Source organism: Alteromonas sp. 009811495, from assembly GCF_028865455.1.
Lineage (GTDB): Bacteria > Pseudomonadota > Gammaproteobacteria > Enterobacterales > Alteromonadaceae > Alteromonas.
This window is the reverse complement of the sequence record NZ_CP113972.1, coordinates 576,716-807,401: the sequence shown is the minus strand read 5'-3', so window position 1 is coordinate 807,401 and position 230,686 is coordinate 576,716. Positions and strand designations below refer to the sequence as shown.

General features: G+C 44.9%; 192 protein-coding genes and 1 riboswitch (1 of these 193 only partly in view). Of the genes, 84 read left to right on the top strand and 108 right to left on the bottom strand.

The features are described from left to right. Positions 1-140: 140 nt before the first annotated feature. Both rpsI and rplM read right to left on the bottom strand, forming a co-directional pair. Complete coding sequence (rpsI, locus tag OZ660_RS03620) at positions 141-533, bottom strand: 30S ribosomal protein S9 (RefSeq protein WP_014948330.1); 393 nt, start codon at positions 531-533, stop codon at positions 141-143. Positions 534-545: 12 nt separating this feature from the next. Further along, positions 546-974: a 50S ribosomal protein L13 gene (gene rplM / locus OZ660_RS03615; RefSeq protein ID WP_014948329.1), complete on the bottom strand. Its 429-nt coding sequence runs from the start codon at positions 972-974 to the stop codon at positions 546-548. A gap of 268 nt (positions 975-1,242) precedes the next feature. On the opposite strand from rplM, the gene OZ660_RS03610 reads away from it, so the two are divergent. From OZ660_RS03610 to OZ660_RS03535, 16 genes are all read left to right on the top strand, one after another. Continuing rightward, positions 1,243-2,154, top strand: coding sequence for a hypothetical protein (locus OZ660_RS03610; protein WP_274742589.1), 912 nt, complete (start codon positions 1,243-1,245; stop codon positions 2,152-2,154). An 81-nt stretch (positions 2,155-2,235) separates the two neighbouring features. Further along, entirely contained in the window at positions 2,236-2,901 is a 666-nt protein-coding gene (locus tag OZ660_RS03605; protein ID WP_274742588.1) for a response regulator, read from the top strand. Between the two features lies 1 nt (position 2,902). After that, positions 2,903-4,192 carry an ATP-binding protein gene (locus OZ660_RS03600; RefSeq protein WP_274742587.1) on the top strand — a complete coding sequence of 430 codons (1,290 nt, stop codon included), beginning with the start codon at positions 2,903-2,905 and terminating at the stop codon, positions 4,190-4,192. Then, complete coding sequence (locus OZ660_RS03595) at positions 4,176-4,541, top strand: cupredoxin domain-containing protein (protein ID WP_202263711.1); 366 nt, start codon at positions 4,176-4,178, stop codon at positions 4,539-4,541. The genes OZ660_RS03600 and OZ660_RS03595 overlap by 17 nt, the downstream gene beginning before the upstream one ends. Continuing rightward, positions 4,531-5,295 carry an FTR1 family iron permease gene (locus OZ660_RS03590; RefSeq protein ID WP_274742586.1) on the top strand — a complete coding sequence of 255 codons (765 nt, stop codon included), beginning with the start codon at positions 4,531-4,533 and terminating at the stop codon, positions 5,293-5,295. Before OZ660_RS03595 ends, OZ660_RS03590 begins: the two co-directional genes overlap by 11 nt. Next, complete coding sequence (locus OZ660_RS03585) at positions 5,292-5,987, top strand: hypothetical protein (protein ID WP_274742585.1); 696 nt, start codon at positions 5,292-5,294, stop codon at positions 5,985-5,987. Before OZ660_RS03590 ends, OZ660_RS03585 begins: the two co-directional genes overlap by 4 nt. An 83-nt stretch (positions 5,988-6,070) precedes the next feature. Beyond that, positions 6,071-6,808 (top strand): glycosyltransferase family 2 protein, encoded by a 738-nt coding sequence (locus OZ660_RS03580; RefSeq protein WP_274742584.1) that lies wholly within the window; start codon positions 6,071-6,073, stop codon positions 6,806-6,808. Further along, positions 6,798-7,490: a TVP38/TMEM64 family protein gene (locus OZ660_RS03575; RefSeq protein ID WP_274742583.1), complete on the top strand. Its 693-nt coding sequence runs from the start codon at positions 6,798-6,800 to the stop codon at positions 7,488-7,490. The genes OZ660_RS03580 and OZ660_RS03575 overlap by 11 nt, the downstream gene beginning before the upstream one ends. Next, complete coding sequence (locus OZ660_RS03570; protein WP_274742582.1) at positions 7,487-9,187, top strand: ArnT family glycosyltransferase; 1,701 nt, start codon at positions 7,487-7,489, stop codon at positions 9,185-9,187. The genes OZ660_RS03575 and OZ660_RS03570 overlap by 4 nt, the downstream gene beginning before the upstream one ends. 152 nt (positions 9,188-9,339) lie before the next feature. After that, positions 9,340-10,092 carry a thermostable hemolysin gene (locus tag OZ660_RS03565; RefSeq protein WP_274742581.1) on the top strand — a complete coding sequence of 251 codons (753 nt, stop codon included), beginning with the start codon at positions 9,340-9,342 and terminating at the stop codon, positions 10,090-10,092. Continuing rightward, positions 10,082-11,605, top strand: coding sequence for an AMP-binding protein (locus tag OZ660_RS03560; RefSeq protein WP_274742580.1), 1,524 nt, complete (start codon positions 10,082-10,084; stop codon positions 11,603-11,605). Before OZ660_RS03565 ends, OZ660_RS03560 begins: the two co-directional genes overlap by 11 nt. 3 nt (positions 11,606-11,608) lie before the next feature. After that, on the top strand, positions 11,609-12,289 hold the full coding sequence (locus tag OZ660_RS03555) for a TenA family transcriptional regulator (protein ID WP_274742579.1): 681 nt from the start codon (positions 11,609-11,611) through the stop codon (positions 12,287-12,289). A gap of 45 nt (positions 12,290-12,334) precedes the next feature. After that, a complete protein-coding gene (locus OZ660_RS03550; RefSeq protein ID WP_226432864.1) occupies positions 12,335-13,180 on the top strand; it encodes an SDR family oxidoreductase in 846 nt (281 codons plus the stop codon). A 121-nt stretch (positions 13,181-13,301) separates the two neighbouring features. Then, entirely contained in the window at positions 13,302-13,901 is a 600-nt protein-coding gene (locus OZ660_RS03545) for a tetratricopeptide repeat protein (protein ID WP_446698963.1), read from the top strand. Between the two features lie 208 nt (positions 13,902-14,109). Continuing rightward, positions 14,110-14,757 (top strand): hypothetical protein, encoded by a 648-nt coding sequence (locus tag OZ660_RS03540; protein WP_202263689.1) that lies wholly within the window; start codon positions 14,110-14,112, stop codon positions 14,755-14,757. Between the two features lie 194 nt (positions 14,758-14,951). After that, on the top strand, positions 14,952-16,118 hold the full coding sequence (locus OZ660_RS03535) for a hydroxymethylglutaryl-CoA reductase (protein ID WP_274742577.1): 1,167 nt from the start codon (positions 14,952-14,954) through the stop codon (positions 16,116-16,118). A 12-nt stretch (positions 16,119-16,130) separates the two neighbouring features. Here the strand turns inward: OZ660_RS03535 and OZ660_RS03530 are convergent, their stop codons facing one another. Then, positions 16,131-16,499, bottom strand: coding sequence for a YbaN family protein (locus tag OZ660_RS03530; RefSeq protein ID WP_226432860.1), 369 nt, complete (start codon positions 16,497-16,499; stop codon positions 16,131-16,133). A gap of 302 nt (positions 16,500-16,801) precedes the next feature. Here OZ660_RS03530 and OZ660_RS03525 point away from each other — a divergent pair, with 302 nt between their 5' ends. Both OZ660_RS03525 and OZ660_RS03520 read left to right on the top strand, forming a co-directional pair. Beyond that, entirely contained in the window at positions 16,802-18,964 is a 2,163-nt protein-coding gene (locus OZ660_RS03525; RefSeq protein WP_274742576.1) for a TonB-dependent siderophore receptor, read from the top strand. Between the two features lie 88 nt (positions 18,965-19,052). Beyond that, the gene (locus tag OZ660_RS03520) at positions 19,053-20,240 is read left to right on the top strand and encodes a PepSY-associated TM helix domain-containing protein (protein ID WP_274742575.1); all 1,188 of its coding nucleotides are present in this window, start codon (positions 19,053-19,055) and stop codon (positions 20,238-20,240) included. Between the two features lie 53 nt (positions 20,241-20,293). Here the strand turns inward: OZ660_RS03520 and mazG are convergent, their stop codons facing one another. From mazG to djlA, 11 genes are all read right to left on the bottom strand, one after another. Next, on the bottom strand, positions 20,294-21,181 hold the full coding sequence (gene mazG, locus OZ660_RS03515; protein ID WP_274742574.1) for a nucleoside triphosphate pyrophosphohydrolase: 888 nt from the start codon (positions 21,179-21,181) through the stop codon (positions 20,294-20,296). Then, positions 21,159-23,342, bottom strand: a complete 2,184-nt coding sequence (gene relA / locus OZ660_RS03510) for a GTP diphosphokinase (RefSeq protein WP_274742573.1) — start codon at positions 23,340-23,342, stop codon at positions 21,159-21,161. The genes mazG and relA overlap by 23 nt, the downstream gene beginning before the upstream one ends. A 5-nt stretch (positions 23,343-23,347) precedes the next feature. After that, the gene (rlmD, locus tag OZ660_RS03505; RefSeq protein ID WP_274742572.1) at positions 23,348-24,829 is read right to left on the bottom strand and encodes a 23S rRNA (uracil(1939)-C(5))-methyltransferase RlmD; all 1,482 of its coding nucleotides are present in this window, start codon (positions 24,827-24,829) and stop codon (positions 23,348-23,350) included. A 26-nt stretch (positions 24,830-24,855) separates the two neighbouring features. Beyond that, a complete protein-coding gene (acpS, locus tag OZ660_RS03500) occupies positions 24,856-25,248 on the bottom strand; it encodes a holo-ACP synthase (protein WP_274742571.1) in 393 nt (130 codons plus the stop codon). Positions 25,249-25,275: 27 nt separating this feature from the next. Next, positions 25,276-26,013 (bottom strand): pyridoxine 5'-phosphate synthase, encoded by a 738-nt coding sequence (gene pdxJ / locus OZ660_RS03495; protein WP_159623958.1) that lies wholly within the window; start codon positions 26,011-26,013, stop codon positions 25,276-25,278. A 188-nt stretch (positions 26,014-26,201) separates the two neighbouring features. Continuing rightward, positions 26,202-26,906: a DNA repair protein RecO gene (recO, locus tag OZ660_RS03490; RefSeq protein WP_274742570.1), complete on the bottom strand. Its 705-nt coding sequence runs from the start codon at positions 26,904-26,906 to the stop codon at positions 26,202-26,204. A gap of 80 nt (positions 26,907-26,986) precedes the next feature. Beyond that, the gene (locus tag OZ660_RS03485; RefSeq protein WP_202263656.1) at positions 26,987-27,268 is read right to left on the bottom strand and encodes a hypothetical protein; all 282 of its coding nucleotides are present in this window, start codon (positions 27,266-27,268) and stop codon (positions 26,987-26,989) included. Positions 27,269-27,291: 23 nt separating this feature from the next. Further along, the gene (recJ, locus tag OZ660_RS03480) at positions 27,292-29,013 is read right to left on the bottom strand and encodes a single-stranded-DNA-specific exonuclease RecJ (RefSeq protein WP_274742569.1); all 1,722 of its coding nucleotides are present in this window, start codon (positions 29,011-29,013) and stop codon (positions 27,292-27,294) included. 164 nt (positions 29,014-29,177) lie between these two features. After that, a complete protein-coding gene (gene dsbC / locus OZ660_RS03475) occupies positions 29,178-29,900 on the bottom strand; it encodes a bifunctional protein-disulfide isomerase/oxidoreductase DsbC (protein WP_159623962.1) in 723 nt (240 codons plus the stop codon). Between the two features lie 249 nt (positions 29,901-30,149). Further along, positions 30,150-31,076: a site-specific tyrosine recombinase XerD gene (gene xerD, locus OZ660_RS03470; RefSeq protein WP_274742568.1), complete on the bottom strand. Its 927-nt coding sequence runs from the start codon at positions 31,074-31,076 to the stop codon at positions 30,150-30,152. After that, positions 31,077-31,937, bottom strand: coding sequence for a co-chaperone DjlA (gene djlA, locus OZ660_RS03465; RefSeq protein WP_159623964.1), 861 nt, complete (start codon positions 31,935-31,937; stop codon positions 31,077-31,079). It lies immediately after the preceding gene. 427 nt (positions 31,938-32,364) lie between these two features. Between djlA and OZ660_RS03460 the strand changes: the two genes are divergently transcribed. The 8 genes from OZ660_RS03460 (at position 32,365) to OZ660_RS03425 (ending at position 43,008) form a co-directional block, all read left to right on the top strand. Then, positions 32,365-34,617, top strand: coding sequence for an LPS-assembly protein LptD (locus OZ660_RS03460; protein ID WP_274742567.1), 2,253 nt, complete (start codon positions 32,365-32,367; stop codon positions 34,615-34,617). Between the two features lie 61 nt (positions 34,618-34,678). Beyond that, positions 34,679-35,962 carry a peptidylprolyl isomerase SurA gene (surA, locus tag OZ660_RS03455; RefSeq protein ID WP_159623966.1) on the top strand — a complete coding sequence of 428 codons (1,284 nt, stop codon included), beginning with the start codon at positions 34,679-34,681 and terminating at the stop codon, positions 35,960-35,962. 14 nt (positions 35,963-35,976) lie between these two features. After that, entirely contained in the window at positions 35,977-36,963 is a 987-nt protein-coding gene (gene pdxA, locus OZ660_RS03450) for a 4-hydroxythreonine-4-phosphate dehydrogenase PdxA (RefSeq protein ID WP_274742566.1), read from the top strand. Beyond that, complete coding sequence (rsmA, locus tag OZ660_RS03445; RefSeq protein ID WP_159623968.1) at positions 36,960-37,787, top strand: 16S rRNA (adenine(1518)-N(6)/adenine(1519)-N(6))-dimethyltransferase RsmA; 828 nt, start codon at positions 36,960-36,962, stop codon at positions 37,785-37,787. Before pdxA ends, rsmA begins: the two co-directional genes overlap by 4 nt. Positions 37,788-37,794: 7 nt before the next feature. Further along, positions 37,795-38,169, top strand: a complete 375-nt coding sequence (gene apaG, locus OZ660_RS03440; protein WP_202263617.1) for a Co2+/Mg2+ efflux protein ApaG — start codon at positions 37,795-37,797, stop codon at positions 38,167-38,169. A gap of 11 nt (positions 38,170-38,180) precedes the next feature. Beyond that, positions 38,181-39,008: a symmetrical bis(5'-nucleosyl)-tetraphosphatase gene (locus OZ660_RS03435; protein ID WP_274742565.1), complete on the top strand. Its 828-nt coding sequence runs from the start codon at positions 38,181-38,183 to the stop codon at positions 39,006-39,008. A 273-nt stretch (positions 39,009-39,281) separates the two neighbouring features. Continuing rightward, positions 39,282-41,306, top strand: coding sequence for a HAMP domain-containing methyl-accepting chemotaxis protein (locus OZ660_RS03430; RefSeq protein WP_202263612.1), 2,025 nt, complete (start codon positions 39,282-39,284; stop codon positions 41,304-41,306). A 121-nt stretch (positions 41,307-41,427) separates the two neighbouring features. After that, complete coding sequence (locus OZ660_RS03425; RefSeq protein ID WP_274742564.1) at positions 41,428-43,008, top strand: diguanylate cyclase; 1,581 nt, start codon at positions 41,428-41,430, stop codon at positions 43,006-43,008. A 78-nt stretch (positions 43,009-43,086) separates the two neighbouring features. Here OZ660_RS03425 and lysC read toward each other — a convergent pair whose 3' ends face one another. From lysC to OZ660_RS03380, 9 genes are all read right to left on the bottom strand, one after another. Then, on the bottom strand, positions 43,087-44,436 hold the full coding sequence (gene lysC / locus OZ660_RS03420; protein WP_202263608.1) for a lysine-sensitive aspartokinase 3: 1,350 nt from the start codon (positions 44,434-44,436) through the stop codon (positions 43,087-43,089). A 59-nt stretch (positions 44,437-44,495) separates the two neighbouring features. After that, positions 44,496-44,936, bottom strand: a complete 441-nt coding sequence (locus OZ660_RS03415) for a DUF192 domain-containing protein (protein WP_202263606.1) — start codon at positions 44,934-44,936, stop codon at positions 44,496-44,498. A 150-nt stretch (positions 44,937-45,086) separates the two neighbouring features. After that, positions 45,087-45,947 (bottom strand): DNA ligase, encoded by an 861-nt coding sequence (locus tag OZ660_RS03410; RefSeq protein ID WP_274742563.1) that lies wholly within the window; start codon positions 45,945-45,947, stop codon positions 45,087-45,089. A 372-nt stretch (positions 45,948-46,319) separates the two neighbouring features. Beyond that, complete coding sequence (locus OZ660_RS03405) at positions 46,320-46,913, bottom strand: hypothetical protein (protein WP_202263602.1); 594 nt, start codon at positions 46,911-46,913, stop codon at positions 46,320-46,322. Positions 46,914-47,574: 661 nt separating this feature from the next. After that, a complete protein-coding gene (locus tag OZ660_RS03400) occupies positions 47,575-48,753 on the bottom strand; it encodes an alpha/beta hydrolase-fold protein (protein WP_274742562.1) in 1,179 nt (392 codons plus the stop codon). Between the two features lie 127 nt (positions 48,754-48,880). Continuing rightward, positions 48,881-50,605: a response regulator gene (locus OZ660_RS03395; protein WP_274742561.1), complete on the bottom strand. Its 1,725-nt coding sequence runs from the start codon at positions 50,603-50,605 to the stop codon at positions 48,881-48,883. Between the two features lie 113 nt (positions 50,606-50,718). Beyond that, on the bottom strand, positions 50,719-50,979 hold the full coding sequence (locus OZ660_RS03390; protein WP_274742560.1) for a DNA ligase: 261 nt from the start codon (positions 50,977-50,979) through the stop codon (positions 50,719-50,721). A 170-nt stretch (positions 50,980-51,149) separates the two neighbouring features. Continuing rightward, complete coding sequence (locus tag OZ660_RS03385) at positions 51,150-53,960, bottom strand: bifunctional aconitate hydratase 2/2-methylisocitrate dehydratase (protein WP_274742559.1); 2,811 nt, start codon at positions 53,958-53,960, stop codon at positions 51,150-51,152. Between the two features lie 386 nt (positions 53,961-54,346). After that, on the bottom strand, positions 54,347-55,531 hold the full coding sequence (locus tag OZ660_RS03380) for a PQQ-dependent sugar dehydrogenase (RefSeq protein WP_202263587.1): 1,185 nt from the start codon (positions 55,529-55,531) through the stop codon (positions 54,347-54,349). 66 nt (positions 55,532-55,597) lie between these two features. Between OZ660_RS03380 and OZ660_RS03375 the strand changes: the two genes are divergently transcribed. The 5 genes from OZ660_RS03375 to OZ660_RS03355 all read left to right on the top strand — a co-directional run bounded on the left by OZ660_RS03375 (position 55,598) and on the right by OZ660_RS03355 (position 63,040). Continuing rightward, positions 55,598-56,050: a hypothetical protein gene (locus OZ660_RS03375; protein ID WP_274742558.1), complete on the top strand. Its 453-nt coding sequence runs from the start codon at positions 55,598-55,600 to the stop codon at positions 56,048-56,050. A gap of 118 nt (positions 56,051-56,168) precedes the next feature. Continuing rightward, on the top strand, positions 56,169-57,737 hold the full coding sequence (locus OZ660_RS03370; protein ID WP_274742557.1) for an AMP-binding protein: 1,569 nt from the start codon (positions 56,169-56,171) through the stop codon (positions 57,735-57,737). Positions 57,738-57,874: 137 nt separating this feature from the next. Next, positions 57,875-59,020 carry an FIST signal transduction protein gene (locus OZ660_RS03365; protein ID WP_274742556.1) on the top strand — a complete coding sequence of 382 codons (1,146 nt, stop codon included), beginning with the start codon at positions 57,875-57,877 and terminating at the stop codon, positions 59,018-59,020. Beyond that, a complete protein-coding gene (locus tag OZ660_RS03360; protein ID WP_274742555.1) occupies positions 58,966-61,953 on the top strand; it encodes a hybrid sensor histidine kinase/response regulator in 2,988 nt (995 codons plus the stop codon). The genes OZ660_RS03365 and OZ660_RS03360 overlap by 55 nt, the downstream gene beginning before the upstream one ends. Continuing rightward, complete coding sequence (locus tag OZ660_RS03355) at positions 61,946-63,040, top strand: response regulator (protein WP_274742554.1); 1,095 nt, start codon at positions 61,946-61,948, stop codon at positions 63,038-63,040. The genes OZ660_RS03360 and OZ660_RS03355 overlap by 8 nt, the downstream gene beginning before the upstream one ends. A gap of 91 nt (positions 63,041-63,131) precedes the next feature. On the opposite strand, the gene OZ660_RS03350 is transcribed toward OZ660_RS03355, so the two are convergent. The 12 genes from OZ660_RS03350 to phoB form a co-directional block, all read right to left on the bottom strand. Next, positions 63,132-64,457: a tetratricopeptide repeat protein gene (locus OZ660_RS03350; RefSeq protein WP_274742553.1), complete on the bottom strand. Its 1,326-nt coding sequence runs from the start codon at positions 64,455-64,457 to the stop codon at positions 63,132-63,134. Between the two features lie 6 nt (positions 64,458-64,463). Beyond that, positions 64,464-65,072, bottom strand: coding sequence for an energy transducer TonB (locus OZ660_RS03345; protein ID WP_202263574.1), 609 nt, complete (start codon positions 65,070-65,072; stop codon positions 64,464-64,466). Positions 65,073-65,075: 3 nt separating this feature from the next. Then, positions 65,076-65,483: an ExbD/TolR family protein gene (locus OZ660_RS03340; protein ID WP_159623987.1), complete on the bottom strand. Its 408-nt coding sequence runs from the start codon at positions 65,481-65,483 to the stop codon at positions 65,076-65,078. 32 nt (positions 65,484-65,515) lie between these two features. Continuing rightward, on the bottom strand, positions 65,516-66,034 hold the full coding sequence (locus OZ660_RS03335) for a MotA/TolQ/ExbB proton channel family protein (protein WP_159623988.1): 519 nt from the start codon (positions 66,032-66,034) through the stop codon (positions 65,516-65,518). A gap of 2 nt (positions 66,035-66,036) precedes the next feature. Then, on the bottom strand, positions 66,037-67,401 hold the full coding sequence (locus tag OZ660_RS03330; RefSeq protein ID WP_159623989.1) for a MotA/TolQ/ExbB proton channel family protein: 1,365 nt from the start codon (positions 67,399-67,401) through the stop codon (positions 66,037-66,039). A 13-nt stretch (positions 67,402-67,414) separates the two neighbouring features. After that, positions 67,415-68,173, bottom strand: a complete 759-nt coding sequence (locus OZ660_RS03325) for a DUF3450 domain-containing protein (protein ID WP_274742552.1) — start codon at positions 68,171-68,173, stop codon at positions 67,415-67,417. Between the two features lie 182 nt (positions 68,174-68,355). After that, positions 68,356-71,049, bottom strand: a complete 2,694-nt coding sequence (locus tag OZ660_RS03320; RefSeq protein ID WP_274742551.1) for a TonB-dependent receptor domain-containing protein — start codon at positions 71,047-71,049, stop codon at positions 68,356-68,358. A 97-nt stretch (positions 71,050-71,146) separates the two neighbouring features. Continuing rightward, complete coding sequence (locus tag OZ660_RS03315; protein ID WP_274742550.1) at positions 71,147-75,226, bottom strand: hypothetical protein; 4,080 nt, start codon at positions 75,224-75,226, stop codon at positions 71,147-71,149. Between the two features lie 206 nt (positions 75,227-75,432). Then, complete coding sequence (locus tag OZ660_RS03310) at positions 75,433-76,233, bottom strand: prolyl hydroxylase family protein (protein WP_274742549.1); 801 nt, start codon at positions 76,231-76,233, stop codon at positions 75,433-75,435. A 16-nt stretch (positions 76,234-76,249) separates the two neighbouring features. Then, positions 76,250-77,275: a PstS family phosphate ABC transporter substrate-binding protein gene (locus OZ660_RS03305; protein ID WP_274742548.1), complete on the bottom strand. Its 1,026-nt coding sequence runs from the start codon at positions 77,273-77,275 to the stop codon at positions 76,250-76,252. 16 nt (positions 77,276-77,291) lie between these two features. Next, positions 77,292-78,593, bottom strand: a complete 1,302-nt coding sequence (gene phoR, locus OZ660_RS03300) for a phosphate regulon sensor histidine kinase PhoR (protein ID WP_202263567.1) — start codon at positions 78,591-78,593, stop codon at positions 77,292-77,294. Positions 78,594-78,661: 68 nt separating this feature from the next. Beyond that, the gene (gene phoB / locus OZ660_RS03295) at positions 78,662-79,351 is read right to left on the bottom strand and encodes a phosphate regulon transcriptional regulator PhoB (RefSeq protein ID WP_014997327.1); all 690 of its coding nucleotides are present in this window, start codon (positions 79,349-79,351) and stop codon (positions 78,662-78,664) included. Positions 79,352-79,610: 259 nt separating this feature from the next. Between phoB and OZ660_RS03290 the strand changes: the two genes are divergently transcribed. Continuing rightward, the gene (locus OZ660_RS03290; protein WP_202265882.1) at positions 79,611-81,353 is read left to right on the top strand and encodes a sensor histidine kinase; all 1,743 of its coding nucleotides are present in this window, start codon (positions 79,611-79,613) and stop codon (positions 81,351-81,353) included. A 90-nt stretch (positions 81,354-81,443) separates the two neighbouring features. Beyond that, positions 81,444-82,355, top strand: a complete 912-nt coding sequence (rdgC, locus tag OZ660_RS03285; protein ID WP_226433954.1) for a recombination-associated protein RdgC — start codon at positions 81,444-81,446, stop codon at positions 82,353-82,355. Positions 82,356-82,360: 5 nt separating this feature from the next. On the opposite strand, the gene OZ660_RS03280 is transcribed toward rdgC, so the two are convergent. Next, positions 82,361-82,924: a helix-turn-helix domain-containing protein gene (locus OZ660_RS03280; RefSeq protein WP_274742547.1), complete on the bottom strand. Its 564-nt coding sequence runs from the start codon at positions 82,922-82,924 to the stop codon at positions 82,361-82,363. 132 nt (positions 82,925-83,056) lie between these two features. Between OZ660_RS03280 and OZ660_RS03275 the strand changes: the two genes are divergently transcribed. Continuing rightward, on the top strand, positions 83,057-84,205 hold the full coding sequence (locus OZ660_RS03275) for a benzoate/H(+) symporter BenE family transporter (protein WP_274742546.1): 1,149 nt from the start codon (positions 83,057-83,059) through the stop codon (positions 84,203-84,205). 36 nt (positions 84,206-84,241) lie between these two features. On the opposite strand, the gene OZ660_RS03270 is transcribed toward OZ660_RS03275, so the two are convergent. Continuing rightward, positions 84,242-85,078 carry an HDOD domain-containing protein gene (locus tag OZ660_RS03270; protein ID WP_202263550.1) on the bottom strand — a complete coding sequence of 279 codons (837 nt, stop codon included), beginning with the start codon at positions 85,076-85,078 and terminating at the stop codon, positions 84,242-84,244. A 499-nt stretch (positions 85,079-85,577) separates the two neighbouring features. On the opposite strand from OZ660_RS03270, the gene OZ660_RS03265 reads away from it, so the two are divergent. Beyond that, the gene (locus tag OZ660_RS03265) at positions 85,578-87,275 is read left to right on the top strand and encodes a dipeptidyl-peptidase 3 family protein (protein WP_274742545.1); all 1,698 of its coding nucleotides are present in this window, start codon (positions 85,578-85,580) and stop codon (positions 87,273-87,275) included. A gap of 55 nt (positions 87,276-87,330) precedes the next feature. Here OZ660_RS03265 and OZ660_RS03260 read toward each other — a convergent pair whose 3' ends face one another. The 5 genes from OZ660_RS03260 to folB all read right to left on the bottom strand — a co-directional run bounded on the left by OZ660_RS03260 (position 87,331) and on the right by folB (position 90,406). After that, entirely contained in the window at positions 87,331-88,230 is a 900-nt protein-coding gene (locus tag OZ660_RS03260; protein ID WP_274742544.1) for a hypothetical protein, read from the bottom strand. 114 nt (positions 88,231-88,344) lie between these two features. Beyond that, positions 88,345-88,716, bottom strand: coding sequence for a histidine triad nucleotide-binding protein (locus tag OZ660_RS03255; protein ID WP_159623999.1), 372 nt, complete (start codon positions 88,714-88,716; stop codon positions 88,345-88,347). A gap of 33 nt (positions 88,717-88,749) precedes the next feature. Then, positions 88,750-89,550 carry an undecaprenyl-diphosphate phosphatase gene (locus tag OZ660_RS03250; protein ID WP_226433964.1) on the bottom strand — a complete coding sequence of 267 codons (801 nt, stop codon included), beginning with the start codon at positions 89,548-89,550 and terminating at the stop codon, positions 88,750-88,752. Positions 89,551-89,558: 8 nt separating this feature from the next. Next, entirely contained in the window at positions 89,559-90,053 is a 495-nt protein-coding gene (folK, locus tag OZ660_RS03245; RefSeq protein WP_274742543.1) for a 2-amino-4-hydroxy-6-hydroxymethyldihydropteridine diphosphokinase, read from the bottom strand. Then, positions 90,053-90,406, bottom strand: coding sequence for a dihydroneopterin aldolase (gene folB / locus OZ660_RS03240; RefSeq protein WP_159624002.1), 354 nt, complete (start codon positions 90,404-90,406; stop codon positions 90,053-90,055). The genes folK and folB overlap by 1 nt, the downstream gene beginning before the upstream one ends. Positions 90,407-90,761: 355 nt before the next feature. Here folB and plsY point away from each other — a divergent pair, with 355 nt between their 5' ends. Further along, positions 90,762-91,364, top strand: a complete 603-nt coding sequence (gene plsY, locus OZ660_RS03235; RefSeq protein ID WP_202263541.1) for a glycerol-3-phosphate 1-O-acyltransferase PlsY — start codon at positions 90,762-90,764, stop codon at positions 91,362-91,364. On the opposite strand, the gene OZ660_RS03230 is transcribed toward plsY, so the two are convergent. Both OZ660_RS03230 and tsaD read right to left on the bottom strand, forming a co-directional pair. Next, entirely contained in the window at positions 91,354-92,646 is a 1,293-nt protein-coding gene (locus tag OZ660_RS03230) for an alkaline phosphatase family protein (protein WP_274742542.1), read from the bottom strand. The two genes, plsY and OZ660_RS03230, sit on opposite strands and share 11 nt — an antisense overlap. Before the next feature lie 60 nt (positions 92,647-92,706). Then, entirely contained in the window at positions 92,707-93,732 is a 1,026-nt protein-coding gene (gene tsaD, locus OZ660_RS03225) for a tRNA (adenosine(37)-N6)-threonylcarbamoyltransferase complex transferase subunit TsaD (protein WP_274742541.1), read from the bottom strand. 364 nt (positions 93,733-94,096) lie between these two features. Here tsaD and rpsU point away from each other — a divergent pair, with 364 nt between their 5' ends. The 4 genes from rpsU to rpoD all read left to right on the top strand — a co-directional run bounded on the left by rpsU (position 94,097) and on the right by rpoD (position 99,027). Next, positions 94,097-94,312 (top strand): 30S ribosomal protein S21, encoded by a 216-nt coding sequence (gene rpsU / locus OZ660_RS03220; RefSeq protein ID WP_012517258.1) that lies wholly within the window; start codon positions 94,097-94,099, stop codon positions 94,310-94,312. 166 nt (positions 94,313-94,478) lie between these two features. Then, the gene (locus tag OZ660_RS03215) at positions 94,479-94,925 is read left to right on the top strand and encodes a GatB/YqeY domain-containing protein (RefSeq protein ID WP_274742540.1); all 447 of its coding nucleotides are present in this window, start codon (positions 94,479-94,481) and stop codon (positions 94,923-94,925) included. Positions 94,926-95,045: 120 nt separating this feature from the next. Beyond that, a complete protein-coding gene (gene dnaG, locus OZ660_RS03210; RefSeq protein ID WP_202263534.1) occupies positions 95,046-96,824 on the top strand; it encodes a DNA primase in 1,779 nt (592 codons plus the stop codon). Between the two features lie 370 nt (positions 96,825-97,194). Beyond that, the gene (gene rpoD / locus OZ660_RS03205) at positions 97,195-99,027 is read left to right on the top strand and encodes an RNA polymerase sigma factor RpoD (protein WP_159624010.1); all 1,833 of its coding nucleotides are present in this window, start codon (positions 97,195-97,197) and stop codon (positions 99,025-99,027) included. A 151-nt stretch (positions 99,028-99,178) separates the two neighbouring features. Here the strand turns inward: rpoD and OZ660_RS03200 are convergent, their stop codons facing one another. The 5 genes from OZ660_RS03200 to OZ660_RS03180 all read right to left on the bottom strand — a co-directional run bounded on the left by OZ660_RS03200 (position 99,179) and on the right by OZ660_RS03180 (position 107,246). After that, the gene (locus OZ660_RS03200) at positions 99,179-100,798 is read right to left on the bottom strand and encodes a methyl-accepting chemotaxis protein (protein ID WP_202263532.1); all 1,620 of its coding nucleotides are present in this window, start codon (positions 100,796-100,798) and stop codon (positions 99,179-99,181) included. 142 nt (positions 100,799-100,940) lie between these two features. Then, on the bottom strand, positions 100,941-102,122 hold the full coding sequence (locus OZ660_RS03195; RefSeq protein ID WP_274742539.1) for a topoisomerase IV: 1,182 nt from the start codon (positions 102,120-102,122) through the stop codon (positions 100,941-100,943). Positions 102,123-102,155: 33 nt separating this feature from the next. Beyond that, positions 102,156-102,560, bottom strand: a complete 405-nt coding sequence (locus OZ660_RS03190; RefSeq protein WP_202263528.1) for a phosphate ABC transporter substrate-binding protein — start codon at positions 102,558-102,560, stop codon at positions 102,156-102,158. A gap of 519 nt (positions 102,561-103,079) precedes the next feature. Further along, positions 103,080-106,184, bottom strand: coding sequence for an efflux RND transporter permease subunit (locus OZ660_RS03185; protein ID WP_274742538.1), 3,105 nt, complete (start codon positions 106,182-106,184; stop codon positions 103,080-103,082). 12 nt (positions 106,185-106,196) lie between these two features. After that, positions 106,197-107,246 carry an efflux RND transporter periplasmic adaptor subunit gene (locus tag OZ660_RS03180; protein ID WP_226433971.1) on the bottom strand — a complete coding sequence of 350 codons (1,050 nt, stop codon included), beginning with the start codon at positions 107,244-107,246 and terminating at the stop codon, positions 106,197-106,199. Between the two features lie 174 nt (positions 107,247-107,420). Between OZ660_RS03180 and OZ660_RS03175 the strand changes: the two genes are divergently transcribed. From OZ660_RS03175 to OZ660_RS03165, 3 genes are all read left to right on the top strand, one after another. Continuing rightward, a complete protein-coding gene (locus tag OZ660_RS03175; protein ID WP_274742537.1) occupies positions 107,421-107,966 on the top strand; it encodes an NUDIX hydrolase in 546 nt (181 codons plus the stop codon). An 89-nt stretch (positions 107,967-108,055) separates the two neighbouring features. Beyond that, positions 108,056-108,823, top strand: a complete 768-nt coding sequence (locus tag OZ660_RS03170; protein ID WP_274742536.1) for a class II aldolase/adducin family protein — start codon at positions 108,056-108,058, stop codon at positions 108,821-108,823. A 27-nt stretch (positions 108,824-108,850) separates the two neighbouring features. Further along, complete coding sequence (locus tag OZ660_RS03165) at positions 108,851-110,035, top strand: mandelate racemase/muconate lactonizing enzyme family protein (RefSeq protein ID WP_159624045.1); 1,185 nt, start codon at positions 108,851-108,853, stop codon at positions 110,033-110,035. Between the two features lie 28 nt (positions 110,036-110,063). Here the strand turns inward: OZ660_RS03165 and OZ660_RS03160 are convergent, their stop codons facing one another. Continuing rightward, a complete protein-coding gene (locus OZ660_RS03160; protein WP_274742535.1) occupies positions 110,064-110,936 on the bottom strand; it encodes an amidohydrolase family protein in 873 nt (290 codons plus the stop codon). A 33-nt stretch (positions 110,937-110,969) separates the two neighbouring features. Then, positions 110,970-111,719, bottom strand: a complete 750-nt coding sequence (locus OZ660_RS03155) for an SDR family NAD(P)-dependent oxidoreductase (RefSeq protein WP_159624049.1) — start codon at positions 111,717-111,719, stop codon at positions 110,970-110,972. 244 nt (positions 111,720-111,963) lie between these two features. Between OZ660_RS03155 and OZ660_RS03150 the strand changes: the two genes are divergently transcribed. Next, entirely contained in the window at positions 111,964-113,724 is a 1,761-nt protein-coding gene (locus OZ660_RS03150) for an acyl-CoA dehydrogenase family protein (protein WP_274742534.1), read from the top strand. A 118-nt stretch (positions 113,725-113,842) separates the two neighbouring features. Here OZ660_RS03150 and OZ660_RS03145 read toward each other — a convergent pair whose 3' ends face one another. Beyond that, the gene (locus OZ660_RS03145; RefSeq protein ID WP_274743427.1) at positions 113,843-114,376 is read right to left on the bottom strand and encodes a DUF3016 domain-containing protein; all 534 of its coding nucleotides are present in this window, start codon (positions 114,374-114,376) and stop codon (positions 113,843-113,845) included. A 120-nt stretch (positions 114,377-114,496) separates the two neighbouring features. Next, complete coding sequence (locus OZ660_RS03140; RefSeq protein ID WP_159624055.1) at positions 114,497-114,868, bottom strand: hypothetical protein; 372 nt, start codon at positions 114,866-114,868, stop codon at positions 114,497-114,499. Between the two features lie 421 nt (positions 114,869-115,289). On the opposite strand from OZ660_RS03140, the gene ccoG (OZ660_RS03135) reads away from it, so the two are divergent. From ccoG (OZ660_RS03135) to OZ660_RS03115, 5 genes are all read left to right on the top strand, one after another. Further along, positions 115,290-116,720, top strand: a complete 1,431-nt coding sequence (ccoG, locus tag OZ660_RS03135; protein ID WP_202263513.1) for a cytochrome c oxidase accessory protein CcoG — start codon at positions 115,290-115,292, stop codon at positions 116,718-116,720. After that, on the top strand, positions 116,717-117,700 hold the full coding sequence (locus tag OZ660_RS03130; RefSeq protein WP_274742533.1) for a serine/threonine protein kinase: 984 nt from the start codon (positions 116,717-116,719) through the stop codon (positions 117,698-117,700). The genes ccoG (OZ660_RS03135) and OZ660_RS03130 overlap by 4 nt, the downstream gene beginning before the upstream one ends. 17 nt (positions 117,701-117,717) lie before the next feature. Further along, positions 117,718-117,999: riboswitch (cobalamin riboswitch) on the top strand. Between the two features lie 87 nt (positions 118,000-118,086). Continuing rightward, positions 118,087-120,009: a TonB-dependent receptor plug domain-containing protein gene (locus tag OZ660_RS03125; protein WP_274742532.1), complete on the top strand. Its 1,923-nt coding sequence runs from the start codon at positions 118,087-118,089 to the stop codon at positions 120,007-120,009. A 204-nt stretch (positions 120,010-120,213) separates the two neighbouring features. Continuing rightward, entirely contained in the window at positions 120,214-120,846 is a 633-nt protein-coding gene (locus OZ660_RS03120; RefSeq protein WP_159624062.1) for a thiol:disulfide interchange protein DsbA/DsbL, read from the top strand. A 69-nt stretch (positions 120,847-120,915) separates the two neighbouring features. Further along, positions 120,916-121,506, top strand: a complete 591-nt coding sequence (locus tag OZ660_RS03115; RefSeq protein WP_274742531.1) for an HD domain-containing protein — start codon at positions 120,916-120,918, stop codon at positions 121,504-121,506. Here the strand turns inward: OZ660_RS03115 and mobA are convergent. From mobA to OZ660_RS03045, 14 genes are all read right to left on the bottom strand, one after another. After that, the gene (gene mobA / locus OZ660_RS03110; protein ID WP_274742530.1) at positions 121,495-122,133 is read right to left on the bottom strand and encodes a molybdenum cofactor guanylyltransferase; all 639 of its coding nucleotides are present in this window, start codon (positions 122,131-122,133) and stop codon (positions 121,495-121,497) included. The two genes, OZ660_RS03115 and mobA, sit on opposite strands and share 12 nt — an antisense overlap. Positions 122,134-122,135: 2 nt before the next feature. After that, positions 122,136-123,338, bottom strand: coding sequence for an alginate export family protein (locus OZ660_RS03105; protein ID WP_442859690.1), 1,203 nt, complete (start codon positions 123,336-123,338; stop codon positions 122,136-122,138). Between the two features lie 141 nt (positions 123,339-123,479). Next, positions 123,480-124,358, bottom strand: coding sequence for an ABC transporter ATP-binding protein (locus OZ660_RS03100; protein WP_159624070.1), 879 nt, complete (start codon positions 124,356-124,358; stop codon positions 123,480-123,482). A 28-nt stretch (positions 124,359-124,386) separates the two neighbouring features. Then, entirely contained in the window at positions 124,387-125,382 is a 996-nt protein-coding gene (locus OZ660_RS03095; RefSeq protein WP_446698947.1) for an ABC transporter permease, read from the bottom strand. Between the two features lie 74 nt (positions 125,383-125,456). Continuing rightward, positions 125,457-126,863: a CmpA/NrtA family ABC transporter substrate-binding protein gene (locus tag OZ660_RS03090; RefSeq protein ID WP_274742529.1), complete on the bottom strand. Its 1,407-nt coding sequence runs from the start codon at positions 126,861-126,863 to the stop codon at positions 125,457-125,459. A 451-nt stretch (positions 126,864-127,314) separates the two neighbouring features. Then, the gene (locus OZ660_RS03085; protein WP_274742528.1) at positions 127,315-128,631 is read right to left on the bottom strand and encodes a methyl-accepting chemotaxis protein; all 1,317 of its coding nucleotides are present in this window, start codon (positions 128,629-128,631) and stop codon (positions 127,315-127,317) included. Positions 128,632-128,816: 185 nt separating this feature from the next. Then, positions 128,817-130,415, bottom strand: a complete 1,599-nt coding sequence (locus OZ660_RS03080; protein ID WP_202263491.1) for a diguanylate cyclase — start codon at positions 130,413-130,415, stop codon at positions 128,817-128,819. Between the two features lies 1 nt (position 130,416). Next, a complete protein-coding gene (locus tag OZ660_RS03075; protein ID WP_274742527.1) occupies positions 130,417-131,919 on the bottom strand; it encodes a bifunctional metallophosphatase/5'-nucleotidase in 1,503 nt (500 codons plus the stop codon). 76 nt (positions 131,920-131,995) lie between these two features. Then, positions 131,996-132,985 carry a glycosyl transferase family protein gene (locus tag OZ660_RS03070; protein ID WP_342455365.1) on the bottom strand — a complete coding sequence of 330 codons (990 nt, stop codon included), beginning with the start codon at positions 132,983-132,985 and terminating at the stop codon, positions 131,996-131,998. Between the two features lie 31 nt (positions 132,986-133,016). Next, a complete protein-coding gene (gene cobA / locus OZ660_RS03065) occupies positions 133,017-134,006 on the bottom strand; it encodes a uroporphyrinogen-III C-methyltransferase (protein ID WP_274742526.1) in 990 nt (329 codons plus the stop codon). 66 nt (positions 134,007-134,072) lie between these two features. Continuing rightward, a complete protein-coding gene (locus OZ660_RS03060; RefSeq protein WP_274742525.1) occupies positions 134,073-136,901 on the bottom strand; it encodes a nitrate reductase in 2,829 nt (942 codons plus the stop codon). Positions 136,902-136,923: 22 nt separating this feature from the next. Beyond that, positions 136,924-137,295, bottom strand: coding sequence for a nitrite reductase small subunit NirD (gene nirD / locus OZ660_RS03055; protein WP_202263481.1), 372 nt, complete (start codon positions 137,293-137,295; stop codon positions 136,924-136,926). Positions 137,296-137,328: 33 nt separating this feature from the next. Next, positions 137,329-139,878: a nitrite reductase large subunit NirB gene (gene nirB / locus OZ660_RS03050; protein WP_274742524.1), complete on the bottom strand. Its 2,550-nt coding sequence runs from the start codon at positions 139,876-139,878 to the stop codon at positions 137,329-137,331. Between the two features lie 322 nt (positions 139,879-140,200). Next, positions 140,201-141,766 carry a SulP family inorganic anion transporter gene (locus tag OZ660_RS03045; RefSeq protein WP_274742523.1) on the bottom strand — a complete coding sequence of 522 codons (1,566 nt, stop codon included), beginning with the start codon at positions 141,764-141,766 and terminating at the stop codon, positions 140,201-140,203. Between the two features lie 271 nt (positions 141,767-142,037). Between OZ660_RS03045 and OZ660_RS03040 the strand changes: the two genes are divergently transcribed. Together OZ660_RS03040 and OZ660_RS03035 are read left to right on the top strand one after the other, a co-directional pair. After that, positions 142,038-142,325, top strand: coding sequence for a hypothetical protein (locus OZ660_RS03040; protein ID WP_274742522.1), 288 nt, complete (start codon positions 142,038-142,040; stop codon positions 142,323-142,325). Positions 142,326-142,664: 339 nt separating this feature from the next. Then, entirely contained in the window at positions 142,665-143,993 is a 1,329-nt protein-coding gene (locus OZ660_RS03035; protein WP_274742521.1) for a nitrate regulatory protein, read from the top strand. A 9-nt stretch (positions 143,994-144,002) separates the two neighbouring features. Here the strand turns inward: OZ660_RS03035 and OZ660_RS03030 are convergent, their stop codons facing one another. The 5 genes from OZ660_RS03030 to OZ660_RS03010 all read right to left on the bottom strand — a co-directional run bounded on the left by OZ660_RS03030 (position 144,003) and on the right by OZ660_RS03010 (position 147,456). Then, complete coding sequence (locus OZ660_RS03030; RefSeq protein ID WP_446698962.1) at positions 144,003-144,506, bottom strand: nucleotidyltransferase family protein; 504 nt, start codon at positions 144,504-144,506, stop codon at positions 144,003-144,005. Positions 144,507-144,612: 106 nt separating this feature from the next. Further along, positions 144,613-145,287, bottom strand: coding sequence for a phosphatase PAP2 family protein (locus OZ660_RS03025; protein WP_274742519.1), 675 nt, complete (start codon positions 145,285-145,287; stop codon positions 144,613-144,615). Positions 145,288-145,320: 33 nt separating this feature from the next. Beyond that, a complete protein-coding gene (locus tag OZ660_RS03020) occupies positions 145,321-145,641 on the bottom strand; it encodes a BolA/IbaG family iron-sulfur metabolism protein (RefSeq protein WP_202263470.1) in 321 nt (106 codons plus the stop codon). 7 nt (positions 145,642-145,648) lie between these two features. After that, positions 145,649-146,293 (bottom strand): alpha-ketoglutarate-dependent dioxygenase AlkB family protein, encoded by a 645-nt coding sequence (locus tag OZ660_RS03015; RefSeq protein ID WP_274742518.1) that lies wholly within the window; start codon positions 146,291-146,293, stop codon positions 145,649-145,651. 80 nt (positions 146,294-146,373) lie between these two features. Then, entirely contained in the window at positions 146,374-147,456 is a 1,083-nt protein-coding gene (locus tag OZ660_RS03010) for a hypothetical protein (protein WP_274742517.1), read from the bottom strand. 222 nt (positions 147,457-147,678) lie between these two features. Here OZ660_RS03010 and OZ660_RS03005 point away from each other — a divergent pair, with 222 nt between their 5' ends. Beyond that, positions 147,679-148,890 carry a methyltransferase gene (locus OZ660_RS03005; RefSeq protein ID WP_274742516.1) on the top strand — a complete coding sequence of 404 codons (1,212 nt, stop codon included), beginning with the start codon at positions 147,679-147,681 and terminating at the stop codon, positions 148,888-148,890. A gap of 25 nt (positions 148,891-148,915) precedes the next feature. Continuing rightward, entirely contained in the window at positions 148,916-149,524 is a 609-nt protein-coding gene (locus OZ660_RS03000) for a peptidylprolyl isomerase (protein WP_226434039.1), read from the top strand. A gap of 22 nt (positions 149,525-149,546) precedes the next feature. Here the strand turns inward: OZ660_RS03000 and OZ660_RS02995 are convergent, their stop codons facing one another. From OZ660_RS02995 to efp, 5 genes are all read right to left on the bottom strand, one after another. Continuing rightward, complete coding sequence (locus OZ660_RS02995; RefSeq protein WP_274742515.1) at positions 149,547-150,098, bottom strand: GNAT family N-acetyltransferase; 552 nt, start codon at positions 150,096-150,098, stop codon at positions 149,547-149,549. A gap of 18 nt (positions 150,099-150,116) precedes the next feature. Next, positions 150,117-150,761 (bottom strand): gamma-glutamylcyclotransferase, encoded by a 645-nt coding sequence (locus OZ660_RS02990; protein ID WP_274742514.1) that lies wholly within the window; start codon positions 150,759-150,761, stop codon positions 150,117-150,119. Between the two features lie 114 nt (positions 150,762-150,875). Beyond that, positions 150,876-153,377: a TonB-dependent receptor gene (locus OZ660_RS02985; protein ID WP_274742513.1), complete on the bottom strand. Its 2,502-nt coding sequence runs from the start codon at positions 153,375-153,377 to the stop codon at positions 150,876-150,878. Positions 153,378-153,535: 158 nt separating this feature from the next. Next, entirely contained in the window at positions 153,536-154,534 is a 999-nt protein-coding gene (epmA, locus tag OZ660_RS02980; protein WP_274742512.1) for an elongation factor P--(R)-beta-lysine ligase, read from the bottom strand. Positions 154,535-154,733: 199 nt separating this feature from the next. After that, entirely contained in the window at positions 154,734-155,303 is a 570-nt protein-coding gene (efp, locus tag OZ660_RS02975; protein WP_159624104.1) for an elongation factor P, read from the bottom strand. Positions 155,304-155,339: 36 nt separating this feature from the next. On the opposite strand from efp, the gene epmB reads away from it, so the two are divergent. Next, positions 155,340-156,365, top strand: coding sequence for an EF-P beta-lysylation protein EpmB (epmB, locus tag OZ660_RS02970; RefSeq protein ID WP_274742511.1), 1,026 nt, complete (start codon positions 155,340-155,342; stop codon positions 156,363-156,365). A gap of 1 nt (position 156,366) precedes the next feature. On the opposite strand, the gene OZ660_RS02965 is transcribed toward epmB, so the two are convergent. Continuing rightward, a complete protein-coding gene (locus tag OZ660_RS02965) occupies positions 156,367-156,558 on the bottom strand; it encodes a hypothetical protein (RefSeq protein ID WP_159624108.1) in 192 nt (63 codons plus the stop codon). A gap of 177 nt (positions 156,559-156,735) precedes the next feature. Here OZ660_RS02965 and OZ660_RS02960 point away from each other — a divergent pair, with 177 nt between their 5' ends. Next, positions 156,736-157,068 carry a hypothetical protein gene (locus OZ660_RS02960; protein ID WP_159624110.1) on the top strand — a complete coding sequence of 111 codons (333 nt, stop codon included), beginning with the start codon at positions 156,736-156,738 and terminating at the stop codon, positions 157,066-157,068. 27 nt (positions 157,069-157,095) lie between these two features. On the opposite strand, the gene OZ660_RS02955 is transcribed toward OZ660_RS02960, so the two are convergent. Then, positions 157,096-158,397 carry a hypothetical protein gene (locus OZ660_RS02955; protein WP_274742510.1) on the bottom strand — a complete coding sequence of 434 codons (1,302 nt, stop codon included), beginning with the start codon at positions 158,395-158,397 and terminating at the stop codon, positions 157,096-157,098. A 210-nt stretch (positions 158,398-158,607) separates the two neighbouring features. On the opposite strand from OZ660_RS02955, the gene OZ660_RS02950 reads away from it, so the two are divergent. Then, positions 158,608-159,279, top strand: coding sequence for a hypothetical protein (locus OZ660_RS02950; RefSeq protein WP_274742509.1), 672 nt, complete (start codon positions 158,608-158,610; stop codon positions 159,277-159,279). 2 nt (positions 159,280-159,281) lie between these two features. On the opposite strand, the gene parE is transcribed toward OZ660_RS02950, so the two are convergent. The 5 genes from parE to nudF form a co-directional block, all read right to left on the bottom strand. Then, positions 159,282-161,177, bottom strand: coding sequence for a DNA topoisomerase IV subunit B (parE, locus tag OZ660_RS02945; protein WP_202263455.1), 1,896 nt, complete (start codon positions 161,175-161,177; stop codon positions 159,282-159,284). A gap of 77 nt (positions 161,178-161,254) precedes the next feature. Further along, positions 161,255-161,836, bottom strand: a complete 582-nt coding sequence (locus tag OZ660_RS02940) for a YqiA/YcfP family alpha/beta fold hydrolase (protein ID WP_274742508.1) — start codon at positions 161,834-161,836, stop codon at positions 161,255-161,257. Positions 161,837-161,948: 112 nt separating this feature from the next. Beyond that, positions 161,949-162,773 (bottom strand): metallophosphoesterase, encoded by an 825-nt coding sequence (locus tag OZ660_RS02935; protein WP_274742507.1) that lies wholly within the window; start codon positions 162,771-162,773, stop codon positions 161,949-161,951. Continuing rightward, positions 162,770-163,165: a DUF1249 domain-containing protein gene (locus tag OZ660_RS02930; RefSeq protein ID WP_202265866.1), complete on the bottom strand. Its 396-nt coding sequence runs from the start codon at positions 163,163-163,165 to the stop codon at positions 162,770-162,772. The genes OZ660_RS02935 and OZ660_RS02930 overlap by 4 nt, the downstream gene beginning before the upstream one ends. A gap of 41 nt (positions 163,166-163,206) precedes the next feature. Then, the gene (gene nudF / locus OZ660_RS02925) at positions 163,207-163,833 is read right to left on the bottom strand and encodes an ADP-ribose diphosphatase (RefSeq protein ID WP_274742506.1); all 627 of its coding nucleotides are present in this window, start codon (positions 163,831-163,833) and stop codon (positions 163,207-163,209) included. 298 nt (positions 163,834-164,131) lie between these two features. On the opposite strand from nudF, the gene tolC reads away from it, so the two are divergent. Continuing rightward, positions 164,132-165,514 (top strand): outer membrane channel protein TolC, encoded by a 1,383-nt coding sequence (gene tolC / locus OZ660_RS02920; RefSeq protein WP_274742505.1) that lies wholly within the window; start codon positions 164,132-164,134, stop codon positions 165,512-165,514. Between the two features lie 95 nt (positions 165,515-165,609). Here the strand turns inward: tolC and OZ660_RS02915 are convergent, their stop codons facing one another. Beyond that, on the bottom strand, positions 165,610-165,762 hold the full coding sequence (locus OZ660_RS02915; RefSeq protein WP_202263450.1) for a hypothetical protein: 153 nt from the start codon (positions 165,760-165,762) through the stop codon (positions 165,610-165,612). 114 nt (positions 165,763-165,876) lie between these two features. Here OZ660_RS02915 and OZ660_RS02910 point away from each other — a divergent pair, with 114 nt between their 5' ends. After that, positions 165,877-166,716, top strand: coding sequence for an ion transporter (locus OZ660_RS02910; protein WP_202263449.1), 840 nt, complete (start codon positions 165,877-165,879; stop codon positions 166,714-166,716). 145 nt (positions 166,717-166,861) lie between these two features. On the opposite strand, the gene prsT is transcribed toward OZ660_RS02910, so the two are convergent. Then, positions 166,862-169,636, bottom strand: a complete 2,775-nt coding sequence (gene prsT / locus OZ660_RS02905; RefSeq protein ID WP_274742504.1) for an XrtA/PEP-CTERM system TPR-repeat protein PrsT — start codon at positions 169,634-169,636, stop codon at positions 166,862-166,864. A gap of 293 nt (positions 169,637-169,929) precedes the next feature. Here prsT and OZ660_RS02900 point away from each other — a divergent pair, with 293 nt between their 5' ends. The 3 genes from OZ660_RS02900 (at position 169,930) to OZ660_RS02890 (ending at position 174,294) form a co-directional block, all read left to right on the top strand. Then, positions 169,930-171,741, top strand: a complete 1,812-nt coding sequence (locus OZ660_RS02900) for a DEAD/DEAH box helicase (protein WP_274742503.1) — start codon at positions 169,930-169,932, stop codon at positions 171,739-171,741. A gap of 129 nt (positions 171,742-171,870) precedes the next feature. After that, positions 171,871-173,256 carry a siroheme synthase CysG gene (gene cysG / locus OZ660_RS02895; RefSeq protein ID WP_274742502.1) on the top strand — a complete coding sequence of 462 codons (1,386 nt, stop codon included), beginning with the start codon at positions 171,871-171,873 and terminating at the stop codon, positions 173,254-173,256. Positions 173,257-173,340: 84 nt separating this feature from the next. Continuing rightward, the gene (locus OZ660_RS02890) at positions 173,341-174,294 is read left to right on the top strand and encodes a hypothetical protein (RefSeq protein WP_274742501.1); all 954 of its coding nucleotides are present in this window, start codon (positions 173,341-173,343) and stop codon (positions 174,292-174,294) included. On the opposite strand, the gene ccoG (OZ660_RS02885) is transcribed toward OZ660_RS02890, so the two are convergent. From ccoG (OZ660_RS02885) to OZ660_RS02870, 4 genes are all read right to left on the bottom strand, one after another. Beyond that, a complete protein-coding gene (gene ccoG, locus OZ660_RS02885; RefSeq protein WP_274742500.1) occupies positions 174,291-175,649 on the bottom strand; it encodes a cytochrome c oxidase accessory protein CcoG in 1,359 nt (452 codons plus the stop codon). The genes OZ660_RS02890 and ccoG (OZ660_RS02885) overlap by 4 nt on opposite strands. An 83-nt stretch (positions 175,650-175,732) precedes the next feature. Beyond that, positions 175,733-177,178: an aminotransferase-like domain-containing protein gene (locus tag OZ660_RS02880; protein ID WP_274742499.1), complete on the bottom strand. Its 1,446-nt coding sequence runs from the start codon at positions 177,176-177,178 to the stop codon at positions 175,733-175,735. Positions 177,179-177,350: 172 nt separating this feature from the next. Continuing rightward, positions 177,351-178,748: a PhoH family protein gene (locus OZ660_RS02875; protein ID WP_226434531.1), complete on the bottom strand. Its 1,398-nt coding sequence runs from the start codon at positions 178,746-178,748 to the stop codon at positions 177,351-177,353. Between the two features lie 289 nt (positions 178,749-179,037). Further along, positions 179,038-179,784: a DUF4019 domain-containing protein gene (locus OZ660_RS02870; RefSeq protein ID WP_274742498.1), complete on the bottom strand. Its 747-nt coding sequence runs from the start codon at positions 179,782-179,784 to the stop codon at positions 179,038-179,040. A 962-nt stretch (positions 179,785-180,746) separates the two neighbouring features. On the opposite strand from OZ660_RS02870, the gene rapA reads away from it, so the two are divergent. From rapA to OZ660_RS02840, 6 genes are all read left to right on the top strand, one after another. Next, positions 180,747-183,590, top strand: a complete 2,844-nt coding sequence (gene rapA, locus OZ660_RS02865; RefSeq protein WP_274742497.1) for an RNA polymerase-associated protein RapA — start codon at positions 180,747-180,749, stop codon at positions 183,588-183,590. Continuing rightward, positions 183,590-184,300, top strand: coding sequence for a pseudouridine synthase (locus tag OZ660_RS02860; RefSeq protein WP_274742496.1), 711 nt, complete (start codon positions 183,590-183,592; stop codon positions 184,298-184,300). Before rapA ends, OZ660_RS02860 begins: the two co-directional genes overlap by 1 nt. A 135-nt stretch (positions 184,301-184,435) precedes the next feature. Further along, positions 184,436-185,320 carry a DUF3530 family protein gene (locus tag OZ660_RS02855; protein ID WP_274742495.1) on the top strand — a complete coding sequence of 295 codons (885 nt, stop codon included), beginning with the start codon at positions 184,436-184,438 and terminating at the stop codon, positions 185,318-185,320. A 142-nt stretch (positions 185,321-185,462) separates the two neighbouring features. Then, complete coding sequence (locus OZ660_RS02850; protein WP_274742494.1) at positions 185,463-185,786, top strand: hypothetical protein; 324 nt, start codon at positions 185,463-185,465, stop codon at positions 185,784-185,786. Between the two features lie 72 nt (positions 185,787-185,858). Next, positions 185,859-187,199 (top strand): AmpG family muropeptide MFS transporter, encoded by a 1,341-nt coding sequence (locus OZ660_RS02845; protein ID WP_274742493.1) that lies wholly within the window; start codon positions 185,859-185,861, stop codon positions 187,197-187,199. Positions 187,200-187,296: 97 nt separating this feature from the next. After that, a complete protein-coding gene (locus tag OZ660_RS02840; RefSeq protein WP_274742492.1) occupies positions 187,297-189,483 on the top strand; it encodes a hybrid sensor histidine kinase/response regulator in 2,187 nt (728 codons plus the stop codon). Between the two features lie 27 nt (positions 189,484-189,510). Here OZ660_RS02840 and OZ660_RS02835 read toward each other — a convergent pair whose 3' ends face one another. From OZ660_RS02835 to rppH, 7 genes are all read right to left on the bottom strand, one after another. Then, entirely contained in the window at positions 189,511-190,497 is a 987-nt protein-coding gene (locus OZ660_RS02835; RefSeq protein ID WP_202263437.1) for a sensor domain-containing diguanylate cyclase, read from the bottom strand. Continuing rightward, complete coding sequence (locus OZ660_RS02830; RefSeq protein ID WP_202263436.1) at positions 190,494-191,510, bottom strand: response regulator; 1,017 nt, start codon at positions 191,508-191,510, stop codon at positions 190,494-190,496. Before OZ660_RS02830 ends, OZ660_RS02835 begins: the two co-directional genes overlap by 4 nt. A 9-nt stretch (positions 191,511-191,519) precedes the next feature. Further along, positions 191,520-192,353: a thymidylate synthase gene (locus tag OZ660_RS02825; protein ID WP_159624177.1), complete on the bottom strand. Its 834-nt coding sequence runs from the start codon at positions 192,351-192,353 to the stop codon at positions 191,520-191,522. Between the two features lie 18 nt (positions 192,354-192,371). Beyond that, the gene (gene lgt / locus OZ660_RS02820) at positions 192,372-193,175 is read right to left on the bottom strand and encodes a prolipoprotein diacylglyceryl transferase (RefSeq protein WP_274742491.1); all 804 of its coding nucleotides are present in this window, start codon (positions 193,173-193,175) and stop codon (positions 192,372-192,374) included. A gap of 4 nt (positions 193,176-193,179) precedes the next feature. Continuing rightward, positions 193,180-193,986, bottom strand: coding sequence for a sulfite exporter TauE/SafE family protein (locus OZ660_RS02815; RefSeq protein ID WP_274742490.1), 807 nt, complete (start codon positions 193,984-193,986; stop codon positions 193,180-193,182). Positions 193,987-194,104: 118 nt separating this feature from the next. Next, positions 194,105-196,396, bottom strand: coding sequence for a phosphoenolpyruvate--protein phosphotransferase (gene ptsP / locus OZ660_RS02810; protein WP_274743424.1), 2,292 nt, complete (start codon positions 196,394-196,396; stop codon positions 194,105-194,107). Between the two features lie 93 nt (positions 196,397-196,489). Then, positions 196,490-197,032: an RNA pyrophosphohydrolase gene (gene rppH / locus OZ660_RS02805; RefSeq protein ID WP_274742489.1), complete on the bottom strand. Its 543-nt coding sequence runs from the start codon at positions 197,030-197,032 to the stop codon at positions 196,490-196,492. A gap of 113 nt (positions 197,033-197,145) precedes the next feature. Here rppH and mutH point away from each other — a divergent pair, with 113 nt between their 5' ends. Continuing rightward, positions 197,146-197,823 carry a DNA mismatch repair endonuclease MutH gene (gene mutH, locus OZ660_RS02800; protein WP_274742488.1) on the top strand — a complete coding sequence of 226 codons (678 nt, stop codon included), beginning with the start codon at positions 197,146-197,148 and terminating at the stop codon, positions 197,821-197,823. Positions 197,824-197,830: 7 nt separating this feature from the next. Here the strand turns inward: mutH and OZ660_RS02795 are convergent, their stop codons facing one another. Together OZ660_RS02795 and OZ660_RS02790 are read right to left on the bottom strand one after the other, a co-directional pair. Then, entirely contained in the window at positions 197,831-198,778 is a 948-nt protein-coding gene (locus OZ660_RS02795) for a DNA mismatch repair protein (protein WP_274742487.1), read from the bottom strand. A gap of 154 nt (positions 198,779-198,932) precedes the next feature. Continuing rightward, on the bottom strand, positions 198,933-200,438 hold the full coding sequence (locus OZ660_RS02790; protein WP_202263431.1) for a CYTH domain-containing protein: 1,506 nt from the start codon (positions 200,436-200,438) through the stop codon (positions 198,933-198,935). A gap of 207 nt (positions 200,439-200,645) precedes the next feature. Here OZ660_RS02790 and OZ660_RS02785 point away from each other — a divergent pair, with 207 nt between their 5' ends. Then, on the top strand, positions 200,646-201,248 hold the full coding sequence (locus OZ660_RS02785; RefSeq protein ID WP_274742486.1) for a TIGR04211 family SH3 domain-containing protein: 603 nt from the start codon (positions 200,646-200,648) through the stop codon (positions 201,246-201,248). Between the two features lie 53 nt (positions 201,249-201,301). On the opposite strand, the gene putA is transcribed toward OZ660_RS02785, so the two are convergent. Continuing rightward, a complete protein-coding gene (gene putA / locus OZ660_RS02780) occupies positions 201,302-205,099 on the bottom strand; it encodes a bifunctional proline dehydrogenase/L-glutamate gamma-semialdehyde dehydrogenase PutA (protein WP_274742485.1) in 3,798 nt (1,265 codons plus the stop codon). Between the two features lie 464 nt (positions 205,100-205,563). Here putA and OZ660_RS02775 point away from each other — a divergent pair, with 464 nt between their 5' ends. The 10 genes from OZ660_RS02775 to rpoS all read left to right on the top strand — a co-directional run bounded on the left by OZ660_RS02775 (position 205,564) and on the right by rpoS (position 215,198). Beyond that, positions 205,564-207,186 (top strand): methyl-accepting chemotaxis protein, encoded by a 1,623-nt coding sequence (locus OZ660_RS02775; RefSeq protein ID WP_274742484.1) that lies wholly within the window; start codon positions 205,564-205,566, stop codon positions 207,184-207,186. Between the two features lie 247 nt (positions 207,187-207,433). Continuing rightward, the gene (locus tag OZ660_RS02770) at positions 207,434-209,149 is read left to right on the top strand and encodes a TIGR03545 family protein (RefSeq protein WP_274742483.1); all 1,716 of its coding nucleotides are present in this window, start codon (positions 207,434-207,436) and stop codon (positions 209,147-209,149) included. Between the two features lie 100 nt (positions 209,150-209,249). Then, entirely contained in the window at positions 209,250-209,540 is a 291-nt protein-coding gene (gene ftsB, locus OZ660_RS02765; protein WP_159624193.1) for a cell division protein FtsB, read from the top strand. A 5-nt stretch (positions 209,541-209,545) separates the two neighbouring features. Beyond that, positions 209,546-210,262 carry a 2-C-methyl-D-erythritol 4-phosphate cytidylyltransferase gene (ispD, locus tag OZ660_RS02760; protein WP_274742482.1) on the top strand — a complete coding sequence of 239 codons (717 nt, stop codon included), beginning with the start codon at positions 209,546-209,548 and terminating at the stop codon, positions 210,260-210,262. A 29-nt stretch (positions 210,263-210,291) separates the two neighbouring features. After that, positions 210,292-210,765, top strand: a complete 474-nt coding sequence (gene ispF / locus OZ660_RS02755) for a 2-C-methyl-D-erythritol 2,4-cyclodiphosphate synthase (RefSeq protein WP_159624197.1) — start codon at positions 210,292-210,294, stop codon at positions 210,763-210,765. After that, positions 210,762-211,847 carry a tRNA pseudouridine(13) synthase TruD gene (truD, locus tag OZ660_RS02750; protein WP_274742481.1) on the top strand — a complete coding sequence of 362 codons (1,086 nt, stop codon included), beginning with the start codon at positions 210,762-210,764 and terminating at the stop codon, positions 211,845-211,847. Before ispF ends, truD begins: the two co-directional genes overlap by 4 nt. Positions 211,848-212,051: 204 nt before the next feature. Further along, entirely contained in the window at positions 212,052-212,687 is a 636-nt protein-coding gene (locus OZ660_RS02745; protein WP_159624201.1) for a protein-L-isoaspartate(D-aspartate) O-methyltransferase, read from the top strand. Beyond that, positions 212,684-213,262 carry a YqaA family protein gene (locus OZ660_RS02740; RefSeq protein ID WP_274742480.1) on the top strand — a complete coding sequence of 193 codons (579 nt, stop codon included), beginning with the start codon at positions 212,684-212,686 and terminating at the stop codon, positions 213,260-213,262. Before OZ660_RS02745 ends, OZ660_RS02740 begins: the two co-directional genes overlap by 4 nt. Position 213,263: 1 nt before the next feature. Then, the gene (locus tag OZ660_RS02735) at positions 213,264-214,130 is read left to right on the top strand and encodes a peptidoglycan DD-metalloendopeptidase family protein (protein WP_202263423.1); all 867 of its coding nucleotides are present in this window, start codon (positions 213,264-213,266) and stop codon (positions 214,128-214,130) included. 75 nt (positions 214,131-214,205) lie between these two features. Then, positions 214,206-215,198, top strand: coding sequence for an RNA polymerase sigma factor RpoS (rpoS, locus tag OZ660_RS02730; RefSeq protein WP_202263422.1), 993 nt, complete (start codon positions 214,206-214,208; stop codon positions 215,196-215,198). 85 nt (positions 215,199-215,283) lie between these two features. Here rpoS and folA read toward each other — a convergent pair whose 3' ends face one another. The 4 genes from folA to rplU form a co-directional block, all read right to left on the bottom strand. Continuing rightward, on the bottom strand, positions 215,284-215,772 hold the full coding sequence (gene folA, locus OZ660_RS02725; protein WP_274743423.1) for a type 3 dihydrofolate reductase: 489 nt from the start codon (positions 215,770-215,772) through the stop codon (positions 215,284-215,286). A gap of 219 nt (positions 215,773-215,991) precedes the next feature. Then, positions 215,992-217,161 carry an Obg family GTPase CgtA gene (gene cgtA, locus OZ660_RS02720; protein ID WP_159624208.1) on the bottom strand — a complete coding sequence of 390 codons (1,170 nt, stop codon included), beginning with the start codon at positions 217,159-217,161 and terminating at the stop codon, positions 215,992-215,994. A gap of 257 nt (positions 217,162-217,418) precedes the next feature. Beyond that, positions 217,419-217,676, bottom strand: a complete 258-nt coding sequence (gene rpmA / locus OZ660_RS02715; RefSeq protein WP_012517170.1) for a 50S ribosomal protein L27 — start codon at positions 217,674-217,676, stop codon at positions 217,419-217,421. Positions 217,677-217,691: 15 nt separating this feature from the next. Further along, positions 217,692-218,003 (bottom strand): 50S ribosomal protein L21, encoded by a 312-nt coding sequence (gene rplU / locus OZ660_RS02710; protein ID WP_012517169.1) that lies wholly within the window; start codon positions 218,001-218,003, stop codon positions 217,692-217,694. 796 nt (positions 218,004-218,799) lie between these two features. Here rplU and ispB point away from each other — a divergent pair. After that, positions 218,800-219,774, top strand: coding sequence for an octaprenyl diphosphate synthase (gene ispB, locus OZ660_RS02705; protein ID WP_274742479.1), 975 nt, complete (start codon positions 218,800-218,802; stop codon positions 219,772-219,774). A 45-nt stretch (positions 219,775-219,819) separates the two neighbouring features. Here the strand turns inward: ispB and OZ660_RS02700 are convergent, their stop codons facing one another. The 3 genes from OZ660_RS02700 to OZ660_RS02690 form a co-directional block, all read right to left on the bottom strand. Then, the gene (locus tag OZ660_RS02700) at positions 219,820-220,536 is read right to left on the bottom strand and encodes a ZIP family metal transporter (RefSeq protein WP_202263420.1); all 717 of its coding nucleotides are present in this window, start codon (positions 220,534-220,536) and stop codon (positions 219,820-219,822) included. A 105-nt stretch (positions 220,537-220,641) separates the two neighbouring features. Continuing rightward, positions 220,642-221,961 carry a Xaa-Pro dipeptidase gene (pepQ, locus tag OZ660_RS02695; RefSeq protein WP_274742478.1) on the bottom strand — a complete coding sequence of 440 codons (1,320 nt, stop codon included), beginning with the start codon at positions 221,959-221,961 and terminating at the stop codon, positions 220,642-220,644. A gap of 162 nt (positions 221,962-222,123) precedes the next feature. After that, the gene (locus OZ660_RS02690) at positions 222,124-224,109 is read right to left on the bottom strand and encodes a transglycosylase SLT domain-containing protein (RefSeq protein WP_446698961.1); all 1,986 of its coding nucleotides are present in this window, start codon (positions 224,107-224,109) and stop codon (positions 222,124-222,126) included. Between the two features lie 607 nt (positions 224,110-224,716). Between OZ660_RS02690 and fadB the strand changes: the two genes are divergently transcribed. Beyond that, entirely contained in the window at positions 224,717-226,867 is a 2,151-nt protein-coding gene (gene fadB / locus OZ660_RS02685; protein ID WP_274742476.1) for a fatty acid oxidation complex subunit alpha FadB, read from the top strand. A gap of 18 nt (positions 226,868-226,885) precedes the next feature. Continuing rightward, positions 226,886-228,049, top strand: a complete 1,164-nt coding sequence (gene fadA, locus OZ660_RS02680; protein WP_014948145.1) for an acetyl-CoA C-acyltransferase FadA — start codon at positions 226,886-226,888, stop codon at positions 228,047-228,049. 70 nt (positions 228,050-228,119) lie between these two features. On the opposite strand, the gene OZ660_RS02675 is transcribed toward fadA, so the two are convergent. After that, positions 228,120-229,088, bottom strand: coding sequence for an integron integrase (locus OZ660_RS02675; RefSeq protein ID WP_159624220.1), 969 nt, complete (start codon positions 229,086-229,088; stop codon positions 228,120-228,122). 710 nt (positions 229,089-229,798) lie between these two features. Between OZ660_RS02675 and OZ660_RS02670 the strand changes: the two genes are divergently transcribed. Beyond that, a complete protein-coding gene (locus OZ660_RS02670; RefSeq protein ID WP_274742475.1) occupies positions 229,799-230,116 on the top strand; it encodes a ribonuclease E inhibitor RraB in 318 nt (105 codons plus the stop codon). Positions 230,117-230,241: 125 nt separating this feature from the next. Further along, positions 230,242-230,686, top strand: partial view of a hypothetical protein gene (locus tag OZ660_RS02665; RefSeq protein WP_274742474.1) — the 5' portion only. It continues 11 nt past the right edge of the window; the window shows 445 of its 456 coding nt (coding positions 1-445); the start codon lies at positions 230,242-230,244; its stop codon lies off the right edge, out of view.

Sequence of the window (230,686 nt, the reverse complement as noted above, 5' to 3'; positions counted from 1 at the left end):
GCAGAAATTAAACCTTTGTTATTTTAACTAGCGCTAAGCGCTGTGGGGTATGTAGCGGTATAAATCGTTGAAGTTGTGCAGATTGAGATAATAAAAAACCCGGCATAAGCCGGGTTTTTGCAATACAAAAAGCGTAAAAATTAACGCTTTGAGAATTGTGGACGCTTACGCGCTTTGTGTAGACCAACTTTCTTACGTTCAACGCGACGTGCGTCACGAGTAACGAAGCCAGCTTTACGAAGTGCTGGACGTAGTGCCTCATCATACTCCATAAGAGCACGAGTAAGACCGTGACGGATTGCACCCGCTTGACCGTTAGAACCACCACCTTTAACAGTGATGTATACGTCAAACTTTTCAGTCATTTCAACAAGTTCAAGTGGCTGACGAACAACCATGCACTCTGTTTCACGACCAAAGTACTCGTCAAGAGCGCGTTGGTTTACTTTAATGCTACCTGTGCCTGGACGTAGGAACACACGAGCAGTAGAACTTTTGCGGCGGCCTGTGCCGTAGTATTGAGTATCTGCCATGTTAATAGCTCCTTAAATGTCCAAAACTTGTGGTTGCTGTGCGGTGTGCTTGTGCTCTGCACCTGCGTAAACTTTCATTTTACGGAACATTGCGCGACCTAGAGGGCCTTTTGGCAACATGCCTTTAACTGCTTTTTCAATAACCATTTCTGGCTTGTGAGCAATTAGTTTTTCAAAGTTTGTCTCTTTAAGACCACCTGGGTAACCAGAGTGCGCATAGTACATTTTGTCTTGCGCTTTACGGCCTGTTACCGCAACTTTCTCAGCATTGATTACTACGATGTAATCACCAGTGTCCACATGAGGCGTGTACTCTGGCTTGTGCTTACCACGAAGGCGTAGTGCGATTTCAGAAGCCAAACGGCCTAGAGTTTTGTCTGTGGCGTCTACCACATACCAGTCACGTTGTACCGTTTCTGGCTTAGCAACAAAAGTTTTCATTTTCAAATTCACCCGAATAATATCGTCGTTACTGATTTCTGAACACCAGAAATCACCTTAAAATCAACACAATGACCCCTTCGAGCCGGCTGATTCTTCCACCTTCCCAAAGGTGGGCGTAACTGGGCAGGGCGCGAATTATACAGGAATTGTCGCAAATGCGAACCCCTAAAACCAAAAAAATAGGATGATTTTTCAACGAACATCGGTGACTTGGTTTAAAAATTGGTGTAGGGTTGATGTGTTGTATTTTTAAACAAAAATAAAAATGAAAAACGCTTTCTGCATTACACTTTGTGCATGGTTGTTTTCAACATGCATAGGTATTTCGCAGGCAAAGGAAGCAGACGAAATAATCTATACCCGAGCATTCGCTGACAGTGACTACGGGCACTACCATATTGCCGTTTTGCAAGCGGCGCTTAATATTACGCCTGAACTCGGTACAACATCAATCGCTCCGCATCCCCACCCTATGAGTCAAAGTCGACAACTGGTGTCATTAATAAACGGTGATGCCGATATTATGTGGAGCGTTACTAATCGCACTCGTGAGCAAAAACTTATCGCGATAAAACTGCCACTTTTAAAAGGTTTTGCCGGTCACCGGGTATTGGTTATTAACCCTAAGCGTCAACTGGACTTTCCTCTCCATATCGATATAAATCAGCTTAAATCAATGACGCTAGTACAGGGCGATGATTGGCCCGACCTTGAGATTTTAGAACATAATGGATACACGGTCTCAGGCGAAGACTGGAGTTTATGGTTTCAATCGATGTTCTCTATGGTCGAAAGAGACTTGGTCGACGGGTTTCCCCGCAACGTTATTGAGGTACATCGCGATTTAGCGCGTCACGCTGATAAAAACATTATATTGGAAAAAAACCATATTCTTCGATATCCAAGTTACGAGTACTTTTTTGTCAGTCCTCAAAATACTGCACTTGCTAATCGGTTACGTATTGGACTGATACGCCTGTTAGAAAACGGCGAACTGTCGGCATTATTTGAAGCGCAGGAAGGTCATAAAAAAGCAGCATTAATTGTAGATTCACCGTCACGAACAACCCATGCTTTAAAAAACCCCGCCATTCCTTATGTCCTTGACTACGCGCAGTGGGACAAACATGCAAGTTCAGCAATTAAAGCATTACGTGACGAAACGAATAGCAACTGAGCAGATGCCCAATAAAAAACCTTAAGGTTTTCTTAAGGTTTCTGGTATACCCTTAATTTACCGACTAATTGTAGGAATACTATGCGCATACTCTTGGTAGAAGATGACAAGCCATTGTCCAGTGCACTCACAACCTCATTGAGTAAGGCAAACTATGTAATAGATTGTGTGTATGACGGTGCTGGCGCTCTTAATACGCTCCGTGCTGCACAAAACGACATAGTCGTTCTCGATCTTGGGCTTCCAGATCAAGATGGGTTAAGCGTACTTAAACGTATCCGCAAAACTAATCCCACCTTGCCAGTTTTGATTCTTACCGCGCGAGATAAAACCTCAGACAAGATATCAGGGTTAGATGCAGGTGCAGACGATTATCTTCCTAAGCCCTTTGAAATTGACGAGTTGCTAGCTCGGCTCCGCGTTTTAGAGCGACGACTTGGCACTGCTTCACAAAGCGTGATTACAGTAAAAAACGTTAGTCTTGATACAACCCACCACACACTTACTATTGATGGAAGCAACGTACACCTCCCTCGTCGAGAGCTCATGCTTTTAAAAGCGCTGATTGAAAACGCAGGTCGAATACTGAGTAAGCATCAACTTGAAAGCAAACTCTATGAATGGGGTGAAGAAGTGGCCAGTAACACTATAGAAGTGCATATCAGTCATTTGCGAAAGAAAATGCCAGATGACTTCATTCGTACTATAAGAGGCGTTGGATATTGTATATCCAAGTCTGGGGACTAACGTGACGTCAATTCGTCGCTTTCTTATCTTAACGCTTACCAGCGCACTAGTGCTTATTGTATTTATTGCAGCACTACACGGCTATCGCGCTACTATAGGTATATCCACTACCCTATTGGATAATGAACTAACTGCGCTAAATAGCGCCATTGCATCTTTTGATAGTGGAACATCAGGTAACGAGCACACCTTATTATTCCAGATATGGCAAAACGATACCTTAATAAAAAGCTCAAATAGTGCGTTAACAACACCGCTTTCTGAATTCAAAAACGGTTTCTCTGAAAAGAATGTGCTTGGAACGCGATGGCGTGTATACACCGCTTATTTACAAAGCGAGGAAAAGTGGTACATGGTAGCTCAACCATTGAGTAATCGCTTTGTGTTAACCGATGCGCTCACGGTTGCTTCCATTACCCCCTTTATAATAAGTGTCCCCCTTCTCGCCATTATTTTATTTTTAGGGATCACTTGGGGTCTTTCGCCACTTAAACAGCTTTCTCGACAACTGGCAAAGCGAACGGGGAATGATTTTTCCACTATCTTTTTAGATAGGGAGCCAAGCGAATTAAAACCGGTTGTATCCACACTCAATTCAATGTTTACTCGACTAAGCGCGGCATTTGAAAGAGAGCAACAGTTTGCCTCTAATGCTGCACATGAACTGCGCACCCCGCTCAGTGTGATGAAAATCAATATCCATAATATTGCAGAAGAGCTGGGGGAAAACGGCAAACAGCTTCAAACACTGCAACGCGATACCGACAGAATGATCCACGCTGTAAACCAATTCTTGCTACTAACACGCACCAGCCCAGAAACCTTCGTAGAGCAAAAAGAGCCGGTAAATCTTTATTTTGTAGCCCAAGAAGTGATTAGTGATCTCTATGGAAAAATAGAAGCCAAGCAGCAAGACATTGCTTTGGAGGGCGATGAGATTTGGTTAAACAGCGTTCACTTCATGTTGTACACCTTGCTACAGAACCTAATTACGAACGCCAGCAACTACTCACCAGAAGGGGCACAAATAGTTGTACGAATAAAAAGACTGGCCTCCACGGTAGTATTAAGTGTCGCAGACTCTGGCCCTGGAATTCCGCGTAGTGAACGAGAAAGTGTACTAAAGCGTTTCAACCGCGCTACCCAAGCCAAAGCGACGACAGGAAGTGGTTTGGGCTTAGCCATAGTTTCGCAAATTGTTGCTCTGCATGATGCAAAAGTTGTACTTGATGATGCAGAGCTAGGCGGCCTTGAAGTAAAAGTGGAGTTTAACAATGAACTCTTACTTTAAAACTTCTCTCGCTATTTTAGCCGGTGTGTTTTCGTTTGCGTCTCCTCGTGCATATGCGCTTCCTGAAGTGGTGGTAGAAATAAAAAACCACCTTTTTTATCCTCAGAATGTTGTGGTACCTGCAGGAAAAAAAGTACGACTTACTTTTATCAACTTTGACGATACGCCAGAGGAAATTGATAGTTTTTCGCTTAACAGAGAAAAAGTAATTTTCGCCAACAGCAAAGGCAGCATTTATATCGGCCCTTTGAAACCAGGTGAATACCCATTCTTTGGTGAATTTCACCCCAACAGTGCTGTGGGTAAAGTTGTCGTAAAAGCACATGAAGAGGTGCGCGATGCTGATTAATACCGTGGTACTTTTTTTGCGCGACACGCTGCCAATCTTTCTGTTGCTCAGTGTACTCATTGCATTGCCGGGTGTACCTCGTTTCTCACTAGTATGGCGCGTCGGTTTAATGCTTGTGACAGCAGTTATTATGTATTCATATCTTGGCGTTATCTCTGAACTCGCAGAGGGTGCAGGGTTTGAATTGCTGAAATCTCTGCTATTGGTCAGCGCATGGTTAGGTATATGTATGCTAGCGATATTCCCATATTCAAAAGGACGCACAGTAAGTTTAGGTATTACACTACTTGTGCTTGGTATTGGACTTCCTAACAGCCTGCATTTTATGGTGTATTTTGTGTCCGAGCTAACCCGTAATAGTGATAGTTCGTTGCTGATTCTTGGCACTACAATTGGCTTGGGGATCAGTATTAGTATCGCTATTTTGCTAAACATTGCCCTTACACATTTTGTAGGCGCCAAAGTAATGTTTTGTTTCACGACACTATTTGTGGCCGCGCAAGTTGCGAATGTAGCCCTTCTCCTTGAACAAATCGATATCTTGCCTACGTCAAAACAAATCTGGAACAGCAGTCACCTTATTAGTGATAACAGCGAATACGGGCATTTATTGAACGCTCTAATTGGCTACGAAGCCACACCATCAATGAGTTACATGATGTTATTTTTATTATCCTTGGCTGTGCCTAACGCCATTGCGGCTTTGAAAAAGCACACTCCTGCACTGTGGCAACACGTGGAGGGTATTCGATGAAACGCCTTATTTTAATGATGTGTTCTGTGCTTGCTACCTTTGCCGCGAGTGCTGACAATTTCACCGTTGATAGAGTCTACCAACCTTACGTTTTACCTTTTGAACGCGAATTCGAATGGCGCCTAACCTCACGTCAAAATGACAACGGGAATGTGTTAATGCAACGCTTCTCATTTGGACATGCGCTTTCTGAATTTGTCATATTAGAAGCCTACGTTGTAGGTGCACGCGATGAAAACCAAGATTTTGGTTTGGAATCTTACGAACTTGAACTGCGTTGGATGGTGACCGAGCAAGGGCGGTATTGGGCTGATTGGGGAACCCTATTTGAATTAGAAAAGCAGCACAATACCGATGACTGGGCAGCGAAAGCGGGCATTCTCACTGAAAAAGAATTGGGTCAGTTCAGTCTAACGACCAATGTAAGCTTGGTATATGAGTGGGGAGAAACCGTAGCTAACGAGTGGGAAGGTGAATTCAAAACAAAGTTCCGCTATCGCTGGATCCCTGAAGTACAGCCTGGTATTGAGATGTATGTGGCCGAGGACTATATAGGTGTTGGACCGGCCTTTATGGGCATAAAACGCTTCGACAGACAAAAACAATTAAAATGGGAGCTCGGTTTCATTGCTGGGCTCAATGGCGATAGCAAGGATCATACATTACGTATGTCACTCGAATATGAATTTTGATTTATAGAATTAAGAAGCCTTAAGCTTTTCTTAAGGTTTCCTTTTTACAGTACTGGGCATAGTCACTTTACTATTCTATCCCTATGCATCAGATTCAAGTCAGCGTAGTACTCCCAGCAAAAAATGAAGCCAAAAATTTGCCTTTGCTGCTACGAGAAATTGCACAATCCGTCAACACCGAACAAACTGAAATAGTGGTCGTCGATGACGGCAGCAATGACGACACGACGACATTGCTTTTGTCATTAGCAGACTCCCTCCCCCTTAGTTGCAAAGTAATTACACACCCTTATAGCTGCGGTCAGAGTACCTCGGTGTATCATGGTGTGCTGTCTAGCCAAGGAAAATGGGTTGTTACATTAGACGCCGACGGACAAAACGATCCAGCAGATATCCCAAGACTCATAGAAAAGGCCACACAAGAAAAAGGGGCGCATTTTTGTGTCATTGGACATCGCCAAAAGAGACAAGATACCCACTGGAAGCGCTTGCAGTCTAAAGTGGCCAACCGAGTAAGGCAGTGGATCCTACAAGATGATACACCTGATACAGGTTGTGGTTTAAAGCTGCTTCCACGCGCAACCTTCCTGATGCTTCCTTATTTTGACCATATGCATCGTTATATACCTGCACTGACTAAGCGATTGGGTGGCAATATAGTGTGTGTACCTGTTAATCACCGTGCGCGTACTGAAGGACAGTCCAATTATAATGCCTGGAATAGAGGGTGGGCAGGCATTATAGATATGCTCGGCGTAAGGTGGCTAATGTATCGAAGTCGACTCGACGCCATCAATAAGACATTCACTTATGAAAAATAAGTATTTTCAGCTTAACGCGCCCCTTAGTTTTTTCATAGGCTTAGTATTTATTTCAGTGCTTTGCTATTTATCACTTCAGCTAACTTCTGACGTTCTAGCCCACAGTAGCGATCCGAGTTGGCTAACATCGTATATCGCGAAGCTTAGTACGCGCGAAGTACTATTGATTCTTGGTGCGTTTGTCGTGTTAATGACACTGGGCATTCCCCGGCAAGCTGTTAGCTTTTTTTGCGGGGTTGGCTTTGGTGCTATTGAAGGCAGTTTCGTCGCGTTATTACTTACGTGTATGTCTGCAAGCGCAGCCTATTTAATGGCACGCGGTCCGCTTAACAAGCTGCTTGCACCGCTCATTAAGACAAATGGGTATGCAAGTAAACTGTTGCCTTTGCGAGAAAAACTTGTAGATAACAGCTTTCGAACTGTGCTTATGGTTCGACTTTTTCCAATAGGCTCTAATGTTGCAACCAATGTTATTGCAGGCGCATGTCGAGTGCCCTTCATACCCTTTATCACAGCAAGTACCCTAGGCTTTGTTCCACAAACAGTACTTTTTTCGTTGCTAGGAAGTGGTTCTCGCTACATCAGTACTGTTGAACAGCCTATTCACATTGCTGGTCTAGTCATTAGCGTATTTTTGATATTATCGTTGTCTCGCTATACGCGAAAGGAGCAGGCGCAATGACATCTGCGTTTGCTCATAACCGCACTGCTATCATCCTTTTCGTGGTTGCAACAGTCATTATTTTTGCAGGCATTGGCGTTCGCGACGCCTGGCCTCCTGACGAACCTCGCTTTGCACTTGTTGCTAAAGAAATGGTGACGAGTGGTCAGTGGCTTATTCCTATGCGCGGTGGAGAAATTTACCCTGACAAACCGCCTATTTTTATGTGGTGTATTGCGCTGTTCTACCTTATGACAGGCAGTTTAAGCGTCGCAATGCTTCTACCAAGTGCTATTGCGAGCCTGATAACCTTGGCACTTACTTATCGTTTAGCGCGCGCGCTCGCCGACGAAAAAACGGCCATATTCAGCATGCTATTGTTGTTGTTAAGTCCACAATTTGTGATCCAAGCAAAGTTTGCGCAAATTGATGCGTTGGTAGCGTGTTTTATCTGGGTTGGTGTTTATGGTTTTGTGCGCCATTTTTGTATCGCAAAAAGCTGGCGCTGGTACTACATGGCTTGGGCTGCCATGGGCCTTGGTATCATTACTAAGGGTGTGGGCTTTCTGCCGGTTTTAATCTTTATTCCCTTTTCTTTTTTAGCGTTTAAGCACCAACTTCCATCAAAACGATGGGAAAAACGCGCGTTATTCGGCCCCTTAATCATGCTAGCGGTTATACTCGTTTGGCTTGGCCCTGTGCTTTATTTGGGCGTGTATCAACAAGATCCTATGATACAGCAGTACTTGTCTAACATTTTACTTAAGCAAACGGCTCAGCGATATGCAAATGCGTGGCATCATATTGAGCCTTGGTATTACTACATTGTAAAAGTCATTCCACTGTTTTGGTTGCCGTCGATTGTTGTACTGGTCTTAAAAAGAAAAGAGCTCAAGCTCGCGTTAAACGAACATCCTGCCTTCTTCGCACTAGCATTCTGGGCGGTGTTAGTTGTGATATTCTTCAGTTATAGTCCGGGAAAGCGCGGTGTTTATGTGTTGCCCGCACTTCCGGCAGTAGCCATGATTGCAGGTTTATTATTATCTCGCGGGGGAATGTCAAGAACCATAGAGACGATTGGACGCATAATCACACTCGTACCATCACTGCTTTTAGTCGCAGCAGGTGCAATGTTTTTACTCAGTGACCAAACTGTAAGTACTTTAATTTCACGTTATCACAGTGATGTAATTACAATAAACACACTTGCCGCCATTTGTTTGCTACTAGGTACACTCACCGTCGCAGTGCAAGGTTTACGCTTTTCTAAGCATATCGTTGCATGGTTAATATTGATAACAGTTATCCCATCAACACTAGGAGCTTGGGCGCTCAATGATATACGTACACCAACGCACCTTTTACATCGTGCTCAGATGCAAATAAGTCACCTTTCACCAAACGAGGCTGCCCCAAAAGAAGAATCAATGGTAGGTATTGTTGACTTTAAGGAACAGTATTTACTGTTTTCGCCATTTTCACTTACTCATTTTGGCTACCATACTCCAAAAGACATAGAGAATGGCACTGCATGGGCGTGGCTTAACGCACACCCTTCTCGATTTTTGCTAGCGCCTAAGGACTATGATTTTCAATGTGTCGATTTAGAAAAATCAATCCCATTGGGTTTTGCACATCGAGATGAATGGCTACTCATTCCATCAATAGCTGCGCATTCAAATTGCACACTATCTTCAGACGGACCTACCTTCCATTGAGGAAATAAACACAACCGCCTTCGCTTTTCGCACATACCAATGCGAAAAGCGAGTCAAAAAATATCTATTAATTTAAAAAAAAGCGTTAACTTAAGGTTCTCTTAAGGTAGCGCATCAATACTCATACCATCGAAGAACACCAGAGTGTATGTATGAGCCTTACGTTATCAGTAGCACCCAACTCATGTGATGATAAGAATACTCGTCAACATGAAAAGCGGCGCCCATCACTAGCTTTCATTACAGCTAGCCTTACGCATCCAGCTAGACACAATATTGAAACCTTTATCGCTAATGGTTTCGCCACCCGCTATGACGCACATATTAGTTCGTTCATGCCTATGTTGTTTGCACTTGAAGTTAACGGAATAAAGGCAGCTGTTGGCGCTAGGTGCAGTGCTACTCACAATACGCATCACGCACTTTTCATTGAGCAATATCTAGATAGCCCTATTGAAGTCGCATTAGAGGCCCAGGAGATTTTTGCGCAAAGACGCGACATTGTTGAAGTAGGTAACTTATTTAGTAGCGCATCGCGTTACACGCTGCCCTTGTTACTTTCATTATTTTTTTTGTTCTCGCAAATTGGCAAAAAATATCTTGTGTTTAGTGCAACAACTCAAGTGCAACAACTATTACAGGGTGCAGGTATTTCGCTTACTACATTAGCGAACGCTGACGTTAATAGACTCACAGCTGAGCGCGATGATTGGGGCACCTACTATGACACTGCGCCGCAAGTTATGGCGTTGTCTCTTCAAGAAGTTACTCACCATGTCATGCGCAGCAGCTCTCTTCGTCAATACTATCAGCAAGCGGTTGGACTCATCGCAAGCTCTGATAGCGAGCTTCAGCTGCGCAGCGCTTTGGCTTATCCGCAAAAAGGAGCGTCTCATGTTGCTTGAAACGTACTTAACCGGTGATGATGCTTCTGTTGCACTGAAGCATCATGGAAAGTCGTTAACCTACCGCGAACTTAAAGATGCCATCGCGCAACTCGCAAATTGGATCACAACCAATGATGTGAGCCGTATCGCTATTGCTTTTGACAACAGTTTCGCTTGGATAGTCGCTGACCTTGCGTGCCAGCAAGCTGAAGCGTGCTGTGTGCCTCTCCCACTCTTTTTCAGTGAGCAACAGCAGCAACACATACTTAGCGAAAGCCAGTGTGAGTACCTACTAACAGATGCTGAAACCCCTGCTTTCGCGTCAACTACGATGAAACGCGTGTGTAAAAGTGTCGATATTGTTGGCTATGCACTAACTTCTGACACAACATCTGTGTGTATGCCCAACGGCACTCATAAAATCACCTTCACATCGGGGTCCACTGGCGCACCAAAAGGTGTGTGCTTGTCCAGTGAATCTCAATGGAAAGTTGCTCAGTCAATAAGCAAGGCTTTTGAACAAGACTATGTCAACCACTTGTGCCTGCTTCCGCTATCAACGTTACTTGAAAATATCGCCGGTGTTTATGCCCCATTGCTTCACGGTGGCACTGTGCAACTTGCATCAGCAAGTGCTAGAGGCTTTGAAGGTAGCCGTCTTGTAAACCCACAAGCGCTAATTGGCTTAATTGATAGCGTCCAACCAACGTCGGTTATTTTAGTACCCGAGTTACTTATGGTATTGCTTCATGCCTGCTCACAAGGTTGGGTCCCACCTTCGTCGTTGTCGTTTATCGCCGTAGGCGGTGCACATGTATCACCTGTGCTGCTGGCACAAGCACAAGCTAAAGGCCTACCCGTCTATGAAGGCTATGGTCTGTCAGAAGCCGTTTCAGTCTCTACGCTTAACACGGGGCAATGCAATGTAGTAGGCACGGCAGGAAAAGCACTCGGGCACAATGCACTTCATATAGATAACGGCGAAGTGGTTATAACGGGCAACCACTTTTTGGGGTACCTCAATCAAGTAGAAAGCTTTTACCCCGCGCACGTCAGAACCGGAGACTTAGGCCTGATAAAGGATGGCGTCTTAACTCTCAGTGGCCGTAAGAAAAACATCATGGTGAACAGCGCAGGTAGAAACGTATCGCCTGAATGGATTGAGTCTCTGTTGATGGGAAGTGGCGTACTGCGCCAAGTGGTCGTCTTCTGTGAAGCTCGTCCACACTGTGTTGCTTTGCTTGTCCCTGCATCGACTCACATATCCATTGATGGAATACATAAAGCCATTGCGTTGATTAACCAACAATTGCCCGACTATGCCCAAATAGAAAACTTTGATGTGGTTGCGCCATTTACGCCAGAAAACGGGTTGTTAACCCAAACTGGCAAGATTAAGCGCGACGATGTGATTACGCACTACAGCGGCACAATAGCTGGGCTGTATCGCGACCCTCAATTTATCTCGCACACTGAAACCTGTACGCATCCTGAATCTTGTGCGACCCAAACGATCACCTTTGGAGAGTAAATAATGTCTTTTTATCAACAACTTCAAGAAAGTACTGAGCAAGCTAGAAACCTGTTTTTACAGGCACCAATAATTCAACGTTGTTTTAATGGCGACTTTTCCCTTGACGATTACATTGCGTTTCTTCAACAAGCGTATCACCACGTTAAATTTACTGTACCGCTTCTTATGGCTACAGGCGCTAAATTAAGCGAAGACAAAGAGTGGCTGCGTGAAGCCATTGGCGAATATATTGAAGAAGAAATGGGTCATCAAGAGTGGATTTTAAACGACTTAGCTGCGTGTGGTGTCGATAAGGAACAAGCTCGAAATGGACAACCTGCACCTGCGACTGAACTTATGGTCGCTTATGCGTTTGATGCCATTGCACGCAAAAATCCACTTTATTTTTTCGGCATGGTGTTTGTACTCGAAGGCACTAGTATTGCGCTGGCAGATGCTGCAGCAATGCAAATTAAAGATAAACTATCACTGCCTAGATCTGCGTTTAAGTATTTAACCTCACATGGTGCGCTTGACCAAGAGCACATCGTTTTCTTTGAAGGGTTAATGAACCAAATAGTAAACCCTCAAGAACAAGCCATGATCATTCACAGCGCCAAAATGTTTTATCGCTTGTATGGGGATATTTTCCGTGAACTTACTCCTGAGCACGGTTTACGTCCTATTGCACAGATTGCGTAACGTGTGTAGCACTCTTTTTATAGGGTTAACTCAAGGTAAAGCGTGATGACTATTCAATGGCAAAATCAAGTAATACTCGTAACAGGTGCTAGTGGCGGCATTGGACATGCCATTGCTAAAGCACTTGATGAGAAAGGTGCACATCTCATCTTAACGGGCAGAAATGAAGTAAAACTCAAACAGCTGCAACAGTCGCTCAAACATCAACATACCATTGTAGCGGCGGATATCTCGCATTGTGAAGGCAGAGAAAAACTGATTCACACGTGCGAGCGATTACCAGTGAGTATGCTGATAAACAATGCTGGCACAACCCATGTCGGCCAATTCAGTGATGCCCCTATCGAATCAGTGGTGACTACTAACCTACTCTCTCCAATGCTGCTAACCCAAGCGCTGCTTCCCCTTTTAGAGCGACGCCCTCATGCGCATATCGTCAATATTGGCTCTGCTTTCGGCAGTATTGGTTTTGCTGCGCATAGCACCTACTGCGCAACCAAATTTGCGCTTAAAGGGTGGACTGAGGCCCTTCATCGTGAATATCACAACAGTAATATTCGATTTCACTATGTAGCACCAAGAGCAACGTCTACGGCGATAAATGACGAGAGAGCGGTAGCGCTCAATAACGCACTGGGTAATCACGTTGATACACCCGATGTTGTAGCACAAGCACTTGTTAAAGCACTCGAGCAAAACAAAGCGCGACTAAGCATTGGCTTTGCAGAACGCTTTTTCGCCAAATTAAATGCCATTTTACCCAATATTGTCGATAACGCATTAGCCAAAAAGCTACCCATTATTAAACGCCACACATTCAGCAAAAGTGAACAGAACACGCACATCGATACTGTGACAAATGCCAACGACTTATCCAGTAAGTTGGTTTAACACCGGAGTGAACATTATGAAACATTTAACTACTGTAACCCGAATGACGCTTATTACATTATCTTTAGGCGCAATGAGTTATGCACTTGCGCAAGATAACGCAAGGCCGTCAGCAAGCGATATGTCGCCTTCTTCAGTGCAACAAGAGATACAATCTCCCCTCTCTATGCTTCAGCATGAATGGGCACACATCAACTACGAAGTAGAGGAAAAGCAGAAAGAAAAAGCATTTGCCGCGCTTATTGAAAAAGCGAAGTTTTTTGTTAGTGAAGATCCCAACAATCCAGAGTTGATAATATGGCAAGGAATTATTCAATCAAGCACTGCAGGCGCTAAAGGCGGGCTAGGCGCTTTAGATTATGCCAAAGCCGCGCGCAAGAGCTTTGAACAGGCCATGCGATTAGACGAAAATGCGTTAGCAGGTTCAGCCATGACAAGTTTAGGTGTGCTCTATCATAAGTTGCCTGGTTGGCCGATTAGCTTTGGCAATGACAAAAAAGCCGAAAAGCTGTTGAAACACGCTTTGGAAATAAACCCAAATGGGATTGACCCCAATTATTTCTATGCCGAATTTCTCTATGACAATGGTGAGTATGCTCAAGCACGCGTTTATGCCATTAAAGCAAAGCAAGCCCCAGCAAGAGCAGAGCGTCCACTTGCAGATTTAGGAAGAAGACAAGAAATTTCTCGACTTGAAGCCAAGCTAGCTCAAAAAAGCTAATAGCAACCTTAAATTCAAAAGCGCTCGCAATACTGCTATTGCGAGCGTGTTACCTCTCCCAGTACGCTTCACATCAGCATTATCAACGTTAATGTCAAGACATAGTCGCTTTTCTTTTAAAGAATCGCTAAATTACCGCTCTTTCAAAGAACTTAGGCGCATTTAGCGCACTTTTTCATCACCTTTTATTCTTTTAAGGAACGTTTTCATGTTAACAACGTATTTAAAACGCCTGGGCTTCTTAGGTATTGCATCGTTATCACTTATGGCACATGGCGAGGACCAAGGGGCACCTTTATTGTCTCTTCAGCATCAATGGGCAACAGTAAACTATGAGATGGAAGGCGATGCACAACTTGACGCGTTTTTACGTCTTATAGACCAAGCCAAGAACTTAACCGAACTGACATCAAACAGTCCGCAAGCACTTACGTGGCTAGCCATTTCGCAATCAAGTACAGCAAGTGCCAAAGGCGGGTTGGGCGCATTGGACTATGCAGAAAGCGCCAAAGACAACCTAGAGAAAGCTATTGAAAAAGATGAACGTGTATTGGAAGGTACTGCACTTACCGTTTTAGCCGCGCTTTATCATAAAGTGCCGGGGTGGCCTGTCAGTTTTGGTAGTGATAAAAAAGCAGAAGCTTTGTTTAAACGCGCTTTAGAGGTAAACCCCCAAGGTATGGATCAGAACTTTTTTTACGCAGAATTTTTATTTGATGAAAAAGAATTTAAAAAAGCACAAAAGCACCTTGATATAGCAAAAAATGCCCCTGAAAAACCAAACCGACCTTTGGCCGACAAAATGCGGCGACAAGAAATTGCGAAGCTACAAGAAAAGCTGAGCACTGAACTCTAATTAAACTCTCAGTTACCTTTTAAGTAACACGCTTTATAGGTATAGGGGGTTTGTAAGCTGGCGCACATAACGCGCCAGCCACCATCATTAACAACTTATTCACACAACTTATCTATGTGTATAAAAGTCAATCGCTTCTCTTCTATCCACATCACTTCTACTATGAGTACAGTGTATGTAAATGGAATAAGCAGATGGCAAAGATCCCACGTACAAAGAGTAATGATCACAGCGCAAAAATGAGTCAAACGCGTCGCGACTTTATCGAAGCTCAGACAGGTGTAGCATTGACCCATACTGGGCACTACTCTGTGCCAGAAGAAACGCTCGAAGGAAATATTGAGAACTTCACGGGCGTTGCACAAATACCAGTGGGCTTTGCCGGTCCTATGCACATCAATGGAGAACACGCTAACGGTGAGTTTTATGTGCCTATGGCCACTACAGAAGGTACCTTGGTTGCCAGTTATAGCCGTGGCATGCGCCTTACGCGTGAAGCCGGTGGTGTTACTACCACAGTAATTGATGACGCCATGCAGCGCGCTCCTATGTTTGCCTTTAAAGACGCTCGCGAAGCACTCGCTTTTGGTAGCTGGGTAAAACAACATTTTTCAAGCATTAAAGCAGCGTGTGATGCGACAACAAGCGTTGGGCGCTTGCGCGACATCGAACAGCACGCAGTGTCTAAACTACGCTGGTTACGATTAAACTTTACCTGTGGTGATGCCGCAGGCCAAAACATGGTAAGTAAAGCCACTAAAGCGGGCTGTGAATGGATCATGGCGAATTACCCTGCCCCCATTGATCACTTTGTGCTAGCCGCTAACTTAGACACAGATAAAAAGCACTCTCACCTTAACTCACTGCATACTCGCGGGAAACGCGTAGTCGCTGAAGTGACCCTGCCTCGTCAACTGGTTACCGATATAATGCATTGCACGCCAGAAGCGCTTTATAAGCAGCGCCAGTACTCCAATATGGGGGCCATGATGGCGGGAAGTGTGAGTAATGGTGCTCATTTTGCAAATGGTGTAACCGCGCTATTTATTGCTTGCGGTCAAGATGTGGCGAACGTAGCGGAGTCCTCTGCAGGGTTTACTTTTGCAGAAATTACGCCCCAAGGCGATTACTATTTTTCAGTTACGATCCCGTCATTGATTGTCGCCACATATGGTGGGGGCACGGGCCTTGCCACCCAAAATGAATGCTTAAGTGTTTTAGGCTGTAGCGACAAAGGCAGCGTGAACAAGTTCGCAGAAATTGTTGCCGCCACGGTGTTGTGTGGTGACCTGTCGCTAGGCTCCGCCGTCGTTGCAGATGAATGGGTGAGTAGCCATGAACGCTTAGGTCGAAATCGATAACACCGTTGCTCGCTAATGAACAACAAGACTTGGGCGCGTGAGTACAAAATACGCGCCGCATCCCATAAAAATTGCAACACAGATATAAGCAAGTAACGGCATAGAAGCAAATAAACACAGCCCCGCGAAACTTAACAACATACTGCAACAGGCAATGCACTTCACTTTTTTAGAAATCGCACCATGACGCCGCCACGCCTGCAAAGAAGGGCCAAATCGAGGATGACTTACTAGCCATAGCTCCAAGCGCGGCGAAGACTGTGTGAAACAATAAAGTGCGCCGATAAGAAACACTGTTGTTGGCATAACAGGCAAGAATGCGCCAACCACTCCAAGTGAAGTAAGTACAAAACCACACAAAAGATAAAACGGTTTTCTCATAGACTTTACATACCAAGAATATGCCATTCACTGCAGCAACAGCTTGCCCTTAACTTTTTATAACGATATTGCCAACTTGCTGCAATAAAAAGTGTTTTTACGAGTACATTGTTAACCATAGCTTATTTCACTGCTGTGTGCATTGCGACAAATCAAACAGTAAAAGAAATCGCTAATACTAATTGACGATTCTGAGCCAATACACTATAGAAAATGAAAATAATAACAGTTATCATTTATACTAAAGTTTAAGAGCCAACTTTAACCCCTTTGTTAACGTTAGATATTGGACAGTAGTATCAATGAAGTATATAGCTGCAGTTATTACCGCCGCGCTGACAACCAACGCCTTTGCTCAAGAAAGCGGAACTACAACACAAAACACACCGCAAGAAGCCAACAACGCAAATGCTAAAGAGGTAGAGCGTGTTGTCGTGACTAGCCGGGCGTTAAACCTTTATCGCAACGGAGAATCATCCACAGGTAAGCTCAGTGTCGATGCACTAAATGCAACGCAGCAAATTACCTCTATCAACGAAAGCCTTATTCGTGACCAAGGTGCAAGAAACGCTAAGGATATTTATCGAAATATTGCTGGCGTTAGCCAGTTTAGCTATGCAGGCGTTACCGCCCGAGGATTTAGACAAGAAGAAATTTTCTTTGACGGTTTACGCGGCGACCCCTACGTGGGCTTCAACGTGCCACAACTGTTCAATGTTGAAAGGCTCGACTTCCTAAAAGGCCCTGCTGGCATGCTTTACGGTGCTGGCGCGCCAGGTGGACTATTCAATTATGTGACCAAAAAACCACAGTCAGAATTCAGCGCCAATGCGCGCGCGATTGCAGGCTCGCACTCTCGCGTTGGTGGCTCAGGCGAAATTACCGGTGCGTTAAGCGACAATCAAAACGGACGTTTAGGTGTTTTTTACGAAGAGCAAGATACCTATCGCGACAATAGCGCAAGCGAAGTATTTATTTTTGATTCAGGCTATTCGTATGATTTAAACAATCATTTGTTCACTGCTCAATATACGCATTATTCGCAAGATCTCGATGGTAATCGACTGCGTGGTGTGCCCACAGATGACGCAGGAAACTTCTTAACTGACCGCGCTTGGAACCACAATGAAGCCAGCGACTTCTTGAATCTACGATCAGATGTTGTACAGCTATCACTTGAAGGCCAAGTAACATCATCAATGAGTTACGACACTAAGCTTCGCTATATTGATAATGAGCAAGAGCAAAACTATCACGAGCCCCGTGCATTAATTGATAGTGACGGAGATGGTGCAATCGATCTGGTCGGTAGAGAATTCAGAGACCAACTACGTGAACAAGAGCAGATAAGTTTCGCGGCAAACTTTGTCTACGAGGGAACGGTGTTTAACGCTAATCAACGTACTGCTTTTGGTGTTGACTTGTATAAGGGCACTGAAGATGCATTGTTAGGTGGTACTGCATTTAGCGCCAATTTTGTAGAGCGCTATTTAGCGGGAACTTCACTGGACTCAGACATTATTCCGCTTAGGCTGACCTCTCCTAACTACGGTGAGTCTCAACCTAGCAACTATGATGTGCAGTTTAGATCCCCACGTACGACAGAACAGGTGCGCAACGGTGCATATGTACTTAATGAACTTGCTTGGGACAAATTTACGCTTGTTACCGGTGTGCGCTATGACACATTTGAAGACGACTCAAATGGCACTGCGTTCGATGACAACAACGTTACCTATCGTTTGGGAGCAATTTATAAAGTCACCCCTTCCATCTCACTATATGGTCAGTGGGCTGACTCTTATGAACCTCAAGCTGTAACAAGTCAGACTCAACAAGCAGGAGGGCCCTTTGAACCCACCACAGGTGAAATCATTGAAGGTGGTGTGAACGCCGAGTTGTTCGACGAAACGACGTTACTTCGCATGGCGGTGTATCAAATCAAACGTCAAAACCTACTGCAAAATACAGGTCTTGATCCTGAAGGTGACGGTATCGATAACCTTGCACCTGTGGGCGAAGTCACCAGTGACGGTATAGAAATAGAAGTTATCTCTGACATTACGCCAAACTGGATCATGAGCGTGGCCTACAGCTATAACGATGCACGCATTACCGCTGACAATGGCGGTACTACAATACGAAATAGCGTTGGAGACCAATTTGCCAATGCCCCTGAAAACCAGTTAGGATTTTGGACGCGCTATCAAGTACCTGAGTGGGATCTTGCGTTCGCTTTTGGCGGCAACTACGTTGATGAACAGCTGAGCTTGTCTGGGCAAACCGTTAAATCATATTTTGTGGCAGATGCCTCTATTACCTGGGAAGTCGAAAACTACAGCGTATTGTTTAGAATTGATAACCTATTTGATAGAGAGTATGCCGAGTCTGGTTTCTTGTCACGTACCGGTCACTTCCCTGGCAACCCGCGTAATGGCTTCGTTGAATTTACCTATAAGTGGTAAGGCGGCATAAGTTAAAAGGCGACGTACTTTGCTGCGAAGCCTTTTAGTTTATTAAACGCAAAGCGATGTAAATAACAGAGTCACTGTCATGTCTAGAACGCGAGAGCGTCAGTATCTTAAAAAGCTCTACAACTTGCATGCATGGGTTGGTTTTCAGCTGGCCACTGTTATGTTTGTTATTTTAATCACAGGGACGTTTGCCACTATATCAAATGAAATAGACTGGCTTATTTTCGACGAAATGCGCGCGACGAGCGAGAACCGTAATACTGGCTCTGCACCAAACTGGTCAGCGATTTATAATGCCGCTTCTCGCCATGCATCAGAGATAAAAATTAAGTCTATCTCGACAATGGGAAGCGATTATTTTACCTACCGCGTACGCGCGCAATTTGAAGATGGTAAAGACAGGTTTATTCATGTAGACCAGTATACTAATGAGGTTACAGGCAACATCCCGCTACTTACCGTTCAACGCCTCTTACGAGATTTTCACCGTTATTTGTTTATGCCTAATTATTTGGGCATGCCCACTGTCACCTTCTTTGCTTTTATTTTAGCAATATCACTCTACACGGGGCTGAAGACCACCCGCAATTGGAAAACAGCTATCACTCGATTGCGATTTCGCCAAGGTCCTCGAATACTACTAAGCGATTTACATAAAGTATGTGGGCTGTGGGCAATTTGGTTTGTCGTGATAATTGTTTTAACGAGTTGGTGGTATTTATTTGAATTTGGCGCAGCGGTCGGCGGCACTCGGTTTGAACCACCCGCCCCAAAATTAACCCATAGTATTCACGAAAAGTACAACGCCCCTATTTCAGCACATCAGCTTGATAAAGCGGTGAGGATTGCTGAGAGTGCGATCGATAACTGGCAAATCACCAGTATTCAGTTCCCTAGTTCACCCAAAAGCACACTGCGCTTTAAAGGTGTCGGCGACAACCCGCTTTTGCGAGACCGCGCGCACAAGGTCGATATCGACCCAGTCACCCTCGAAGTCATTGCTGTGCAGTCTCCGGACAATATGGCATGGACGAATTATATTAATGAGTATGCCGACCCCATTCATTTTGGGTATTTTGGAGGGCTTGCCACCAAAGCTATATGGTTTATCTTCGGGTTGGGACTTACCGCGCTATCAGCGACGGGCGTAATGATGACGTGGAAACGAACCAAAAGCACCGCATTGACGAAGGCGCAAATACGCACTCTACCCGTTTTTGCAGTGTCGGCTATTTGTTTTGTGGTGTGGTTATCGCGTTATTTGTGAACTAGGTGACGCTCTTAGTATAAATTTGTTGGCTTGCTTGAGCGCGCAATAGTTTAGCTATTGCGCTTGATGGTTTGCCAAAGGGTTTCCATTTCCTCTAGGCTCATTGTATCGAGTTCAGTACCTTGTTCGCGGGCCAATTGCTCAACGCCCTTAAAACGCGCTGCAAATTTGTGGCTGGCTTTGCGAAGTGCCGTATCGGCATCCACGTTTAAATGACGCGATAGGTTGACCATAGCAAACAGTGCATCGCCAATCTCTTCTTCTATGGCGTCGTGATTAAGGGGTAATGTGTCGCCAGCCTCAGTAGATTGGCTTTTTGATGCAATATGTATCTCTTGTGCTATTTCATCGACTTCTTCGCGCACTTTATCAAGAACTGGCATTAATTCAGGCCAGTCGAAGCCCACCTTTGCACATGCTTTTTGTAGCTTTTGCGCATGCATAAGTGCAGGCATGCCTGAGGGTACGTTATCTAAAACACTGTTGCTTGTCGCTTTTTTTGCACGCTTCTCTTGCGCTTTGATCGCTTCCCATTGAGCATTAAGCGACGCATCACTTAACGTATCACTACTTTTAGTGTCACCAAACACATGAGGGTGTCGCCGCACTAATTTATCACTAATACCTTGCGCCACATCATCAAAGGAAAAAGCATCTTGCTCCTTGGCTATCTGTGCATAAAACACCACTTGAAACAATAAATCGCCTAACTCGTCTTTAATGTCGCCCATATCACCGCTGGCAATAGCGTCGGCCACTTCGTAGGCTTCTTCTATGGTGTAGCGCGTTAAGCTTTCCATGGTTTGTTTCACGTCCCATGGGCACCCCGACTCTTTGTCGCGCAACTGCGCCATAATGGCAAGAAGCCGCTTGGTTTCACTAAGCTTAAGTTTACTTTCCTTGCGCTTGTTTTCCTTAAGCTTGCTTTCGTTTTGCATCTGTCACGCCTTTAAGCTGTCGTAAACGCGTAAGTACTTTAGACACTGTGTCTAAATCTTGTACTTCGATAGAGATTGTAATAAGCGCGGTTTGTCTGTTTTTATCGCTTAGGCTGTTTACACCCAGTAGCGGCACATTTTCATTTGCCAATACGGTGGTGATGTCGCGCAGTAGGCCCGTTCTATCGTGGCAGAAAATATCAATTCCAGTTTCAAAACCCACTTTGAGTTCTTCAGACCAATTGACCTCAATTTGGCGTTCCGGGTGTTGTGATAACAAATGCTGTAGCTGATCACAGCTTTCCTTGTGCACGCTAACACCTCGCCCCTGAGTGATGTAACCCAAAATAGGCTCGCCAGGCACGGGTTTGCAGCAGTTTGCTAATTGACTCATAAGGTGGCCTACGCCCTGCACCACAACAGCGTCTTTTTTACCACTGCCCGCTGCGGTTTTTCGGGTTTTCACCTTCGGACTTATTTCAGGTTCGGCTTGAACAGGCTCTTGCAGGTGATGGATAAAGTTAATCACCTGCATAACGCGCACATCACCGGCGCCTACCGCCGTGTATAGGTCATCCACGCTTTGTAAGTTAAACTTTTCAAATGCTTCTGCTGGCACTTTTGCCGGCAAATGCGCGCGCTGAAGTTCACGCTCTAGCAGCTCTTTGCCCGCCGCTAAATTTTTATCGCGATCTTGCTTTTTAAAGTACGAGTGAATGGTGGCGCGGGCACGAGAAGAATGCACATAACCAAGCCCTGGGTGCATCCAGTCACGACTTGGATTTGGCTCCTTGCCTGTAAGTACTTCTATTTGATCGCCACTTTGCAACAAGTAGGTAAAGGGCACAATACGACCATTTACTTTAGCCCCAATGCAGCGGTGGCCTACATTACTGTGAATGTAGTATGCAAAATCAAGGGGCGTAGCGCCTTGCGGCAAATCGATAACGTCGCCTTTTGGTGTGAACACATAAACTCGATCATCAAACACTTGGCTGCGCAGTTCTTCAACCAAATCACCCGATTCGGCCACTTCTTCTTGCCATGCTAATATCCGGCGAAGCCAATTAATGCGCTCGTCATAGCCAGACTGCTTGCCCGTACTGCCCTCTTTGTATTTCCAATGCGCGGCGACACCTAGCTCGGCATCTTGATGCATTTTCTGAGTGCGTATTTGAATTTCAACCGATTTGCCCTCAGGGCCAACAATTACCGTATGTATAGACTGGTAGCCGTTGGGTTTTGGCGTAGCAATATAATCGTCAAACTCGTTAGGTAAATGCTTGTAACTCGCGTGAACCGTACCCAATGCCGCATAACAATCTTGCAGGCGTTCAGCGATAATACGGACCGCACGAATATCAAAAAGCTGCTCGAAAGTAAGACGCTTTTTCTGCATCTTCTTCCAAATACTGAATATGTGTTTTGGCCGCCCGTACACCTCGGCGCGTATATGCTCACTATCTAGCAAACCCTGTAGGTCGCTAACAATCGTGTCTATGTACTCGGCACGCGCTTTACGTTTACCGTCTAATTGCTGGGCTATCTGCTTGTAAGTTATTGGATGTAAGTAACGAAACGCAAGATCTTCTAATTCCCATTTGAGCTGGCCTATCCCCAAACGGTTAGCAAGGGGCGCATAGATGCTTGCGCACTCTCGGGCCACCATAACACGGGTTTCTTCATCAGCCTTTTTAACTTGCTGAAGTGCACAAATGCGCTCTGCCATTTTAATTACCACAGCACGCACATCTTCCACCATCGCCAACAGCATACGTCGTATGCTGTCGATATGCTGCTCATCGGATTTTTCAGCAAATCCAGAACCATTGACCTTGCGCGCATGAAGCGACTTTATCGCGTCCATACGACGTACACCCACGACGAGGTCACGTATTTCAGCGCCAAACTCCTCAAAGATATCGTCTTCGCTTAACGCATGTTGTTCACAGTATGGAAATACTAACGCTGCTTGAAGGGTGGCATCGTCCATGTTGAGCTGACAAAGAATTTCAACCATTTCCTGACCGACAAGGAGTCGCTCAGGAATATCTGAAACCGCGGTGAGCTTTTCTTTGGTCTCAGCGGTCAAATTTAAACTGTCTAACCACGCTTCAAACGGTGGTCTATCGGCTTCGTGTACCTTACGTGTTGATACCATATCCGTTACTCGTTACTGCTGCGCTGCGTAAATAAAGCCATCATTTCCATGTGATGTGTGTAGGGAAACATTTCTGCTACACCTGCCTTTTCCATGTGGTAGCCGCCTTCTAGTAGCACTTTTGCATCTCTAGAAAACGTACTGGGGTTGCAAGAAACATACACTATCGCTTTTGGTCGTGCTTGTACAAGTGCATGACATACCGTCAAGGCCCCTTCCCTTGAGGGGTCAAGCAATACCTTATCAAAGCCGGTGCTAAGTGCCTGCTTAACATTGTCTTCATTCGACAAATCTAAATGCAGCCAGTCCACGTTAGATATGCCCTGTTTAAGTGCATTCTCTTTTGCCCGCGTCACCATTTCGGCAACGCCTTCGATGGCCTGAACCTGAGCCCCAGTTTTAGCCATGGGCAGGGTGAAATTCCCTAACCCGCTAAACCAGTCAGCAATACGCTCGCCGCGTTGTGGTGCCAACCAAGCAAGCGCTTGGGCTATCATTTTTTGATTCACCGGCCCGTTCACTTGAATAAAATCGTTAGGTGCAGGGTTTAAAGTAAAACCTTCAGCAGTTGCGATAGACACATCTTGCGCAGTTTGCCCTTTTACCTGAAGCGGTGTTAACGTGCCTTTCTTATTTTCTAGCACCACGTAAACCTGGTTGCTCAGTGCAAAGTCCACAAGGTTTTCAATAAGTTCATTCTCGAGGGCTTTGGTATGCTTGATAGCCACTTGCGTGATGTTATCGCCCGCAACCAGCACAATATGCCCTATGTGCTTAGCGCTTTCAAAACCTTCAAGCGCTTCGCGCAGGGCTTTCGGTAACGTCTTGAGTGGGTCCACCAATATTGGGCAAGCATCAATATTCACAACCTTGTTACTGCCTGCTTCTCGAAAGCCAAGTTTAATGCGGTTGATGTTTCGCGCATCAATAGCAAGCCTTGCTTTTCTTCTGTATTGCTCACGGTTACCCGATAGCGGCGGCTGCCAAATAATAGGGTCCATCGCCAGCTGTCGCATGAGCATGTCTTTTAATGCTTGGTCGCGATATGACAACGCCGCTTCTGCATCTATATGCTGTAATTGACATCCGCCGCACTGTTTGAATACCGGACAAAATGGCGTGACTCTATCAGAGGAGGCATTGATTACACGACTTACGCGAGCGTTGGCTACCTGCTTTTTGCTAGCCGTTATTTCTATTTCACAGGTTTCATTTGGTATCGCCCCTTCGACAAATATCACCGGATTTCCGCGAACAACACCTTGCCCCTTCCAATCTAATGCATCGATTGAAACACGACTTTTATTGCTCACGTGTCCAGACTCGATATCCGAACCCTGTGCCTTAGCGTCTGTTTGTTTTTCTGATGTAGGTGATTTTTTGAAACGCAGCCCAGCGACCTGTGAATTAGCACTGGTTCGTTTTTTTGTACCTTGCACGGTACTTTTTTTTTGTTTGTCGCGCGATTGCTTAAACAAGTTTGCCAAGTGAATCTCCGGTGGCTGATATGCTATTAAAGGGTTTCAAGAATGACAGTGGCAACAGCATAGTGCTGCTCGTCTGAAATACTGACGAGAGCGCTGACAATCCCTCTCGCTTCGCAGCGCGATGCGAACTCACCAGAAAACGTTAAACGAGGTGCACCCAACTCGTCGTTTGTCACTTCGATATGCTGCCAGCTAATGCCATTGCCGATGCCTGTTCCTAACGCCTTTACCGCCGCTTCTTTAGCGGCAAAACGCTTAGCGAGAAACCGCATAGGCGTTTTGTGTTCACAAAATTGTTGGTACTCGGCGGACGTAAGTACACGCTTAGCTAAGCGCTCATTAACGCTATCGCCATCGCTTGAGCGACTGCTTAAGCGCGCTATTTCAATAATATCAGTCCCTAAACCCGCTATTGCCACGTTCAAACCCTACTTTTTTTGCGAATTTTAAATACCAGCGCGAGCTTCTAACATAAGCTTACGCATATCGGAAACTGCGGTATGTAGCCCATCAAACGCTGCGCGAGCAATAATAGCGTGACCAATGTTTAGCTCGATCAATTGTGGTATCGCCGCAATTGGTTTTACGTTGTGGTAATGCAAGCCATGACCTGCATTCACTTTAAGTCCTAAGCTATCAGCATACTCAATGCCTTCAATCAATCGTGCTAGTTCTTTTTGCTGTTCATCTTCACTAGTAGCTTCTGCATACTGACCAGTATGAATTTCGATATAAGGTGCATTACACTTTGCAGCGGCATCAATTTGCGCCTTGTCAGCATCAATAAACAGCGACACCAAAATGTTGGCCTTGGCTAGTCTTTCACAAGCCGCCTTAATTGTGTCAAAGTTACCCGCTACATCGAGCCCCCCCTCTGTAGTCAGCTCTTCGCGTTTTTCAGGCACGAGACAACAAAATACGGGTTTAACTTCTTCGGCAATGGCGAGCATTTCATCAGTGACTGCCATTTCTAGATTTAAACGCGTATTAATGGTTTGCGCTAGTATGCGCACATCACGATCTTTAATATGACGGCGATCTTCACGAAGGTGCACAGTAATACCGTCAGCGCCAGCGCGCTCTGCGATATCCGCTGCATGAACTGGGTCAGGGTAATGGGTACCACGCGCATTGCGAAGTGTTGCGATATGGTCGATGTTAACGCCTAATAAAATCGTGCTCATTTCACCACCTGGGTTTTGTAGGCTGAACAAGGGCAACAGCCAAAAAAAGTTTACCAATAGAGTCGCGCAATTGTAGCAAAGTTTTTAGACTACAGCGGCGTAAATGCTATGGGTTAACAGAAAATAATGTAATGAATTCGAGGGGCTAGCCTTTATTTCAAGTACGCGAGTTAAGCGCGCGAGCTATGCTAGCGACTTTTGGGCATGAATAATTCGCGACTCTTAAGTGGTTTATCACCAATAAGCGGTTTTAGCAGGTCGCGACAAAGGACTTTTGCGACTTTCTTACTTAGTGGCGTAAATTCTCCTTGAGCGAGAGAAAGTAAAGCTGTTCCGGGAAAGCCTCTATTCCCTTGAATATGCTCGGGCATTTGCACAAAACCTGCGTCAGCTTGAAAATGGTAGCTGCCGTTTTCTTCAATAGGCATCTCATATTCAACATCGGTCGTAAAATCAGGTAATAGCCCCATTTCATCTAATAATGCAAACTCGAATTGGCGCAATGTAACTTCTATGTCGCCTTGCTCACTCAACGATGTTAGAGCTTGTTCGTAAGCACTGAACACGCCATCACTGGCAAGGCCGTTTGGCATGATCCTATTGGCAAGTTCATTGACGTACATAGCACAAAACAGTGAAGTCCCAACAAGGGGTATTGAGGGCGAAACACTTTCAACATGCGACAAATTCTTTAAATCAGACTTTCCCCTTAATTGAATACGCAAATGCTGGAACGGCTGCAACAAGCTCTTCTTATCTGATTTACTGTTTTTAACGCCTTTCGCCACCGCGCTTACACGCCCTTCTTCCAACGTGAAAAAGTCAACAATATAGCTTGTTTCACGGTAAGGGCGGCGGTGCAATACATAAGCGTTTAGCCAGTCGTTGTTCATACCTTTTCCACGATGCTTTTACCTAATCTACGTTGCACATACCTTTGCCACCTTGTGGGTCGCGCTTATGTGCCAAAACGCTAGCTGCGCTTTATACGAACCACTTTCATGGTTTCAAACTCGATGCCCGCGACGTCTTGCACTTGTCTGTAGTACGTCACGTTAACACGTGCCCCTTTAAGGCTTTGATATTGTTGCTTTCGCCGATAGATAAAAGGCACATCTATACCTTCAAGCATGATGGTGTGACGAATCCAATCACTGTCTTTCTCTTCACGCTGGACATGCGAGACCACTTTTGCATTGTCAGTCTGGTTTAGCTGCTGGTGCTTCTCGACGAGTTTTTGTCGCTCGCTTTTCATAGTAGACATTCCCCAATCGAAGGCTAGCAGGCCGTGATTTGCTCAATGATAAGTTGCACCGTTTCCTGACCGCGAAAAACATTGATATCAAGACGGTAAGCGATATGAACCCGCTTCACCATAGCGTTGGGCCAGACGTTTAAATCCACATTAAATGCAATTGCATCTATTTCATTATTTCCATCACTTTTTAACACCATTTTGAGGTGTTTTTGCCCGACAAGCCTTTGGTCTAACAAGGTAAATTCACCATCAAACAATGGCGACTCAAAGCCTTGCCCAAAAGGCCCCGCTTGACGCAATTGGTGAGCAAACGTCAAACACAACTCGCTGTCGGTTAAGTCTCCATCAGAAAGCAGCGCGTGATTGCCGTCAAGCTTTGCCATATGTTGACTGGCAATAGCGACAAATGCGTCTTCAAACGCCTTAAGCTTCGCAAGTGGTAAACTGAGCCCGGCCGCCATGGCGTGCCCGCCGAATTTATCGATAACCCCCGGGAAGCGCGTGTTAACTTCATCCAACACATCGCGAATATGTACGCCAGGAATAGAGCGTGCTGACCCTTTAATTATCTCATCGTCTTGATGTGCGAAGGCAATCACCGGCTTTAAGTACTTCTCTTTCAGCCTGCCCGCGACAATACCAATTACACCTTGGTGGAAATCTTCACGGTAAACCACTAGGGCTTCAGGCATCTCGCCTTCATTAAGGGCCATACTTTCAAGGGTTTGCTCAGCCTGGGCCTTCATACCCGTTTCAATTTCTCTGCGCTCTTTGTTAAGTGCATCAAGTTCCGCGGCAATCATTCTTGCCTGAATGGTGTCGTCTTCCAGCAAGCACGCTATACCTTGCGACATATCATCTAGGCGCCCTGCTGCATTTAAGCGCGGCCCTACGACAAATCCCAAGTCTGTTGACGTAAGGTGAGCACATTCTCGGTTTGCCACTTCTACCAGCGCTTTAATACCCGGACGGCACTTGCCAGCGCGTATTCGCTGCAAACCTTGGTGAACTAGAATTCGGTTATTTTTATCTAGCACCACTACATCGGCCACTGTCCCCACAGCCACAATATCAAGTAGCGATGCCAAGTTGGGTACAGCAATATTAGCCTTTTCGAAATATCCCCGTGATTGCAACTCGGCTTTCACTGCCAACATAATGTAAAAAGCAACGCCGACACCTGCAAGGTTCTTTGACGGAAAATTACAACCAGGTTGGTTAGGGTTTACTATCGCATCAGCGTCTGGCAGTACATCACCAGGCAAATGGTGATCAGTAACAATGACATCAATTCCCTTTGCCTTGGCATGAGCAACACCATCAATACATGAAATACCGTTATCAACCGTGACAATTACGTCAGCGCCTTGCTCTTTGGCCACATCAACAATAGGCACACTCAGGCCATAGCCAAAATCAAACCGGTTGGGTACTAAGTAGTCGATATTGTGATGCCCCATCATTCGCATAGCTAAGATACACACAGAAGTACTGGTTGCGCCGTCTGCGTCAAAATCGCCGACAATAATAAGCTTTTTATTTTGCTCGACGGCATCTGCTAGCATGCGTGCGGCTTTCGGCATACCTTTAAGCTCGTTAAAATGCGTTAGCCCTTTGAGACCATTTTCCAAGTCATCAATACGCACAACATTACGACCGCGATAAATTCTATCAATTACGGGGTGAAGGTCTGCGCTTAGCAAGTCGCCAGAGACCTCTCGGCGAACAATGGGCAATATCATGAGGTACCACTATATATCGTTGTAAATTATGAAGCTGAGTATTATATCTGTGCAGTAACCACTTGCATGTCATGCAAGCGCGACTGCAGCCAAAATAGTACCGCAGAAAAACAAAAAACGCACAAAGCGTGCGTTTTTTATCTAAAATAATGTAAGGAGTGTGCTTACTGTGCTTGCTCTAGTGCTTGAACAAGTAAGTCAGCAGGTTGATACCCTGGGATAAGTGAACCGTCAGGTAAAATGATGTTAGGTGTACCATTTACGCCTAACTTTTGTCCTAACAGGTATTGCTCTGCCACTTTATTTTTGCAACTTGCACTTGCTACATTGTCACCGGCTTTGGCATCAGTTAGGGCCTGCTGTGGATTAGCGGCACACCACACAGAAACCATATCTTCATAGTTCTGACTATTTAACCCCGCTCGAGGAAACGCCAAATATTGAACCGTCACACCGTTATCATTTAACTCGCCAATCTCATTGTGCAGTTTGCGGCAATAGCCACACGTTGTGTCGGTAAATACGGTGATCACGTGTTTTTCATTTTTTGCTTTAAACGTTATGGCAGATGAAGCCATGTCTTTCACACCAGCTAAGCGCAGTGACGATAATGCTACTTCCGTTTCATTTCGCATATTCTCATCAATATTGAAAACGCGAGCCTGAAGTAAGTATTCGCCGCTGTCACTTACGTAAAACAAACCGCGATTAGTCGATACTTGCACTAGACCAGGTACAGGAGAGTCAGCAAAGCTATCTACTTCAAGACCTAACATGGTTGTTAGCTTCGTACGAATTGCGGTTTCATCAGCGGCATGGGCAATCACACTTACAAAACTAGTTGCCACAACAGCGCTCGCTAACAAAAATTTCTTTATAGCTTTCACTCAATTACTCCATTACATCTTATCTGGGTTACACTAAAAAACGACCACATCTCTTATGCGTCATGTCGTTCAACGCCTAATGAAAAAACCCTTGGTTATTTATCAGACCTTAGGTACACCCTAAAAATTTCATTTATTTGCAGCTATGCTAACACACACCAGTGAGAACAAAATACTGCAGACTCGCCGCTTGTCGCAAACCTGCTCACAATCATAGCAAAGCGCTTTGATCGTGAGCTTACGTGCAAACTAGCCCCTAGGATGATGGCTATGTATCAGTGTTTGCAATCGCTCTGTCGCTACATGGGTATATATTTGCGTAGTAGACAGGTCGCTGTGGCCTAGTAACATTTGCACAACACGTAAATCCGCACCATGGTTAAGTAAGTGAGTAGCAAAGGCATGCCGCAATGTATGGGGTGACAAATGCTGCTCGATACCCGCTTTTACCGCATAGTATTTTATGCGATGCCAAAACGTTTGCCGCGTCATTTTCTGCCCGCGTTTACTCAAAAACACCACATCAGTTTGTTTACTTGCCAAAATAGGCCTTGCCGTCTTAACGTAGGTAAGTAACCACTCGATGGCCTCTTCGCCCAAAGGTACAAGGCGTTCCTTATTCCCTTTACCGACAACGCGCACCACGCCTTGTTGCAAACTAATCTGCTCCATCGTCAAACCAACAAGCTCGCTTACGCGAAGCCCAGTGGCATAGAGAACCTCAAGCATGCTTTTATCGCGACATTCGATGGGATCTTCGGTGTCTGGCGCGGCAAGTAAGTCTTCGACTTGTTGCTGTGATAACGACGAGGGTAATGACTTTGGCGTCTTAGGATTAGATAAAGCTGATACCGGACTATCTACGCGAATCTGTTTACTTATAAGAAAAACAAAAAAAGCTCTAATAGCACTTAGCGCACGCTGCGTGCTTCGCGTCGAAAGCCCCTTTTCATGCCGATAAGCGAGGTAGTCCTGCAGCTGCTCTGTAACAAGCAATGCAATATCTTTGACACCTTGGTTATTACAGTAAATTGCTAATTTAGTAAGGTCGGTGCGATAACTTTGCTGCGTGTGCTCAGACAGCCCTTTTTCTAACCACAGCATTTCAATGAAGCTATCAATGTGCGCTTGACTTGCTGCAGGCACATAGGTCAATTCACGTTGTGTAGATTTCATTTAAAAGCCACGCTTTTGCTTAATAAGCTCGTATGCAGACTGAATGTCTTGAGCTTTCTTTTTGGCAATTTCCATTGCCTGCTCAGGTAACCCTTTTGATACTAATTTATCAGGGTGGTGTTCAGCCATTCTTTTGCGATACGCGCGCTTGATAACTTTTTCATCATCTGACGCTGAGACGCCGAGTATGCGATAAGCATCATCAATACTTTGCTGTTCTGAATAAGCCTGCTGGCCTTGAGCGCCCTGACGATATTGCCCATTCGAATGCGAGCGTTGGCCACCGCGCTGCCTAAAACGGATTTCTGCTTCGTACATTGAAATAAGGTAGTCGAGGTCACGACGCCTAAACCCAAGCGGTTTCGCTACCTTTTCAAGTACGTTGTACTCTTCTTGTGACAAGGTGCCATCGGCAAAGGCAGACTGAATGAGAATTTCTAAAAATACCTGAAGAATATCGCGGCGACCATGAGTCGCTTCATAAAAGCCTTTAAGTGTCTCAACCAGAGGAAAGTCACGTGCTTTTCCTTCGCGAAATGCATCTTGCGCCTCGCGACGGGCATCGCCTGTTAACCGCATCTCATCCATTAATGCTGTCGCGATTTGTATTTCTTTGCTGGTCACCTTTCCGTCTGATTTAGCAAGATGGCCCAGTGCGCTAAATAGACTGTGAAAGAAAATAGCTTGTTGCTTTAGGCTATTTTGGTCGGTAAAAAAACGACCAAATCCACCAAGCTGATTGAAATCCTGGCTATAAGCCTTATCAAAAAAGTGCCCTACAACTAAGCCGAGAATCGCACCTGGAATCTTTAAGAACATAAAGCCAAATAAGGCACCGAGGATCTTCCCCCAAATAGACATCTACGCGTACTCCATTGTTTGCTTAGTTTCCCATTACTTGGCTTTATTACTCGCAGACTCACGCTATTTTTTAGTCAAAATGAACTGCGGCATTTCAGAGCACTATATCAAACGGCTCTCTTAATCCAAATAAGATGTAGGTGTGGAGTGAAAATTTTCAAGCTTAATGGGTCATGCGAAAAGCGTTTATTGCTCATATTTTCTATTAGGTGATAGATAATATGCATTTTTTCACATCAATGGTTGGTAATTGCGCGAGAAGTGCTTAGAATTGACCTCTTAGACTATTAGCGTCCTCCTTAAGCAACAATTGAGCTTTGAAATATGCTTTAGGTGGGATAAACAATAATGCTGAACTATACAAGACGCGCGTCGTCTTAGCTGGGTTATAAAAGCAATTTACAACAAATAGGCCACCCATTAACGCATGAAAAAAACCTGCGCCATCGTTGTTTGTGCGACATTTTTGCCTACTGTCGCGTTTGCACAGGAAACAACAGATTCTCGTACTAATTCAGATTCGAATGCAGCTCCACTTGCGTTCTGCTCTGTTGAGCCTGTTACCTTTAGCAGCAAAGCACTTATGCCTAAAGGGCATGTTAAGGTTGAAGCCAATCGCACTGAAATTATACAAGACAAAGTTGCGTTGTTTTCAGGCGATGTTGACATTACCTCTGACACAGCGGTAATTCAGGCCGCGCAAGCGCAAGTTAACGGCAACGGAAAAGATCTGATTGCAAAAGGTGATGTCACCTACCAAGATGCCCAACTAAAAGTAGAAAGTGATTCCGTTTCGCTTCGCTCTGTTGAAGAGCGTTTAGAAATGACGAATACCCGATATCAATTGACGGGTTTTGTGGGTCAAGGCGCGGCAAAAGACATTGTTTTAGATACCGACACTGGGATTGTGTTAAAAGACGTAAGCTTTACTACGTGCCCTGAAGGCGATGAAGACTGGTTAATTCGCGCCAGCGAAATAAGTCTAGAAAAAGGCACCGTTTGGGGTCAAGCCAAACACACCCGCTTCTATATTGCTGACGTGCCTGTTTTCTATCTACCCTATTTTGCCTTCCCAGTAAGTAATGAGCGTCAAACTGGCCTACTATTTCCAGAGCTTACAAGCTCTAGCAGAACTGGCGTAGACTATACACAGCCGTTCTACTGGAATATCGCCCCCAACTACGACATGACAATAGCACCGCGGGTTATGACACTACGTGGCATTCAGTTAAATACCGAATTTCGCTATTTAACCGAACACAGTCAAGGTAAAGCGTATGTCGAATATTTACCAAGTGATTCAGACATATCTGGCAACCCAGACCGTTATTTTTACCGTTTACAGCACCAAGGGTTAATTGGCGATAATTGGCTTCTAAACGTTGATTTTAACGGGTTAAGCGATAACAACTACTTATTAGATTTAGGTTCGGATTACTACAGCCGTGCCGATACCCACCTGTACCGCAGTATTGGTATGAGCTATTACTCAGAAAATCTGTCGGTGAATATGCAGATTAAAGACTTTGAAGTGTTGGGTAATACTGCCGATAGTTATCGCGCGGTTCCAGAAATCAAAGTTAATTATAACAAGCCATTAGGTGATTTTTTTGAGTTTAATCTGGACTCAGAAGTTGCTCATTTTGACAATACGTTAGATACCGCACCTACTGCAACCCGCTTTCATATAGCGCCAACACTTGCAATGCCACTGCGTTCTGCATGGGGAGAGTTTACTGCTGAAACTACGTTATTTCAGACGGTATACCGCCAAGATAACGTAGAGGGCACAGACTTAGATGAAAACGTAGAGCGCACACTTGGCCAAGGCCGACTGTACGGAGCCTTGTATTTTGAACGAGATAAATCGTGGTTTAGCGACGACATGTCGATGACCTTTGAGCCAAAAATACAGTATTTGTATACGTCGTATGAAGACCAAACTGCTATTGGCTTTTATGATTCTACGCCGCTACTTACTGACGTAGAAGGGCTCTTTAGAGGACAAGAATTTACAGGTCTTGACCGTATCAGCGACAACAATCAAATTACCCTTGGTGCGACCACGCGAATGTTAGATAAAAACAATCGGGAACAATTTGTCCTAAGTGTGGGTCAGATATTCTATCTTGAAGATAACAAAGTTGTGGCCGCCACTAAAAATCAAGACCGTTCAGCACTTGCTGCCGAAGTTGATTGGCGCGTTAATAAAAATTGGTTCTTCCATACTGACGTTCAGGTAACAACAGATACTGACAAAGTCGACTTGAGCAGTCTTGGGGTAGAGTACAGAAAAGATGACGCGCGCTTTATCCAAGTCAGCCACCGTTATGTACGCGACTTAAGTGGCGAAACCATTGATCAAATTGGTATTTCTGCAAGTTGGCCTATTTCTGAGAACTGGCAGTGGGTAGGCAGAACCTATCGTGATTTAGAGCGCCATCGCAGTGTTGAAACATATACCGGTATTCAATATGAATCGTGCTGCTGGGCAATTCGCTTAGTTGCTCAAAGAAGCTTGAATAATCGATTCAATGCCCGTGGCGAGCAAACCACAGACGACTTTGACTCTGGTGTGTCGCTTCAGTTTATCTTTAAAGGTATAGGTTCTTCAGGAACCCGTAGAAGCATGCTAAAAGACGGTATGTTTGGCTATCGCCAGCCTTATAGTTTAAATTAACCCGCAGTTGAGCATACGCAAGTGTGCACAAGTGTAATTAACCAATAATAAAAGAGTGTGTATGAAGTTCATTATCCGAGCATTGATGTTAGGTGCCCTACTCTCATTTAACAGCATTGCGCAAGAAGTTATGCTAGACCGCGTAGCGGTAATTGTTGACCAAGGCGTGGTACTTGAAAGCGAGATCGAAGCCCTTGTGCAGGAAGTAAAAAGAAACGCCGAGGCGAATGGCCAGCAGCTCCCCTCTGATCGCGCACTTCGCACACAGGCCATTGAACGACTCATTACAAAAAGCCTTCAGCTTCAAATGGCTGAACGCATGGGTATTCAAATCAGTGACCCTCAATTAGAGCAAACGATTGGGAATATCGCGGCGAGTCAAAATGCGACTATTGAGCAACTTCGCGAATCAATAGCACTTCAAGGCATTGCTTATGAAGATTATCGCGAAGATATCCGCGAAGAAATTATCATGGGTGAAGTTCGTCGCGCTAATGTGCGCCGCCGTGTTTATATCACACCTCAAGAAATAAACACCTTGATAGAACTTATGGAACAGCAAGGAGCCGAGCAAGCGGAATATCGTCTTGGTCACATCCTTATTGGATTTCCAACGGAGCCAACAGACGAAGACATTCAAGCGGCACGTGAACGCGCTGACAAAGTTATTGCACTTTTGGAGTCTGGTTCAGACTTTGCTAAAATAGCCATCGCATCTTCTTCAGGTAACGAAGCACTTGAAGGTGGTGATATGGGATGGATGAACATCAATGCTATGCCTACCCTATTTGCAGAAGCAATTCAGGGTAAAGACAAAGACGTATTGGTTGGGCCAATTCGAAGCGGCGCTGGCTTTCACATTCTAAAAGTACTTGATACCCGTGGTATTGAGAAAATTACGGTAGAAGAAGTTAACTCACGCCATATCTTGGTAAAACCGTCTATTATTCTTAGTGAAGACAAAGCCAAATCGATGCTAATTCGCTTTAGAGAAGAAGTTGAGAGTGGTGAGTCTGACTTTGCTGAATTAGCAAAAGAATATTCTGAAGATCCAGGCTCTGCACTGCGCGGTGGTGAATTAGGCTGGTCAGATCCAGAGAACTACACGCCGGCATTTAAAGAAGCGTTGGCACAACTTGAGCCAGGTGAGTTTAGCGATCCGGTTCGTTCAACGTTTGGCTGGCACTTAATTCAACTTATCGATCGTCGAGTTGATGATGCAACAGACAAGCGCAAAGAAGAAAAAGCATCTCAGTTAATCTTCAACCGTAAATTTGCCGAAGAAACCGAAAACTGGCTTCGCGAAATGCGTGATGCGGCGTATGTTGAAGTTGTAGATTCATAAACATTAAGTGATACATGAGTACACCAATTAAAATAGCAATTACGCCGGGAGAGCCGGCTGGAATAGGGCCAGATTTAATTATTAAACTGGCCCAAGAGACATGGCAGGCACAGCTTGTCGTGTTTGCCGACGGTGACATGCTCAGAGCAAGGGCCGAACGGCTAGATTTACCGCTAACCCTTATTGAATACGACGCCAATAACCCGCAAGTACAAGCTGCGGGTTCGTTGTTTATTAAGCAGATAGATAAATCTGTAGACGTTATCGCAGGTACGCTTGATAGCGAAAATGGACTCTACGTTGTCGAGACATTACGACAAGCCTGCCAAGCCAATATGGATGGAGACTTTGACGCAGTTGTTACAGGCCCCGTACATAAGGGCATAATTAACAAGGCTGGGGTATCATTTAGCGGACATACCGAGTTCTTCGCCTATCAATCAAACACTATCGATGTGGTTATGCTGCTAGCAACGGAAGGACTTAACGTTGCCCTTGCGACAACACATATCCCGCTAGAGTACGTGGCGAAAGCGATCACTCGTGAGCGATTACACAAAGTGATTCACATCATTAATACCGATCTTAAACTTAAATTTGGTATTAAAGAACCCCACATTTACGTGTGTGGACTAAACCCTCACGCTGGTGAAGATGGGCATATTGGAACGGAAGAAATTCAAACTATCATACCGGCACTGGAAGAGTTACGCGCTGAAGGTTTGAATATTACCGGACCTTTGCCAGCCGATACCATTTTTCAGCCGAAGTATTTAGAAAATGCTGATGTTGTACTGGCTATGTACCACGACCAAGGCCTGCCTGTATTGAAATATAAAGGGTTTGGCGCATCAGTAAATATCACTCTGGGTTTGCCTTTCATTCGTACCTCAGTAGATCACGGCACCGCCCTTGACCTTGCAGGTACAGGAGAAGCTGACGCCGGAAGTTTCAGAAAAGCATTGGAAAAAGCCATTGAGCTTGCACAACATCAACAATGAGTAAAACACATTTAGGCCATACGGCCAGAAAACGATTTGGCCAAAACTTCCTTCACGATGAATATGTGATTGGAAAAATTGTTGCCGCAATTGGCCCCAAAAACGAACAAAACTTAGTCGAGATTGGCCCAGGTCTTGGTGCACTAACCGATCCAGTATGTGAAGAGGTTGATGCCTTAACGGTTATCGAGCTGGACCGAGACTTAGCTAAGCGGTTACGCCATCACCCTTTCAATGGTGACAAGCTAACCGTTATTGAACAAGATGCCATGACAATGGACTTTTCGGCCTTATTAAAAGAAATGCCGATTAAGGACAAAAAGCTTCGCGTGTTTGGTAACTTGCCGTACAACATCTCAACGCCTTTAATGTTTCATTTATTCGATCACGCCAGCAGTATTGAAGACATGCACTTTATGCTGCAAAAAGAAGTGGTGAATAGATTGGCTGCTGGGCCTGGTTCAAAGAACTATGGCCGTTTATCGGTTATGGCACAATATTACTGTCATGTCATTCCAGTACTTAACGTGCCGCCAGGCGCTTTCAAACCTGCGCCAAAGGTAGACTCAGCAGTAGTAAAATTAGTTCCTCACAGTGCACCACCGGTTGATGTTGTTTCGGTAAATACGCTTGAGCGTGTCTGTGCACAAGCCTTTAACCAACGCCGAAAAACCATTCGTAACTCTTTGAAAGATTGCTTGAGTGAAGAAGAAATAAGCGCATTAGGTATCGACCCAACATGTCGGGCAGAAGTGCTGTCTCTTGGCGATTTCGCCACACTTGCCAATGCAGTTTCAGCTAAAGAGAGCCAACAAGAGCAGTAAGGCATCTATGGAAGAACTCGATATTCAGGTGCGAGTGAAAACTCGCCACCTTCCTGACCACCTCCCTTCTGACGCCAAGCAATACGCGTTTGCTTATCACATCACAATAGAGAATAAGAGTAACGAGACGGTTCAATTGATTAATCGTTATTGGCGTATAACCGACGCAAACGGTAAAACCTCTGAAGTGGAAGGGGCCGGTGTTGTTGGAAAACAGCCGATATTAAAGGCAGGTGAAAGTTTTGATTACACCAGTGGCGCGGTCATTGACACACCCGTTGGAAATATGGAAGGCTACTATGAAATGGAACGTGAAAACGGCGAGCGTTTCCGCGTGCCAATTTCAGTATTCCGTTTAGCCATTCCCAGTATTCTCCATTAAGGTAGCTTCGCATGTCGCAAGGCAACACGTACGTCATTGGTGATATTCAAGGTTGTTATGATGGTCTGCGTCGCGTTCTGGATAAAGCGCGCTTTGACCCCAATGCCGACAACCTCTTCGCAGTGGGCGATTTAGTGGCTAGAGGTGAAGACTCTTTAAGTACATTACGCTTTCTTAAATCTCTTGGCGACAGTTTCTCCAGTGTTTTAGGCAATCACGACCTCCATTTACTTGCCGTTGTAAATAACATACGCAAAGCGAAAAAATCGGATAAGCTCGCGCCGCTACTCAGTGCTCCAGATCTGCCAGAACTTGTGGATTGGTTACGTCACTTTCCTCTTGCCCAAAAAGTAGCAAACAACACAGTAATCGTTCATGCAGGCTTATATCCAATGTGGTCAACGCACAAGCTACTTGCGTTAAGTGACGAAGTGAGTGATGTACTCAAACGCCCGCAATACGCTTCCTTTTTAACAGAAATGTATGGCAACAAGCCTCATAAATGGTCAGAGGAATTAGCTGGTAGCGAACGCCTGCGGTTTATCGTAAACGCCTGCACAAGAATGCGTTTCGTTCACAAAAATTCGACGCTAGATTTCGATAACAAAGCACATCCCAGTGCCATAATGCATAGTACAAGCAGCACCTTACTTCCATGGTTCGAACATGAAAATACGCATTTGGGCCGCAATGAAAAGGTCATTTTTGGGCATTGGGCTGCATTGTCAGGACAAACCAATAACCCGCAATTTATTGGCCTAGATACCGGTTATGTATGGGGCCAATCCATGACCATGTTAGAGCTTGGTAAGAATGAGCTAATTAGTGTTTCGGCATGAGCGTACACTTCATTTAGTGAGCAAACTTCCTTACGAATAGTAAAAACTTGACCAAAACTGGTACAACCAGTAACTATTTATGTGCAAATAGCATAAATAAAGTAAACATTAAGTCTCTGAAGCCGATACAATTATTTGTGATAGTAACGATGATGTATTAAACCTTCACCCTAAAGTACAATCACATTCATGTTGATTTGGGTGTATTTTAATAAGGTTGAGGGGTAATATCGTTAGTGATAAGAACAAAAATGCACTCATCCAGGAGTTCCGATGAAAATAACCGTAGCCACGCGCGTAATCGGGGGATTTGTAGCGATCAGCGCACTTCTGATCGTAATCAGTGTTGTTTCGCTTTATAACCTCAATTCAATAGGCTCTGCGACCGAAGAGGTCAACGATGTCGCCCTTCCAACCGTTGCAGGTAGTAACGCGTTGAAAGCCAGCTTTCTTAATATGGGTCGGCTGACTTTTGAGAGTTATATTGAAGAAGAGCTCAATGGACTTGAGAAAAAACGCACTTCGTTTAACGCCGCAAAAGAGAGCTTTGATAGTGAGTATAAGAAACTTGCCCTTGCTGTCGATGACCAACCACAGTTAAAGAGTACACTGAATTCAGTTCGACAATCTTTCGATGCGTATACCGCAAACGTCGAAGAAATGTATAAGAATCATGAAAAGTACTTGGGACTTCGCAATACAATTCAAGACCGCTTAGGCGACGCTGAAGATAACGCAGATGACGCTTCAACATATCTTCTTGATTTTTCTGACTTAGATGCAGTTCAAAGCAATGCAAGTCTACGTAGAGCAGCCGAAGTAGGCAGTCAATTAGAGTCTTCACTGTTATCCCTACTTACCGTGTCTAACGAATACGTGAAAACGCAAACGCTAGTGCGTTCTCAAACCTTGGGTAATGAAGTTGACCTTGTTGTTGAAAAAGTGGTTACCCAGCTAAGCGAAATGGTTGAAACCGCTGGTGGCCGCGATGACTCAGGAACGCTAGATGAAATTAACGATTTAGTTAACGGTGCTGTAAACGCTATTAAAGCCAGTGATGGCGTAGTTCAGCTGCATGTAGACCGCCTAGAGCGCCGAAATGATGCGGAAAAAGCGCTTAACGCATCTGATGCGAATATCGCTCAGGGCATTATTGAGCTAGAAAAACTGTTAACAGAAGCCGACAGAAAGGCCAGCGATATAGAAGAACAGGTAAACGGCACCATCACGACAGGTAACACCATTGTTGTGCTAGTGGTACTTTTCTCAATTGCCATTGCTGCCTTTATTGGGTTTGTGACAGTACGCGCGATTACTCGCCCGCTTTATCGTGTTAATGAGTTACTGACAGTAGCATCGTCTGGTGATTTAACACATCGCCTTGATGATTCAGCACAAGACGAGTTTGGACTACTGGCCAGAAACTGTAATAAGCTAATTGGTAACTTGAAAGAGTTGATCACTGCTATTAACGTGCGTGCAGAGCAACTTGCTGCCGCATCAGAGCAAACCTCAGCAGTGACCGCGCAAACTACGCATTCAATCCAAGACCAAAAGTCGCAAATTGGACAAGTAGCCACAGCAACAACAGAAATGCACTCCACGTCACAACTTGTGGTGCAAAATGCAGAAGATACGCTTAGCCAAATCCGTCATGCGGATGCCGAAGCAGAAAATGTCAGACAAATTTCAATAGAAAACAAAAATACTATCGAAATTTTGGCTAAAGACGTTCAAGACGCAGCAGACGTTATTAATAAACTTCATCAAGATAGCGCAAGTATAGGCGGCATTCTTGATGTTATTCGCGGTGTTGCAGACCAAACTAACTTACTTGCACTTAACGCAGCAATTGAGGCGGCGCGTGCTGGTGAGCAAGGTCGTGGTTTTGCGGTTGTCGCAGACGAGGTAAGAACCCTTGCAAGCCGTACTCAAGAATCTACCCAAGAAATCAACGCGATGATTGAGGTTCTACAAGCTGGTGCTGAACGCGCTGTTGCGGTTATGAACCAAGGTAAAGAGCAAACCGCAGCCTGTGTGGCGCAAACTGAACGTGCAACACAGGCTCTGGACATTATTTCTGATGCGGTGCATAAAGCGCACGATGTAAGTTCTCAAATTGAGCAGTCGGCTCGTGAACAAAATACGGTATCGCAAGAAATCAGTGAGAAGCTTGAAACTATAGTAGGCATTGCAGAAGAGACTACCGCAGGTGCACAACAAACGTCTGAGTCTAGCCACGAAGTGGCAAGATTAGCGGAAGAACTGCAACAATCAATTCGTCAGTTTAAGGTGTAAATACCCGTAAACTCGACAAAAAGTACGTAATGAAAGGGCTCCGCAAGGAGCCCTTTTTTGTTCCCCGGCGAAACCTAATAGGTTGGCTATACTGTAAGAAGTGTTTGTTGAGGGGGATATTTTGAGTACTCGGTCGCTTCGTTCTCAATTAGTTTTGGGGGTAGTCATTGTGATCACTACCTTTGTTGCTGTGCAATTGTGTATACGCGCATTTGTGACTTACCCACAGCTAAAGGCCCTTTCTGAGAAACACGACGTTTATGAGCTGCAGAGAGTTGCATCAGAAGTTCAGCAAGAACTTAGGGCACTTGAAAACTTGGTGTACGACAATGCCGTGTGGGACTCTACGTATAACGCCATTGCGACAAAAGATGTGAATTGGCTAGCGAAAACCTACTTCTTACCTACAAGCTATACCACGTTAGGCATTGATGGATGGCTTTTCTTTGACAAGCACAATAATGTCGTTGCTGCTGAGGTGTTTCAATCCACTCTTACCCTTGATGAGATTAGTCAGGCCGTCGCTACAAGTGGCATTTTCGACGCTGTTGAACAACCAAGCACGGTTCATACTGTGTTTTCAATGTTTAGAGACACCCCTGTGGCACTTATCGCAAGTAAAATACTTCCTTCCGATGAACAGGGTGACTCCAATGGAACCGCTGTTGTTTTACAACGAATTGATCAAAGTTTCATTGAAAAGATCACGCCTAATATTACTAGTGACATAACCTTTCATGCTATTGATTCACTAACACCGCAGGCTATTTCGCAAAGCACTTCCTTCGATGCGCTAAATGTAGATGGTGTTTCAACACCAACTAGTTCGGCAACACTGCCTCGTCTATACGTGCGTTTCGAATCACAACAAGGGCAAACACTATTCGCTATATCAATTGCCCGTCCCAAAGGGCCGGATAAACACGTAATTGTAGATGGAAGCCTATTAGGAGGAGCACTTGTGTCGGTGCTGTCTTTGATTGTGTTCTACGGTTTTATTAATAGAAAACTCATCAACCCCGTCTATGAATTGCTGAGTCTGGTTCAGCGTGCCCAAGACGAGCAAGACTTCTCGCTTCGCTGTAAGCCAGATGGTGACAACGAAGTACATCAACTTGGCACACGATTGAATAACCTACTTTCACTTATTGAAAAACAACAAAACGCGGTTTATGAAAAAAATCAAATACTCGAAGGGTTAAGCCGTACAGATGCACTAACAGGACTTTCTAATAGGCGCTACTTTGACGAGTGGTTAGCCACACTGGCAGATAGTTCAAGCACAACGAACAACGCCCTTAGCCTTTTAGTGATTGATATCGACTACTTTAAACTGTTCAACGATTATTACGGACATGCAAAAGGAGACGAAGCACTGAAGCTAGTTGCTTCAAGTATTAAACAGTCACTTCATGAGGCTACCGACCATGCGTTTAGGTTTGGTGGAGAAGAGTTCACCGTCATATTGCAAAACACCAACTTAAAAGATGCCAAAACCGTCGCTGAAAATATTCGCAAACACGTAGAGAATATAAATTATGCGCATGATAAGTCCCCTATTTCTGACTATATTACTATCTCAGTAGGCGTTGCCGCTAAAGCCCCGGGCGAGCAACTAAACGAGAGTGAACTATTTGCCGATGCTGACCGCGCACTCTATCAAGCAAAAGCCAAGGGGAGAAACACGGTGTGCAGTGCCTAGCACACCAGAGCACGCTACAAAGCATAAAAAAAACGGCCAACATTAGTTGGCCGTTTTCGATAAAACAATAGAGTAGGTCTATTCAAAAAGCGCTTTATGCAACTTTCTTACAACGTCTTCACTATCTGTTTCGTTAACCAGAAATGACAGGTTATGCGGGTTTGCGCCAAAGCAAATCATACGCAAATTGAAATCAGACACCGCAGATAAGATTTTACTCGATACACCAGCAGCCGTTTGCATGTTATTACCTACGACAGTAACTAAGTCATACCCCTTTTCAACTTTCACATCACATATTGTTTCAAGCTCTGCGATAGTCTCTTTATTCAACCGCTGTGCAACTGAATTAGCCGGGTTATCTAGCGTGAACGACACCGATATTTCAGAAGTGGTTACCAAGTCTACGCTCAGTTTGTGCTTTGCGATAATCGCAAACACCTGCTGCAAGAAACCCTGTGCATACATCATTTTTGGCGTTTTAACCGTCACCATTACCTGCTCTTTGCGACGGGTGATTGCGCGATAAGCGGGTTCATGCTCACAGTCGCGTACAATCCATGTGCCGCCCTTTTCAGGCTCTTTGCTCGAACCAACGAAAACTTTAATATCTTTGCGAAGCGCAGGCTCCATAGTAGCGGGGTGTAGTACTTTTGCACCAAACGTAGCCATTTCTGCGGCTTCTTCAAAGCTTAACTCAGGTAATGGACGTGCAGCAGAGGTAATTCTCGGATCGGTGGTATACACACCTATTACGTCTGTCCAAATTTCACAAGACTCAGCATCAAGTGCTTCAGCCAACAGTGCCGCGGTAAAGTCTGAACCACCGCGCCCTAATGTGGTTGTTCTGCCTTCTTCATCAGCGCCAACAAATCCTTGTGTAACTACAATGGCACTTTCTAATTCAGGTGCAAGCAGCTGTTTAGCAAGCTTTTCAATTTCTTCAATTTGTGGGGCGCCTTCGCCAAATTCACTGTCAGTGCGCAGTACTTTACGCACGTCAAAATTCATAGTTTTGACGCCCTCTTCGGCAAGTACCGATGAAAACATTAGCGACGACATTCTCTCGCCCATCGACAATAGCTGATCTTTTAAGTCATCACGATGTAAGATTTCTTCGTGAAACGCGAGGCTACGCATTTCATCAAGCAAGTCATTGAGCTTAGGCTCAATGCTCTCTTTGTCACTCAATTTATTGAGGATAGCCAACTCAATATCGATGATTGCTTGGCACGTTTCCTCAATTTGTTGTTGCGTCATTGGTGTATGCGCAAGACTGACGAGGTGGTTGGTTACACCTGCTGCGGCACTTACCACTACAATTCGCGTTTTATCATTACCGGCAACAATTCGGGCACAATTTTGCATTACTTCATAATTCGCAACGCTAGTTCCACCGAACTTAGCTATCGATAAGGCATTTGTCACTATATTTAACTCCAGAATAAGCTAGCTTTAAGCCAGCACAATCGCGCGTTTACTCGCAATTAGTCAATCGTTATTTGGTCGCCGACTTTAATCTCATTCTCGGCAAACCACCCTTGGTTCATTTCCAATGCGTAAAGTACCTCTTTCGATGATCCGACCGACTCCAAGCTATGTGGAGTGAGAGGTTTTATATCCGTGATTACGCCATTTCTGTCGATAAATGCTACGTCTAGAGGAATGAAGGTGTTCTTCATCCACATTCCCGCAAACCGTGGTGATTCGAACTTGAAAAACATGCCACAGTCTTCACAAAGCGACTTGCGAAACATCAAACCGCGCGCTCGCTGCTCGAACGTTTTGGCGTATTCAACATTCAAGGTTTCCTCACCGACTGTGAGTGTTGCCTCGTCAAATACCACTGTTGATTCTGCGTCAACTTGCGCTTGAGCACACCCTAAGGTTAATACAAGTGCGGCAACAATAAAGAAAGATTTTCCCATTAGACATTCCTTTTCGCCATAAAAAAGCCGGTCGCCTATAGGGCCACCGGCTTTGTAGTTTATACACTATTTTATGCAACATTCAATGTTGGGATAATACGTGCCTTGGCCTCTTCTTCTGCTTACTTAAAGCTAGGCATTTTGTCGAAGTTAGTGAGATATGTCTGCATTTGGCCTTTGCCGAAGGAAACTTGCAAAGCGGGGTTTGCCATTACGGGTTTTACCTGCGTACTTAAACGTTACCCAACTATTGACTGGCGGAGGGTTTTCTCTTTCTTTGTCACTAAAGCCACTACCTAATTTAAAGATAACCCCTTCTCTGGTTTGCACCAATAAAGCGCCTAGTACATCAGTATATTTACCTTTTCCCTTCACATGGCTAATCACTTTAGCCTCGTCATCATCAAACTTTTTGAGTTTTAAAAGGTATTCACTTCTACCGTTTAAATAAAGCGCGTTTTTGTGATGAAGCATTAACCCTTCACCACTGTGAGCCAGCACTTTATCTAGCGTTTTTTCTAGCTCATGCAGTGACGTTAAGTTGTACTGTTCAACCAAAGACAATGAGACATTTTTCGCGTCGTCTATAAGACGGCGCAGCACCTTTAAGCGAGATTCAAAAGGAAGATCAGATTGGGGAAGGTCAAAAGCCATAAAAGCAACATGGTGCCAGCGGGTATCCGGTGTATAGCTAAGCACCACAGAAGTAGTCTTCTCAAACTGCCCTCGCTCAATCCACAATTCGCCATCTAATGCTACATTTGGCCAATCCTTTGTAAACCAATGCGGTGTATGAATAAGTGTTCCACTGCGGGTCAACAATTGACTTCCCGTCCACCTTGCGCGGATACCATCAAGCTTTTCACTAACCCAGTAATTTTCTATGGTGATAGTGTCCTGTTCAATATCGTAAGGTGTTGCTAGTTGAAGTGGCGTTATGTCCGCTGCAGCATGTAACGGTGAAGCTACGAGCATTGAAAAAACATACGCTGAGTACCCGACCCTGTTCATCACTTGTCTCCCTTGATATAACGCGTTATGTCAGGGTCAAGTGTACAGTGCAGCGAATAGGTTAAAACTGGTCTTTGGCATGGTTTTAAGAAACCCAAAGTACACAAATAGTGCTAACTGTGGGTTGCTATTGAAATGGGCAAGTAAAATTCCGCCATAGCATTGGGATAGCAATGGCTTATGTTGCTTTCACTAAGAAAACAAATAGGAACTACGATAAATGATATTTCCTGAAAATTAGCTGACCAAGCAAATCCATTAAGTCGACTCAATGAACCTGCTTGGGCTAGGATGTATATCTTGCTCTCATCAACAGGTATTAATTGTTGGGTAAACAGCAACGTCGTTTAACTACATTCCAGCAAAATATCACTACCGAAGTGGCAAATATGCTACCTCGGACTCTGCTCTTTGAAGTGAGTTTCTAACTCTAGTAATTTCTTGCTCGTGAATAGTTGGAGCAAAAACATCTACCTTTTTAATTTTTTTCGGGCCTGTATCAACGCCGTTTCCGTCGCGACAAGAATTATTCGGCGCACCTCGAACCCGACTAATCTGGCGAGGGCAATTATCTAAAACATCGGGCGCGTCGTTGAATGCTAATGCTGAGCTTTGCTTAAAGACGAGTTTTCCACCAAAGTAAATCTTCTCTTCGGTTAAATTTAATGGAGAAAGCTGGCCTTCAAGGACATTCAAAACACTGGTTTCACCGTCTTTTGAACAAGTTACTTTGCCAAAAGTATAAATTCCGGGCTGTACATCGACGGCGGCAAATGCACCATCAGAAAATGTTAGGTGGGATACACTCTCGCCTGAAGATGGCAGGAGTTCAACATTCAAGCTTTCGCACCCTAAGTTGCTTGATACCTGAAGAATATAGGTTGCATTGGCCGCTGTCGCTGGGCTGGCTACGGCAGAAGCCGCCGCCACTGCTAAAAAAGAAGAGGCAAGTAAAACACGAGTCATAGCATTTCCTTATGTACGTTGACGTTATTGAAGGTTTGCAGAGACGATAAATCGTCTGTGAGCAAACCGTGTAATTCAACAATAGTTGAACGCAACTTGTTCATCAAGTAGACACAACGTTTTTTTAAATGATTACTTGTTATATACCAACCATTGCAGTCGTTGAATAAATTCACTCTCGCTTCACTCTTTACAAGTCACAATAAATTTCCCAAAGGTAATAAACGAATTTGAGATAACAATGGCAGGTAATGACGTACGAATTAGATTTCACTATGCAATTTATGCAGTTGTACTTCTAGGAGTAGGTGTTGCAAGGATGGTGCAAAAGACAACCAATGATGAGGGCGGAATTATCAGTCAATATGGGCCACTTGCTTTCGCATGTCTAATGTCTGTATGCGTTGTCAGTTATTCATTGCGCGCCCCTATTCTGAAGCGTTATTTTTGGCGTGTATTACTATTTACTCTCGTTGTCGTTGATTGCTTAGCCGTTGCGTTTACTGCCTATTTATCAATAAACGCAGTTAGCCTCTTTCAGGGGCCGGTAATGCTCACCTGGGGCGCGCTACTTCTAACACTACCGGCACAAGTCATCATGTATTACTACTCACACAATCGGAATTCAATTTGGTATAAGAAAACGAATTAACATCCGCTGTTATTGGAGTTGAGCAAGAAGACGTTTTTGTCGATTTAGATAAACCTGATAGCCATCATGACTTTCATCTGCCAGTTTAAGCGCTTTATTTACGTTAGTCAGCGCTTTGCGATACTCCCCCATTTGCTCAAAGCCATAGGCCAAACCATTATAGGCATCGGGTGTATTTGGGTATTGCGCGATATCGTACTCAAACAGGGCTATCGCTTTCTCGTAATTTTGCATGCCTACGTAATAATAACCAAGCTCTCTTATAACCCATTCAGGCGCCGTAAGATTCTCACCGCGCTGAGCAGATACTCTCGTGTAATAGTCTGAAATACTCGAAATATTGCCATCGTATCGGTGGGCACGAAGATACGCGGATAAAAACAATTGATGATACGCACTAAACGTGGATGCTGCGGTAATCAAGTTATGTGGTACGCCTGGGTAGGTTTCATTTACCCACCTCATACCTTGAGGCTGATTTGCTTTTATGCCTGCAATCATGTTGTCGTAATAGGGGCGCATTGGTGCACCTTCATTACCGATAGACGTGTAAATATAATGATCTAACTGTGGTTGCGATTTAAGAAACGCCACCATATTTTTAGCCGATGCACCGTTGGCCCACCATACTGCTGCACTGTAAGCCAATGCAGCCTTAAACAAGTGTGTTTTTTCTCTTAAGGCATAAAGCGCAAAAACCCCTCCAGCAGATGCGCCTTCAATTACCCTAAAATCATGAACACGATACTTATTTTCAACTAATGGCATCAGCTCTTCGGTGATAAATGAAAGAAATTTAGCTCCGCCCCCGCCATAACCAACTGGGCCGTTTGGGTCTTGATTGACCGTTGGATAAAAGTCTCGTAATCGGTCGGTATTTTCAATAGCAACCACTATAACTTCAGGGGCAGCATTTTGAGACTGGAGAGACTCAAGTACTGCATTCATAGTTGTCAAAGTACCTGCGCCATCTAATCTGTATATGACAGGATATTTCTTATCCTGGCTATCGTGGTAACTTTTGGGGAGTTGAACTACAACGCTTCGCGACTCATTCAACACCTTCGAATGAAGCTGCTCCGTCACGTGCTGGTAGCGTTCTGCGGTAGTCATTTCTTGTGAGAAAGCACCACTGGTGCTTAAAAATGACAGCACAACAACGAGGGTAAGGCTTAGAAGAGATTTCAAATTTAAACCCTTTTAACGTACACCTACGATATACGAACCTTTATTCGCTTTTTAAGGTCGAGATTATATATTAGGTGAAAACAGTAGAAGCGTTATCAGTGAAGATAACATGGCAATATACGCTAACCTACGCGGTATTGAATGCCTTTTCAACATCAGTATTTGTAGAAAATGTTTTTGAGTTCAGATACTTCGCTAAAATTACATGTAAGGCATCTTTATCGATGGGTTTAGTGAGGTAGTCATTCATCCCCGCCGCTAACGCCTTTTCCAACTCATCTTTTACCACCGCAGCAGTAAAGGCAATAATTGGTGTAGAAATTGAGTGGTTTCGCAGGATGTTGGCCGCCTCATCGCCATTCATTTGGGGCATATTTAAATCCATCAGAATTAGATCGAATTGATGATGAAGCGCCATATCTACCGCTTCTCGGCCGTTATTGGCCTGAGCAACGTCAAAACCTATATCTTCGAGCAACGCCTTGGCTACGACTTGATTTATTTCGTTGTCATCAGCAATGAGTATCGAACCACAAAAGGCAGAAGGGGTAATGTCGCCTGTTGGCGTTTCGACTGATTTAGCAGGCGTATTCATTGGCAAAGAAAAAGGTAGTTCAAATGAAAACTCGCTTCCCTGCTTGAGTTCACTACGTAAGTTTACTGTACCGCCCATCGCTTCCACTAAACTTTTTACTATCTGCAAACCTAACCCCGTTCCCCCAAACTCGCGTTGAATGCTACTATTGGCCTGTGTAAAGGCATCGAACACCCGCTCTTGGTCGCTAATATCAATTCCCTCACCTGTATCTATTACACTGAACTTAACAAGCTGATGGCTGCCCGAAGTTTCTCCTTGCATAATCCTTAGTGTCACACTTCCAACATGTGTGAATTTTATCGCGTTGCTAATCAAATTATTGAGTACTTGAGATAGCCTTGTGGCGTCACCTATCACGTCTGCATTTAACCGCTCGTCTATTTCAAGGTTCAATACAATACCTTTCTTTTGAGCTAATTGGCTGAAGAAGGCAACGCTGTCGCTAGCGACAGCTTTTAAGTCAATCGCAACGGCTTCTAATGATAGTTTGCCCGCATTAAGTTTAGAGACGTCTAATACATCATTTAATATACGGTTTAACGAAACTCCTGAGCGCTGAATCTTCTCTAGATGTGAGCGGGCATTTTCATTGATCTCTCTAGATAGCACTACATCAGTAAGACCAAGTATTCCATTTAATGGCGTGCGAATTTCATGAGACATGGTAGCTAAAAACCGTGCCTGTGTAGCTAAAGCCGCTCTTTCTTTAACAAGTGCCTCATCAAGTGCAGTGCTCTTTAATTTGCTTTCTATCAAGGCCTTTTCCAAACGACTCGACAACGTGTAAATCAGCAACGAAACAATAAAATTCGTTATGCACATGCGTAACCACAATGCATCGTTATATTCGGTATGAAAAAGGGGCACTAAAAACGAGCACGAAACAATAAAGATACCTGATCCAATGCGCCATGTACCTCTTAGAAGTAGTATAGGAAATATAGCCACCATTGGTATGAGAGCCGCAGGAAGCAAACCATTTTGGATAATGAGATAGGCGCCTACGGGAATAACGATTAACGTCCACAATTTGGCGATAGCCTCACCGTAAGACGGAAATCGCAATCCCAGCAATGCTGTGCCAATCCAGATAAAGACATTAATAGAGGCGACCAATACGTTTTCCGGTGGCCCCAAGATTACCGCCAACGCAATAAGTAACGAGAATACGAGTAAAATTCGAAACCCAGCATGCCGTAAGTCTTGTGCGACATCATCTATGATGCTCTGGGAATTTGTTTTTGATGTCGACACTGGTAATCCAACAACATGTAAATAACCTAAGATAGTATAAGCCACTGGTTAATATTTACACATTAGACTTTGTAATGACGACTAGAAGAAAGGTACGGTCAGTTTAAAAATAACTAATTAGAAAATGCTCTTTGTAATATCGCCACCATAAGGTCTCCAAACAGTGCCCCTGCGGTAGAGCGCTCGGCGCGTCGTACTTGGTAGGATTTATCAAGACAATGTTGCAATCGCGTATTTGCCAATTCTGCACTGTTTGTTTCATCTTTCTCGATTTGCTCGATACAGTTATCAGTCTGAGCCATGCTGGTGGTACTGCAGCCCCCAGCCCACATCAGCGATAAAAGTAAAACAGCAGACCCAATAAGTTTTTTCATTTGTTACCTCTCCTTAGTCGACGAATGAAATTGCGATGAAAACACAATACTAAAACATGCTCGTCGTTATAGTACTTTTAAGTGTAGTGCTAAAGGCTATTTCGTCAATCACAACAAAAAAGCCCCAACCGAGGTTGGGGCTTTCAATGTTTTGTTATGTTGCTAAGTGCTTATACGCGCTTAACCGCCACATCCGCTTCAAACTTAGGCTTAACAGCCAAATCTTCTGAAGGAGGCGCAAACTTAGTTAGGTCAATTCCTGCAACAGCTTGCTTGTACTCTTCAGTTGTTGGGAAACGGCCAAGTACAGTTGAAAGTACTACCAGTGGCGTAGAGCCTAATAGTGATTCACCTTTCTTCTCGGCAGAGTCAGCAACAACACGGCCCTGGAACAAGCGAGTAGACGTAGCAATTACAGTATCGCCCGGCTCAGCTTTTTCTTGGTTACCCATACATAGGTTACATCCAGGACGCTCTAGGTAAAGAATGTTGTCGTACTTAGTACGCGCCGCTTCTTTAGGCTTAGCATCATCGAATTCAAAGCCAGCGTACTTCTGAAGGATTTCCCAATCGCCTTCTGCTTTTAGCTCGTCAACAATGTTGTATGTCGGTGGTGCAACAACAAGAGGCGCTTTGAACTCTACAGAGCCGTTAAGCTTCTCTAGGTTACGTAGCATTTGCGCAATAATTTGCATGTCACCTTTGTGCACCATACAAGAACCAACGAAACCAAGGTCTACAGGCTTACCATCGTAGTAAGAAACCGGACGTATAACGTCGTGCGTATAACGCTTAGACACATCTTCGTTGTTTACGTCAGGGTCAGCGATCATTGGCTCATCGATTTGATCAAGGTCGATAACCACTTCTGCGTAGTACTTAGCGTTGTCATCTGGAGCAAGCGCTGGCTCTTCACCAGACTTGATTTCAGCAATACGCTTGTCAGCAAGGTCAAGTAGGCCTTGAAGCATCTTAGCTTCGTTGTCCATGCCCTTGTCGATCATAATTTGGATGCGGCTCTTAGCAAGCTCAAGTGACGCAATCATAGTCTCATCGTTAGAGATACAGATAGACGCTTTCGCTTTCATTTCCGCAGACCAGTCGGTAAAGGTAAACGCTTGGTCAGCTAGCAATGTACCAATTTGTACTTCGATAACGCGGCCTTGGAATACGTTCTCGCCAGAGAACTGCTTAAGCATTTGTGCTTGAGTAGCGTGAACCACATCACGGAAGTCCATGTGTTCTTTCATGCTGCCTTTAAAGGTCACTTTCACAGACTCTGGAATTGGCATTGCCGCTTCACCTGTGGCAAGTGCTAGAGCAACTGTACCTGAGTCAGCACCGAACGCGACACCTTTAGACATACGTGTATGCGAGTCGCCACCAATAATGATTGCACGGTCGTCTACCGTGATGTCGTTAAGCACTTTGTGGATAACGTCAGTCATTGAGTGGTAAACACCTTTAGGGTCACGCGCTGTGATTACGCCAAAGTTGTTCATAAAAGACATAAGCTTTGGAATGTTAGCCTGTGCTTTCTTGTCCCATACTGATGCAGTGTGACAACCAGACTGGTAAGCACCGTCAACAAGTGGAGATATTGTTGATGCCGCCATTGACTCTAGCTCTTGGCAGGTCATTGGGCCTGTAGTGTCCTGAGAACCTACAATGTTTACCTTAACACGAACGTCAGAACCTGCGTGAAGCGGTGCATCTGAGCTTACACCAACCGCATTGCGGTTAAAGATTTTCTCAACAGCAGTAAGGCCTTGACCTTCGTGTGATACTTCTTTTGAAGGTGCGTAAACGGCTGGCGCTTTAACGCCTAATGTACGCGCTGCGAAAGACTGAAGCTGCTTACCAAATACTACCGCGTAAGAGCCGCCCGCTTTCATGAACTCCATTTTTTGAGGAGTAAATGAAGCAGATACGTCAACTAGCTCTTCTGTACCGTTGTAAAGCTTCTTCGCTTTAGTATCAATTGTTAACACAGTGCCTGTTGCTACAGAGTATGCTTCTTCTAGTACTGGGTCACCATTTGCATCGCGAACAATTTCGCCGTTTTCGTCCGTTTTCTTAACCCAGTTTTTAAGGTCAAGACCAATACCACCAGTTACGTCAACCGTAGTAAGGAAAATTGGCGCAATACCGTTAGTACCTGCAACAATTGGCGCTTTGTTTACGAATGGAATGTACGGACTTGTTGGTTCACCAGCCCATAGTGCAACGTTATTCACACCAGACATACGTGATGAACCTACACCCATTGTGCCTTTTTCAGCGATAAGCATCACTTTAGCATTCGGGTGCTTCTTACCAAGTTCAACAATTTCTTGCTGTGCTTCAGGAGAAATCATGCACTGACCGTGAAGTTCGCGGTCTGCACGAGAGTGTGCTTGGTTACCTGGAGAAAGAAGGTCAGTTGAAATATCACCTTCAGCTGCGATGTAAGTTACTACTTCAATCTTCTCTGGTACTTCAGGAAGCTTTGTGAAGAATTCTGCTTTTGCGTAGCTTTCTAGCACGTCTTTCGCAATGGCGTTGCCAGCTTTAAATGCAGTTTCAAGACGTTCTGTATCCGCTTCGTACAGATAAACTTGCGTTTTAAGTACTTCTGCTGCTGGCTTAGCAACCGCTTCGTCATCAGAAAGCGCTAAGTCGATAAGCACTTCTACAGACGGGCCACCTTTCATGTGTGAAAGTAGCTCTAGTGCAAATTCAGGAGTAATTTCTTCTACTTTTTCTTCGCCAAGTACAATTTCCTTAAGGAATTGCGCTTTAACACCTGCAGCAGGTGTTGTACCTGGCAAGGTGTTATAGATAAAGAATTTTAGAGAGTCTTCGCGGTGCTCGTTCGTTGTATCTTTGATTTGAGCAATAATTTCAGACAGCAGATCTGCACTGTCGATTGGCTTAGGGTTAAGACCTAGTTCCGTTTTACGGGTCTCGATCTCTGCCAGATATTCTGAATACAAACTCATAGTGTTCTCTCAGTCTTAGTTTTACTTGGGCGTAGTGTTAAGTCGGTCTTAGCTATACGCATATAAAAGTGGGCTATATTTTAACTGATTTTCTCGCTGCACGTAATGTTTGAAGTGAAATGGAATGAGTACTTTTCACTGTCAGTTTTTATTGACTTTGTACCTTTTCAACCTCTACTCACGCCGTTAAGCGCGGAATTAAATAAAAAAATAACGCTTTCATTTCATTAACTTGCAATAAAAATTAAGGCCCACACCATTTACATTGCGTGCCATACACACCCACTATCTGAATAAATGATAGTGTTGCACTTATGACAGACATTTTTCACACTTATGGTACTACCAGTTCAAATAACACACAACAATAGTGTTCTTTAGGTGCTTTATCGAGGAGATATTCGCATTACTTTGCTATTTTCCCCGTCAGTTAATACTAGGATATTGCCCTCACTATCAACAACGACATCGCGTAATCTTTCATAAAGCGAGTTACTTGCACTATGTGAATTGAGTACCGGGTGCACCTCAAATTTATCGGTCTGCGTGATGATGGCAAATAACTGCTTTGCTTTTAGCGAGGTTACAAGTAAGGTGTTTTGAAGTGTGGGGAACGCCGTCTGCGAGTAGAGTGTCATCGATGAAGGTGCTATAGATGGCGTCCAATTTACGAGTGGGTCCTGCATGCCTTTGTAATGGGTAAAAGGTGAGATGTTTGCCCCTGAATAATCTTTACCTAATGTGACTACAGGCCAACCATAGTTCACGCCAACCTCAATACGATTAAGCTCGTCGCCACCATCCGGACCATGCTCATGTTGGTAGATTTCACCATCAGCGCCATACACCAACCCTTGCGGGTTTCTGTGACCTAGGGTGTAAATGTAGGGTGAGTTTTTAAACGGTGCGTTTGGTAAAGGCGCGCCATCAATAGTAAACCCTATCACCTTCCCTAGATGAGAATTCTGTACCTGCGCCTTTTCTCGATAGTCAAAACCATCGCCTGTTGTAACGAGAAAACCACCGCTTTGTAGTGCTAGTAATTTGCCACCGTAATGTACTGGCGTATCTTTCGATTCATTCACTTCATATACGTTGTGGATATCGCCAAAGCCTTGTTCTAGCGACAAGGTTGTTTTGACGACTGCAAGCCTATTGCTGTCATCAGAACCTTTAGAGTAAGACACCAACACGCTGACGTTATTTGCGCTGTCACCGCTAGAGGTTTCGCTCTCGATAACAAGTAAATCGAGTAACCCACCCTGCCCCTGTGTATAAAGCTCAGGCAACGCCAACGAGAAGCGTGAGCGACTTTTGTCTTCAGTAATAACAGTGACAAATCCATCTCGCTCGGCAATGAGCAGGGTGTCATTGGGCAATATTTCCATCGATTTAGGAAAATGGAGTTCAGATGCATATTCTTCTAGGGAGTACGAATGAATTACACCTTCTGTATTTTCTAATTCGTTGATGGCGCTAGTCTGAGCGAATGCCTGTGCAGTAGTATGGGGTGATAAATGCAGGCATCCCATTGTTATGGCTAAGCCCGCTGTTAGAAAACTCAGTTTCATTAGGTGTACTCATTAATGCGTTATTTATGGTATACCAAAAACAACGCACCATGTTTAGGTAAAAATATGCCGAGCCTCACAAATCGCTTTATTAAACTCATACTGCCTTTCTTATCAGCTTGGCTGGTCGCATTTTTACTCGCCAGTGTTTTTCATTCCTGTTTTGTCCTTTATGGGCTGATAGCAATTGATATTGATATCAACACGGCGTCTGCGTTTTCGATGATCTTTCAAGATATCACGGGATTATTACCTACTTACGGCGTCATTATTGCTGCGGCACTTCTTATTGCGTTCATCTTCGCTCGGTTTGTATTTTTAAGACAACCAACAGCAACCTCGCTCTCAATACTGGTATTTGCTCTTTCTGGCGCAGCTGCGTTCATGGTGATGTTAGCAGCTATGCAACCTATCTTAGATGTAACCTTAATTGCTGGCGCAAGAACCACAATGGGCATATTTGCGCAATGTGCTTCTGGGTTTGTTGGCGGTGCACTTTTCGGCAAACTGAAACAATAAGATAGCGAACGTACCATTAAAATTTATTATGACAATCTATAAGGTAACAAGCATGTAAATAGAAAGTTAACTTTGCTAATGTTATACGATATCAATCAATGTTTAGGAAAATTGCACAATGATAGCGTATCCCGACAATGTCTCTTGTTTAGCCGATTATATCGAAAGCGTTTTAGAGAAATTTGCAGACAAACCTGCGTACACAGCACTGGGCCAAACGTTAACATTTAAAGAGATAGACGAGAAATCCGCTGCCCTCGCCCGCTATTTTGTGCATGAAGCTAAGCTTAAAGCGGGAACAAAAGTTGCCATTCAACTGCCTAACCTTATTCAAAATCCTATTGCGGTTTATGCGGCACTGCGCGCTGGATTGGTTGTGGTTAATACAAATCCACTCTACACCGAACGTGAGATGAAGCATCAGTTTACTGATAGCAACGCCCAGGCCTTGGTTATTTTGAGCGACCTGCTCCCTAAGTTTGATAACATTAAAGCCGACACCAACATTACCACTGTTATTACAACATCAGCTACAGAGCTGCTCGATGCTAAAACAGCACCCGATATTGCTGGCACAATATCAATGACAGCAGCAATTCACATAGGGGCAGATGCACCGAGTTTTGAGCGCGAGAATACCAGTTTGGGCGACCTTGCAATGCTACAGTACACTGGCGGAACAACCGGTGTCTCGAAGGGCGCAGCGCTTAGTCACAATAATGTGTTGAGCAACTGCATTCAAATGCTTGAACGCATAGGCGATGGTTTTAAGGATGGCGAGGAAGTACTTGTGTGCCCTTTGCCGCTTTATCATATATACGCGTTCACTGTTGGCATGATGGCACTTTTTGCAAAAGGCAGCCAAATTATTTTAATCCCCAACCCTCGAGATATAGACGGTTTTATCCAGACGCTCAAACCACATCGTATCTCCGCCTTTATGGGTATCAATACTCTGTTCGTCGGCCTTGGTCGTCACCCAGAGTTTGCCAAACTTGATTTTTCAAGGCTCCATCTGACTATGTCTGGTGGTACAGCCTTAACTCAAGCAGCTGTTTCAATCTGGAAAGATGTGACAGGCAATATGATTACTGAAGGCTATGGTTTGTCAGAGACTGCGCCAGTAGTGTCGTTCAATATTCCAGGTAAAGAAGAGATTGGTACTGTAGGCCATGAGCTTTTAGATACTGAAGTGGCATTACTAGACACTTACGACAAACCGGTTGCCGATGGTGAATCAGGACAAATTGCAGTGCGTGGCCCACAGGTAATGATGGGCTATTGGCAGCGTGATGATGAAACCGCTAAAGTAATGACAGAAGATGGGTTCTTCAAAACAGGTGATATTGGTATACGAACCGAATCGGGTGCAATCAAGATTGTTGACCGCTTAAAAGATATGATTATTGTGTCTGGGTTTAATGTCTATCCAAATGAAATTGAAGATATTTTAACGTCTCATCCAGATGTAATGGAAGCTGCAGTTGTCGGTAAACCCGATGACAAAACCGGTGAGCGAGTGTGTGCTTTTATCACAGTCAGCCAGACTGTAAATCATGATGACATTATCGCATTTTGTAAGACACATCTAACCAATTACAAAGTACCAAAATCTATCACAATATTAGATGAGCTACCAAAATCCACTGTCGGCAAAATTTTGCGCCGAGAATTGCGCTCAGCATAGTCTAATAAAAGCAGCCGAATGGCTGCTTTTTACTTTATAAATCAGTTCATTAATACGAAAGAATAAGTGACGTTTTGTTGTATAACGTCACACTTATGTCTATAACTTAAGTCATTCATATTCAATTTCATTCCCGTATGCAGTCGAAATCGTATTCGTTCAATCATATTGATGAGTTAGTCGCACAGCAATCGTCCATTGTTGAATTTTCGCCTTCTCTTCTTATCGTTTATGCAGCGCCTTCTTTTTTTGAGAATGATGACTTGTACGGTGTGCTCAAAGCGCTCAATGTCAACTTTATTGGTTGTAGCACCGCGGGTGAAATCGTTAATAAGCAGGTATCGAACAATAGTATTTCATTAGTTGCTATTCGCTTTGAAACCAACGCAAAAGTAAAAATTTACACCCAACGCATTGATGACATGTGCACATCGTTTGAAACTGGCGTTGCATTATCTAGCAGCATTGAAAAAGCTGAGTTAAAAGGTATTTACTTACTTTCGCCGGGACTAGGTGTAAATGGCTCGGCTTTAATAAATGGCCTATCTAAGCACTTGCCTGCTTCAATTGGAGTAAGTGGAGGTCTTGCAGGTGATAACGGTGATTTCAACGCCACCTATGTACTTGGGCCTGAGGGTATAAGCTCGTCAAACGTGGTCGCCGTTGGATTTTATGGTGAGCATTTACAGTTCGGGTATGGCGCATCAGGTGGTTGGCGTTCGTTTGGCCCTGCTCGACAAATAACGCGAGCCAAAGAAAATGTACTTTGTGAATTAGACGATAAACCCGCGCTTGATATTTACAAACACTACTTGGGTGAGTATGCCAAAGATCTTCCTTCAATTGGTCTACTTTTTCCGTTTGAGAAATTATCTGAAACAGGTCAACCTACGGGCCTGATTCGCACAATATTGGGTGTCGAAGAGAAAGACAAAACTCTTGTTCTGGCAGGAGATGTCAGTGAACAACAATACCTTCGACTAATGCATGCTTCCAGCGATGATCTTATCGACGGCGCCACTGCTGCGGTAAAAATTGCTACTTCAAATTATTCAGCGCAAGACAGCCACCAACTTGCGTTAATCACCAGTTGCGTGGGCCGCAAGTTAGTCATGGGGGACCGTGTTGAAGAGGAAATTGAAGAAGTAGAGCGCTTTTTGCCTCAAGATACTGCTATTGCTGGGTTCTATTCCTACGGCGAGTTGTGCCCATTTAGTGATGGGGCAAAATGCGAACTGCACAATCAAACCTTAACAATCATGTTGCTGAGGGAAATACTTTGAATTCGCTACTATCTCGTCAATTGAGAAAAGCCTTCAACATAGAAAGCGAAGAGCGACTTACTACGTGGCTAGAGTCACTGAATACCGACAATGACGGGACTACAGATTTATCTATAACGGCGCTAAAACAGGGGTTAGCTCTACTCATTCCTCGTATCAACGAAAGTTACGATTTTCACGAGCGTGATCTTAAATTAAGAGATCGGAGTTTACGTTTAAGCTCAGATGAATTGATGTCTGCTAATCACAAAATTAGAGAGGAAAATCAGCAACAGCAAAGAGTCATTGAAAGTCTGCGTCATTCGGTAAACCAGTTGCTTGTCGAACAAGGTAAACCGCCTATTGACGATGACTTTACGAATCTGCATGAACTCTCGAGCCTGATCCTCGAGCTCATCAATGAACAAAAACGACTGGAGCATAAGCTAAAAGAAGAGCAAGCATTCCATCAGAGTATTACCGATAGTATTGGTGAAGGTATCTATGCGGTAGATGGCAATGGTAAAGCGCGCTTTTTAAACCCGACTGCGTCTAAACTCTTAGGGTGGACGTTAGAAGAGCTTCAGCAGCATCGCTTTCACGATACCGTTCATTATCAAAAAGAAGATGGCACACTGCTAGCGCGCGACAATTGCCCCGTGAATCTAACCACTAAGAAAGGCGAGATTTACCGCTCTTACGAAGATGTATTTACCAACAAACAAGGAAAAATGTTTCCTATATCCATTATCGCCGTTCCTTTGCTTGATAAGGATGGTAACCCCAATGGGCACGTGGGCGTTTTTAACGATATTAGTGAACAGCGCGCAAATGCCCGAAAGCTCCAACAAGCCTATGAAGAGGCGCAAAAAGCAAACAAAGCGAAAAGCGAATTTCTTGCGACGGTAAGCCATGAGATACGAACGCCGATGAATGCCATTATCGGTTTAACTCATTTGGCTTTAAATACACAAGATGCTGATACTAAACACGCTTATCTAGAGAAAGTACAAGGCAGCTCTAGCTCGTTACTTGAACTTATAAACGGCATTTTAGATTTCTCTAAAGTGGAAGCGAACAAAATCGACATCGTTAACGAATCGTTTTCACTTTCAAAGCTCATTGAGAAATTGGGGCCCATTTTTCAAGTAAAGGCCAGAGAAAAGCACTTACAGTTGCTATTTGATATTCGGTGCTCACCTAATACGCAATGCAAAGGCGATAGCGATAAAATTTATCAAGTGCTCGTTAATTTAATTGGTAATGCAATTAAGTTCACCGAAACGGGTTACGTCATGTTAAAAGTAGTGAGAGAACGCCGTTTTGTTACTTTTGAAGTGCATGATTCGGGAATGGGTATTAGTGAAGAAAACAAAGTAAAGCTATTTAACGCTTTTGAGCAAGCAGACAATACCATTTCTAGACGATATGGAGGAACGGGGCTCGGACTGACTATTGGAAAGCGACTTGTTGAATTGATGGGGGGAGAACTTACATTAGAGAGTACGGTAAATAGCGGGAGTATCTTTGCGTTCACGCTAGACTTGTGTGAAGAAGACAACCCTAAAGATATAACGAACAATGCCCCTCTACCAGTTTCAATAAGCGAAAATGTGTTATGCCTTACCGCTGGATGTGAAGTAGAGTTGGGAGTCAGTGTTTTACATGATGCATTAACACGAAAGGGTGTTACATGCAGCACCATTGATATGGAAAGCGAGCAATTGCCTCAATTTGCAGCTCAGGCGATGGCATTCTTGCCTGATAACGATAGGCTCTGGAAGCGCTTTTTAAATTTACTGCGCTTTGGTGACTTTGACCATCTCAATCTTCGCACCATCATCAGCCCACTGAGTAAGCTTGATGTTAAAAAGCGTATGGGTAAGCAGTATAAAGAGAGTTTTAATATACTCGAGCTCCCTTTTACTGACTCAGAATTAATCCCCTGTATATCACCTAGCAATGAGTCACGAGCAACGACTAATGAACAGGGACTAGAGAGCAAATATTGGCGTCGCAAACGTTTGGGCGGTAAAAGGGCGTTAGTGGTTGATGATGATCTTATTAGCTTGGAGATCAGTCAACAAATTCTCATCGACCACGATATGGAAGTAACTACTGTCACCAATGGCGAGCAAGCCCTTGAACTCTGTCAGCACGTGCACTTTGACGTAGTACTTTTAGATTGCTTTTTACCCGGCATTGATGGATTTGACGTAGCCGAAAGGTTATCACAAGCTGACAACTGGTTTACTCCCATTATTGCCTTAAGTGCAGATGAGTCTTCTCAAGGTCGACAACGAGCCTTGATAGCAGGCATGTGTGAACACCTTGTAAAGCCCGCTACCCCCGATGAAATTGTCCACGCCATCGATATGCACATTCATGCTGGATACAAGGAAGTGAGCGCTACGCATTGTGATGACCCAAAGTTAGACCGAATGCTGCAATTTTATAATACCTACCGTCAACCCACTATTATGACCAAGCTGTTAGATTTAATGACAAAAGAGGACATTAACAGTACCTTGCTTGACGATTTATTAGATGACGCAATTGAAATTGGCGCGACGACACTCGCTTTGTCATTAAAGAATATTTTGAAAGGCCCCTCTATAAAGCATCTCACTTTCGCAGAACGCGTATCAGTGATGTCAATGCAACTTGATACCACCTTTCGTTTAATTGCACACTCTATCAACATGAAACACACTACGCACGTTGAAGGAACCTATGATAAGACGAGCGTTAATGGACTCATCGACTCCATTGTTGAGCTGCTAAAGGCGTATGACGCCGAAGCCATTAATCAAATAAATCAACTTGCTAACGACATGCAAGATACTGAATTTAGTCACAACGTTTCAGGCATTAAACAAAGTGTAGGGATCTATGATTTTGATAGTGCTCTTGATGCAATGTTGCAACTAAGAGAAGACATTAACCATGAGTGACCATAGTAGAGCAGGTCAGTCCGATTTTAGTATACTTATCGTGGACGATGAACCGGCGAATATCGACATTCTTTTGGGGATTCTAAAGCCGTACTACAATGTAAAGGTAGCCCCCTCAGGCCCTATTGCGCTGAAAATAGTACAGCAGTTTCCCCCTGACCTGATTTTACTTGATGTAATGATGCCAGGGATGGACGGTTTCGAAGTATGCCAAAAGCTTAAAGCTGATCCCTTACTTTGTAAAATTCCCATCATATTTGTAACGGCCCTTATCCAAGGTGAAAACGAAGAGCGCGGTTTCTTGGAAGGTGCCGTCGATTACATCACCAAACCGGTATCACCTAGCATTACGTTAGCGAGAGTTAAGACTCATCTTGCCCTCGCTCATCAAATGCGTACTACTGAAAGCTTAGTGCAAAAGCGCACAGAAGATTTATTAAGAAGCCAACAAAGCGCAATAAGCATGTTGGCAGCTGCGGGCCATTATAATGATACCGACACTGGGCATCATATTTGGCGAATGGCAGCTTACAGTAAATGTTTAGCACTTAAATGCGGATGGTCTTACGAGCAAGCGTCACTGTTAGCACAAGCTGCACCGATGCACGATACGGGCAAAATTGGAATTGCAGATAGCATATTAAAAGCCCCCAGAAAACTGACCGATGATGAAATGGAGATTATGAAAACCCATGCCACTATTGGGTATACCATTTTATCTCAGTCTGATACGCCTTTATTTAAGATGGCAGCTGAAATTGCTTTATATCATCACGAGAAATGGGATGGCTCAGGTTACCCAAAAGGCTTAACCGACGAAAATATCCCCCAAAGCGCGCGAATAGTGGCGATAGCGGATGTGTTCGATGCGTTAACCATGAAGCGCCCATACAAAGAGCCTTGGAGCTGTGACGCTGCTTTTAGCTATTTGGAGAAGAATGCCTGCAGTCATTTCGACCCTTGTCTTGTTGACGACTTTCTTGATGCTAAGACAGAAATTTTGGCGACGAAGGAATACTGGGATAAATTGGAAAAAGAAGGCACTTTACCGTCTATTGATAACTTTCTTCCACAGACGGTTTACTAGTGCAATGAGCGGTATTTACGAAACACCACGCTCAAATAAAAAAAGGTCACCATTTGGTGACCTTTCTTGTAATTATTAACAGGGCAAAGACTTAGCTTGCACCTAGCTCTTGAGCAATCGCATCAGCTTGACGCTTTTCGCCTTGAACGAACTGCTTCCACTGCTGTGCCATCGCGCGGCTCTTCTGGTGTTTTTCAGCCTCAGCTAACTGATTAAGTGCAAGTGCATATTGCTTCTTATTATAAAGTGCCATGCCCTTGATAAGGTAAACTAGACCAGGGTTGCGCAAATCACCTTTTTCAACGGCGCGATCGGCTGCTGCTATAGCATCGTCAAAGCGCTCTTCATTAAGTAGAATTTGTGCAAGTTGCGCATCCAATTCACCGTCTTCAGAAAGCTCTGCTGCCTGCATCATTACAGGAATAGCTTTATCTTGCTCTTTCGCCAATGACCAGCTTTGACCTAAGAACTTTAAGTTACGCAGATTCTTTTCAAGTACACCTTCATTCATGGCCTGCTCCATCAACTTTGCACCTTTGTAAGGTACGCGGTGATAGTAATAAAGCTGCGCCATGTTAAAGATGTCAGCTGATGTTTCAACGAAGCCGCGCTGATACGCCGTTTCCATGATAGCAAGCTGCTTGCGTTCTTCACCGAGTTCGCCGTACATACCAGCAAGCTGGATCCAGTACTTAGGCTCGTCGAACAACTTCACCATTTTAATTAGAACGTCTTTTACCTTTTCAGGCTGTTTTAGTTCATAGAAAATAGCGCGTTGAAGTATTAACCAACCTTCGTCAGGGAGCATACCTTCAGCTTCATGATCAGCAACCGCTTCTGAAATCCAAGTGGATGCTTGCTCATATTGCTTATTTTGATAATAAGCCTGCGCTTTAATCACTTTGTTTTTAACTGGAATTGGGCCAGCATTCAGTGATTCCCAACGCTCAAGGTACGTGATGGTTTCGTCGTAGTTACCCTGCATTAAATGAAGCTGGGCTAAACTGAAAAGCGTCGTCATTTCAAACTTTTCAGGAATAGGCTGCTGCTCAACGACCTTGGCAAACGATTCCAACGCTTTTGCATAGTCTTCGTTGTTGTAGTAAATGAAACCGAAAAAGTTGTACATCATGGCTTTTTCATAGGCATTCATAGAGCTAGATTTGTCTTCTACCTCTTTAAGAATTGCAATGGCTTCTTCTACATTACCCGCTTCATCTGCCGCTGTTTGTGCACGAGCTAGCTGCTCATAAACCTTGCCGCGTAACGTAGGCACACGACGGGTTTTCTTTTCACTGGCTTTTTGCTCTTGGGCTACAGCGTCAGTCGCTACCAACATGCTAGGTACAGATACCACGGCCGATGCAAATGCAAACGCCAGAGCACTAAGCAATGTATTCGTCTGTTTTCTCATCATGTTCTGTTACCCATCAATTTGGAACGTAATACGGTTTTGAACACCCGATACTTCGGTAGCTTCACCATTTACCACACGAGGCTTGTATTTAAACTTCATTGCCGCATCAATTGCCGCTTGTTCAAAAATACCTTGTGGGTTGGCTTCAACTACGATTGGATCGCGCACCGCGCCTTGTTTGGTTACCGTGAATTCAACAATAACAAAACCTTCAATACCGCGCTGAAGTGCACGTCTTGGGTATACTGGCGCTACCTTAACAATTGGAAGGTACTCGCCGTCACCAGACTCAAGGGCCAAACCACCCTCAAGTGAGATGTCGTCGCCCACTTCAGCACCAAAGTCCATTGACGTACCTTCAGCATCTGGTGAAGGTGAGTCCATTTGAGGCTGCTCCATTTGTGGGGGCGGCTCTTCAGGCTTAGGTGGCTTTTTCGGCTTACGATCTTTCTTCTCAACCTGTTCGTCCTGCTTAACGCGAACAAAGTCAAGCACGCTTCCCTTAGGCGGTTCTGTTAGCGCGCTGCCACCCATCTTGATAAGCGATTGCATCAAGAAGAACAGGCCTAACGTGATCGCAAGGGAAATAACAAATGCGATTAAATATCGTGGCATGATTTATTGCTCTTGGGCTGCAATCGAAACATCGTAAACGCCAGCGGCTCTCGACGCGTCCATAACCTTAATCAGTGTTTCTGTTGTGGCTTTTTTATCAGCTTGAATAACAACAGAACCCTGTGGGTTTTCTGCGCGAAGACGCTCGATGTTCGCCTGTACTGCGCGAACGTCGATACGACGCTTATTAATCCAAATTTCGCCTTTATCAGAAATAGCGATAAGAATGTTAGCGCGATCCTTTTTCACAGCCGTTGCTGCTTCAGGACGGTTAACATCGATACCTGCTTCTTTCACAAATGACGCAGTCACGATGAAGAAGATCAACATGATAAATACAACGTCCAACATGGGCGTCATGTCGATGTTTGCTTCTTCCTCATCGACTAGGTTTTGAAAGTGCTGCTTCATAATAAATACCTTACCTTAATACCGCGTTGGTATTAACGTTGAATAATCAATGCATCCTCAAGATGCGTGCGTTCTGACTTAACCATACGAGTTAACCACGTAGCGGCGAATACGCCTGAAAGTGCGCCAACCATACCCGCCATTGTCGGGATAGTTGCTTTCGATACACCTGAAGCCATTGAACGAGCATTACCTGAGCCCGCAATTGCCATTACATCGAACACTTCAATCATACCGGTTACCGTACCCATCAAACCCAGCAGCGGACAAAGCGCTACCAACGACTGGATAATGGGAATGCTGCCGTTTAGGCGCATGGTCAGTTGTGAAATTGTTTTCTGACGTACTTGTTCAGCAAACCAAGAAGAGCGATCGGCACGTGCAGTCCACATTGCAATCGCGTCTTTCTTTGCTTGTTTATGCCAAACCATCAGATACAACGCACGCTCGAGGATCAAAAGCCACATAACGAATATCAGCAGACCGATGACCAGGAGAACCTGGCCACCTGTTTCTGTGAAATCGCGAATTGCTTCCAGAAACTCGATCATGATTAGCCTCGCTCAGCGCGCTCTGCAATTACGCCAGACGCTTGTTCTTGTAGGATGTACACGATGTTCTTAGAACGCGTGTTAAGCATTGCATAAAGCAGTGTCATTGGAATCGCTACAACAAGACCTAGTACTGTTGTTACAAGTGCTGTTGAGATACCACCAGCCATCAATTTAGGGTCACCCGTACCGAACAATGTGATTGCTTGGAAGGTGTTGATCATACCGGTTACTGTACCTAGTAGACCCATAAGCGGTGCTACAACAGAGATGATTTTGATAATAGTTAGGTTGCGACCTAGCTTAGGCACTTCGCCCAAAATCGCTTCAGTTAGGTGAAGCTCAAGTGCTTCAACATCAGCGTTTGGATGCTCGTCACGTACTTTAAGTACACGGCCAAGTGGGTTGTTTGTGTTAACTTCTTTGCTCTTAAGTTGCTTATTAACCTTCATGCGGATAAGCGACAGTGATACAAGACGCTCAAGCGCTAGTAGTAGACCAAACGCACCAACGATAAGAATGATATAACCTACTGGACCACCTTGCTCTACACGCTCTTGAAGGTTAGGCGCTTGAACAAGTAGACCTAGAATAGAGCCACCCGTTGGATCGATACCAAACTGAACCAGTTCACCGTTCGAGCCTTGTAGCTCAGCTGCAGAGCTCATGTAACGGTCAGCAGGCTGACGTACAAGTTCAGATACAGTGCCTGTTACACCGTTGTACTCTAGGTATTTACCATCAGCAACAAGTGCGAAAGGACCTACACGCACTACAGACTTATTCACTTTCTCACCACCAGCTTCAACAACGTCAGTTGTGAAAGTGGTTACTTTGCCTGCTTCTGTCATTTCACGCTGCATTTCAAACCAAACGCGCTCAATTTCTTCAATTGACGCTAGTTTTGAACTTGAACCCATGTCTTGCGCCATCTTATCAAGAAAGTCAGCACGACCTGGGATTTGTGCAGAAACCACAGAGTTATAGAATTTATTTTTAGTGTCACCAGCAATTTGCTGCAATACACCGAAAAGCTCTTTAAGTGAACCAAGACGCGTATCTAGCGCACCGTTAAGGTCAGCTAATTTAAACTCGTTTTCTTCGAATTGTGTTTCAAGCTTTTCAGATTGCGCAAGCATCTGGTCACGTTTTTCGCGCGTTTCGCGAAGAATACGGTCTTGCTCAGCGCGCTGTGCTTGGAAATCACGCTCACGCTGTTTGTTTTGCTCTGACTGTGCGAACTGGCCTTCTTCTAATTGCTTAAGAAGCGCATCCAAGTCCATTGCACGGTCGCTTTGTGCGAAAGCACCAACGCTGATGCTAAGGGCTGCTAGACCAACAGCGATACGTTTTACTGTGTTAAACATTCTCATCAACCTCTTAGTCTGTAATTGCCACTGGCAGCATTAGCAAGTCTGGAGCAAGTTGCTTCTTCGCCATGCGCAGACCTTTAGTAATTTGTGTACGGTAGCTGCTATCAAGCTCTTCCCACTGACGGGTTTGCTTGTTCCAAACACCTTGCATGCTTGCATCGCGTGTTTGATACATTAGCGCTGTACGACCAAGACGTAAGAATTCAACGTCACGCTCTTGACCGTTAATTGTATGAATACCGCTATACGCTTCCATTGTGCGACCGTAGTCCATTTCTACTTGGTATGCTTCCATTACGCGACGGAACTTTTCAGATGCGGCAACATCAGCACGGTCCATCATAGCGCGAAGATCGGCAACGCGGTTGGCACGCTCTTCTGGAAGGAAAGGTACGTCAAGTGCAACAAATTGCTCAAGACCATCAATCATGCGCATCATGAGTGGCGTGATTTGACGCTCAACGACAGACACTTCATCGATTGCAGCGTTTAGGTCAGCCATTTCTTGTTCTTGGCTATTGATCTGCTTACGAAGCTGAGTGTTATAAACCTCAAGACCTTCGATTTCTTTCATCAATGTTTTGAACTGTTGAAGTTTGCTGTCAATTTGATCGGTAATACCGTTGATTTTCTCTTGCGATTTTGCCGCTGACTCGTTTATTTTCGCTGCCTCATCGACAACGGGTTTTAAGACTTCATCGTCTTGTGCAAGCACTGGTGTCGCAACTAGCGCACCTGCAACAAGCAAAGCATTGATAAGCTTCATACATTCAAACCTTTAAAGTTAAAAGAAATCGGTTTTATCCGACTATAAATTTCTGCGCGTAGGATAGGAGTTTTCTGTGACAGTTTTATTACAGGACTGTCATAAAACGATGACTGTCAAAACATTCAAATGACATCAAGGACATACAAAAAGGCCCAGTGTAAAACTGGGCCTTGGTAAAATTAGAAGTTATAAGTAATTGAGGCGTTAAAACCTGTACCTACCGTCAATCGACGAAGGGTTAAGCCTTCCTGCTCAATTTCTTTTTCATCATCCAGAATGTTCTGTACACGGAACTTGATGGTGGTATTGAAATCTGGGTAATAGGTGTAAACCGCATCCAACGAGTGGAAGGGTTTCTCGATACCATCTTCAAAACCACGCACACCTGGTGCAATAATACGTTCACCAAATGAGTTGTATACCAATGATGCAGAGTGCTCACCGTTATCAGAGTCCCAACCTAATTGTAGGTTAGCCACCCACTCAGAGTGACCTACCAAGCGACGCTGATTGTTGGTGATTGTTGCCGTTACCGTACCACCATACGCTTCACGTGCTTGTTGCGAGAACAATGATTCTTGGTCATCAGCACCGATTGTCACTTCAGAATCTGAAAGTGTCATATTACCCGACACAAAAAAGTTACTGAAATTATCACCGATGAACGCTAAGTCGTGTAAGAACTCAAACTCGATCCCGTACAACTCACCTTCTTCACCGTTTGCAGTAAGTAGCTGTGGTACACCTTCACCACCGTCAAACTGAACCATTTCAATTGGGTTTTCCATGTCTTTATAGAAAAGTGCAATTGATAGGTTGTTACCCTGTGACATGTACCATTCCCAACGGAAGTCGATGTTTGTCAACTCCGTTTCCACCAATGACGGTGAACCACGTACTAAGAACTCAGTTAATGGGTCAATAAAGAACGTAGAACTGATGTCACGAAGATCTGGACGAATTAGCGTCTGAGATATATTGAAACGGTATTGCATCTCTTCGCTTGGGATATACGTAAATGCCAATGAAGGAAGTACATCAGTTTCACTGTAGATGCTATCTACGATGGCAGCAGTATCATCAGCAAACGTATCAGTATGTTCAACGAAAGGAATAGATACTTGCTGGAAATCTTCGTAACGGAAGCCGCCACTTACACGGAACTTCTGATTAAAGAAGGCGTCTGCCATGAAGTAACCCGCTGTTAACTTGGTTGCAGCAGAATACTTATCGCCCGCACCTGTATTATCTTGGAATACAGAACGTCCTGTTGAGCTGGTATAGAAGTCATCGTTATAAATATTTTCAGGTGAGAAAATATCGCTTAGACGACTGCCCGCTTTAAAATCACTTGCAATACCGAAGTGACGGATCGCAAGGTCAATGTTGTTACCATCACGGGTTTTATCATAGTAATCCATACCCGCTTTAAGTTCGATATCATAACCTTCGCCAAAGAAAGCCGTAGACACGTTAAAGCCATATGTATCAGATTCATCATAAAGTACTTGGAACTGACGGTTCAAGTTAGTTCCTGGCGTATCATCAAGACGCTCAAGGGTTAGCGTGCCATTGTCATAAAACTGCTGGAACGTTACTTCCATGATGTCTGGCGCTTCACGTGATGCGCGACTTGTACCTACGTACCAATCGAAGAACACACCGTCTAACAGGTTTAAGAAGTTGTGCGTACCTTTTAGCTGTGAAGACACCATTTCACGCTCTTCGAAAATGATATCCATACGGCGGAATTCTTCTACGCCAGGATCTGATTCACTTTCGTCGAAATAGAAACCATCACGCACGCGGTCGCGCATGTCGTGTAGGATCATATTTACAAGCTCAACCTTATGGTTGCTGTTGTACTCGTAACCTACGTTGAACATACCGCTCCAACGAACGTTTTGTTCCGTTGAAATCATGTCTCGGTATTTAGTGAAACGCGGGTTCTCTTGACCGCCACCAATATCATTACCCAATAACTCTTCAGCTACTGTCCACTGGTTGCTGTATGACACTGTCGCAAGGAAACCAAGTACAGAATCGTTGTCAAATACGTAGTTGTTTCCAAGGGTCGTACCAATGCTGAAGTTTGGATCGACAGACTTGCTCTGTGGACCGATATCCCAGTTGAACGAGCTTAAAATGTCCTGTGTTTCAGCGAGTGTTCTTGAACGGTCGCCTTCAAAACCAGCTGAACCATTTGCTGCTAGACCCGCTTGGATGATGTCAGGCAACGCGCGCGTACCGTCATCACGACCAGTCCAATCATCACCGCCACCAGAGTAGAAAACGCCATCATCGCTGTTTTGCGTGTTCCAACCTGCACCTAAATTCACATTGAATACGAATTCCGTCGGGATAGATTTAGTGCGAATGTTTACGTTACCACCACCAAAATGACCCGGCATGTTAGGTGAGTACGACTTTTGTACGTTCAAGCTTTCAATGATAGTTGAAGGGAATAAGTCAAGCGGAACAACCGAGCGCGTCGGATCCGGGCTTGGTACTGTCATACCGTTTAGCTGAGTACTAGAATAACGCTCACCCAAACCACGTACATAGATAAATTTGCCATCAACAAGCGTAAGACCTGTTACACGACGAAGTGCCGCTGCGGCATCACCGTCACCGGTACGAGAAATTTGTTCAGCACCTAAGATATCGGCAACGAACGCCTGATTCTGACGTTCCTGAAGTACCGCTGTCGCTGTACCTTTAAGTCGCGTTCCTGTGGCAACAACTTCTTCGATCACCTCATCTTCAGACTGCTGTGCTACAGCAGAAAGAGGCAATGCGCTTGCACCTAGAATTGACGCGATTGCCAACGATAGTCCACCGACTTTAAACGCTGACGATTGATTATTTTTCATTATGGAAACTCCTAAGGAACTGTAATCAGGTAGCTGCTTTAACACAAAAGCTAAGGCGCAATTACGCCTTAGCTTTGTTGTGTATTGCAATCACTTATTAGTCTTGTAGACCAACTGTTACCCAACCCAGTGTCCAATCAGATTCACCATCGAACGCACCTTGGAAGTCTGTGCTATCGAAGAATGAATCTAATGTTGAGGCATCGAAACCTGAGCCTAGTAGAACCGAATCACTGCTTGGTGTGTAACCTGAATCACCAAAGCCAAGAGCGTCAGTATTCGCTAGTACACTATTACCTTCTTGACCTTCGAACCATGCTTGCGTAGTGCCACCATCAATTGTGTCAGAACCAAATGCGCTGGTTGAAGAGCAAGCAACTGTTGAATGTGTAACCGTTAGTGAACCCGCTGCTGCGTTAGCAATTGACTCGTCGCCATTAACACGTAGACAGTTGCTGTACGTATCGCCACCAGTCACAACTAGGTTCTTAATAGTACCTGCTGTACCGTTGCGAAGACGTACGCCGTTAGTGCCATCAGAACCAACGATTGTCACGTTAGATACTGTTGGTGTAGTTAGCGGGTTCCAAGAAGGGTTATCTTCGTTGTTGTCTGCTTCAAATGCGTTGTCGCCACCAGCAGAACCCTGCTTGATAACTACGTACTGTGCTTTACCTGTCCAGCCGAAAGACCAGTCTAGAGAGTCATCACCAATCGCAGTTAGTACGATGTGGCTAACGTTTACTGTACCGCCGAAGAACTCAACACCATCATCAAGGTTTTCGTGAACTTGTACGAAGTCAACTTCAGTACCACGGCCAACACCCGCAAATGAGATACCGTTTAGCTCATCACCAGCTGCTAGTGCTTTACCCGCGTGCTTAACAATAACGTAGCGAAGTGTACCTGAGTTATCATCTTCGTCTGCGCCGCCGTAAAGACCTGCGTCACCTTCTGCAGCAACACCACAGTTAGCTAGCTCTTCATCAGACGTATCAGCATCGTCACCTGTGTTACATAGGTTAGTAGGTGCATTACCTAGGATAACCATACCGCCCCACTGACCAATTGCAGTCTCGCCGCCAGTCATGTCTTCAGAAGACGTGAACGTGATAGGTAGCGTAGCAGAACCGTTCGCTTCAATTTTAGAACCGCGGCGTACCACTAGGAAGTCATCACCGTCTTCACCGAATACTGTTGTACCACGTTGAATGTAAAGCGTTGCGCTGTCGGCATTGTCGTTACCCACTGCAGTACGACCTTTGATTAACCAGTGAGCATCGTTTGTAAACGACACATCAGAGGTAAATACTGTGTCAGCAGCTAGTTGATATACTGGCTTATCAGTAATTGTTGGGAAGCTTGCAGACACATCAGTTGCTAAGTTTTGCGCAAATGCGTTAGTCACTTCAGCTGGAATTGTGTCGTTAACTGCAACGGTCCAACCTTCCATCCAGTTATTGTCGCCGTCAAATGCACCGATGTAATCAGTTGCTACGAAGAAGTCATTCTCTTCTGAAACATCTGCACCGTTACCTAGAAGTGGTGAACCAGAGCGAGGCGTGAAGCCGTCAGTAGATAGCATTAATGCATCAGCAGTTAATACGCTGTTGCCTTCTTGGCCTTCAAACCATGCTTGCGTTGTACCGCCGCCAATTGTATCAGAACCGAAGTTAGCACCTGCTTCACACGCTACTACTGAGTTTTCTACCGAAAGCTCACCAGATACCGCGTTAGCAATTGACTCGTCGCCGTTAACACGTAGGCAGTTTGAATAGCCTTCACCTGCAGTAACTACTAGGTTGCGGATATTACCTGCAGTACCGTTACGTAGGCGAACACCGTTCGTTGTATCAGCACCAACGATAGTCACGTTAGAGATAGTAGGCTTAGTTAGAGGCAACCAAGCTGGGTTGTCTTCGTTGTTATCCGCTTCAATCGCGTTATCGCCGCCCGCTGCAGACTGTTGGATATAAACGTTTTGTGCGTTACCTGTCCAACCGAAAGACCAATCTAGTGAGTCATCACCGATATCAGTGAGTACTACGTTACGTACGCTAACTGTACCACCGAAGAACTCGATACCATCGTCAAGGTTTTGGTGTACTTGGATGTACTCAACTTTAGTGCCAGAACCGATACCTGCAAATGAAATACCGTTTAGTTCATCACCGGCTGCTAGTGCACGACCTGCATGCTTAACAACAACATAGCGAAGTGAACCTGTATTGTCTGCTGGGTTGTTACCACCGTAAAGACCCGCATCACCTTCAGCTGCAACACCACAAGCAGTAAGTTCTGCTTCAGACGTATCTGAATCATCACCTGTGTTACATAGGTTAGTCGGCGCATTACCTAGAAGTACAATACCACCCCATTGACCGATACCTGTTTCGTCACCTGTCAGGTCTTGCACAGAAGTGAATGTGATTGGCGCACTTGCAGTACCGTTTGCTTCAATCATTGAGCCACGACGAACAACTAGGAAGTCGTCACCCTGCTCACCGAAGATAGTAGTACCTTGCTCGATAAATAGTGTCGCGCTGTCCGCGTTGTCGTTACCTACCGCAGTACGGCCTTTAATTAGCCAGTATGCATCGTTAGTGAAAGTAACGTCAGCAGTAAACGTTGTGTCAGCAGCAACTTCGTATACTGGCTTGTCGAAATCAGCAAAGTCGGCAGATACGTCTGTTGCTAGACCTTGCTCAAATGCGTTTTGAACGTTAGTTGGGAAACCACCATTAACACCAACTGTCCAACCTACAGTCCAGTCACTGCCGTTAGGGTTGAATGCGCCAATGTATTGACCGCCACCAAGCGCTACAGGAGAAGCTGCCGTAGGGAAGTAACCATTGTCTTCAAGTAGAAGTGCAGAAGCAGCTAATGTGCTGTTGCCTGATTGACCTTCGAACCATGCTTGTGTTGATTCACCGCCAATGGTGTCAGAGCCAAAGTTATTTGCTGGCGTTTCACATGCTACGATTGAATCAGTGATAGTAAGCTCGCCTGACTCAGCGTTAGCAATTGCTTCGTCGCCGTTTACGCGTAAACAGTTATTTGCCAAAGCAGAACCTGTCACTAATACGTTAGAGAGTACACCAGCAGTACCGTTACGTAGACGTACACCGTTTGTGCCATCAGCACTTACGATTGTTACGTTAGAGATAGTAGGCTTAGTCAGTGGCAACCATGAAGGGTTGTCTTCGTTGTTGTCTGCTTCGATTGCGTTATCGCCACCGTCAGCTGACTGCTGAATGTATACGTTAGTTGCGCTACCAGTCCATCCGAAAGACCAATCTAGAGAATCATCACCGATATCAGTAAGCACTACGTTGCTTACATTTACTGTACCACCGAAGAACTCGATACCGTCATCAAGGTTTTGGTGAACCTGAATGTAGTTAACAGTAGTACCTGAACCAATACCCGCAAATGAAATACCGTTAAGCTCGTCGCCAGACGCTAGTGCTTTACCCGCGTGCTTAACAACAACGTACTCAAGGGTACCTGAGTTGTCTTCTGGGTTGTTACCACCATAAAGACCGGCATCACCTTCAGCTGAAACACCACAGTTCGCTAACTCGTCGTCAGACGTAGTATCGTCGTCACCTGTGTTACATAGGTTTGTTGGTGCGTTACCAAGTAGTACAACACCACCCCACTGGCCGATAGACGTCTCTTCACCAGTAACATCTTGAACCGATGTCATAACAATAGGTGCTGATGAAGTACCAGATGCATCAATCTGCGAACCACGACGAACAACTAGGAAATCATCACCGTCTTCACCGATGATTGTTGTACCTTCTTGAATTGTAAGCACAGCAGCATCTGCGTTGTCGTTACCCACTGCGGTACGACCTTTGATGATCCAGTGCGCATCGTTGGTAAGTGTCATGTCCTGTGTAATCGTTAGGTCTGTATCTAAACGGTAAACAGGCTTGTCTGTAATTGTCGCTGAGAATTCGCTTGAAACGTCAGTAGCTAGGCCCAAAGTAAAAGGCGTATCTACGTCAGGCGTTGTTGGCGTAGTAGGTGTTGTAGGTGTAGTTGGAGTTGTTGGTGTAGTTGGCGCTACAACCTCATCACCTTCATTGATATTGATATCACCGCCGCAGCCTGCAAGGACAAGTGCAGTCGTGATTGCACTTACCTTAAATAAGTTACGAATTTCCATTAAATTCTCCAGATTAATTTAGTACGGATTTTAAGGTTTCGTAGAGGTTAAAGGAGATCAGTGACATTTTTGTTACAAAACAAAAAACTTAGCGATTTTATTTGAACTTTTTGAAGTTTAGTCTAGATGACAAACAAAGTTATTAAAAAACAATAACATGAAAAAAATTAGAACAAATAACAAACAGACTTCATGCGTTATTTTCGCTAATTTTTTGTTCTAAACCACTTGGTTATGACAGTTTTATGACCGTTTAGGACAGGTTCGGCAAAATGAATGCTATTGGTATTAGGGTCGCCATTGGCCAATAAATTATTCCAAAACAGCGCCATTCCTTTGCGCGGTTGAACAGCTATATTGAGTTTGGTAAATCGCGTGTGACCGCCGCTACAGTCATCGTTAAGATATACCATACACGTCCAGCTGCGCTGCCCCCGTGTAGCACAATGCTCAATATACTGTGACGTGCCGGGCGGAAAGAAATCGTAATGAGGCTTGTAATATTCACCTTCGTTGTAATGTTGCGCTTGAATAACTTCGCGCTCTCCTACGCCTAACTGAAGTGTGCTCACAATGCGCGCATCAATTTCTGTTACCAATTCGTTATCGATAAACGCTAATTCACAGGTTGAGGAAGTACGAATGTTGTCTGCACTTGACGCACCAGCTAACTTTGACGGCGCCAATCTATCTTTCGATAAGTTAACAATGGCATCACACTCGTTAGCACTTAAGAAGTTTTCGATGCTATATAACTGAAGCTCACTAGGGCTTACCAGCGCTCTAGCATTAACGTTGCGCGTTACTGCACTTGCGGCTAGGCGTTGGTAAAAATCGGTGTCTACATCAAATTTGTGAGTACTGTTTAAATTACTACCCAAAACCTTGCGAATAGTGTCACTAGAAAAGCCATTTTCACTTAAAGTATTAATAATGTGTTGAACGGGTGTACCACCAAGTAAACACTTAAGCACCCATTGTTTCCATTGCGCTGACATCGCACTCATAAGTAATTTTACCTTACTACTCAAGCAATCGACGCTGCCTTACTAGCACGTCGTCTCGAATAGGAAAGTAACCATCTCTCACAACCTGTCGCTGACCTTCCCGCGAAAGAATATAACGAAGAAATTCTCGCTCCAATGTCGGTAGTGGCTCACCCGGTTTTTTATTGATAACGAGGTAAAGAAAACGCGCAAACGGGTAAGTCTCATTTCTTACACTGTCTATGGAAAGTGGAATAAGCGTATCTAACGACTCTCCTAATGGCAATGCGCGCACCCCTGCTGTTTTATAGCCATAGGCGGCATAGCCAATAGCGCCTGTTCCGCTGGCCACCGATAGCACCACTGATGCAGAGCCTGGTTGTTCGTTAACGGTATTCTTAAAGTCGCCATCACATAGCGCCATTATCTTAAAGAGCCCGTAAGTACCTGAAACCGAATTACGACCATATAAGCGAATGGGTGAACGGTATTCTATGTCATTCACGCCAAGTTGAGACCATCGCTCTATCTTATCACTACCACCACAATAACGGGTCTCAGAGAACACTGCATCCACCTGTTCTAGCGTCATTCCGGTCAGCGGGTTACGTCTATCAACGAAAATAGCGATAGCATCCATGGCCACTTTCAATACTGTAGGTGGGTAACCGTGAACACGGGTGAAATCACGAATTTCGCTGGGCTTTAACTCACGGCTCATAGGACCGATAGTCGCAGTACCCTCAATAAGCGCTGGAGGTGCGGTTGACGAGCCCGAGGCTTGAATTTGAAAGCCAACTTGCGGATAGAGTGTTTTAAATTCTTGCGACCAAAAGGTCATTAAGTTAGCGAGGGTGTCAGAGCCCACCGAGGATATTTTCCCTGCAACCCCAGGAACGCGTTCATACTGGGGCACATCATACGCTTGCTGCGCGGCGTTTTGATTCTCTAGTGCAGTGTTGTAAGTAGCAAGAGCATGTGAGTGAATAAATAAAGGCAACAAAAGAAAAATTGCAGCGAACCAATGGCAGCCGTGTGTGTTTTTTCTTGTTTTATCCGACATCTACTCTCCTGCCCTGCTACACATTTTCAGCAATTAATTCACTGTCTAGTACAAAAGAAAACTTACTGCCTTCACCAAGGGTACTAGCAATATCCAATCGCGAATTATGATGACTAAGTACATGTTTTACAATGGACAGACCTAATCCCGAACCACCTGTTTTACGAGAGCGGGCCTTATCCACGCGATAAAATCGCTCGGTAAGCCTATTTAAATGGTTCTGCTCTATACCATCACCATTGTCGATGACAGAAAAGTGTACGCCGTCAGACTTGCGTTGCCAGTACACATTAATTTCGCCACCCGGCGGCGTATAGTGCACCGCATTGAAGACTAAATTTGAACACGCACTGCGAAGCTCAGTTTCAACGCCGAACACATAAAGCTCTGGGTCAATGTGAAAGTGGATTGTATGCTGCTTTTCCTTGTTCAAAGCTTGTGCTTCTCGCTCAATTTGTGACAAAACAGCAGGAATATTGACTACGTTTTCGTAAATACGCTCTGAGCTTGCCTCAATGCGCGATAGAACCAATAAGTCTTCAATGAGATTTTGCATGCGGTGTGTTTGCGATGTCATCTCTTTCATCGCTTTGTGCATGAACGGGTCTGAATCTTCGTCCACCGGCAAAATTTCCAGATAACCATTGATTACCGTTAAGGGTGTTCTAAGTTCATGAGATACATTGGCCACGAAATCCTTACGCATTTCTTCTAGTTGGGAAACGCGGGTAATGTCCCTGGCAATTAAAAGCAGATGCTCGTCGCCATAAGGCATTATACGGTATTCAAACGTCTTATTCGGATTGGTTGGCGAAGGCACTTCTATTGGATATTTATAATTACCTGCGTGGAAATACTGGATAAACTCAGGGTGTCGCAGCAAATTATCGATTCGCCGGCCAGAATCTTGAGGCCACTTCAGCCCAAGATCTAATCGTGCAAGGCGATTACACCAGATAATACAGGCTTTAGAGTCTACGACTACTGCAGCATCAGGCAGAGCCTCAGAACCTTCACGAAAGCGCTTTACAAGTTCACCGAGCTCTTTGCGCTTGTTTCTATTACGGCGCTGCAGGTAGTAAATACCCTCATAAATGTGCTCCCAAACACCGCGTACAGTGGGAGGCGACATCTTTCGGCTGTGCCATAGCCAGCGATTAAGCTTATACAGATGCCAGTAATTAAACAGCAAAAGTAGCGTGGCACCTACTGCAATAGCCACTAACATGTCATCCAAGTACCACCCCACCAATGCAAAGACCAAAAGGAAAAGCACTAGGCGTAAAGAACTTCTCAACCAAGAGAATGGGTAGTACATGAATTAACTCGTTTTATTGTAAGACGTAAATAAAAGGGAACGGTGCACAGCACGCCATCCCCTCAAGCTTAAAGCTTAGTGGAAAAACGGTAACCCGCCCCTCTCACTGTTTGGATCATAGCATCATGACCGTGGCGAGAGATAGCTTTGCGAAGACGCCTAATATGCACATCTACCGTTCTGTCTTCTACATACACGTTTGTACCCCATACATTATCAAGTAATAGCTCACGGCTATATACGCGTTCTGGGTGTGTCATAAAGAAGTGCAGCAATTTAAATTCTGTAGGCCCCATGTCTAACGGCTCATCATTTGCCATAACGCGGTGGGATACTGGCTCAAGTTTAAGGCCGTTAAATTCAATAGGCTCTTCACTTGAAGTCGGTGTAACACGACGCATTACTGCTTTAATACGCGCAACCAATTCTTTCGGTGAGAAAGGCTTAGTGACATAATCATCAGCACCAGCGTCTAGACCGCGGATTTTATCTTCCTCTTCTCCACGGGCCGTTAGCATAATAACAGGGATATCCCTTGTGAACTCGTGCTGTTTAAGGCTCTTCGCCAACTGCACACCACTTCCTCCTGGAAGCATCCAATCCAATAGAATGAGATCCGGATAAGGCTCACAAATTTTTTCCTGCGCGATGTCGAAATCTTCAGCCTCAATAATATTAAAGCCAGACTGCTCAAGCACAAACTTAAGCATTTCACGGATAGGCGCTTCGTCCTCAACCACCAACACTGTACGAGACATCGATATTTTCCTGGTCATGTTAAAACGCCGTTATTATTAATGCGGTCTGTGACAGTTTTATTAAAACGATTACATAATTGTGTCAAGTTGAAGACGTAAATTTGTCAACACTGCAGTGGCACTACAGAAATACGAGACTGCACAAACTAGACTATTGTTTAACCAAAAGTTTATATTCAGAATCTTGTTTATTAAACCGTTTACGCATATTCTTGGGAGTGTATTGAGTAATCGATTTGGAACAGGGGTGTGTTTATCGATGGCTGCCGTAAAAACAGGGTTGTCTAGGAAACTCTTAGCGAGAGTACTGTCGGTGTATTTTTCATTGACACTGATTGTGACCGTCGGGCAGATCTTTACTGAATACCTTAGTACCAAAAACCATGTTGAGGGTGAGCTACAAACCCTCAAAAATACCTTTTCATCCAGTCTTACCCGAGCACTTTGGGAACTTAATAACGATCAAGTACGTGCCATCGCGGAAGGTCTGATGTCTTTACCTATTGTCGAAGGGTTACAAGTGCGTGGCGAGAATGGTAACTATATTGCGGAATACGGTATTCGCGCGCAGCGCTCTCCCAACCCTGTTGATAGAGAAATGATAGAAGATCACTCAGGTGGGGTCTTCAGCTACAGCTTCCCTTTGGTGTTCAAATTTTCAGGCCGTGAATCTACGGTTGGTGATGTAACCCTCTATTCAAGTTTCGATACGATATTTAGTCGTATTGAAGTGGGTGTGTTTTTCTTAATTGGCAACGCGTTAGTTAAAACAACTTTCCTAGTATTTTTATTTATGACCGCATTTAGAACCATGCTGTCAGAACCCTTGCAGAACATCACCGAGCAAATGGGCAACTTCGACCCTCAACATCCAGAGGAGAGTAAGCTCAGCATTAAATTGGACGATGACAATGAATTACTCCAACTTAAAGAGTCTTACAATCAGGTTATTGATGACTTAATTGTATCCAACAAACGGCTTCGTGATGCACAAGATGAGTTGACCCTGGCCAACAAGAAATTAGACGACCAAAACCTTATTCTTGAGCAGGAAGTAGCGAAAAAAACAGCATCACTTTCACAAATCATGTTGGATTTGGAACAACAGAAAGATGAGTTGATCGCCCACCAGCGCGAGTTACGTCAAGAGAACGAAAACCGCCAGTATATTGAAGCTGAACTGCGAAAACGCAACGAAGAGCTTGCCAGTTCGATGGAAACACTGCATCAAGCGCAAGAGCAGCTAGTAGAGTCAGAACGCATGGCATCGCTTGGTGGTTTGGTTGCTGGCATTGCGCATGATGTCAATACACCACTGGGCGTTAGTGTCACTGCGGCGAGTTTTTTACAAGAGCGTTTAACCAACTTAAAAACAGATTTCGAAGATAAAAGTCTTACCAGTAAAAACATGACAAGCTTTATTGATGAAGCAGAGCAAACAGCGTTTTTGCTTTTGAATAACCTTGAAAGAGCGTCTGACTTAATTGCAAGCTTTAAACGGGTTGCTGTGGATCAAACCAGCGAGTCGGTTCGTGAATTCGTACTCGGTGATTACATTCAAGAAATCATTCAATCGCTTCAACCTAGCTTTAAACACACAGAGCATACCATTACCGTTAATTGCCCAGAAAACCTTGTGGTGAATTGCGCACCGGGCGCCATAGCTCAAATCGTCACTAACATGGTAGTGAACTCTATTACGCACGGCTTTGAAGATAAAGACGCTGGCACTATTAAGCTTGAAGTCACAGAGCAAGACGGTTATGTGGTTATCGACTACTGTGACGATGGACGAGGATTGTCTCAAGAAGAACTTGATAAACTGTTCGATGCTTTCTACACCACCAAACGTGGTGAAGGTGGGAGTGGCTTAGGTACGCATATTATGTACAACTTGGTTACCCAGTCACTCAACGGTCAAATTGAGGCTCACAGCACAAAAGCACAAGGCCTTCGCTACATCATCCGCTTTCCGTTAGGCGCGAGCACTGAGAACGCCTAGCACACCCTAACACTCACTGTAATTCCAATTGCACCAAGGGGCGTACATTGCTACGCTTGCGCCCCCTTTTTATAAGAGACAGCTTACACTATGTGGTTTAAAAACGTTAAAGCCTATCAGATTACTCAACCACTATCGTTAGATGACAGTGACCTAGAGCGCGCATTAAGTGAAAATGCTTTTCGTCCGTGCGGTAGTCAAGATCTTGCCACTATGGGGTTTGCCTCACCGTTCTCACAGGCGGGAAAAAACGGCACTATGTTTCACGTAGTCCAGCAGCGTTACTGGATAACGCTAAAGAAACAAGAGAAAATCTTGCCCAGTGCCGTGGTTAACGCTGAACTTGAAGAAATGGTGGCCAAAATTGAAATGGAAACCGGATCACCTGTTGGCAAAAAAGCAAAAGCGGACTTAAAACAAGAAATACAGACACGTTTGCTGCCCCAAGCCTTTACAAAGAATAGCTATACACATGGCTACATTTCACTTGCCGATAATCTCGTAGTTGTTGACGCATCTTCAGACGGAAAAGCAGAAGCCTTTTTAGCAATGGTGAGAAAGGCGATAGGCTCTCTACCCGTAGTGCCTTTTACCCGTAGAAGCCTTCAAAGTGAATTAACGCACTGGGTAACAGAAAGCACACCTGAAGGGGTAAGTCTTTTAGAAGAAGCTGAATTTAAGTCTACTGATGATACTGGAAGCGTGATCCGCTGCAAAAATCAGCCGCTAGACAGCGAAGAGATCACCATTCACTTAGATGCTGGCAAACTCGTTCAAAAAGTCGCCTTTGAATATGCAGAGTCTTTAACTGCTATTATTTGTGAAGATGGGGCTATCAAACGCGTCAAGTTCACCGACCGCATTAAAGAAGAAACCGCAGATGTGCCAAAAGATCAGGTTGAGGCGCGCTTAGACGCTGAGTTCGCGTTAATGTCTGCAGAAATTACAACACTGCTTAACTTTTTGCGTGACGCGTTAAACCTTAACGATTCAAGCTTGTAAGTGTTCTACGAAGGGTAGTGAATAACCGCAATAAAGTGAGTTTCTCCTACCTCATCTCGATAACCGTGGGGTTGGTCGGCGTGCAATAAGCACTGCATACCTTCCTCATAGGTTTTCCAGCAACCATCCTGCAATATACTTAAACGACCTTTAGTAACATGAATATGTTCAGTTACACCGACTTGGTGGGGCGGTGAATGTTGCTCGTGACAATCTGAAAGTCGCAGCTCAAACATTTCAAATCCCGTTGTCGCGTTGTAACCAAACAAGGTTTTCACTTGCATGTTTGGGTCGTTAACAAACCTATCTTCATCGGTGCCATTTGTTGTCGTTGCTTCACTATTTTCGCTAGCCAGAAACGATGAAAATGAGGTGGCTAAGCCCGCGGAGATTTTCCATAGTGTCGCTATCGTTGGACTTGATTCTCCTCGCTCGATTTGACCAAGCATTGCTTTTGACACTCCCGTGAGTGTGGCCGCTTTGTCTAGAGACAGGCCCCGCGCCTTTCTTAAGTCTCGCAAACGCGTAGCAATGCGATGAGAAAGTGGGCTTGTAGTATTTCTCGACATACCCCTATTAAGTCCTATTCTTTTTTACTTGTGCGTTATAGCGCACAGGTGCTATTTTATTATTTGTACGTTATAGCGCACACATTATTTTTTGTCGAGCGATGATGATCTAGCAAATAGGACAGTATTTTTATGGGCCAGTGGAAGTTTAGTCATGTTAGTGCCGGGTTAACTGCGGTAACCGTTGGCTATAGCAGTGCAATCGTTATCGTTATTGATTTGGCGAGACGTGCTGGGGCAACTGAAGACATGGTCGTCAGTTGGTTACTGGCACTTGGATTGGGTATGGGTTTGACGTGCATTGTTTTTTCTTGGCTTACTAAGATGCCTGTAGTAACAGCATGGTCGACACCCGGTGCAGCTTTTTTGTTAACCACGGTTGAGGCTTACAGCTTACCTGAAGTGATAGGCGCTTTTGTACTATGTGCCCTCTTCTCACTTATTACCGCGCAAAGCCGCGTGTTGTTGGAGCAGATAAGTCGCATACCTTCAGCGATATCATCGGCCCTGCTTAGCGGCATTTTGCTGCCTATTTGCTTGGCGATCTTTAGCGATGTAAATAACTCGCCAGTATTAGTAGCGCTTTATCTTGCGGTTTATCTAATAGGAAGCCGCTGGTTTGCGCAGTACCTTATGCTGGTATTACTTCTTTTGTCTGTCGGCCTCAGTTTTTACTTACAACCACAGACCTCACTATCTTTTTCGATGCCAACACCGGTATGGGTCACTCCTGAATTTAGTCTCTCATCAGCGGCTGGACTAGCGTTTCCTCTTTTTCTGGTGACCACACTGTCGCAAAACTTACCGGGCATTGCTATTCATCATGCCCATAATTACAAGCCTGATCACAAGCCAATATTATCTGGTATCGCCATTACTCAAGGCCTTCTTGCCCCATTTGGTGGCTTCACATTTAATCTAGCCGCAATTACCGCAGCCTTATGTATGGGCGAGCACGCTGGCAGTAACAAGGAACAACGCTACAAGGCAGCCATCGCAGCGGGTGTGGGATACTTATTCATGGGACTTATTGCGTCGATAGTTGTAACGCTTTTTGTCAGCATGCCAACTACTATTATTCATTTGCTTGCAGGGCTTGCGCTTCTTGCCACATTGCAAGGTGCGCTTTCACGTAGTATGGAGGTGACAGAACATCGCGCGCCAGCAATGCTAACATTATTATGTACTGCGTCTGGATTCAGCTTATTTTCTATGACATCCGCTGTGTGGGGGCTGGTTCTTGGCTTACTGTTACTCTTTCTACAAAAAAGCCGATGCTAATACATCGGCTTTGTGCTAAACAAGAAAACGACCTTGTTATAGGAAAATTTGTTTTGCTGCGCTTGATAGCTCTTCAAATTCGTCAGAGTGAAGTTCACCCATATCTTCCACCACACCACGCTGAATAGCCAGATTTAGCACCGCGTCTTTTTGGCTGTCAATTGCACCTGACAATGCTGCGCCGACGCGTACAAAATCAATATAGCTAAGAGATTCTGGAATGTAGCTTAAATCTTTCCAATTTTTCGCAACGTTAACGAAGGTATCGCCAAAGCTCCACTCTTGCATGATACTAGCGCCAATGCGACCTGCTAACTTATCTATCGCCACTTCTAAAAATGACGGGTTGGCAAATACTTCTGGATGACGTTCAGCTTCAGTGAGAATAGGCAGTACACCAATGTTGTGAACCAATGCTGCCAATGTCATTGTATCCATGCTCATTTCACGTTTTTTTGTGCGCGCGATATAGAGTTGAAGTACAGCCATTGAGTTCGCAACAATATTCACAGTACTTGCCCACTCTTTTTGCAAGTACTTAGCAACAACGTCATTTTTTGAAACGAAAAGTTGCTCCATTGCCAGTGCCGTAGAAATATTCTTAATTTGTCGCAAACCAATTCGAGTTACAGCCTGACTAATCGACGTGACTTTTACGCTACGTCCCATGTAAGCACTGTTAGCAATTTTGATCATACGTGCCGTTAACGAAGGGTCTTGACCAATAACGTCGCCCATCGCATTTAAGTTAATATCAGGATCATCTGCTGCTTTTCTAACTTTAAGCGCGATAGCAGGAAGTGTAGGAAGGACGAGTGTGTCATTATTTATTTTTTCAACCAAAATCGTCGAAAGCGCGTTCTGTGTAGACATATTTTCTACCCTTAGAAAGTTCCTTGTAGCCCGAAACAGGCAACGTGTTGCTAAATCATCTACCAACCCAAAAACAACGAAATAACATCTACTTGTTTTCGGACATCACTATGTATGCGGTCAGCCTTATTCGCGTGTATTTATTCAACAATACGAATTGTACAGGCCATTTATTCTTTTAGTATTTCTATCACCATACTATAGTAGCGATAGAGTTTCGACCAACTAAATTGCAAACAAAACAGCATATTTTTCAAGCAGAGTAAGCAAAGTTGACGGTTGGTGCTGCTAGCCTACAAGACTTTTATTACGATTTGTTGTTTCTCTGCTTATTCAACCGCTTGTTACTTTAGTACGAGTATAGCTAACACATGGCAAATCACTATTGATATCGCGCAAATTTTTTTCATACTTTTGTATGAAATCAAACGCATAGCATGTCAGTATGAATGTATTAGTTGGGAAGACCCCGAATAAACAACAACCGTTAAGAGTTAATATGAAAATTACAAAACTAACGACTATGACCCCTATCGCTGCGGCGGTAGCTGGACTATTTTTGCTTGGAGCCTGCAGTAAAAGTACAGAGACCACACAAACTGAAAGTACACAAACACCGGTTGTAACTGAGCAAGCATTGCTTGTAGATACAGCTCGCTTATCGATATATCACCCGGTTGATTTAACCAGTGACCTTTCACACCTTAGTGAAAATCAAAAACAGATGCTGTCGCTGCTTATCGACGCATCTCAAATTATGGATGATCTGTTCTGGCAACAAGCGTTTTTCGAAGATAAAGCGACTTTTCTAAATACAATAAAGGACGACGCAGTGCGTCATTTTGCCACAATCAACTACGGCCCATGGGACCGTCTAAATGGCGATACTCCTTTCATCAGCGGGTATGATGATAAAGCTATGGGCGCTGAGTTTTACCCCCATGACATGGATAAAGCAGAATTTGGCACCGCGAGCTTTAACGATAAAGCGGGTCTCTATTCAATGGTTAAACGCGACGAGGCAGGAAAGCTTTACGCAGAACCCTATTCAAAAGCGTTTAAAAGCGAGTTAATGAAAGCGTCAGATCTGTTAAAGCAAGCATCAGCACTGGCTGAAGATGAGAGCTTTAAGCAGTATCTTCAATTGCGAGCAGAAGCCCTACTGACTGATGACTACCTTGCGTCAGATATGGCTTGGATGGATATGAAAAATAACCCAGTAGAGTTGGTTATCGGACCTATTGAGACTTACGAAGACCAACTGTTTGGCTACCGCGCGGCATTTGAAGCCTACGTACTCGTAAAAGATTTGGCTTGGAGTGAAAAGCTTGCTAAATACGCGGCATTTTTACCTGAACTACAACAAGGCTTACCTGTTGCACAAGCCTACAAGGCTGAAATGCCAGGTTCTGATGCAGACCTTAACGCTTATGATGTCATTTATTACGCAGGTCACTCAAATGCTGGCAGCAAAACCATTGCGATTAATTTGCCTAACGATGAGCGCGTGCAACTCGAGAAAGGCACTCGCCGTCTACAGTTAAAAAATGCGATGCAGGCGAAGTTTGATAACATCCTCGTGCCTATCGCTAATACACTGATTGTGCCAGAGCAGCGCGACCACATCACCTTTGATGCTTTCTTTGCCAATACTATGTTCCACGAAGTTGCCCACGGGTTAGGCATTAAGAACACATTGGATGGTGCAGGAACAGTACGTGGTGCACTAAAAGAGCATGCGTCTGCATTAGAAGAGGGTAAAGCCGATATCTTGGGCTTGTACATGGTACAAAGCTTATTAGAAAAAGGCGAAATTACAGAAGGTACGCTAGAAGACTACTATGTTACTTTCATGGCAGGTATTTTCCGTTCCGTGCGTTTCGGTGCAAGTTCGGCCCACGGTAAAGCCAATATGATCCGCTTTAATTTCTTTGCACAACAAGGTGCATTTGAGAAGACACAAGACGGTTTGTATCGCGTTAATATGGAGAAGATGGGCGCAGCAGTTGAAGCGTTATCTGAGCTTATCCTAACACTACAAGGTGACGGTGATTACGATGGCGTGGCCGACCTTGTAGCAACGATGGGCGTTATTAAGCCAGATTTAGCATCTGACCTAGCGCGTCTTGAAGCCGCGAGTATTCCGGTAGACATTCACTTTAACCAAGGCAAAAAAGTATTAGGGCTTGGTGACTAAGCGCAACAGTTTAATACATTACAAAGCGCCACATGCTAAAGCATGAGGCGCTTTTTTATTGCTTGAATGCTTCCTTAGTAAGCCAATATCGCGAATTGTTTATCGACGCCTCGTTACTTAAATGAGGATTGGTAAGTTCAAAAAATGTTGCCGCCTCAAATTGCGATAATGGGAATAAATGGGATGTTGAAGGGTGATTTTTCATGTAATCCATCAGTAACCCATTATCAATCATGTACTCAAGTCCTTGCTCGAGCGCCTCAGCTAACCAAGTGTCACTTTTACGCGTGTAAAAAAAGATGGTGAACGGGTAATGAATAATGATTTGGTTTGATACGATAAAATCGGGAAAGATAGATTTCCACTCTTCTACTTCAGCGGGTCCTTCGTGAAAGCCTCTTGGAAAATAGTCGCATCGGCCTGTAGCCAACAACTCAAATAAATTTTCATGTACTGGCGTATCAAGAACCCGCAAACCTGCCCCTTTCAATATTTTGGTATCGGGCCAATAAGTACCTTGGCAGGCAACCAACTCCCTAAGCTCATCTAGCGAGTGAATATTGGAAAAGCGTTCCGCTTGTTTTGATAAAATAATAAAACGTCTAAACCCCATTAGTCCCATGTCTAGTGGAATGCGTACAGCGTTAAGTTCTTGCTCAGTTTGACTGTCTGCACCTGTCCAGAACAAATCTAAATTGCCTTTTTGCATTTCGACGATTGCTCTTGCTTGGTTCATGTGAACAGTGGGAGTGAGTTGAGGTACATTGTTGCCCAATACAAATGATAGTGCTTGATTGGCTAAACCCACATAGTACTCATGAGCAATGTCTTTTTCCGAGTACGGTGCAGGTATTCTAAGTGCTTGAGGGATTGATGAATCGTTGGCCAAGACGCCTAGGTTAGGCGTCATCGAAAGTAAACAGATAAACAGTCTGGTAAGATGCAACGCATTCATTCTCTGGATCGTTTTCTACTATTCATATGAAACGGCTCCATAAGATTAGCGCTATATACCCTTGATTACCACCTTTAGCCTTGTTGAAAAAACGGTATTGTAATAGTTAATTATTTACTCTACATGTTGTTTCATATTTTCGGTATAAGGAGGCCAACCTAGTGGCTTTCCAGCTAAAACGTGTAAGTGTATGTGATACACCGTTTGCCCACCGAATTCATTGCAGTTCATCACTGTGCGATAACCCTGCTGTGCAAAACCATGCTCGGCTGCTACTTTTGCTGCTACATACGACAAATGCCCTACGACTTCGCGATCTTCTTTAGCAATATCATTAATGGTTGCTATCGCCTTTTTAGGTATCACCAAAAAATGAAGTGGTGCCTGAGGGTTTATATCTTTAAAGGCAAGTGCTAATTCATCTTCATACAAGATTTCAGCAGGAATTTCTTTGTTGATAATCTTGGTAAAAATTGTTTCCGACATTATTGATTTCCTTATGATTTTTCAGGGCGTATTTTATGCAAAAACAAACCATAGCAATACAGCACCTAACGCAAGGCGATAGATAACAAAAGGCAACATGCCAATACGCGATATCCAACTCAAAAATAGATAAATACACAAATAAGCGCTCACGAAAGAAAACGCTGCGCCGTACAATAAAGCAGACCAATCTACGGCTTCATTGGCATTTAATAAATCAAGTGTTGCAAGTAGCCCAGCCCCTAAGATGACGGGTATAGAAAGCAAAAAGGAGAAACGCGCACAGGCTTCCCGTTTTAGCCCAAGCATAAGCCCGGCTGTCATGGTTATACCTGATCGCGAGGTGCCCGGAATGAGCGCAAGCACTTGTGCTAGACCTATAAATACCGCTTGCTTAAAAGTAAGACCTTCAAGTTCTTGCTCTCGCTTTGCGGTTGCATCGGCGTACCACAGTAACAAACCGAAAAGAATAGTCGTTCCCGCAATAACCAGTGCCGTGCGGGCGTTATCCTCTATCCAGCCTTTCATTAAAAAGCCGATTATCACTGCTGGAATAGTCGCAATAATGACATACCATGCTAACTTACTATCTGTTGATTGCTGTTTAGTAAACCCTTGAGTTACCCATGCAACTGTCATTTGGCCGATTTCTTGACGAAAATAAATCATGACCGCAAGTAGACTTCCAACGTGCACCGCAACATCAAACGCAAGCCCCTGACTCACCCAGCCAAATAGTTCAGCGGGTAACAATAGGTGGCCTGAGCTGCTAATGGGTAGAAACTCTGTAACGCCTTGAATAATTGCCAGAATTATAATTTCAAAAAGTGTCATTCCTTTGCTTAACTCCACGTAAAGTCAATAGGCCGAAGCTGTTGTTTTTGTTTATCGAATGCATCCCACATTTGGGCATAGGTTTTTTGTATTTCTGGGTGACGCTCGTTAGGCACAAGCTCAGCAAGTGGCCAGAGTACGAACGCGTTATAACAAATTTCTTCTCTGGGTAGCACTATAGGTTGCGTAGTGACTTTACTGTCATAAGTCAGCAAGTCTAAATCAAGCGTGCGCGCGCAGAACTTTTTGTCACTGTGCACGCGTCCATTTTCTTTCTCAATGGTTTTCAATGTTGAGCATACTGACTCAATATCCATCAATGTGGTTGCCCTCGCAACCAGATTGTAAAACGGACTACCATTGAACCCTACCGCTTCGCTCTCATACACTGACGATACGCTGACATCGTCAAAGTGCTGTTTTAGGGCCGATAGTGACCGGCGGGTGTAATGCTCTCTATCAATGTTTGAGCCAATACTGATAAGAATAACGTGTTTGGACATTAAGACTGCTCTCGCCTCATCTCAACCGCAACCGTTTTTGCATTGGGCAAGATATCCGGCTTAACAATCTTCAAGGTAATAGCAGCAACTGAAAACTGTGTTAGAACGGCATCCATCACTTTACTGCCAAACGCTTCTAATAATTCAAACTGACTCTCTTTACCTACATTGACAATACATTCAGCCACTTTTGCGTAATCGACTGTATCGTTGACATCATCAGATTGCATGGCTGCGCGCAAATCGACATCCAAGATAACATCAAGCAATAACTCGGTATTGCGAACGCGTTCCCAGTCATATACGCCAATGAGAGTGTCGACTGACAACCCGGTTATATAAATTTTTCCCATGAATTCTATCAACTTATGTTATTGCTAAGCGCTAATGTGCATTAACCAGTGTGCATTAAGATACAGTGGACTTATGCTCATACGAACTATTGTACCTCCACGTAAACGCTATCCAATGTTTGTTTAGCTTTTTATTACACAATTTAACCAAGCAAATTAACGGCCAAAACAATTTAAAAGCTAAAAAATAAGCGGTTAAAGGTGGTATATCACGTTTGGATGGAGTAGCTTTACATGCATTTACAGCCTGTCATCTATATCGCATTAGCGTCTTGCTCGGTATAGCGATAGGTATTTTGCTAACCGCAGCAAATTTGCCACAACTATAACGCTGTATGATAACAAGGGGCAACCAATGATTTCATTAACCATTTTAATGATAGCGGTCGCTTATCTTTTCGGCTCACTGTCCAGCGCAGTGGTGATCAGTCGCGCATTTGGTTTACCTGACCCCCGCACGGCAGGCTCTAAGAACCCAGGTGCTACCAATGTCTATCGATTAGGAGGGCGTATTCCGGCCCTGTTAGTGCTGGTAATGGATATTTTAAAAGGCACGATCCCTGTTTATGGCAGCTATTTTCTAGGCATTGAACCCGTGTTGCTCGGCGTTATTGCCATTGCTGCGTGTCTTGGTCATATCTTTCCACTGTATTTCGGTTTTGAAGGTGGGAAAGCCGTGGCAACTGCATTTGGCGCTATGCTACCTATAGGTCTAGATTTGGCGGGCTTATTGATTCTATGTTGGATTGCTGTGGTATTTTTGACCGGTTATTCGTCGCTTGGGGCTATTTTAGCGGTATCGCTTGCCCCCCTATTTACCTACTGGATCAAACCTCTTTACACCATACCCGTGGCAATGCTGTCCCTGTTAATTGTCTTGCGCCACAAAGACAACATAGCCCGCCTATTGGCAGGCAATGAAAGTAAAGTGTGGGATAAAGGCAATATTAAAGAGTAAGACCACCACTGAGCACGTCTAACTTGCCATCAATGGTAGTAATAGGCGTAATACCCAGTATTTTAGCCAGTGCAGGGTACAACTCTAAATTGCTAAATCGTGCAATGCGCTTATGTTTTTTAAAAGCGGGGCCTGAAGCAACGAACGTTGCTCCCATATCGGGCAGCGTATTTAAGTAACCGTGGCCGCCTTTGCTGGAATAATTGTTTGCATCATTAACAAAGCGTGCCGGTGGCGCCACTTCAAGAAGAATATCACCTGTTCTTCTGTCTACTTCCATGCTACGAGCAGCGCGCATAGTGCTATCAAGCACCGTAAATCGACCCTTAGCAATAGCAGTAAGTCGCGCTTTTTCATGTGCTATCTCATCTGCGCTAATCTCTTCTCGAGCGTAAATTAATAACTGAGCACCTTCGTTTTCCACAAGAAAATCATCGGGAATATTGAGTGTGTCCACTTCAATAAATTGCGATTCATCAAGTGGCGTCATGCCATGGTCTGATACGACGACCAAGTTAACTGCAATATCTAACGCTTGTAGACGGTCATAAAGTTGCCCTATCAACGCATCGACTTTCTGCACCGCGTGTTTCGTTTTCTCTGATAGGGGTCCTTCATCATGCCCTACCGTATCAGTTAGCGAAAAGTAGCCAGCAATAAACCGAGGACGAGACACCTCTGGTAAATTTAGCCACTGTATTATCTGCTCTACACGCTGTTGATAATCGGCATATTTTGAGTAATGAAAATGATAGGTCGGCAGGGCACCGGAAATACGGGCATCAGACTCGGGCCAAAAAAAGGTAGCGGCTTTTAAGCCATGAAATTCAGCCAGGTTCCACAAAGGTACAGCCGTTATCCATGTACTATCCATTCTACCGTAGCCCATTTTATAGTGTGCATAGCCCCCATCAACGGGGCGAGACTTATCATAAAACCGATTATTTACTATGCCATGGTGCTTGGGTAACAAACCTGTGACTAACGAAATATGATTTGGGAAGGTATTAGCCGGATAGACAGGCGTCATTGCATCAGCCCTTACCCCGTTTTTGGCTATTCGCTTGAGGTTTGTCGCGTCGTGAAGCTCTATGTAATCGTGCCTGAATCCATCAAGAGAAATGAGCACAACGTGTTGTTGGGCATCTTTATTTTGGTGAGTGCCAAGGGGTGAGGTATTACCCTCGCTGGCAGTCTGTGCAGACGCCGACAGACACCAAAAGATGCTACACCAAAAGAAACAACACCAACCCCAAATCCTACTGACTTTTATCGCTTTCATTACCAAACTGCCCTTTTCTTAGTTTACCGCTATCGGTAATTTAGCGTGTTCGAATTTCAATTAAATGGCATTAAGCGTATCAAGAGGCCATCTTGGTTTAGCTTGCGAAGATAAGCCCAGCACTTCGCCTGCTTTTAATCGCTGCATGCCAGCGTAAGCTATCATAGCGCCATTGTCAGTGCAGTATGCCAAACTTGGATAGAACACCTCACCCTTTAGGTCGTTCATTAATGATTTCATTTGTGCGCGCAGCATAGTATTTGCACTAACACCGCCAGCAATAACTAAACGTTTCATGCCGGTTTGTTTAAGGGCGCGCTTGCATTTAATAATAAGGGTATCAACCACTGCTTCTTGAAAGGCATAGGCAATATTCGCTTTTATTTGCTCTGCATCATCGCCGCTTAAGTCTGCGTCGCGAATGGTATTGGCAGCAAACGTTTTAAGACCACTGAAACTGAAATCGAGCCCAGGTCTATCTGTCATCGGACGCGGAAACTTGTAGTGACCTGCTTCACCCTGTTCGGCTAACTTTGCTAATAAAGGACCACCAGGGTAATCAAGGCCAAGTAACTTTGCCGTCTTGTCGAAGGCCTCGCCAGCGGCATCATCTATTGATTCACCAAGCACCTCATATTGACCTATTCCCTCAACTTTAACCAACATAGAGTGGCCACCAGATACTAATAGGGCAACAAAAGGAAACGCGGGCGCCTCCTCTTCTAACATGGGCGCAAGCAAATGCCCTTCCATGTGGTGAACTCCTACAGCAGGTACATTCCAAGCGTACGCCAGTGAACGTCCAACCGATGAGCCAACCAAGAGTGCCCCTACAAGTCCGGGGCCTTGCGTAAACGCTACGCCATCAATTTGATCTGGCGTTGTATTGGCATCTTCCATTGCTTTTTCAATAAGAGGAATGATCTTGCGCACGTGGTCGCGCGATGCCAGCTCAGGCACAACACCACCGTAATCGGCATGCAGCTTAACCTGGCTATACAATTCGTGAGACAATAAGCCCTGCGCGTCGTCATAAACGGCAATGCCAGTTTCGTCACACGATGTTTCAATTCCTAATATACGCATTGAAAGTAACCCTATTTGCAACCTTTGAACTAAAAAAATGATCTGCAAATTTTTCTGGCGATCTGTCACGATCATCATTATGATCTCGCCGCGATCATAACAATACCCATACAAACTCTAGTGGTTTTTACTAGACTTTATTATGGGTCGCCCACTTGCTAGGGCGCAGAGTTTACCTTTAATCCCGTGTTCATGGAATGCTAACAAAGGGGTAAATGCACAATATTGGCTAATTTTTAGCAATTCATCCTTTACTTTCTCTGTAGATATGATTAGAATTTCGCACCATTTTTAACCCGGGTGGCCTTTTTAGCGCACAATTTTACCCGGATTTACACAGTAAAAGTTTTGAGGTGAGTGTTTAATGCCTATCGTTAAAGTTAGAGAAAACGAGCCGTTTGATGTGGCGCTGCGTCGTTTTAAGCGTTCTTGTGAAAAAGCAGGTGTTCTTTCTGAAGTTCGTCGTCGTGAATTCTTCGAAAAACCAACTTGGGAACGCAAGCGCAAGAAAGCTGCCGCTAAAAAGCGTCATCTTAAGAAGCTAGCTCGTGAAAACGCACGTCGCGTAAAACTCTACTAATATAGGGTTAAGTAACGAGTCTGAAAGGTGTTGCAATTGCAGCACCTTTCGCGTTTCTGGGCCCCTATTTTTTCAGTCGAACCCGTTTGTTCCCATTCAAATGGTTGCATTTGATTTTTAACCTGAGGCTTAATAGGCCATCGATAAAAATAAAACAGGAAGCATCATGGCACTAATTGATGATTTAAAAGAAGCACAGAAAGACGCAATGCGCGCTAAAGAGAAAGTGCGTTTAGGCACCATTCGCATGGCACTTGCTGCTATCAAGCAAAAAGAAATTGATGAGCAAATTACCTTAGATGATAGTGCTATCTTAGCGGTATTAACCAAAATGGTTAAGCAGCGCCAAGACGCCGCAGCACAATATGATGCGGCTAATCGCGATGATCTTGCTAGCATTGAGCGTGAAGAAATTACCCATATTGAAGGCTTTCTACCTCAGCCGTTAACCGACGATGAGCTAAACGCACTTATCGATGAAACGATGACCGCGACTGGCGCGTCTGGTATGCAGGATATGGGTAAAGTAATGGGCGCACTTAAGCCGCAAGTACAAGGCCGTACGGATATGGGCGCACTAAGCGCTAAAATTAAGGCTCGCCTTAACGCTTAAATAGGCTTTTGTACTACGCCTAGTTTTTGTCTAATGCAGAACGATTGACGCCATGTTAATCGTTCTCATTTTATGACTTCCCTGATACAGTAACCGTTGTTTTACGTTTTTGACTTCCCCATGGCCGGAAAAATACCTCGCGATTTCATTGATGACTTACTCTCTCGTACCGATGTGGTAGAAGTAGTAGATAGTCGAGTTAAACTCAAAAAAGCAGGCAAGAACTACCAAGCCTGTTGCCCTTTTCACAATGAAAAATCCCCTTCATTTACCGTTAGCCAAGACAAACAGTTCTACCACTGCTTTGGATGTGGCGCCCATGGAAATGCCATTTCGTTCATCATGGAATTTGACCGACTAGAGTTTGTTGAAGCCATAGAAGAACTGGCGCGCTATCACGGCCTTGAAGTGCCGCGAGAAAAAGGTAGCCGTCCAGCGATGAGTGAGGAAAAAAAGCAACAACAGCAAGACGACTATGCCGTAATGGAGCAAGTTACTCGCTTTTTTCAGCATCAGCTACGACAAAATAGCAACAGCAAAAAGGCTATCGACTACCTCAAGAATCGTGGGCTTAGTGGCGATATTGTAAAGCAATGGGAAATTGGCTATGCGCCCGATAGTTGGGATGCTCTGTTAAAAACCTTTGGTACTGATCCACAACGTATCAAGCAACTCGTGGATTTAAAGCTAGTTAATCGCAACGACCAAGGTCGCACATACGACTTCTTTCGCGATCGTATTATGTTTCCGATACGCGATAAACGCGGTCGAGTCGTTGGCTTTGGTGGTCGTGTTCTTGATGATGGTGGTCCAAAATACCTGAACTCACCTGAAACGCGAATATTTCACAAAGGCAGTGAGCTGTTTGGATTCTATTCTGCGCGTCAGCAAAATCGAACCCTAGACACCGTAGTCATTGTTGAAGGCTATATGGATGTAGTGGCGTTAAGCCAATTTGACATCAATATTGCGACTGCGGCACTTGGAACAGCAACAACGCCTGAGCACATCCAAATGTTAGTCCGCGCCACGTCGCACATAGTATGCTGCTATGATGGTGACCGTGCGGGACGTGAGGCAGCATGGCGCGCGCTTGAAAATGCATTACCAGCTTTAAAGGATGGTGTTCGCCTATCGTTTCTATTTCTACCCGATGGTGAAGACCCAGACACTATGGTTCGCCAAGTGGGTAAAGACGCCTTTATGGGTATGTTGGATAAGGCAATGCCGTTATCTCGTTTCTTCTTTGAAAATTTATTAAAAACCCACAACGTAGGTACCCCTGAAGGCAAAATTGCGCTCAAAAAAGCCGCCATGCCACTTATTGAAAGCGTTTTGGGTGACGATCAGAAACAAATGCTACTAGAAGAACTTGCCAAACATACTGGTGAGTTTGATCGCTTTAAACTGCAACAAGACATCACGCGTGCCAATCAAGGTGCTAAACACGCATTTTCACCTAACCGTACGCAGGTAAACAAACCAAAGCTGTCGCCGCTACGCATGCTAATTCGACTACTATTGGACAAACCTGAACTAGCATCACGCTGCGAGGATGTGCAAATAGGTATTTTTGCCGGCAGCCAAGCAGCAGGAATGGATTTGCTGCGCGATATTCACGCTTATTGCGAGGCAAATCCAAGAGCAAATACTGCACAGCTTGTTGAAAATTTCCGCGGTCATCCCCACTCTACTACTATCGCGAAATTATTGTTACAAGAACACTTGGTAAAAGACGAGGATGCTGAACGGGTTTATAACGACAGCTTCGCTCGCTTACTTGACGGGCATTTCGATAGCCGAATTGAAACCTTAATTTCACGCTCGCGGGTTCAGCCGCTCACTAAAGCGGAAAAAGAGGAACTGACCCTGCTCATGAGGGAAAGGCAGAAAAGTTAACCCCATCTGCAAAGTGAATTTTGTATTGTCTTTTTGTATTTGGCTACTGGCTAAAAATTCAGCCACCAATCTGGTAAAACCACCGCAAACTCTGCTATACTGGCTAATTCGCTGCACGTGTAGGTAAAACCGTGAGGTTAACCTAAAATTGAACAAAAATGCAGCAATGTGAGTAGCAAAGATATAGCCGAACATAACGGGCAGAACCAAACCCGAGCAGATGTGCATCGCAAAATAGTGGTTTACACCAGCGTGGCATCGAGCAGAAGCGGCCTTGATACAAAGCAGTACTACAGCAGATAGGGAACATACCTAAACGTATGTTGTCTTTTCTATTGCAAACTAATTGAATGTGAGAAGTGTAGGTTATATGGCGCAAAGCAAGCAGTCTCAGATTAAACTCCTGATTGCAAAAGGTAAAGAGCAAGGTTACTTAACCTTTGCAGAAGTAAACGACCACCTGCCGCAAGATATTGTCGATTCTGATCAAATCGAAGACATAATCCGCATGATTAACGACATGGGAATTCAAGTTTCTGAATCAGCTCCTGATGCAGATGAACTTCTCATGCAAGAAGCGAATGCCGATGAAGATGCAGCGGAAGCTGCTGCTCAAGCACTTGCTACCGTAGAAAGTGAAATAGGCCGCACTACAGACCCTGTTCGTATGTATATGCGTGAAATGGGTACGGTTGAGCTATTAACACGCGAGGGCGAGATTGAAATCGCCAAGCGTATTGAAGATGGTATTAACCAAGTTCAGTGTTCAGTTGCTGAATACCCTGAAGCCATCACTTATCTTCTTGACCAGTGGGACCTTTACGAAGCTGAAGAGATTCGCTTAAGCGATATAATCTCTGGTTTTGTTGATCCTAACGACGATCAAGATTTAGCACCAACCGCGACACACGTTGGCTCAGAGTTGTCTGAAGAAGAACTCGACGACGAAGATGATGACAGCGATGACGATGATAGTGAAGAAGATGATAGCGGCGTAGATCCAGAATTGGCGCGCGAGCGCTTTGCTGAGCTACGTGAGCAATATCAAAAAACACGCACTGTTATCGAGAAGAAAGGTCGTGCTCACGCTGACGCTCGAGAGCAAATTAACGCGCTAAGCGACGTGTTTAAAGAATTCCGATTAGTACCTAAGCAGTTTGATCGCATGGTAAGAAACATGCGTGAAATGATGGACAAAGTGCGTATTCAAGAACGCCTTGTTATGAAGTTCTGCGTGGTAAATGCAAAAATGCCTAAGAAAGATTTTATTAAGGCATTTGCAGGCAACGAAACATCTTCTGCTTGGTTACATGAAGCAGTTAAATCAGGTGCGCCTTACGCGGCTGAACTTGCGGTAAACCAAGAGGAAATTGAACGTTGTATTAGCAAGATGAACCAAGTAGAACAGGAAACTGGCTTGGTTATCGCAGATATCAAAGATATCAACCGTCGCATGTCGATCGGCGAGGCAAAAGCACGCCGTGCGAAGAAAGAGATGGTTGAAGCGAACTTACGTCTAGTAATTTCGATTGCGAAAAAGTACACCAACCGCGGTCTTCAATTCCTTGACCTTATTCAAGAAGGTAACATTGGTCTAATGAAGGCGGTTGATAAGTTCGAATACCGTCGAGGTTATAAGTTCTCAACTTATGCAACATGGTGGATTCGTCAGGCGATCACACGTTCAATTGCGGACCAAGCACGTACTATTCGTATTCCGGTTCACATGATTGAAACGATCAACAAACTTAATCGAATTTCACGCCAAATGCTTCAGGAAATGGGTCGTGAGCCTACTCCTGAAGAGTTGTCTGAGCGTATGTTGATGCCAGAAGACAAGATTCGTAAAGTACTTAAAATCGCGAAAGAGCCAATCTCGATGGAAACTCCCATCGGTGATGATGAAGATTCACATCTTGGCGACTTTATCGAGGATAGCACGATTATTCAGCCCCTCGATTCTGCAACAGGCGGAAGCTTGAAAGACGCTACACAAGAAGTATTAGCGGGCCTTACTGCGCGTGAAGCGAAAGTGTTACGTATGCGTTTTGGTATCGATATGAACACCGACCACACGCTTGAAGAAGTAGGTAAGCAATTTGACGTGACCCGTGAGCGTATTCGTCAGATTGAAGCCAAAGCACTTCGCAAGCTTCGCCACCCAAGCCGCTCTGAGCAGCTACGAAGCTTCCTAGACGAGTAACGTGGTTAACGGTGAATATGAGTTAAGGTTTACGTAAACCTTCTCTGCTTTGATTAGAAAAATCCTCAGCAAATGCTGAGGATTTTTTTTACCCATAAAAAAACGCCTCTTTGAAAGAGGCGTTTTCAATTCATCTTAACTGTACGCTACATTACACTCTGAACTGCTTAGCAATTGACTCGAGATGTTGCGCTAGGTCAGCAAGTTCGTTACACATACTACCAAGCTCGCCGGAACGACTCGCTGTTTGCTCAGTACGCTGATGAATTTCATCAACATGGCGTACAATATCAACGGCCACAGTGCGCTGGTCTTCAGTATTGTGAGCTATTTGCTCGTTCATCTGATTAATACGACCAATTGTGCTGGTAATAGTTTCTAAGCTACTGCCTGCTTTATTCGCTGTTTCTACACTGCTTGTAGCTTGCTCAGTACCGCGAGACATAACTTCCACTGCAGAATGTGCAGCGTTTTGAAGTTGCTCAATAGTGCTTTGAATCTCTTCTGTCGATTGCTGCGTTCTTGACGCCAAAGTACGCACTTCATCGGCAACTACCGCAAATCCGCGTCCTTGTTCACCTGCACGAGCAGCCTCGATTGCAGCATTAAGCGCAAGTAAGTTGGTTTGCTCTGCAATACCTTTAATAACATCAAGCACAGAGCCAACTTTGTTTGAATCAGCTTCAAGGCGCGCAATAACATCTGCAGTTTCGCGTACATTTTCCGCTAACTGCTGAATGCTGGTCACCGTCTGTTGTACGATTTTGCGCCCTTCGCCTGCAGCGGTTGTAGCTTCATTCGCGTCGTTTGCCGCTTGCGCTGCACTGTGAGCAACGCCATCTACAGAGCCACTCATGGTATCAACTGCGCGTTTTGCGTTGGTTGCAGACTGCTGCTGTACATCAATGGTACGCTGTGTCTCTTCGGTAACGCCTCGCAGATTTTGGGCAAGGTTTGAAAGCGGTAAACTTGCTTCAACTACGTCGCGAACAACACCCTGTAGTTTGTCCATGAATTGGTTGAACCAATAAACAAGTTCACCAATTTCATCTTCGCTTTTGGTATCGATACGCACCGTGAGGTCACCATTTTCTTGCGCTATATCTTTAAGCGAGCGAACCACATCATCAATGCTCTGCTTGATACCACGCACAATGGGAATTGCAGTCGCAAACAATAAAATAGTAACAACGATTGCCAAAATGACACCAGTGCTGATAAGTGAAGTGTTGGCGGTATCGGTGTTTTCAAACGCTTCTTCGAAAGCGGCTTCTTGCTCGTCTCTAAAACGCGTCATCGACGCAATAACACCGTCGTAAGAATTGTTCATCTGCGATGACAACTCGCCTAAACGACTAAAGTCGGCGGTACCATCGATCATCGACTGAGAAACGTCAAAAGCGACTTTAAAATAGTCATCGAACCCTGAAGAGATTCGTGAAATATCAGAGCGAAAATCAGAGCTGATGTTGGCAATTTGATTAAGACCTGATTTAGCTTCTTGCGCAAGGTCTTGTGCTACCGATAACGTGTCTTGGTCACCTGTGGTTACCGCGCTCGCTAGGGTATCTCGCACTTTTTGCATTTCAACCAGCGTTGACGCTGACAACTGGAGCGCCGGGTACTGAACTTTCTGCACCTTTTCCAAGGTAGCGCCGTTATTTAGCGCAGTAAATACAGTAATAAGTAAATAAACAATAAAACTTAGCGCCGCGATCCCTGGAATCAGGAATATCTTCGTCGCAATTGGCATTTTCTTCAGAAAGTTCATCAGCTATCTCACGATTTTGGTTATTTTTCGCTTCCCTATTATCAGGCTAACCTAAAAAATAGTTCTTGCCATTATTTATCTACAGAAACACTAAAAACTTTAGCAAAAAAGGCCTTACACTAAGTGTAAGGCCTTATTTATATTAAAAAACGTAATTAGCACCAATCTTCAGCAACGTCGCATCGTTAAGGTCGTTAAGATCATCTGAGTACCACGTTACATCAACTTTCAACGCAAAACCTGGCTCTACGTCGTAACGAAGACCTGCAGTCACCGCAGACACCTCTAAATCTTGCTGTGTCGCGATGCCAGCAGCAGTTTGATATAGCACATTGTAGGTTGCATCAGTAACTGCATCGCCAGTTGCGATATTGCTTGGCATAGCCGCAACAAGACCTAGTTGACGTGCATTGTCAGCTTCTTCTACTTCGTAAGTAATGTGTGGAGTGAACTTCCCTAGGCGTAGACCGGCAGTGACATACCACGCTTTGTTATCAGCAATAATTGAATTATCAACTTCTTGTTGAGTGAACTCAGCACCCACAAACCAATCGTACTTATCTACTGCTGCCGCCACTTCAAAAAAGCTACCCGTGTCTTCATTTACACTGAAGCCTTCCGCGGTTGCTTGCGCTGGTGCTACAACCGCACCAAACTGATTAAGTGCACTTACAAAACCATCGAAGTCAGCGTTAGCGGCACTAACCTTGGCACGGCCAAGAAGCGTACGCGCACTGAACCAATCGCGAGTAACCTCAAAAGATAGCGCTACAACGTTTTGAAGCTCTAGTTCAGCAGGTGTACCAGAAATTGTTGTGTCAGTTTCAGTACGTCCCGCAGTAAGCTGCACGCCATATTCCCAATCACCAGAAAAGTTAGTGTAGTCAACGCGTACACCATCAATATTATTGAAATCTAGACCGTAAACAGCATCTGGCGGCGTTAACCAGTGGTATGAATAACCGATATCAAGTGATGATGAATACTTAAATAAAGGCACGCGCATACGGCCCGCACTAATATTGGTAGTGTTGCTAAGCGCGTAGGTCATATAGGCCCACTCGAAATCGGCGTCGTAATCTTCGCTACCGCGGCCCACAACCTGTGCGGTAGCAGACAACTTGTCGCTGACATCGCCTCTTACTTGGAGTCCAAATACACTGGCAGGATCGAAATTGAAATCGTCGTCGTAGCCATAAACAGCTTCATCACTGTCTAAAGTCATACCGCCGATAAGGTTTGCAAAACCATTAATTTGAACGTCTGCGAAAGCAGGAGCCGCCATAAGGCCGGCCATTGAAAGAATAGCAATTTTGGTTTTCATGCGTGTTCCTTGAAATTTGAATATGACGGTAAATTAAAACGTGGCAACTACGCGAACGCTGTCGTTCACGGCACTTGCGTCAACATAACCGATAGCACCTGGATTGGCTGCTACTGCTGAGATTACTGCTGCATCGTTTGCCAATGCTTTTGGCGGCTGCCCTTTACCGGTGAAAACTAACTTAGACCAAAATGCAGTTAGTTGAGCAGCTGATTTGTTAAGTACTTTACCGTTGAATTCTTCCGTTGCCGCTTGACCTTCTTCAAGTGCAATAGGCTCAGCTTGTGTACCGCTAGGAAATGCTTTTGCTTTGTTTAAAAATAAACGGCTGATGCTGTCTTTATCTAGTGCGTCGCCATTACCAGGGTGAACAATAACTGCTACTTCAGCAAAAGCTACGTTACAGCATAAGCTTGCTGCAAGTATCCATTTCTTCATGGTGTGTCCTCTCAATTTTGTTGGAATGCTAGCTCTTAGCTCCATATCTACAACACCCTTTTTTATTATTATCGGGTGTGTCGCTTTCTTTAACCTTTCGGCCTAGCTTTGCCTCAAGCAAAGTAAGTATTAGTCACAAATGCCATATTTGCCACTGTGGACTAAAAATATGTATTCGATTTTAATGTTTAAAAATTAGCGACTTATACGAGCGTTTGAATATGGGGCGAAGTTTAGAGGAAGAATGGCGTTAATCAACTATACAATTGTCTAATCGATTTATTTTATGTTTATTAAGAACTATAAGCCCAATGAATGGTTATTAAAAATTGAAAATTAAGTTTTATTTTTCAATACGTTAATTTACTACCTGTAAGCAAATCAAAAATCTAAGCGCACACTGACCGTATAATATTAAATACGTGAATGATCAATATTTATACCTTTACACAACTTAAGTATGAATAAAAAGCGAGCAAAAAAGAAAGTTTCGCTCGCTTAAGTAGAGTATGTTTTCCTTTATTCTCCCTTTTTATAGGGAATTTCTTTCTCAAGTGTATTTATTTTGAGCGTGCGTTGAAGCGGTGACCCCGTGTTTCGAGCAAGCCAACTGTATGCGGTAGGCACTACATACAACGTCATAAAAGCAGAGACTAGGACGCCGGAGAATATAACCATACCAATAACCATTCGACTCTCGGCCCCCGGCCCTGAGGCCAGCACTAACGGTAATGAACTAAATACAGTCGTAAATCCAGTCATTACAATTGGGCGTAGTCGTTGTGCTGAAGCACGTTTAAGTGCCAGCTCAAACTCCATTCCGGCATCGCGAAGCTGATTGGCAAATTCGACAATCAGAATACCGTTTTTCGCCGCAAGGCCTATTAACATTACCAGTCCGATTTGACTGTAGATATTAATCGTCATATCTGAGAAGAACAGCCCTATATACGCCCCAACCAACGCTAGCGGTACCGTTAGCATGATAACGAGCGGATGTACCCAACTCTCAAACTGCGCCGCCAATATAAGGTATGTAACCGCCAGCGCGAGCATAAACACATACACAAATGAGTTGCCTGCTTCGTGATAGAGCTGAGACTCACCCTTATAGTCAATTGAAACATTGTCTGGCAACTCAGTGCGCACAATATCTTCAAGATAGGTAAGTGCCTGCCCCAAGGTATACCCATCAGCCAAATTTGCCGATATGGTTACTGCACGCATTCTATTGTAACGATTTAATTGCGCTGAAGTGGCTTGCTCTTCAAAGGTAAGTAAGTTGTCCATTGGAATAAGCTCGCCAGTACGTGATGAACGCACGTACAAGTTTTCAATGCTATTTGGGCTTCTAAAATCTGCTTCAATCCCCTCAAGAATGACGTCGTACTCTTCCCCTCTGTCGAGGAAAGTCGACACACGGCGTTGACCTAGCATCACTTCTAAGGTGCGCCCTATGTCGCTTATTGATACACCAAGATCGGCGGCTCGATCGCGATTAATGTTCACCAATAGCTGTGGAGATGTTTCTTTATAATCAGAATCTAAACGAATTAACCCGTTATTCTCACTTGCTTTTTCCAGTACCGTATCTCGCCATGCCACAAGATTTTCATAAGTATCTCCTTGCAACACAAACTGTACTGGACGTCCAAAGCCACCACCGGACACCCCACTACGCATAATTGCAAATGCGCGTACATCAGGCACAGCATTTAGCTTGGCACTAATTTCATCCATAAGTTCAAAGGTACTAAAATCACGCTCGTCCCAGTCTGCTGACCCCACAATCGCGATACCTGCATTACCGCCAAAACCCGGCGTTCTCACCAACAAGCGGTTTATTTTTCCACTTTCTCGATAAGGCATGAGTACATCTTCTATTTGCTTAAGGTTTGCCGCATTGCTTTCAAAACTCGCGCCTTCCTGAGCATTCATTAAGATGAAAAAATTTCCTCTATCTTCTTTTGGTACAAATTCGCTTGGCACTTTTTTTGACAACTGGAAAACCGCCACTATTGCGATTGCCAACATGATCAGCATAAGAAGGGGTTGGTGCAGCGTTTTGCCTAAACTGTTGAAGTAGCCATTTTCCAGCGCACTAAATCGCTTATCCATCCAGCTTCCAAAACCTGATGAACGCTCGCGTTTTTTAAGAATTTTCGACGCCATCATGGGCGACAACGTCAATGCGGTAAAACTTGAAAATGCAACGGCCGCAGCGATAGCTAGGGCAAACTCAGTAAACAAACGACCGATATTACCCTCTAAGAAAACTAACGGCACAAATACGGAAATAAGAACAAGGGTAGTAGCAATGACGGCGAAGCCCACTTCTCTTGCACCGCGATAGGCTGCAAGAATAGGCGGTTCTCCCATTTCAATACGACGATAAATATTCTCAAGTACTACAATCGCGTCATCGACCACTAAGCCGATTGCCAACACCATCGCCAAGAGCGTTAATAAGTTAATAGAGAAGCCTAATGCGTACATAACGATGAATGCCGCAATAATTGACACTGGTACCGTAACAGCAGGTATTAAAGTAGCGCGCACATTACCTAAGAAAAGATATATAACGATGACGACCATCATCATGGCAATGGCGAGTGTTTGATATACTTCGTCAATTGACGCTTCAATAAATACGGAAGAATCGTAGCTTGGGACAATGAAAATATTATCAGGCAAGCTCGCTTCAATTTTCTCTATTTGCGCTTTAGCTGCCCGAGCAACATCAAGGGTATTGGCCTTAGATTGCTTTACAATACCCAGACCAATCATATTGACGCCATCACCGCGAAACTCGGTTTCATCGTCTTCGGCCGTTAGCTCTACGTTGGCAATTTCACCCAAACGCACAAGATAACCATTGTCGCCAACAGCAACCGTTAACGCTGCAAAATCGTCAGGCGTCAAAAAGGTTCTCGCTACGCGTACTTCAAAGTTTCTATCTGTCGACTCGACTTCACCAGCCGGAAGCTCTACATTTTCTGCGCGAATAACCTGCTCTACGTCGCTTACGGTAATACCGCGTGCGGCCATGGCATTTCTATCCAAAAACACTTTCATTGCATAGCGACGTCCACCACCTATTTGAACGCGGGCGACACCGTCAACAATCGATAGCCTGTCAACCAAAAAACGTTCGGCGTAATCGGTTAACTCCATGGTGTTAAGGTTGGTACTTCTCAAGTTGTACCACACCACTGCGCTCTCATCTGAATTGGCTTTAGACACTTCAGGAGGATCGGCCTGGTCTGGTAAATTGTTGAGGGCTCGGCTTACGCGCTCTCTTACATCATTTGCGGCAGCGTCGATATCTCGTGATAACTTGAACTCTATCGTAATATCCGAGCGACCATTACGCGATGTAGACGTTACGTTTTTAATCCCTTCAATACCAGAAATCCTATCTTCTAGTAACTGGGTAATACGGGTTTCAACAATGTTCGCTGACGCACCAGTATAAGTTGTTGATACTGAAACAATAGGCGGGTCGATATCAGGGTATTCGCGAAGAGACAGCATCGACACCGCGACAATACCAAAAATGATAAGTAGTAAGTTTATTACCGTGGCAAAAACTGGACGTTTTACCGAAACATCTGACAGTAACATACGCGTCGCCCCTTATCGGTTAAGCACATTAACAGGCGACTGGTCGCGCACGCGAAGTGTCCCTTCCGTTATCACTTCATCACCGCTCACAAGACCGTTAACAATTTGCACCAGCCCAGGACGTCGCTCTCCAATGGAGACTTCTACCTGATGTGCTACATCGTCTTTAACCACGTAAACAAATTGTTTATCTTCAACCGGTACAAGTGCTTTTTCAGGAACAACCAGCGTATCAAGCACGCGTTTTTCTACCGTTACGGTTAATAACATTCCTGGACGAAGGCGACCGTCTTTGTTCTGTATAATGGCTCTAGCTCGAATGGCACGACTGACAGGGTCAAGACGCGTATCGATGTTGCTAATAACGCCTTCAAAATCGACTCCAGGATAAGCCACTGACGATGCTGTGATACGCTGACCTTTGGCAACGCTCGCCAAGTGATTTTCAGCAATACTAAAGTCCACCTTAACCACGCTAATATCGTCTAGTGTTGTTATTGTGCTACCTGGCTGCACAAGCGAACCGATACTGATAACGCGGTTACCTAGTAACCCACTAAAAGGGGCACGAATTTGCAAATCGTTTAATTGTGCTCGGGCGATGTCCAGTTGCGCTTCTAGCGCTTTTACGCGAGCTTGCTGCTCATCAAGTAGCTGCTCAGACGTAGCGTTAGACTGCCGCAAATCAGCAATACGTGAGAACTGGCGTTTAGCTTCTTCAATATTGGCTTTAAGCTCCTCGACTCGCGCACGCTCTTGAGAGTTATTAAGCTGAACGAGCAGCTCGCCCTGTTCTACTTTGTCGCCATCATCAAAATTAATGGCTTGAACCGTGTCAGTAACTTGCGACGTGATATTCACAGACTCATTGGCAATCGTTGTACCAAGCGATTCAATTGTGATGGGAAAGGTTTTAGCACTCACTATTGCCGTTTTAACTGGCGTAGCGCGCGGGCCACTGCGTTGTGCAGCTTCATTCTCGGGTAGGTTTAAGTACACTACAACGCCTGCCAATAGAACGACACCAATTAGCAGTGGCGACAATGAAAATCGTGAAGACATAACCTTTCCTATGGTAAATGGGCGGTAACCTGAACGCTTGTCAGAAAACCGCAAGCACGCAATGCCTAATAGAGACAATAGACTCAAATCAATAAATTACGTACTGTGTTATTATTCTAGAGCGCAAACCCAGCGCACAAAATTTTATTTACGTTAAGTATTTTACCTAAATCGATGTCATTCTTATTTCGCTTATCAGCTATTTTGGCGGTTTTACCGCTTTTTTCATGTACCCCTGATGCTCCTAACGATCCAGTTTGCCGCGTAGCCGAGTCACTCGTACTCACGAATGTGAACCTTAATGTGGGTCAGTATGACGCCGCCGCCTGCATTATTAAAACAGGCAACAAGGTACTAATGATTCGCCACCGTCTGTCTGGAAAACTGGATTTTCCTGGTGGTGGTAAGTCACACAACAATGAGAGCGAACAAAGCTTAGCGTGCACCGCCCATCGAGAAACCTGGGAAGAAACGGGTTTTAACGTTGAAATACAGCAGTTCTTAGGCACAACAGCACGGGGGCTAGCCCTTTTCGGATGTGTGCTTGATGCGGGTTTAGATGACCTACCCAACACATTTGATGCTCCGCCGTGGTCAGTAATAGAAGTCGTAGCACTCGAAAAGGTTGACCCGTTTTTACTCAACCATGATGATTTGCGCTTTTCAGACGACCTCATCCCACTTCGCGACGGTTATATAGCAATTAAAAATAAGCAATAACAACCTCGTAGCATCATCTGTGGACAAAATATTGTTCAACCACATAGGTGTTGGTAAATTGTCGGTATCATTATTAAAGGAGAAGTGACTTGTTCACACTGCCAAGCTTAAACCTTAAAGGCAAAGTGTCTGACGAAGAGTGGCAAACCCGAGTCGACCTTGCAGCATGCTACCGCCTAGTTGCCGATATGCGCTGGGGCGATCTTATCTACACCCATATTTCAGCCAAAGTCCCGGGCACCGATCATTATCTCGTCAATGCCTTTGGCCTTACCTTTGACGAAGTTACTGCCTCGAATCTGGTTAAAGTCGATCTTGAGGGAAACATTCTTGACGACACGCCTTACGGGATTAACCCCGCAGGGTTTACTATTCATAGCGCTATTCACGAAGTACGACATGATGCGATGTGCGTGATTCACTTGCATACCTTGGCGACGATTTCTGTCGCGTCGGTAAAAGGTGGGCTTAAACCATGGAGTCAGTATTCGCTGTTCTCGCTACCATCGTTGTCTTATCACGGTTACGAAGGACTTGCGGTAAATAGCAACGAGAAACGCCGCCTGCAAGAAGATTTAGGCGATACCAACCACATGTTATTGCCTAATCATGGCGGACTCACGTTAGGTCCTACGGTCGGCGATGCCTTTATGCGTTTTTATGATTTACAACGCGCCTGTGAAATTCAGCTCGCATTAATGCAATCGAACGAGGATGTTATTGAGATCCCTCAACCTATTATCGACGGTATATACGAACAAGCCAGTGTAGTGCATAGCGGAGAAACCGGTGGCCAAAAAGCATGGCCAGCTATGCTACGAAAAGCCTACAAACTTGACCCAAGCTTTTGCGAATAGCTTTTAGAACGGAATTACATCATTACTATGAAAGTCACCAAAGTAGAAATATTTGATATTGAATGCCCTAAACGTCCCCAGTGGAATCCTGTGTTTGTGCGTGTATATACAGACGAAGGGCTAACTGGCGTAGGCGAAGCCGGTTTGGCGTATGACTGGGGCCACAGTGCTGCCGCTCATATGATTAAAGAAATTGCAGAAGCCATGCTGATTGGCTTTAATCCTATGAACACCGAATTGTTGTGGTCACGTATGCTGCGTGAAGGCTTTTGGGGATTAGGCGGAGGCCCTGTTATTTATGCGGCAATGAGCGCTATTGATACCGCATTGTGGGACATTAAAGGTAAGGCGCTAGGGCTTCCTGTTTATGAACTGCTAGGTGGTAAGACTAACGGCAAACTGCGCAGCTACGCGAGTCAGCTTCAATTCGATTGGGATAAAGAAGTCACCAAACTTAATGATCCTGCCGATTACGCGCGTGCCACTGAAAAAGCGCTGAAAGATGGCTATGATGCAGTGAAAGTAGACCCCATTGTCTATGACAAAGACGGCAATACCCATTTTGATAGAACTAAGCTATTTACTAAGCCAGAACTAAAACTGTTCAAAGCCAGATTGCAAGCCATTCGCGATACCATGGGTGAAGACGGCGATATCATTTTTGAATGTCACAGCTTATTAGGCGCATCTACCGCCATTCAGCTTGGCGATATTGTTGAAGAGATTGGTTGTTTGTATTACGAAGAACCTGTGAATTACTTAAATTCAAAACTTCACGACAAAGTAGCGAAAAATGTCAACGTGCCTATTGCCGGCGGCGAGCGCTTATATCATCGCTGGGATGTGCGCCCTTATTTAGAAGACCAGTCAATTGACGTATTACAGCCAGATGTTGGATTGTGTGGTGGCTTTACCGAAGCGAAAAAAGTGTGTGACTACGCTGATATTTATGACGTAAGAATTCAAGCCCACGTGTGCGGCGGCCCTGTAGCAACGGCGGCGAGCTTACACCTTGAAACGGCTATTCCTAATTTCTTAATTCATGAACACCACACTTATGCCATTAAGGACTGGAACCGAGAGCTGTGTATTCAAGATCCACAGCCCGTTAATGGCTTTATTGAAGCACCAGATACACCAGGAATTGGTATAGAGCTAAATGATGAAGTGGTTTATCGCTCACCACATATGACAGTAACTGCACTGAAATAAACGTTGTAGTTAACGATTATAAAAGAGATTAAAGCCCGTACCACGTACGGGCATTTAATGCGCACAGCTGTTGCTGTGCTTCTCTTGTAAATTCAGCACAAAGCATTTCATATCCCTGCCACAGCTGTTTAAGCGGCATCCGCCATGTACACAATGGGTAGTTACTGGCAAACATCACCCTATCAACACCGACCGAATCTACCAAGGTTTCAAAACGCGCTTTTGCGTGTTGCCATGACCACTGACGGTTTTGCATTTCAAAACCAGAAAACTTAAAAGCGACCTGCCCAGTTGCAGCAAGTAGGCGTAGGTGATTTCGCCATAGCTGAAAGGCAAAGCTCGCAGCGCTTGTTGGCACGATAGCGCAATGATTAATGGTGAATTTAAGTGTTGGATATCGTTGCAAAATATTAAGTAGGGCCTTAACGGTATGCGGGTCAGTCATATCGGCTTGTACTTCGAATGATAATCCTAAAGTGGCCATACGCGAGAAGCACCATACGGCTTTTGGATTGCGCAATATACTCACTGCCTCGTCATCGAGTATATGACGAAGCCCAACAACAGGTGACATTTGTGCAAGCTTATCGATATGCGCACTCGCTTCAATTGATAGAAGATCGATACAGGCAATGGCGCTAAAAGGCCTTGTACAATGGCGAGCTAAGAATTGAATTTCCCGCCAAGGACGATGGTTATCGAACCCAGCCTCTATATGAACGAAGCCTTCTAGCTGAGCACCCGCTGAGGCTAAGATATCTCGCTCATAAAACCGCTTCGCTATCGTCGGTTTGTCCTCCCAAAAAGGCGGATTGTGAGATTTCAACCATTGATATTGTCCTTCATTAAGGGCAAAAATATGAAGGTGCGGATCAACCCAAGTTAGCGCGTTATATTGCATAGGTGCTTGTCTACTTTAATTTGCGTGGATTGACTATTGCGCGGTATAGCCGCCATCGACAGCATGAAGACTACCTGTAATAAATGAAGCTTTGTCACTACATAAAAAATAAGCAAGCTCTGCCACGTCACGGGGTTGCCCCAGCCGTCCAATAGGCTGTGCAGCAGCCTCTTCTGCAACGACTTCACCTTTATCAGCGCCACTGCGGGCCACGTACTTATCAATAGCGTTGTGAAACAACGGCGTTTCTATGGTGCCCGGGCACACTGCATTTACTCTAATATTATAAGGCGCATAATCTAATGCTGTCGTTTTGGCCATTGACGCCAGCGCCGCTTTAGTAAGGCCATAGGCGAAGGAGTTTCGCTTTCCAACAAATGATTGGTCAGAGCCCATTACCACAATAGCCCCGCCTTGTTGTTGCTTCATGATCGGCAGCGCACTTTGAATTGTAGCGTACGCGCCCTTCACATTGAGGCTAAACACACTGTCTAGCAATGCTTCATCTGTCTCTTCTATTGTTGCTGACACGTGTTTTCCCGCGTTACACACCACAGCATCAATTCTGCCCAACGCAGCGATAACTTCACTCACTGCACTTTGTACTTCACCAACCTTACTTACATCGCACTGTTTCCAACGTGCATTACACGGCGTACTCTCGAAATCGCGTATATCAAGATTCACCACGTGAAAACCTTGCTCTGCAAACACTTCACATACCGCAAGCCCAATGCCCAAACTGCCACCCGTGACGATGCAAACCGGTTGTTCATTTACCATAGTTTTTCGCTATTAATTTAGATTAATTTCGCTAAAGCATGCCAACACGCGCTAAAAAAGCAAGTGCTTAGTCTACTGCTTACATTCTATCTGGGAGGGCGAATACACAATAGATAACCTCACCACCTGTGCTTTTGATGAAAGAGTATTTTCATTAACTTTCCATAAACAGACTACTCTGACTATGCTTTTTGTGACTATAATAGGCAAAAATTAAAACACTTGTTTGAAAAAGGAGTCATCCATGCCTCTGTACCATGCCCCAACTGCTGACTTTCAGTTTTTATTGAAAGACTGGCTTGGACTTGATGCGCACTACGAAAAGCTAGGTATTAGCGATTTCGACAGTGACTTGGCCAATGAAATTATTGCGCAGGGTGCAAAGTTCGCCCTTGATGTTGTTGCCCCACTTAATCGCGAGGGTGATGAAGAAGGCTGTAAGCTAGAAGATGGCAAGGTGACCACACCTAAAGGCTTCGCAGAAGCATATCAAGAATATGTTGCGAACGGCTGGAACGCTATGCTGGGTACAGCAGAATACGATGGTCAAGACCTACCGTATACCATGGCAGTGCCAGTGCATGAAATGTTAAACGCCGCTAACCTAAGCTGGCGATTAACCACTATGCTGACCGAAAGCGCAACGCTTGCCGTTACCAAACACGCAAGTAAAACACTAAAAGACATTTATTTAGCCAAGCTTATTAGCGGTGAATGGACAGGTACCATGAACCTTACCGAGCCACATGCCGGTACAGATTTAAGCCTGCTCTCTACGAAAGCCGAGCCACAGGGCGATGGTAGCTACAAGATAACGGGGAATAAAATCTTCATTACAGCCGGTGATCAAGACTGGAGCGAAAACGTTATCCACCTTGTACTAGCGCGCTTGCCGGATGCACCAAAAGGTGTGAAGGGTATCAGTCTTTTCTTAGTGCCTAAGTTCTTACCCGACGCGAACAATGCCCCTGGTGAAGCGAACAACCTTTCTGTTGGCAGTATTGAACACAAAATGGGTATTAAGGCGAGCCCGACATGCGTTATGAACTTTGACGGCGCAACTGGCTGGCTAGTTGGTGAAGAAAATCAAGGCTTAGCGTGCATGTTTACAATGATGAACGATGCGCGTTTCCAAGTGGGAATGCAGGGGCTTGGTGCCGCCGAAGCTTCTTATCAGGGCGCTTTGACCTATGCTCGCGAACGTGTTCAGTCACGCGCACCACAAGGCATTCAAAACCCTGAAGGCAAAGCTGATCCTATCGTATTTCAACCTGATGTCGCACGAATGCTGCTTACGCAAAAATCGTTGATTGAAGGTTGTCGTGCGCTTTCACTGCTATACGCAAAGTTTATGGATGTTGAAAAACTTGGCGAAAGTGAAGATAAAGAAAATGCGGATAAAATTCTGCAGTTTTTAACCCCTATCTGCAAAGCGTTTATGACCGATATGGGTCTTGAAACAACCAGTATTGGTGTGCAGGTTTTCGGTGGCCATGGGTTTATTCGCGAGTGGGGCATGGAGCAGTTGATGCGCGACGTTCGCATTGCCATGCTTTACGAAGGTACCAATGGTATTCAGGCGCTTGACCTAATCGGCAGAAAACTTACTCGCGATGGTGGTCAAATGATGGAGGCGACTTACAGTGCATTTAATGCCCTTGTTGCTGACATTCAAGACGCTGAAAGCAAGGCATTGGCGCAGGGTATCTTGGATGACTGGCGCGCTTCATCTGCAGATTGTTTGGGTATGGATGCAACCACAGCAGCATCTGCGGCATGTGATTACCTTGCCTACAGCGCCTATTCATTGATTGGCGTACTGTGGTACAGCATGGCAGATACTGCACAACGCGGTGACAATGCGGTACTTGCTGCATCAAAACAAAAAACGCGCGATTTCTATATTGAGCGAATTTTACCTCGTCGTGATGCACACAAAGCTGCTTATTTGGCGGGCCCAGACAGCACACTTGCAGTAGCGGGTAGTGAGTTTGATTATCTGTAATTAGCGGTATTGTACGCACTAAAAAGGTCGCTCTAGGGCGACCTTTTTGTTGCTATTTACCATTATATCGTTGGTTGCAAATATTCCTGCTCACTTGCAGCCCTGCTGTACCTATACGTTAATTATTGGCGGCAACCTGCTGTTTAACAAAAGTATCTGAAAACCATTCATCTAACATGGTTTTTTCGTAAGACAAAGATTCGTTACGATGGCGTCGTATGTTTGATTCCATAAAATCCATGTCTTTTATTTTCACTTCATCTTCGCTTGCCACTACCTCACCCGCTGCGTCAGTGAGTGTATAACTAAATGTCATTTTCGGAATATCAATACGACGGATGACTCGAATATCATTTGCGCCTGCATTACCAAACCCAACAAATTGACTTGGCCATACTTCTCCTGCCAAATCGACGTTGGTTACAGTGATCGACAGAACTTGAGATTCAGGCAAGTCTGCTGCTAGCTCTACAATATGCGCTTCAAGCTCGTTCAGCGTTCGCTCTCTAAAGCGCTTACGCGATTCGTTTGACGGCCTTACATCAGAATATGATTCAGGCTCTTCCCAAGTAATTTTTACTTCTGCTGCATGGGAAGGCTCAGCCGTAACACCATAGCCTAACAATGCTACGCAACTTAACCCTACTAACACACTTGTTTTATTCACGCTAATGCTCCTCTTTGCAGGCACTCAACATTCGTACGCAGTGCACAACAATTTGGTTGATACTCCAAAAATTATGCGCGTGTACTAGAGCGTCTTGTATGAACTCTAGTTAACGCGAGCGTCTTGAATGAACGGTGACTGTTTAATGATTAGGCAAAGGTGTGCGCGTTTAGTTCCCGTGAAATTTGGGTTAATGTCATCTTTCTCACAATAGGTTCGGTGGAAGCGGTGCACCGTAGTGGCGTCTTGTGTTATCTCTAACACATAACTTTGCTGGTAAGGCTTTAACGGACTTAGCTGACTATTTATTTGAATGCGCAATGTTTCCAACTTTTCTCGCTCTGGCATAGTTGCCATCTCCGCCAGCCAATTAGAAATGGAGTTTTGTATATCTTCAAATAGATACTGAGCAAACGGCGAGCGCAGCACAATAACTAAAACAATAATTTCAGCAGCGATGATAAAAAAGCGTAACATGACTTCTCAGCTAATTATGACAGACATTTAAGACTATTCAGTGCATGTTTCCCCCACAGAAGCGACTATCACTGAGTATAGACCACGAATAACTGTACAGGAAACAGGCAAGTATTTACTACTCTTTATATGCGTTATTACCTATTAATAACGCTCCTTGTCACGATAATGTCGCATATTGATAATAAAGCTGCCTCTATATGACTGTAAATACACTGAATCATACGCAAGTATATGAAATTAGGTTTATAGTCACTTAAGCTGTTCATTAATCGCACCCAAATGAATTCTGAAGTTTCAGTATTGACTGAAACTTTGAAAGTATGGATGATGCCCACCATCATTGATCTACATTAAATATCATGTAGCGCAAACTGTTATACTGCTAAGGCAGTTTGGCAATGTCAGCTAAGGTTTTATTATGAATGAACAAATACCGGTAAAAAATGTAACACCGGTAAAGGTACATAAACCCAAAGGTGCTACCGAGGGCAAGCGTTACGACTCTCGCAGCCGCATTTATGTTCGCGCAGTACAAGGTCCCCTAGAGTCTTTTAGACGCTTTTTCGGCCTTTTCTTTTTAGCACTCTTCGCCGTCATTCCATGGATTTCATACAATGGCCAGCAAGCCGTATTACTCGATATTGGCGAGCAGCGTTTTACCATATTTTCTTTGACACTGTGGCCGCAAGACCTAACCCTGCTTGCCTATATTTTTATTGTTTCGGCATTTGCTTTGTTCTTTGTAACCACCTTTGCAGGGCGAGTATGGTGCGGTTTTATGTGCCCGCAAACCACATGGGTTTACATCTATACCTGGTTTGAAGAAAAGTGCGAAGGCCCAAGAAACAAGCGTATTGCACTAGACGCCAGACCCATGGATGCCGATAAATTTTTGCGTAAAACAGCTAAGCATACTGCGTGGGTTTTAGTTGCCTTACTTACAGCGCTAACGTTCGTAGGCTACTTCACGCCTATTGCCAGTTTGTTTGTGGACTTTTTTACTTTCGATACCAGTTTTTGGGCAGCGTTTTCAGTCATCTTTTTTGCGGTATGTACCTACGGTAACGCAGGTTATATGCGCGAGATAATGTGTACGCATATATGTCCGTACGCGCGTTTTCAGTCTGCCATGTTCGACAAAGATACGTTTACCGTATCGTATAACCCCAATCGCGGTGAACAACGCGGCCCTCGCCCTCGCAAGCTTTCTCATGAGCAAGTAAAAGAAAAAGGCCTCGGTGACTGCATTGATTGTAACCTGTGCGTGCAGGTGTGCCCCACCGGCATTGATATTCGAAATGGCCTTCAATATGAGTGCATCAACTGCGGTGCATGCGTTGATGCATGTAACGGCGTGATGGACAAAATGGGTTACCCCAAAGGCCTTATAAGTTTTACCTCAGAAGAAGAACTGTCTGGAGGCAAAACGCATATAATACGGCCTAAGCTTATTGGTTATTTTGTGGTCCTCGTCATTATGATGGGATTGCTGTTTGCCAATATCTGGACACGTAGCCCCACCGAAGTGGACATTATTCGCGATAGAAATTCGCTGTACCGCGAGACCAATGAAGGATTAATTGAGAATGTTTACACCATTAAAGTGTTAAACAAAACTCAACAACCGCATACCTATACAGTAACCATTAAAGGTTTGCCTGATTACCAGTACATTGGCGAGCAAGAAGTAACTGTGGAAGGCGGCGCGGTTTATAGCACGCCGATTTCAGTTGCAACCGACGCCTATAATCTGGAAGATACCGTTACCGATATATTTATTAGCGTAACCACCACCATTGATGGAGAAACGGTTACTGTTGATGAACCAACCAAATTTCTTTATCGATGACAGATTTTTCATTTTCGGGGCTTAGCCCCGACACCATCTTAGATGCCCTGGAGTCACAGGGCATTTTTTTACAAAGTGGACTGCTGGCGCTGAACAGCTATGAAAACAGGGTGTATCAATTCCTAGCTGAAGATGGACAACGCTATGTTGCCAAGTTCTATCGACCCGCGCGTTGGACAGATGCCCAAATTTTAGAGGAACACGCGTTTGCGCAAGCGCTGCTGGAAAACGAAATTCCACTCGCTGCTCCGCTTACACTGAACGGTGAGACACTGCATCATCACATTGTTGACGGCACGGACTACCGGTTTACACTCTTTCCTTCTGTGGGTGGAAGACAGTTTGAAAATGATAATCTTGATCAACTAGAGTGGATGGGACGATTCATAGGACGCATTCACCGCGTAGCACAAGCTACCCCCTTTGCCCATCGCCCTACTATCGATGTTGAAAGCTACCTTGACGAACCAAAGAGAGTATTAGAGCAAAGCACGCTATTGCCAGCGCATTTAAAGACCGCGTTTTTTGCTATTCTAAACCCCGTTATTGAAGCGACTAAAAAAGCGTATCGTCCTTCATCATCTATACGCCTACACGGCGACTGTCATCCAGGCAATATTTTATGGCGTGACGGCCCAACATTTGTCGATTTAGATGACTGCAGGATGGGCCCCGCTATTCAAGATTTGTGGATGATGCTTAGTGGCGACCGCCAGCAACAATTACTGCAATTAGATACGCTGGTAGAAGCTTATGAAGAGTTTCACCCTTTTGATACGAGTCAGTTAACTTTGATTGAGCCGCTTCGCGCTATGCGTATGGTCCATTATATGGCGTGGTTATCACGTAGATGGGAAGACCCCGCATTTCCGCGTGCGTTTCCTTGGTTCGCTGAAGACAAGTATTGGGAAGGACAAATTCTAGCGCTTAAAGAGCAACTTGCGGCCTTGCAAGAGCCACCGCTAAAGCTCGGGTTTTAAACCACACACCTTTTCTATATACTGCGTGACGCGTAGGTGCGCCAATAACAATTAAGTTCTGCGGTTATTGGCGTTAAACGGGAAATCAGTGTAAACCTGATGCTGCCCCCGCAACGGTAAACTCAATGTCACATTAGACATTTTCTTTTCATACACCACTGTCTTTGTTGTCGCCATGTGCTTAAGTATCAAGTGCAAAAAAAGCGACCTTTTTCAAGATGGGAAGGTAAAAGAGCCAATATGTGCGCTACACGCATTGGTGAGTAAGCCCGGATACCGGCCTGTGCTTCACGGTAAGCTCGCAGTCGTATTTGCAAGCACAGCAAGCTTACTTCCACATCAACATGTGCTCGGGCGGAGCGCATTAAAGAAAATACATAAGAACCATGCGTATACACTTTACTTATGCTGCAGTTACCGCTGCGGTACTTTCGTGCGTAAGCACGTCTGCATTATCTCAAGAAACCAACAGTAATATAGAAACACTGACCGTTACAGGGTCAAGGCTTCCTGTTCAGGTAACTCAATTCCCTGGCTCAGTGTCTGTGCTTACACAATCCGACATAGAAGCTTCTGGTGCCGTGCAGTTAACGGAGCTTATCCGCGGCTTACCTGGCGTTAGTTTGTCACAATCGGGCAGCCCAGGTGGGTTAACTGAAGTGCGGGTACGTGGTAGCGAAACAAATCACCTGCTGGTACTTATCGATGGCGTGGTGGCCAATGACATAGGCCAGGGCAGTTTGATTGATTTAGCCCACCTTACCAGTGCCAACGTTGTTCGCATTGAACTTCTTCGCGGCCCTCAAAGCGCGCGTTGGGGCAGTGGCGCCATAGGCGGTGTACTTAGCATTACCACCAAAGCTGGCCAATCGACACAAGACTATTCATCTTTAAACCTGACCGCTGGCGTAGGTACTCAAGGCACCTACCAAGGCAGCGTTAATGCCACCTCTCAGATAGATAAACTGAATATTGCAGCGTATGCCAACTATATCACCACCGACGGTGACAATATTGCACGAACTGGCAATGAAGATGACGGTTATGACAATTTAACCGCTGGATTAAACCTAAATTATCAAGTCAGCGCCGAACATGGCTTTATTGCCCGCTTGCGCACCGTTGACTATGAAAATGAGTACGACGGCACTGATTTTGTTTCTACGGGTTTACCCACCGACTCAGACAATGTGACCGACGGTTATCAGGTAAGCACACAATTTCGCTGGGACTATACACCTACCTCATCGGCTTACCACTCGCGACTAAGCGCTAACTATCGCCAAGATGAAAATGACAATACTACCGCTGGAATTGATGCCGGAGGCACTACAGGCGAGCGTATTGAACTGAATTGGACCAACTTTTACTCGCTTGATAATTGGCAGTTTGCCGGAGGCATTGAGTATTTACAGCGCTTATTTTCACAGCGAGGCCCGATAAACTTTGGCGATCCTAACCAAAAGCAACATGACAATACGCACAGCGTATTTGCAGAAGCCAACGGAGCGTTAACACCGAGCCTGTTCGCCACCTTAAGTGCACGACTGGACGACAACAGTGAATTTGATGACGCAAACAGTTACCGAGCAGGACTTACCTGGCAGGTGGACGAACGTTATGCGCTTTTCACAAGCTACGGAAAGGCGGTAAAAACGCCAACATTTACTGAGCGTTTTGGCTATTTCCCAGCGAGCTTTATTGGTAACGAAAACCTCGAACCTGAGACCAGTGAAGAATACGAAGTGGGGCTAAAAGCCAACTGGCACCGTATGTCAGGTCAGGTGAGTTTATTTTCAGCAGAACTCGATAATGAAATAAATGGTTTTGTATTTGTTGCCGATTTAGGTGCTTTTAGCGCTGATAATGTGGATGGCAAGAGTCATAGAGATGGCGTTGACGTTGAAGTAGATTGGAACAGCGATTTCGGTAACCTTAGTGCATCGTATAGCTACCTGGATGCCGAACAAACTAATGAGGGTGTCACATCTACTGAACTTAGACGTGCGCGACATCAAGGGGCGTTGGTTTACACCTCTGATTTGGGTACTGAGCGATTTACTTTGTATGGCAAGCTGGCGTACACAGGCACGCGCTACGACACCTTCTTCCCTCCGTTTCCTGCTTCAGCGCAAACCATCGCGCTATCAGCGTATACGTTGGCCAGTGTAAATCTTGGATACCAAGTCACAGATCAATGGCAACTTACGCTGAAAGTAAACAACCTATTTGATACTGATTACGAAGATATTGTAGGTTTCGCGGGCCAAGAAAGGCGTGCGCTGCTATCTGTTCACTATCAAATGTAGCATCACGCATTAACAGGGGCTTTCGGCCCCTTTTTTATTTTCGTTCTGTCGCATTTCGCACAAAGGGGCATAGAGCACATAACGTGTTTTTTGGTGCACTTGTCGTGAAATAAGACACAGGTATTAAACACGCTCTAGTTAAGCGTACGCGCCTGTGATAATCTCGTCAGCGATAATTAGTTAAATATTATAGGGATTGTTTCCATGAAAAAGTTTGCAGTCATGTTTATCATGGCAATGCTTATGCCACTTACAGCATGTGCCGAAGGCTCATCATCTAAGTGGAAAGAAGGTACGCACTACACTGTACTAGACAAAGAAGCGACTGATAAACCAGTAATTACTGAGTATTTCTCTTTCTGGTGTCCGCACTGCTTCCAGTTTGAGCCTATTGTTGCTCAGATTAAAGAAAAGAAAGCTGAAGGCACTAAATTCAATAAAGTACACGTGAATTTTATGCGCTTTACTGGCCCTGACGTACAAGATGCTGCAACCAAGGCTATGCTGATTGCCCGTGCGATGAAACAAGAAGATGCAATGAACGGTGCTATCTTCAACTATATTCACAAGCAACGTGCTTCTATTACTGGTCTACGTGACCTTCGTAACATCTTCGTTGTTAATGGCGTAGATGGCGAAGAGTTCGATAAAATGGCGAAGAGCTTTGGCGTTAACAGCATGCTGCGTAAAAACCAGCAACAGATTGATGCTTATCGCGAGCACTTAACGGGTGTACCTAACTTCATTATTAATGGAAAGTACCAGCCTACCTTTACTGCTGATATGACATTTGACGATATTGCAGACCTCATTGTTTGGCTATCTGAACAAAAATAAGCACAAACATACCTTACAAAATGGGCGCATTAGCGCCCATTTTTATTATTCAACAAGGAATTCGAACCTATGGTTCAAGTAAGTGAATTTGCCGACTTTATTTGTGAACTTGATAAGTTAAAAGCAGTAAAGCGCATGATAACCCTGCCCGTTGACGGAGAACGTAAAGAAAACTCTGCCGAACACAGCTGGCACGTTGCACTCATGGCAAATATGTTGAGTCAATATGCTAACAAGCCAATTGATGTGACTCGCGTAATCCGCATGATTTTGATCCATGATATTGTCGAAATTGATGCCGGCGACATGTTCGCTTTTAACGAACAGCAAGATCACGATGCTCAAGCCGAAAAAGAAGTGGCCGCAGCCAAACGAATTTTTGGCCTATTGCCAACGCCTTTCAACGACGAAATGTTGGCCTTGTGGTTAGAGTTTGAAGAGGCTACAACGCCGGACGCTGAATTTGCCAAAGCCATGGACCGCGTTCTCCCCGTTTTTCAGAATATGAAAAATGAAGGCGGCAGTTGGAATAAGCACAACATTGCGAGAAGTAAGATAGAAAAACGCAATGCACACCTTAAAAGCTGCGCACCTGCACTTTGGGATTACGTGATGGCGCAACTCGATATCGCAGTCGCTCGCGGCTGGTTACGAGATTAATGCATATTCGTGTGGCGTATTTACATTTAACAATGTTGGTTTAATTGCTGTTGGTGTGGGTATTCCGACTGCACCAACGGCATTAATAACCGCGCGCATTGAAGGCGATGCAACGCTATTTTTCAGCGCTCTCAGTTTATGTTGGTGGCAATACACATTGTAAATGACCAAAGGAAAGCACTCGTTTTCAAAGTAAACGCTTTGCTTTGTTTCACGCGCCTTATCTAATAAAAAGTGAATGGAAGACGGCGTTAATAGTGGCATATCAACGGGCAACACTAAAACAATCTCAGTTAATGCAAGGTTGTTTTTGCTAGCCGTAACCTCAATGTCGCTATCTGCAGCTTTTTTTGAATTCAATTGATATAGCGCACTTATAAGTGCTGCACCTGGCCCACAAAAAGCAATGTCATCAACTACATCACAGCCTTTTTGACCAACACTTACTACATTTGTTATTCCAGCGCGTCTAACGGTATCTTTTGCTGTAGTGAGAAAGGTGCGCTGCCCAAGGGCCAGTTGCGCTTTGTTTTGCCCCATGCGCTGTGATTTCCCACCACATAGAATAAGGGCGCTGACAACATCAGCGCCTTCGTATTTGGCTTCGTACGTTTCAAAAAGTGCCATAACTAAAAGCGCGTGCCAACCCACATCCAAAAGCGGTTGGTATCTACTTTAATGTCACCGGCATCATAGGCCGCGTACTTAATACCAAATCGATATTTATCTGCAAATGTCGTCGTGTATTGTGCATTAATTTCGCTACCTAAATCATCAACCTCAGCTGTGCTCTCATCAGCAGAGTAATCATGATAGGCCAACAACCATTTTCCACCAGCAGCTTTGCCAGACAAGGATAACTTTAAGTCTTGCAGCCCTTGGGTTGGCGTTGCTAAAAATAGGTCCGCAAAGCCGTTAAACTTATGTAAGGTAGCCAATGGCGTAGCAAAACCATAAAGACCATCGTCAGAACCCAATACTTCATAATCTATTTTCGCGGTTATACCTGACATTGTTGCGCCTAAATATGCGTTGAAGTAAGAGGCATCGAAATCCACTGCGCTTTCTGCGCTTCCTGACTCACTTGACTGTGTCGCAAACTCTGCGCCATAAGCCCAATTAATGCTGTCGCCTTGCATTTTTCCGTCATAACTTACGCCGTAGGTATCTAGCGCATTGCTCGTATCGTTATCTACCTCAAGTAAGTAGGCATAGGCGACAAATTTACCCACTTTCGATTTGTAAGTCGCATGCAGGATATGATCTTTTGAATCTAAATCTGCTGCTTCAGCAAAAATGCGATTGCGTTTGTACAAATAGCTATAGAATAACTCTAGCTCTTTATTTACTGCGTATTTCGCACTGACAGCGTCGAACGTCTGTTTGTCTTGACGCCACGCCACATGACCCACAAAACGATGATCATCAAGTGTGATGACTTGGCGTCCAACGCGAGCGGTAAAGTTGTCGTTTTTATATTGGATATAGGCTTGATCGAGTTCGGTTGTCTCAGGGTCGGCGATGACAGAATACTCGCCTACGTTGAACCCTGTTGGCCCAACCGTAAATTCATCCTGTCCCATTACAATACGACTATCCTCAACCTCAGCCGTAAAGGAGAACCCATTAACACTTCCGGTTGAAAATCCTAGCCATGTTCTAAGGGTTAGGGAGCTCGCATCTTTAAGTGCGTTGTCTTGATCAACAGATTCGTAGCGCAAATTAAAGTCTGCGTATGCGGTTGAGTTACTCAAAGCATCATGGATATCGTTCGCCGCAGCGTGTGAAGCGAAAGCCATGAGCATTGACGTAGAGAGTAGCTTCAAACTCATTTTGTGTAGCGTGTTCATGTGTGTTCCCTTTCAATATTGTTTTTTTAAGCATAGCAGCGCCCTACCGAATAAAAATGGCAAAGGAAAACTGCTTGAAAAATGGTTGCGACACGTGGTCGCTAAGTTCAGAAACCGACCGCGTTAGGCAGCATCTGATTCATTCGCGTCTTTTTTTTCAGATGACACCTCTTTAGATAGTTGTTTAGAATTTTTTTTGCCGTGTGAAGCCACGGTTTCCACTTTCTTCTGTTTGTCGTAAAGAAAGGTGAGCACTTCATGGCGGTAGTGGTTGTATTGCTTATTGTCAGCAAGGGCTAAGCGGTCTCTTGGTCGCGGTAACGCTATATCGAGTATTTCGCCAATGGTTGCAGCAGGCCCATTGTTCATCATCACAATTCTATCTGAGAGCAAGACTGCCTCATCGACGTCATGAGTAATCATGATAACGGTGTTACCCAAATCAGCATGTATTTCCATTAAAGAGTCTTGAAGATGAGCACGAGTAAGCGCATCAAGTGCCCCAAAGGGTTCATCCATCAATAATACTTTTGGCTCCATGGCTAGGGCACGGGCGATACCTACACGCTGTTTCATACCGCCTGAAATTTCACTGGGCAGCTTGTCTAATGCATGGGTCATGTGCACAAGTTCAAGGTTGTGCATGATCCAATCCCTCATCTCACTTTTCGATTTACCGCGCATGGTTGACTTCACTGCTAGCTCGACATTTTTATAAACACTCAACCAAGGAAGCAAAGAATGATTCTGAAAGACAACTGCTCTTTCAGGGCCAGGAGTACGAACCTCTGCACCATCTAAGATAACGCCTCCTGTGGTAGCCTGATGAAGGCCTGCGACAATATTAAGAACCGTCGATTTACCGCATCCAGAATGGCCAATTAATGACACAAATTCACCTTTGGCTATTTTTAGATTAACATCGGTTAGTGCGGTAAAAGGGCCTTTAGGCGTTGGAAAGTCAATACCCACTTGGGCAAGTTCTAAATGTTTTGAAGACATCGTATTTTTTCCTTTATCCTGCGAGTAATTAACGTAAAACGCTCGACTTGTCCCAACTTACAGCCCGTTGTACCGATAGCATAAGACGGTCCAGCACAAAGCCGATGGCACCTATTGTCAGTACAGCCACCATTATCCTTGCAAGAGATTCTGAACTGCCATTTTGAAACTCGTCCCAGACAAACTTTCCAAGCCCTGGGTTTTGCGCCAACATTTCAGCAGCAATCAATACCATCCACCCAATACCTAGTGATAACCGCAGCCCGGTAAAAATCATCGGAATAGACGAAGGCAAGACAATCTTTGTTAGGTGAGCAAAGGGCGTAAGGCGAAGCACTTTGCTGACATTGATAAGGTCCTTATCAATATTTGAAACGCCAACTGCAGTGTTGATAAGTGTCGGCCACAAACAACACAGCGATACCGTAAAAGCAGATGTCACAAACGACTTTGAAAACGCAGGGTCGTCACTGACGTATAGAGCGCTAACAACCATAGTAACAAGCGGGAGCCAAGCTAATGGGGAGACTGGCTTGAATAATTGAATCAGTGGATTTATTGCCGTATACGCCGACTTACTTAAGCCACACAAAATTCCGACGGGAACTGCAACCAGTGACGCGATCACAAACCCCACCATGACGGTATACAAGCTCGTCCATATTTGGTCAAAGAAGGTTGGTGCGCCAGTAAAGTCACGTAGTTTTGGTACATATGAAGGGTCTTGTTTCACTCGCTCTGCGTTTCGCGCCTCTTGACGTTGATAAAACGCGTCGGCTTTTTCACGCTGTGCAATATGCTCATCAATTAAAGCGCCCGCTTGTTCCCACACCTCTGCGGGTCCAGGAAACTGCCCCAACGAGGTATCGATACTTTTCGCAACACCATTCCACACAGCGAGAAACATCAGTAAGCCGATAATGGGCAATAACAAGGCTGGTGTCGTGTTATAAACGCGCCCTAACGTACTATTGTTTGTCGATGCCGATGTTGGCATTCGAAGAATTGTGGTCATTTTGCTCATCGCTTGCTCCTGACGCCTTTCATGAACTTATAAGTTTGACGGCCTTGACTCTTTACAAGGCCGTCTTATTTACCTTAAAGAACCGTTTTACCTTTTAGACCAATACTGAACTGCTCAAGGTAAGCATTTGGTTTGCTTCCATCGAACGTCACACCGTCTATAAAATCACTTTGTGGTGGCTTATAGCCAGTCTCAGTGGCAAACTCAGGAAAATCGGCTGCATTTGCTTTGCCCTCAGCAATTAGCGCGAGTGCTGCTTTAGCGTAAGTTTCTGGCTTGTATACTTTTTTAGCCATGTCTTTATACCAATCATCCGATTTAGCTTCTGATATCTGTCCCCAGCGGCGCATTTGCGTCAGGTACCAAATAGCGTCGCTGTAATAGGGGTATGTAGCGTTGTAGCGGAAGAATACATTGAAGTCAGGCACATCGCGTTTGTCCCCTTTTTCATATTCGAACGTGCCTGTCATGCTGTTGGCAAGTACGTCTTCATCAGCACCAACATACGTACTTTTTGCAAGTATTTTGACGGCTTTAGGACGATTGGCGTTGTTGTTTTCGTCTAGCCACATTGCTGCTCGAATCAATGCTTTGACTACGCGAATATGTGTATTGGGATGTTTCTCTGCCCAGCTTTGGCTTACACCAAAGACTTTTTCGGGGTTGTTCTTCCAAATTTCATAATCGGTAATAACCGGTACGCCGATATCCTTAAAAACAGCTTGTTGATTCCATGGCTCGCCAACGCAGTAGCCATAGATAGTACCTGCCTCCATAGTGGCTGGCATTTGAGGAGGAGGTGTTACCGAAAGCAGCGCTTGCGCGTCAATCTGCCCTGCAGTATCGCCTTTATGCGGCGCGTAATAACCAGGGTGAATACCGCCAGCCGCTAGCCAATAGCGCAGTTCATAATTGTGCGTTGATACTGGGAAGACCATGCCCATATTAAACGGCTTGCCGGCACTGCGATATTCATCAACCACAGGCTTTAGATAATCAGCTTTGATTGGGTGAACAGGCTTTCCGTCTTCATGCGGAATATGCGCTTTCATTTTTTCCCAAATCTCATTAGAAACCGTGATGCCATTACCATTGAGATCCATACTAAAAGCAGTCACAACGTGAGATTCGGTACCAAAACCTATCGTCGCACCTAATGGCTGGCCCGCTAGCATGTGCGCGCCGTCAAGCTGTCCGTCGATAACCCGGTCAAGCAATACCTTCCAATTTGCCTGCGCCTCAAGGGTGACGTATAGCCCCTCGTCTTCAAAAAAGCCTTTCTCGTAAGCAATGGCAAGCGGTGCCATATCAGTAAGTTTGATAAAACCAAATTTGAGTTCTTCTTTTTCAGGCCAGCCTACCGTTTGCTCTTGTGCTATCGCAGAGGTAGATACTGCGCAAAAAGTCACAGCGAGTGCGGTACACACGGTTACACTCGCCTTCGAAAATCGCTTTATTAGTGATGTTGTTAACCCAGTCATACGTGTTCCTCGTAGCCAAAAAAAAACCCACCAGCTGTCGACACTTGACTGTCGCGCTTGGTGGGCTTCGTTGCCAGGTTTGTAAGCTCGTAGTACTTACAAACTGTTCAAATTGTAATTGGTAAGCAAGGAATTCCCGCTCACACCTCTTCTTTGTGAAGGTTTAAAAAAACCAAATAGCGTATTTTTATTATTATTCACTTATTACCAAGTTAAGTCTCAAGTACTTCCCTGACTCGACTTGATTCCTTGTTGTTCTTCGTAAAATAAGTTAAGCGCATCATCTGCGCAGCATTACGGAGTAAGACAGAGCAGTGTCCGTGCCAAAAATATAACTCACTGATATTTATAAACATTAACTGTTATGAAGACAGAAACTGCGCCGCAACATGCCATGTTAATGCACCAAAAAAGTCTTTTTGTTCAACTGTGGTGCGCATTGGAACACTCGCTATAACTTTTGCGTAAACTGCCCAATAGCGTTAACTACCTCATCAGCGCCATGCTGTATCTCTGTCATCGCTTTGCCCGATTCATTGGCATATTCCAATGCTTCTCTGGCTTTCTCTTGACCCGCTTCAATCAGCTGTACGGCATTCTCGGTAAGCTTTCTGTTTTCGACAACAACGCTCACAATTTCTTCTGTAGCACTACTTGTTCGAGACGCAAGTTGACGGACCTCATCGGCCACGACTGCAAACCCGCGCCCTTGATCACCCGCTCTTGCAGCTTCGATAGCGGCATTGAGCGCCAGTAAATTCGTTTGATCAGCAATACCGCTAATACTCTTTACCAAATCAGCAACTTTTTGCGATTGCTCGTCGAGATCTTTAATACCTTCACTGGCATCACCCATTCGCTTGGCAAGTTCGTTCATTGTGCTAACTGTTGCCTTTTGAATATCACTCCCTTTTTTAGCCTGTTCTCCTGTTTCTTTTGAAATAGTGAACGCCACATTGGCTGCCTCAGAAATAGCAACTTCACGCTGCATTTGCTCTGTAATTACTGTGGCAAACTTAGCGACTTTGTAGAGTTCATTGTCTTCGTTGCGAATGGGATTGTAGGAAGCCTCTAGCCACACTTCGTTCCCTCGACTATCAATCCGCTTAAAGCGCCCTGATACCACTTTACCGGTAGCTAAGTCCTGCCAAAACGTTTTGTAGGCTTGCGACTTTGCTTCTTCTTCAGTGCAGAAAATACGATGGTGTTTACCTACAATTTGGTCTTTCTTATATCCCATACCAGTAAGAAAATTGTCATTGGCGTTGAGAATAGTGCCATCCAATGCGAATTCGATTACCGCCGAAGAACGATGCAGGGCAGTTATTAAGTCTCTAAGTTCATTGCTATAGGCGATATTTTTGGTCTGCTCAGCCATATAAAAGGCAATATAATCAACATTGCCTTGTGCATTATCGACAGGCTGGATAATGCCTCTTACCCAAATTTCATGCCCAGAGGCATTCTTTAAATTAAGCGCACCATGCCAATGTTCTTGCTGTTTAATGGCTTTAAGTATCGCTTTCACATCATCTTTTTTATGCGATTTAGCCGGTATTAAAGACTCCAGGGACTTACCCTTTATGCCATCTACTTTATGACCGCTAGCCTTTACAAATAAGTCATTTGCATCTGTAATTCGCCCTTCTTTATCAAGTTGAACGAACAGCATTTCTTCACGAAGTTCCTGCTGGACCATTTTAAAAGCAGCTAACTCTTGTTGTAATCGTTGATTTTCGGCAATCAATTCTTTGTTTTTGAAAAACATCCAATACTCCCAAGCTAAATCGGCAAACATATATGCAAAATTAAAGATAGCAGAGCATCGAAGAGCGTGCCGAAAATCGACGCACGTGCCGAAAATAGAACTGAAATGAAAGATGAAAATAGCAGCGTAAAGAAAACTTAAGTATGCAGGCTGTTGCACTACCTAGAGCGTGTTGACAGTTAAGGTTAAGGCTGTCGTATAAAAACGCAACGATTTCGACCAGCATTTTTAGCTTGATACAATGCATTATCCGCTAAATTCAACAGAGTGTCGGGTTGCCAATCATTTTGTTCGTCAAAGTAAAAAGTGGCAGCGCCAATACTGACCGTTATGTAATCAGAGACGTTACTTTTAGCGTGAGCGATGTGTAACTGTTCGATAATCTCCCTCGCTTCTTCTGCCTTTATACCCGCACCGCGCTGGTCAGTATTAGGCATAATTGCCACAAACTCTTCTCCACCGTAACGTGCGCAGAAATCGGTATTGCGGGCAATCGCTTTGTTTAACCCCTTTGCCACTTTCTTAAGACAGGCGTCGCCTTGAGTATGCCCATAATGGTCGTTGTAGGCTTTAAAGTGGTCTACGTCAATCATCAACACGGTTAACGGCCACTTATGACGCTTCGCCATGGCTCTGCTTTTTTCAATTTCTAGTTCAAAAGCACGCCGATTTGGAATGTTGGTTAGCGCATCGCTCAATGACAAGTTTATGAGTTCAGCTTCTTGAGATTTAACTCGCTCAACGTAGATAGAAAAGCTTTTCGCTAGGCGAGCAATCTCATCATCCCCGTCGAGTGATTTAACCTCTTCACTGTCGTTCTCAACTAAATTGGTCAGCGCTATCAGCCGCAAAATAATGCGTTTGTAGATATAGAAAATAATGGCACAACAAATCAGCATGACAATTAACGACAGCGCAAGTGATAGACTTATTTGTTTCGTAACACTTCGATTCGCGTTGTCGGCGTGTTGATAGGTAGCTTGTGTAATAGATGCCGTTCGATATTCTATATTAGACGCTACTTCTTCAGCCAAGTGTTCAACGAAACTACCGCGTCCCCGCGAACGCCCCCTGATCCGCATGACATTAGCTTGCTTGTCTATCATTCCCCATTCATCGAGTACCGCTTCTTCTAACGATGACACCAACGCTTGACTACTTGCGCTATTGTTAGACGCTGCGCGAAGCTGTGCGATGCTATTTTCAATATTACCTTCTAGAAGTCTTAGCTCGTGTAACTGGAATTGTTGGTTAATCTGGGCAATTTGTAGAATGAGCGACACCAGCATTTTAGAATGTTGCAGGTCGACAAATTGCTCATCGTTCCCCTCAAAAATACTATTGAGGTAGTCAAAGAGTGCTTCTCGCTCTACACTTACTTCCTTTTCAACATCAATTCGTTGCGTGACTAAAGCATTAAGCTCGTCAATTTCCTGCACAAGTACGCTAAGTTGAGTCATTAAGTATTTGTCGCTGAACTCGTCATGAATAATGGGCGCTCTTAGACGGTTGAGAGAATCATCCAGTGCCGCTTTGACAATTCGTCGAGATGACTGGTTCTCAGACGCAGTAAGTCGCGCCGTGAGTGATATTAAATGCTGTACCTCTCGGGTAATTTCTGTGGCTTGACTGAGTGTAGGAATTGAGGTTGTAGCAACATCACTTAATATCTTTCTAACATCGTCCAGTCTGAATATCGACATGGCTAAAATAAACAAGAACAGCCCCATCACGCTACATTGCGCCAGTACAAAAAACTGAAGGGTCTTTTTTTTATTAGCCATCCTACCTTCCTTTTGCCACATTCAAAATACGCTGCGTATTATGCGTAGATACATTGTATTGATTGGCAATTTTCTGAACTACAAGGTCGGATATTTGGGGAGGCCGTGCTGTTTGACTGTTAAGGCGCGGTGCATCTTTCAGCGCAAAGTAACCATCTCCACCATTAGCGAGAAAGTCGCTTGTAGCAACCGAGTACATTCTTTCAGGGCGCAGTGGCTCGCCACCCACACTAACAGATTTAACGCGAGAAAAAGGCTTTGCATGACTATCAAAGGTATATTGCATGCCAGCAACATGAGGAAATCCACCTTTAACATTTTCATACTGAGATAGCCCCTGCTCTAGCGCTAGAATCAGTTGCTCCCCTGAAAGGCGTAACGATACTACACTGGCGCGAAACGGCATTTCCACTACGATATCCTGTCGCGATATTGGCATTCCAGGCTCGTATGTTTTATTTCCGCGAATGCTTCCTCCATTCAAAAGGGCAACATCGGTATTGGCATAGTCTTTAAGCGTATCAACAACAAGGTTAGCAAAGCCGTTTTCTTGACTTCTTACCTCTGCACGAAGGGTTGAATGTGCAGTGTTCCACTCACCAATTTGTATATTGAGCAAGCGCTTAAGTCGAGCTTCATATCCGTAAACTTGCTCTTGTACGCTGGGATTTGGACTAAGCGAGCCTAGCTTTATTTTTTCAGAAGATGTGACCGACCATGTGGGGTGCTTTTTAAGGCGCGCCACAACCGCGTTGCCTGATTGAGAAAGGCTCAGGTTTCGGGGGTTTTCAGTAGGGTCGTCCAACTTTTTCTCATTTAAGCGACTATCGGAAATAAAGGCTACATCCACAATATGTTTGGAGAGTAAATTATCGATAAAAGTGAAAGGATAAGAGTAGTGAAGCAAGACTAGGTCGGCCCCCCTTTCACGCAATGCCCTAGCTTCTTCGATGATGACCTTTTGTGGTGATTCAATGGCTATATCGGAGAGTTGGTATTCACTTACAACCCTTTCGTGAAGCACAGAGATAACGCCCAAAGCTACATTGTCTTGTTTAATTATGACAGATGTTTGAAGACCATCAGGCCTGCGCCCTTCACGCCTAACAACGGCGTTACTCGCAACAAATGGAAATGCTGCTTCGTAAGAACGCAATGACAATTCGTCCTCATAAAAGCTAAATTCCCTTTTAGTTACTCCCATCACGTCGGGCTCAATGGAGTTAAGAATATCAATGATATGCGACCCCCGATCAAATGATGAGAGTGCACTGGGCCCGATGGAGCCACCACCAAAGACGAAAAAGACGGTTTCGTCTTTGCTGCGGTATTCTTTAACCAAGGTTTGTAATTGTGGATAGTAGCCTGCATGCTCGTCACTGATATCAGGCATATCTGCAGCAAGTACGAGCGTAACGCTTGTATCGGACTCCTCAGCGCGAGGGGCTAACGACACAACAATTAAGAAAAGAAAAAAAAGCCCAAGTCGCATAACATCACACATGGAGTACCTTGTTAATACTATTAACAATTATACCCATGTGTATGTCAAGACTAAGGCAGTTAAAGCAGACTATTGTCTAAGAAAATGGAAGAGACGATTTATCGCGCTGCAGCCACAATGCCTGTGCTTTTGCTATAGCATCTGACGTGTTGTGCTGCTCTAGCAATACTAAATAACTTGCCAGTGTTCCAATAATGGCCTGCTCGCCATAAACATGATTACGTATGCCTTGCCATACTTCTAGCATATCATTCACGTCCATTCGGGTGTCTTTCAGCGCCCATTTTTCCGTAATAATCGGCAGTCTTATCTCTTGCGTTTCGCCATTGCGGGTTACAAAAAGCTCTGTTTCCCTTTCGCCATTGACTTCAGGATCTCCGCCGTCCCCTCGAAAACACAAGGCATCTATATGAGGGTAATTTTCATTAACACGACAGTGCTTGTGGTCAAGGTGCATGTGATACACGCCTTGAACACAGTATTTCGCTGCGGTTGGGTTTAGCAAACGGGCAAGAGTGTTGGCACACGAACGCAAGCCAAATACTTCTCGCAACTTTATGATCGTATCTAAAGCGGGCAATAAATACGATAAATCTAGATAGGTAACACCTATGGTATCAAGTTGATGTTTAGCGTCTGAAATGCTTTTTGCCTCAGCAAGCCCGAGTATGGGTAACGCCTTACTGGCGTACAATCGTCCAGAACCTGGCTCATGAGCGCCATGCAGCATAATACGATGACCTTGTGCTGCAAGTACGGCTACCGCCAATAAATACCACGGAAGCTGACGCCGCTTTCCAGCATAACAGCCTATATCAAGGGTAGGAGTCAGTGTTTGAACGTCACCTTCGATAAGTTCGCGACAGGCATCAACGAACCCGATGACTTCTTCAGGGGTTTCTTCGCGAGTGCGTAATAGCATCAAAAATGCCCCTCGCTGATCCCCAGTCACTTCACCAGCAAGTACCATTTTCATGGCGTTGTACGCTTCATCGCGAGTTAAACTTCTTCCGCCTTTTTGTCCTTTGCCAATGATTTTGATGTATTCGCTGAACGCTTGCTGCATATTTTTATTAATGACGCTGTTGATAATGGTGTTAGTAATGTTGAAAGTGCCGTGCATCAAGCAGACACTGATTAACGTGTTGTCGAGACTCTACCACCTTTCCGAAAACAAGTAACGTAGGGCCTGTTAAATTAGCGTCTCGCACACGTGTGCTAATAGATAATAGCGTGCCTGTGATAACACGCTGGTTTGATGTCGTCGCGTTTTCAACCGCTGCCACAGGCCAGTCAGCAGGTACGTCATAGCGCATCAAGCCCTTAGCAAGTCCATCAAGTCGGCTTAACCCCATGTAAACCACCACGGTTTGCTTTAGTACATTTTGCGCAAGCGGCTTCATTTCAGGCCATTGTGAAGCATCTTGGAAGTGCGCGGTAATAAACGAAACAGATTGAGCACAGCGTCTATCTGTTAATGGAATACCCGTATACGCTGACATGCCGGATGCGGCAGTAATACCAGGCACTATCGCATAAGCGACTTCAGCCTTATCAAGCGCTGCGGTCTCTTCGCAGGTACGGGCAAATAGCGCAGGATCTCCTCCCTTTAATCTGACGACATTTTTGCCCTCTAATGCCAACGTCACTACCCTTTCACAAATAGCTTGCTGTGTGAAACTGTGGTTTTTGTAACGTTTACCCACGTACTCTTTTTGCACATGTTGCGGGATCATTGCTAAAACATCTTCACTGACTAGCGCATCAAAAAGCACAACATCGGCCTGCTGCAGTAAACGCAGCGCCTTCAACGTAAGAAGCTCTGCATCACCTGGCCCGGCCCCAACAATAAACACTTGCCCCACGTTTCCTTTGTCACTTTCAACATGGCTTGTGTCGCCAAGCCCCCTCAGTGTGTCTGAAGCAGCCCCACACTTACCATTTGAGCTGCGTCGATAAACGTTTAGTGCTGCTACTCCAGCGCTTTCAAATAGACTAGGTTTAAGCATGCTAGGCTCAAATGTACGCTTGTTTAAAAAGAGTACGTGGTTGAAAACCGGTTTAATGAGTGTTGATAACCAAGACATACTTAAAAGCTCCAAAAAATGACAAGGTTAATAAGACACGCTTATTAACCCCACGACGAAAAGAGGTTATTGAGACTGTGTGGCAATAACCAAATTGCGCGATATAAGTTGAGACAATGCAGGTTTACACGAGCCACAGTTTGTTCCACATTTAAGTGCTTCTCCTAGGGCTGATACGGTTACTGCCCCCTGATGCACAGCTTCAACAATGCTTTTTTCTCTTACTGCAAAACAGCTACACACGAGTTCGCCTTGCATAAATCGCTCATCAACGTGTCCTCGCAACAACTGCTGTTGCGTTTGAAGATCTATGGCATCGCCCAAAACTTGATTGGCCAACGCAGTCAGCCCTTCGCCATTGAGCACACTCATTGACGCATCAATAATGTCGTTAACGTTATCTTCCAGTACCGCAATAAAACATACTGCGCTGTTATTCGTGGCGATACACACCGTGTGCGTTTTATGATGGCAGTGAATGACCTGTAGGGATTTGGGCAAGGCATCCATAAAGTTAGCTAGCATCTCGCGACGAGATGCATTACATGCAATATCATAGGCCGTCCCTGATGCGCATTTATCTGTTTCTAATGGCGTTTTACGCCAATAGTGGCAAGTCGCTTGTAGCGCTTGTTCATCAATACTGTTGTCAAAAAATACGTGTCCAATAACATCAAACGGCGCAGGCTTTATCATCGCAGCCGCGTGCTTTAGCTCTGGCTGCCCTGAAATGGGGTCTACCGCACTGGCGTACAATGCCCCTAAATGGCAATGCGATCCCCACTGCGCCGACCAATGAATAGGAATAAAAACTTCGCCTCTTCGTATACTGTCATCCATTTTTACCGGATAAATAACAGGTTGAGCGTTGAGTGCATCTTGAGGCGTTTTTGCGCTTCCTTTGGCCATGGCCGGACTTTCCAGTGATACTAACTGCCCGTGTTTCAGTGAATATTTTGTGGCGTCATCAGGGTGAACATGAACGCTAGCGTGCTTCATGTGCGCGTGTAGCTTTGCTGCTTTACCCGTACGGGTCATAGTATGCCAGTGATCGCGAGCGCGCCCACTGTTCACAATAAAGGGATATGCGTCACTGGTTTGCTGCAATGGCGCGCGATACTGCACAGCAATGAGCTTTGCTTTGCCTGAAGGTGTAGAGAAAACTTTATCCGCAAATGGGCGTCGGGCGTGCAAATTTACGGTTAGTTCACCGTCATAGCTAGGGTCTCGCTTTTCAAACGGCCACTGTATTGGCGAGAGGTTGTTGTATTGGCTCTCGCTCAAGCCGTGCAATGGCGATAAATCTAACTGACGCTTCCCATTGTTGCGAAACCCGGTTAGCCCAGCGTATTCACTAAAAATTTGTGAAGGATGAGTGTAGTCAAATGCTTCTGTAAAACCCATTTTCCTTGCAACATCGCACATAATTTGCCAATCGTGCTTTGCATCACCTGGGGCAGGCAAAATGCCTCGCTGCCTTGAGATACGTCGTTCAGAGTTTGTGACTGTGCCGTCTTTCTCAGACCACCCCGTGGCGGGTAAAGCAACATGAGCAAACTGAAGCGTGTCATTGGCGTTAACAATGTCAGAAACTACAACCATCTCGCACTGGGTTAACGCGCGCTCAACTTGGCGTCGGTTTGGCATACTGACAACAGGGTTAGTGCCCATGATCCAAACAAATTTAACCTTTCCTTGCTCAATGGTATTAAACAAGTCTACCGCTTTTAACCCCTGCTTTTGTGGCATAACCGGGGCATTCCAGTAGGTTTTAATCGCATCTACATGCTCAGGATTCTCAATATCGCAATGCACGGCCAACATGTTGGCAAGGCCGCCTACTTCGCGCCCGCCCATTGCGTTAGGCTGCCCAGTTATCGAAAAGGGGCCACATCCGGTTTTACTGATCAAGTCAAACGCCAAATGACAATTGATGATTGACTGGGCCTTATCGACACCACTGGAAGACTGATTGATCCCCATGGAATAGAAAGTCACAACTCGTTTTTGAGTAGAAAAAAGTGCATAAAAAGCAGACAAAAGAGAAACATCAACATCGCAAAGCCGTGCAGTGTTTTCAATAGTGCGGTCATTAACGCTTAGCAAAACGTCGTCGAGGCCCTCTGCAAATGCTTTTACCGCATTATGATCAATGCGCCCTGTGCTCTCTCCATAGGCAAGAAGGCCATTAAATAGCGCGACATCAGTTCCCGGCGCTATCGCCAAATGCATATCAGCAATCGTACAGGTCTCGGTTTGTCTCGGGTCTATGACGACCACTTTCATATCGGGGTTTTGGCGTTTAGCTCGCTCAATTCTTTGAAAAAGGACGGGATGTGCCCAAGCGGCGTTACTGCCTGTAATCACAATCAGGTCGGTGTTTTCTAAGTCTGTATAATCACAAGGAACGACGTCTTCACCAAAAGCGCGTTTATATGCAGCCACTGCTGATGACATACATAGACGTGAATTGGTATCGATGTTGGCACTGCCGATAAAGCCTTTCATCAGCTTATTGGCAACATAGTAATCTTCCGTTAGAAGCTGACCTGAGACATAAAAAGCAACGGCATCCGCGCCATACTGCGCAATAGTAGATGTGATTTTATCTGCAATAACGTCTGTGGCCGTGTCCCAATCCACAGACTTTCCTGCTACGGTTGGGTGAAGCAAGCGACCTGATAAGTCGTTTGTTTCTAGCAGGTTTGTTCCTTTTACACACAATCTACCATAATTGGCGGGATGCTCGGGCGTACCAATAACGTTGTCCAGGGTAATGGTACGCTTACTCACGTTGCAACTGATATCTACACCACAACCCACGCCACAATAAGGGCACGTGGTTTGTTTAAGCTGCTCGCTCACAGCATCATGTTGTTGTGTAGCCATATTCATGTTTTTACCTTAGATTGTTGCACTATTGGGCAATGTAGACGTTGCCGTCTTCAACTTTTACCTTAAATGCTCGCACCGACACATCGTCTCGCTCTTTACATAACCCTGTCTCTAGGAAGTAATGTTCTTTATATAAAGGTGATGCCACTACCGGCGCACCACCAATAGAACCCAACAACCCGCGATACAGCACATTGGCGTTGCCAATAGGATCAAAGTTGCTGATAGCGTAAACCTGAGATTCACCGTTCATTTTGATATGAAAGATAGCGACCTGTTCGTTCTCTATTAGTGCGCAAACGCCGCTATTGGTGACTAAATCACCGGTAGTGCACGCGCAGTACCATACTGTTTCTTCAGTGGGCATTGCGGATAAATCGTGTGCTGCCGTCATTAGTGTGCTCCTTTTGTCTTTTATTCAGTTGTTTTACACCATAGACACTGGGATAAACTGCCCAACGCCTGCGGCTTTTTCGGCTACGGTTGCAGGCCTTACTTGCCCGCGCTCAGAGACAAACTGAATATTGGTGTCAGTTTCAGAACTATTTACAAACTGGCGGAAACGCTTGCGTGACTGTGGGTCTTCAATCGTGGTTTTCCACTCGCATTGATACGCGTCGACTACCGCATCCATTTGCGCTTCAAGCTCGCCATTGATGCCTAAAGCGTCATTGATGACGACATCTTGAAGGTAGGCCAGCCCACCTTCTAAGTTGTCCATCCACACCGACGTGCGTTGAAGTCGATCGGCAGTTTTTACATAAAACATCAGCACGCGGTCGATGTATTTGATTAAGGTTTGCGTGTCTAAGTCGGTGGCGAAAAGGTCGGCATGGCGAGGCTTCATACCGCCATTTCCGCAGACATAAAGGTTCCAACCTTGCTCCGTCGCGATAACACCGATATCTTTACTTTGAGCCTCTGCACATTCACGGGTACACCCTGACACCGCGAACTTTATTTTGTGCGGCGCGCGTAGGCCTTTGTAACGATTTTCAAGGTCGATAGCGGTCCCCACAGAGTCTTGAACCCCATAGCGACACCACGTACTGCCTACACAAGATTTCACCGTTCGAAGCGCTTTGGCATAGGCATGTCCTGTCTCAAAACCACCTTCAACAAGCTTTTGCCAAATATCCGGTAGTTGCTCAACACGGGCGCCGAACAAATCGATACGCTGGCCACCTGTGATCTTTGTATAGAGTTGATATTCTTTAGCAACTTCACCAAGCAATATGAGCTTCTCTGGCGTAATTTCACCACCAGGTACACGTGGTACCACAGAGTAGGTACCGTCTTTTTGCATATTCCCTAAATAAATGTCATTGGTGTCTTGCAAAGGTAAATGTGACTCTTTAAGGATATAGTCGTTATAAACCGATGCGAGTATTGAGCCTACAGCGGGTTTGCAAATTTCGCATCCAAGGCCTTCACCGTGCGCCTCAAGCAATTCATCAAAGGTACGAATACCGTTGACTTTGACAATATGAAACAGTTCTTGGCGGGTATAGTTAAAGTGTTCGCAAATTGCTTTTGACACTTCAACACCGCGCTTTTCAAGCTCCCCGTCGACAACATTTTTGAGTAATGCCGCACAACCGCCACATCCTGTGCTTGCCTTGGTTTCACCTTTTACGTCTGCCACGCTGCAGCAGCCACCATCGATGGCCGACACAATATCGCCTTTGGTCACATTCAAGCATGAACAAATGGACGCTGTGTCAGGTAGCGCATCTGCTCCTAAGGCCGGAGCGTCACCGGAGGAGGGCAAAATAAGGCTCTCGGGGAATTCAGGAAGTGCAATATCATTAAGCGCATACTGCAACAGCGTGTCGTAGTCGCTAGTGTCACCAACCAATACGGCGCCTAGCACTCTCTTCTGTTCGCTGTCTACCACCAGTTTTTTGTATACGCCCTCTGGCTGGTTTAGATAGGTGAAGCTCAACGCCCCTTCCGTGCGTTCGTGCGCATCACCAATAGAGCCCACCTCAACTCCCATGAGCTTTAATTTGGTACTCATATCTGCGCCAGTAAATACGCTGTCACCACCAGTGAGATGGCTTACTGCCGTGCGTGCCATCGTATAACCTGGCGCAACAAGGCCAAATATTTTGTTGTCCCACAGTGCGCATTCACCAATAGCATAAATATTCGGATCAGACGTTAAACAGTGATTATCTATGGCAATACCGCCACGCTCACCAAGCGTTAATGACGCTTTTTTACCAAGTTGATCAGAGGGACGAATTCCCGCTGAGAATAAGATCATGTCAGTTTCAAGTTCACTGCCATCAGCAAAAACCATTTTGTAACGACAGCTATCACCCGCTTCAATTGATTGCGTGGCCTTCTGCGTATGAACGGTAACCCCCAGCGATGAAATCTTTTGCTTAAGTACGTCGCCGCCCGTCGTGTCTAGCTGCACAGCCATTAGCTGTGGGGCAAATTCAACAACATGCGTATCAAGCCCTGCCTGCTTGAGTGCGTTGGCAGCTTCTAGACCAAGTAAACCACCACCAACAACAACCCCAACCTTACTGACACTGGCAGACGCTTCAATAGCCAGTAAGTCTTCAATGGTTCTATATACTAAACAGTGTTCTTGGTCGTTACCTTTAATTGGCGGCACAAATGGATATGACCCTGTTGCCAACACCAGCTTGTCGTAATCGAATTTTTGACCTTCAGAAGTAACAACGGTCTTATTCTCTCTGTCGATGTCTGTCACTATGGCATTGGTCACGACATTAACGCCCCATGACGCATATTGTGCAGGCGTAGTTAGCGCCAAGTCATCTGCGCTCGCGCCGCTAAAGTAGGACGATAGATATACACGGTCATAGGCGAGCCGAGACTCCCCGCAAAGTACGGTTATGTCGGCGTTTGCATCGCTGTTATGTAGTTGCTCGACAAAGTGGTGTCCCACCATGCCATTGCCTACGACTACGATGCGCGTTTTTGAATCAGATGACGTCATGTTTTTCCCCTTTCTTCGGGACAAAAAAAAGCCCGCGCCAACTTTCGTTGGTGCGGGCTTCGTTGCCTACTTTCGTTAAGTATTGACAAGATACCTAACTAACACATTTTACGGAGTGTTATGAATCACACTTCTAGCAATCAACACAAAATTACTAGTACACACTTTACGTATAGTGATATCCAATAACAGTGCCAATTACTTAACTAATTGTTTTTACATTAAATATGACAAAAACGCCGGATATTTCTAATGCTCAGATGCACCAAACAAACGCATTCATGTATTCGCTTGGTGCAAACTTACTGAGTGTGCATATCTGCTATGCAAGTTTGTCCGTAGCCACGCGATAACGCGGGTCTTCCACCACATTGATCTCTACAAATTTGTCTGCCTTGCGCAGCAAGCAGCGGCACTCGTCACTAATATGGCGAATGTGCAGCTTTTTACCTTGCTCTTCATACTTGTCAGCCAAGGTATCTAACGCATCAATACCCGACGAGTCCCAAATGCGAGAGTCTTTGAAATCAATCACAACATCGTCTGGGTCGTTGGCAATATCAAACAAGTCTTTAAAGTGAGACACTGAGCCGAAGAAAAGCGGACCATCAAGCTCATACACTTTCCAGCCGTCGTTATCGATATGTGATTTTGCCTCAATATGACGTGCGTGTTTCCATGCAAACACCAATGCAGACACAATCACGCCCACTACAACGGCTATTGCCAAGTCAGCAATAACGGTAACGCCAGTTACCAAGAAAAGAACAAAGGCATCTTCTTTGTTCACGCCGCGAATAATTCTAAACGACGCCCACTCAAATGTTGCAATTACCACAACAAACATAACGCCAACCAATGCCGCTAGCGGGATCATCTCAATGAGAGGAGCAGCAAAAAGAATAAAGCCTAGTAGTACCACAGCCGCTGTAATACCAGACAAGCGACCGCGACCGCCTGAATTAATATTGATCATGCTCTGTCCAATCATGGCACAACCACCCATTCCGCCGAAGAAACCATTAACCGTGTTGGCAACACCTTGCCCAACACATTCTTTGTTTCCGCGACCACGGGTATCTGTCATCTCATCAATCAATGACAGAGTAAGTAGCGATTCAATTAAACCCACCAAGCATAAAATAACCGAGGTAGGCAGGATAATCATGAAGGTTTCCCACGTGAACGGCACCATAGGTATGGCAAAGCTTGGCAGCTCGCCAGCAAGCGTCGCCGAATCACGCTGGTCTGCTGGTAAAAGGTCGCGAACAAAGTCGATAACGGTGCGCGCTTCTAAATCCAAACCATGCACCAGCGCCGTTACCGTAACAATAGCCACCAATGAAGCCGGTACAGCAGTCGTTAACTTAGGCAGTAGGTAAATGATAGCCATGGTCAGTGCCACCAAGCCTAGCATCCAATAAAGTAAGGTACCTTGCATCCATTGCAGCTCACCTGCGGCATTAATCACCTTAAACTGACCAAGCTGCGCAAGGAAAATGACAATGGCGAGACCATTAACAAAGCCTAGCATTACGGGGTAAGGCACCAGTCTTATAAATTTTCCTAACCGGAATACCCCGCATAGTATTTGCAAAAGGCCGGCGAGAATTACAGCGGCAAACAGATACTGCACACCGTGCTGCGCCACAAGGGCAACCATTACAACCGCCATAGCGCCGGTTGCACCAGAAATCATACCTGGACGACCGCCAATGGCAGAGGTAATTAGGCCCATCATAAATGCCGCGTACAAACCAATCATAGGTTCTACACCGGCTACAAATGCAAAAGCTACGGCTTCAGGTACCAGTGCTAGCGCAACGGTAATACCTGAAAGCACGTCGTTCTTTACATTACTGTCTTTACTGGTAATTAAATCGAACATGTTCTCTCAGAAGCTTAAGTGTTAAACACAAAAGGCCGCCTTGGCGTTTCAACAAAATGTAGAACACCAACACGGCTTTTAAAAATTTGTTGGCGATTCTATCACCATTATCACTTAAAATCGCCACGTTAACGCTTTATTAGCCTACGCATGCTGACAAATAGGACGTGTCGTGGCATCGTAATGCCAGTATTTTTTGCGAAGTGCGTGGTACATCGCACACTTTATCGATTAAAAATAATGGCTATCACTTCACTATTAAGGAGTTAACGTGGTCCCTTATATCTTGACTATTTTATGCGTGCTGGTTGCTGGCGCTATCCACTGGGTGTCACCCAAGGCTTACTGGAAAGCGACAATGGTATCGACAGCAATCATATTGCTATTTTCTGTCGCGGCGCTTTTCATCTTTCAGGCGTCAGGTATGTTAGTAAGCGAGCATACTGGTGAAAATGCAGATTTCTCTGGGCAGATGCTAAACATTACTATTCTGGTCTCTTTTTTCGGCTTCCTTATTTCTCTGTTTGTAGGGTGGTTCTTACGCGTAGTGCGCAACTAGTGGCATCGGGGTTGCACCACAATGGCGCAACCTCTTGGTTTGGTTTTCGCTTTTAGCCCTTCTCACTCTTATCTCTTCTCATTCTTACCTCTTTCTTTTGTTACCTTTAACGCATTCGACTTCTCTTTTTAAACGTCTTTCATTACGCAGCGCTTTTCGTTACCCATAAATCAAGGGCATTGGCGTGGCTTATTTACATTCTTTCTTGACGCTGGAACAAAAGAGTTTCGCGATTCAACTTAGAAAGGCATAGCTGTTGCAAGGTATTGTTGATAAGTACGCTAACAACAAAAAGAAAAAAGTACGTTAAACACGTCACACAGGTACACCCGTAGAAACATGCTAAAACAAAAAGAAACTTCTGTAGCGCTATGTAGCGATGCAACTAAACGTTTTTTACTTGCGGCTAAACACGCTGAAATTACCGTGTTAGAACAGTTGTCGAGCAACTGTCGCATTGTTATTGCGGTTTGTGAGCTTGTGCATGCACTACAAAAAGAGCGCGGCGCCAGCAATATTTATTTGGGCTCAAAAGGAGCGCGTTACACAAACGCTAGGCTGCAATATATCAGCCACAGCGAAAGCGCTGAGTCCCTGTTAAAAAGTCATTTAAAATCACTTTACCTTACCAATGCGATAAGCTCGGGAAATCCGCGTTTACTCAGCAGTATTACGCTAGCAATGCAAGCAACTGACTATTTGCCACACCTTAGAGAACAAATTAATAAGCAAGGATTATCCGCACTTGAATCAACACGTGCATATAGTCGACTTATTGCCAGCTTGTTAACTGTTATTTTCGAAGCCGCGGATATTGCCAGTGACCCTGATATTACTCGGCTGCTTGTTTCTCTTTTTAACTTTATGCAAGCCAAAGAGTACGCAGGACAAGAACGCGCATGGGGCGCAATTGGATTTGCTGAAACTCACTTTGAGTCTCATTTGTGCGAAAAATTACATACCTTACAACAAGCCCAAGACCATCACTTTACTATTTTTAGTGAGTTCAGCCCACCTGCCAGTATGCAATCATTTTGCGAATTAAATGAAAGTGAAGCGACATTCGATGTCCTGCGGTTGCGTAAAATGATTGCACAACTAAGCGATGGTAGCCCTATTTCTGAGGCCATTTCAGAAGTGTGGTTTGACGTGGCAACACGACGCATCGATGCATTGCAAACAATTGAAGTTCAGCTTACTCAATCATTGTTGGAGCAAGCAAATCAAAAAGTGATAGACGCCAAAAACGAACTAACAAACCATCAGCAATTGCTCGATAGATTCAACGATGAACATTTAAGTGAAGGCTCGCCACTGACCTTGTTATTCGACCCTAACATGCCTGGTCTTGTAGAAGATGCTGGCAAAGACAATGTCACTCCCGCCGCGATTGATGAGCAAACACAAACACTTGCCGCACACCGCTCGTTTTACGATTTACTTCGGGTACAGGCAAAACATATTGAAGACATGGGGAGAGAGCTCGATGAAGCCAAGCGCGCCGTTCATGAGCAAAAGGTCATTGGACGCGCCAAACTTGTGATAATGGATAAGTTTAACTTAAGCGAAAATAGCGCTTATAGACGGTTACAGAAACAAGCGATGAGCGAAAACACAACGATTGCCTCTATCGCCACCAAGATAGTGACTATTGCTGAAAAGATGTAGCGCTACGTATCAATAATGAAGGCTCAACTGTGGCCATATTTTAAGCCAATCTTTTTGCTTCACTCTCGTGTTAAACACCTCACGACGTGGATAGCGAGGGTTAATAGATAGCGTGCTGGCAAAATTAGCCTGTAGACCAAAAGGCGCCAACACCTCTACACGCCCCGATTCATTTAGCTTAACCGCAACACACGTTTCTTTTTCAATCCAATATGAAATGGCCTGTTCGCAACTTTCGTAAGGATTGTGGCCATGCAAAGTGTGCATTCTAGCTTGATTTTTCACTTGCCAATTGGCTTCGGGCATCATGTCGTGCAAGCGACGTTCAAGCTCTGCGTCACGCTCTTTCTCACTTTGTCGGCAGAAATAAATAACATCTACATCGTTTAGTGGTGTTGAAGAAGGTTTGTTGTGAAGTACATCCCAAATGGCGTTTCGTAAAAAGCCCGCGCCAATATAACCTTGGGGTAGAGCAAGCTCCCTTAGTGCAGTTAAGCAGCGCATGCGGTACATATCACTTGCAAGCAAACGCGACACTTTTTCTACATAGTCAATGCTGTCACTAGCGTTGTTATTTTCCATGGTCGTCTCGCGCTAAAAGATGATACTTCTGTAATGGTTATGACGTTTTTACACGCAACTTGCGCTTCCATTTGATCACATAAAAGCTCAGCGCCGCCATACTACCACCCGCACACCATCCCGCCACAACGTCACTGGGCCAATGCATCCCTAACATGACTTTGCTTATACCAATTGTCATAACCAATATCGCTGCTACCAAATACACCCAAAGCCGCACAGCCCTATTATTGGTAAAATGGTTAAGCAAGTACGCGATATAAAAGTAGACCAAGGTTGAAAGTGTAGTGTGCGTTGACGGAAAGCTATGGTCATACAATGTTGCAGTGTGATCAGCTAAAGGCGGTCGTGGTCGTGCGATCCCTGCTTGAAGCAAAAATGTTACGGCCAAACCTATTACAACAGCGCAAACAAAGGTCAGCGCTTTGCGTTGTTCTCCCGCAAGCAATAGGGCCATAGCCACTGACACAGTGACAAATAAAAGTACGCTTAGGCTACCTAGCACTGTTGCATCTTGTAATAGCGCTTGTCGCCACGGGGCAGCATTTCCCACTTCGCTAAGCAAGGCGTACAAATTGTTGTCCATCGGTGTCAGCACGCCCATGTAAACAAACAACATGCATAACAAGAAGCCAGTGCCAAACACTAGCACTTGTATCGAAGGCGTCCTAAGAGCATCCAAAAAAACGGCGAAAACGCCTACTTGCTTCATAATTACTTCCATTTAAAAACGATGATATGTTGTTTAGGCGTCGTGCTTGCTGCCGCCCAAACAGTTTGGCGATGTTAACGATTCCCCACCTCTTGCTTCCCACTCTTTCGATGTATAGGTATGAAGAGCAAGTGCGTGAACTGGGCCCGCCAACGCCTCAGCGGCCAATGCGTTTACCTCTCTATGGCGCGCTAGCAAACGCTTTCCTTCGAAAGCATCACTTACTACCGTAACTTTAAAATGACTCTGCGCCCCCTCTGGCACATTGTGCATAAAGCTTTCATCTAACACTTCTAAATAAAGCGGTGAAAGTGCACTGCGAATCGCTTCTTCAAGAAACGTTTTTACTTGCATATGGTGTTTACCTATTTCGTGGAATCAAATGACGAAAAGTAAGATTGATTCTACCACCGATTGGCTTAGCCGTCTTTGCAATACCATGCAAATAGTGACTCTGTGTAGTGCCCGCCATAATCAATACACTTCCGTGCTCAAGCACTTGGGTGTAAGTGGCTTTACTTTCTTTGTGCTTAAAAACAAAGGGCCTGGCTTCACCTAACGTTACAGAAGCAATTGTTGGATTTATGCCGAGCTCAACCTCATCATCAGCATGAAAACTCATGCTGTCATTGCCGTCTCTATACCAATTGGCAAGTACACAGTTAAACGATGTGTTGCTTAAGGTCTCGCACAGCACTCTTAAGCGCTGAAGAGAGTCGGTCCAAGAATTGGGCTTAAGTGTTAAGTTTGAATAGGTGTAAGTACATTCTGGGTCGCCATGCCAGCTTTGAAGACGAGGTATATTAATCGACTTACCAAAAAGGCGAATGGCGTCTTGTCGCCATGGCAATTCTCGCTTGAGCGCATGAAAATAGTGGTTGGCGCTGTCAGTTGCAATAGCACGCGGGTAATACTTCACATCCGCTTCAGCTAATGGGAGCGTCTTGACGCTACTATCTGGCTGATTAGTGTCAGTAATATCTGAATCAAAGAGTGAGAATTGCATACATACTGCCGTGTCCGAAGTTAGGATTTCTATTGTATTTACCTAACCAGTACGTATGCAATGTGCTTTCGGATTGCGTGTTACAAACGCGCCTTTTCTTTAAAGTCGTCATCGGCCGGCGTAGCACTGTACGCACCACTATCTTGAATTACGCCTTTGTTTTTGTTCATCCACGTTTTAATCACGCTTTTACTGGCAGACGCACTTGGCACCTGCGTACTGCTGCTATCAAGCGTTAACGGGTTAAACGCACGAGACCAAAAATAATGCGTAACCGCTGCACCGTGTTTTTCTGCCACTTGCCACCAGTTAAAATTCCACGGTTTTAATTCAGAGAAGGCAATACTGTTCATCAGACTCTTGTTGTCGTCACCAGCCAAAAACGTACTGGTAACAGGTGAGCTTCTGTACGCTTCAATTGCAACACCTTTGGCTTTTAGTGTATCTACAATGGCTTTGCTACGCTCACCAGTCCATTGATTGTTAAGGTATGACTTCTGACCTATCGAGTAAAACGGGTCAAGTAAGGCAATGCGATCGGGGCGGTAAGCGCCAGATAAGTTGCCTTGGTTTACTGCGGTATTAAGCTTATCGGAGATAGTCAGCGCAAGCTGATTTCCTAATGAATGCCCTGCAATTCTAAGCTCTGAGCCGGTAAAATTAGGTAAACCGTTTACCAAAGCCGTGTATAAGAGCGACGTGACTGATTGATTTGGCCCTGAGTTATAACTGCCATTAGATGACTTCCAGCGCATGCCGCGAGGGCCATTGGTTGAGTGAATTTTAGCCTCGGCGTCTTTGACTTCACTTTCATCAGCGAACTGATTCCAGTACAAGATACCCACATTGTAACCTCTATCTAGCCAGTACCAGGCAAGATCTTGATTAGGACCGCCAGAGCCATTTCTATTTAGAGTTTCTCTTGAGCGGTTAGTAACCGAGCCATTCTGCCAACCGTGTATATAAATAACGGTTTTCTTACTGCTACTGTAGTAAGGGTTCGATTGCCCTGCGACTGCTTTCTGCGCGTCAGTGTAATCGAACCAATACAAGCCGTAATCAAGGTTACTGTATACCGAATTAGGAAAGGTTATTTCTGCTCTGGCACTTAGCGAAAATAACGCAAATAGCATAGTCCATAGTAGGGTGTAACTTTTTTTCATGGTTGTTCCTCGTTTTAATTGCGAGTTTATTAGTGGTCGGACAAGCTTCATTTAACAATATTTTCACATTTAAATAACAAAGTAAACGTTTAACCTTAATTTGAGAGGGTAAACAGCAGCGTACTTTTGTCGAAGATGGTATTCTAGTAGTCACCTGTTGGGGAAAATGCCAATGGGGTAACACCAGTAATCACAGTCCACGAGTCAATCAAGCACAACCTCATGAATACAGAATTCTTATTTGCAGATCGTCAATTCACGCTAATACGTTACCCAGAAAAGCATCAGCACGTGAGCTTGCAAGCGTGGGACAGTGCAGATGAACTACTTATTGAGCATATAGAAACCAGTCTTAGTGAAGGTGCTATAACCACATCAACAGCGCCTAAAATGATGATTTTTAATGATGACTTCGGGGTGTTGGGTTGCTGGTTTGCACATGTTGAGCCACTGTGGGTGTCTGACTCCTACATTGCCTACCGCTCATTGTTAGAGAACCTAACGGCAAATCAACTGACACCATCTTCCAAGGACAATGCAATCACCGCCCCTGTTCAAACGTTAACCAGCGTAGATAGTTTATCGTTCACACCTGCATCTCATGTTGATATCGTTGTGATTAAGATACCCCGTGCGCTTGCATTGCTGGAACAACAACTTATTGATATTCAGCGCTACATTACACCTGATACACATGTTGTGGCTGCGGGTAAGGTGAAAACTATCACTAAATCCGTTCTTGGTTTGTTTGAAAAGTATATTGGCAAAACCACGACGTCGTTGGCCAAAAAGAAATCTCGTCTCGTTTTCGCCACACGTGATAATACAAAAACTCACGCTAAATCTCCTTATCCTACTCGTTGGCAGGCAAAGGGAACTGCCGGCCAAACACTGACGCTGGACAACTTAGCCAACGTATTTTCTCGGCAATCATTAGATATTGGCGCTCGCATCATGCTAGAACACATGACGGTAAGTGCTAATGACGTCATTGTTGACTTGGGATGTGGTAACGGGGTGCTTGGTGTCAACGCGTTAGCCCTCGCTCCCGATGCAAAAGTTATCTTTGTCGATGAGTCATATATGGCACTTGAAAGTGCTCGATTAAACGTATTGAACAACTTTCCAGACAAGATTGATCAATGCGAGTTTGTTGCTAGTAATTGCTTGGAAGCGCTGCTTGAAAGAAGCCAACGACCTGCTGTAACTAAAATTTTGTGCAACCCACCATTTCACCAGCAAAATGCCATAACGGATCATATTGCTTGGCAAATGTTCACCGACTCTCGCGACTTGTTAGTCAAGAGCGGTCATTTAGTTGTGGTGGGTAACCGTCACCTTGATTACCACATTAAACTGAAAAAATTGTTCGGTGGTGCCAAGGTGCTTGCGAGTGATAAAAAGTTCGTCATCTTAGGCACAGCAAAGCGATAGTCTGGTTTTTGAAAGAGGATTATTCATGAAGACAACACGCCACTATATATTCGCACTACTTTCATTGTTTGTAAGCGCAACAGTGCTTGCGGCAACAAAAGATGATGGTTCACATGTGCAACCCGATAATTACTACCCCCGCGTGAAATTTGAAACCACTATGGGTGATATTGTCGTTGAACTCGACAGACGACGCGCACCCATCACGGTAAATAACTTTTTACGCTACGTAGACAAGCGCGCTTATGAAGACACAATTTTTCACCGAATTGTGCCTGGGTTTGTAGTACAAGGAGGTGGTTACACTGCGGACTTTAATGGTAAGTCTAATTTCCCAGATATTTTTAATGAGTCTGGAAATGGATTGACCAACGATTTACACACCATTGCAATGGCGAGGCAAAATGATCCTCACACTGCAAATCGACAGTTTTTCTTTAACGTTAATGACAACAGCAGCCTAAACCCAGGGCGAGATTGGGGCTATGCTGTGTTTGGCGTGATCGTTGAGGGCGAGGACGTTGTCGATGCCATGTCTGAAGTTGAAACTGAGTACTCACTTCGCCTTAATGCCAACAATGTTCCTATTGAGCCCATTGTGATTAAGAAAGTTATCGTACTCCCTCCAATGTAGAAGAGCTGTAAGTAAGTACCAACTAAGGCGCGTCTATTTGGTGCGCCTCAGGAAGGTCGAGCCAATACAGGGCTTGTTTTGAAAAAGTCTTGTCAAAGTAGGCACCGTGTTTGGAAAAACCGACACGTTCAAGTACACGCTGCGACGCACTATTGTCTGGGTGCGTCATGGCGGTTAGAAAATGATAGCCCTTTTCGTGCGCCCATTGAATTACGCGCGTGCAAGCTTCACGACACAAACCTTTACCCCGTGCTTCTGGCAACATTGCAAATCCCAAATCGGGGCATGAAAAGGCAAAGCGATTGAAAAGCCCGCATACCCCTATTGGCTGATGGCTGACTTTATCTTCAACGGCCCACAGTCCATATCCCCATTCAGCGCGCTGCGCATTGGTTCTTTCAATATAGTCACATGCGTCATCTACAGAGTTAACGCCACGACTTCCTATAAATTTGAGCCAAAGGTCATCTTGCTGCAAACGCAAAATCCAATGTTTATCTTCAAAATCTAGCAGGCGAAGACGGAGCCGCTCGCTGTAAAGCATTTCAGAATTAATATCAGACGTCACACTCACGATTTTTCTCGCTTAGTTTTAGGGCTGCAACAGCGTATCTATGATTTGATGGACATCACTGCTTACCCTCGCACTGCGCGGGTATAACGGCTTTGCTCTATCATTTATTCTGGGATGGTCCCACAGTTTGGTATTGGCAACAAACGCTTTTGCCTCATCAACGCCACCATGCTCTAAACACCCAGCCAAACATGTATCGATATATGTTTGATGCACTGGGTACGCTTGGGAAGGTTCATGACAATCTAGTGTTTCACAAATCCACAATGAAAAAGGCGACAATTGTTCAATTAGCAATGCTTGATACTGTGAGTCGATATTATTAAAAATCACATTCTCACTCTTTACGCTAACAAATCGATAGTCTTTTTCTCGCGCTTGTAGTGTGGGGTTAAGCGTTGTTGGGATCAATTGCGCGTTAAGACTTTCACGTTTGTGAGGCGTAGCACCTACATAGGTTTGCTTCTCACTTAAGCTACGAGTAACCCATGCACGCTCAAACCCTTCAACGGTTACAGGGATCCCCTGCGTAAAGATGTTTGAGTAGCGTTCACGACTGTCTTTACTTAACAAACTCCCGTAACCCAATACGATATGTGATTGTGTTAACGTTGTGAGCCATTGAATGATGTCATCACCATCTTTGATGCTAAATTCTCGCACAATATTGCCTTTAATTGCCCCGTGGCAGATTTGAAATTATCCACCAGTAAAACAAAAAAGGCGGTGTAAATACACCGCCTTTGCACTTAATAACCATTGAACTATGTCAGGCTTTTAGAACAGTGCACGAACGCCCATAGTAAAGTTTCTTCCTGGTAGCGGCGCCGGATCTTTTAAGAAAGACGTATGTACACGAGCTTCCTCGTCGGTAAGGTTTTCGCCACGCGCAAACAACACCCAATCGATGCCCTGACTCGCAAACTCGTATTGAACACTGGCATTAACCAACGTATAGCCATCTGTTACGGTTTCATACGACGCAACGTGCTGTTGGTCGTCATACCACGTAAGCCCGACATCTGCACTTAGTCCATCTTTCATGTAACTTAATTCACTACCAAAACGCATAGGCGGCGTGCGAGGTAAGTTATCACCTTCAATTTCAGCACGAATGTAATCGCCGAATACGGTAAGGCGCAATGTGTCACTCAAATCAACATAGGTTTCTGCTTCGAAGCCCCAAATATCAGCATCGGCTTGCTGGAAGTAATAGACTGGAAGCCCTTCTTCGCTGTGCTCATCATGTTCGTCTTCGTGCATGCCGATTTCATCATCATGAGCTTCATCTTCATGCTCTTCATCACCGTGCTCTTCATGCTCACTTAACGCAATTAACCCGGTGTTTGTTTGGAAAATGTAGTCATCAGCTTGGTTAAAGAAAAATGAAACACTGTATCCCCAATCGCCAGAATACTTACGGAAAGTCACATCTAAATTTGTGCTCACTTCTTCTTTAACGCCGCTTAGCGACTCTTCGATATGCCCTTCATCGTCCATATCAAACACCAAACCCACTTCATAACTTTGAGTAGCAAGGTGCTGACCTGCTGAAAAGAGTTCTTGCTGACTAGGTGCACGCTCACTACGCGACAAGGTTACTGCAACAGCATGTCCTTCTGCATATTCCCAGTTTGCGCCAGCTGATAGAGAAAGGCTGGTGAAATTGTAGTCAGGGAAACTAAACGCAAGCGCATGTTCTTCATGCTCTTCGCCTTCGTGTTCCTCGCCTTCGTGCTCTTCACCCTCGTGCTCGTCGTGTTCTTCATGGGCTATATCAAGCTCAATTTCACTATCATCGGCATCAAGAGTAGTTCGTTCAAGGCGTCCCCCTAGTTCAAAGGTAATATCACCCACCTTTTTCTGCTCAACGATATACAATGCATAGCTTGATGTAGTATTGGCTGGTGTAAATGCTTCCTCACCTACGGCGTTGTAGTCACTATGATTAAACTGCAAGCCAAATACGCCATGCCACCCGTTTATCTCCTCGTGATAAGCAGATAGGCGAATATCGCTAGACTCATTAGTAAATACTGTACCTGGCTCTCCATCTTCAATCTCGGCATGCTCATAGTCGGTATAAGCAGCGGCAAACTTAAGATTAGTAAGCCCTTCTACAGGTGAGTGCCACTCGCCAGCCATTTGATAGCGGGTCATATCAACATCAAGCAGAACCCCTTCTTCACTGTGCTCTTCACCGTGATCATCATGTTCGCTTTCGTCATGGTCATCATCATCGTGCTCTTCCTCGCCATGCGCGTGACTGTGGCCAGGTACACCGTATTCATTGTCTAGCTTCTCAACGGCAAAGCCAAAATACCCTTCTTCTGCTACATAAGACAAACCTGCAACAATATTGCTGGTTTCCATTGCGCTGCTCTCTAGCTCACCTTTGGGCTCATCTTCATCGGGGTCGATAGACGCATAGCCGGGAATATCAGCGTTTTCGGTATCGCGATAGAAACCATCAACGTGCCACGCCCAATTGCCTTTTCCACCGGTTACGTCGCCGCGTGTATAGGTGCCTTCGTTAACTGTGCTGTAGCTCGTTTCGGCCTCACCTTCAATCCCTTCTACTGGATACTGAGGAATACGCTTATCGACTACATTGACTACACCGCCAATTGCACCACTGCCGTATTGTAGTGTTGCAGGACCGCGCAATACTTCCACTTGTGTTGCACTGGTTAGAGTAGACGCGACATTGTGATCGGGTCCAACGCGAGATACGTCAGAAACATCCAAGCCGTTTTGCACAATTTTAACCCGTGGACCATCGTTACCACGGATAATTGGGCTACTCGCAACTGGGCCGAAATAAGTACTGTGCACACCAGGTGCATTTTTTAGGGTTTCCCCTAAGGTAGGCGCTTCAATTTTGCGTAACTTTTCTGCACCAATGACCGTTACTGGCGTCACAGACTCAAGCACTGATGACTGTAGCGCGTTAGCGGTAACAACAATGTTCTCAACTGAAGCGGGTTTTAATACAAAATCAACATTTTGATCGCGGGTAACGTCACCAAGGTCGTTATCACCATGAATATGCTCTGAAGAGTATACGTGCAAGTGGATATGTGGCTGTTTTACGTCATCGAAGCGGTATACACCGTTTTCATCTGTGTAAGCAACGCGTCGTGTACCTTCAATTTTGACTTCAGCGCCAGCAACGGGCTTCCCTGCTGTATCGGTGACTTTTCCAGTTACTGTAGTGGCATAAACAGGCGCACTTAACAGCCCTGCTATCGTTAAACTTAGCAGTGAACGCATTTTCATGAACTTCCTCTTAGGATGTTATAACATTATTTTGAGATGTTATAACATTTTTAAGGATGTAGGATTGAATGTCAACTCCCACTGAACGTTCGTATGACAGGTTTTAACGACATTTAATGTTAGTTCGCTAACACTTTAAATACTGTGAAACGTATCGTTTATGCTCGGCTTACAGGAAAGTTAATCACATCTTGAATATGAGGTGCGCCCATTTTCAGCATCAGTAACCTGTCAACCCCAAGCGCCACGCCAGCGCACGCGGGCAGCCCATTTTCAAGTGCACTTAAAAAATGCTCATCAATGGGTTTAGTTTCAAGCCCCGCTTTTTCACGCTTTTTGTTGTCGCTTTCAAAACGTCGGCGCTGTTCTTCCGCTTCACTAAGCTCGTTGAAGCCGTTTGCGAGTTCCGCTCCTTTGAAATACACCTCAAAGCGTTCTGCAACACGATTATCCCGACGACTTAACTTAGCCAGTGCCGCTTGCGACGCGGGGAATTCGTAAATAAAGCAAGGCTTTTGTATGCCAATACGCGGTTCTATACAGTAGCTAAACAGAAGCTGAAGTTTACTATCTGTACTTAACGTTTGTGGCGCGTGAATGTCGATGTTGTGCTCGCGTAACGCACTTTCTAGCATGTCATCTGTGGCCGTTAGTGGGTCAAGCGCCAAGTGCTCAATAAATGCGTTTTGATAAGTCAACTTATCACCTGGCTCAGTGCCTAATGTGGTCATTAGTAACGCATCCACATCGTCCATTAACTGAAGGTGGTCGTAACCCAACCTGTACCATTCCAACATAGTGAACTCTGGGTTATGCCAGCGCCCCTCACCTTCATGACGAAAGGCTTTACAGATTTGATAAATTGAGCCGCTTTGCGCACAAAGCAGACGCTTCATGGCATATTCTGGCGATGTTTGCAGATACAAATTGACAGGCTTACCAGTATTACCATGAGCAAACGCGGTAACAAATGCGTCAAGGTGTTCATCGGTTACAGTGCCGTTTGAGAGCAATGGCGTATCTACCTCAAGCACATCGCGTTGATAAAAGTATTCACGTATAGCACGCAATAGGTCAGCACGCGCTCGACGTGCTTCTAAGGTTGATGTGGGTTGCCAAAGCTGAGAAGTGCCGCAAGTATTAACGGAGCCTGTCATATAACTGCCTGCATAATTGTAAACCCTGCATAATGAAGAACAACATCAACAGGTGTTCGATGTTAATCGGTTAACGTGTTTGAGCGGTCAATTATATCAAGTAGTGGTGTTGATAGTATAAAAAACAAAAAACCGATGCACACGCGCTGCGTGATACACCGGTTTTTTAATTGCCCTTTAATACAAGGGCCGAGTTCTTTTATTTTTGTGCGCGAGAAACGTATTCGCCAGAGCGCGTGTCTACGCGAATCACTTCGCCAGTTTGCACAAACAATGGCACGCGAACTACCGCACCCGTACTTAGCGTTGCAGGCTTACCGCCAGTACCTGCCGTATCGCCTTTAAGGCCTGGATCGGTTTCAGTGATCTCAAGCTCTACGAAGTTTGGCGGTGTAACCGTAATCGGTGAACCGTTCCATAGTGTAATAATGCAAACGTCGTTTTCTACTAACCACTTTTTGTTCTCACCAACCGCTTTTTCATCTGCAGCGATTTGTTCGAATGTATCGTTGTTCATAAAGTGGTAGAATTCGCCGTCGGTGTATAAGTAGGCAAGCTCTGTATCCATTACGTCAGCGCCTTCTACTGATTCGCCTGAGCGGAAAGTTTTTTCCAAAACTTTACCTGAAATAAGCTTACGAATTTTAACGCGGTTAAACGCTTGGCCCTTACCCGGCTTTACGTATTCGTTTTCTAGAATGTTGCATGGTTCGCCGTCCAGCATGATTTTCAGGCCGCCTTTGAACTCGTTAGTGCTGTAATTAGCCATAATTCCTCTGTCTAAACATAAGGTACAAAAAGTTTCGTGGAACAAATAATACCTAAAAAACCGATTTCTGTAGAGCATAACTGGCAAAAAGAATTAGCGTGCAGTTTTACAGACCCTGCAAAGCTGCTTGATCACCTCGGTTTAGATGAAGATAAATACGCACAACACATAAAAGCAAGGCGCCTTTTCCCTATGCGTGTTCCACGCCATTTTGTTGATTTAATGGAAAAAGGTAACCCAGACGATCCGCTTTTTTTACAAGTTATGCCGCTAAGCGACGAGTTTTTAACGTCACCGGGGTACAGTGAGGATCCCTTAGATGAGCACGACACTGCGGGCAAAGGTATACTGCACAAGTATGACTCTCGCGTACTGTTAATGGTTCGAACAGGCTGTGCCGTTAACTGCCGATACTGTTTTCGACGTCACTTTCCCTATGCTGACAATGCAGTGAGCAAGCACCAATGGGAGGAAGTCCTTAACTACATTCGCGGCAATGTAAAGATTAACGAGGTCATTTTTTCTGGTGGAGACCCGTTAATGGCCAAGGACGATCACCTAGCGTGGCTTGCACATGAAATTGCCAGTATTTCTCATGTTAAACGCCTTCGTATACATACGCGTTTACCCGTTGTTCTGCCTGAAAGAATTGATAGTGCGTTTGAGAACTGGTTTGGCAATTTACCCCTTCAAAAAGTGCTTGTACTTCATGCTAATCACGCTAACGAAATTTCGGCGTCATTAGCCATGCGCTTAGACAGGCTTAAACGTATGGGCGTCACTTTGCTTAATCAGTCTGTGTTGTTAAAAAACGTCAACGATTCGGGCGATGCTATTAGCGACTTAAGTGAAAAGCTGTTCGATGCTGGCGTTTTGCCTTATTACCTTCACGTACTAGACAAGGTACAAGGCGCAAGTCACTTTTATGTAAGCGACAACGCGGCAAGAGATATTATGGAAAAAGCGATAAAGCGTTTACCAGGCTTCTTGGTGCCAAAACTGGTGAGAGAAATTGGCGGTCAACCTGGCAAAACGCCTATCGACTTACATTTACATCCGTAAACTACGCATAGGTATCAATGTTGGCGCCTAATGCGGGGTTTGAAGATGATGATTTTGGTACGTCAGAAGCTGATTCCAGCAACTGAAGCGACGCTTGTCCCTCTTGTTCTTGCTGACTTTTAGCAAGCTTTAGAGAGGCCAACTCAAGTGACGCACCGGACGTTCCAGAGGCACTAGCACCTTGTAGATCCATACCATTTTCCTTTGTTGCTTGTAGCAAAGTAAAAAAGTGGGCAGAATTGCCCCCCTTTATTTTATGTTGGGCTTTGCATAAGCTGCAAATACCAACACTCGTCAGGTTATCGGCCTTGAAAGGCGAAACTTTAACCACTACCCATAGAAATTTAAAATTGATTTAAAGGGCGTTTAAATGCAAGAGATGCAAGCTGTACATCAACAACTTCAAGAGACCATGCAAACTCTTTATCGCAAAGCAGTGGATGCCGATCAGATGTTAGATAGTTTGCAGCGCGATCAAAAAGGGAAATTCGCTGCCATTTTTGCCGCAGACAGCGGATTCACAAGCTCAGCGAAGCGCTTTGGGCCTTATGTAGAAGAAATTGCGAATGACTGGCAAGCAATGAAAGACATGAATGAGGATGCCGCTAAAGCTGCACTTGGACCACTGGTGAAAAAAATCGAAGTAGCTTTGGTAACATTAGCGCAATTTCAACAGTCGCTGAGTGCAAAAAAGGCCGACTAGTGCGCTAGGCTCACTGTACGTAAAGCCCTAATTTCTTGGCGCATACAGCGCCACTTTACCGATTCTATGTTCAATTTCGCTTACCTCACGAAGATAAGCTTCACTGTCTACTTGACCATATTGCTCAACGAAGGCTTGTTTACTTAAGCCTTCTGGCAGTCCGTCGATGGGCACTATGATTTCCAATTCACTTTGGATACGCGCAAGTGCATTTTGAACCTCTTGCGCCGTAGACAATGACGTAGCCACTTGCGCAAATCGTGTACCTGACATGTCGGCTGCCAAATCAACAAAACTGTAACCCGAGCCCCCTTGAGCTCTATCCATCAGCTCTTTAAATTCACCGATAGCAAGTGATATACCTTGTTTGGACAAGAGTTCCAAAGCAGCTGAAATAATAAAATGCCGTGCTAAGTCATTGCGTTTGTGCAGCACCGCACCTCGTTTAGGCTTAAGCGCTTTAATAGGGTTAGGCTGAATATCACCCACTAGCTGACCAACGCGGTAATGGCCCACATAGGCTGCTAACGCAATAATCACCGCTTTGTTGTGCAGTACGGCTTGTTCAGGTGTTTCACTTTGCTCACGAGCTCGCGCCATCCCCTCTCGCAAATACTCCATCAGCGAAATGGCTTTTGGACTTAGTGCAATGTCTCTTCCTGAAATATAGCGAAGATAATAAGCACTGAGCTTTTCAAGCTCAGTTTCTTGCTCTGGGGCTAAATTCAAACTGACAACGTTAAGCTCGGTCAGCAGTGGGTCAAGTGGACCAACATCCAGCGTGAGTTCACCATTATTCATACTGACTCGCTCCACACGAGACAGAGCGATAGTGGCGATTTGAGATTCCGTATAGGAGTTAACAGTGTATTCCAAGAAGCGAAGAAGCAAATTGCCAGATAAGGTTATATCGCCAATTTGCACTTGTTCAATACGCAGACTATCTCCGGGTAAAACAAGTGCTGATACGTTAACAAAATAGCCTGAGCGGCTGATGGCGTAGGTCACACTTACCGTGCCGCCTAACGGAGATATATTCACGCGACCTTTAAAATCAGGAAGCGCGCGTTGTAGCACTCCTACAAGGCTTTCAACCTGCGTTTCTGTTAGCTCCAGCTGGTGACTTTCTTGTCGTTGCGAGAATGCTTGTTGCAGTTGATTTAGAAGTTTATTGACGCTGTCAGCGCCATCGAGTTGCTGTGGCGCAGTGTTGTCGACTAATGGCGTTTTTTGTACCGCTAGATAGGTAAAGGTGGCAGCGCCAGCAAGCACCAATACCACAACAATAACCACACTAAGCAAAAGCCACTTAACACTGCGTAACATCATAAATTTTAAAATAGCCTTGGCGCAATAAAATGAATACGTCGCCTATACTACGTTAAGTTCATCACTGCCACCAGTGACAAGTGGAATGACCAAGCTTTACGCCTAGTCCATTGCCTCACTCTCTCATAAAAACAATATAGACCGCCAAAACGTCAATCGACGTGAGCTGTGATACACTGTACTTTTGATTGTCGTTGCGAGTGAATTGCTGTGTTTTATCACATAATGGGGCTAGTGAGTGCCGCATTGTTTTTATTGACGTGGTTGGGGCTGTACGCGCAAATCAAAGCGATGAACAAATATGAGCACTTGTGTTCAGATGCCAACAATAGCTTATCGCTCAATCAATTTGGTTCCAGTTATTTCGCTTTTTTCTCCATTTTTCTTTTCGGCATTTCGGTTGAGCCCTTTAACCATTACCTAGTGTGGACACGCTGCGGTGCACTGCTCCTCACTCTTATTATCATTTATAAAATTTGGGCACAAAGACGCACATCACTTACCGCACTGATTACGGTGGTGGCCGGGCTATCGCTGATGGCGGGCTTTGTGTCGATGTACTTTCGGCCCTTTCCCACCTTGGCACAGTTTGGTGCCAACGCGCTAATGTTGGTGGTCACCGTTATATTATTCCAAGGTACGCTACATCAGTGGGTGGTACTGCGTCGCAGACAAAAAGTGGGCTCGCTATCAGCCACTTTGTTTAAGAATATTCTAATAAAAGATGTCAGTACGTTAATGTTTGGCCTAACCATGCCGATTAGCCAAAGCTGGCCGTTGTTAATACTAAACGGCACCAGTGTTGTGATGCGCGGCGCAGTACTGATTCAGATGCTAATACTAAAACGCCGCGAAGAACGCGGCGTAGTGGAGATATCTTAGTGTTACAATGACACTTCGGCCATATTGCCTTTACTCTCAAGCCACACTTTTCTGTCGCCAGAACGCTTCTTAGCAAGCAGCATGTCCATTAACTCCATCATTTCTTCAGCATCTTCTATGGTGAGTTGCACAAGACGACGGGTGTTAGGATCCATAGTGGTTTCACGAAGCTGCAGCGGGTTCATTTCACCCAAGCCTTTAAAGCGTTGTACGTTGATTTTACCGCGCTTATTCTCCGCTTCTATTCTATCTAAAATGCCCTGCTTTTCACCTTCGTCCAATGCATAATACACTTCCTTACCCACATCGATACGAAACAACGGTGGCATAGCGACATAGACATGCCCTTGTTCTACCAGCGTTCTGAAATGACGCACAAAGAGCGCGCAAAGTAGCGTTGCAATGTGCAGACCGTCCGAGTCAGCATCAGCCAAAATACAAATTTTTCCGTAGCGTAAGCCTGATAAATCCGTTGAATCAGGGTCGATACCCAGTGCCACTGAAATGTCGTGAATTTCTTGCGACGCCAATACTTGAGATGAATCCACTTCCCAACTATTTAAGATTTTACCGCGAAGGGGCATGATCGCTTGAAATTCTCTATCACGCGCTTGCTTTGCTGAGCCACCTGCTGAGTCCCCTTCTACCAAAAAGAGTTCTGAGTATGAAATGTCCTGCGATGAACAGTCGGTCAATTTGCCTGGCAACGCTGGCCCTTGTGTAACCTTTTTACGTGCTACTTTCTTGGTTTGGCGAAGACGGCGTTGCGCGTTGTTAATACACATCTCAGCCAATGCTTCTGCAATTTCAGTGTGCTGATTCAACCATAAGCTAAACGCATCTTTTACGATACCTGAAACAAATGCACTGGCTTGGCGTGATGACAGACGCTCTTTGGTTTGCCCAGCAAACTGTGGGTCTTGCATCTTGGTTGACAAAATATAGGCACAGCGGTCCCAAATGTCGTCAGGTGATAGCTTAACGCCGCGCGGCATCAAGTTTCTAAATTCACAGAATTCGCGCATTGACTCAAGTAGGCCTTGGCGTAAGCCATTTACGTGGGTTCCCCCCTGCGCGGTTGGGATTAAGTTCACATAGCTTTCGGTAACAAGATCACCACCTTCAGGTAACCACATCACCGCCCAATCTGCGGCTTCCGTATTTCCGCTGAAACTGCCTACAAATGGGGTATCAGCAGGTAGTGTTTCAAACTCTTCCACCGCCTGATAGAGATAATCTTTTAGGCCATCTTCGTAGTACCATTCTTGGCTTTCTTTCGTTATTTTGTTGTCAAATCGAATGCGCAGCCCTGGACTCAATACGGCCTTAGCGCGCAAGTTGTGCACTAAACGACTAACAGAAAATTTGGCCGAATCGAAATACTGCGCATCTGGCCAAAAATGTACGCGTGTTCCAGTGTTACGCTTTCCGCACGTATCAATAATTTGCAAATCTTCTACTTTGTCGCCGTTTTCAAAGGCAATTTGATAAACATTACTATCCCGTCGAATAGTTACTTCAACACGTGTTGAAAGTGCGTTTACTACTGAGATACCTACACCGTGTAAACCACCCGAGAAAGCGTAGTTTTTATTTGAAAACTTACCACCTGCATGCAGCTTACATAAAATAAGCTCAACGCCTGAAATCCCCTCTTCGGGATGAATATCCACCGGCATACCACGACCGTCATCAATCACTTCAAGTGACTGGTCTTCGTGTAATATCACTTTGATATTTGACGCATGTCCAGCTAATGCTTCATCCACACTGTTATCGATAACTTCCTGCCCAAGGTGATTAGGACGGGTCGTATCGGTATACATGCCGGGGCGACGTTTTACGGGGTCGAGGCCATTTAGGACCTCGATAGCATCTGAATTGTATTGATTTGACATAGTTATGGTTGTTATTTAAGCCAGCAACAAACGTAATAAAACGATGGTAGCAGGGCTTGTAGATAGTGGCAATGAGCTTATTTTAGGAGAAAGCTCGCAATTGCTGGTAAGTGGTTTTCATAGCCGATAAAGCTGTGATCGCCCCCCTCTTCAATCACTAGTTCGCTGTTAGCATATTTTTGTGCGGCCAAGCGATAGTCTAAGGTCTCATCTTCGGTTTGTAGCAATACTTTGTAGCAGGCTTCATCTTTAAGCGCTGATGCTTCAAGCGCTTTAATGACATGCATATCACTTTCGATAATTTCAAACTTCTCGCCGCTATAGGGATTTTGATGAGCGCCGATGAAATCTTGCAAAAGCTCGTAAGGCTTAACCGCTGGGTTGATTAACACGGCTTTGCCACCAAACTTTTCCAGCAAAAACGTAGAAAGGTATCCCCCCATTGAACTGCCGATAAGCTTGAGTCCATTTTCTAACAATGCAGGGGTGGACTCGATAAGTGCCAGCAGCTGCGCTTCAACTTGGCTAGGGAAGTTTGATAGTTCAGGAATATGCAGCATAACGTCACTGTGGTGCTGTTCAAAATACGCATTGGTTGCTTGCGCTTTCACCGATTTGGGTGAACTTAAAAAACCATGTAGATATAAAATATGCTGCATACTGCTTCTCTTGTTATCGTTGAGTGTCTTTCTTGTAAATAGGCGTGTAAATAGGCTTGTCAGTCACGTCTATTTTTTCAATGCCTTTGTATTGAACCTCTGGGGCATTGAGTTAGCGCTTTTTATAGGCAACGCGTCTTACATTGACTTCTACTGTGCCATCATAGCACAGGGTAAACTGCTGGTAGCCTGGGCTTTCCTCACTGGTACCAAACGCTTCTTGCATGGCCCACTGCCAACAGCTTGACGGGCATCCATATGATGGCGTGCCACGTTCACCGATGTGCTGACGAATGGGTGAATGCACGTGCCCGTGCAATACTGCCTTTATACCCGACTGACGGGAAACCAAGGCTTCGATATACTCAGCCCCCGCTAGCGCGTGTTTATCCATCCAACTCTGTGAAGGAAGAACATGATGATGTAACGCGACTATATGAAATAACGGACGATGAGGTATTTGAGCGGCTTGATTAGCGTCACATACTTTTTCTATCGCAATGACGTCTTGTTGCTTTGCACTGCCCCCAGCACCATGTTTATCGTAAGGGTGCCTTGTATCACAGCCGTGAATAAGCCAGTTGGCGATATGTATTGGCGAACCTGCTGTTAATATATGCTCTGTTAATAATGCGTCAAAGTGCGCATTGTTATCGTGATTCCCCGCTATGGCAAACCACGACACGCCTTGCGCTTCGATATACTGTTTCATTAATGACAGAAAGTGGATGTAACTCTCTTTTGAATTGTCACCACTGATATCGCCCGTTACCAATACAATTGCACTATCGGCACTTAAGCTTCTTGCGCCTCTTAGCCTTTTAGATACATCACGCAGTACAGCCTCAAGCGCATAATATGGGGCAATGCCATCATAGCCGCTTTTATCTTTGTCTTTCAGTAAATGACAGTCACTAATTTGTATAAGAGTAATCACGCTTCAGACGTTATATTTGAGGCATGTTGAAGACAAAAACTCAGCCACTCAGCCAAAAAGATATTTACCATATGCTTTTCGTTTCGCTGCCGCATTTTTAAATTAGGGTAATCGTATGATGGCTGCAATGCGCCCGTGTTTTGGCTACTTATCACTTCGGCCATGCGAGCATCGTGATAAAGACGCACCGTCATGGACGGCGTTAAGTATGCAGGAAGCTCTTTGGTGGTTTGCACAATACTAAGTGTGCTGGTGTAGCGCGCAGACTCTACAATGCGAATTTCGTAAGACAACCCTTTACCAACAGAAAATGCATAGCTTAAATCTTCCGTATCGCAATCTGGCAATATACGCAGCACATGCGAGTAATTTAGCTCGCACAAAGCCTGCATAGAAGGAAGATGAGGTACATACTTTCTGTTATTACGTTGAGTCACGATGCCTGCCATTGCTCCAAGAGTTGAGTTTTGTGCATAAAGAACCATTGTAGCGCAATTACTGCCGCGGCGTTGTCAATATGGCCATTTTCCAGCCATTCAAGTGCTGTACTCTCTTTAACGCGATGCACTTTTATGTCTTCTGACTCAGAGTCAAGGCCATGTATGCCTTGCGCTTTACTGGCATCGGTTTTGGCAATAAATATATGCAATCGTTCTGTCGTGCCGCCTGGACTCGATAAATAGCTCAGCGCTTTGGTCAATTTATCTAGTGTAATTCCCGCTTCTTCTAATGACTCTCTGTGGCAGACTGACTCCTCTGTTTCCCCTTCATCAATCATCCCTGCGATAATTTCTATCAGCCAGGGGCTTGAAGAAGTGGCTAGTGCCCCAATTCTTATCTGCTCGATTAGCACGAACTCTTGTAAATGCGGATCGTATGGCAGTACTCCTACCGCGTGACCGCGCTCAAAAATTTCGCGTTTCACAGTGGAACTCCATTCGCCGTTAAAGCATTTGTGCTTAAATTGATACTCGTTCATGGTAAAGAAACCACGAAACACTGGCTTTATGTCGGTAATTTCGACGTCATTTGAGGTAAATGAAAGGAATTCCTTGCTCATTTGCAGACACTTATGGTTCAAATAGATTTATCATACATAGTACATTTACACATCAACCGTGTACACGTGAGAAATTCACAAGGTATGATGTGTATTAATAAAAAGAAAACTCAATTTATAAGTCGTTTATTACTATAAAAATTGCGTGGGTAGATCACATATTCTGTTACAGTTAAACGAAGACTGTTACGAGTTTGGACTTTCGGTTTGTGATTGAATTTTCATACACTTGGTTTTAATTAGTCGCCATGACATTAATAAAGGCGACACAACTTGAACACAACAGGAAGACGTAAGCATGAAACGAACACTTCTGTCGCTGGTAGTCGGGATCTCAATGACCACGAGTGCTTTAGCCGATGACCTTATGCAGGTTTATCAACAAGCACTGGCAAACGACCCAGTGGTAAACCAAGCGAAAGCGCAACGTGATGCTGCGTTTGAAGGAATTAGCATTAGCCGCGCTAATCTTTTACCACAAATCTCAGCCTTTATTTCTTACACCGACGTAGATGCTACAAGTGCTAACACCGTTCCTATTAGCGATGAGAATGGTGAACTTGTCGGGTTCAGCTTCCCGCTTCTAGACTTTGAGCAAACAACACTTCAAAAAGGTGTAGAAGCCAGCTTTTCAATTTATGACCACACTAACTGGGTTAACTTGGGCCGTGCCGAAAAGGTTGCTCAACAAAGTGACTCTCAGTATGCGCTTCAAGTACAAGATCTTATTACCCGTACTGTAACAGCTTATTTGGCTGTACTTCGCGCACAAGATAACTTGGAATTCATTAAGGCGGAAAAACGTGCCATTGAAAGACAGCTTGAACAAACCAAGCAACGCTTTGAAGTGGGCCTAACCGCTATCACTGACGTGCATGAAGCCCAAGCTAATTTTGACAACACGGTAGCCCGTGAAATTCAAGCTGAGAACGATGTTGAAATTGCGTTAGAAGATTTGCGCGTTATTACAGGTAAGTATCACTCAGGCCTAAGTGTATTGAGCACTGAACGCTTTAGTGCAACGTTGCCACAGCCGTCAACCGTTGAAGAATGGCTAAAAATTGCAGAAGAACGCAACTTGTCTTTGATGGTTCAGCGCCTAGGAAAAGATATTGCTGAAGATGATATTGCGGCAGCACGCGCAGGGCATTACCCAACGTTGTCATTTACCGCGCGTTACACCAAAGATGATGTAGACCAGACTATCGGTACGCAACCAGAAGCCAACTTGCCTACTCAAGATTCATTGCGCTTAAATGCACAGCTTAGCATCCCTATTTATCAAGGTGGCCGCGTTGTTGCGAGCACTGCGCAAGCCCGTCACAATTATGTAGTGGCAAGCGAACAACTAGAGCAAGCACATCGCCAAACAGTGCAAAGTGTGCGCCGTTCGTTTAACGACTTAAGAGCTGCAGTGTCACGTATTCGCGCATTAGAGCAATCGGTTGTTTCGGCAAACAGTGCACTTAAAGCGACAGAGGCAGGTTTTGATGTGGGTACACGTACTATTGTTGACGTATTAGACAGTACTCGTAACTTGTTTGACGCACAGCGTAACCTTGCTGGGGCTCGTTATGACTTTATTCAATCGGTTGTAACGCTTAAGCAAGCTGCAGGCACACTGACTGGCGAAGGTGTTGAAACATTAAACCGTGGTTTGATAGCAGCAAAATCAAACTAGTCGGCAATTAAGACTCGCGATAAAGGGTGGCGAAAGCTGCCCTTTTTTGTGTGTAAAGACAGGTGAAACTGTATTACCTACAATTAGCGTGATGCCTAACGGGAAGGTGTGAATTTTTCCAACGCCAGTAAGAGCTGCTTATATTCTGCTCGAAGCGCTTCTGCACTTTGTTTGTTAAGCGAAAAATTGCTGAGACGCGCAGAAACAGAACGTAATTTTTCTTGCAACAAACGTAATTCATCGTCCATGATTAGGCCCCTTATTTTCTGCCTATGCAGATATTCAACCAAACTAGTATAGCGCCATTGTGGCTTACCTCAAGCCCTTTGGTTGATAGATTGATTCTCGAGTGATTTACAAAAATGCAAGCCTCTGAACTTCAAAATAAATTTGAACGAATTCGTGCTAACAAATGGTTTGAAGCCTTCGTTATCAGCGTTATCGTGATTTCAGCGCTGTTAGTTGGCGCAAAAACCTACGAACTTCCCGCAGGGTTTTCTTCAATAACCCTGTTCTTAGATTGGTTTATCAGTGCGTTTTTCCTAACAGAGATCACCATTCGTTTTCTGGCTGAAAAACGCAAACGCTACTTTTTTAAAAGCTTCTGGAACTGGTTTGATACCTTAATTGTGATTATTAGTTTGATTCCAGCCGACGACACGGAATTAGCTCTTATTGCACGGCTAGTCAGGGTATTTAGAGTACTTAGGATGATATCAATCATTCCTGAGCTTCGCATTTTGCTGGTATCACTGGTGAAAGCGCTGCCTCAACTCGGCTACGTAATGCTGTTGATGTTTATTATTTTCTATATTTACGCCGCTGTTGGCAGCACGTTATTTGAAAATATTAACCCAGTATTGTGGGGCGATATCACGATATCCATGTTGACGTTATTTAGAATAATGACGTTTGAAGATTGGACTGACGTGATGTATGAAACACAAGAGGTTTATTCACTAAGTTGGATTTTTTATCTTACGTTTATCTTCTTTACCGCATTTGCTTTTTTAAACATGGTTATCGGTATCGTGGTGAACGTGATGGAGCGCGAAAACGAAAAGGCGCGCGCTGAAAAGCAAGCGGAGCTGCTCGCTGAGCAAGTAGCGCAAGGCAACGTGGAGCCAACGCTCAAAGACGTAATGGATGAGCTCAAAGCCTTAAAAGCGCAGCTAAAACAGGCTGATATAGCGCCAAAGTAAGCTTGCCAACTTCAGTCAAAAAAGGCCACTTCACAATAATAAATGAAGTGGCCTTTTTTATTACCCCTGACCCGTCCTAAATAGCGTTGCCGCTTGTAAAACGGTCTTCGAAACAGAGAGGCTTTTATCTTGTAGGTTTTCCCCACTAGATACCATATGTGGTTTTCAAGCTGTCTACTCTGTCTTTTGACACTGATGAGGTGAACTCTCTGCTGGCAAGACGACGTTGCGCTAATTGCTTCTTATCCAGTTGCAACAGTAGCTCTACGTAATTGAGATACACTTCATCACTGGCAATAGGTTTTACTAACATTTCATCGTATAGCTTGAGCGCATCTTCTTTGTTGCCCTTTGCGATATAGATTTGTGCCAACGTATCTTTCGTTTCAGCGTTCTCAGGCTGAATAGCAACAGCACGTTTTGCCAACTCTTCCGCACGCTTCAGCTTATTATCTTCTAAATTTAAATACGCCAAATTATTAAGTACAACAAAGTTTTGGGGGTTTATCTTCAAAATGTCTTCATACGTTGTCATTGCCGCCTTTCTGTCTTTGGGCAATTGTCGCTCTGCTAACAACATACTACTTTGTATATCATTTTGATGGGACTTCACGTGCTTTTCCAAGAACGCAAACGCTTTGTCTGCCTCACCCGACATTTCGTAGGCAGCCGTTAGCAATAATGCATTATCGGCATTTTGCGTGGCGTCATATGCAGCTTCAGCGTGTGGTACAGCCTCTTGTGGTTTGCGTTCTACTAGGTGCAACCTTGCAATAACACCTCTCACAAAAGGTAATGCCCGCACCTCGTCATTCGTCGCATTAATGATAGTCCACGCTGGTTTTGCTTGGCCTAAACGACTATGAAAATAGGCTTTCAGCAAAGTAAGCTGTGCATCACTTCGCTTTTCAAGGGTTTTGTCTACAAGCGTTAAACCGCTCGCGAATTGTTTTTGTGAGTCGAGGATCAAGAGCTTACCCAATACTGCATTTTTATCTTGCGGGTAAAATGACAACCAGCGGTCAAAAAACGCGGTAGCATCGGCCACTTTGTTGGTGGCAACAAGTGCCTGCCCTTTTAGGTTCCAATAAGCAATCGGGGTAGTCTCATCAGCTTGAATATCGTTTAGCAGCGAAAGTGTTTTATCCAGATCACCTTCTAACGAATACATACGAGCAACGAGTAAGCGAAGCCCTGTATCATTTGATTGAGAAGCCAGCTGCTGCTGTGCGTAATCAATCACCTCTTTTACATTGTCTTGCTCCACAGCCAAGGCATACCACATCGATATGGCTTGCGCGTCTGTTGGAGACGTTTTAAGTATCGACTTTATCAGTGCAATGGCGTCATCTTTTTTATCTTGTGCAATTAGCAGTTTTGCTCTTGCATAAGTCACTTCAACGTCGTCCTTGGTTAATTGTGTCGCTTTATCAAGGTAATTGCTCGCCGCTTCATAGTTCGTTTGGGCAATCGCAATGCTTGCTAAATAAACCAACGGGGTTGATGCATCCGGCGTGGCTTCATGCCATGCCAGTGCTGACTGCTTTGCCTTTTCAAGCTGATTAGTGGCAATGTAAGCGCGAATTAAGGTGCCTTGTGTGGTGGCTGACTGGGGCGCTTTGTCAACGGCTTGCTCGAGATTCACTATCCCTTCTATGTCGTTGAGCGACAGTTGAAGAATACCCAATCGCGACAAGTCTTCAGCATTGGTACTGACCGCCTCGGAGCGTTCCACCATCTGTTTCGCGCCCTGAACGTTGCCGTCTCTTAGCAACTGATAGCTCGCCTTTGAGAAAAGCGCAGCATCTGCGCTTTGTGCGCCTTCTACGCGGTTAAGCACTGCAAGGGCTTCATCATTTTCGCCAAGTTGAAGCATGCTGTCGGCAAGCATGCGTAATCCTGGATGGTTGTCAGGTAGTCCAGATGCAATCATGGTGAGGTGGCGCTGTGCCGACTCAAAATCTTGAATTTGATAAGCACTAAAGCCTGCCACTAACCTGACGACCTGATCGCTACGCCCGTTTTGTACAGCTATTTCAAGATAAGATAGTGCATCAGCATAGTTACCCTTGGCTGACTCAATAATGCCTTTAAAGGTGTTAAGTAGTGGATGAGCGTCATTTAACTTCAACAGTTCATCAACGATAGGCTCTGCCTTATCAAGGTCTCGTTCCTCGACAAGTAGTGCGGCATAAGCAAACTTACTGGTAATGTCATTGGGGTATGCTGACACATAATCGCCGTAGACTTCCGCTGCCTTTTGCGATTCTCCCCCTTGTAGATAAAGTTTCGCGAGCTGTTGCAACACGTCTTTGTTATTTGGCGCTTGCTCACGCAATGCCTGAGTTGCGCTCAGCGCACCTTCTAAATCATTGTCTATGATATAAACGTAGCTATCGATAAGCCCTTTATAAACAGACGATGTGTCGAGTGTAGAAAGATCTTCGATTAATGCTGCCGCTTCATCTTGCTTACCAAGCTGCATGAGAGCTTGAAGCTTATAAAAGCCTACTTCTGCCGATTCAACTGCTGTCATACCCTTAGCGCGATAATCTACATCAGCCAAGGCATTTTCAGCCCCTGACTGTTGATAGGCTAACGACAGCATAGGTATAACCTCGCCAGCTGACTGCCCTAACTCCATCGCTTTATTCAATTCTTTTTCAGCTGCCGCAAAATTTTGTTTTTGAAGATAGAGTTTTCCCAGCTCGAATCGAGGTTGAGGTGAATCTGGCGACTTTTGAATGGCATTTTTATATTCAACAATAGCCGCATCAAGCTGCTGGGCAGCGACATAACCGCGAGCCTCTTCTAAATGGCTCTCCATGGATTTCTCACTACACCCAGTAATGAGTGAGCTTAGCAGTAACGCGGCCACTGACATTCGTGTCACTGTTTTAATAGGCGTGTGCTTTTTCATTCTAATTCCTTGCCCTAGCTAATTATTTTTGTAGTCGTCGTATTATAGACATAAATACTGCCTATTTTTTCATCATTATTGTTCAATTTCGTGGCAACCTTGCCATTATTCGAATATAATACGGGTTTTTGCAACACTGCTGGCAAGCATATCGCGAAATACGCTAGAAATAAGCTCTTAAAACTTGCCCGAAAGGCCAGTTCATCGCTGTATAGCGTCTTGCGATAATAAGCCGTAAAAGTACGGTTTAGTCGTATGCCGCACCCTCCTTACTTAATGCACCAGGATCCTTAATGACCACAACTGTCGACATGACATTTAAAGACCTCAATTTACCAGAACCTATCTTACAAGCCCTTGAAAAAGTTGGCTACGAGAAGCCGTCTCCTATTCAAGCTGAAAGTATTCCGCTTTTACTTGAAGGGCACGATTTACTCGGTCAGGCACAGACAGGGACAGGAAAAACCGCTGCGTTTGCCCTGCCTATGTTGGCAAACATCGATCCTGAGCAACGTAAGCCGCAATTACTGGTACTGGCCCCAACCCGTGAATTAGCTATTCAGGTTGCAGAGGCGTTTCAGGTTTATGCGAGCTTTAGTCAAAAAATTAAAGTACTCCCAGTATACGGCGGTCAGTCGTACGACAACCAAATTCGCCAACTTAAGCGCGGCGTACAGGTTGTTGTAGGAACACCAGGCCGTATCATCGACCACATCAAGCGTAAAACGCTAGATTTAAGTGAACTTAAGTTCCTTGTTCTAGACGAGGCAGACGAAATGCTTCGCATGGGCTTTATTGATGATGTTGAGCTTATTCTTAGCCACGCACCAGAGGAGCGCCAAACTGCGCTGTTCTCGGCAACAATGCCTGGTCCAATTAAGAAAATTACTCAGCGTTACTTAAAAGATCCTAAGCACGTTAAAATTGCGTCGAAGGTAAGTACCGCAAGTACAATTCGCCAGCGTTACTGCCAGATAGCGCCGCATCACAAGCTTGAAGCGCTAACGCGTATTATGGAAGTGGAAGCGTTCGACGGTATGATTATTTTCGTGCGTACCAAAACGGCAACCGTTGAACTCGCTGACAAGCTATCTGCCCGTGGTTACGACGTAGAGCCACTAAACGGTGATATTCCTCAGGCAGCCCGTGAACGTACGGTAGAAAAGCTTAAACAAGGTCAAATTGACATTCTTGTTGCTACCGACGTTGTGGCTCGTGGACTTGACGTTGAGCGTGTAAGCCACGTTATCAACTTCGATATTCCATACGACAGTGAATCTTATGTTCACCGTATTGGCCGTACCGGTCGTGCGGGTCGTCAAGGTGATGCGATCCTATTTATCTCTCACCGTGAAAAGCGCTTGTTGTTCTCAATTGAGAAAACCACTAAGCAGCCTATTGAAGCAATGCCAATTCCTTCAATTAGCGAAATTAACGAGACGCGCCTAAGCCGCTTTAAGCAGTCGGTTGCTGAAGCAGCCCAAGACGATAGCATCGAAAGCTTGATGCCAATCGTTGAAATGATAAAAGAAGAAAACGAAGCGTCGCCTGAAGTGTTAATGGCAGCACTGCTTAAGATTGCACAAGGCGATGAGCCGCTTATTCTTAAAGAGTCTGACCGTCCAGATCTTCACAGCAAGCCACCGCGTGACAGCCGTGATAGAAACAGCCGCGACGGCCGTGAGAGAAAGCCAAAAACACCTCGCGGAAACCGTAAGCCAGAAGAAGGCATGCAGCGCTTTAGAATTGAAGTGGGTCATGTGCACGGTGCGAAACCAGGTAACATCGTTGGCGCTATTGCAAACGAGGCAAACATAAATTCGAAGCACATTGGTGCAATCGAGATTTATGACAACTTTAGTACAGTTGACTTACCTGATGGTATGCCGAAAGAAACACGCGACACGCTGCAAGGTACTCGTGTTGCCGGCCAGCGTTTGAACATTCGCGAGTGGTCAGATACGCCACCAGCAAAAGGTCGTGGCGATCGTGGTAACCGCGGTGACAGAACGCCTCGTGGAAACCGTGAAGACCGTGGCAATCGCGGAAATCGCGAAGACCGTGGCAATCGCGGCGATCGTGAAAACCGTAAGCGTAAGAACTAAATAGCAATATACTCAGCCTTTATATAACTAATAGAAATATAAAGGCTGTTTTCGTTGTTTTCTAATTAAAAAGAATTGGCGCAAAATAGTGTCAGTTCTTTTTTTGTATTTGAAGCCAAGAAAACCTTTATGGATTACTTTCCGTTATTTCTCGATGCTAGACAACTCAATGTCCTAATTGTTGGGGCAGGTGAAGTTGCCGCACGTAAGCTAGAACTTATCATGAAAACGCCTGCAACCATTACCGTGATTGCGCCTTGGGTTTGCGATACAGTAAAACAGCTTGCGCAAAACGAGAAAGTAACGCTTATTGAACGTGAGTTTGAAAATAGCGACCTTACCCATAAAGACATGGTTTTTATCGCCACGGATAAAGGCGATGTGAACCAACATATTCACGATCTGGCACGTGCTAATAAAGTCCTCGTAAACGTGGTCGACAATACGCCGCTATGCCAGTTCATTACCCCATCGATTGTTGACCGCTCACCGATTGTCATTGCTATGAGCAGTGGCGGCGTGGCCCCTGTGTTGTTGCGCTATTTGCGTCAGAAACTTGAAACAGTACTGCCGGCTAATTTAAGTCGACTGGGCGCATTTTCAGAGAAATTTCGTGAAAAAGTAAAGCAGACGCTTAACGGCGTTACTGCTCGTCGATACTTTTGGGAAGACGTACTCGATGGTGATATTGCTGAAATGGTGGAAAAAGGCCAAGACAAAAAAGCCGATGAAGCCTTTGAGCTTGCGCTGCAAGCGGCTGCAGAAGACAAAAAAGTGGAAGGTCAGGTCTATTTGGTTGGTGCAGGTCCTGGCGATCCAGACTTACTCACGTTTCGAGCCCTACGCTTAATGCAAAAAGCAGACGTGGTGGTATACGACCGCTTAGTATCGCCTCAAATTCTTGAGCTTGTGCGTCGAGATGCTGAGAAAATTTACGTGGGTAAGGCGAAAAGCAATCACACACTCCCTCAAGATGACATTAACCAGTTAATGGTTGATGAAGCTAAGAAAGGGAATCGCGTGGTGCGTTTAAAAGGTGGTGACCCTTTTATTTTCGGTCGCGGGGGAGAAGAAATTCAGACCCTTATCCAACACGGTATCGACTTTCAAGTGGTACCTGGCATCACAGCGGCTAGCGGCGCATCTAGCTACGCGGGTATTCCGCTGACACATAGGGATCACGCACAATCAGTGGTATTTGCAACGGGACATTTAAAAAACGGCACAATCGATCTCAACTGGCCGGCCCTTGCTCAAAAAAACCAAACCGCGGTGTTTTACATGGGCTTAACTGGCCTGCCTATTATCTGCCAGCAGCTGATTGCACATGGACTTGCACCCTCGACACCAATCGCGTTAGTGCAGTCTGCCACTACCGAAAAACAAGCGGTGCTTACCGGTACGCTAGACAATATTGTTGAAAAACAAGAAGCAGCACAGCTACAGCCGCCGACACTCATTATTGTTGGCTCAGTAGTTAGCCTGCATGCCGAACTAGATTGGTTTAACGGCTAGTATATTTCGCGCTCAATCGCTGAACCTTGTTTTTTTTACATAGACGCGCATACTCAACTAATGGAAGAGTTTTACAGCGTCTAAATGCATAGGTACACAACGCTCGCATTAGCATTATTACTTTTTGCAGCTCCGCGCACGTCGTGTGCGGAGCAGTTACTATTTGAAAAAATTAAAACAGATAATGGCATTCAGTTTAACTATGTGTGGTTAGACGCCGAAAAGACACGTCACGACCTCTCTTTTGAGATCCCCAGTGAAACACTTGAAGATGCCCCACTTCGACAAACCAACTACAGACCTAAAATTGCACAGCGTTATGTCACTGTTGCCTTATTAAAAGAAGCAAAGTCTATTAACCCGAGAGATGCAAAAGTTGAGATAAAACCAAAGCGCGAGGCCATAGACATTAGAGTAAAAGGGTTCGATGACGAAAAAGTAGAAAACGTATTAACACACCTACAACAGATTCAACAAAACGCTTACGACGAATACCTTTACCAACACTACTTTACGCGATTTACCACGCTGTTTAACCAGCAAGCCATTAAGCCTGACCACCTCAGGTATATCGCTGAGTCGGTCAAGCCAATGGTCCCCGCTTCACAAGCGTTTTATGAAAAGATAAAAACCCACTCAGATTCTCGCGCTTATTTTTCCCTGCTCCTGAGTTGGTTACAAAGTATCCCTTACGATACCCTTGAAGATAGAGTCGCGAGTAATGGCTCAGGGTTTGCGCCTCCTTTAGGGCTTTTGATGCAAAACCTCGGCGACTGTGACAGTAAGGCAGTCCTTGCATCGTCGATGGTAAGAGCGTTTTTACCATCAACAAAAATGATAATGGTATTTTTACCTAACCACGCGTTGCTTGGCATTGCACTTACGCCCCTAGAAGGTGATGAAAAGATAGAACACGACGGTCAAACTTACGTGCTATATGACCCGACAGGCCCTGCCCAAATTCCATTTGGGCAGGTTTCTGAGGATACACAACGTTTTATTCAAACAGGCCGTTTTCAGATAGAGGTGGTCGATTAGCGAGCGTAGAACATCACGGTGTGCTGCTCGATGCTCCCCGTGTGTTTATCGATAACATCAAAGCTTACGTGAGTCATTTCCTCATTAGGAAAACGCATGGCTTCTACAGAAAAAGGTACGATGCGCTTTTCTCCTGGCGCAACAATAATGTCATTTATTTGCGTAATTCTCATATCCATGGGCGCGGTGATAGCAACAGTAAACTGTTTACTGATACGTGATTTATTGAGCAATGTAAGGGTGTATGTATTCTCTATTCGTCCAGCATTGTTCTCGCGATACAGCGTATTGCGATCGCGACTGATAGCCCCTTCAAAATCTTGTCTGTCGAATGCCCATCCAGCCATTGCAAGAACAATTGCAATAATCGCCATGCCGTACAAATAGTTGGTGAACCTACGCCCAGTTGATCTACCAGCACGAGCAAACCTAATAAGCTTACTCGCATACCCAAACTTCGCCATCACCTTGTCACATGCGTCGATACACAAGCCACAGTTAATGCATTCATATTGAATGCCATTGCGAATATCAATGCCTGCCGGACACACTTGAACACACAAGGTACAGTCAACGCAGTCACCTAAGTTGTGGGTAGTTGAATTGCGCTTTCTAGGGCCTCGGTTCTCGCCTCGTGCATTATCATAGGTTACTAGCGAAGTACTATTGTCAAACATGGCGGCTTGAAAACGAGAATACGGACACATGTGCGTGCACATTTTTTCTCTTATCCACCCCGCATTTATATAAGTGCATACGGCAAAAAAAAGCGTCCACCCTGAAATAAGCGCCGGTGCAGAGAATGTCAAAAACTCGCGATATAACTGTGTTGCCGGATAAAAATACGACATAAAAACTAACGCGGTAAGTAGACTTGTGGCGAGCCATGCAGTGTGCTTTGCACTTTTTACTGCGAATTTGCGTGGTGAGAGCGTTTGTTTGTCTAATGCTTTACTGTGATTATGTGTACCTTCAATTCGCCGCTCTATCCAGTTGAACCCGAGAGTCCAAACGGTTTGCGGACAAGTAAAGCCACACCACACTCTACCGTAATGGCGAGTGACTAAAAATAGGGTAAACGCTGCAAGTATAAATAGCAGCGCAAAAATCATAAGATCTTGTGGATACAAAACCCACTTAAAGAGTGTCAGTGTTTGTTGGCCAACATCAAACAAAATGGCTTGCTGACCTTGGTATTGCAGAAAAGGAAGTGCAATAAACAGTGCCACCAGCAGGACATTAAGGTAACGCCTTATTTTTTGATAGCGTCCTGTCTCTTCACGAATATAAATTTTGTTGTCGCCGACAGGTTCACAAACAATAATGTCTTCCTGTCTAATTTTCACCGCTGACATTGGCTTTCTCCTAGAGAATTTTGCGCCAATGGTAAAGGTTCAACAGGTTTTACATAGCTACAGTTTGGTACTTTCTTTATAGATCAGATGCTATTTAAATCTGTACTATATTGTTCTTCTTTTGACTGTGCTTTTATGAAATGGGCTAACTTGCGAAGTTGATTGCGTCTTGCTTCATTAAGTTCGAATGAGGCATTAAGGCGAAAGCAGTGATCATATTGCTCGGTTACACTAAATAGCTTACCCGGCGCAATAGTGATATTAAGGCGCAGCGCCTCTTGGTAAACTTGCATGGCGTCTATGTGAGGTTGGCACTCAATCCATACGAAATAACCACCGCTGTGTGAGTACACGGTGGCAACGTCTTTGAGAAGGTCGCAGAGAAAATCAACCATGTCTTTTTTTCGGACGATGAGTTTTTTGCGCAGCTGCTTTAAGTGCAGTTCGTAGTTTTTCTTCGTCAGATAATCAACTAATGCCAATTGTATTGGCGCGCTAGTGGCAAGCGTACTCATTAATTGCTGCTTTTGAATACTGAGTGCGTTTTTGCCCGCAGCCACCCAACCTATCCTGTATCCTGCCACTAACGATTTTGAAAATGACGAACACAACATACTGTTGGTATTTTTAATAAAGTGTTTTATTGGCAAGGGCGCTTTACCTTGTGCGTATAACTCAGCGTAGACATCATCTTCGATTAAACTGACATTATAAGCATCTAGCAGACCAGCAATTCGTTGCTTAGTATCATCTGATAGTGAATAACCCAGCGGGTTTTGATAGCTACTCATTAACCAACAGGCTTTAACCGGATGATTTTGCAACGCACGCTCAAGGGCTGCCACATCTAGGCCATTCTCAGGCGTTACTTTTACAGTAATGGCTTTTAGCCCTAACCGTTGTAATGCCTGAAGGGCACCGTAAAAAACCGGCGATTCAATTACAACCCAATCTCCAGGCTGCGTACAGGCCTGCAAACTTAAATTTAGCGCCTCTAGTGCGCCTGCCGTAATGATAATGTCATCGGGTGAAATACTGACTCCACGCGCGGCATAGCGCTTAGCGATTATTTTGCGAAGCTCAAGATTGCCCGGCGGTAAATTGTCCATAGCGCTAGTTAATGAGATCTGTTGAGCGGCACAAGAAATCGATTTATTGAGGTGCTGGCGCGGATATAATGAAGGGTCTGGATAGGCAAAACCAAGACTAAACATATGCGGGTCACGAGATGCTTGGAGCACCTCGTACACAAAATCATTCACGCTAACCGCATCTGAAACCTCGACTCTGCTATGCACTCTGGCAGATTGCTTAGGATCGGTAGACGCCGCTACCACAAACCCTGAGCGTGCCTTTGAGCTAATGACGCCCTGACTTTCAAGCAATTGATATGCGTGTAGCACCGTCATGAGACTAAAGCCGGTTTGCTCGGCTTGCTTTCTGAGCGACGGTAGTTTCTCACCTTTTACCCAAACACCGCGTTCGATTTGAGCGTTAATTTGACGAGCGAGTTCGTCATACTTAGCCACTAGCTGGCTCCTCTTTGTTAAAAGTCCGGTTAGTAACGCAATATTGTTGCTATGCTGCGGGTAACAAGTACACAGAAGTATAACAGTTAGAATGTTGTTCTGTTATTAGAAGATAACAGGAGAAAACACGAACAGCCTTCATTTTTGAAGGCTGTTATTAGACGAGATAGCGCTACAGATTTTCTTCAGCAAAGCTCGCTAGACGGCTTCTCACTACACCATCAAGGTTAATCGTGGCACTGCCAGAGAAATCTTTAAACTTCTCTACAAGATAGGTAAGGCCCGATGTCACTGCCGATAGATAGTTGCTATCAATCTGAGCAAGGTTACCGCCTACAATCAATTTGGTACCTTCACCGCACCTCGTAATAATGGTTTTAAGCTGAGATGCCGTTAAGTTTTGTGACTCATCGAGTATTACGATGGCATTTTGGATACTGCGCCCGCGCATGAAGTTAACTGACTTGTACTGAATATTGGCTTTTTCCATGATGTAATTCATTGAGCCTTTGGTGTTTTCATCGTGCTTGTGAAGTACCTCCAAAGAATCAGTAATGGCAGCAAGCCAAGGCAGCATTTTTTCTTCTTCAGTGCCCGGTAAAAAGCCGATGGACTCAGCAATCTCTGGTGTACTTCGCGTTACGATAATTTTATCGTACATATTGCGCTCCACCACCATTTCAAGCGCTGCAGCTAACGCGAGCAAGGTTTTACCACTCCCCGCCGGCCCGGTTAAAATAACCATATCAATGTGTGGGTCGAGCAAGGCATGAAGTGCCATCGCCTGCCCAATATTTTTAGGCGTAATCCCCCATGCATGACGACTCATCAAGCGCTCGTAACCTAAGTCGAGTACCTCAAGCGTATCATTTGAAATCTCTTCAATAAGGCCAGCAAACTGTTGTGACTCATCCAGTAAAAACTCATTTACGTATGCTTCGGGAAGCATGGATTTGGGTACAGTGTGAATGGTGTCACGGCCTTCCTGTCGGCTATCTACACTTTTTACATTATCCCAAAAGTTACCTTCAAAGGTGTGAAAGCCTCGAGAGAGGTATTTGATATCAGTGATGAGCTGATCGGTGCGATAATCCTCAACATGTGCAAGCCCGGCTCCTTTTGCTTTAAGGCGCATATTAAGGTCTTTAGTCACCAGCACGACTTTTTGTGGCGCAAAGGTCTTTTGCAAGTGTAAAGCCACATTGATAATTCGGTTGTCGTTTTCATTACTGGTGAAAACTTGTTGCGCTTCCACCATATTAAGGTCTGCAAATATAGACAAACTGCCTGTCGGTGCTGTTTGCCCTGCGCCTAGCCCTTCCATTGATACGCCAGCGAGCATATCCTCAGGGGTTGCATCGTGTAGTAAATCCTCCATTGCGCGAATAGAAACACGCGCATCGCGAGCGACGTCTTTTTTACTGTCCTTGATGTAATCGAGTTCTTCTAACACTGTCATTGGGATAACGACGTCGTGTTCTTTAAATGAGAGAAAGGCGTGAGGTTCGTGAAGCAGAATATTGGTATCGAGGACGTAAATTTTGGTATCGGTAGAATTTTTTCTTGGCATCCTTCACTCCGGTAAATAAAGCCAGATTAGCCCAGTGGCTTAAGTCACTATGACTTAGGCTAACAAGCTACAGTTCCGCTTATTGAGAAGGTGCCGCTCGAAACAGGACATCCTCCCCTACTCGCGTCGACTGAGAAGCAGTACTACACAATCTGCCTCATGAGTTCGTTGTATTTTTCGAACTCTTTCTTATTCCACCATAATGCAGAAATTCAAATTTAGCACTGTTTTTCTACTTTTATTTTTCTGTGAAGAAAATAGTACTTACCGCATTCGATGCCTACCATTTTTAACGAATAAAGTACCCAATAGTTCTGTACTGTCCATCGATATTCACCATTGATAACGTCTCAGTAGCCAGCGAGGAACTGGCGTCAAATTGGGTAGAAAACGTTAATATGAGATATTCGCCATCGGGTAAACCGGGTAAAGTAGTGGGTGCTTGCGCAGTGGCAAGCTCTCTTGAGGTTGCTTCCCCCAAAGGCTTGCGCACCAGTTGCATGGCCTCAACCCATTTTGCTTGTGTCACACTGGTCTTAAAAATAGGGCCACTTTCATCCCAGCTTTGCGCGTAACGCTGGCTATCAACTAGCAGCAACCAATCCGTGCCATCTTGCAGTGTCGCATCATCAATTTGTACAAGCGTTCCTGCTTCCACCACTTTGCCTTTACTGTCAGTGGCGTTAACTGCCTGCGACCAATACATCATCACAACTAATGAGATAATCAGAGCGCCGAGAAGCCACATTAAATGTTGGCGTGATAATGAAAAACTCACCCAGTTTAACGTTGACGAATTGGGCGCTGAGGTAACATTTTGTTGCTCGTTTTTATGGGGTGTTACAAGCAACATATCCGGGGTGCCATCAAATGCCGCCGCAATGGCTTTGACCGACTCTTGAGAAGCTGACTGTTTTTTCTCAATGCGTTGAATGGTTCGCAAGCTCAAGCCAGATACGTCTGCTAAGTGCTGTTGGCTCCACGCTTTAGCATTGCGAAGTTCAATGAGTTTTTGGGTGTCTATTTTCATATCCATCTCGCGTCTCCTTCCGTTAATCGCGCCATCTAACGTTAGGAAATTTATCTCGACAGTGATACGACAGTTTTACGTTAACACTGCGACAATGCAAGCCCCGCAAGCGCTCTAGCCATATACCAATACTCACCCCTTTCAAGAAGCATGCATTTTGAAAAGTTGTTAGACGAAACTGAGGCTTGTTGTTTTTAAAAGAGGGGCGTGAGTCACTTTGCAACTTTCAAACGACATGGATGTATTTGCTTAGTCCCTTTCTTCAAAAAGCATATGTTGCATAATCATTAAGACTAGCGTCGATTGAGGTGTGGTCGAGCTTGAGCACGATGACCTTCAAACGGTAAGGATTTATTTGCATAATGCCTCACTTCAAAAAGCATACATTTTGAAAAGTTGTTAAACGAAACTGAGGCTTGTTGTTTTGAAAGAGGGGCGTGAGTCACTTTGCAACCTTCAAACGGCACTTATGTATTTGCTTAGTACCTCCCTTCAAAAAGCATGTGTTGCATAATCATTAAGACTAGCGTCGATTGAAGTGTGGTCGAGCTTGGGCACGATGACCTTCAAACGACAGGACGCCGCTTGAGAGCCATATGGTTATCCTACGACAACTTTCTCTTCAAGAAGCATTGTGCAGTGTAGTCAAAAATCCTTGCGAAGTGCGATTGGCAGAGAGAGTGGTTGGGCACAGCTGGCCTTCAAACGGCGCTTATGTATTTGCTTAGTACCTCCCTTCAAAAAGCATGTGTTGCATAATCATTAAGACTAGCGTCGATTGAAGTGTGGTCGAGCTTGGGCACGATGACCTTCAAACGGCAGGACGCCGTTTGAGAGCCTCATGGATGAGTTCATGCGTGTCATCGAGCCCAAGCTCGACCACACATATTAGACAAATAAGCTAGTATTAATGACTTATCACAACGCAATGCGTACAATACCGCCCCCGCAAAAAAGGTTAGTGATTTATGAGTTCAGACAGTCAATTTTCAGTAGGTCAACGTTGGTTAAGTAATACCGAAACAGAGCTTGGTTTAGGTGCCATTATTGGTGTCGATTTTCGTTCTGTAGAAGTGCTTTATCCAGCCACTGGCGATGCGCGAATGTATACCAAGCAAGAAGCGCCATTAACACGACTTATCTTTGAAATTGGCGACACGGTAAAAAGCCAAGATGGCTGGGAAATGACCATTACCGAAAAAGAAGAAAGCCAAGGTGTTTTTATATATCACGGTCTACGTGAAGATACTAAGGCTCAAGCACGTTTACCCGAAACCATGCTTGATCACCACATTCGTTTGAACCAACCAGAAAAGCGACTGTTCAGCCAACAGCTTGACCACCCGAAGTGGTTTGACTTGCGCGAGCGCGCTTTGGATTACCAATACGATTACCTTCGCTCAAGTACTATTGGCCTAGCTGGCGCGCGTATATCACTTATTCCGCACCAGCTTCATATTGCCTCTGAAGTAGGTGGTCGTCACGCGCCACGCGTTTTGCTAGCCGACGAAGTAGGCTTGGGTAAAACCATTGAAGCAGCACTTATTATCCACCAGCAACTAAAAACAGGCCGTGCAGAACGCGTGCTAATACTGGTGCCAGATTCATTGGTACACCAATGGCTGGTAGAAATGCTGCGTCGCGTTAATCTGCCATTTTCTATTTACGATGAAAGTCGCTGCGAGGCATTAGAAGCCAGTGAGGCGTCTGACGAAGGCGACGTTAACCCCTTTGAGAACGATCAGCTTGTGTTATGCAGTATCGATTTCTTAAGCCAAAGTGAAAAGCGACAACAGCAAATTCAAGCCGCTAGCTGGGACTTGATGGTTGTCGATGAGGCGCACCATCTTGCATGGTCAAGCGATAATCCTTCTGCAGAATACTTATGTGTAGAAGCCTTGGCGAATAAAACTCCAGGGGTATTACTGCTTACTGCAACGCCCGACCAGCTAGGCCACGAGAGTCATTTTGCACGTCTTAGACTACTCGACCCTGCTCGCTTTCATAGCTACGACGCTTTCTTAGAAGAAGAATCTAAATACAGCCAACTCGCCGATGCCGTAGCACCACTTTTATCTGACGCAGAGCCGAATGATAAACAGCGCAATAAGCTTGCCGAATTCGCGCCTGATGTTATGGAGCACGCAGGTGATTTGTCTGATTCAAACAATCGACACGCGCTTTTGCATCAACTCATTGACTGCCACGGCACGGGACGAATGCTATTTAGAAACCGTCGCGCCAATATCGAAGGATTCCCAGAACGTAAGTTAAGCGCCTATGAGCTTGCTCTCCCTGAAGTATACTCAGATGCGGTTTCCGGCGGCGACCTCACTTATTCGCTCTACCCAGAGCGAATGGCAAGTGTCGTTAACAGTTGGACCAAGCACGATCCGCGAGTTGCTTGGCTACTCGACTTCATGCAAAACGTAAAGCCAGAAAAGATCCTACTTATCTGTGCTAGCGCCCGTACCGCACAAGAGCTAGGTGAAGTAATTCGAACTCAAACAGGCATTCGTCATAGCGTTTTCCATGAAGGCATGAGTATTGTAGAGCGCGACAAAGCAGCACATTACTTTGCCGATGAAGAAGAAGGGGCGCAAATACTGTTGTGTAGCGAAATAGGTAGTGAAGGTCGTAACTTCCAATTTGCACATCACCTAGTCCTGTTTGATTTGCCTATTACTCCTGACTTACTTGAACAGCGTATTGGTCGACTAGACCGAATTGGCCAGACACAGACGGTACAAATTCACGTACCTTACTTAGCCAAGACCGCACAACACGTGTTGCTTGACTGGTACCATGAAGGGCTCAATGCCTTTGAAAAAACCTGTCCGACAGGGTCAGGCGTATTTGACGATGTGAAGCCACTATTGATTGGCGCATGCTTACGTCCTGATGATATGGCCGCCCGCGACGAACTTGTCAACATGAGTATTACGCTTAACAGCCAGCTTGTAGCGCAACTTGAAGCTGGACGAGACCGTTTGCTTGAGCTTAATGCCTCGGGTGAAGGACGTGTCGAGCAACTGCTTGAAGATATTATTACGTTAGATAGTGAGCAAGATTTATCGCGCTTTATGGGGCGTGTTTTCGACGCCATAGGCGTTCAACAAGACGAAAAGGGTAACGACTGCTTCATTCTTATGCCAACGGAGTCCATGGTTAGCCAATTACCAGGACTCGATCCTGAGGGCATGACAGTGACATACAAACGCCGTGTGGCTACTACACTAGAGAACGTGCAGTTCTTAAGTTGGGACCATCCGCTAGTGCATACTGCAATTGATGTGGTGCTTACCGATGTGCACGGCAAAAGTAGTATGGGCTTCATCGCTGAACCTTCGCTGCCTAAGGGTGCCTATTGGATAGAGGCGCTTTTTGTATTGCACGCGCAAGCACCAAAAGCACTTCAATTAGGTCGCTTTTTACCGCAAACACCAGTAAGAGTGTGTTTGGATGCTCAAGGCAAACCGTCTGATTTAAGTTTTGATGTAAAACGCAAAGTAGGCCGAAAAATATCAGCACAGCTAATTAAAGCGCTACAACAGCCGCTTGAATTAGCGATAGAAAAAGCGCGTAAACTTGCACATCAAGAAGCAAACCAAAAGCAGCACGATGCGCTAGCAACTATGCACAATACGCTAAATGGCGAGATTCAGCGATTAAGAGACCTGCAAAAACGCAACCCTGCAGTGCGCGACAGTGAAATAGAATTTATCGAAACCCAAATGAATGCGTTAGATAAAGTTATTCAAGAAGCAGATGTCCAGCTAGACGCACTGCGCATAGTGGTGAATAACCCTTAATGGCAAATCCAAGTTTTGTGTACAAACCACCCATGATGCCTTATCTCGATTTCCTTTATCGAGATGAGGACATTGTTGTAGCACATAAGCCCAGTGGACTATTAAGCGTACCGGGCAAGGCCGCTGAGCATAAGGATGCGTTGATCTCTCGGGTCAACGCGGTATTGCCAACTGCATCGGTGGTACATCGACTCGATATGGCCACATCGGGTATTATGGTGATGGCGTTGAACAAAGATAGCCATCGTCATATCTCCAAGCAATTTGAGCTTAGAAAAACAAAAAAGCGTTACTTTGCCAGCGTCTTTGGCCATATAGCTCAAGATATCGGCGAAGTAGATTTACCGTTAATTTGCGACTGGCCTAATAGACCAAAGCAGATGGTTGATTTTGAACGGGGAAAACACGCGTTAACGCACTTTGAAGTAGTTGAACGCACGCATGATGCAAACGGGCGTCCATTTTCACTTGTTGCGCTTTACCCCATTACAGGGCGCTCACATCAGCTGCGAGTGCATATGCTAGAACTTGGTCACCCAATTTTGGGTGATAGGCTTTATGCACATGACAGCGCTTTGGCCATGGCTTCACGCTTACAGTTGCACGCTGAGAGCCTATGCTTTACGCATCCATCTACCAAGCAATGGCTCAATTTTCAATGCCCAGCGCCGTTTAGTCATGTTCTCGCCCAACCACTTTCTCAAGACTAAATCACGCTAGGAATAAACCTTGGGCAGCGAACTATTCGCAATATTTGGATTGCAGATATTTGTCATTAGGCCGATATACCGTATGTAGACTATTTTAGTTAAAGCGCTTTTTTCGTTAGGACTGGTTCGCAAACAATGATTAAGCATCTGTGCTCGCTTCTATTTTTGATGATACCCACCGTGTATTCATCTGCCGCTGCAGGTGACTTTTTTGCCGATATTAGCCATGCATACTTACCCGGTCAGGTAACAGAAATTATCGCTGGCGACACTATTTTGCCCATTGTCGAAGTTGATGCACATACCCCCTTGCCACTGGGAACTGCTATTATCATTAGTGAATTGTCCCCAGCGGGATTAACGATGGGACAGGGCGACATGTTGGCTGAAAAACTGGCCGAAAAAGGCTGGAACGTGATTATCAGCCCATTTGAGCAACCGTTGCACAATAACGCTCAAGCCACTTCGCAAGTAGAAAGCGAAAACTCACCAGATCAATCAGATAGTGTAATGACGATGGACCCAGACATCCATCCTCGAAGTAATCAGCTTACTCAGCATCTCGATTTTGACGACACAAAAAACAAATTGGGCATGCAACTGAACGCACTTAATAACTATCTTCAAGAGCGACAAGGTTACCGACTAATTATCGCACAAGGCATGCTGGCAGCGAGCTTTTTGTCACTAGCAAGCACACAACCGTCACTTCACCCTGACACATTTGTCGCTATTTCCCCATTTTGGCCAGATTCCACAATTAACGACTTAGTCGTTGATAATATTGCCCAATCAGACTTTCCGGTCCTAGATCTTGCTGTGGACAACTACAGTAACTGGGCATCAAGCACCGCAGCACAGCGACGAGTGAGTGCAAAAAATGCACTAAAAATGCACTATCGGCAGGTTGAGATATCAGGCACACCATTAGTCTTTAGTATAAAGCCAGATCAAGAAAGCTCTTATATTCATACACTTACAAACACTACTATTGGCTGGACACGTCATCTAGGCTGGTAAATCTCTGTTCGAGGGATTACGCTAAATTAATCTAGAAAACAATTACCTAATGAGAAAACGCACTACGCAATGGCCTGCTAACGAGCAGTTAGATTGTTATGAACTATAATACTTGTATAAAGCAAATACGGTTGGGCACCTCGTGACTGTTCAAGATTTCGTAGATAGTAAAGCGAAGCAACTGTGTTTTTATTTGAAAGCATTCTGGCAGGGCGAACTTCCCGCGGAGGAACTCGAGCTCTTCTTTTGGGACAGCATGGAAGAGTGGAGCCAGATTGATTACACATTAACACAGCCATATACGCCAAAAGAACGTGTTTTTTGGCATCTATTACACCAAGTGCATTATTGGAATGGCGATAAACTTGAAAACGATAAATACCTCTTCGACGAATTAAGTAACTGCGTCAACTTTCTTGATGGATTAGGGCATTGCCCTTTAGACTGTGTGGGTGTTCGTCCCTAACCCACGCGTTCTCCTCTCTTACCACAATAAAAACCATTCTCTAGGTTGCTTATCATCAATGTTCATGGCTCAATGACATTTTTGCATACTCGCCAAGGGCTAACTTATTTGTTCTCTGCATTAAACACCTATAAAGACAAACGCTTTCTGAGTATTTTTTGTTTCGGAATATCCAGTGGTTTTCCATGGATAATGATTGGTTCTGTGCTCTCTGCTTGGCTCAAAGACGAAAACTTATCACGTTCTGCAATTGGGTTATTCGGCATTATCTTTGCCACGTATTCGTTTAACTTTCTATGGTCGCCCTTACTAGACAAACTCAAGCCACCTTTTTTAGGGCAGCGCCGAGGCTGGATTATGGCTATGCAAGGTGCTGTTGTTGTGTGCTGCCTTGTTATGTCTCAACTGAGTGCTACTACTGATTTATTTTATATTGCACTTGTAGGCCTTTTCATTGCTATTGCCTCTTCCACACAAGATATAGCCATTGATGGCTTTCGCATAGATACCATTGCAGAGAATGACAAAGATGGTATGTCAGCGGCTTCTTCTGTCGCCACTGCAGGATGGTGGACAGGCTACGGTGGCTTAGGTGCAATTCCCTTTTATCTTGCCGACTATACCGCCTACACATGGCCTGATATCTATCTACTTTTAGCCTTCATGATGCTTCTGCTAATGGTTGCGACATTGCTGACCAACGAGCCTGAAATTGATAGAAAAGCACTTTTAAGCCAAATAACGCATGACACTGGCAGCGGCGTTCTATATTGGCTGCGAACGACATTAATAACGCCTTTCTCAGAGTTTTTCAGTCGAAACGGCGTGAAACTAGCTGCCTCTTTCCTGTTATTTATATTTTTGTTCAAGATTGGTGAAGCATTTTTGGGACGTATGAGTATCGTCTTTTACAAAGAGATTGGCTTTTCAAATAGCGATATAGGTACGTACTCAAAGCTGCTCAATTGGTGGGTTACTATTGTATTTTCGCTTTTAGGTGGCCTGGTTAATATTCGCTACGGCATTTACAAAGGGCTAATGATTGCGGGCATTGCCATGGCGGCCTCTAACCTCATGTTTGCGCTAATTGCACAGACAGGCCCATCAACGGGCTTGTTAGCAATAACCGTGATAGTGGATGGTTTTACAGGTGCATGGAGCACTGTCGCTATGGTGGCGTTCATATCGTTGCTCTGCAATCGTGCGTTCAGCGCTACCCAGTATGCGCTTATGGCCTCATTAAGTGTTGCTGGACGCACACTGGTGGCCTCAAGCAGTGGATTTGTTGTTGACGCCCTTGACGGTAATTGGAGCCTGTTTTTTATTGCTACAGCCCTCATGGTCATACCCAGCTTGTGCTTTCTGTATAGCATTCGCGAAAATATAAAAAAAGTCGAATATTCAAATAACTAAGTGTTATTTTTTACTCGTAACCTTGCAAGTAAACATAAGTTATCTACAGTTAATTAGGAAAGAAATATTCATGTTCTGTTAACGCGTTGAGATAGCCATGTCACTGCAAGGAAGTACTTTGGTAACGGAGAAGCTTAGTCATTCAAACAAAAGGGTCAAAAACACCCGCCGCGAGCGTGCACTGTCGAAAGTTAAGGTGGCGATGGTCATCATTGTCCTTGTCACGCTCGCATCACTTACTCACATACTCAACCAGCAACAGCACGCGATTTCAGCATTGAAACAACACAGTGCATTCGAAGACGCGCTAATTTCAACTGAACAACAGATCAATCGTTACCAGTACAGCCAAAATATTGCCCTGGTAGCGCCTTTGCAAGAAAACTTACTAGCCACTTATCAACGGATAGCAACACATTTTGCACAAGAACAGGAAATCAAATTCGTTGAGAATGAACTCTCCTTTGAAGCATTTGAGGTCAAGCAACGCAGCCTAATGCGAGAAGCAAACCACAGTGTTATTCAAGATACTATGCTTCAAATATACACCCTGGCTGTACTGCCCTCTGAACAAGCCGCTCAGCTGCTTAACGCTGTATTTACGCTTACACCATTAATCAATGCTATTCAATCTCAAGAGAGCGCACTTCAAAACCAAATATCATCGATTAGGCAACAGATAGTGCTTGTACTCATTTTTTCAGTTATTACGCTGGCATTAATTCAAGTAATTGCGTGGCTGTTTAGCAAGAATCAGCCTCATAAATCCACTTCGCTGTTACATCGTTCAGCGCTTCGCGTGTCTTTCGCTGATAAAGAGCAGCGTCATCAAAAAGAGTTTATTCAACTTATTAGTCACGAGTTTCGAGCACCTATTAGCGTAATTATCAGTGCACTAGAGCTTATTCCCAATATGGAAGCGCAGCGCAGTCGACTTATCCAGCAAGCTGAGCAATCAAGCTATCGATTACTCAGTCTAACCAATAATTTAACCGAACTATTGTCAGACAATATAGAAGACGACCTACAACCCCAGTCTATTGATTTAATTGGGCTCCTTGATGAGTGTATTTCCCCCTTTTCGATTCAAGTAAAAGACAAGAAAGTTGAGTTGAATATGCATTGCAGCCATAGTGTGCCGCATTTTGTTGAATCTGACCCTGTTGCTATTACTAAAGTCGTTACCGCCATTTTAGACAACGCGGTAAAATTTACTTCATCTGGCCTAATCGACGTCACCATTACAACGCTGGTAAAACACCAAGGTATTTTCCTTGTTGTTATTATCAGCGATACTGGTATGGGTATTGACGACGACACACAAGCGAAAATGTTTGATCGCTTCTACCGCGGAAAGCATGCTACTACGCATCGTTATTCTGGCGCGGGTATTGGCTTATCGGTGGCTAAGCGCAGTCTTGATAAGCTAGGTGGTTCATTGAGTGTAAATAGCACCGTAGGGGTCGGTAGTGAGTTCAAGGTGCATATTCCTATCAAACCGTTGGAAACACCTATCATTGAGGTATCTTCTCCGTCTAATGCTAAATTTGCTGTAGTCGATGATCTGGAGATCTCACGTCTTCATTTACAATCAATCATTACCTCGCAAGGCTTCAGCGCACGTACCTTTTCATCTGGTGCCGAATTGATTAACCTTCACGATGAAGTACTGCAGTTCAGCGCTATCATTGCCGATTTATACATGCCAGGTATGACAGGACTCGAGTTAGTTAAAACCCTCTCAGCGATTTACGGCGAGCGCGTCCCCCCTGTCGTCGTACTCTCTGCTACCCCCGATATTGCCAATATCATTGCTAACTCCGATTTACCCATTTATCAAAGTTTCGTGAAGCCCATTGATAAACAGAGACTTGTCGACACGCTGCATAATTTAGCCATGAATAAAACGAAGATAATGGCCCCCGTTACACGAGCAAACATACTGGTTGTTGAAGACGAGCCAATTAATGCGGAAATGGTGGAGCACATGTTGACATGTATGGGGCATGCCGTGACTATCTGCTACAACGGTGACGATGCCATTATTCGCGCAAATGAAAGCGCGTATGATTGTGTTCTGCTCGACATCAATTTGCCCGATCTAAGCGGCTTAGAAGTAGCAAAGATATTACGGGAACGCAATCCAGACCTCCCTATTATTGCACTTACTGCCAATGCACAACGAGACGATAAGGAAGCCTCATTAAGGGCTGGAATGCGCTATCACCTCGTCAAACCCATTACCTTTCAAGAGCTTAAAAATACGCTTAAACTTACCATTTAAGCGCATATTGGGTGTTTTGATGTTTAGCTAAAGCGTTACCGATTCAAATACTCGGTGCTGATTTCTGCCGTTTTGCTTGGCTTCATAAAGGGCTTGGTCAGCCAGTTCAAGCCAGCCCATTGCGCCTTTAATGTTGGAATCAAACTCCGCCAAGCCTAAACTGATGGTAAAGCGAATGGTTTTTCCCTCATGCTCAACTTCTAAGCGCTGAGCGAACTGACGAATGCGTTCAGCCACTACTTTTGCATTGTCCAACGCCGAGTCGGTCAAGATGATTGCAAACTCTTCACCACCATAGCGACCTGCTAAATCTGTTTCGCGGATGCAACGTTTGATCAGCGCAGCGAGCATTTTAATTACTTTATCGCCGGCTTGGTGACCATAGGTATCATTAATACGTTTAAAGTGGTCTATATCCAGCATCATTGCTGTGCTTGGTTTTCCGCGGCGTTTACTCAACTTGAACACTTCATCGAAGCGTTCTTGCCAATAGCGGCGATTGTACAACCCAGTTAGGCCATCGACGCGACTGGCCGTTTTTAACTCTTCGTTTAAGTGCTCCATGCCGAGTTTCCCCAACGCCTGCTCTGTCACATCGTAAACCAACATGCAAAACTGCTCGACATGGCCCGCTTTATCGACAATAGGGAACATAGTCACGTTCTGATACATATGATCTGCAGCACAGGTTACTGGGCGATTACATCCAAACTTAAACAAATATGGGCGCTGCTCCCAAATGATAAATACGGGGCTTTTAAGGTTAAATACGGGGTCTACTTTGGTACGTAGCCATTGCTCATCAATTTCTGAAAATTGACTAAACAAGCTCTTTCCAACCATATCGACACTGCGCATGCCCCCATGGTTTTCCATGAATTTGTTCCACACTTTCACCTCAAAAGTGCGGTCGAGGATCACTACGCCGACCTCAATAGAATTTAAGAGCTCACTAGGCAATGCCGTTGAATCAGATAAAGTCGCCGAGTTAAATGAATCTGTTGGGATGCTCATAGACTGTCCTTGTCGTCGTTGAGAAGTCGAGAGTACAGTTGATTAATGGCGTCACCGGGAAACAACAACAGCAAGTCAAACGAGATATCTCTTGCCTTTATTGCATATCCTATTTCGATGGCCATAAGCTTTCCCCATCGATGCACGTTATCACTTAACAACGTCGACAAGCCTTTGTGCTGGCCTAATAACACAGGGTGCGTGTGACTAAACTCAACGTTCAGCTGTTCAGACAACCCATTTAAGCATGCCCCTATTAGGATATTCGATACATCCATCAACGCCTCAAGCGCAAGGCTGGCGGGAGACTCAGATGGAGGATACTTCAGTAACTCTACAATATTTTGCGAGTTTGTATCATTGAAAATCACCAGTGCTTCGCCACTGATACCTTCACTGACAAACCCTTTTGATACCGCTGACACACTGTCGTTGCGATTTATCTCTGCCACAGCCATTGAAAGTTCATTACTTTCAATTAAGTTAACATTGGGAATGGGTAAGTCGATAAACTCGCCGAGTAGCTCGGCAAGACTCTCCCCTGCGCGTCCCATGGCAATATTTACCATTTCACGGCAAGCATCTAACTTGTCTTCATCCGATGTGGCGCTGTCTTGTGTATGAGCCGCTGTTGAGTCAGCCTTTCCGCTATAAATACCGTACGACGATAAAATATGGGTCAGTTTTTCGTTGTCTATTGGCTTGCGTATAAAATCGAGTGCCCCCAACGCAATCATGCGCTCTCGCGCTTGCGCCTGAACATCACCTGATACCACAATGACTAAACACGGCAGGTCTTCCTCTCGGATAACTTCCATCGTTTGGTAGCCATCCATCACAGGCATATTTAAGTCCAAGAACACAACGTCGCCCTTACCTTCACGAATGAGCGTAAGAGCTTGATTGCCATCTTCGGCAAATGAAATATCCACATCCCAACCATCGGGTATACTGCGCGCCATTTGGCGTCTTGCGAAGCCCGAATCGTCGCAAATTAAAATAGGAGTACTCATAGTAGCTCCTTATATCGCAACGGGTGCTTTGATATGCGGATGTGACTGGTAATTTTTGAGTTCGAAATCTTCAAATTTAAACCCAAAAATATCTTTAACTTCTGGGTTAATAACCATCGTAGGGCGTTCAAATGGCTCGCGGCTTAATTGCAACTCCACTTGTTCAAGATGGTTCGAATACAAGTGTGCATCACCTAGCGTGTGGATGAAATCACCCGGCTCTAAGTCACAAACCTGTGCCATCATCATGGTTAACAGTGCATAACTTGCAATATTAAAAGGCACACCTAAGAAAATATCGCCACTGCGCTGATACAACTGACAGCTAAGCTTCCCATCTAAAACATAAAATTGAAAAAGCGTATGGCATGGCGGCAATGCTTGTTTACCCATGGCCGCATTTTCTTTTGGTGAGTAATTGGTATCGGGTAGCACTGCGGGGTTCCAGCCGCTAACAATTAACCGTCTTGAGTCTGGATTCGTTTTTATCTGCTCAACGACTTCAGCTATTTGATCGACAGAAGTACCATCTCCTCTGTCCCAGCTTCGCCATTGATGGCCGTACACAGGGCCTAACTCGCCCTCGTCAGTGGCCCACTCGTCCCAAATACTTACGCCATTTTCTTTTAAATACGCAATATTGGTTTCACCTTTTAGAAACCATAATAGCTCATGAATGATGGATTTAAGGTGACACTTTTTGGTGGTCACCAACGGGAATCCTTCCTGGAGGTTAAAGCGCATTTGGTAACCGAAAACACTCAGTGTTCCTGTACCGGTTCGATCTTCCTTTTTCACACCCGTATCACGTACATGGCGCATTAGAGCGAGATATTCTTTCATCGTTATTCTTATATTTTTTTACTGTTCAACACGGTCTTTCTTGCGCGTATACGCACGCACTATTAATCCTATTCCTAAAGCAATCATAGGTAAACAAAGAAGTTGCCCTTGGCTTAGTCCCATTTGATATAAGCCAATATGTGCGTCGGGCTCTCTAAAATACTCCACGATAAAACGGAAGCTGCCATAACCTAATAAAAACAAGCCACTTACAGCACCAATGGGGCGTTTCTTAGCCGAAAACAGCCATAAAATTATGAATAATAGCACGCCTTCAAGTACAAACTCGTATAATTGAGAAGGGTGTCTGGGCACATTGCCAGCATTAGGGAAAATGACGGCCCACGGCACATCAGTAGTACGTCCCCACAACTCAGCATTTAAAAAGTTACCGATACGCCCAGCCCCTAATCCTATTGGCACGAGGGGCGCGACAAAATCGCCCAACTGTAAAAACGTGGTGTTCATGCGCTTAGCTTGCCAGAATAAGGCCGCCAATACGCCCAGCAAACCGCCGTGGAATGACATCCCACCCGCCCAAATCTTGAATAGATAAAGCGGATTGTCGAGAAACATACCAAATTGGTAGAAGAACACATAGCCAATACGGCCACCTAAAATAACGCCGACAAAACTCCAGAAAAGTAAGTCACTGAGCTGCTCTCGACTCCAGTCAGTCTGAGACAGTCGCTTCTGCGCCAATAAATAAGCGGCGATAAAGCCCACTAGGTACATAAGCCCATACCAGCGAACGCTAAGTGGACCTACACTAAAAATAACGGGGTCGATACTGGGAAAAACCAGGTAACTGCTCTGTTCCATTATGTTATTCAATTCCTAAAATCATTCTTATACTGACAAGTACTAGCAAGCACGCAAGCATTGACTTTAATACACGCACGTTCACTTTCTGACCTAATTTAGCACCAATGTTTGCCGTGAACATAGAGGTCGCTACAATACCCGCTGTCGCCGGCAAATAAACATACCCTAAACTATGGTTCGGTACGTCTGTCTCATTGAGACCCGCAATAATAAAACTGGCGGTACCAAAAACTGCAATCACCAAACCACAAAAAGCGGCGCACCCAATTGCAGCTCGGATATTGACTTTAAACCACACCAATGCAGGCACTAATAGTGCGCCCCCACCAATGCCCATCAGTGCACTGAGGGTACCAGCAACGCTCCCTACTGCGCCAAGTGTTGCTTTTGAGGCTTCGTTATCTGATGCTTTTTGCTTTCCAAAAATCATTTGTGCGGCGATAAGCATAACGAGTACCGCGAACACATCTTTTAACATTTCACCTGAAATATGGCTGGCAATCTGGGCACCGCCAACAGCCCCCACCGCTATTCCCATACCGGTATATAACACAACATTTGGCTGAATATTGCCAAGCCGATAATGCGCAAAAGCCGACGACATACCTGTGAAAATAATCGTTGAAAGCGATGTTGCGATAGCCACTGGCATAACCGCTTCGGTTGTCATTCCCAAAAAATGCACAAGTAAGTATGAGAGCGCGGGCACAATGATGAGACCGCCGCCGATACCTAACATACCCGCCAATATACCCACAATGGAGCCTAGTAATAAGCAACTTACTAGGATAACAACCATAGGTTCCATGTTTTGTTCCTTTGAAATGTCGCGCACAAGCGTAACACACACTGCTAGAGAGAGCATGCACCGCTTGCACGAATTCAGGTGACCACTTGGTTGTATTTACGGTTTACGCGCTGTACACCTATGCGCCAGCGCGTATCAGTCCGCCTAACCCCTTCGTTTCAAGGTATTCATTTAAATGCGTAAATACCTCTTCTTGACTTACCGATGTGAGTGCCAAAGAAAGTAATTGCTTACACTCATCTAAGGTAACTTTGCGAATTAACCAGTTTATCTTTCGTAAGTTAAAGCCATTCATACTTAAACGGCGATATCCCATTCCCATCAGTAACAAGGCGCCAGCAGGCTCACCCGCTATTTCGCCGCAAATGGTAACTGGCACCTGGCTTTGATTAGCCTTTTGCACCACGTCATATAGCGCCCCCAACACCGCTGGGTGATAGCTGTTATAAAGACCCGCGACACGGGTGTTGTTTCGATCAACGGCCAAGAGATACTGGGTTAAGTCGTTGCTTCCCACCGAAAAGAAGTCAACATGCTTTGCCAATTGTGGCAATTGATACAGCACTGAAGGTACTTCTAACATAATACCTAGTTTGGGCTTGTGTATCGTTTTATTCTCTGGCGATATCTCGTCTGATATTTCGTAATATGCTTGGTTAATTAAACGTTTTGCTTCTTGCACTTCTGACACGGTGGAGATCATTGGCAACATAATTTGCAGGTTGCTCAAACCTATGCTCGCCCGCAGCATAGCCCTAACTTGTACAAGAAAGATTTCAGGATGGTCTAAGGTAAGTCTAATGCCTCGCCAACCAAGAAACGGATTCTCCTCGTTAATAGGGAAATAAGGGAGCGGTTTATCACCACCGACGTCGAGCGTACGCATCGTAATCGGGAGTTCAGGCGCAGATTCTAATATCTGACGATATAAACTCACCTGCTCTTGCTCAGAGGGGAAGCGCTCGCGCAGCATAAATGGAATTTCGGTTCTATAAAGACCGACGCCCGCGCCTATTTGACCCGCGTTAAGCTCAACTTCGGCGGATAATCCAGCGTTGATATAGAGCGACATACGACAGCCATCAATACTCTCGCACGGCTTATCGGCCTCAGCATCAATTTTCTCGGCAATTGCCGACTCTTCTTCAATGAGCTGAATAAACTCAGCTTTAATATTGCGCTCTGGTGAAACAATGACTTCACCAGAGTAACCATCGAGCAGGATTTCTTTGTCTTCAAGCAGTGCTGGCGTGACATTCTGACACCCCATTACGGCAGGTACACCCATGGCTCTGGCAAGAATTGCTGCGTGAGAGTTGTTTGACCCTCTTATTGAAATAATGCCTTTAAGCTTGTCTCTGGGAAATTCGGCCAGCATAGGCGCAGACACTTCATCTGCTACCAGAATACTGGGGACAGTAATTGTTTTCTCTTCAACTTGTTGACCGTTTGCTTCAAATAATATGTTCGCCAAAATACGGTCAGACAGGTCAATAATGTCAATGGCACGCTCCTGCATGTAGGGGTCGTCCATTGCCTGAAAACGTGCTGCATAGCTTTCTACAACCATCTTCAATGAGGAAGCGGCATCCCACCCTTGGCGGATCTTATCCTCTACTTCACGCCCTAAACTATTGGCATCAAGTAAATGGTGATACAGCTGAAATATTGATTTTACGTCATCGGGAATACCGTCATCGAGACGTTTAGATAACGCGTCTACATGGCCTCGCGTTACCTCCACACCTTTGCGGTACAACTGAATCTGGTCGGCGGGCGACTGAGTGCGCTTCACAACCCAGTTTTTCAAGTTAACCGACTTGTCCGGAGACACGCCCTTACCAATAGCGAGTCCTGGCGAACCCGCTATTCCCCGTACATTTTTTTGCTGTGCGATGCTATCGGGTGATGATGAAAGCGTTAATGCCCCTCGAATATCTGCGTTCGTAATTTCAAGGGCGAGTTGAGCTGCAAGTGTAACGAGAAATGCCTCTTCGTCTTCGCTGAAACGGCGCATTTCCGATTGTTGCAGCGTTATTACCCCTAACACGCGACGCTGATTGATAATTGGCGTGCCTAAAAACGCATTGTAATTTTCTTCTTTAACTTCGGGGTAGTGTTTAAAGCGAGGGTGGCTGTGTGCATTAACAATGTTGAGTGGTTCTTCGCGTTGACCCACTAAACCAATAAGGCCTTCTGAGAAGCCAATGCGCACTTGCTCAACCGCATCAGGATGTAAGCCGTCAGTGGCCTTTAAAATAAACTCCTGGGTGTCATAATCAGCAAGATAGATTGAACACGAGTCGACATCTAGCGTTTGTTTGACGCGAGAAGCTAAACGAAATAAGGCAGTGTCTAGCGCAGGAATTTGATTCATTTCCTGCACTATTCGCTTTAATGTGGTTAGCATTGTGCCTGTATTACGTTGAGTACTCACACGTTAATCCTTGCTCATACATCTTTCGCGAGTTGATTAAGCCTGCGCAGGCCACCGTCCATGCAATCAACCTCGCCTGCGCTTTTTACCACGCTTGCTAGGCATGGGGCTGTTGCGTTGCTGAGTTCGGTGTTGTGCAGATAACACAACCGGTGAAAACTCTTTCATCACCCGTCTATACACATCACGCTTGAACGACACAACGTTGCGAATGGGATACCAATAGCTAACCCACCGCCAATCATCAAATTCAGGATGACCGGTTTTAAGTACATTAACATCTCGCTCGTTACAATCGAGTTGCAACAAGAACCATTTTTGCTTTTGTCCTATACAAACAGGATTACTACCTTGTCGAATTAATCGCTTTGGCAATTTGTATCTAAGCCAGTTACGGGTAACACTTAAAATAGTGACATCTTTCGGTGTCAGCCCTACTTCTTCGTGAAGCTCGCGGTACATAGCTTGTTCAGCAGATTCCCCTTCATCAATTCCGCCTTGAGGGAACTGCCATGAATGTTGACCATAACGTCTTGCCCAAAATACTTGACCCATTTTGTTGCAAATCACTATGCCCACATTCGCACGGAATCCATCGGCATCTATCACATAGACTCCCGGGCACACTATACTGTTATATGTTTTCATTCTTCCACAAACTATGCTCCAATCATAGTGTTAATATTCATCGTCGATGTTCAATTAGGAAAATAACGTAGTTTATGCAACCTCCAGTGTCTCCCCCTACCTCGCCAGACGACTTACTTGCCCGTTGTCATGCCATTGCAGGACTTACTCTTGGCGAGTTAGCAGATATGGCCAATGTGGCAATTCCGGCTAATTTGCAGCGCCATAAAGGGTGGCCAGGTATGCTGATTGAAAAATGGCTCGGCGCGAGTGCGGGCTCTAAGCCACAGCAAGACTTTCCAGAGCTTGGCATTGAATTAAAAACCATACCCATTGATGGTCAATTTGCGCCATTAGAGACAACGTATGTGTGTTTTGCCCCACTGCTCATGACACCCGGGATCACGTGGGAGACGTCAAATGTGCGCAATAAGTTACAGCAAGTACTATGGTTACCCGTTGAGGGCGCGAGACATATTCCATTGGCTGAGCGACGTGTAGCTACGGGCTTTTACTGGCGCCCGAGCGAAGAAGAAGATCAACTATTAAAAGATGATTGGGAAGAGTTGACCGAACAGATCACTACAGGCAATGTCGAGTCAATAACCTCAAGGCAAGGCAATGCACTGCATATTCGCCCTAAGGCAGCAAACGGGAAAGTATTGACCGACGCGCTTAACCCTGATGGCGAAAGAATAAAAACACGCCCACGCGGCTTTTACCTTAGAAAGACATTCACCCATCGTATAATGATGAATGCCTTTTTTGCTTGAACACTAGCTATCGATGGCGAAGGTGCTTCACCAGATAATCACTTAAGAATTTTTCCGAATTGATCCCTACGCGTTTAGCCACTGCCGCCACTTTTGCATCGCTGCGTAGTAACACGTTTTTGGCATACTCTAACCGGTAGTGAAAAATAAAACGTCGAAAGTTTTTCTTATCAGAAAGGCGCAACGCCAGAGCAAGTGCAGTAGGGTCCATATCGGCTCCCTGACAAAATTGCGCTATGGTGACAAAACGTTCCTTGTACACTTTCGATTCAATAGTGTAACGCTCTGCCTTCGATATTAAACTGCTGATTTCATAAGGGTTCGACTTCTCAGCATCTAACCGCTCATAATCAAGGGGAGATGGCGATGTTCGACGTACAAACGTAAGTGAAAATAGCACCACTAAGATCGCTCCACCTAACATTAGGTGATGAAAACTCTCCCAAAATGGCACGGACAGAAAACCAAAAGTGGCGGCAGTTACAAGCAAAATACTCATAAAAGCAACCCCTACAAGGCTACCCATTACGCCAGCAAGGCGTGGTGCTTTAAGCTTTTTAATGTCAACAGCTTGTTCAGGCAGGTGACGATGATACAACTGGATTTGCTCAGTAATGAGTATACCGATAAGCAGCACACTAAATCCGGCCAGTAACGACGCGATATACGCGGGCCATAAAAATAGAGGGTCTCCGGTAGGCGAATTAACAAACCACTGCTGTTTTTCTTGTGTGCTAATAAGCAACACGCTTAATTGAAATAGCCCCGTTACTGCCACAGGCCACCAAAGGCGGCGCCGTGCACTCGGCTTATCGACTAGCATTGGCTTGATGGCGCGATAGCAGCACGTGACAGCTATCACTGCAAATACTTCAGACAAGCCATAAAGGTATGCATAATCAATGGCGTTAGCCAATCTTAGCCATTCATCAAACATGAATAATGGCCAACACACAAAAGCTCCCACTAGGTAGCGTCGGCTTGTTAAGTTCACTTTAAGAGAAATAAGCCTAAGTAGCCCCGCGCAATACAGTGCTACAAGCATATAAAGAAGATAATTATACATCGTTGCCGTCATTGACACTGCCCGTCCTTGAAACTGTGTCTTACTACCAATAAATATCGCGCTGCATTGCTACTGTGCGCGTACGTTCCATAACTTTAATTAGCGTGGTCAGTTTTTCGGCCGTCCACTTGCGAAGCTCATCATGAGATTCCACTTCTGCATCGTCAATTGACTGCTTAAGCATCAAGAGCGCATTCAACTCGTCTATTCCGGTCAGTAAGTCTAGCCACGGCGCACGAAAGTTGCCACGCTCTTCTACAAACAAGTCACCGAGTAAAAAGCCGCTCCACAGGGTTTGACGCAATAATATTTCTACCGCGGCATAATTTGCTGGGCCCATGGTTTTACTCAAGGGCATACTTTGCTGTACGGTTTGCCAGCCCTGTGACAACCACCCTTTGGCGTGGTCGAGGACAGGGTGATCATACCCTGTAGCGACTTTCTGCCAAGGCTTATTCTGAATTAGCTTTATCGCGAGCAGTTTAATGTCTGTAGCGTCATTATCAAACAGTAATTTTTCGGGTTCATGGGCGTGCATTAAGCCAGCCTGACGCCCTTGCAAATAACTCACAATAGCAGGTTGTTTACTTAAGGTTTTGTTGAACAGGCTTTTTTTAGACAATAAATAGCGCAGACTCTGTAAATCGTCTTGCCAACTCCATTTCTGAGCGTGTTCGACTAATTTTTTGTGCAACGATAACAACTCAGGGCATTGTAATACGGGTAAATAAAGCGACACGCTTTGCAGTAACAAGCGGATACTCTTTTCCACTTCGGCAAGCATTTTTATGGCTCCGCTTTCACAAAAAACGTGCTCATGGTGCTGCCAATGCGCTAAGGCAGTTTGCACAGCAAGGCAAAACGCCTCTTCGGTTGATATGGAATCTTCAAGCGCCAGAAAATCAGGCAAGTACCTTACTTTGGCATTAAAACCATGGAGCAATTGATAACCTTGAGCCGCCTTAGATACGTCACTTAGCCTAACCGGCATATTGTCATTGATTAGGACTGCCAGCGTGAATAGGCTATTAATGTCGCCTGACATTAATTCCAGCTCAATTTCATTGATAGGCGAACTTGCTTTATCTGTAGTAGCTTCACCACAGTCTAATACAATTTCTACGGTACTTTCCCCTAGGTCCACAACATAGGCATGACGGGTAAAGTGCGTACTAAACTGCTTTGATAAACTGTCATTTTTGGTAGCGATATCCCAATCTTGTGGCCACACAGATGGCTCAAACAGCGTTAAATCAGGACTGGCGTTATCAAGCGGTACGTTGAACTCAGAGCGTTTATGTAAGCCGCCACTCACCACACCATTGGTTTTGAGAGTTTGCTCGTACTGTCCATTGTTTCCACGTACTCTAAAACCCATCTTATGTTGTTGAAAATCCAGTTTACTCGTATCGTAGTAATCATTTTCCAACCGCATCTCTTTATGCGATTTCACATTGATTTGGTGCTTTTCAAAAAGCGGTAATACACGTTGCGAAAATGCTTCATGAGCATGTTCACCGGTGACAAATTTTAATTCTATTTCTGACATGGTTGCGCTAAGCACAGCTTTAGATGCTGACACCTTACCTTCGATAATAGCTTTACGCAATCGCGATACACCGATGTATTCGTGTTGGCAGATGTTTTTTTGCTCCACAATAGTGCTCGTACCTTTAAGACAAAAGTGGAACACACTTGCCTTTATTGCGGTCAACCAATACCATCTTGTTGTTTTAAACTCAGAATTGGACTTCATATGATACGAAAGTGGTTAGCAGCAGCCCTTGTTGCATGCTCTTTTCAAGCATTTTCGCTACAGGACACCGCTGATTTAGAAGCATCGTCATCACACTATATAAGAGATGACTTGTTTATTTTCATGCACACAGGCGCAGGCCGAAACTATCGCATATTGGGCTCAATAGAAGCGGGCACCCCTATTACCGTTTTAGACAGAGACAATGATGCTGAGTTTACCAAGATTACCGACAACGAAGGCCGCACTGGTTGGGTAGAAAGCCGATTTGTGTCAAATACCATGTCACAAGCAGAGCAATTGCCGATTATAAGTGAACAGCTAGCGGATAGTCAGCGCAGTTTACAATCTGCACAATCTGAGAACGCACGACTGCGCCAACAACTCAACGATGCACGCCAGCAAGTGTCAACATTGACGACAACTAATGAAGAGCAAGCAGCTGAGGTCACTCGCCTTACTGCAAAAGTTGACAGTGCTAACAAAGATGAGCTTGTAACCTGGTTTACCCGAGGCGGTATGGTGGCAGGCGCAGGTATTTTACTGGGTGTGCTGCTAACCTACTTACCCAAGCGAAAGCGTAGAAATAGCGAATGGATGTAATAAAAAGGCCAGCATAAATGCTGGCCTTTTTTGTCGTTATAGACGTTAGACGCTTACTCGTCGTCTTCAACCAATGTCATCAGTGAGGTATTGCCGCCAGAGGCAGTCGTATCAATACTAATCGTTTTCTCAGTCATCAGTCGCTGAATAAGATTATCGTTATACTCTGCAGTGATCACAGGCAAAATTGCGCCTTCACGTGACGACAACATAGCGGTAATACGTGCCGTGCGCTCTGTATTAGAATCAACCACAACGCCAGATAGGTCTTCGTCCATTAATAAGGTATCAAGATGTGCCAGACGTGCGACTTGGAACAAGCCTTTTGGCGCACCTGTGGACTCGAACTTATTCTGAATTTCTACCGCTTCGTCGTAGAAAATTTCAGAGACTACTGACACGACTGGGTTACCAGTAGATAGCGCCGTTACGATGGAAAGCAACCAATATTCAAAGGTTACGTCTTTATCAGCAAAGCACACTAGAATACCGCGCGGCTCAAGATATAACTTGTTCGACTCGCCCGTTGGGCCAGGTAACGTTTGCGGTTTTGCGAGTTTTCGCTCAACGCTGGTAAGCTGTTGACGGGCTGTCGCTAACGTACGATTTAAGTCATCGGCTAACTCATCAACAATGTCTACTTTCGCTATTTTCGCGAGTAGCTGACGGACCATTGATATGCGGTCGTTTAGTGGTGTGTGACGCCACTGTACTTCAACCGCTTTCGCTTTATCCATCATGACGTGAGCGCGTTCTGCAATTTTCTCATCGCCCACCAGTGCTGCATCTGTCGCATCAACATCATCAATATGCGATGGCTTAGGTGTTGCACGTTCTACCATCAGACGAGATAGGTAGTTTGGACCACCCGCTTTAGGACCTGTACCAGACAATCCACGGCCACCAAACGGCTGAACACCAACAATCGCACCAATCATGTTACGGTTAATGTAAACGTTACCCGCACGACTCTTTGCGGCTAATTCGTTAGCACGCTCTTCAATACGCGAGTGGATCCCCATAGTAAGGCCATAGCCAGTACCATTAATTTGCTCTAATACCGAGTCTAAGTCTTTTGACTTAAAGCGCACCATGTGAACGACAGGCCCAAATACCTCTTTTTCAAGCACATTGATGTTTTCAATTTCATAGAGTGTTGGCGTAAAGAAAGTACCGTTATCAAAACCTGCCGGCATTTCATTGCGATAAAGTAACTTACCTTTATCTTCCATATATTTCTGATGATCAGTTAAGCTTTTAAGGGCTTTTTCGTCAATCACTGGACCTACATCGGTAGCAAGCTGTGTAGGGTCGCCTACGGTAAGCTCTTTCATCGCGCCGATAAGCATATCGGTAAGATCGTCTGCGATTTCCTCTTGTACGAAAAGTACACGTAGTGCTGAACAGCGTTGACCAGCACTTTGGAACCCGGAATGTATAACGTCGTCTACCACCTGCTCTGGCAATGCCGTAGAGTCGACAATCATGCAGTTTTGACCACCTGTCTCTGCAATAAGAGGCACCTGCTCGCCACCACGCTCAGCAAGCACTTGTGATATTAGCGTGCCTGTTTGGGTTGAGCCTGTGAACATCACCGCTTTAATGCGCTCGTCTGGTAGCAAGGTGTCACCTACCGCTTTACCAGGAGACACGATAAGTTTTAGCGCATCTTCAGGTAAACCAACCGATTGCATAATATCCACAGCACGCTGCGCAATAATACTGGTTTGCTCAGCCGGCTTAGCGATAACCGTGTTACCCGTTACCAAGGCCGCGGCAACTTGCCCCAAGAAAATGGCAAGTGGGAAGTTCCAAGGACTAATACACAGCACCACACCACGAGGAAGTAAACGCTGGTCTTCGGCCAGCTCTTCGGCGCGAACGGCGTAGTAACGACAGAAATCCACAGCTTCGCGCACTTCGTCAATACTGTCTTGTGCAACCTTACCAGCTTCGCGCATACAAATGGCGATAAGCTCCGCCATGTGACGCTCTAGTGCGTCTGCAGTGCGATTTAAAATCTCAGCACGCTCTTTCACATCGCGTTTCGACCAAGCGTCAAACCCTGTTTGTGCTTCATCTAGTGCAGACAGCATTTGTTCTGGCGTGGCGTAGTGATGATAACCCACAATATCTTCGTGATTTGTGGGACTAAGCACTGGCGTTGCGCCTTCAGGCACATCACCCGTAACTTTGTAATAATCCTGCCAACGCTCCAGCTCGTGTTTAAGCGCAGTCACCGCATTGGTATCGGTAAGGTCAAGTCCACGCGAGTTGTCGCGTTCAGGCGCGTACAAGCCGCGAGGTGTCTTAATTTGCTTGTTGTAGCGCACTTTCAAGCGCTGGGTTTTCTCGACAGGATCTTCAAGTAAAGACTCTACCGGCTTTTCATCATCAACAATGGCATTAACGAACGAAGAGTTAGCACCGTTTTCAAGAAGACGACGCACAAGATAGGCCAGCAAGTCTTCGTGCTCACCCACTGGGGCGTACACGCGACATTGAATTTTGTCTTGCGTAACTACCTGGTCGTATAAGGTATCGCCCATGCCGTGAAGACACTGGAACTCAAAACCTTCTTTATCGTCTCCTGCTAGTTCAACAATCACAGACGCGGTATAAGCGTTGTGCGTCGCAAACTGCGGATAAATGGTATCGCGATATTCAAGCAAGCGGTTAGCACACGCGTGGTACGACACGTCGGTTGATGACTTGCGTGTAAATACTGGGAATTCTTCCAAGCCAGCTTGCTGGGTCAGTTTAATTTCTGTGTCCCAATAAGCACCTTTTACTAGGCGCACCATTAACGGACGGCCTACTTCCAAAGTTAGCTCTCGTAGGTGCTCAATAACGTGAATAGCACGTTTTTGGTATGCCTGAACCGCAAGACCAAAGCCTTCCCAACCATTGAGATCTTCGTCGCGGAATACGGCTTCGATGATATCGAGTGATAACTCAAGACGGTCCGCTTCTTCTGCGTCAACTGTTAGGCCTATGTCGTATTCTTTGGCCATCATACATAGCGCTTTTAAACGTGGCGGAATGTCTGCCATTGCGCGCTCGCGATGCGAGAATTCAAAACGCGGATGAATAGCCGATAACTTAACCGAGATACCTGGTGAACGCTTTGGACCACGACCATTGGCCGCTTTACCTATCACCTTAATTGCTTTTACGTATGCATCATAATAGCGGTCAGCATCACGCATGGTGCGCGCGCCTTCACCAAGCATATCGTAAGAATACACATACCCTTTGGTTTCTTTATCTTTGGCGCGCTCTACCGCATCTTCAATGGTCTCGCCCATAACAAACTGGCGGCCCATGACACGCATTGCGATGTTCATTGCACGGCGAATAACAGGTTCACCTAAACGACCAAGGGTTTTCTTCAATAAACCAAACTGTTCTTTTTTACGCTTGTCGGCATAGTTCACCATGTTGCCGGTGAACAATAAGCCCCATGCAGATGCGTTTACAAACAGCGACTCTGAATTACCAAGGTGTGGCGTCCACTGGCCTTGTGATAATTTGTCGCGAATAAGCTCATCTTGCGTCGCTTTATCAGGTACGCGAAGTAATGCTTCGGCCAAACACATCAATACCACACCTTCGGCGGTAGACAGTGAGTATTCATTTAGCAGCGCATCTACACCACCGTGGCCCTCTTGTTCACGACGAATTTGAAGCACCATTTTACGCGCGCGCTCCCAAGCACGACTTCGCGCTCGAGGATTCACCTCTGCAATAGGAAGAATTTGATCCACCGCGACTGATTCGCTAATGCGATAATAGTCTCTTATGCGCTGGCGTAGGGGTGATGTTGTATGAAGTGTGTCGTTAATGAGCATTGCAACCCTTTCATAGAAATAGCTGTAATAAAAAAGCGTTCCCGCCGTGGTTAGATGCGCCACGGTGTCATGGAAGCGGCTAAAAAACAAGCGAAGTCGAAACTTCGCAATTACGCATCAGTCTTCTTTTTAACTTTATACTTATGGATGAAGATCACGATGACGCCAAATTCGCGCGGATGTTAGCACACAAAAAACTCCTGCCAAGCTCTTACCAGCAAAGTTTTTGCAAACAAGCCAATATAGGCAGTCCACTCACGTTTACACGATGCCTAAGTGATTTGACGGCGAACGAATGTAGGCGTTGAAAAACATAAATTTAGGCAATTTCCACCCCTTAAAACAACGAAAACTTAAAATAGCTTTAAACATTTACACAAAATCACGCACCAATCGGTGTGGACTAAAAAAAAGCGTCTACACTTAGTAAAAAAATAAAAATCACGATAAGTAGGTGTGTGTTTATGTGGTTACGAAACTTCAGCCTTATCCAACGATTGGGTATTATTATTGCCTTAATAATTCTGTTGTTTGTTGTGCTCACAGGGCTGGTGCTAAACCGGCACTTTGAAGCACTCAAGCAAAAGTCTTACGAAGAAAACCAGCACTTGGTAGAGGTCGTTCATACCATGCTTGGCAGCTTTGCTGCACGCAATGACGTTAGCGAAGAAACAGCCAAACAGCTCGCACTAGATGCGGTTAGAGCACTGCGTTACGATGGTAGCAATTACTTTTGGATCCAAGATCAAACGCCAACCATGGTAATGCACCCCATAAAACCCGCACTCGAGGGCAATGATTTACGCACATTTAAAGATGGTAATGGCAAGGCATTCTTTGTCGACATGTCAAGGCTTGTGAAATCTCAGGGTGATGGCTTTGTTGATTATGTGTGGCCGCTACCTGGCGAGACAGAGCCCACAGATAAAATATCCTATGTTAAAGAGTTTAAGCCATGGGGTTGGACAGTGGGTTCAGGCATTTATCTAACGAACTTGGAAGCTGAATACGCCCACATGCGCAACGTAATGATTGTTTTTTGCGTTGTAAGTGTTGTGTTAGTGGTGTTACTTATCTACGTGATTGGCGGAAGCATTGTTAAGCCTGTTCAGGAAGTAACAGAGCGCATGAAAGATATCTCGCAAGGCGAAGGCGATCTCACCCGCTCACTGCCTGAAAAAGGACAAGACGAAGTCACTCGGCTGGCACGGTACTTTAATCAATACACTGAAAAAATGCGACAGTCACTGCTGGGTATCAGAGAGAATATCAACTCGCTTACCCAGCAGGCAGAGCTAGTTGAAAACTCGAGTAAAAACAGTAATCAGCAAGCGCAAGACCAAAATGAAAACATGCTACAAGTCGCCGCCGCGATGGAACAAATGACGTCGCAAATTAATGAAGTGAGCAACAATGCAGATTCTGCTGAAAAAAGTACCAGCAGCGCACGCAGTAATGTACAGCATGGTGCTTCGGTGGTTGATAATACCGTTAAGGACATTCGCTCTCTTACATCAGATATTGAAAGTGTAAGCAGCGTAGTAACTGAACTTGCAGCGCAGACGGATAGCATTGGCGCAGTACTGGATGTCATTAGAGGTATTGCCGAACAAACTAACTTACTTGCGTTAAATGCGGCAATAGAAGCCGCTCGAGCAGGTGAACAAGGTCGCGGCTTCGCCGTAGTTGCTGACGAAGTGCGTACCCTTGCCAGCCGTACCGGTCAAAGCACTGATGAAATTCAGGCGATGATTGAGAAATTACAAAGCAATGCGAAAGCTGCGGTCGATGCCGTGAAAGTAAGCCAGTCTGCATCTACGAAAACCGTTGATAACGCTATTCAGGCCAACCAGAACTTACAAGAAGCAGACAGGCTGATGACGGAAATTGCCGATATGAGCAGTGAAATTGCACGTGCAACTGAACAACAAGCAGAAGCTGCTAATGAAGCGAACGTGCGAATTAATGCGCTTTCTGGCGCGGCTGATAATAGCTTACGCACTGCAGATGAACTGGCCTCAGCAAGCCAAGCACTTCGCGCGAGCTGTTTGGCCATTATGGATATTGCGAATCGCTTCAAATTGTAGACGCCAGTAATGCAGGAGCACTGAAAATATAACCTAGGGCACGTTCTCCACGTGCCCTTTTTTATGAGGCATTGGATTTTTTATTTGTATGGCAAACTATGGAAGATTATGAGCCAGTGCATTACACTGAATTTTCGAGAGAAAGTGTTCCAAGCTTACGCGTAATTTCAATCTAATTATGCCCATGAGGGTTAGCGAAAAAGCGTAATTGGCGTCACCAAACACATATCAAATCAAGGAGTGGGAAATGAGTAGTGAAAGCAAGGGCAAACCTATATTACTGTGGGTTGTTGGATTTTTTGTTCTATTGTTTTTGGTGTACTTCCTTTTTGCTAACACCATTATCAAATCAATTCTTGAGTCTAAGCTTGGTGAGTCATACGGCGCAGAAGTTAACATTGATGAATTTGATCACTCGTTATTCCCTACTACCGTTACGCTAAAAGGCATTGCGTTAACGAACCCGACTAAGCCCTCACACAACCAAGTTTTCGTTGGGCACGCAAATGCAGATGTAGAGTTGGCTCCCCTTCTAGATGATCAAGTCATTGTAAATAACTTAAACCTACTGAAAGTACAATTTGATACTGAACGCTCTAAGCCCGGTGAAGTGTATCGCGTACCAGAGCGCTCATTGTCTTTCGATGAAATAAAGGCAAAAGCTAAAGAAGCAGTGCCTACTGTTGATGAGCTACTTGCCCGTAACCCACTGAAAACCACCGCAGCCATCGAGCAAGCGAAAGAGGCTTATCAGAGTTATGGGGTAGACTTGAAATCTGACTATGAAAATCTGCCAGATAAATCGCGTATCGATTACTATAAAACGCAAGTGGCGCAGCTAAAAGAGACAAATTACAAAGACCCTCAAGCGCTTGTTCAAGCAAAGTCTGCGTTTGATAAACTCAAAGAAGAGATACAAGCAGACAGAGCGCTTATTAGTCGCTTCACAGAAAAAGCTTCTGACGCCAAAGTGGCATTAAGTAACAGTGTAGAAGCACTAAAAAATGCCCCCAAAGAAGACTACGCGTTGCTAAAAGGCGTAATTGCAGGGGATGAGGCCGCCCTTTCTCAAGTTACTTATTTCGTTTTCGGTGACAAAGCGGCCGAATACACTGAATATCTAATGGCTGCGATGCAAATTGTCATGCCCCTCATTCAAGGTGAGGAAAAAAGCGAAGCGCCAGCAGACATACCTTCTATATTGGTTAAAGAAGCCAATGTCTCTGTACTTTGGCAAGATGAGGCGATTACCAGTAAATGGAACAACATTACTAATGTGCACGAAGTATTTGGTAACCCAACTACTTTTACCATTGAAGCGGCGGGTGACTTACTGAAGTCATTTACCTCTAGCGGTGAATTTTGGATAGATGGTAACGGCGTTGACGCCAGCCAGATATGGGAACTAGCTGGTGTTAACATGTCTGAGATTTCCTTCAGCCAAAATGAAACCTTGAACGCCGTATTAAAGTCGGCCTTAATGAAGACCAATGGTTCGATGGAAGTCACCGATAACATGCTGTCAGGCACGGGTGAGGTTGACCTGCAGCAACTGGTTATGGAGGCCACTGGTACGAGTGATGTCACCAGCGCTATTGCCAAGGCGCTCCAAAGCTTAAGTAGCTTAAACATGACAATGTTGCTAGACGGTACACTTTCAAACCCAGGCTTCAACATTAAGTCAGATTTAGACAATAAATTAGCACAAGCTGCGCTATCGCAGTTAACCGATAGTCAAAAAGATAAATTGGATGAGCTAAACACTAAACTCAACGCCATGGTTAGCAACCAGCAAACGGTGCTATCCGGCGAGCTTGTTGATGTGAGCAGCATGTTAAGCGCGGCGCAAGGTGACAGCGCAGCATTACAGGAGCTTTTGCAAGCACAACTGGATAACGTGGTTGATCAACAGAAAAACAAACTGCTAGATAAACTTAAGGGCAAATTTGGCCAAGGTGACTAATACGCCTTTGACTCAGCGCGCGTTCGCGGCATAATGTGACACAGAGCAGAGGCAATAATGCCTCTGTGTTTTTATGCTCAACCAATATTCAGGTGGATTTGTGTTGCAAGGTAAATGGCTTCCTATTGTATTGTTAGTGCTGTTGTCACTATTGCAATATCGCCTATGGTTTGGCAAAAACAGTATTCCCGATTACTTCAATCGCAAGCAAGAAGTTCACACACAAGCACTTCAAAATGCCAACCTCGCGCAGCGCAACGCCCTCTTAAAAGCCGATATCAGCGATTTAAAAATTGGGCTAGAAGCTATTGAAGAACGGGCGAGAAATGAGCTTGGTCTCATCAAAAAAGGTGAAACTTTTTACCGCATTTTACCAGCAGAATCGAAGTGAATAACATGACTACCCCTCGCGTTGTTGCGGTCATTCCCGCCGCAGGCGTTGGCAGCAGAATGCAAGCCGATCGCCCCAAACAGTATCTCATGCTGGGAAATAAAACCATTCTGGAACACACTATTGACGCCCTTGTTAACCATCCTAAGATAGACGACGTTGTGGTTGCGATTAGTGCAGGCGACGCGTATTTCGCCGAATTGGAACTTAACGGTAAAGCAATTCGTGTGGTTGAAGGTGGCAAAGAACGCGCTGACAGTGTGCTTAACGGTATCGCCACATTAGCACCAACAGACTGGGCATTAGTTCATGACGCAGCTCGCCCTTGTGTTGATGAAGAGGATATATCCTCGCTACTTAATGTGATGAATGACAACTCGGTAGCGGGCGGCATATTGGCCACGCCAGTGCGCGATACAATGAAACGAGCAACAGCATCGCCTAACACCTTGGCAACCATGAGAACAATTTCACATACAGAAGAGCGTACCGATTTGTGGCACGCTCTTACGCCACAGCTGTTTCCTGCGGGATTATTAAAGCACGCTCTTGAAACTGGTCTCGCCGCTGGTGCGAATATTACTGATGAAGCGTCGGCGATGGAGCTGGCGGGTCACAAAGTTGCCATGATTAACGGTAGCCCTGCGAATATAAAAATTACTCATCCAGCAGACTTACCCTTGGCAGAATTTTATTTACAACAAAAGTTACGCGAGCGCTAACGCGCCACGATAAAAAAGGCACAACCATAATGCGAATAGGACATGGATTCGACGTACATAAATTTGGTGGCAACGGCCCCATTACCATTGGTGGTGTGAAGATTGATTATGAGCAAGGCTTAGTTGCTCATTCTGACGGCGACGTATTGCTGCACGCACTTTGTGATGCACTGTTAGGTGCCGCGGCTCTAGGCGACATTGGCAAACATTTTCCTGATACTGATGATGCCTATGCGGGTGCTGATAGTCGAGTATTACTAAGGCATGTTGTATCGGTAGTGAACGATAAAGGCTACAAACTGGGTAATGCGGACATGACAATTGTTGCCCAAGCGCCAAAGATGGCTCCCCATATCAGTGCCATGCGCGAAATTATAGCTAAAGACTGTGGTGTTGATATTGATGCTATTAACGTAAAAGCCACTACTACAGAAAAACTGGGATACACAGGGCGCAAAGAAGGCATTGCTGCGCACGCTGTGGCGCTACTGGAAAAATTATGAAGCCGTTACACACCGATCACTGGCATTACTATTTCGACAAACCTGTATCGACAGGTATTTTCAAGTTTCAAGCCGACGACTTCCAAGTTGTAGAAGACCTTGGGTATGAGCCCTGTGGCGAAGGCGAACACCAGTTCGTTTTTGTTGAAAAAACGAATACAAACACCGCATTTGTGGCCGAACAACTGGCTCGCTTCGTGAAGCTTCCACTACGTCAAATTACCTATGCAGGACGAAAAGACAAATATGCCGTCACACAACAGTGGTTCGGTATTCATGCGCCTGGCAAGCCTGACTTTGACTTCAGTACATTTGAGCTTGAAGGAGTACGAGTACTTAAGCAGGTTCGTCACAATAAGAAATTGCGCACTGGGCAACTAAAAGGTAATCACTTCACGATTACCCTACGACAAGTTATGCATCCAGAAGCCATTGAAGAACGCTTGCAAGAGATAGTAAAGCATGGCGTGCCAAATTATTACGGTGAGCAGCGCTTTGGTGTTATGCGTTTAAACGACATGGGTGAGGTGCAACGAGGCGGTAACCTCGTTATGGCTGAGCGTATGGTAAACGGTGAAGCTATTAGACACAGAAACAAGCGTTCGATGGCACTATCAGCATTGCGTAGCTGGCTATTTAATGAAATGCTCTCTACACGGCTTGAAACTGAACAATTCGACACCGTCATTGATGGTGACGCGCTAGTGTTATCAGGCTCAAATAGCTTTTTTATGTACGATAAAGCGAGTGCTGATGAGCGCCATTTACGCGCTCAAGAGCGCTATGCTGAAAAGGATGTTTGTCCTTCAGCACCACTGTGGGGAAAGGGAGAACTTGCTACAATAAATCAGGCATTGGCTTTAGAGCAAAGCGTCGCGTCTGATCATAGTGAAGTTATCGATTTTCTGAGTCAATGCGGCTTCGAGCAAGAGCGCCGAGCAATAAAAATATGGCCTTCTCAGCTACAGTGGCAAAGCAAAGGTGATACCTTTACCGTCTCATTTTCACTGCCAAGTGGCTGTTTTGCTACATCGGTACTGCGTGAGTGTGTTGAGACCTTGTCGCCAATAAATCGCGTGTAATTCGCGTTGGCTTAGCTGGCCTAATTGGGGTTAGTGATACTAGCCCTTATACTGCCTTTCATGCTATTGCTAATGGGTATTGTGCTGTTGAACAATACGCACAGAGATGACGGCATGTTAAAGTTTAGATACTATGAAAGCGTGGCTCGCCACATAATTGACTAGCGAAGCTGGAAATAAGAATAAAGGAAAGTACGCAACATCATGAGAGCTTCTAGAAAAGGAGACGCGTTAGCAGAACTGCTTTACAACGAAGGAATACGTTCACAGGCAGTATTAAACGCCATTGCGGGTACACCGCGAGAGGGCTTTTTGCCCGATGCGCTAAAGCACAAAGCCTATCAGAATACCGCCTTACCCATTGGACAAGGTCAGACTATCTCGCAACCTTATATCGTTGCCAAAATGACAGAGCTGCTTCTTGATAGCCCTAATAAACCCGAGAAAGTACTAGAGATTGGTACAGGATCGGGTTATCAAACGGCTATATTGGCGCAACTATTTTCGAAAGTATTTAGTGTTGAGCGTATAAAATCATTGCAGTTTCAAGCTAAGCGCCGTATGAATCAGCTTGATCTTCATAATATTGCAATGAAACACGGTGATGGTTGGAAAGGTTGGTCGTCAAAAGGGCCATACGACGCCATTATCGTCACCGCTGCTGCGGCAAGCCTTCCTCAAGATTTATGTGACCAGCTTAAAGAAGGCGGAAGATTAATTATTCCCGTAGGTAACGAACAACAGTCGTTACTGTGTATTGATAGGATTGAGGGTGAACTAAAAACCACGACGATAGAGTCTGTCAGGTTTGTTCCCCTTGTTGCAGGAGAGCTAATGTGAAGCTTTTTGAGCCATGCTATGACATGGCATTGCGCTGGGCGAGACATCGTCACGCGACCAAATATTTAGGTGGGTTAAGCTTCTCAGAGTCAGTTTTTTTTCCTATTCCACCGGATGTCATGCTAGCGCCAATGGCATTATCTCAGCCGCATAGAGCTTGGCAGTTTGCCCTTATCACAACTATCGCCTCTATCTTAGGCGGTATTGCAGGGTACTGGCTAGGTTACTTTGCATTTGATGCATGGCTTTCGCCACTTATTGACAGCTGGGGCTACACACACAAAATAGAAACCACCATGGCGTGGTTTGAAGAGTATGGCATTTGGGTTGTCTTTCTTGCTGGCTTTTCACCTATTCCCTATAAAGTATTTACGGTTAGCGCCGGTTTTTTGCAGATGGCATTTTTGCCCTTTGTTATCGCGTCTGCTATTGGACGAGGCGCACGCTTCTTCCTAGTTGCAGCATTAATGCGTTGGGGCGGTGCGGCAATGGAGCAAAAACTTCGTCAATACGTCGAAATTCTTGGATGGGGCGTTGTACTTCTTGCCATTGCGGCATACATAATCCTGCGATGATATGTCAACGTCGCCACGTTCAATAGCGTTACTTGGACTCGTTTTCGTCTTCTTGCACGGCTGTGCAGGACGAAGTGCCCCTGCTCCCGTGGTACTGCTTAATAGCCAGGTTGCAGATGGTAGCGAAGAATTTACCCAAGATACCTATAAAGTACAGCGTGGTGACACTCTTTTTGCCGTAGCATGGTATACCGGAAATGACTACCGGGATCTGGCAAAATACAACGACTTATCAGCGCCTTATGTGATCTATCCGGGTCAGACTTTGCGGATCTCACCACCGCCTCGAATCGCTAGAACCCCCGTAAAACCTGAGATCAAGACTAAGCAGTCAACAGATCCGACCTCCCCCCCTATAGACAAAAGTTTGGTTGACCGCAAAAAAACACAGGCGTATCGTGAAAGTGAAAAAGTTGTTAACCCACAAAATGTTACCACTGTCAAGAAGCCGACACCGAGCGTCAAAAATAAAACGCCGACTAGCTTCCCAAGTAAAGTTAACAAGTGGGTGTGGCCTGCACAAGGTAAGCTAGTAGAGACCTTCAGTAAAGCAGAGTCTGGCAACAAAGGAATTGATATCGCTGGGGCAAGAGGCAGTAATGTGGTTGCCGCAGCAGATGGGAAAGTTGTTTACTCGGGGAGCGCACTTCGAGGTTACGGTAACTTAGTAATTATAAAACACACCGATACCTTCTTAAGTGCTTATGCCTACAACGACACTATACTTGTTAAAGAACGACAGTGGGTGTCAGCAGGCCAAACAATTGCCACCATGGGTAACAGCGGCACGAGTTCGGTTAAGCTTCATTTTGAAGTGAGGTATCGAGGGAAATCGTTAGACCCGATGAAATACCTGCCACCACGATAATAATAACAATAAATAATAATAAGAACGCGGAAAGGAGATACGTCATAAGGTAAACCTTGTAGCAGGAGATTCACGATGGGTAAGTCAACGAAAGCCTTAGAATCAACACCTCAAGATGATGTAGAAGTCATCGATATGCCAGCTGATATGAAAGCCGGCGAAACCTTAGAAAACGACGCTGAACTGGAAAGCGATGATGCTATTTTCAGTCAGGATGACCAACCTAAAAATTTGGATGCAACACAGCTTTATCTTGGTGAGATTGGCTTTTCGCCGCTACTTACCGCAGAAGAAGAAGTTTATTTTGCACGCCGCTCACTGAAAGGCTGTGAAGCCTCGCGCAAACGCATGATAGTAAGTAACCTTCGCCTAGTAGTGAAGATTGCTCGCCGATACAACAACCGTGGTCTAGCACTGCTTGATCTTATTGAAGAAGGCAACTTGGGCTTGATCCGGGCGGTAGAAAAATTTGATCCCGAAAGAGGTTTCAGATTTTCAACCTACGCCACTTGGTGGATTCGTCAAACTATTGAACGTGCGATCATGAATCAAACGCGTACTATTCGTTTGCCTATCCATGTAGTAAAAGAGCTAAATGTTTATTTACGTGCATCTCGTGAACTTTCACAAAAGCTAGATCATGAGCCTACCGCAGAAGAAATTGCAATGGCACTTGATAAGCCTGTAGAAGATGTCACTAAAATGCTGCGTTTAAATGAACGAATCACCTCGGTTGATACACCCATTGGTGGTGAAAACGATAAAGCGCTGCTTGATATTATTGCTGATGAAAAAGAGTTTAGCCCTGAAGAGAGCCTGCAGGACTCTGACATCAAAACTAACATCATTACTTGGTTGGAAGAACTTAACCCTAAACAGCGTGAAGTGTTAGCACGTCGCTTCGGTTTAATGGGTTATGAGCCTTCTACGCTTGAAGATGTAGGTGCAGAAATTGGACTGACACGCGAAAGAGTTCGTCAAATTCAAGTTGAGGCACTGCGCCGCTTACGCGATATGCTTGGCCACCAAGGTTTGTCGCTAGAGAGCTTATTTGATCAAATGAAGTAGAACTAGCTCGCCAACTGAACGCAAAAAGCCAGCAACTACGCTGGCTTTTTTGTTAGATGATCATGCAGTTAACGTTTAAGCTAAATTAGACTCGCGCTAATGTGACAAACGTGTACCCATGAGGGTTCTTATCGTCTGCTTCAAATGATGCGCGCTCTACTTCAAGCCACGTTGCTGCCGCCTCATAGTCAGGAAACTGAGTGTCACCTTCTACCTCAAGATCAATGTGGGTAAGATACAGCGTATCAGCATCGTTTAAAAATGACTGATAGATAGTGCCACCACCAATAATCATGATCTCTTCGGCGTTTTGTGTCAGTGCTTTAGCGACTTCGATTGCCGACTCTGGCGAATCGACCACTGTGGCATCAGACAAACTGTATTCTTTGTTACTGGTTATCACAATGTTAGGGCGTCCGGGTAAAGCTCTACCAATAGATTCATAGGTTTTACGCCCCATGATAACGGCTTTTCCCATGGTCACTGATTTAAAATGCTTTAGGTCTGCAGGTAAATGCCATGGCATATCGTTATCAGCACCAATAATACGATTCTTAGCCATTGCGGCTATCATTGCTAACTTCATCTACTTATTACCTCACGTTTACTGACGTCTATCATACAGGATGAACTGTATCGTTGGGCTGATTTATTACCATGGTCTTCCCCTATAGAAACAAAAAAGCACGGCTGAACCGTGCTTTTTAAACGAGTTTATTCGTTGATGCTTATGTCGCTCAACGATTGTTTCTCATCGACTGTTTCTCAGCGATTGTTTCTCAACGACTGTTTCTCAGCGACGATACTCAACTTCTACGTCGTAGTCGTCTTCGTCCCAATCGTCGTCATCAAGATCGTCATCTTCGAATTCATCATGGGCTTCGAGCGTGTTCTTGTGGTACGTATCCCACTTGAATTCCACTTCTTTCTTCTCTTCTTCCACTTCCAGTTCTGCTGGGAGTGTTTCGATGAAGTCCATGATGTCATGGCATAGCGGATCGAGGTTCATCTTTTGGAACGCAGAGATTTGGTAAACTGGACCTTCCCAACCAAGCGCATCAATAACCGCTTGGCAACGTTCCTCTGCTTCTTCTTCAAGCAGCAAATCTACTTTATTGAACACCAACCAACGTGGCTTCTCTGCAAGTTTTGGACTGTACTTTTCAAGCTCTTCAATAATGGCTTTCGCATTTTCAGCAGGATCAGTTTCATCTACAGGGAAGATGTCTACTACATGTAGCAAAATACGACAGCGCTCTAAGTGTTTCAAGAAACGAATACCCAAGCCAGCACCGTCAGCAGCACCTTCGATAAGACCAGGAATATCAGCTACAACAAAGCTTCGTTGCGAATCTTGACGTACTACACCTAGGTTAGGTACAAGCGTGGTAAACGGATAGTCAGCCACTTTAGGCTTAGCTGCCGATACAGAGCGAATAAACGTTGATTTACCCGCGTTAGGCATACCCAATAAACCAACATCGGCTAGCAGCATAAGCTCTAGCTTAAGATTGCGAATTTCACCCGGTGTACCGTTGGTCTTTTGACGTGGGGCACGGTTAGTACTGCTTTTAAAACGTGCGTTACCCAAACCGTGAAAACCACCTTGGGCCACTTTAAGTTTTTGGCCGTGGCGCGTTAAGTCACCTAACACTTCACCAGTATCGCTGTCTGTAGCACGCGTACCCACAGGCACCATAACGGTAAGATCTTTACCTTTCTTACCAATACAGTTTCCGCCTTGACCATTTTGACCGCGCTCTGCACGATGAAAACGTTCGAAGCGATAATCGATCAATGTATTCAGGTTTTCATCGGCTTGTAGAAATACACTGCCGCCGTCACCGCCGTCGCCACCATCCGGGCCACCTTTAGGTACGTATTTTTCCCTTCTAAAGCCAATGGTACCGTTGCCGCCGTCACCGGCTTCAACGCGAATTTCAGCTTCATCTACAAATTTCATTTATCACTCCGGGCTGTAATGCCGTGGGTTATTAACTTATTAATGCGAATACTAAGTTTACACCAAATTGACCATCGGCGCTTTTTAGTCTGCTCAGCATTGAAAATAATTAAGAAGTAAAACCTTGTCTAACGCTCACTTATCAAGGAATTTAAACGCTATGTATAAGAACAGAAAAACAAAGAAAGGTTTCACAAAACAAAAAACCCCGCTAGCGCGGGGTTTTTCTAAGCCTGTTCGGCGAGAAGCTTTCGCGCTTACTCAGCTACGATGCTTACAAATTTACGGTTCTTCGGTCCTTTAACGTCGAACTGAACTTTACCGTCTTTTAGTGCAAACAACGTGTGGTCTTTACCGATACCCATGTTGTCACCAGCGTGGAAACGAGTACCACGTTGACGAACAATGATGTTACCAGCAAGAACAGATTCACCACCAAAGCGCTTAACACCTAGGCGTTTACTTTCTGAATCACGACCGTTTTTGGTACTACCACCAGCTTTTTTGTGTGCCATGTGTTCGTGCTCCTATTATGCGTTGATACCAGTGATTTTCACTTCTGTGAACCACTGACGGTGACCCGCTTGCTTACGAGAGTGCTTACGACGACGGAACTTAACGATTTTTACTTTATCGCCACGACCGTGTGTAACAACCTCAGCAGTCACCTTACCACCAGCAACGATTGGTGTGCCGATTTTTACGTCGTCACCGTTGCTTACCATTAAAACTTTGTCAAATTCAACCGTTTCGCCTGGGGCTACTTCGATTTTTTCAAGACGAACGGTTTGGCCTTCGGCCACACGGTGTTGTTTACCGCCACTTTGGAAAACCGCGTACATAGTTAACTCCGCTCTGCGTCCACTGACGCTTCAATTCAAAAAACAGGGCGCGAATTGTACGTGAAACATCCGTAAATCACAAGCCCGATTCGCAGAAAAAATGATTATTTTTCCAACATGGGTGGAATTATGCCTGAATTGCCCATTTGATGCAGCTTTAAAAGCAATAAATAGAGAAAAAATTTGAAGAAAATAGCGTTTTTCACTGTTTCACAATTGTTCATTAACAGATAAAAAGCTGCGTTGTGACGCGATCACTTTTGCGGATCCCGCCGTTTTTCGATTGATAATGATCACTTTCGGATCGTACTGGCTTAATGTAAAGATGCAAAGCGATCCGAGCTTGGATCACACATCAGATCGCCATTAATCACTATTTCATTTGTCACTACATTAGCTTTTTAGCGGCGTTTATTTACAACATTGATAAACTTTTTTCGGTGCCAGAAATACACGATTAAAACCTATTAATTAACAGCAACTTGTTACCAAGTAGTTTAAATAAATGTGACAAATACCAATCTTAAGTGAAAAATCACAATGCATACCTATAATTACATTATTCAATAGCGTTTTAGCGACACATAACTTATACCGTTGTTTTATTCTCGCCGCACTTGAAGTTACACGTAGAAAGAAATCGTGTATCAAAAGCGGAAATATTAACGATGCATAGTAAGTGTAAATGCGTTAAGCCGTCATTTTTTAAGACAATTTGGTGGATAGTACGTGTGATTAAGGTACAATCGCCCCCAATTATTGCCAGACGTTAGAGTAAGTTTTTATTGCCATGCCTATGGATATAGATCAAATCCGCGCCCTGTCGAATGAAGATATGCAGGCGGTTAACCAACTGATTCAACAACAAGTGGACTCAGAAGTTGCACTGATTAATCAGCTTGGCTTTTACATAGTAAACAGTGGCGGCAAGCGATTGCGTCCGCTTCTCACTGTGCTAAGTGCACGTGCTATGGGCATTGATAACAACGACCATCATACTCTTGCGGCTATTGTTGAGTTTATTCACACTGCAACCTTGTTGCACGACGATGTTGTAGACGAGTCGACCATGCGTCGCGGTCGCGAAACCGCCAATGCGATTTTCGGTAACCAAGCATCGGTACTGGTCGGTGATTTCTTATATACGCGTTCTTTTCAGATGATGGTTAGCCTAAAACGTATGCGCGTTATGGAAATACTGTCTGAAGCCACCAATCAAATTGCCGAAGGTGAAGTGCTACAGTTAATGAATTGCAACGACGCTAGTACTACTGAAGCGCGTTACTTCGATGTTATTTATGGCAAAACCGCTCGCTTGTTTGAAGCCGCAACACAACTGTCTGCCGTTCTCACCGACCAAAGCAATGACGTAGAAGTAGCCATGCAAGAATATGGCAAGCATTTAGGCACTGCCTTTCAGCTAGCAGACGATATCTTAGATTACATGGCTGACAGTGAAGAAATGGGTAAAAACGCCGGTGACGACCTTGCTGAGGGGAAACCGACGCTACCGTTGCTTTACGCTATGTGGCACGCCAAGAGCGATGAGGATCGCGCATTAATTCAAGAAGCCATCGAGCAGAGTAATGGCTTGCCTCATCTAGCGCGTATTCAGGGGATTATGGAAGAAACCGGAGCGCTAGATTACACACGAGAGTGTGCAAATAAAGAAGTGCAAATGGCAATAGATAGCTTAGCCATTATTCCCGAGTCAGATTACAAAGACGCCTTGATTGCGCTGGCGCATATTTCAGTTGAACGCACGAGCTAAACCTCTCAGCAGTAGCTTAATAGCACGCGGTAGGGCAGCACAGCCCTACCCTTCAAGCATGTAGCCCAACATTCCCACCAAGAAACCGATAATACCGCCAAGCGGTGGTAACCAGTGATTTTCCATGCGAATTTGCGGTGCGATGTCTTGAAACACAGAATACAAGATGCCTCCAGCAGCAAATAGCATAATGGCACTTGTTATCACTGGAAACTGCGCCAGAAAATAAAACCCTATAAGACTGAATAGCGGCCCTAACAATGCCATCAACGCAAAAAGTATGATGAGCTTTGTACTGCGCTGTTTGTTTTTTGGGGTCATCTCGCGATATGCATTGAACCCTTCAGGCAAATTTTGAACTGCTATGAGCAAACCCAGTAGCATTGTACCGCCACCTAACGCTGCCGTTGTACCCAGTGCAATTGACTCTGGTACGAAATCACTAAGCATTGCTGCCAACTGACTACCGGCCGTTTTCTTCTTTGCTAAATAGATGTCAAGCGCCATAAACGATAGCGCTCCAGCAACAAAGCAAATTAGCGCCGTTACTATCGATACGTCTTTTACGCCTTCAGGCACTAACACCAATCCAACGGCAGAAATCAGAGCGCCAGCGCCCAGAGCCAAAATGCCATGACGCAGTTCTTGTTCAAGCCATTTAGGCTGAATACCTTGGTAGGTGGCTAAAACAGCACCGAGTGGCATCGCTAAACCTGCTACGGTAGCCATTACGAGTAACCCTACAATATCCCCTTGCGCCATGCCTAGTCCTTTTGCTAACGTTTATTTTGCTGCCATTAAGGCCAGATGCCTCAACAAAAAGAGCAGCCTAAGCTGCTCTTTTAAATATACACTTTTTACTAAAATTTAGTTTAAGTCGAGATCCCTTGTCATGTTCTCATTCTTATCTCGATGCACAATGATATTATCTTCAATGCGAATGCCACCAAATGGCTTGTATGCGTCTACGGTATCCCAATTAATATACTTAGATGCCGGCGTAGCCTTTAAGTCGCGCAGTAGACTATCGATAAAGTAAAGCCCAGGTTCAATAGTAAATACTTGGCGAGGCTCTACAATGCGTGTACAGCGAAGAAACGGATGATCTTCAGGCGCTGGCTTTGGCGTACCTCTATCATCATTCACTAGACCACCGACATCGTGCACTTGTAACCCAAGGAAGTGCCCAATACCGTGGGGGAAGAAAGTACGCGTGATCCCCATTTCTACAATGTCTGGCGGTGTTAGGTTAACCACCCCAGTGTCGTGAAGAATTTGTGCAATGCCATCGTGTGCTAACAAATGAATATCTGCATAGGCAACGCCCGGCTTAAGGCTATCAGCAAGGGTTAGCGTTACTTTGTCGACTGCTTTGATCAAATCGCTAAACAGTGTCGAGTTTTGACTATAAGTACGGGTAATGTCTGCCGCATAACCGTGGTAGTTTGCACCAGCGTCGATAAGGAACGAACGGTTTTCACTTGGTGCGACTGTATCGCATTGCATGTAATGCAAAATCGCAGCGTGCTCGTTAAGCGCCACAATACTGGTATACGGCACGTCGTTGTCACCCTGTCGACAAGCTTGTGCGTATGCAAGGTTGATATCGAATTCGCTTTTGCCTTCTCGAAACGCTTGCTCTGCGGCTTTATGCCCTGCAACGGCGAGTTTATTCGCTTCACGCATGCAATCTAGTTCGTAATCGGTTTTGTACGCACGCTGATAATGTAAGTAATGTAGAACTCTATCTGGATTTACATTCTCAAAACCCAGTGCCTTGGCCACTTCAATATACTCACCAATATAGGCAAATCGTTTTTTGTCGTAAGGCAAAAACTTCTCTACTGCATCAGCTTGCTGTAGTAGTTTGATATTGAAGCTGTCTGTCCAAAAATCATTAGGCTCAGGCGGTACCTTATGCCAGAAGTCTTCTGGACGGTAAAAAATCAATGTAGGCTTATCAACACCGTTTACCACCAGCCAGCAGTTTGGATTATCGATAACCGGCACCCACGCCTTAAACTGTGGATTCACTTTAAAGGGATAGTGGTTATCATCTAAAAATAGACGTTTGCCTTGGCCTGAGTGAATGACTAATCCGTCTAAACCCTCGCGCTGTAGCGCTTCACGAGTACGCGCTTGAAGTTCATCGATATGCTGTTGGTAGGTTGCTTTATGTTGCGGCATAGCCCCTCTTATCTTTTTTGTCGTTAGATGTTAAGCCTTATGGTGTGAGTGTAGCACGCCACCTTTGCCTGTTGCATGGGTGTGCTACACAATGCACTTATTAAAGTGTCAACTTGTCGCAAGTCGCGCCAACGCACGGTAAAAATGTTCGACTTGCATCGATTATTTTGGTGCCAGTTGCAACGTACCTGTGACAGGATGTGTACTGACCGCCTCGGCAGATGGGATCATATCCCGCGTAAGCTGAGGGAAGATATTTTCGTTGCTGCCTAACTGCATATCGTAAATATGTTGGTATGCCATAACCGCTTTTACATAGGCACGGGTTTCTTTATAAGGAATATTCTCAATCCAAATATCCACGGGCAAGGCTTCATTAGCTGGCAGCCACTCAAGTACTTTTCGCCAGCCAGCGTTGTAAGAGGCCGATACCAAAACCGGATTATTGTTTAATTTATCCATTAAATAGCGCAAGTATTGCATACCATATTCAATGTTGTCGTTGGCGTTGAATAAGGCGTTACGAGTAACTTTTTCCTGCGCCACATAACGTGCTGTTCCGGGCATTAATTGCATAAGCCCTGCTGCGCCAACAGAAGAAATGGCGTCTGTGCGAAACGAACTTTCACGCCGAGCAATCGCCATCGCGAGCGATTTAGAAATGTTGTGAGCTTGTGATTTCTGGCTAAACACATCGTCGAATGCCAACGGAAAACGACGCTCAACGTCGTCCCAATAACCGCTGCGCGCAAAACTGGTAATGGCTTGGTCGTACAATCCCCATTCGTATGCCAAAATACCCGCATCGGTCACGCGAGAATCTGGAATATGAGAAAGGAGATAATACCATTCTCGGCGCGCACTGGTATTTCGGCCTAGCCTGAAAAATTCTACCGCTCTTAGCGTGGCAGGAGTGCGTGCCACTGCAGACATGGCTGATATATCTTTTGGCGCGGGAGAATGCGAAAGCGAAGGTATTTCACCAATGTGAGCGCTAGCCATAAACCCGTAATAGTGACGCTCTTCAGCTAGCTCTTGGTAAAGTACCGTTGCTTGCATTGATTGCCCAAGCATTTCCAATGCGCGTGCCTTCCAATAGCGGTAATTTTCCTCTTGCTGAAGGTGAATAGGTGCACTGTTGATAACATCAACCACTTCTTGCCATTTTTGTGTGCGAAGTAAATGCGCAACGTGCCACAACTTAATGTCCTCGCTGGCGCCGTCTGTATCGGCTTTTTCAAGCCATTCATGCGCTTGAGGAAGCCTGTCCAATGTAAAGCTTAATGCTATCGCACGCAGAGCAACATGTTGCTGAGCTTGACTAAAAAGCCCCTCATTCAAATATTGCGTATACACACCTGCTGCCAGTTCTGGTTTGCGCCAGGCTAATTTTTCAAGGGCCCACACAATGACCTCGGCCTCTTGCGCTTTGTTTTTAAGCGGGAACAAATTGGCGCGACTGACACGGCTCACATCTCGTGTAACCGCTAGCCATGCATCTGCGATATATTGCTTATCGCGAGGCAACTGACGCTTTAAATAATTTATAATTGAACGATTGCCTTCTTTCGCGGCAATTTCAATGCGCTGAATAACGCTATCAGGCGTCATCATGCCCGCTTTCTTCCATTTAGCGAATAGTGGGTCACATTCATCAGGTTGTGACTGACCGTGAAGCCACAACGCATCCACTTCTTTTAAAACAATGGCGGCCTCTTCACCTTGATTCAAGCGATAATTAAGCGCAGTACAAGTAAGCTTTGCTCCCATGCCCTCGCGATAGTCGCCCAAAAAAGTCTGCTGGTGATTGTGACGCGCTAAGTAATTTAGCCACTGATAACGCAATCCGTAGCTTACGGGTTGGCCGGCATAATCATCTAGAAACTGTCTTACCTCGCGCTTCGTTTTAAGCGACATAGTGCGTTCAATTTGAAGACGCAAAAGGTAAGGATATAACGGGTATTCAGCGAGGCTATGTATTTCACCTTCAAGGTCGTCAACGCGACGCTTTGAATAAGTGCGCAATTTCTTCTCAAGCGTTAAAAATCGCTCGCGTTCATCGGCGTAATTATCAGCGGGTAAATTCAACAATGACGCATCTTGGGCATTCGCCAACGACGTATTGCAAAAAGCAAAGATAAGCGGCAATAACAAAAACGACTGCAAAGGCAGGCTGCGCTGAGTACGCAGATACAGGTACGGCGTGAAAAGGCGCTTTTTAACGCGCGATGCCAATGCGTTTTTACGCAATTGAAACTTAAAGACTAAACCAGACACAATAAAACTCCTACCTTATCCTTCATACCGAATAACGTCACCCACCGAATAACGTTTAACCGTTACGCAGTTGCATGAATGGTTGTATCCGCGGTAAGCGCAACTGACCGGCGGAAAAACACAACGTGGCTCCTTGCCAATAAAGATGTTGTGCCAGCTATCGTTAGCTATGCTTTACAAACATAGCCTGTAATGATTGTAGATTATTCTTATGCTGGATTGGCGCTTTGCGTCAATAACGCTCATTATACAAGCACCAAAACCGAAATGAAGCTTATATTCACTATTTGCTCTTGAATTTAAGTCATCGGACCACTACCTTAAGACAGATTGAAACAGCTGTTTGAATTTTTCGTTGAAATTTTGTGTGGCTTTGTAAAGAATCTAGCCACCCTAACGCGTTAGTGTTTTGAGTACGACCCTACAAACTTGTTGGTTTAATTCACTAACATCCTGGCCAATGCCGAAGGAGATGATAATGATATACACAGGCAAAAGTCTTTCCGTCAGCCTGTTAGATGACGGCTTTGCTGAGCTGGTATTCGACGCCCAAGGTTCAGTAAACAAGTTCGACCGCCAAACGGTGACAGAGCTTGACGAAGCAACACAAGCCCTACTTGCCAAAGGCGACGTAAAAGGCTTAGTAGTACGTAGCGCAAAACCTGCTTTTATCGTAGGTGCAGACATCACCGAGTTCACTGGCCTATTCGCCATGGACGACGCGGAAGTACTAAATTGGGTTGCCAATACTTCACAAGTATTCGACCGCTTCGAAGACTTACCTTTCCCTACCATCGCTGCAGTTAACGGTTTCGCGCTGGGTGGCGGTTGTGAAATGGCATTGGCATGTGACATGCGTATTGCAGACACCACGGCTTCAATTGGTTTGCCAGAAGTTAAGCTAGGCCTTATGCCTGGTTTTGGTGGTACAGTTCGCCTACCTCGTCTAATTGGTGCAGATAACGCCCTTGAGTGGATGACCACTGGCCGCGACAGAAAAGGCGCGAAAGCTTTGGCTGAAGGCGCAGTTGATGCAGTAGTAGCACCAGAAGCGTTAGTTGAAGGTGCACTTTCAATGGTGAAAGACGCAGCTGACGGTAAATTTGACTGGCAAGCTCGTCGTGCGGTTAAGAAAGCCCCACTACAGCTAAACAAAAACGAAGCTATGATGAGCTTCTCTACTGCTCAAGCTATGGTATTTGCACAAGCTGGTAAACATTACCCAGCACCGCACAAAATGGTTGAGACTGTTCAAAAAGCAGCGGGTCTAGACCGTGACGGCGCACTTAAGCTTGAAAACGAAGGCTTTGTAGCGCTTGCGAAAACAGACGCTGCGAAAGCACAAATTGGTATTTTCCTTGCCGACCAGCTAGTTAAGAGCAAAGGTAAGAAGCAAGCGAAAGCGGCAACCAAGCAATCTAAGCTTAACGCGGTACTAGGTGCTGGCATCATGGGTGGCGGTATTGCATACCAAAGCGCTGTGAAAGGCACGCCGGTAGTCATGAAAGACATTAACCAAGGTGCACTAGACCTTGGCCTTTCAGAAGCGGCAAAAATTCTTGGTAAAGGTATGAAGCGCGGTAAAGTTGATGCGACTAAAATGGCGCAAACGCTTAACGCAATTACACCTACCCTTGAGTACAGCACGCTTAAAGATGCAGACCTTGTTATTGAAGCGGTTGTAGAGAACCCGAAAGTAAAAGGTATTGTACTTAAAGAAGTAGAAGACAATGTAGCGGACGACGCTATCATCACTTCAAACACTTCTACTATCTCTATCAACCAGCTAGCTGAAAGCCTAGACAAGCCAGAGCGCTTCTGTGGTATGCACTTCTTCAACCCAGTGCACCGCATGCCGCTTGTTGAAATTATTCGTGGCGAAAAAACGTCTGAAGAAACCATTAATGCAGTAGTAGCCGCTACCCTTAAAATGGGCAAAACCCCAATTGTGGTTAACGACTGCCCAGGGTTCTTGGTAAACCGCGTATTGTTCCCATACTTTGCGGGCTTCAGTAAGCTTCTTATCGACGGTGCTGACTTTGTTGCCGTTGATAAAGTGATGGAAAAAATCTTCGGCTGGCCAATGGGCCCAGCTTACCTAATGGACGTTGTAGGTATCGACACTGGCGATCACGCAGCAGACGTTATGGCAGCGGGCATTCCAGAGCGTATGGCTCGCCTAGACAACGACCCAGTAACACTGTTCTACAAAGAAGAGCGTTTAGGTCAGAAGAACGGTAAAGGTTTCTACAACTACGGTGTTGATAAGCGCGGTAAGCCGTCGAAAACACCTGCTGAAGAAGCATATGCATTAATGGCACCACACGTAGCTGAAAAGACAGACTTTGAAGCTGACGACATTATTGCACGCCTTATGATCCCTATGGCAAACGAAGCAATTCGCTGCCTAGAAGAAGGCATTGTAGATAGCGCAGCTGAAGCAGATATGGCGCTACTTTACGGCTTAGGTTTCCCTCCATTCCGCGGTGGTATTTTCCGTTGGATTGAAACCATTGGCTTGGCGAACTTTGTTGCGATGGCAGACAAGTACGCTGAACTTGGTCCAATTTATCAGATCTCAGACGGCGTTCGTGAAATGGCCGCTGCTGGTAAATCCTATTTCGCATAAGACCCGGAGGAAAAACTAATGAAAGAAGTGGTCGTAATCGATTGCGTACGTACCCCTATGGGTCGTTCAAAAAACGGTGTTTTCAGAAATGTGCGTGCAGAAGACCTATCTGCAGCGCTAATGACCGCGCTACTAGAGCGTAACCCTGGCGTAAACCCAGCGGAAATTGAAGACATCATTTGGGGCTGTGTTCAGCAAACTAAAGAACAAGGCTTCAACGTTGCACGTAACGCGCAACTATTAACACAAATTCCACGCACAACTGGCGCGGTAACGGTAAACCGTTTATGTGGTTCATCAATGCAAGCTCTTCACGATGCAACAAGCGGCATCATGAGCGGCCGTGGTGACATTTACATGATTGGTGGTGTTGAGCACATGGGTCACGTACCGATGAACTACAACATCGACTTCCACCCTGGTCTTGCTAAGTACACGGCAAAAGCGTCGGGTATGATGGGTATGACAGCCGAGTTACTTGGCCGTCAAAACGGCATTACGCGTGAGCAGCAAGACGCATTTGGTGCGCGTTCGCACCAGCTAGCGCACAAAGCACACCTTGAAGGCCGCTGGGCTAATGAGATTGTGCCTGTTGAAGGTCACGATGCGAACGGCGTATTAAAGCTAATTGACTACGATGAAGTAGTACGCCCAGAAAGCACGGCTGAGAGCATGGCGGCACTTCGCCCTGTGTTCGACCCAGTAAACGGTACGGTTACGGCGGGTACTTCTTCTGCGCTGTCTGACGGTGCATCAGGTATGCTACTTATGTCAGCAGACCGTGCGAAAGAGCTTGGCCTAACGCCACGTGCGAAAATTCGCTCGATGGCAGTGGCTGGTTGTGATGCGGCAATTATGGGTTATGGCCCAGTTCCGGCTACACAAAAAGCCCTTAAGCGCGCTGGCCTTACTATGGACGATATTGAACTTGCTGAGTTCAACGAAGCGTTCGCAGCTCAGGCGCTATCGTGCATTAAGCAACTAGGTTGGATGGACCACCTAGATACTAAGATTAACCTTAACGGTGGTGCGATTGCACTTGGTCACCCACTAGGTTGTTCTGGTTCGCGTATCTCGGGTACGCTTATCAACCTAATGGAATCACAAGACGTAAGCCTAGGCTTAGCGACAATGTGTATTGGTTTAGGCCAAGGTATTGCTACCGTATTCGAGCGTGTATAAGCGTTTGAGTTAGCGTTTAAAAGCTAAGTTTTGAAAGGGCCTTCGGGCCCTTTTTTGTTGGCTGCCTACATCAAAAAACTAGGCTAGATAGAGGGCTAACCACACCATTAGCACCTTGTTGTAATATATGCGTATATATCTGCGTAGTGCGCACATCGGCATGACCAAGTTGATCTTGTACCGTTCTTATATCTGCTCCCGACTGCAATAGATGAGTTGCAAAAGAATGCCTTAGCGTATGAGGAGTAACATGCTTAATAATGCCTGCATCATTTGCTGCCCGCGTAACAGCCCTTTGTATTTGCTTTTCGTCGATATGATGCCTTCGCAGCAATTTACTTTCAGGATCGGTACTGAGCTTTGCGGCGGGAAACAAGTACTGCCACTCAATGGTTTTGTTGCGCTGTTGGTATTTCTTTCTTAACGCATGCGGAATCCAGGCGCCAGCAAATTCTGGAACCAATAAGTCTCTAGCGAGTAGCTTTTCACTTTCGCTAATATGGTTTCTTAACAACGGGAGTAGCGATTCAGACAAGGTTACAACACGGTGTTTTCCCCCTTTCCCAAACCAGATGCGCACACATTTATAATCGAAGTCGATATCGCCCACCCGCAAGCGCGTGCATTCCATTAATCGAAGCCCACTGCCATACAACAATGCCACCGCCAAATAATGATGGGTAGGTATGCGGCCCAATAGCGCTTTTACTTCGAGCTGCGTAAGCACTACAGGCAGTTTTCGCTCGCGCCCACTTCCCACAAAATTCATATCTTCGGGAAGCGGTTGGTCGAGGTACTTATTGTATAAAAATGCCAACGCATTGAGCGCGGTAGCCTGTGTAGAACGCGAGTTCTTTCGCCTTGTTGATAAATGCGTTAGATACGCTTCAACGTGCACAGAATCTAAGTCCTTAGGATGCTGAAAATTATTAAAACGAATATAATCGGTAATCCAGTTGAGGTATGTTTGTATAGTACGTTTTGCATAACGCTTCAGCATCATGTGATCATAAAGCGTTTGGATAAAGGTTGATTTCATGGCTTGCTCCTAAGTAGAAGCAGTTTACGCAATAAAACTTTCCTAAATAACTGATCACAACGCCAGTTTTGAGCAGATAAAACGCATGAAAAACACCAAATTCACCTGCAAGTCGTTTTGGTGTTTTTAAACTTTGCGCGAAAAACACCAAAAGTGAAATTTAGTAGATGTTGTAGTAGCTTATAGTTTAACCTTATGAAAGCTCAAACGGACAAAAACCCCGTTCCGGTTCGGGAAATCGTCCCGTTTTGGGGACGATTAAATTGTTATGTAGCTTGAAGGATATGGACATTCACAATGCAGAATAAACTAGTCATAGCCTTAGGAACTCTTCCTCGATACCTAGCATTTCAGTTGTTTTTTCTCACGTATGTACTCTCTATCTTTACCCATGCATCTGAGCCATCTCCTAAAATTTATCAACCCGGGATGTTTTTTTATCTTCTCCCTTTAGTTATGGCTATGGTAGTAACACACTTTGGCTACTTGTCTGCTAGAAGTGGTAGCGTAAGCAAAACACAGTATTTTCAAGTATTCGGGATTTTTGTGCTCTACGGATTTATCTGGCATGCTCTTTTTTAAAACGCTACATAACAAACAAATTATGGCACTCGCTATCGCTCGCTGGGACGCATACACGTGCGGGGCTTCGCCATTTTTGCACACGTGTTTGCGCCCCATATTTGGAAGTTATGTGCCAAGGAGGCAAATTGATTTTCCCAGACGATGTTGATGGTGACGTTTTAAGAAGGCTTGAAGAGTCTGGATTCGATTTTCAAAAGCCAACCACGATAGATTTCAACGTCGATTTCGACTCTTGGCCTCCTCACCCTGACGCTATTTCAAAGTTAAAAGAATTCGCTGGTGCAATTGAAATTTACGAACCGGACGGGGAGTATAGCGGTTATATCCTATTTAACATTCACCAAATTCTCTCTTATAAGTTAGTAATAGATACGCAGGACAATGTTTCCTCTCTAGTGGCCGAATATGGTGGGGTTTGCGAATCTTGGGGTGTTTTGAGCTAATGGCACATAACAAAAAAATTAAGTCACTCACTTCGTTCGCTGGGACGCATACACGTGGGCTGCTTCGCATTGTAGCCCACATGCCTGCGCCCCTTATTTAAAAGTTATACCTACAGGGTGTTTAATTGAGAGCTTACCTAGTTATTTTTCTTTTATTGTTCAGTGGTCCGGCATTTTCCGACAATGTTAAGGATATTTCGAATAAGAAACTCAACGAGTATTTTAAAAGTGATCTAGACTACGAAGCTTTCTTCTTAAATTTAAAATCAAGCTTGTTATCGGGTGATAAGCAACAGGTAGCGTCGCTAAACTTGTATCCAATACGAGTTAATTATCCTAGCGGTAGCGTTTATTACGACACCATAGAGCAATTCATTGAAAACTACGACAGCATTGTTACACCGGAAATGCTGACAAGGGTTAAAGAGCAGCAATTTAAAAACTTATCTTATAATTACAACGGACTGAATATAGGGTTTGGAGATATTTGGTTTAGTGGCATTTGCATGGATGGTGCTCTTTGCAAAGAACTTAAAATAAATGTTTGGGCTTACAGTGTGCTCTATGTAA

Coding starts and splice junctions, on each gene's coding strand:
- rpsI (WP_014948330.1), bottom strand. CDS start 533: ATGGCAGATACTCAATACTACGGCACAGGCCGCCGCAAAAGTTCTACT.
- rplM (WP_014948329.1), bottom strand. CDS start 974: ATGAAAACTTTTGTTGCTAAGCCAGAAACGGTACAACGTGACTGGTAT.
- OZ660_RS03610 (WP_274742589.1), top strand. CDS start 1,243: ATGAAAAACGCTTTCTGCATTACACTTTGTGCATGGTTGTTTTCAACA.
- OZ660_RS03605 (WP_274742588.1), top strand. CDS start 2,236: ATGCGCATACTCTTGGTAGAAGATGACAAGCCATTGTCCAGTGCACTC.
- OZ660_RS03595 (WP_202263711.1), top strand. CDS start 4,176: ATGAACTCTTACTTTAAAACTTCTCTCGCTATTTTAGCCGGTGTGTTT.
- OZ660_RS03590 (WP_274742586.1), top strand. CDS start 4,531: ATGCTGATTAATACCGTGGTACTTTTTTTGCGCGACACGCTGCCAATC.
- OZ660_RS03585 (WP_274742585.1), top strand. CDS start 5,292: ATGAAACGCCTTATTTTAATGATGTGTTCTGTGCTTGCTACCTTTGCC.
- OZ660_RS03580 (WP_274742584.1), top strand. CDS start 6,071: ATGCATCAGATTCAAGTCAGCGTAGTACTCCCAGCAAAAAATGAAGCC.
- OZ660_RS03575 (WP_274742583.1), top strand. CDS start 6,798: ATGAAAAATAAGTATTTTCAGCTTAACGCGCCCCTTAGTTTTTTCATA.
- OZ660_RS03570 (WP_274742582.1), top strand. CDS start 7,487: ATGACATCTGCGTTTGCTCATAACCGCACTGCTATCATCCTTTTCGTG.
- OZ660_RS03565 (WP_274742581.1), top strand. CDS start 9,340: ATGAGCCTTACGTTATCAGTAGCACCCAACTCATGTGATGATAAGAAT.
- OZ660_RS03560 (WP_274742580.1), top strand. CDS start 10,082: ATGTTGCTTGAAACGTACTTAACCGGTGATGATGCTTCTGTTGCACTG.
- OZ660_RS03555 (WP_274742579.1), top strand. CDS start 11,609: ATGTCTTTTTATCAACAACTTCAAGAAAGTACTGAGCAAGCTAGAAAC.
- OZ660_RS03550 (WP_226432864.1), top strand. CDS start 12,335: ATGACTATTCAATGGCAAAATCAAGTAATACTCGTAACAGGTGCTAGT.
- OZ660_RS03545 (WP_446698963.1), top strand. CDS start 13,302: ATGTCGCCTTCTTCAGTGCAACAAGAGATACAATCTCCCCTCTCTATG.
- OZ660_RS03540 (WP_202263689.1), top strand. CDS start 14,110: ATGTTAACAACGTATTTAAAACGCCTGGGCTTCTTAGGTATTGCATCG.
- OZ660_RS03535 (WP_274742577.1), top strand. CDS start 14,952: ATGGCAAAGATCCCACGTACAAAGAGTAATGATCACAGCGCAAAAATG.
- OZ660_RS03530 (WP_226432860.1), bottom strand. CDS start 16,499: ATGAGAAAACCGTTTTATCTTTTGTGTGGTTTTGTACTTACTTCACTT.
- OZ660_RS03525 (WP_274742576.1), top strand. CDS start 16,802: ATGAAGTATATAGCTGCAGTTATTACCGCCGCGCTGACAACCAACGCC.
- OZ660_RS03520 (WP_274742575.1), top strand. CDS start 19,053: ATGTCTAGAACGCGAGAGCGTCAGTATCTTAAAAAGCTCTACAACTTG.
- mazG (WP_274742574.1), bottom strand. CDS start 21,181: ATGCAAAACGAAAGCAAGCTTAAGGAAAACAAGCGCAAGGAAAGTAAA.
- relA (WP_274742573.1), bottom strand. CDS start 23,342: ATGGTATCAACACGTAAGGTACACGAAGCCGATAGACCACCGTTTGAA.
- pdxJ (WP_159623958.1), bottom strand. CDS start 26,013: ATGAGCACGATTTTATTAGGCGTTAACATCGACCATATCGCAACACTT.
- recO (WP_274742570.1), bottom strand. CDS start 26,906: ATGAACAACGACTGGCTAAACGCTTATGTATTGCACCGCCGCCCTTAC.
- OZ660_RS03485 (WP_202263656.1), bottom strand. CDS start 27,268: ATGAAAAGCGAGCGACAAAAACTCGTCGAGAAGCACCAGCAGCTAAAC.
- recJ (WP_274742569.1), bottom strand. CDS start 29,013: ATGATATTGCCCATTGTTCGCCGAGAGGTCTCTGGCGACTTGCTAAGC.
- xerD (WP_274742568.1), bottom strand. CDS start 31,076: ATGAAATCTACACAACGTGAATTGACCTATGTGCCTGCAGCAAGTCAA.
- djlA (WP_159623964.1), bottom strand. CDS start 31,937: ATGTCTATTTGGGGGAAGATCCTCGGTGCCTTATTTGGCTTTATGTTC.
- OZ660_RS03460 (WP_274742567.1), top strand. CDS start 32,365: ATGAAAAAAACCTGCGCCATCGTTGTTTGTGCGACATTTTTGCCTACT.
- surA (WP_159623966.1), top strand. CDS start 34,679: ATGAAGTTCATTATCCGAGCATTGATGTTAGGTGCCCTACTCTCATTT.
- pdxA (WP_274742566.1), top strand. CDS start 35,977: ATGAGTACACCAATTAAAATAGCAATTACGCCGGGAGAGCCGGCTGGA.
- rsmA (WP_159623968.1), top strand. CDS start 36,960: ATGAGTAAAACACATTTAGGCCATACGGCCAGAAAACGATTTGGCCAA.
- apaG (WP_202263617.1), top strand. CDS start 37,795: ATGGAAGAACTCGATATTCAGGTGCGAGTGAAAACTCGCCACCTTCCT.
- OZ660_RS03435 (WP_274742565.1), top strand. CDS start 38,181: ATGTCGCAAGGCAACACGTACGTCATTGGTGATATTCAAGGTTGTTAT.
- OZ660_RS03430 (WP_202263612.1), top strand. CDS start 39,282: ATGAAAATAACCGTAGCCACGCGCGTAATCGGGGGATTTGTAGCGATC.
- OZ660_RS03415 (WP_202263606.1), bottom strand. CDS start 44,936: ATGGGAAAATCTTTCTTTATTGTTGCCGCACTTGTATTAACCTTAGGG.
- OZ660_RS03410 (WP_274742563.1), bottom strand. CDS start 45,947: ATGAACAGGGTCGGGTACTCAGCGTATGTTTTTTCAATGCTCGTAGCT.
- OZ660_RS03405 (WP_202263602.1), bottom strand. CDS start 46,913: ATGACTCGTGTTTTACTTGCCTCTTCTTTTTTAGCAGTGGCGGCGGCT.
- OZ660_RS03390 (WP_274742560.1), bottom strand. CDS start 50,979: ATGAAAAAACTTATTGGGTCTGCTGTTTTACTTTTATCGCTGATGTGG.
- OZ660_RS03385 (WP_274742559.1), bottom strand. CDS start 53,960: ATGAGTTTGTATTCAGAATATCTGGCAGAGATCGAGACCCGTAAAACG.
- OZ660_RS03380 (WP_202263587.1), bottom strand. CDS start 55,531: ATGAAACTGAGTTTTCTAACAGCGGGCTTAGCCATAACAATGGGATGC.
- OZ660_RS03375 (WP_274742558.1), top strand. CDS start 55,598: ATGCCGAGCCTCACAAATCGCTTTATTAAACTCATACTGCCTTTCTTA.
- OZ660_RS03370 (WP_274742557.1), top strand. CDS start 56,169: ATGATAGCGTATCCCGACAATGTCTCTTGTTTAGCCGATTATATCGAA.
- OZ660_RS03365 (WP_274742556.1), top strand. CDS start 57,875: ATGCAGTCGAAATCGTATTCGTTCAATCATATTGATGAGTTAGTCGCA.
- OZ660_RS03360 (WP_274742555.1), top strand. CDS start 58,966: ATGCGAACTGCACAATCAAACCTTAACAATCATGTTGCTGAGGGAAAT.
- OZ660_RS03355 (WP_274742554.1), top strand. CDS start 61,946: ATGAGTGACCATAGTAGAGCAGGTCAGTCCGATTTTAGTATACTTATC.
- OZ660_RS03350 (WP_274742553.1), bottom strand. CDS start 64,457: ATGATGAGAAAACAGACGAATACATTGCTTAGTGCTCTGGCGTTTGCA.
- OZ660_RS03345 (WP_202263574.1), bottom strand. CDS start 65,072: ATGCCACGATATTTAATCGCATTTGTTATTTCCCTTGCGATCACGTTA.
- OZ660_RS03340 (WP_159623987.1), bottom strand. CDS start 65,483: ATGAAGCAGCACTTTCAAAACCTAGTCGATGAGGAAGAAGCAAACATC.
- OZ660_RS03335 (WP_159623988.1), bottom strand. CDS start 66,034: ATGATCGAGTTTCTGGAAGCAATTCGCGATTTCACAGAAACAGGTGGC.
- OZ660_RS03330 (WP_159623989.1), bottom strand. CDS start 67,401: ATGTTTAACACAGTAAAACGTATCGCTGTTGGTCTAGCAGCCCTTAGC.
- OZ660_RS03325 (WP_274742552.1), bottom strand. CDS start 68,173: ATGAAGCTTATCAATGCTTTGCTTGTTGCAGGTGCGCTAGTTGCGACA.
- OZ660_RS03320 (WP_274742551.1), bottom strand. CDS start 71,049: ATGAAAAATAATCAATCGTCAGCGTTTAAAGTCGGTGGACTATCGTTG.
- OZ660_RS03315 (WP_274742550.1), bottom strand. CDS start 75,226: ATGGAAATTCGTAACTTATTTAAGGTAAGTGCAATCACGACTGCACTT.
- OZ660_RS03310 (WP_274742549.1), bottom strand. CDS start 76,233: ATGAGTGCGATGTCAGCGCAATGGAAACAATGGGTGCTTAAGTGTTTA.
- OZ660_RS03305 (WP_274742548.1), bottom strand. CDS start 77,275: ATGTCGGATAAAACAAGAAAAAACACACACGGCTGCCATTGGTTCGCT.
- phoR (WP_202263567.1), bottom strand. CDS start 78,593: ATGTACTACCCATTCTCTTGGTTGAGAAGTTCTTTACGCCTAGTGCTT.
- phoB (WP_014997327.1), bottom strand. CDS start 79,351: ATGTCTCGTACAGTGTTGGTGGTTGAGGACGAAGCGCCTATCCGTGAA.
- OZ660_RS03290 (WP_202265882.1), top strand. CDS start 79,611: ATGGCTGCCGTAAAAACAGGGTTGTCTAGGAAACTCTTAGCGAGAGTA.
- rdgC (WP_226433954.1), top strand. CDS start 81,444: ATGTGGTTTAAAAACGTTAAAGCCTATCAGATTACTCAACCACTATCG.
- OZ660_RS03280 (WP_274742547.1), bottom strand. CDS start 82,924: ATGTCGAGAAATACTACAAGCCCACTTTCTCATCGCATTGCTACGCGT.
- OZ660_RS03275 (WP_274742546.1), top strand. CDS start 83,057: ATGGGCCAGTGGAAGTTTAGTCATGTTAGTGCCGGGTTAACTGCGGTA.
- OZ660_RS03270 (WP_202263550.1), bottom strand. CDS start 85,078: ATGTCTACACAGAACGCGCTTTCGACGATTTTGGTTGAAAAAATAAAT.
- OZ660_RS03265 (WP_274742545.1), top strand. CDS start 85,578: ATGAAAATTACAAAACTAACGACTATGACCCCTATCGCTGCGGCGGTA.
- OZ660_RS03260 (WP_274742544.1), bottom strand. CDS start 88,230: ATGAATGCGTTGCATCTTACCAGACTGTTTATCTGTTTACTTTCGATG.
- OZ660_RS03255 (WP_159623999.1), bottom strand. CDS start 88,716: ATGTCGGAAACAATTTTTACCAAGATTATCAACAAAGAAATTCCTGCT.
- OZ660_RS03250 (WP_226433964.1), bottom strand. CDS start 89,550: ATGACACTTTTTGAAATTATAATTCTGGCAATTATTCAAGGCGTTACA.
- folK (WP_274742543.1), bottom strand. CDS start 90,053: ATGTCCAAACACGTTATTCTTATCAGTATTGGCTCAAACATTGATAGA.
- folB (WP_159624002.1), bottom strand. CDS start 90,406: ATGGGAAAAATTTATATAACCGGGTTGTCAGTCGACACTCTCATTGGC.
- plsY (WP_202263541.1), top strand. CDS start 90,762: ATGATTTCATTAACCATTTTAATGATAGCGGTCGCTTATCTTTTCGGC.
- OZ660_RS03230 (WP_274742542.1), bottom strand. CDS start 92,646: ATGAAAGCGATAAAAGTCAGTAGGATTTGGGGTTGGTGTTGTTTCTTT.
- tsaD (WP_274742541.1), bottom strand. CDS start 93,732: ATGCGTATATTAGGAATTGAAACATCGTGTGACGAAACTGGCATTGCC.
- rpsU (WP_012517258.1), top strand. CDS start 94,097: ATGCCTATCGTTAAAGTTAGAGAAAACGAGCCGTTTGATGTGGCGCTG.
- OZ660_RS03215 (WP_274742540.1), top strand. CDS start 94,479: ATGGCACTAATTGATGATTTAAAAGAAGCACAGAAAGACGCAATGCGC.
- dnaG (WP_202263534.1), top strand. CDS start 95,046: ATGGCCGGAAAAATACCTCGCGATTTCATTGATGACTTACTCTCTCGT.
- rpoD (WP_159624010.1), top strand. CDS start 97,195: ATGGCGCAAAGCAAGCAGTCTCAGATTAAACTCCTGATTGCAAAAGGT.
- OZ660_RS03200 (WP_202263532.1), bottom strand. CDS start 100,798: ATGAACTTTCTGAAGAAAATGCCAATTGCGACGAAGATATTCCTGATT.
- OZ660_RS03195 (WP_274742539.1), bottom strand. CDS start 102,122: ATGAAAACCAAAATTGCTATTCTTTCAATGGCCGGCCTTATGGCGGCT.
- OZ660_RS03190 (WP_202263528.1), bottom strand. CDS start 102,560: ATGAAGAAATGGATACTTGCAGCAAGCTTATGCTGTAACGTAGCTTTT.
- OZ660_RS03185 (WP_274742538.1), bottom strand. CDS start 106,184: ATGTTACTGTCAGATGTTTCGGTAAAACGTCCAGTTTTTGCCACGGTA.
- OZ660_RS03180 (WP_226433971.1), bottom strand. CDS start 107,246: ATGTCTTCACGATTTTCATTGTCGCCACTGCTAATTGGTGTCGTTCTA.
- OZ660_RS03175 (WP_274742537.1), top strand. CDS start 107,421: ATGTCATTCTTATTTCGCTTATCAGCTATTTTGGCGGTTTTACCGCTT.
- OZ660_RS03165 (WP_159624045.1), top strand. CDS start 108,851: ATGAAAGTCACCAAAGTAGAAATATTTGATATTGAATGCCCTAAACGT.
- OZ660_RS03160 (WP_274742535.1), bottom strand. CDS start 110,936: ATGCAATATAACGCGCTAACTTGGGTTGATCCGCACCTTCATATTTTT.
- OZ660_RS03155 (WP_159624049.1), bottom strand. CDS start 111,719: ATGGTAAATGAACAACCGGTTTGCATCGTCACGGGTGGCAGTTTGGGC.
- OZ660_RS03150 (WP_274742534.1), top strand. CDS start 111,964: ATGCCTCTGTACCATGCCCCAACTGCTGACTTTCAGTTTTTATTGAAA.
- OZ660_RS03140 (WP_159624055.1), bottom strand. CDS start 114,868: ATGTTACGCTTTTTTATCATCGCTGCTGAAATTATTGTTTTAGTTATT.
- ccoG (WP_202263513.1), top strand. CDS start 115,290: ATGAATGAACAAATACCGGTAAAAAATGTAACACCGGTAAAGGTACAT.
- OZ660_RS03130 (WP_274742533.1), top strand. CDS start 116,717: ATGACAGATTTTTCATTTTCGGGGCTTAGCCCCGACACCATCTTAGAT.
- OZ660_RS03125 (WP_274742532.1), top strand. CDS start 118,087: ATGCGTATACACTTTACTTATGCTGCAGTTACCGCTGCGGTACTTTCG.
- OZ660_RS03120 (WP_159624062.1), top strand. CDS start 120,214: ATGAAAAAGTTTGCAGTCATGTTTATCATGGCAATGCTTATGCCACTT.
- OZ660_RS03115 (WP_274742531.1), top strand. CDS start 120,916: ATGGTTCAAGTAAGTGAATTTGCCGACTTTATTTGTGAACTTGATAAG.
- mobA (WP_274742530.1), bottom strand. CDS start 122,133: ATGGCACTTTTTGAAACGTACGAAGCCAAATACGAAGGCGCTGATGTT.
- OZ660_RS03105 (WP_442859690.1), bottom strand. CDS start 123,338: ATGAGTTTGAAGCTACTCTCTACGTCAATGCTCATGGCTTTCGCTTCA.
- OZ660_RS03100 (WP_159624070.1), bottom strand. CDS start 124,358: ATGTCTTCAAAACATTTAGAACTTGCCCAAGTGGGTATTGACTTTCCA.
- OZ660_RS03095 (WP_446698947.1), bottom strand. CDS start 125,382: ATGAGCAAAATGACCACAATTCTTCGAATGCCAACATCGGCATCGACA.
- OZ660_RS03090 (WP_274742529.1), bottom strand. CDS start 126,863: ATGACTGGGTTAACAACATCACTAATAAAGCGATTTTCGAAGGCGAGT.
- OZ660_RS03085 (WP_274742528.1), bottom strand. CDS start 128,631: ATGTTTTTCAAAAACAAAGAATTGATTGCCGAAAATCAACGATTACAA.
- OZ660_RS03080 (WP_202263491.1), bottom strand. CDS start 130,415: ATGGCTAATAAAAAAAAGACCCTTCAGTTTTTTGTACTGGCGCAATGT.
- OZ660_RS03075 (WP_274742527.1), bottom strand. CDS start 131,919: ATGTGTGATGTTATGCGACTTGGGCTTTTTTTTCTTTTCTTAATTGTT.
- OZ660_RS03070 (WP_342455365.1), bottom strand. CDS start 132,985: ATGCAGCAAGCGTTCAGCGAATACATCAAAATCATTGGCAAAGGACAA.
- cobA (WP_274742526.1), bottom strand. CDS start 134,006: ATGTCTTGGTTATCAACACTCATTAAACCGGTTTTCAACCACGTACTC.
- OZ660_RS03060 (WP_274742525.1), bottom strand. CDS start 136,901: ATGAATATGGCTACACAACAACATGATGCTGTGAGCGAGCAGCTTAAA.
- nirD (WP_202263481.1), bottom strand. CDS start 137,295: ATGACGGCAGCACACGATTTATCCGCAATGCCCACTGAAGAAACAGTA.
- nirB (WP_274742524.1), bottom strand. CDS start 139,878: ATGACGTCATCTGATTCAAAAACGCGCATCGTAGTCGTAGGCAATGGC.
- OZ660_RS03045 (WP_274742523.1), bottom strand. CDS start 141,766: ATGTTCGATTTAATTACCAGTAAAGACAGTAATGTAAAGAACGACGTG.
- OZ660_RS03035 (WP_274742521.1), top strand. CDS start 142,665: ATGCTAAAACAAAAAGAAACTTCTGTAGCGCTATGTAGCGATGCAACT.
- OZ660_RS03030 (WP_446698962.1), bottom strand. CDS start 144,506: ATGTACCGCATGCGCTGCTTAACTGCACTAAGGGAGCTTGCTCTACCC.
- OZ660_RS03025 (WP_274742519.1), bottom strand. CDS start 145,287: ATGAAGCAAGTAGGCGTTTTCGCCGTTTTTTTGGATGCTCTTAGGACG.
- OZ660_RS03020 (WP_202263470.1), bottom strand. CDS start 145,641: ATGCAAGTAAAAACGTTTCTTGAAGAAGCGATTCGCAGTGCACTTTCA.
- OZ660_RS03015 (WP_274742518.1), bottom strand. CDS start 146,293: ATGCAATTCTCACTCTTTGATTCAGATATTACTGACACTAATCAGCCA.
- OZ660_RS03010 (WP_274742517.1), bottom strand. CDS start 147,456: ATGAAAAAAAGTTACACCCTACTATGGACTATGCTATTTGCGTTATTT.
- OZ660_RS03005 (WP_274742516.1), top strand. CDS start 147,679: ATGAATACAGAATTCTTATTTGCAGATCGTCAATTCACGCTAATACGT.
- OZ660_RS03000 (WP_226434039.1), top strand. CDS start 148,916: ATGAAGACAACACGCCACTATATATTCGCACTACTTTCATTGTTTGTA.
- OZ660_RS02985 (WP_274742513.1), bottom strand. CDS start 153,377: ATGAAAATGCGTTCACTGCTAAGTTTAACGATAGCAGGGCTGTTAAGT.
- epmA (WP_274742512.1), bottom strand. CDS start 154,534: ATGACAGGCTCCGTTAATACTTGCGGCACTTCTCAGCTTTGGCAACCC.
- efp (WP_159624104.1), bottom strand. CDS start 155,303: ATGGCTAATTACAGCACTAACGAGTTCAAAGGCGGCCTGAAAATCATG.
- OZ660_RS02965 (WP_159624108.1), bottom strand. CDS start 156,558: ATGGATCTACAAGGTGCTAGTGCCTCTGGAACGTCCGGTGCGTCACTT.
- OZ660_RS02960 (WP_159624110.1), top strand. CDS start 156,736: ATGCAAGAGATGCAAGCTGTACATCAACAACTTCAAGAGACCATGCAA.
- OZ660_RS02955 (WP_274742510.1), bottom strand. CDS start 158,397: ATGATGTTACGCAGTGTTAAGTGGCTTTTGCTTAGTGTGGTTATTGTT.
- parE (WP_202263455.1), bottom strand. CDS start 161,177: ATGTCAAATCAATACAATTCAGATGCTATCGAGGTCCTAAATGGCCTC.
- OZ660_RS02940 (WP_274742508.1), bottom strand. CDS start 161,836: ATGCAGCATATTTTATATCTACATGGTTTTTTAAGTTCACCCAAATCG.
- OZ660_RS02930 (WP_202265866.1), bottom strand. CDS start 163,165: ATGCAGGCTTTGTGCGAGCTAAATTACTCGCATGTGCTGCGTATATTG.
- nudF (WP_274742506.1), bottom strand. CDS start 163,833: ATGAGCAAGGAATTCCTTTCATTTACCTCAAATGACGTCGAAATTACC.
- tolC (WP_274742505.1), top strand. CDS start 164,132: ATGAAACGAACACTTCTGTCGCTGGTAGTCGGGATCTCAATGACCACG.
- OZ660_RS02915 (WP_202263450.1), bottom strand. CDS start 165,762: ATGGACGATGAATTACGTTTGTTGCAAGAAAAATTACGTTCTGTTTCT.
- OZ660_RS02910 (WP_202263449.1), top strand. CDS start 165,877: ATGCAAGCCTCTGAACTTCAAAATAAATTTGAACGAATTCGTGCTAAC.
- prsT (WP_274742504.1), bottom strand. CDS start 169,636: ATGAAAAAGCACACGCCTATTAAAACAGTGACACGAATGTCAGTGGCC.
- OZ660_RS02900 (WP_274742503.1), top strand. CDS start 169,930: ATGACCACAACTGTCGACATGACATTTAAAGACCTCAATTTACCAGAA.
- cysG (WP_274742502.1), top strand. CDS start 171,871: ATGGATTACTTTCCGTTATTTCTCGATGCTAGACAACTCAATGTCCTA.
- OZ660_RS02890 (WP_274742501.1), top strand. CDS start 173,341: ATGCATAGGTACACAACGCTCGCATTAGCATTATTACTTTTTGCAGCT.
- ccoG (WP_274742500.1), bottom strand. CDS start 175,649: ATGTCAGCGGTGAAAATTAGACAGGAAGACATTATTGTTTGTGAACCT.
- OZ660_RS02875 (WP_226434531.1), bottom strand. CDS start 178,748: ATGCCAAGAAAAAATTCTACCGATACCAAAATTTACGTCCTCGATACC.
- OZ660_RS02870 (WP_274742498.1), bottom strand. CDS start 179,784: ATGGATATGAAAATAGACACCCAAAAACTCATTGAACTTCGCAATGCT.
- rapA (WP_274742497.1), top strand. CDS start 180,747: ATGAGTTCAGACAGTCAATTTTCAGTAGGTCAACGTTGGTTAAGTAAT.
- OZ660_RS02860 (WP_274742496.1), top strand. CDS start 183,590: ATGGCAAATCCAAGTTTTGTGTACAAACCACCCATGATGCCTTATCTC.
- OZ660_RS02855 (WP_274742495.1), top strand. CDS start 184,436: ATGATTAAGCATCTGTGCTCGCTTCTATTTTTGATGATACCCACCGTG.
- OZ660_RS02845 (WP_274742493.1), top strand. CDS start 185,859: ATGACATTTTTGCATACTCGCCAAGGGCTAACTTATTTGTTCTCTGCA.
- OZ660_RS02840 (WP_274742492.1), top strand. CDS start 187,297: ATGTCACTGCAAGGAAGTACTTTGGTAACGGAGAAGCTTAGTCATTCA.
- OZ660_RS02835 (WP_202263437.1), bottom strand. CDS start 190,497: ATGAGCATCCCAACAGATTCATTTAACTCGGCGACTTTATCTGATTCA.
- OZ660_RS02830 (WP_202263436.1), bottom strand. CDS start 191,510: ATGAGTACTCCTATTTTAATTTGCGACGATTCGGGCTTCGCAAGACGC.
- OZ660_RS02825 (WP_159624177.1), bottom strand. CDS start 192,353: ATGAAAGAATATCTCGCTCTAATGCGCCATGTACGTGATACGGGTGTG.
- lgt (WP_274742491.1), bottom strand. CDS start 193,175: ATGGAACAGAGCAGTTACCTGGTTTTTCCCAGTATCGACCCCGTTATT.
- OZ660_RS02815 (WP_274742490.1), bottom strand. CDS start 193,986: ATGGAACCTATGGTTGTTATCCTAGTAAGTTGCTTATTACTAGGCTCC.
- ptsP (WP_274743424.1), bottom strand. CDS start 196,396: ATGCTAACCACATTAAAGCGAATAGTGCAGGAAATGAATCAAATTCCT.
- mutH (WP_274742488.1), top strand. CDS start 197,146: ATGCAACCTCCAGTGTCTCCCCCTACCTCGCCAGACGACTTACTTGCC.
- OZ660_RS02790 (WP_202263431.1), bottom strand. CDS start 200,438: ATGTCAGAAATAGAATTAAAATTTGTCACCGGTGAACATGCTCATGAA.
- OZ660_RS02785 (WP_274742486.1), top strand. CDS start 200,646: ATGATACGAAAGTGGTTAGCAGCAGCCCTTGTTGCATGCTCTTTTCAA.
- putA (WP_274742485.1), bottom strand. CDS start 205,099: ATGCTCATTAACGACACACTTCATACAACATCACCCCTACGCCAGCGC.
- OZ660_RS02775 (WP_274742484.1), top strand. CDS start 205,564: ATGTGGTTACGAAACTTCAGCCTTATCCAACGATTGGGTATTATTATT.
- OZ660_RS02770 (WP_274742483.1), top strand. CDS start 207,434: ATGAGTAGTGAAAGCAAGGGCAAACCTATATTACTGTGGGTTGTTGGA.
- ispD (WP_274742482.1), top strand. CDS start 209,546: ATGACTACCCCTCGCGTTGTTGCGGTCATTCCCGCCGCAGGCGTTGGC.
- ispF (WP_159624197.1), top strand. CDS start 210,292: ATGCGAATAGGACATGGATTCGACGTACATAAATTTGGTGGCAACGGC.
- truD (WP_274742481.1), top strand. CDS start 210,762: ATGAAGCCGTTACACACCGATCACTGGCATTACTATTTCGACAAACCT.
- OZ660_RS02745 (WP_159624201.1), top strand. CDS start 212,052: ATGAGAGCTTCTAGAAAAGGAGACGCGTTAGCAGAACTGCTTTACAAC.
- OZ660_RS02735 (WP_202263423.1), top strand. CDS start 213,264: ATGTCAACGTCGCCACGTTCAATAGCGTTACTTGGACTCGTTTTCGTC.
- rpoS (WP_202263422.1), top strand. CDS start 214,206: ATGGGTAAGTCAACGAAAGCCTTAGAATCAACACCTCAAGATGATGTA.
- folA (WP_274743423.1), bottom strand. CDS start 215,772: ATGATAGCCGCAATGGCTAAGAATCGTATTATTGGTGCTGATAACGAT.
- cgtA (WP_159624208.1), bottom strand. CDS start 217,161: ATGAAATTTGTAGATGAAGCTGAAATTCGCGTTGAAGCCGGTGACGGC.
- rpmA (WP_012517170.1), bottom strand. CDS start 217,676: ATGGCACACAAAAAAGCTGGTGGTAGTACCAAAAACGGTCGTGATTCA.
- rplU (WP_012517169.1), bottom strand. CDS start 218,003: ATGTACGCGGTTTTCCAAAGTGGCGGTAAACAACACCGTGTGGCCGAA.
- ispB (WP_274742479.1), top strand. CDS start 218,800: ATGGATATAGATCAAATCCGCGCCCTGTCGAATGAAGATATGCAGGCG.
- OZ660_RS02700 (WP_202263420.1), bottom strand. CDS start 220,536: ATGGCGCAAGGGGATATTGTAGGGTTACTCGTAATGGCTACCGTAGCA.
- pepQ (WP_274742478.1), bottom strand. CDS start 221,961: ATGCCGCAACATAAAGCAACCTACCAACAGCATATCGATGAACTTCAA.
- fadB (WP_274742476.1), top strand. CDS start 224,717: ATGATATACACAGGCAAAAGTCTTTCCGTCAGCCTGTTAGATGACGGC.
- fadA (WP_014948145.1), top strand. CDS start 226,886: ATGAAAGAAGTGGTCGTAATCGATTGCGTACGTACCCCTATGGGTCGT.
- OZ660_RS02675 (WP_159624220.1), bottom strand. CDS start 229,088: ATGAAATCAACCTTTATCCAAACGCTTTATGATCACATGATGCTGAAG.